Origin of the sequence: Sphingomonas sp. SAFR-052 (assembly GCF_051965015.1) — a bacterium.
Taxonomy (GTDB): domain Bacteria; phylum Pseudomonadota; class Alphaproteobacteria; order Sphingomonadales; family Sphingomonadaceae; genus Sphingomonas.
In genome coordinates this window covers 332,482-560,010 of the sequence record NZ_JBQCMO010000002.1, presented here as the reverse complement: position 1 = coordinate 560,010, position 227,529 = coordinate 332,482, and the positions used below count along the sequence as shown (strand labels likewise).

Genomic DNA, 227,529 nt, shown 5'->3' with positions numbered 1-227,529 from the left:
GGCTAGGTGACCTTCTGCGAGACGTTCGGCCGATAGCGGTCAGGGTTACCTGCACTGATATCTTCGCGCCAAGTTCGGTGGCGGTCCATGTCGGGCTGATAGTGAATGAGTTGGTGACGAACAGCTTGAAATACGCTTACCCGACAGAGCGCGGGGGAGTTATCAAGGTCGATATCACAACCAACGGCACGAACATGATCGTAACCGTCATAGATGACGGAGTTGGCTGTTCGCCCGAAACCGTGCCGGGGCTTGGCTCAAAATTGGTCCGTTTGCTCGCTAAACAGCTCGGTGGCACCGTTGAGCGCGAAGATGCCAACCCAGGATGCTGTGTTCGGGTGACGTTGGACGAACGTATCCTGCTTTTGCCGTGAGGCGGCACGTCAATCTACATTAAACTATTGCCCGTATTTGGACTTAAATACCTATCAGGCACACTACTCAACGAGTCATAGAGAGCTCGACTACGATGTAACATACAGCGCGAAAACTTCGCTTACGTATGTAAAGGAGGAATAGAAAACAGCATTCCGCATACCCCTTCGATAAGTCGAGGGCCGACAAGCTTTTAAATTTAGGTTAGTGCGAATTGTCTTTGAATGAGATTGTATCCGATTTGCGTGGTAGAAACTTGTCGAAAAGTAGTGTGTTCTAGTATCATGAATACGTCCACTGTACCGTACGCGCTCGTCGTTGATGACGACCCGATAATTTTAATGGATACTACGGCTATCCTCGAAGACGCTGGTTTCCGCGTCCACGAAGCCATGAATGGTGATGAAGCCAAATCTGTATTAGAAAAGCATGGACCAAATATCGTTTTGCTGTTCTCAGATGTCGATATGCCCGGGTCCACTAACGGCTTCGACCTAGCGCGTCATGCTGACGGAAATTGGCCCCATATCGAGATTGTCATCGCCTCGGGTCACGTACTCCCTAAGAAGGGCGATATGCCGGAGAGGGCAACTTTCGTTTCAAAGCCGTTCAGTAAGCACGCCGTGCATCAACACTTGGCTAAGATACTGCCCGATGACAAGAAGCCAGAACCACTCGCAAAATCGGTTTAGGCCCAGCGACTACACTAGTGCGGCAGTACTGCCTGCATTCCGGGGGCGCAAATCGTTCAACGAGCCGTCAGCTACGACAAGCGTCGCTATCGTCGCCGCAGCCACAGCCACAGCCGCATAGAGATTATGTTCGGCCGCCTCAAAGACCGGCAGCGCATCGCGAACCGCTACAATCGCTGTCCGAGACTCAATCGGCAATGGTTGTCGGTGCGATCGGCTCAGTCGCCACCGCCACCGTCGCAACCGCCGCCATCGCTGCCGCAGTGACTCGACGTATGGCCGCCGTCGAACCAGCCAAAGCCGGTGTCGCCGCTATCGGCGTGGCGGGATTTGCGGGGGTTCGATGCGATCGCGACGGCGACGATCAGCACGAAAGCGATGGCCAGAACGACCAGCAGGATCGGATCCATATGCCGATCCTGCCGCAATCCCTATCGATCCGCAAGGGATTAGACGAAGACGCCGAAATCCTTGCCCGCCGCCGCATCGAGCATCCGTCGCTCGAGGGATTTCAGCCGCAACTGTCCGGTGATGCGGTCGCCGGTCAGGTCGGTAACATAGAAGGTATCGACCGCCCGCTCACCATAGGTGGCGACATGCGCCGAATGCAGCGTCACCTTCGACTGGAACAGCGCCTGTGCCAAATGATGCAGTAGCGCCGGCCGGTCGCGGGCGTTGACCTCGATCACGGTGAAGCGGTTCGACGCGGCATTGTCGATCAGCACATTGGGCTCGATCGGAAAGGCTTCGGCGCGAACCCGCGACAGCGGCTTGGCGGCCAGCCGGTCGTTCAGCTTCATGCGGTTGGCGAGCGCGTCGGCGATCGCGGTCTTCAGCCGCTGCAACTGCCCGGCTTCGTCGAACGGACCGCCCAGCGGGTTCTGCACGAGGAAATTGTCTAGCGCCATGCCGGTGCGCGTCGTGTGGATGCGCGCGTCGATGATGTTGCCGCCTGCCGCATGGATCGCGCCGGCGATGCGATAGAACAGCCCAGGATGGTCGGCGGCATGCACCGTCACCAGCGTCGCGCCGCGATCCTCGTCGACGCTGGTCTCGATCGTCAGCCGCGCATCACCCGACTGGTCGACCATCCGCGCATTGGCGGCGATGACGTCATCCGGCTCGGCGATCCAGTAAGCGGGCGGCAGGTGCCGGACATAGGCGGCCAGCGTATCCTTGTCCCAGCCCAGCGTCTGCCGCAGCCGTTCCTGCTTCTCGGCGATGCGTTCGTCGCGACCGCGCTGTTTGTGACCGAGGCGCAGCACTTCCTCGGCGGTTTCGAAGAGCGTGGTCAGCAACTGCCGCTTCCACCCGTTCCACGTGCCGGGACCGACCGCGCGGATATCGACGACGGTCAGCACCAGCAGCATGCGCAGCCGCTGCGGCGATTGCACGATGCTGGTGAAGTCGAGGATCGTCTTGAAGTCGCTGAGGTCCCGCTTGAATGCCGTTGCCGACATCAGCAGGTGATAGCGGACCAGCCAGGCCACCGTCTCGGTCTCGGCCGGGGTCAGGCCGAGGCGGGGGCAGAGGCGTTCGGCGACTTCGGCACCCAGGATCGAATGGTCGCCGCCGCGCCCCTTGGCAATATCGTGGCACAGCACCGCGACATAGAGCGCGCGACGCTGGACGATGCCGCCGAACAGCGCGGTGGCGAGTGGATGTTCCTCGCGACAAATGCCGCGCTCGACCTGCGAGAGCAGCCCGATCATGCGGATCGTGTGTTCGTCGACCGTGTAATGGTGATACATGTCGAACTGCATCTGCGCGACGATGCGGCCGAAATCGGGAATGAAGCGGCCGAACACGCCGCATTCGTTCATCCAGCGCAGCACCAGCTCGGGATCGCGCGGAGAGGTCAATACGTCGAGGAACAGCTGGTTGGCGCGCGGGTGCGATCGGACATGCGCCGCCAGCCGCGCGTCGCGCGACGCGGCGCGCATCGCCAATGGGTGGATTTCCAGCCCGTGCAGGTCGGCGAGCGCGAAGATCTCGATCAGCCGTACCGGGTCCTGGGCGAAAAAATCGTCCTTCGGCAGCGCCAGCCGTCCGCGATCGAGCACGAATCCGTTCAAGCGCCCCGGCCGCCGCCGCAACCGCGGAAAGCCGAAGCGGCTACCACGCGCGGCATAGGTTTCGTCGAGATGGCTGAGGAACATGCCGGTCAGGTCGCCGACCCGCTTCGCCTGCAGGAAATAATATTGCATGAAGCGTTCGACGCGCGACTTGCCGACCCGGTCGCTATAGCGCATCCGCGTTGCGATCTCGGTCTGCACGTCAAAGGTCAGCCGCTCCTCGGCCCGGCCGGTAATGAGGTGGAGGTGACAGCGCACCGCCCACAGGAAATCCTCGGCGCGGTTGAACTTGCGCAATTCAGGCGCGCTGAGCAGCCCGACCCGGACCAGATCGGCGGCACGGCGGACATTATAGGCGTATTTGCCGATCCAGAAGAGGGCGTGCAGGTCGCGCAGGCCCCCCTTCCCTTCCTTCACATTCGGCTCGACGACATAGCGGGTGTCGCCGAGCTTCTTGTGCCGCGCGTCGCGTTCGGCGAGCTTTTCGGCGATGAAGGTGCGCGCGGTCCCTTCCTGCACCTCCTGTTTGAAGCGCTGCGCCGCCTCGCCATAGAGCGCGGTGTCGCCCCAGACATAGCGCGCCTCGACCAGCGCGGTGCGGATGGTGACGTCGCCCTTGGCCTGCCGGACCATTTCATCGAGCGAGCGCGACGAATGGCCGACCTTCAGCCCCAGGTCCCACAGCGCATAGAGGATCGATTCGATGACCTGTTCGGACCAGGCAGTCTGCTTCCACGGGGTCAGCACGCCGATATCGACGTCCGAATGCGGTGCCATCTCGCCCCGACCATAGCCGCCGACCGCGATCAGCGTCATCCGCTCGGCAGCGGTCGGATTAGGGTTCGGATGGACGTAGCGGACGATGAAGCCCGCCAGCGCGACAAGGATCGCATCGGTCAGATAGGCATAGGCCGCCGCCGTCTCCAACCCATGGCTGGGACGGGCGCGCAGCCGCTGTTCGATCTCCGACCGGCCACGCGCCATCGCATCGCGCAGCACCGCGGTCGCCGCGCGACGCAGCGCCGTGCCGTCCTGATCGCCGGTGGTAAGTGCCGCGAGCGAAGCCGCCAACGCCGCCGGTTCGACGATCGCCTCCGGGTGGACGATCCGTTCGAACCGGGGCGGGGTGGCTAGGTCGGGCCGAACCGTCTCGTTCAGGCGACGCCCTCCGGCGCCTTGGCCACGCCGACCAGCGCCGGACGCAGCAGCCGGTCGCGAATCATGTAGCCGGTCTGGATTTCCTGCACGACGGTGCCGGGCGCCGCGTCGTTCGACGGCACTTCGAACATCGCCTGATGCTTGTTCGGGTCGAGCGTTTCGCCGACCGACACCATCTTGGTGATGCCATGGCGGCCGAACACGCTCTCCAACTCGCGCCCGGTCGCTTCGAGGCCGGTGATCAGACCCTTCAGCCGGTCGTCGCCGCGCAGATCCTCGGGAATCGCCGACAGCGCGCGCGACAGATTGTCGGCCACCGACAGGATGTCGCGCGAAAACGCGGTCGCGGCATAGGCGCGGGCGTCGGCCACCTCCTTTTCGGCGCGGCGGCGCACATTCTGAAGGTCGGCGCGGGCGTACAGGGTCTCGGCCTGCGAATCGGCCAGCTTGGCTTCGAGGTCGGCGAGGCGATCCGCTTCGGCGACTTCGGGTGCGGCCTCGGCGGTGGCTTCGCGCAGGTCGTTCGTATCGTCGTTGGCGGGAGTGTCGTTCATTCCGGTCTCTTCTTGTCCTGTCAGCCGAGCAGCCGCGTCAGCGTCGCGGCAGTGAAATCCACCATGGGCACGACGCGCGCATAGTTCAACCGGACAGGCCCGATCACGCCGACCACGCCGACGACGCGCCCGTCCAGCGCGCGGACCGGCTTGGCGATGACCGACGATCCGGTCAATGCGAACAATTTGTTTTCCGACCCGATAAAGATGCGCGAGGCGTCACCATCCTGCGTCGATGCGAGCAGCCGGGCGATCTCCTCCTTTCCCTCCAGTTCGTCGAGCAATTGCCGCACGCGGTCGAGATCGTGGGCGGCGGCGGGGTCGATCAGCCGCGCCTGTCCGCGCACGATCAGCACCGGCCGCTGCCCGCCATCCTCGCTCCACATCGCCAGCCCCGCCTCGACCAGCGCGCGGGCGGTCGCGTCCAGTTCGGCGCGTTCCTGCCCGATTTCGCGCAGGATCCGAGCGCGGGCTTCGGACAGGGTCAGGCCGGACAGTCGCGCGGTCAGGTAATTGCCGGCCTCGACCAATGCCGCGGGACTGGCGCCGGGTGTCTCCAACACGCGGTTCTCGACCGATCCGTCGGTCCCGACCAGCACCGCCAGCGCGCGCGTGCCCGACAGCGGCACGAACGACACCTGCCGCAGCACCGGCTCGCGCTTGGGCACCAGTACCACGCCGGCACTGGCCGACAGGCCCGACAGTGCGGCGGCGGTCCCGGCCAGCGCTTCCTCGACCGGGCCGGCGGTGTCCGCCTGCGCCTCGATCGTCGCGCGCTCCTGCGCCGACGGCTCCATCGCGTGCATCATGCCGTCGACGAACAGCCTGAGGCCGGTCTCGGTCGGCATCCGCCCGGCGCTGACATGCGGCGCGGCGAGCAGCCCGGCCTCCTCCAGATCCTGCATCACGCCGCGGATCGAGGCGGGCGACAGGTTCAGCCCCGACAGCTGCGCGATGGTCCGCGAGCCGACCGGGGCGCCGGTGGCGAGATAGCTGTCCACCACGATCCGAAACACGTCGCGGGCGCGGTCGGTCAGTTCGTGGATCGGCGGTGTCATGAGGCGGAATGTAGGGCGGCGGATCGGTTTGCGGAACCCAAATCCTCCCCGCCCGCGGGGAGGGGGACCGCCGCGAAGCGGTGGTGGGGGGGGGGGTTCGCCACGCAACGCAACCGTTCCGTACGCAGAAGCCCCCCTCCACCATGCTGCGCATGGTCCCCCTCCCCGTGCCGGGGAGGATTTAAGGCGTCTCGATGAACTGGCGGATCGGCAGTTCGTTCGGGGCCGAGCGCAGCGCCTCGTTCATCCGCTGATCGCGCATCCGGCAACCGTAATAGAAAGACAGATGCTGCGACGCGCCCGACAATTCGTTCCAGCGTACATCCACCGACGGCATATCGGTCGGCGCATTGTCGCATCCCGGCTGGCCCGGCTGCACCAGCCGCTCGCCCTGCTGCGGGCGGTAAGGCTGAAGCTTGGCGGCAAAGGCGCGATACTGCCCCGGCGTCGCCTTGAAGTCGCGTGTGCCGACGACCTTGGTGAAGCGCCGCCCCTCGAACACGCCGGTCCCGTCGGGCTGGATCGTCACCCGGTACACCGGGCAGGTGCCGAAACACGGCGAGGTTTCGTAACTTATCGTCTCGCGCTCGATCGCGACCGGCGCGGTTTCGGTGGTCGTGTTGCCGACCGCCATCACGCAACCGCCCAGCATCGGCAGCAGGCCCAAGGCAATGATCTTCATGACGTCGCTCCCTGTTGCGGGTCCGTCGTTTCGGACCCGTCACCACGGGCGTACCGCGCGGCGACTGGCGCGGCGATGAACGGACGGCTAGGACTTCGCCAACTTTCAGGAGATTCCCATGCGCCCATCCGGCCGCACCCCCGACGAAATGCGCCCGATCACGATCGAGACCAACTTCACCCGCCATGCCGAGGGATCGTGCCTGATCGGCTTCGGCGATACGAAAGTGTTGGTGACCGCCTCTCTCGAGGAGCGCCTGCCGCCCTGGCTGCGCGGCAAGGGTGAGGGTTGGGTCACCGCCGAGTACGGCATGCTGCCCCGCGCCACCCATACCCGCGGCAGCCGGGAAGCGGCGAAGGGCAAGCAGTCGGGCCGGACCCAGGAAATCCAGCGGCTGATCGGGCGTTCGCTGCGCGCCGTGGTCGACCTGAAGGCGCTGGGCGAGCGGCAGATCACGCTCGATTGCGATGTGATCCAGGCCGATGGCGGCACCCGCACCGCGTCGATTTCGGGCGCGTGGGTGGCGCTGCGCCTAGCGGTCGACGGGCTGATGCGTGAGGGCAAGCTGGAGGTCGATCCGATCAGCCGACAGGTCGCGGCGGTCAGCTGCGGCATTCACAACGGCACGCCGGTGCTCGACCTCGACTATATCGAGGATTCGGCGGCCGATGCCGACGCCAATTTCGTGCTGACCAGCGACAACAATATCGCCGAGGTGCAGGCGACCGCCGAGGGTGCCTGTTATGACGAAGAGGCGCTGCTGCGCCTGCTGCGCCTCGCCCGCATCGGTTGCGGTCGCATCTTCGCCGAACAGCTTCGGGCGACCGGGCGATGAGCGGCGAGGGACAAGACCGCCAAGCGATCCGCAAGCTCACGCCCGGCAAGCTGGTCATCGCCAGCCACAATCCCGGGAAGATCCGCGAGATCGCGGCGCTGCTCGGGCCGTACGGCGTCACCCCGATCTCGGCAGGCGAACTCGACCTGCCCGAGCCGGAGGAGACCGGCACGACCTTCGTCGCCAATGCCGAACTGAAGGCGTTGCAGGCCGCCGACCTGTCGGGGCTGCCGGCGCTGGCCGATGACAGCGGGCTGTGCGTCGAGGCGCTGAACGGTGATCCGGGCATCTTCTCGGCGCGCTGGGCGGGGCCGTCCAAGGATTTCGACGCGGCGATGCGGCTGGTCGAGGAACGGATGCAGGCGACCGGCCCCGACCATAGCCGCGCGGCGCATTTCGTGTGCGCGCTGGCGCTGGCATGGCCCGACGGGCATGTCGAATGGTTCGAGGGGCGCGTCGACGGGCAACTGGTATGGCCGCCGCGTGGGGAGCATGGCTTCGGCTATGACCCGATGTTCGTCCAGGACGGCATGGACCAGAGCTATGGCGAGATCGATCCCGACCACAAGCACGCGATCAGCCACCGCGCCGATGCGTTCGCGCAACTGGTGAAGGCGGTGTTCTGAACCGGTAACGCCAGCCGGACCGTACCCCCGCAGGCGGGGGTCCAGGGTAACAGAGGATGGCCTCCGTGGCTCTGGCCCCCCCGCCTGCGCGGGGGTACGAACAGCTTTGACTACCGCGAGGCCGGAACGCCCGCCCAACCCCGCGCATTGGACGCCCCGAAAGGAATTCCTATGCCCGACGCGATCACCGAAACCCGCCACCGCGAGATCGCGGTCGAGCATCTCCTGTTCTGGACGATGCGCTATGTCGAGGAACAGCATCCGGGGCTGCTCGACTCGCTGGAAGCCAGCCTCGACAAGCTGGGTGACCCGAGCCAGGGCGGCGAGAAGGACGATAATGCCGTCCGCCATATCGCCGCCAAGATGATCGCCGGCGCGCGGGGGTAGGGTCGCTATCGACCCGACGCGATCCCCCTCACCCTTCGGCGTCTTCGGCGCCTTTCCCTCTCGCTGAGAGGAAGGAGCTCTCAGGCGCGGAATGGTGAGGCGATCAACACTGGTCGAATCCGGCTCCAAGCCCGCGTCCACCGAAGCCGTACCCCCGCGCAAGCGGGGGTCCAGGGCCAAGTAAGCAGAGGCTTGCGGGTGTGCCCTGGATCCCCGCCTTCGCGGGGATACGGTAAAGCGAACTCCCGCCGAGGTCGCGCAGGGGTCTGCTGCGTAGGTTCAGGCGCAGCGCGACTTTGCCGGCCCCGTTATCGGCCGCTCCGACCCAAGCGTCAAAACGCCTGCTGCCCGGCGACATTCCCCGCCGGGACATAGCGACAGACCACGAAATCGTCGCGAGCGTTGCTCGCCTCGGCACAGCCGAAGCGTTGCGTCGTGCGCCACATGATCTGGGTATAATGGGCGACGTCGCCGAACTTGCCGGTCCGCGACACCGCAGGCAGCACGCCTGGGACATAGTCGCGCTTCTCCGCGACCCAGTGGCCGACCATCTCGTCATAGCGATAGGCGCCACGCGTGCCGGTCCACAGATTCTCGCCCTGTTCGGGCACGCCGCGCGGTTGCGCCGAATGTTCGAACCGGCCGGTAGTCGCCAGCGTATCGGCGTAGACCTCGGCATCGCGTGCCAGTGCCGGGTCCCAGGCGAGCGGCGGCAATCCCGCCCCGCCCCGTGCCGCGCGGTGGCCGGCCTCCATCGCCTGCCGCAGCAACGCCACCCCGCGCGGCGCCGGCCCTTCGAACGTGCGCGGTTCGACGATGCGTTCGGGACCGGCCTCGACGCCGGGCGAACAGGCGGTCAGCAGCAAAAGCGGCGCCAATATTTGTATCGATCGCATCGCGCCCATATGGGGCGGCGATGGTGCCCGACCAACCTCCCCCCCTCGCGCTGTACGTCCACTGGCCGTTCTGCGTATCGAAATGCCCCTATTGCGACTTTAACAGTCATGTCCGCGACGCGGTCGATCAGGCGGCGTGGTTGCAGGCGCTGCTCGCCGATCTGGCGCATGAGGTGGCGGTGCTGCCGGGACGGCGGCTGGCGTCGATCTTCTTCGGCGGCGGTACCCCGTCGCTGATGCCGCCCGCGACCGTCGCCGCGATCATCGACGCCGCCTGCCGCGCATGGCCGCCGACCGACGATATCGAGATCACGCTGGAGGCGAACCCGTCCTCGGTCGAGGCGGCACGCTTCGCCAACATCGCCGCCGCCGGAGTCAACCGCGTCTCGCTGGGCGTACAGGCGTTGCATGACGACGCCCTCGCCTTCCTCGAACGCGCGCATGGCGTGGAGGAGGCACTGGCCGCGCTCGGCGTGGCGCAGCGGCATTTCGCGCGGGTCAGCTTCGACCTGATCTATGCCCGGCCCGCCCAGTCGCTCGCCGCATGGGAAGCCGAACTCGCCCGCGCGCTGTCGTTCGGAACCGAGCATCTCTCGCTCTATCAGCTGACCATCGAACCCGGCACCCGCTTCGCGACGCTAGCGGCGAGGGGTGCGCTGACCCTGCCCGATCCCGACCTCGCCGCCGACCTGTTCGAAACGACACAGGCGATGACGTCCGCCGCCGGCCTGCCGCTGTACGAGGTATCGAACCACGCCCGGCCGGGGGCGGAGAGCCGCCACAACCTGACCTATTGGCGCTATCGTGACTATGCCGGCATCGGTCCGGGTGCGCATGGCCGACGTCAGGGGCTGGCGACGGTGCGCCGTAAAAAGCCCGAAAACTGGATCGCGGCGGTGGAGCGCAACGGTCATGGCATCGAACGTGAGGACGCCCTTACCCCTGACGAGCGGGTGACCGAGGCATTGGTGATGGGCCTGCGGATGCGCGAAGGCATCGGCCTCGCCCGCGTCGCCGCGCTCGGCGAACGCCCGATCGAGGCGGTGGTGCACACCGATGCGGTAGCGCTGCTCGCGCGGCAGGGGCTCCTCGCGCGCGACGGCGACCGGCTGGCGCTGACCCCGGCCGGCTTTCCGGTGCTCGACGCCGTACTGCGCGAGATCGCGCTATAGGCTTGCTCCGCCCCCGGCGACTACGCACAACCGCGCATCACCAGTCAAACGGGGTATCCATGCCGACCATTACCCGCCGCACCGCTCTTGCCGGCCTTGCCGCCGCTGCCGGATCGGCCACCCTGCCTGCCCAGCCGCGCGCGGCCGGGACGTTGCGCGTCGCCTCGACCTGGGACTTCGGTGCCGCCGCCAACGACGCCGCCGTCGCCCGGTTCAAACGCGGTGGCAGCCTGATCGACGCGCTGGAGGCGGGGGCGATGGTGCCCGAGGCCGATCTGACCAACCATTCGGTCGGCAAGGGCGGCTATCCCGATCGCGACGGGCGGGTGACGCTCGACGCGGTCATCATGGACGACAAGGGGCATGTCGGCGCGGTCGCGGCGATGGAGGATATCGCCCACCCGATCTCGGTCGCGCGCGCGGTGATGGAGCGCACCCCGCACACCTTCCTCGTCGGCGACGGCGCGCGGCAGTTCGCGCTGGCCAATGGCTTCACTGCCGAGAAGCTGCTGACGCCGGAAGCCGAGGCCGAATGGCGCAAATGGCTGAAGACGTCGAAATATCAGCCGGTCGCCAACAGCGAAAATGCGCGCGCGCCGCTTGGCGGGCCGCTCGACCACGATACGATCGGCATGATCGCCCGTGCACCGGACGGGGCATTGGCGGGTGCGTGCACGACGTCGGGCATGGCGTTCAAGCTGCACGGCCGGGTCGGCGATTCGCCACAGGTCGGCAGCGGCCTGTTCGTCGAGGCGGGCGTCGGCGCCGCCACCGCCACCGGCCTTGGCGAGGAAGTAACCCGCATCGCCGGCACCGCCCGCGTCGTATCGTCGCTACGCGCCGGCCTGTCGCCGATGGCTGCCTGTCGCGAGGCGGTCGAGCATATCGCGAAGCTGCGCGGCGCGGCGCTCGACGGGGTACAGGTCGGCTTCCTCGCGATGGATGCCCGCGGGGAGGTCGGTGCCTTCGCGATCCTGCCGGGCTTTACCTATGCCGTGACCAGCGACAACGGGCGCAGCACGGTGCTGAAATCGGCGAGTTTGCGCGCCGCCTGAACCGGAAAGGCCCCGTCACCACGACGGCGACGGGGCCTTCTGGCCTGCGATCAGAAGCGGACGGTCGCGCCGGCCACGATCTGACGACCGAGCAGGTCGTACCGGAACACCGTGTTGTTGCGCAGCAGCCCCAGTTCCGAACGCGAGTTCGGGATCAGCGGCGGATCGCGGTCGAACAGGTTGTTCACGGCCAGACGCAGCGTGAAGCGCTTCGCCACGTTGAACGTCGTCGCCAGATCGAAATAGTCATAGGCTTCGATGCCGTTATAGGTCGAACGACGGTTGGTCGGCCCGTACGGAATGCCGGTATCCGCCGCCGCATTGAACGTGATCGTCATCGCCCCCTGATGCCGCCAGTTCAGCGACACGTTCACCACATTGTCCTGTGTCGACCACGTCGTCCGCAGGGTATGCACCCATTTCGGGAAGCCTTCGCCGCAGAAGGGACCATAATAGCCGACGCACTGGCGCGGATCGACGGTCGGCGATTCCTGCCCGCCGACCGAGGTCATCAGCGTCCCGTTGAAGCTGAGGTCAAGCCGCCCGGCGGTGTTCAGGCCCAACGCATACTGGCCCTGGAAATCCCAGCCATGCGAATCGCTCTTATACCCGTTGCTGGTACCCTGGATGATGAAGCCGGTCGCCGGGTTGCTCGCGGCCGGGCTGAACAGTGTGAAGCTGCCCGGGTTCCGCACGATGCCGCGACAGAAATAGGGGTTCTGCGTCTGGACGCAGCCGTTCACGAAATCGCCCGCGCTGAAATAGCTGATCGAATCGTCCAGATCGATCAGGAAACGATCGATCGAAACGGTCAGCCCCGGCAGGAACCGCGGCCGCAGCACCACGCCGAACGTCTTGGTATAGGCGGTTTCCGGCGTCAGTTCGAACCCGCCATTGCGGATCGTGCACAGCGCGTCCGGGCAGTTCAGCGTCTGGCTGCCGTACAGATTGTCGGGCAGGCCGGTCGCGCGGCACGCCTCGATGCTGGCAGTGGGAGCAAGGAAGCGGCCCGGATTCTGCGGATCGGGCGCGGTGGCGCAGGGATCGTTGCGCGAGCCGACCGTCACGAAGTTGATGTTGCTCGCCTGTACCGCCTGGATCAGCGACGGGGCGGCCTGTGCCTTGTTGATCGATCCGCGGAAGGTGACGTCGTCGATCGGCGCCCACATCCCCTCGACCTTCCACGTGTCGAACGCACCGTCGAGCCGGTTGTACTTCGACCGGCGATAACCGAGGTTCAGTTGCAGCAGCTGGGTCCAGCTTTGGTCCTCGACGATCGGCAATTGCGCTTCGACGTTACCTTCCCAGACATTCTGGGTGAAGCGCGCGTCGGTACCGCCATTGGTCTGGCGGAACAGCGCGTCGGCGGTCGAGATGAAGCGTTCGGCACGGAATTCGACGCCGGCGGCGATCGCGATGCCTTGATCGGCGAGCGGCGACCTGATGCCATATTCGCCGAGGTCGCCCGAGACCGTGCCGAGCACCTGCCACATGCTGGGCTTGGTGATCTCCGACCCGTCGACATTCTGGTACACGTAATCGGCGAACGCCGCGTTGTTGTTGTACGGCTGGAACGGATTGAACGGCACGCAGGTCGAACCGCCGGTACGGCAGGTCGGCGAGCCGCCCACATTGTCGACGATCAGCGACTGACGCAGACGCGTCTCATCGGGGAAGGCCGGATAGGTCAGCGACCCACGGTTCGCCGAATAGACGCCGGCAATGTCGTAATTCCACGCCTTCAGCACCTTGCCGCGAATGCCGCCGGTAACGCGGTAGCCTAGGTTTTCGAACCGGTTATAGGCCGGCGGTAGCCCGTCGAAGCGATAGAGCAGGTTGAACGGCACCAGCGTGTTGGTACCGGCCGCGCTACCGCACAGCGTCTGCCCCTGCGACGCCGACAGATACGGGTTGTTGCAATTCACCTGATAGGGCGTCGCGCCATAGATGCCCGAGGGATAGATGCGCAGCGGTATCGGGTTCTGCGACCGGTCGCGATAGGCGAGGAAGGTCGAATAGATCTCGGCCGCTTCGGACAGATCGATGTTCAGGAAGCCGCCCGCGTTGATGCGGTTGAATTCGCGCTGTGCCGCGAATTCATCGAACGGGTTGGCAGCGGCCCCGGCGACCGATCCCCATGGAATCAAGTTGCCCGAGCCGTTAGGATTGTTGACCAGCACCCGCCCGGCATTGGCGCCACTGCCCGGAATGATCGTGCCGACCTGCGTATACTGGCTGCGCGTGCAGGTCAGTGCCGCGTCCTTGGTCGGCTGGGTCACTTCGCACGCCGACCACGACCGTGCGCCCTGCGGCAACAGGTCGGACTGGCGATAGCTGAAGAAGCCGGTCAGGTTGACCCGCCCGTCGAGCATCGTCTTGCCCGCGCTAAGCGTCACGTCCATGCGCGCGCCGTCGTTGGTCAGCCCGGTCGGCGTCTGGAAGAACGACCGCCGCGCCGCTTCGGTAACCGCGTTTTCGCGGTTCTGGTGGTTGTAGAAGCTATAATTGCCATTCAACTCCACGCCGTCGAAATTCTTCTTCAGGATGAAGTTGACGACGCCGGACACCGCGTCCGAACCGTAGACCGACGAGGCACCGCCGCTCAGCACGTCGATCCGCTCAACCAGCGTCGCAGGGATAATGCCGACGTCGAGGCCGTTCTGGATGCCAAGGCGCAGGCCGTCGACCAGGGTCAGCGTACGTTCGAAGCCGAGGCTGCGCAGCTTGATCCGCTGGCGACCGCTCGATTCGGCATAATTCTGCTCGGCGTTCGGCGCGACCTGCGGCAGGCGATTCAGCACCTCCTCGATCGTCGTCGCACCCTGCGCCTGGATTTCGGCAGAGGTGACGGTGGCGATCGGCGCGGCCGACTTGTTGTTCGGGCGGACGATACGCGTGCCGGTGACGACGATCGCATCATCTTCCCGGTCGGTCGCTTCGGTGTTGGTATCGGGCAGTGCCTCGACCGGCACGACCTGCGCGTGGGCGGCGCCCGCGATAAGCGTTCCCAAACACGTTGTCGCCAGCAGCTTCGTGATCGATTGCATGAATCCCCCTGTCCGGTGCGTGCCGATCCGGCCTTGTTTCACCTATGCGACAGTTTTCCGCCTGCGAGCGGACGGGGTCAATCTCAGAAGATACTATCGTCCTTATACCGTACCGATTATCCAGCGGTGTGCTGATTAAGCAACACACCGTCAACGCTGTCAGACAGCGCGTGGTTCACACGAGCAGATGGATGACTGTCGGGGTGACCTGTGCGGCGGCGCGGATCCCAGGCAAGGCTGTGGAATCGATCGACGTCGCCTCGCGCAGCTCGACACGTACCCGCCCGGCGAGCGGTTCGGCGCGCAGGATGGCCCCGGCCCCACCAAGCGCTTCGATCAGGGCGGGCGAGAGCGCGGCCGGTGCAGCGGCGGTCGCCTCCTGCGCAGCAGGCGCAACGGTTGCGATCGGGCCGCCAATGCCGGCCTCGCGGATCTCTTCTGCGACTTGGTCGGCGATCGGGCCGACCACGACCTGTACCGCGCGGGCCGAAGGACGCAGTACGCCCATCGCGCCCAACGCCTTCAGCGCCGCTTCGTCGACTAGTGCCTGATCAACGACGACCAGCCGCAGCCGGGTGGTGCACGCGCCGATGCTGGCCAGGTTGCCGCTGCCGCCGAGCGCCGCGAGGAAGGCGCGCCCGCGATCCCCCCCGCCGCCGGCCGGCGCACCGGTCAGCGACGGTGCGCTGGCGTCGCGGCCCGGCGTCTTGAGGTCGAAGCGCAGGATGAAGAAGCGGAACACGCCGTAATAGAGCGCGAAATAGAGAGCGCCGACCGGGAGCAGCAGCAGCGGCTTCGTCGCCTTCCCATAGTTCAGCACATAGTCGAACAGCCCCGCCGAAAAACCGAAGCCGAGCTTCACCCCCAGCCAGTCCATCAGCGCCATCGACAGCCCGGTCAGCACCGCATGGATCGCGTAGAGAACCGGTGCCAGGAACATGAACGAGAATTCGATCGGCTCGGTCACACCAGTCAGGAAACTTGTGAGCGCCAGGCTGAGCAACATGCCGCCCACCGCCTTGCGCCGTTCCGGCAGCGCCGAATGGTACATGGCGAGGCAGGCGGCGGGCAGGCCGAACATCATCACCGGGAAATAGCCAGCCATGAACGCCCCCGCGGTCGGATCGCCGGCGAAGAAGCGGCGCAGGTCGCCGGTCGTACCCCCGAAATCGCCGAGCACGAACCAGGCGACGTTGTTGAGGATATGGTGCAGCCCGGTCACCAGCAGCAGCCGGTTGAGCAGGCCGAAGCCGAACAGGCCGAAGCTGCCCGACGCCACGAGGCCGCGGCTGAGCAGGTCGAGCGCGGTGGTGATGCCGCCGAAGCTGAGGCCAACCACGACCGCGATGGCGATGCCGGCCACGCCGCTGACGATCGGCACGAACCGCCGCCCGCCGAAGAAGGCGAGATATTCCGGCACCTTGATCGTCGCATAGCGATTATAGGCATGACCGCCGATCAGCCCGGCGACGATGCCGATCGGTACGTCGAGCTTGGCGAACGCCTTCGCCTTCCACGCCGCCGACAGGGTTGCCGCCACGTCCGGCGCGAAGCCCTGCGTCACTTCGGGCGGGACGGTGAGGAACACCGGCCCGCCATTCTTGACGACCAAATAACAGACGACGCCTGCCAGACACGCCGCGCCATTGCCGTCGCGGGCGATGCCGCAGGCGACGCCAATCGCGAACAACAGCCCGAGATTGTTGAACAACGCATCGCCCGCCGCCGCAAGCAGGCCGATATCGAGCAGGTCGGGCTGGCCCAGCCGCAGCAACAGCCCCGCCACCGGCAGGACCGCGATCGGCAGCATGAGCGCGCGGCCGATCGGCTGCAGCGTTTCGACGATCGACTTCATGCACCCTGCTCCTGAAGAAAGTCGCGCACCATCGTTCGCACCTCGGCCGGCGATGCCGCCGCCAGCGCGCGTTCCGCCAGCAGGCGGCAGCGATGGGTATCGAGCCGCCGGACCAGTGCCTTCAATTCGGGCACGAAGCGTGGCGACGCCGACAATTCAGTGATGCCCAGCCCAACCAGCAGCGGGATCGCCAGCCGGTCCGACGCAAGGCCGCCGCACACGCCGACCCAGCGGCGATGTCGCGCCGCCCCCTCGGTCGTGTGCGCGATCAGTTGCAGCACGGCCGGGTGGAGGCCGTCGATGCCGGGGGCGACCGCCGGGTTGCCGCGATCCATCGCCAGCGCATATTGGGTCAGGTCGTTGGTGCCGATCGACAGGAAATCGGCATGCGCCGCCAGCGTCGCGGCGGTGACCGCGGCGGCGGGGGTTTCGACCATGATGCCGATCTCGACGCGTTCGGTAATGCCGAGGTCGGCACGCAACCGGTCGACGACCGCGCGGACGGCGGCGATCTCGGCGACGCTTGCGACCATCGGGATCATGATCCGGCATTGCCCGACCGGCCGTACCGACAGGATGCCCCGCAGCTGGGTTTCGAGAATGTCGGGCATGGCCAGCGCGACGCGGATACCGCGCAGGCCCAGTGCCGGATTCTCCTCCGGCGCGATCGGCAGATAGGGGGCGGGCTTGTCGCCGCCGATATCGAGCAGCCGCACGATCAAGGGCCGCCCGTCGAGTTCGGCAGCGATCGCGCCATAGAGAGCAGCCTGTTCGGCGGCGTCGGGTGCATTGTCGCGGTCGAGGAACAGGAACTCCGTGCGCAGCAGCCCCGACCCCTCGGCGCCATTGGCCATCGCCGCCTTCGCATCCTCGATCGAGCCGAGATTGGCGAACGCCTCGATCCGCACGCCGTCGAGCGTCACGCAGGCCTCGCCGGCACGGGCAAGCGCGGCATCGCGGTCGGCGATGCGGCGATCGGCATGGGCGCGGGCCTCGGCAAGCGTCGCCGCATCGGGATCGACGTGCAGCACTCCACTATCGGCGTCGAGGATCAGCGTCGCGCCATCCGTCACGTCGTTCAGCGGCGCGCCGATCGCGACCAGTGCCGGCAAGCCCATCGTCGCCGCAAGGATCGCGACGTGCGAGGTCGGCCCGCCACGCTCGACCGCGAGACCGATGACACTGGCCGGATCGATCGCCATCACCTGCGACGGCAGCAGATCGTCGGCGAGCAGGATGGTCCCGGCAGGGAAGGTCATCGCCTCCGCGACCGTGCCGGTCAGTTCGCCCAGCACCTGCCGTTCGAGGTCGAGCAGATCGTCGGCGCGCTCGGCCAGCCGCGCGTCGCCAAGGCCCCGCAGCGTCGCCGCCTGCGTCCGGGTCGCCGCGCGCCATGCATGGCCGGCATCGCGGCCATCGGCGATGGCGACATTCGCGGCGTCGCGCAGATCGGGGTCGTCGAGGAACGCAATATGCGCGGCGCGGATCGCCGCCCCTTCGCCGGTCGTCGCCGCCAGCTTCTCACGCACCGCCGACAGTGCCGAATCGAGCCGGGCGGTCTCGATCGCGGCGCCCTGCCCGTCGACCGGCACCTCGATCTCGGCAACCCGCAGCCAGCGGGCGGTGCCGATCGTATAGCCCGGCGCCGCTAGCGTGCCCGCCAATTGTCCCTCGGGCAGCGCGACGGCGGGCGGCGGCGGCGGCGCGACCACCGGTTCGGCCGCCGCCCGTTCGGCACGCTCGCCCATCCCGCCCTCGATCAGCGTCGCCAGCGCGACGACCGCTTCGGCGGCGTCGGGGCCGCTGGCGATCACGTCGACCGTGTCACCGAACCGCACGCCCAGCCCGAGCAGACCGACCGCCCCGGTGGCACGCGCCTCGCTGCCGTCCTTGGCCAGCCAGCTCGTTGCGAGAAAGCCGCGCGCAACCTCGCCGATCTTCGCCGCCGGGCGTGCGTGCAGCCCATGCGCCATCGGCACCCGCACCTGCCGCACGATGCGCTCGCCCTCTTCCGTCGTCGTGGCCGGCGTGTTTGCGGCGACCGGCTCGACCGTCAGCAGCAGTTGTCCGATACCGACCACCCGGTCGGTCTCGCGCCGGACGATGCGGTACGCATCGGCATTGGTGACGATCAGCGGCGTCATCAGCGACGGCGCGCCCCGCACCAGAGCATCGAGGTCGAAATCGATCAGCGGCTGGCCGCGCTCGACCCGGTCGCCGACGGCAACGCGCGCGGAAAAATCCTTGCCGCCCAGTTGCACCGTGTCGATGCCGATATGCATCAACAGCTCGACTCCGCCCTCGCCGCGCAGGGTGATGGCATGGCCGCCCGCGTGCAGCGTCAGCACCTCGCCGTCACAGGGGGCGTGCAGCGTACCGCCGGTCGGGTCGATCGCGACACCGTCCCCCAGCATCCGCCCGGCGAACACCGCGTCGGGCACGTCGTCGAGCGCGCTTGCCCAGCCTTGCAACGGTGCGGTGAGCAGGATGGCGGTCATGGTCGGCCCCTTCGTGGCGCGGGTCCGCCCCCCGGCGACCCGCGCGGATGTTATTCGTCCCGGCGCACCGGGGTCAGACGACGCGGTTGCCCGCGATCCACGTGCCGCGCACCGTCAGGTCGCGGTCGAGCCACACGAAATCGGCGCTGTGCCCGACATCGATGCTGCCGATCCGGTGCGACAAGCGCAGGAACGCGGCCGGATTGGCCGATGCCATCGCCACCGCATCCTCGAACGCGACCCCCAGTTCGTGGGTGTTCGCCACCGCCGTCGCCATGTCGAGATCGCAACCGGCGAGCGTGCCGTGCGCGTCGACGCACACGCCGTTCTCGACATGGATCGGTTGCCCATTCAGCACGAACTCCTTCGATTCCGCGCCTACCGTCGGCATCGCGTCGGTCACCAGCATGAACCGGTCGATCGGGCGCGCCGCCAGCGCCACGCGGATCGCGGCGGGGTGCAGATGCGCGCCGTCGACGATCAGCCCGGCATAGACCGACTTGTCCTCCAGCACCGCGCCGACCACGCCCGGATCGCGGTGCTTGAGTGGCGACATGGCGTTGTACAGGTGCGTCACGCCGCGCGCGCCGGCATCGATCGCCGCACGCGCCTGTTCATAGGTCGCGTCGCTATGGCCGATGCTGACGATCACGCCCGCAGCCACCAGCCGTTCGATCGCGGCGGTATCGTTGCGCTCAGGCGCCAGCGTCACCATCACCACGCCCCTGCGCGGGGCGGTGAGCAGGTCGATCGCGGCATCGTCCAGCGCGCGGAAATGGTTCGCGTCGTGAATGCCCTTGCGCGCCGGGTTCAGGAACGGCCCCTCGACATGGATGCCGACCACGCCCGGCACGCCCGCTTCGATTGCGGTGTCGACCGCGTCGAGCCCGGCGGCGACCACGTCCAGCCGGTCGCTGATGAGCGTCGGCAGGAAGGCGGTGGTGCCATAGGTCGCGTGCGCCGCACCGATCGCGCGGATGCCCTCGACGGTCGGATGGTCGTTGAACAACACTCCGCCGCCGCCATTGACCTGCGTATCGACGAAGCCGGGGACCAGCCAGCCGCCGCCCAGGTCGATCGTCTCGGCATCGCCCTCGGCATGGAAACCGGCGATGACGCCGTCGACGACATGAAAGGCGCAGCTGTCCTGCTGGCACTGATCGGCGAGCACGCGCCCGCCGCGGAAGACGAAGCTGCTCATCGCGTTTCGGTGACCTTGCGCAGATGCGGCGGCTGGTCGGGGTTCAGCCCCCGGCGCAGCGACACCGTGTTGACCATGCGGTAGAAGCTCTGGATCATCAGGATCGGTTCGATCGCCGCATGGCTGCGGATCGTCGGCGGGTGGCTGTCGTCGTCGGACGCGTCGGCGAGGTGCACCGCCGCGCCGCGCGACGCGAACTCGGCCGCCGCCGCGCGGACGTCGTCGCCGGCATCGTCCGACGTCGCGAAGCCCAGTAGCGGGAAGCCGTCATTGATGATCGCCATCGGCCCGTGGCGGACTTCCGCGCTGCTGAACGCCTCGGCATGCAGTGCCGAGGTTTCCTTCATCTTGAGCGCCGCTTCCTGCGCGACGCCGAAGCTATAGCCGCGCCCGATCACGAACAGGTTGCGCGCCTGTACCAGCGTGTCGGCGACCGCGGTCCAGTCGAGATCGAACGCCTGCTCCAGCTGCGCGGGCAGATCGTCGAGCGCCGCCAGCAGCGCCGCATCCTCGCTCCAATGGGCGGCGATCGCGGCAAGGCCGGTCAACGAGGCGATGAACGACTTGGTCGCCGCGACCGAGGTTTCCGGACCGGCCGACAACGGCAGCACGGTGTCGGCCAGACCCGCGAGCGGCGAATCCTCGACATTGACCAGCGCGACGACGCGCGCGCCCGCCGCCTTGTAGCTCTCCACGGTGCGCAGCAGATCGGGACTGCGGCCCGACTGTGACACCGCGATCACCAACGCGTTCATCCGCTCCATCCGCGTCGCATAGACCGAGGCGACCGACGGCGCGGCGCTGGCGACGGGCACCCCGCACAGCGTCTCGACCAGATATTTGCCATAGGTCGCGGCATGGTCCGACGACCCGCGCGCGCAGGTGACGACCAGCGCCGGCGGATCGGCGCGCAGCGATGCGCCCAACTCGGCGAGCGCAACGGCATTGCGCGACAGGAACCGGGCGACCGACGCCCCGCCCTCCCCCGCTTCGCGGTGCATCGCGGTCTGCTCGGCAACGACCGGCTTCGGCCCGGCTTCGACGGTGGACGTCATGAACCCCCTCTTGGTGCCGGCCTGTGCCGGATCAGCTTGCGTTCAGTTCGGCGACGACGTCGTACGCGTCGCCACGATAATAGGACTGGGTGAATTCGACGGTGTCGCCATCGGCCAGGAAGCCGCGCCGTTCAATGAACAGCCCGGCATGGCCGGTCTCGACCCCCAGCCGCTTCGCCTGTTCGGCGGGAAACGCCATCGCGCGCAGCCGTTGCAACGCGCGCACCGGCCGCGATCCCGCCGCCTCCAGCGCGGCATAGAGCGAGTCGCCGACGGCATCGACGCCGGGCAGGCAATTGCCGGCGATGGTCGCATATTCGACCGCCATCGGCACGTCGTCGGCATAGCGCATCCGCTGGAACCGATAGACCGGTGCGCCCGGCGACAGCCCCAGCGACATCGATTCCTCCGGCGTCACCAGCCCGGCCGATTTCGACACCCACGCGCTGCTCGGCACCCGGCCGCGCGCGACCATGTCTTCGGAAAAGGACGACAGCTTCGAAAAACTCTTGTCGACCCGCGCCGCGACGAAGGTGCCCGCGCCCCGGCGGCGAACGACCAGCCCTTCCTTGGCCAGCCCCTCGATCGCCTTGCGCACGGTGATGCGCGACACGTCATATTCGACCGCCAGTTCACGTTCGGGCGGGATCGCATCGTCCTGTTGCAGCACCTTCCGCTCGATCGCGGTACGCACCAGCTGCTGCAACTGGACATAGAGCGGAGCATGCGCGTCGCCGCGCAACCGGCCCACCCGATCGGAAAAACCCATGACCACGCCCTTCGAACCTGTCGATTGCGCAACGTAGAGGGCGGTGGGAGCGATCACAATCGCGGTGATAGGTATGTTTTTGGTACTACGCAAGCGGCTTTGCATAGTCGAAAACGGGCGGTGCGATCGGTTGAAATTCCTTATCGCGACGGCATTGGCATTATTGCACACCCGGTCAGCGGAAGGATTACCAACCGATCGTCGTTAACCATCACCCCAGCTTTTTTATAATCATATTATACCAAACAGCGCTAAACCATCGGTTTCTGGCGCACGATCGATGTGAAACGTCATATTTTCTCACCTGTGCACTCCTTTTTCATTTTTATGTAGATTTTATGATGGGAATTGGTCACATTGCTCCCGACCAAAACGAGCTTGCATGGTGCCAATATAGTACCAACGCATGACGCACGTCGTCTTTGCCCGTCGCGGCCATTCGGGGAGGGTGCATTTCGCGCCCGGATAGAAGGGGTAGGGGACCATGGCTTTTTCGCGTTTCGCATATCTAGCCTCCACCGCGCTGGTCGCGCTGGCGACACCGGCGCTGGCACAGGACGCGCCCGCACCGGCCGGCACGACGGCTGAAGACGACACCATCACCGTCACCGGCATCCGCCGCTCGATCGCCGATGCGATCCAGACCAAGCGGAACGCGGACTCGATCGTCGACGTCATTTCGGCGGAAGACGTCGGCAAGCTGCCCGATAGCAACATCGCCGATTCGCTCGCCCGCCTGCCCGGCGTCACCGTCGACCGCCAGTTCGGCGAGGGCGAACAGCTCTCCATCGCCGGCACCGAGCCTGCGCTGAACCGCGTCACGATCGACGGCCATTCGGTTGCATCGGCCGACTGGGGCGGCAACCCGTCCGACCGTTCGAGCCGTTCGTTCAACTATTCGCTGCTGTCGCCGACGATCATCAGCCAGGCCGTGCTGTACAAGACGCCGGAAGCGCGCCTGCAGGAAGGCGCGATCGGCGGTACCGTCGACATCGTCACCCGCAAGCCGCTCGACCTGAAGTCGGGCACGATCGCCGCGACCGCCGGCGGCGAATATAACGACCGGGCAAAGCGCGGCAGCTTCCGCGGTTCGGCGCTGTACAGCTGGAAGAACGACGACGAGACGATCGGCTTCCTCGGTTCGGTCAGCTACGACAAGGAACAGCTGAGCCGCGCCGGCGTCGCCAGCTACTGGTACCGCACCGGTGCCGCGCTGCTCGAAAGCTTCAGCACCGTAAATGCCGACGGCACGCGCAATCCGATCCAATATGGTGCCGACGGCCGCGCGGTCATGGGTGCCACGATCAACGGTTCGCGTCCGACCGCCGCGACCATCGCCGCGTTCAGCGCGTCGCGCTACGCCTCGTTCCTCGCTCGCGAATTCTTCAAGCAGGAGCGTGAGCGGATCAGCTTCAGCGGCGCGGTATCGGCCAAGCCGACCGACAACATGACCGTGACCGGCACCGCGCTCATCATCCGCGGCAATTACGACAACGTGTCGAACTCCGAATATACCTATGGCTTCGAAGGATCGCGGATGACCGCCGCGACCTATATCCCGGGCCAGAACGGACAGCCCGGCATCGTCGATTCGGCGACCTTCAGCGGCATCCCGGCCGGCCAGACCGGTTCGACGGGTCAGCTCGACACCTATTACCGCCGCACCCGGCTGAAGAACGACTCGGTCTCGCTGCTGCTCGACTGGACGCCCGGCGAATGGACCGTCACCGGCAACCTCGGCGCCACCCGCGCGACCGGCGGCAAGGATCCTGAATATCTGCTCGACTTCCGGACGCAGCAGGGCTTCACCGCCGGTGCGAACGGCCGCAACACGCTGGTCAACTGGAACTCGCCGGCGAGCGATGCGACCAAGTGGCTGAGCAACTTCACCGCCAATGGCGGCGAGAACATTCGCGCGACCGATGGCCGCACCTTCTTCGGTCGTCAGATCGGCGGCATCCCGCTGCAGTCGGGCTTCACCACCGACAGCGAAGTGTTCGGCGAACTGAATGTGAAGCGCGACGTCGAATTCGGTCCGATCAAGACGATCCTGTTCGGCGGTCGCTATGCTTCGCACCTGAACGGCAACACGTCGTACAGCAATGCCGTCTTCACCAACCAGAACTACACGCTGGCCGATCTCGATTTCTACGTGCAGGACAGCAACCTGTACAACGGCCTCGGCACGTCGGGGAATGGCACGCCCTATGCCACGCTCGACAAGGACGGCATTCTCGCCGCGCTGACCAAGTACGGCAACTTCACCGACGATCGCGGTCTGTCGCGTGGCGATTACTGGCGCGTGCGCGAAAAGATCGCGGCGGGCTATATCCAGGCCAATTTCGAGCTGGGTAAGTTCCGCGGTAACGTCGGCGGTCGTGTCGTCAACACGTCGGACGCATCGACCTTCTATGTCCAGAGCAGCAACCAGTTCGCGCTGACCAAGGTCGATAGCGACGAGACGCGCTTCCTTCCCGCCGCCAACGTTATCTTCCAGGCGGGCGAGGACGTGGTACTGCGCGCCTCTGCGGCGAAGGTGATCGCGCGTCCGCGCTACGGCGACCTGGCCGGTTCGCTGTCGCTCGACGACACCACCCGCTCGGGCAGCGGCGGCAATCCGGACCTGAGGCCCTATGCCGCGACCAACTACGGGCTGTCGGCTGAATGGTATTTCGCACCGGCCAGCTTCCTGGCAGGCGAATTCTTCTATCGCGATATTTCGAACTATGTCGGCAATCAGGTGGAGGACGGGGTTGAGTTCACCAACAGCGTCACCGGCCGGACGCTGACCTACTCGATCTCGCGTCCGATCAACGGCGGCAAGGCATCGGTTACGGGCTTCTCGCTGTCGGGCAACACCAACCTGATCTGGGGCTTCGGTGTGCAGGGCAGCTACACCTTTGCCGATGCGGAAACGCCGTTCGCCAACGGCTTGCCGTTCCTGTCGCGTCACACTTTCACGGTCGTTCCCTATTACGAGAACGGTCCGTTCCAGGCGCGCGTCAGCTACAACCGCCGCTCGAAGTATTTCTATCGCTTCGGTCGTCAGGCGAGCTCGGACTATACCGATGCCTACCGCCAGCTCGACGCGCAGATCAGCTATGCCATCTCGGACGGCATCGGCATCACGGCGGCGGCCTCGAACCTGCTCGACGAAACCTATTACCAGTACAGCAGCACGCCGGACGCGCCGACCTCGATCTACAAGAACGGTCGCGTCTTCTCGCTCAGCGCCACCTTCCGCATGTAAGGGGGCCGGCGATATGGGGGGTGCGGCCCGTGCCCCCCGCTTCGTTCGAGGCCCCGGCTTTGCCGGGGCCTTTTTTCGTTCGGGCCGCTAGAGTTTCGGGCGGGCACGAATCGGCCTGCCACCCAAGGGGAGTATCCGCGTGAAGCATCTGATCCGGGCGGCACTGGCCGCGACCACGGCGACCATCGCGCCGGTCCATGCACAGACCGCACCGCTCCTTCCCCTGCCCGCACAGATGCGACCGGCTTCAGGTACGATTACCATCGCGAACGGTGCGGGCATCGTCGCGCCCGCCGGCGATACCGGTGCCGCCACCGCCGCGCGGCTGCTGACCGACCGGGTGAAGGTCGATCGCGGCCTGACCCTCTCCACCGCCGCGCAGGGGCCGATCCGCTTCGTCCGCGACGCCGCGATCGCCGGCGACGAAGCCTATCGCCTGACCGTCGCGCCGCGCGCGATCACCATCGCCGCCAGCGGCGACCGGGGCATGATCTGGGGCGCGATGACGCTCGCGCAATTGCTCAGCCCCGACACTGCCTTCGGCCGTCCGGTCCGCGTCGCCGCGACCACCATCGACGATAGCCCACGCTTCCGCTGGCGCGGGCTGATGGTCGACGTCACCCGCTCGTTCCAGCCGATCGAGACGCTCTACCCGATCGTCGACACGATGGCCGCGCAGAAGCTGAACACCTTGCACATGCATCTGTCGGACGATCAGGGATGGCGCGTCGAGATCAAGCGCTACCCGAAGCTGACCGAGATCGGTGCTTTCCGCGATCCGCCCGTCGCCGGTGGCCAGCCGGGACCGAAGGTCGGCGGCTTCTATACGCAGGACGAACTGCGCAAGCTGGTCGCTTATGCCGCCGAACGGGGCATCACCATCGTCCCCGAAATCGACATGCCCGGCCATGCGCAGGCGGCGGTCGCGGCCTATCCGGAGGAGGTCGGCGTGCTCGGCGACCGGCCGCCGGTCGGCCATGACTGGGGGGTCAATCCGTGGCTCTTCTCCCCCTCCCCGCGCAGCATGACCTTCATCAAGAACGTGCTCGACGAGCTGATTGACATCTTTCCCGGCCAGTTCATCCATGTCGGCGGCGACGAGGCGGTGAAGGACCAGTGGCAGCGCTCGCCGGAGGTACAGGCGCAGATGAAGGCGCTGGGCCTCAAGACTGAGAACCAGATGCAGGGCTGGATGATTTCCGAGCTCGGCAAATATCTGGCGTCGAAGAACCGCCGCCTGATCGGCTGGGACGAAATCCTCGAAGGCGACGTGCCGACCAGCGCGACCGTCATGTCGTGGCGCGGCGAGGCAGGCGCAGTCGAGGCGGCGAACAAGGGGCATGACGTGGTCATGTCGCCCGCCCCCAACCTCTATCTCGACAATATCCAGTCGACCGCGGGCGACGAACCGCCCGGCCGCATCGGGCTGCAAACGCTGGAGATGGTCTATGGCTATGAACCCGTCCGCCCCGGCGTGACGGCGGAGGCCGCCGCGCATGTGCTCGGCGCGCAGGGCAATGCGTGGTCCGAATATCTGGCGACGGCCAAGCAGAAGGAACACGCCACCTTCCCGCGCCTGTCCGCCATCGCCGAGTTCACGTGGAGCCCGCGCGACAAGCGCGACTGGAAAGGGTTCGTCGAACGCCTCCAGCCGCAGATGCTGCGATACGAGCGGCAGGGCATCGCCGCCGCCGATGCCGCCTTTGCGGTCGGCTATACGCTCGATGGCGCCAAGGGCGACGTACTGCGGCAGAAGCTTCCCAAGCTTACGATGGCCACCCAGACCGGTGCCGGCACGATCCGCTACACGACCGACGGCAGTCAGCCGACCGCCCGCTCGCGCTCCTACGCAGCGCCGATTGCGCTCAAGCCCGGACAGGTCGTCACCGCCACCGCCTTCGCGAAGGACGGCCACGCCCTTGCCGAACCGCGCCGCTTCGACGCGACCCGCCCCGCCTTGCTCCGCGCGACCGGCAACAGCGACATGGTCGCCTGTCCCAAGGGCGCGCTCGGCCTGCGCGTGCCGCTGGTATCGGGGCAGAGCGGCGACGCGCCCGCCTACAACGTCAACATCTTCGACACCTGTACCCAGGCGCCCAAGATGCCGCTCGACGTGGCGCAGGCGTTCAAGGTCACCGTTGCCCGCCTGCCGCGCAACTATGGCCTCGCGCATGACGAGGGCAAGCTGCGCCTCCACTATGCGGTCACCCGATATGGCGAGTTGGTGATGCGCGTCGGCGGGTGCGACGGCATCGTCGCCGCGACCTTCCCGTTGCCGAACCCCGACATCGCGCCCAACCGGTTCGAATTCACCGGCAGCTTCCCGAAACAGCCGGGCGATGCGGATATCTGCCTGCAATTCACCTCGCCGCTATCCGACCCCTTCTACACCGTCGACACGCTGCAACTGGAAGAGTCGAAGTGAAGCCTGCCCTGTTCCTGCTGCTTGCCGTCGCCCCCGCCGCCCTGTGGGCGGCGCCGCGCGAAACGGTGACGCTCGACAAGGGCTGGGAAGTCCGCCTCGCGCCGCGCGATCCGGCGGCGAAGGACCATCCCAGAGCCGCACGGTGGGTGCCGGCCAAAGTGCCGGGCTATGTCCAGACCGACCTGATCGCGGCGAAGATCACCCCCGATCCGTTCGTCCGGCTGAACGAAGCGACGATCCAATGGGTCGGACGCAGCGACTGGGACTATCGCGGGCGGCTGAACGCCACGCCCGCCCTGTTGGCGCGCGACCATGTCGACCTCGTATTCGACGGGCTCGACACCTTTGCCGAGGTGTTCGTGAACGGCACCAAGCTGCTCGCCGCCGACAATGCGCATCGCCGCTGGCGCGCCGACGCCAAACCGCTGTTGAAAGCGGGTGCGAACGAGATCCGCATCGCGTTCAAATCGCCGCTGGGCGTGCTGAAGCCGATGGTCGCGAAGATCGACAACCCCCTTCCCGGCGAATATGATTCGACCGCGGGCGACGAGCCGGAAGCGCGGCAGACCTCGCCCTATATCCGCAAGCCCAAATATCATTATGGCTGGGACTGGGGTCCTCGCATCCTGAATATCGGCCCCAATGGCGCGGTGAAGGTCGATGCGTGGGACGATGTCCGCATCGACACCCTGCGGGTGCAGCAGGAGGCGATAACCCCGGCCGAGGCGCGCCTGTCCGCCGACGTCACGCTGATCGCCGATCGCGATGCGACCGTGCAGGTCGACGCAATCGTCACCGCCCCCGATGGCACCACGGTCCGCGCGACTCGCACCGTCGCGGTGACGGCGGGCGAGAACCGGGTGAGCGTGCCGATCGCCATCGCCAATCCCAAACTCTGGTATCCCGCCGGCTATGGCGCGCAGCCGCTCTACACCGTCGCCACCGAAACCCGGCTCGACGGCGAACTGGTTGACAACCAGCAACGCTCGACCGGCATCCGCACCGTCGAACTGGTCCGCGAGAAAGACGCGATCGGCCGCGGCTTCCTGTTCAAGATCAACGGTATTCCGGTGTTCGCCAAGGGCGCGAACCTGATCCCGTTCGACAGCTTCGGCCCGCGCGTCACCGACGCCTATATGGGCAAAATCATGCGCGACGCGAAGGCGGCGAACATGAACATGCTGCGCATCTGGGGCGGTGGCATGTACCTGCCCGACAGTTTCTTCGACACCGCCGACCGGCTGGGGCTGATGATCTGGTCCGATTTCATGTTCGGCGGCGCGATCACGCCCTATGACCCCGACTATCGGGAATCGGTCAAGATCGAGGCCGAGGAACAGGTCGACCGGGTGCAGGCGCATCCCTCGATCGTGCTGTGGTCGGGCAATAACGAAGTGCTGTCGGGCTGGGAGGGCTGGAGCGACCGCACCGCCTTCAAGAAGCGCGTCGGTGCCGACGAACAGGAACGCGTCGGCGTCGGCATGGCGATCCTGTTCGACCGCGTGCTGCGCGACGCCGCCGAACGGCGCGATGCCGACGTCCCCTATTGGCCCGGAAGCCCCAGCGCCAATTACGAGGGCAAGCCCGATCAGGACGGCAATGGCGACCGCCATTATTGGGACGTATGGGGCGGCAAGAAACCTGCCACTGCGTACCTCGACAGCTGCCCGCGCTTCATGTCCGAGTATGGGCTGCAGGCGATGCCCGACATGGCGACCATCGCCAAGTTCGCGAAACCCGCCGATTACGCGATCGACTCGCCCGTCATGACCGCGCACCAGAAGTTCCTGAAGGGCGCCGGGCAGCAGCGGCTGCTCGACTATATCCGGATGCGCTACCGCGAGCCGCGCGACTTCGCCGACTTCGTCTATCTCAGCCAGGTCATGCAGGCCGACGGCATCCAGCTGGGCGCGCTGCACCACCGCGCATGCCGCCCGGTGACCAGCGGCTCGCTCTACTGGCAGCTGAACGACGTGTGGCCCGGCGCATCATGGTCGAGCATCGACTATTATGGCCGGTGGAAGGCGCTGCACTTCGCCGCCCGCCGCTTCTACGCCCCGCTCGCCATCTCGGCGGCGCGCAAGGCGGAGGGACCGACCGAGGTCGCGCTGATCTCCGACGCGACCCAGCCGGTCACCGCGCGGTGGCGGGTGCGGACGATCGACGTCGCGGGCAAGGTCGCGAACCAGTTCGAACGCGCGGTGCAACTGCCCGCCTTGTCGTCGACAAAGATCGCGACGCTGACCGATGCCGACCTGTTCAAGGGTGCCGACCCGAAACGCAGCTTCGCGGTGTTCGAACTGCTGGTCGACGGCAAGCTCGCGTCGCGCGCGCTGGTCGCGGCGCTTCCGGAAAAGGCGATGGCCTTGCCAGATCCGGGCTTCGTCACCCTCTGGTCGACGATCGACGGCAAGCCCGCGCTGACCGTCACCGCCACCCGTCTCGCCCGCGCACTGTGGATCGGTTTCGGGACGCTCGACGTGCAGGCGTCGGACAATTTCCTCGACCTGCTCCCGGGCGAAAGCGTGACGGTGACGATTGAGGGCAAGGCATCGACCGGGGCGCTTAAAAAGGCATTGCGCCTGCAAACGCTGGGAGCCGCCAAGTGAGCATCCTCCTCGCCCTGCTGGCCGGTGCCGCAGAACCCGATCCGCAGATCGCCGCGACCATCGCGGCGATGACCCCGGCGGAAAAGGCGGCGCAATTGCAAAGCACCGCCCCCGCGCAGGGCGATGTCCTGCCCGCATACGACTATTGGAACGAGGCGCTGCACGGCCTCGCCCGCAATGGCGTCGCCACCGTGTTCCCGCAGGCGATCGGCTTGGCCGCGACCTGGGACGCGCCGCTGATGGAGCGGATCGGCACCGTCGTGTCGACCGAGGCGCGCGCCAAATACAATGCGCTGCCGGGCAAGAACCGGCGGCGCTACGAGGGGCTGACCATCTGGTCGCCCAATATCAACATCTTCCGCGATCCACGCTGGGGCCGCGGCATGGAAACCTATGGCGAGGACCCGGTACTGACCGGCGCGCTGGCGGTCGGCTATGTGCGCGGGCTGCAAGGGCCGGACCCGCTGCAACCCCGCGTCATCGCCACGCCGAAACATCTGGTCGCGCATAGCGGGCCGGAGGCGGGCCGCGACGCGTTCAGTGTGCAGACCGCGCCCTATGACATGGAGGCGACCTACCTCCCCGCCTTCCGCCGCGCGCTGACCGAGGGGAAGGCGCAATCGGTGATGTGCGCCTATAACGGCGTCCATGGGGTGCCGGTGTGCGCCGCCGACTGGCTGCTCAACGATCGCATCCGCCGCGACTGGGGCTGGAACGGGCTGGTCGTCTCCGACTGCGACGCGATCGGCAATATCGCCCATTATCAGCGCTATGCCCTCGACAACGCCGCCGGCTCCGCCGCCGCGATCAATGCCGGCATGGACCTAAATTGCGGCTCGGCCTATGCCGCGTTGCCCAAAGCGCTCGAACGCGGCCTGACGACGCAAGGCACGATCGACCGCGCGCTGGAACGGACGTTCGAGGCCCGCAAGCGCCTCGGCGACGCGTTCGGCACCAAGAGCCGCTGGGACGCGATCCCCACCAGTGCGCTCCACACCCCCGTCAACCGCGCCCTCGCGCTGGAGGCGGCGCGCAAGTCGCTGGTCCTGCTCCAGAACAACGGCGTCCTGCCCCTGAAGCGTGGCGCGAAGATCGCGGTCGTCGGCCCCAATGCCGACAGCCTCGACGTGCTGGAGGCCAATTACAACGGCACCTCCGCCGATCCCGTCACGCCGCTGCACGGGCTAACCGACCGCTTCGCCGTCACCTATGCACAGGGGTCGACACTGGCCGAGGGCGTGCCGCTGCCCGTACCGCAGACCGCGTTCGGCGCGGGGCTGAAGGCCGAATTCTTCGCCGACCCGGCGATGACCGGCACCCCGGTCCTGACCCGCACCGACCGGACGATCGATTTCAACTGGGCGCGCACCAGCCCCGCCGCGAACCTGCCGGTGAACCGTTACGGTGTGCGCTGGACCGGCACGCTCACCCCGCCGGGGCCGGGCCGCTACACGCTGCGCATCGACATCAACCGCTGCTGGGACAAATGTTCGGGCCGCGACGCGGTCAAGCTGTGGGTCGATGGCAAGGACGTGCTGAGCGCCACCGGCACCGCCGCAGCGATCGAAGGTGCGGCGAACGACAGCAAGTCCGAACGGATGGAGGCGGTGCTGGACTTCGCCGACACGGCGGCGAAGCCCTTCCGCCTCGACCTCACCCATGCCAGCACCGACGACAGCATCCGCCTGACTTGGATCGCCCCTGCCGATCCGCAGCGCGCACAAGCCGTCGCCGCCGCGCAGAATGTCGATGCGGTCGTCGCCTTCGTCGGCCTGTCCCCCGCGGTCGAGGGTGAGGCGCTCCGCCTCGAAGTCGCCGGTTTCTCGGGCGGCGACCGCACCGACATCGCGCTCCCGCAAGCGCAGCAGCAACTGCTCGAGGCGGTGAAGGTATCGGGCAAGCCGCTGATCGTCGTCCTCCTGTCGGGCAGCGCCGTCGCGATGGAATGGGCGAAACAGAACGCCGATGCAATCGTCGCCGGCTGGTATCCGGGCGAGGTCGGCGGCACCGCCATCGCCGACCTGCTCGACGGCACGACCAACCCGTCGGGCCGCCTGCCGGTCACCTTCTACGCCCGGACCAGCGACCTGCCCGCCTTCGTCGATTACAATATGAAGGGCCGGACCTATCGCTATTTCGACGGCCAGCCACTCTGGGGGTTCGGCCATGGGCTGAGCTACACCAGCTACGCCTATGCCGATGCGAAGGCGCCCGCGACGCTGACCGCCGGCCAGCCGCTGACCGTCACCGCCCGCGTCACCAACACCGGCAAACGCGCCGGCGAGGAAGTCGCGCAGGCCTATCTGATCGCCCCGGCAGCGCTCAACAGGATCGGCGCATGGAACGATCCGGTCCTGCGCCACAGCCTGGTCGGTTTCCAGCGCATCGCGCTGAAACCCGGACAGGCGAAGACGGTGACCTTCAGCCTCGACCCGCGCCTGCTCAGCACCGTCTCGCTCGACGGCACGCGGGCGGTGCGACCGGGCAGCTACCGCCTGTTCGTCGGCGGCGGCCAGCCGGGGACAACGCCCGGACAAGAGATCGCCTTCACCATCACGGGCACGCAGGAGTTGCCGAAATGATCCGCCTTTCGCGCCGCACCCTGCTGGCCGGCACTGCTGCGCTGGCGGTGGTCGATGCGCTCCCAGTCGGAGCGGCCGGCACCGCCCCCGCCAAGCCCGACCTGTTCATCGGCACCGGCGGCGACGGCCATACCTTTCCCGGCGCGACGATGCCGTTCGGGATGGTGCAGCTGTCGCCCGACACCGACACCGCGCGCTGGGCGACCTGTTCGGGCTATCACAAGGGCGACGGCTCGATCCTTGGCTTCAGCCACACGCATTTGTCGGGCACCGGCATCGGCGACATGCTCGACGTGCTGGTCGTGCCGACGCGCGGCCCGGTCTTGCTCGACGGCGGCCCGCTCGACGATCCCGACAAGGGCTATCGCCAGCGCTATAAGGACGAAGTCGCCGAACCCGGCTATTACGCCGTCACCCTCGAAAGCGGGGTGCGCGCCGAACTGACCGTCACCGACCGCACCGGCGTCCAGCGCCATCGTTTCCCCGCCGGTCCCGGCCATATCCTGATCGACCTGTCGCATCTGGTGATGGAGGGGCCGAACCAGTCGCCCTATATCGACGAAGCCGCGCTCACCCTCGAAGCCGATGGCAGCATCACCGGCACCCGCCGCGTGTTCCGCTGGGCCAAGGGGCGCCGCATCTTCTTCGCGATGCAGCTGTCACGCAAACCCGACCGCATCGAATTCTTCGGCGATAACGACACCCCTGCCGGGAACACAGGTGTGAAGGGCAAACGCCTCAAGGCCGTGCTCCACTATGACGACGCCGGTGCCGCGCCGATCGTCATCCGCACCGGCATCTCGGCAGTCGATCTGAACGGCGCAAAGGCCAATCTCACCGCCGAGGCGAAGCACTGGGACTTCGACCGCTACGCCCGCGCCGCCCGCGCCGCATGGGCGAGCGAACTCGACCTGATCCGCTTCGAAGGCGGCACCCCGCAGCAACGCACCGTCGCCGCATCGGCGCTCTATCACGCCTCGATCGGCCCGACGCTCTTCTCCGACGTCGACGGCCGTTACATCGGTCTCGACCGCCAGACGCACACCGTGCCGAAGGGCGAGGCGGCCTACAGCGCCTATTCGCTGTGGGACACCTACCGCGCCTTCCACCCCTTGCAGACGCTGATCCGTCCGAAGCTGACCCAGGCCTTCACCCGCGACCTTATCCGCCAGACGCAGCAAAGCCCGTTCGGCCCGCCGGTCTGGCCATTGCAGGGGGTCGAGACCGGCACGATGATCGGCTGGCACGCGGTCCCGGTCCTCGCCGAAGCGCGTGCCAAGGGCGTCGCCGCCGACTATGCCGCCGCATGGGGTGGGGTGAAGAAGCGTTCGTTCGACTGGTCGACGCCCAATCTCGACAACAGCATCGGCGTGCGCGCCTATGACGAACTCGGCTATGCCCCCGCCGACCGCATCTTCGAAAGCGTATCGAAGACGCTGGAGTTTTCCTACGACGATTATGCCGGCGCATTCATCGCCGATGCGGCGGGCGACGCCGCCGGCGCGGCGCGGCTTCGCAAGCGGTCGGGCAATTGGCGCAACGTGTTCGACGCGAAGATCGGCTTCGCCCGCGGTCGGATGGCCGATGGCAGCTGGGCCGAACCCTATGCCCCCAATGCGCTCGGCCATTCGAAGAAATGGCGCGATTTCACCGAAAGCAATGGCTGGCAGGCGACGTTCCTGAACCAGCACGACATTCCCGGCCTGATCGCGGCGATGGGCGGCGATGCCGCGTTCGAGGCGAAGCTCGACGGACTGTTCACCGCCTCGTCCGAACTGCCTGCCGATGCCCCGCCCGACATTTCCGGGCTGGTCGGCCAGTACGCCCACGGCAACGAACCCAGCCACCATGTCGCGTATATGTATGCGTGGTGCGGCGCGCCGTACAAGACGCAGGCGATGGTCCGCCGCCTGCTGACCGACATGTATCACGACCGCCCCGACGGCATCATCGGCAACGACGATTGCGGTCAGATGAGCGCATGGTACCTGCTCTCGGCGCTCGGCTTCTATCCCGTAGATCCGGTCAGCGCGACCTATGTGCTGGGCAGCCCCCTGTTCGACCGCGCCATGGTGCAGGTCGGTAGCGGCAAGCGGCTGATCGTCGAGGCACGCGGCAACGCCCCCGACCGCCCCTATGTCCGCAGCGTCACGTGGAACGGGCGGCCATGGACCAAAAGCTGGATCGCGCATGCCGATCTGGTCAAGGGCGGGCGGCTGGTGTTCGACATGGCGGCCGAGCCGAACAAAGCGTTCGGCCGCGCACCGCAGGACCGCCCGGGCGCCAAGTGATCCTCGCCACGCTCCTCGCCACTGCCGCGCCGCTGACAGTACCGCTCGACGCCGCCTGCGTCGTCGGCACCGATCCGGCGGCGCAAGTGTTGCGCGAACGGCTCGCGGAGCGGGGAGCGGTGTGTCCTCGCCCGTCGCCAAAACCCCAGCCGCACCCCCGCGCAGGCGGGGGTCCAGAGCCAGGCAAGCCGAACGGTTGCGACCTTGACCCTGGATCCCCGCCTGCGCGGGGATACAACTGTGCGGGGCAGCCCGTGGCGATCAGATTCGTATCGGCAAGGCTCGCGCCCGAATCCTTCGCCATCACCACCAGCCGCCACACCATCACCATCCGCGCCGCGACCACCCGCGCCCGCCTGTTCGCCGCCGGCTGGCTGCTGCGCCATCTCGACCATCTCACCCTGACCGCCCCGCGCCACGTCGCCGAAGCCCCGGCGATGGCGGTCCGCGGCACCCAGATCGGCTACCGTGCAAAGAACAACAGCTATGATGCATGGTCCGTGCCCATGCTCACCCGCCGGATCGAGGATTTCGCGCTGCTCGGCGGCAACCGCATCCAGTTCGTCGCGCCGGTTTCCGACGATGCCGCCACCTCGCCGCTGTCGGCGCTGCCCGCCACCGAAACGCTGATCGCGGTCGCGGCGGCCACCCATCGGCTCGGCCTCGACGTCGCGCTCTTCTACCCGCTGCTGCGCGATTACGACAAAGCCGGAGCCACACAGGCCGAAGTCGCCGACTTCGTCACCCTGTCCGCCAAACTCCCCGCACTCGATGCGCTCTACATCCCCGGCGGCGATCCCGGCCATACCGCCCCCGACCGGCTGTTCCCCGTCGCGCAGCGCATCGCCACCGCGCTTCGCCAGCGCTTCGCCAACGCCAAAGTCCTGCTGTCCACGCAGGGCTTCGACGCCGCCGGCCTCGACGCCTTCCACGCACAACTCGCCAAACGCCCGCGCTGGCTGAGCGCGATCTTCGTCGGCCCGCAGACCCGCGACAGCATCGCCGAGCATCGCCGCCGCATCGCCGGCCGCTTCCCCATCGAAACCTACCCCGACACCGCGCATACCATGCACGCGCAATTCCCGATCCCCGACTGGCACCCCGCCTTCGCGCTGACCGAGGGTCGCGAACCGGTCAACCCACGCCCCGCCGCGACGACGCGCATCTTCGCCTATCTCGCACCAAAGACGCGCGGCTTCGTCACCTATAGCGAAGGCGTCAACGACGACTGGAACGTGACCCAGTGGTTCCGCCTTGGCTGGAACCCAACGACGCCCGCCACCGACGTCGCCGCCGACTATGCCCGGATGTTCGTCGGCGACATGACCTTCGCCGCCATACCGCACGCGTTGGAAACGAACTGGAACGGCGACCCGTCGGCCAATGCCGGCATCGACGCCACCGCCCGGCTGGTCGCCGACCTCCGCCCCGCCCCCTGGGCCGACTGGCGCGTCGACCTCTATCGCTACCGCGCCACCTATGACGCGCTGGTCCGCCACCGGCTGATCGCTGCCAAGGCCAATGAGGGCGAAGCCCGCTGGACGCTGCGACAGGCTCCGGCGATCGGCGCACAGGCCGCCGTCGCCGCCGCGCGCTTCGCCTATGCCCGCCCCGAACCGGCGATCGTCGCGCCGCTGCGCGCCGAGCTGACCGCCATCGCCGACCGGCTGTGGACAAGCGCCCGGATGCAGTTGTCGGTGCTGCGCCATGGTGCGTCGAACTGGGAACGCGGCGCCAATCTCGACCGCGCCGATATCCAGTTGAACGACCGCACCGTGGTCGAGGCGGAGATGGCCGAAGCGCTGACCCATCCCGACGCCGCCACCCGGCTCTATGCGATCGGTGATCCGTGGCGCACCCGCGACATGGCGCTCTATGACGATCTCGGCGATCCGACCGCCGAGCCGCATCTGGTACGCGGTCCCGGCTTCGACGCCGATCCGCAATCGATGATAAGCGCGATCGACGGCGTCGCCGACCACATTCCCGATCAGGGCTGGCGCATGGCCGATCTGAGCTATGCCGAGGGGCTGTACGAAACGCCCGTCCGCCTGTCCTATACCGGGCTGGAGCGGGGTCGCCGCTACCGCCTGATCGCGCGCTGGGCGGGCGAAGGCTATGCCCTGCCGATGCGCCTGACCGGCGACGGCGTCGAACTGCACGGTTTCCGCCCGCGCGACGGCGAGCGCGAAACCGTCGAAACCGCCATCCCGCAAACCCTGACTGCCGACGGCGCGCTGACCGTCGAATGGCACCGCCCGCCGGGGGTCGGCGGCGGTGGGCGCGGACATCAGATCGCGCAGGCGTGGCTGATCCCCGAACCCCTTTCCCCCGAACCCAAAGCACCCGGAGCAGAGCAATGACCATTTCCCGCCGCAGCCTGATCGGCAGCAGCCTGATCGCCGGTGCCGCCGCCTGCACCCCGCGCGGGGCGCCGGTCGCGAGCGTTGCGGCCGGGGGCGGCGGCAACCGCGTCCTGCCGCCGGCCTGGGGCGCGACGCCGTCGCTGCGCCAGCTCAAATGGCATGACCGCCGCCAGTACGGCTTCATCCATTTCTCGATCAACACCTTCACCGACAAGGAATGGGGCTATGGCGACGAGGACCCCAAGCTGTTCAACCCGACCGATTTCGACCCCGATCAGATCGTGGCGGCGGCAAAGGCGGGCGAACTCACCGGGCTGATCCTGACCGCCAAGCATCATGACGGCTTCTGCCTGTGGCCGACGATGCTGACCGAACATTGCATCCGCAATTCGCCCTATAAGCAGGGGAAAGGCGACATTGTCGGCGAACTGGCGGCGGCATGCCGGCGCGGCGGGATCAACTTCGGCGTGTACCTGTCGCCATGGGACCGCAACCGCGCCGATTACGGCACGCCCAGCTACATCACCTACTATCGCGCGCAGCTGACCGAATTGTGCACCCGCTATGGCGAGCTGTTCGAGGTGTGGTTCGACGGCGCGAACGGCGGCGACGGCTATTATGGCGGCGCGCGCGAGACGCGGAAGATCGACGCCCCGGCCTATTATAACTGGCCCTCGATCGTGAAGCTGGTCCACGAGCTACAACCCGATGCCTGCACCTTCGATCCGCTGGGTTCCGACATCCGCTGGGTCGGCAACGAGGACGGCCATGCCGGCGACCCGTGCTGGCCGACCATGCCCAACGAACCCTATGACCAGGCGAAGGGCAATACCGGCGTGCGCGGCGCCGAACTCTGGTGGCCGGCGGAAACCAACGTCTCGATCCGGCCGGGCTGGTTCTACCATGCCGATGAGGACGCGCAGGTGAAATCGCCGAAGAAGATCATGGAGATGTACGACGATTCGATCGGTCACGGCACGACCTTCCACCTGAACCTGCCGCCCGATCGCCGCGGCCGCATCCACGACCGCGACGTCGCCAGCCTGACCGCGTTCGGCGATGCGCTCCGTGCGACCTTTGCCAACGATCTCGCCGCCGGGGCGGTCGCGACCGCCAGCGCCGACCTGGAGGGGGCATCGGCCAAGTTCGTCAATGACGGCCGCCTCGACACCTTCTGGCTCGCACCCCCGGAGGCGAAGGACGCGACGATCACCCTCGACCTGCCGCCCGGCCGTAGCTTCGACACGGTGCGGCTGCAGGAATGGCTGCCGCTGGGCCTGCGCGTCACCCGCTTCGCCATCGACGTCTCGGACGGCGGCGACCGGTGGACGACGGTTGCGGAAAAGGACATGGTCGGGCCACAGCGCCTCGTCCGGCTGCCCGCCCCGATCAGCCCGCGCCGCGTCCGCTTCCGCACCGTGGCCGCCGAAGCCGGCCCGGCGATCCGTGAATTCGCGCTGTTCCGCTCGGTAGCACCCGTCGACCTGCCGCCGCTCAAGGTCTCCGACGCCAGCATCGTCGATCGCACCGGGTGGAAGGTCACCGCCGCCAGCGCGCCCGGCGGCGAAGCGATCCTGGACGCCAGCCCGCGCACGGCCTGGGTAAGCCCCGCCCCCGCATCGCTGACCATCGACATGGGCCGCAGCGAGATGCTGGCCGGCTTCACCCTGACGCCCACCCGCCATGTCGATCCGCAGGCCGCCCCGCCGATGAAGTACCGCGTCGAAACCAGCGTCGATGGCAGGACGTGGACGTCGGGCGGCGAGGGCGAGTTCCAGAACATCAACTACGCCCGCGCGACGCAGCGCCTGCCCTTCCCGAAGGCACGGCCGGCCCGCTATCTCCGCTTCGCCTTCCCGCAACCGGCGGTCCCGGCGCCGGCGATCGCGGTCGCGGAGATCGGCGCGTTCCGGTGAGGTAGCGCCCGTCCCCTGCTTCTAACCGCACATAGCCGTTCGGTTCGAGCAGCTTCGAGCTTGTCGAGAAGCGTCAGTCGAGAACACCCCGTTTGGGGCACCCCCTTCTCGACTTCGGTTCTCGGCAGGCTCGAACCTTCGCTCGAAGCGAACGGAGGAGGGGCAAGGGCGGCCGCCGCTACCCCTTCGGCGCGACCCGCACGGTGCCGTTCAACCCCGACCGCGTATTGGGCTGTGCCTCGACGATCACCGCGATGGCCTTCGCCCCCGGCGGGATCGGTGCAACCAGCGGCGCGGCGGCGAAGTCGGTCTTGGTCGCGACCTCCCGCCCATCGACAAAGACGCGCGCCCGCCCGTCGATCCGGGCGAAGGTCACGTCGCCGCCCTCCGCCATCACCCGCCGCCGCACCGGCAGCGCGGCGCGATACAGGCGGAACGACGCGCCTGCCTCCGGTCCCGTGGTGTTGCCGCTGCGGGTAAAGTCCCAGCTGTTATTGTCGTTGGTCGGCGGCATCAGCGCCGGATCGGGCGCGGTCGCGAACGATGGCGACCGCCGCCAGTTCAGGATGAACGCGCCCGGCGGCGTCACCGCCACCTGCGCGCGCGGGGTCGCCGCGACCCGGTCGATCACCAGCTGCGCCGGCCGCAGCCCTTCGGCACTGGCGGCGATCGCCACCTTGCCCCGCCCTTCGCCTGCCTGGACCAGCATCTGCGCCAGACCGTTGAACAGCGACCGCTGCGGCGCCTTCTCGCTCTCATGGCTGTTGGGATCGCCATTGCCGACGCCGATCAGCGTTGCGCCATCGACGGTGAAGCGCGTCATCCGGTTCTCGGTGGGCACATGCCGGCCTTTGGCATCGACCGCATCGATCGTGACCGGCACGACGTCCTCGCCATCGCCCAGCATCTGCCGCCGCGCCGGGGTCAGCCGCAGCGCGACCGCGGGTCCCGCGGTCTCGTGCACGGCGCGTGCGACCTCGCGTCCGTCACGCAGCGCGATCGCCTCCAGCTTGCCCGGAGCATAGGGCACGGTGAAGCTGTTGCCCATGATCCGGTCGACCGCCTGTTCGCCGATCATCCGCCCGTTCAGCACGACGCGCACCCGGTCGGCATTGCTGGTGACCAGCAGCGCGATCGGCTGGCCTTCCTTGCCCGGCCATGTCCAGTGCGGCGCGACGCCGACCACCGCCCGATCGTCGATCCAGTGCGCGCGGTGGATGTCGTAGGCGGTCTTGGGGAACCCGCACAGGTCGAGAATGCCGAAGAAGCTGGCGATGGTCGGCCAGGTGAACGGCGTCGGCTCGCCATGATAATCGAACCCGGTCCATACGAACCCGCCGGCGATGAAGCGGCGTTTGGCGATCTCCGCCCATGCCTTGCGATGCGTCGCCCCCCATGGCGCCGCTTCGTCGTCCATCGACGACATGACGTGCGCGGCCTTGTCGGTGGTATAGGCACCGCGCGTCATGAACGCGCTGGTATCTTCCGACGATGTGCTGGGCTTGGCCGGGTTCAGCGCATGGAACTTGTCGTAATCGCCCTGATAGTAATTGAACCCCATCACATCGACGACGCTCGACACGTTCTTGGGGTCGTAGAACGATCCGTTCATCGCCGCGGTCACCGGACGGCTGTCGTCCAGCGCGTGGACATGGGCGGCCATCCGCCGCACCATTTCGACGCCCGCTTCGGTGCCCTGCATCGGTTCTTCGTTGAAAACCGACCACAGGATGATGCTGGGATGGTTGCGATGCGCCCGCACAAGCCATTCCAGCTGCGCCATATTCTCCGGTGCGGGGTTAAAGATGCGATTTTCGTCCATCAGGACAAATCCCATCCGGTCACACAACTGATAGAATTCGGGTGCCTGCGCATTGTGCGAACAGCGGATGGCGTTGACGCCGGTGTCCTTCATCCGCTGCAATCGCCATTCTAGCAGCGCATCGGGCACCGCCACGCCGACCCCGGCATGGTCCTGATGCAGGCACACGCCCTTCAGCTTCACCGCCTGGTCGTTCAAGAAAAATCCCTGCTCGGCATCGAAGCGAATCGTGCGGAAGCCGATCGGGATGCGGCGTTCGTCACCGCCCCCCGGCGCATCGGTGGTGACGCGCACGGTGTAGAGCGTCGGCGTCTCAATCGACCAGCGCTGCGGGTTTTCGACCGGCAGCGACAACGCAACCACCGCCTCGCCCAGCGACTGCACCTGCGCCTGTCCGCGCGCGCTGGCCACGACCTTGCCCGAAGGGTCGAGCAGGTCGACCAGCACGTTCGCCGCAGCAACCTCGCGCGCAATGCTTTCGAGCGTGACGGTGACGGGCACGCTCCAGCGGCCGTCGGCGACAACGCGCGGATCGCAATGCACACCATAGGTGGCGATCGATACCGGCGACCGCTTCGACAGCCAGACATGGCGGTAGATGCCGGCGCCCTCATACCACCAGCCCTCCATGGCATTGGCGTCGACCCGGATTGCGATCACGTTCAGTTCGTCGCCGAAGCGCGCGAACGGCGTCAGGTCGATATCGATCGCGTTATAGCCCGAGAAGTTGCGCGCAACGATGCTGCCGTTGATCCAGATCGTTGCCGCGGTCGCGATCGCGCCGAAATGCAGTTCCAGTCGCTTGCCGCGGTCGGCTGGGTCGAGCCGCAGCGTCCGACGATACCAGCCGATCCCGCGCGGACGATAGCCCTGCGCGACGTTCGCCGTCTCGACAAACCCCTGCGCCGAGGCCCAGTCGTGCGGCAGCGTCACCTGCGTCCAGTCGCTGTCGTCATAGTCCATCGCCGCCGCGCCGCGCGCATTGCCGGCCTTGGCATTGCTATACGTATCGTCATGGGTGACCGGTACCGGCGGCGTGATGTCGCCTTCATGAAACAGCCAGCCGCGCGCCAGCAGCGTACGCGACGGATCCTCGGCGGGTAGACGCTCGAACAGGCCGTCGCGCGGGGCAAGACCGTGGAGCAACCCGCTCGGCGCGTCCGCACGCGGCGCCGCCAGCGCCCGAGCAGGTAGGGTCGCGGCGGCCAGCGACCCGGCGGTTCCGGTCAGCAAGGCGCGACGGCCCAACGGCATGAAGTTCATCCGATTTCTCCCCCCTTATGCGTCGATCGCGGCGCGCAGCGCGCGCACGACCATCGTATCCGTCCGCGCCAGTCCCGGCCCGGCAAAGCCAAGCGCCTGCACCAGCGCATCGTCCTGCGGCACGGCGACCCCTGCCGATGCATGGACCTCCGCCGCACCGGTCGTCGCCAGCAGGGCCGCGACATTGTCCGGCCGCACGCCCGATCCGGGCATCACCACGATCCGCCCCGCCGCCGCGCGCGTCATCGCCGCGATCACGCCGCCTCCATCGACCGCACGCACGGCACCACCCGAGGTCAGGATGCGGGCAAAGCCGTGCTCGACCGCCGGTTCGATCGCTGCGACCGGATCAGGCAGCAGGTCGACGGCACGGTGCAGCGTCAGGTCGATGTCGCCGCGCACCGCACGCACCGCCGCGACCCATTCCCGGGTGACCGCTTCGTCGATCGCACCGCCGCGCACCGCACCGAACACCAACCCGTCGACACCGGCGGCGACCAGCGCCAGCGCATCGGCGACAGCCGTCACGACCTCGCCGGGCGAATAGCTGAAGTCGCCCGCACGCGGCCGGACCATCGCATGAACCCGGACGCCGGCCGCCCGTGCCCGCGCGACGACGAGCGCGGTCAAGCCCGGCGACGGCGTCAGCCCGCCCACCGACAGCGCGCCGCACAGTTCGATCCGGTCCGCCCCCCCGGCAACGGCGGCATCGAACCCCGCCACATTGTCGATACAGATTTCCAGCGTCGTACGCGCCATGCGACCCCCGTCGGTTTGTAAGACCAATGAACCGTCGCCGGCGAAGGTCAAGCGGCTTCCCATGCTTGACTCGCGCGTGCGTCCGTCATAAGCGCGCCGCCAAGCGTCGTGGCCGGATTCGTCCTGTCCGACGTCCGTCCGAGACAGCAGGTGCGGGTTCCCCGCTTAATGTCCTGCCGAGGCGGGGAATGTGTTCTATCGCCAGGCGCAGCTTTCGCGACGCCGGGCCAGCCATGGGAATTCCGCGCGTCTGCCCGGTCCCTTCGCATGGCGACCATGCCCCTTCACGGACTGTCGCCCCGTTCGTCGCAACCGCGGCGGGCGGATTGTACGCGGGCGTTTTCCGGCATCGGAAACTCGCCCCAGTTAAGGAGAACGGCATGGATCGCACTCAGAAGAGTGAAGCCGTCGCCGAGCTGAACCGCACCTTCAACGAGGTCGGCGTGGTGGTCGTCACCCGCAACCTCGGCATGACCGTCGCGCAATCGACGGGCCTGCGCAACAAGATGCGTGACGCCGGCGCGAGCTACAAGGTCTCGAAGAACCGTCTTGCCCGGATCGCAGCCGAAGGCACACCGTATGCGGTGATCGCCGACCTGCTGACCGGCCCGACGGCGCTGGCGACGTCGACCGATCCCGTTGCCGCGGCACGGGTCATCAACGACTTCGCCAAGACGAACGACAAGATCGAGATCGTCGGTGGCGCGATGGGCGGTCAGCTCCTCGATGCGGAAGGTATCAAGGCGCTCGCCTCGCTGCCGTCGCTCGACGAACTGCGCGCCAAGATCGTCGGCCTCATCGTTGCTCCGGCAACGAAGCTGGCGACCATCACCCAGGCTCCCGCGGCACAGATCGCCCGGGTCCTGTCGGCATATGCGGAGAAGGACGCGGCCTGATCGGCGGCTTCCGAACACTATACCCCTATCTGATTTACGGAGAATATCATGGCTGACCTGAACGCGCTCGTCGACCAGCTGAGCGAACTGACCGTCCTCGAAGCGGCTGAACTGTCGAAGCTGCTCGAAGAGAAGTGGGGCGTTTCGGCCGCTGCTGCCGTTGCTGCCGCTCCGGCCGCTGGCGGTGGCGCCGCTGCCCCGGCTGCTGAAGAGCAGACCGAATTCGACGTCATCCTGACCGGCGACGGCGGCAAGAAGATCAACGTCATCAAGGAAGTCCGCGCCATCACCGGTCTCGGCCTGACCGAAGCCAAGGCGCTGGTCGAAGGCGCTCCGAAGGCCGTCAAGGAAGGCGTGTCGAAGGACGACGCCGCCAAGATCAAGGCGCAGCTCGAAGGCGCCGGCGCAACCGTCGAAGTCAAGTAAGCCGCAGGCGGGGATCGACAGGCTGCGCCTGTCGCCCTCCGCCAAGGCCGGCCGGCGGGCCGAACGGTCCGACCGACGGGATGGAATTCACTTCCATCCCGGCTTGCACGGTAAGAGAAAGGGGCGGCCCCGAACGGGGACCGCCCCTTTTTCACATCACCAAACCCAATCGCGACCGTGACTTGCGCGCGTCATGAAACCGCGACACCATCGCCGCATGACCGCGCTCGCCCTGCTGCTCGCCACCGTCGCCACCCCGCTCGCGCCGGTCGTCCCCAACCCACAGCAGCAACAACAGCTGCTGCGGTGGCAGGTAGCGAGCGTGCGATGCGGCGACCGCGCCGTCACGCCCATCGCCGCCCCGCGTCCGCTGTCGGGCCTCGCCTGGGGCACGATCGATCCGACGCCGGTCACTTTCCGCTTCCGCATCGACGCCACCGGCCGCGCGCTGTCGATCGCCCAGGCGCCGACCCGCTACGTCCCGGCTGGCGACGACCTCGCCCCCGCGCTCGCTGCCGCCCGCTTCGCGCCGGGCGAGGCGCTCGGCGACTGCACCATCGCCTTCCGTGCCGAGGCGGTAGCGTTCGCCGAGGCCGATCCGGTCGAGCTGATGGCCTATACGCTCGACCCGATCAGCGGCCGCCTGCCGCGCCCCGGCTGGGACCGGATCATGCCGGCGGGCAGCAACTGCCTGCGCCCGCCCTATCCCAAGCCGCTGCTGCGCGCCTATCCCGATTTTGACAGGATCGCCGGCGTGCCGGGGGAGCGTAGCTGGTCCATGACCGGCTATGATGTGAACGCGAAGGGCCGGCCGGTGGGCGTCCGGACGGTGGCCGGCACCGGCAATGCGCCGCTCGACGCCGCCGCTCGCAAGGCGATTGCCGCCTCGCGCTTCACCGCCGGCGCGCGGACCGGCTGCCTGATGCCCGAATCGCGCGCCGCCGCCCCGCTTGCCGCACCGGTCGCGCCTGAGGAAGCGAGCTTCGGTGCCAAGCCCAATTGTCCGGCCGCGCCATGGGTCCAGCCGCCCAGCCTGACCTACCCCCGCCCGTGGAACCGCCGCTCGATCGAGGGGTGGGCGATCGTCACCTACGACGTCGCGCCATGGGGCGATGTCGGCAATGTCCGCGTCCTCGCCAGCGAACCCGCCGTCGCCTTCGGCGAACAGGCGATGCAGGTCGTCCGCTCCGCCCGGCGTGGTCCCTCGCCGACCGGGGCGAGCGGCTGCATCGACCGGGTGGTGTTCAAGATCCGCCCGGACGACGCCCCGCCCGAAGCCGAGCCGACGGCGCTCGACTGAACCATGGCCGGCCGGCCCCGTACCGGGCCGGCCGGACCGGAGGGTCAGGGCACCGTCACCGTCTGCACTGGCACACCCTTCAGCTCGGGCAGCGCTTCGAGTTGCGGCTTCACCTTCGCCAGATCGCCGACCACGACCAGCGTGAACTTGTCAAGCGGCAGGCTGTCCTTGATCGTGCTGCTGAACTGCGCGTCGCTGACCGCCATGGTCGCCGGTACATAGCGGTCGAGCCAGTCGACCGGCAGGCCGAGCGCGTCGCGCGTCGCCAGCTGCCCGATCAGCGAAGCGCTGTCCGAGCTGCGCAGCACGAACAGCCCGGCATTGTAGCTGCGCATGCCCGCCGCCTCGTCGGCCGCCGGCGGGGTCGATTGCAGCGTGCGGATTTCGTGGAACACTTCCTTCAGCGACGCGCCGGTCACCGCGGTGGTCACGTCTGCGTCGAACGTCCAGGCGGCGATCCCGGGACGCTGGTCGATGCCGGAGCCCGGCGAATATGTATAGCCCTTGTCCTCGCGGATGTTGCGGGTGATCCGCGACGAGAAACTGCCGCCGAGCAGCGCGTTGGCGACGCGCATCGGGATGTCGCCGTCACTGCCGGCCAGCGGTGCGGGCCAGGCGAGGCGGATCGTCGATTGCGGCGCACCCGGCCGATCGACCAGCAGCACCCGCGGCCCCGGCGCGGCGGTCGGCACCAGCGACAGGCGCGGTGGCCCCTTCTGCCAGTCGCCGAACGCCTGCTCGACCGCGGCCTTGACCGCCGCCGGATCGAACCGGCCCGCGACGTACAGCCGCGCACGCTGCGCCCCGAAATTGCCGGCGTAGAAGCGCTTCACCTGATCGAGGGTATAGCCGTCGAGCTGCGCCGGGCGAGGCACCGTCCGGCCATAGGGATGATCGCCATAGGTGGCGCGGGCCAGCGCATAGTCGGCAAGCGTGCCCGGCTGCGCCAGCGCCTGCGCCAGCGACCGCGCGCTGTTGGCCTTCACCCGCGCGAACTCGCTTGCCGGGAAGGTCGGCCGGCGCGCGACGTCGCCGACCAGCGCGACCGCCTGCGGTGCGAATTCGCTCAGACCGCTCATGTTGATCGACGTGCCGGTATAGCTGGTGCGGACCGACAGGTTGCCGCCCATGGCTGCCGCGGCGGTGGCGAGTGCAGTCGAATCACGAGCCCCCGCCCCTTCCTTCAGCATGTCGCCGGTCAGGTCGGACAGCCACGTATCGCGCCCCTCATCCAGATTGCCGGCATAGACACGCAGCATGATCGTGACCTTGGGCGCATTGCCATAGGGGATCAGCGTCACGCCCATGCCGTTGGGCAAGGTATAGGTTTCCGACGCGGGCACGGTGAACGGCTTGGGCGCGCCGATCTCGGGCGCGGGCAGGGCCGGCGGCTGGGTCTGGGCGGCAAGCGGCGCGGCGATCAGCGCGAGGCCGGCGAGCAGGATCGAACGGCGCATCTCACTTGGCTCCCTGGGCTGCGGCAGTGCCGGGCACGATGGTATAGATCGAGCGGTTGGTCGGGCGGAGATATTCCTGCGCGGTCTTCTGGATCAGCGCGGGCGTCACCTTGGCGAAACCGGCCTCGATCCGGTTCACCGCCTGCGGATCATTGTCGAACAGCGCATAGACGGCGAGCAGGTCGATGAGCCCGATCCGCATCCCGCCATCGACCGACGAATACAGGTCGGAGCGCAGCTTCGTCCGCGCCCGGTCGAGCTCGGCCACGGTCACCGGCGTCGTACGGAGCTGTTCGACGACCCCGTCGACCGCCTGCCGGATCTGCGCGTCGGTGAATTTGGGGTCGTGGGTGAAGTTGAACGCCCACAGCATCGGGCCGTTGTAATTGTACATGTTGCCGAGATAGGCGTTAATCCCGCCCGACAGGTCGCCGGTAATGCCGGTTTCCGCCTCCAGCTTGCGCGACAGGCGGCTGTCGTCGCCCTGCACCAGCATCTGGTCGATCAGCCCCATCGCATACCATTCGGGCGTGCCCCGGGGCGGCATGTGATAGCCGGCCGCCCAGCCGGGCTTGGGGGCCAGCGCATCGACGCGGCTGCGCGTCTTTTCCGCCGTCTGGCGCGGTTCGGCTAGATCGGGCAGCACGACCGGCGGCCCCTTTTGCAGCGGGCCGAAATATTTGCGGACCATCGCCTCGGCCCCGGCATAGTCGATGTCGCCTGCGACCACGAGCACCGCGTTGTTCGGTCGGTAGAATTCCGACTGGAACTGCGTCGCATCGGCGACGGTCGCCGCCTCGATCTCCTTCAGGTCGCCGTAGAAATTGTGGCTGTTATACCAGTTGGTATTGGCCAGCATCGGCAGGTCGATCCACGGCCAGGTGCCATAGGGCTGGTTGAGGACGTTGACCTTCACCTCGTTGCCGACGACGCCCTGCTGGTTCTTGAGCACCGTGTCGTTGATGACCGGGCGCGCCATTCGATCGGCCTCCAGCCACAGGATGCGCTCCAGCGCGTTCGACGGCACGATCTCGAAATAATTGGTGAAATCGAACCGGGTGGACCCGTTCAGCACGCCGCCGGCGTTGCTGATCGTGTTGATGAATACGCCCTTGGCTGCGTTCTGCGATCCCTGGAACATCAGATGTTCGAACAGATGGGCGAAGCCAGTGCGCTCCCGCGGTTCGACCCGGAAACCGATGCCGTAATAGACGCCGACGGTGACGGTCGGGGCCAGCGTATCGCGCGACAGTACGACCTTCAGCCCGTTGGGCAGCGTGAAATAACGCATGTCGATGGCGAGCTTCGCCGGTGCGGCGGCCGGGCGCGGTTGCGCCGCCACATTGGTCGCCATCGCCGGCAGCACGGCCAGTGCCGCCCCCAGCAACAGCCGTTTCATGATAGGCATCATCGGTCCCCCCTTTGCTAATCAGTCGTCGGTTTCCCCTGCCGTATCGGCATGGACCAGAATGTCGCCGGGCTGGCATTCGAGCACGCGGCAGATCGCATCGAGCGTGGTGAAACGGATCGCCCGCGCCTTGCCCGTCTTCAGGATGGACAGGTTGGCGAGGGTGATGTCGACCGCCTGCGCGAGTTCGGTCAGCGTCATCCGCCGCGCGAGCAACACTTCGTCGAGGCGGACCAGCACCGCCATCAGACCGTCCCCTCCAGATCCTCACGCAACGCAGCGCCCTCGGCGAACACCCGCGCCAGCACGAACGCGACCAGCACCGACAGCCATCCGCCGATCGAAAAGGACGAACCGTCCAGCCCGACACCGGTGCCGGCGAAGCGCGGCAGGATCAGGAACAGCGGAATGTCGAGCAGCTGGATGGCGAGCAGCGCCCAGCCGATCGCCCGCACCCGCCGCGCATTGGGCGACGCGAAGGTCTCCCCCGCCAGCACGGTGCGGATGATCGCGGTCAGGCGCGAGAAAATCACGTGCGCCGGCACCGACGCCGCGACACCCAGCAGCAGCAGCGCGCGGACGCCGCCTATCATGCGTTCGACGTCGATCCCCGGATATTTGGACGCGATGCGCGCGGCGAGCATGTCGTGCAGCGGCAGGCTGGCGAGCGCCGCCAGCAGGAAGGCGACCGCAAACAGGATGTTGAGCGCGAGCAGCAGCCGCAGCACGCCAAGCGTCAATCGCAATATCCGGTCCCGCCGCCCCATGCCGCCCCCATTCGATCCGGTGCGGACGCTAATGACTATATCGATTATCGCCAAGTGGAATGGCGCGGCGCGTTACGTTCGTTGCACCTCGCCATAGAGCCGGACTTCCAGTCGGTCGGTCATGCGGTCGCCGCGATCGGTGAAGATCGGGGCGAGCTTGCCCTGCGGCGCGGTCGGGCCGACCATGAAGGCGGCGGTGGTGCGCGACTCCCGGCCGTCCTCCCAGCGATAGCGCGCGTCGATCGCGATCATCGGCACGAAGAACGGGCGATCGCGGGCGGTGACGATCTTCACCGCGACGCGCGGCAGGGTCATCGTCGCCTCGAGATGCCGGCGCTCGCCCGCCCCCAGCGCGAACGGGTCGAGCCCGCGCTTGGCATCGTTGGCGAAGAAGGTCGCCAGCGCCTCGTCCTGTTCGGCATGGGCGGTCAGCAGCATCGTCGCGATGCGGACCTCGGCGACCGGCATCGCCGCGGGATTGCCGACGGTCAGGTCGAAATCGAGCAGGACGCGGTCGCCCTCCGTGCCGACGCGCAGCGGGGCGAGCTGGAATTCGAGGAACGGGCCGGGGGTCGGTGCGACCGGAGCGGGCGGCGGGGTGACGGGGCGCGGCGGCGGCGGGGTGACCGGTTCGGGGGGCAGGACCGGGACCGGGGCGACCGGGGCGATATCCTCGACCACCCCGGCCTGTCCGCGGCGGAGGCGGGTGAAGAGCAGCGCGACACCGGTGGCGACGACGATCCCGCCGAGGAACCAGAGCCACCATGGCAGCGCGTCGCCGGTCTGGGCCGGGGCGGCTTCTGGGGTCGGTGCGGGCGCGACGGCGGGTTCGGAGGTCGCGGTCGGTTCGGGGGTCGGCAGGACCTGCGGGCCGACATAGGTCGCCGCAGGAGCCGGGGCCGAAGCCGGAGTCGGGCGGACGACGGGCGCGGGCGAAGGCGTGGAAGTTGGCGAAGGTGTCACGCGCGGACGTGGTGCGGGCGGGGTCGGGGTGGCCGTGGGGCGTGGCGCCGGCGTGGCGCGCGGGGTTGGCGTCGGTGTGGGCGTTGCGGTCGGCGTCGAAGTTGGCGTCGGGGTCGGCGCGACCTGCGGCGTGATGTCGTAGATCGGGATCGATCCGCCGGGATTGGCCTGCTGCGCGGCGACGGGCATGGCGAGACTCGCGACGACGGCCGCGCACGAAAGCTGGAACTGCATGCCCGCCCTCAACCGGGCTTTGCCCGCACCTGTCAGCCCGCCGAACCCGCCATTGCGACGAAGCGAGTTGGTTCCACGCCCAGTCGAAACAATCTTTGGCCCGCGTTGACACACTCCGCCACCGCTTCTATATGGCTGGCTTGCTTCAGGACCGGGAAAGAATGCGTCGTCGCGCAACGCATTGCATGTATAGGCCTGTCGCCATTCCAGGACGCTCGATCAGCTGCGGCCCATATTGGGTGACGCGGCTTTCGTCGTCCCGATCGCACGCCAGCCCGGTGGCAACCGGGCACGAGATTTGACTGCAAGCGAGGCCCACGACCCCATGGCGACCAAGGCAACCGCAACCGGCACGCACAAGCGCCGCATCCGCAAGGTGTTCGGCGACATCCACGAAGTGGTGCAGATGCCGAACCTGATCGAGGTCCAGCGCGAGAGCTATGAACAGTTCCTGCGCAGCGACCCGTCGATCGGCTATGTCTCCGGCCTCGAAAAGACGCTGCGTTCGGTATTCCCGATCCGCGACTTCGCCGGCACCGCCGAGCTCGACTTCGTCACCTACGAACTGGAAGACCCCAAGTTCGACGTGGAAGAATGCCGTCAGCGCGGCATCACCTATGCGGCGCCGATGCGCGTCACCCTGCGCCTGATCGTGTTCGAGGTCGACGCCGATACCGAGGCCCGCTCGGTCCTCGATATCAAGGAGCAGGACGTGTACATGGGCGACATGCCGCTCATGACCGAGAATGGCACCTTCTTCATCAACGGCACCGAGCGCGTGATCGTGTCGCAGATGCACCGGTCGCCGGGCGTGCTGTTCGACCATGACCGTGGCAAGACCCATGCCAGCGGCAAGTATCTCTTCGCCGCCCGCGTCATCCCGTATCGCGGGTCGTGGCTCGATTTCGAATTCGACGCCAAGGACATCGTCAACGTCCGCATCGACCGCAAGCGCAAGCTGCCCGTCACGTCGCTGCTCTATGCGCTGGGCATGACCGGCGAGGACATCCTCAACCACTTCTACAACCGCGTGACCTTCGTCCGTGGCGAAGGCGGCTGGCGCATTCCCTATGCGCCGGAAAACTGGCGCGGCCAGAAGCCGTCGTTCGACATCGTCGATGCGAACACCGGCGAAGTCGTGTTCCCGGCCGGCACCAAGATTTCCCCGCGCCTCGCCAACAAGGCGGGCAAGGACGGCCTGACCGACCTGCTGATCCCTACGGAAGAAATCTTCGGCCGCTACAGCGCCTATGACCTGATCAACGAGACGACCGGCCAGATCTATATCGAAGCCGGCGACGAGGTCTCGCCCGAGAATCTCGAACTGCTCGACCAGGCAGGGATCGAGCGGATCGAACTGCTCGACATCGATCACGTGTCGACCGGTCCGTGGATCCGCAACACGCTGAACGTCGACAAGGCCGAGGAGCGCGAACAGGCGCTGTCGGACATCTATCGCGTGATGCGCCCCGGCGAACCGCCGACGCTGGAAACCGCCGAGGCGCTGTTCGCCGGGCTGTTCTTCGATCCCGAGCGCTACGACCTGTCGGCCGTCGGCCGCGTGAAGCTCAACATGCGTCTCGACCTCGACACGCCGGACACGGTGACCACGCTGCGCAGCGAGGACATTCTGGCGGTCGTCAAGACGCTGGTCGATCTGAAGGACGGCAAGGGCGAAGTCGACGATATCGACAATCTCGGCAACCGTCGTGTCCGTTCGGTCGGTGAGCTGCTGGAGAACCAGTATCGCGTCGGGCTGCTGCGCATGGAGCGTGCGGTCAAGGAGCGCATGTCGTCGGTCGACGTATCGACGGTCATGCCGAACGACCTGATCAACGCGAAGCCGGCGGTTGCCGCGGTGCGCGAGTTCTTCGGTTCGTCGCAGCTGTCGCAGTTCATGGACCAGACCAACCCGCTGTCGGAAGTGACGCACAAGCGTCGCGTCTCGGCGCTTGGGCCGGGCGGTCTGACGCGTGAGCGCGCCGGCTTCGAAGTCCGCGACGTCCACCCGACGCATTATGGCCGTATCTGCCCGATCGAAACGCCGGAAGGCCCGAACATCGGTCTGATCAACTCGCTGGCCACCTTCAGCCGCGTCAACAAGTACGGCTTCATCGAGACCCCGTACCGTCGCATCATCGACGGCAAGGTGTCGGACGAGGTCGTGTACCTGTCGGCGATGGAAGAGCAGAAGCACACCGTCGCGCAGGCGTCGGCCGCGCTGAACGAGGACGGCAGCTTCGCCGAGGAACTGGTGTCGGCGCGTCAGGCCGGCGAATTCCTGATGGCGCTGCCCGAAAACGTCACGCTGATGGACGTTTCCCCGAAGCAGCTGGTGTCGGTCGCCGCGTCGCTCATTCCGTTCCTGGAAAACGACGACGCCAACCGCGCGCTGATGGGTTCGAACATGCAGCGCCAGGCGGTGCCGCTGGTGAAGGCGGAAGCGCCGTTCGTCGGCACCGGCATGGAAGAGACCGTGGCGCGCGATTCGGGCGCGGCGATCTCGGCCAAGCGCGCCGGCGTGGTCGATCAGGTCGACGCGGCGCGTATCGTGATCCGCGCGACCGGCGAGGTCGATGCGACCGAGAGCGGCGTCGACATCTACACGCTGATGAAGTTCCAGCGCTCGAACCAGTCGACCTGCATCAACCAGCGTCCGCTGGTGAAGGTGGGTGACGTGGTGAAGGCCGGCGAGGTCATCGCCGATGGCCCGTCGACCGAGTTCGGCGAGTTGGCGCTGGGCCGCAACGCGCTGGTCGCGTTCATGCCGTGGAATGGCTACAACTATGAGGACTCGATCCTCATCAGCGAGCGGATCGTGAAGGACGACGTGTTCACGTCGATCCATATCGACGAGTTCGAGGTGATGGCCCGCGACACCAAGCTCGGGCCGGAAGACATCACCCGCGACATTCCGAACGTGGGTGAAGAGGCGCTGCGCAACCTCGACGAGGCGGGCATCGTCTATATCGGTGCCGAGGTCGAACCGGGCGACATCCTCGCCGGCAAGATCACGCCCAAGGGCGAATCGCCGATGACGCCGGAGGAAAAGCTCCTGCGCGCGATCTTCGGTGAAAAGGCCAGCGACGTGCGCGACACCTCGCTCCGCCTGCCGCCGGGCGTGTCGGGTACGGTCGTCGACGTCCGCGTCTTCAACCGCCACGGCATCGACAAGGACGAGCGCGCGATGGCGATCGAGCGCGAGGAGATCGAGCGCCTGAAGAAGGACTCGGACGACGAGCGCGGCATCCTCAACCGTGCGACCTGGTCGCGCCTGCGCGAAATGCTCGAAGGGCAGACCGCGACGGCCGCGCCCAAGGGCGTGAAGAAGGGCGTGGTCATCGACCGCGACCTGCTCGACAGCGTGGAAAAGCATGAGTGGTGGCGCTTCGCCGTCGCCGACGACACGGCGCAGTCGAACCTCGAAGCGATCAAGGCGCAGTATGACGAGGCGGTGAAGCGTATCACCGACAAGTTCCACGACCGCCGCGAGAAGCTGGAGCGTGGCGACGAGCTGCCGCCGGGCGTGCTCAAGATGGTCAAGGTCTTCGTCGCGGTGAAGCGCAAGCTGCAGCCGGGCGACAAGATGGCCGGCCGTCACGGCAACAAGGGCGTCATCTCGCGCATCCTGCCGCAGGAAGACATGCCGTTCCTCGAAGACGGGACGCCGGTCGACCTGGTGCTCAACCCGCTGGGCGTGCCGTCGCGCATGAACGTCGGGCAGATCTTCGAAACGCACCTTGGCTGGGCGGCGCGCAACCTGGGCATGCAGGTCGCACGGTCGCTGCGCGATTGGCGCGAGGCGAACCCGGATGCGGTCGGCGGCGAGATGCCGGCGGCGGTCAAGGATCGGCTGAAGGAGATCTACGGCGATCACTATGCCGAGGATATCGACAGCCGTTCGAACGAGCAGCTGGCCGAACTGGTCCAGAACATCAGCACGGGCGTGCCGATGGGCACCCCGGTGTTCGACGGTGCGCGTGAAAGCGACGTGTCGGACATGCTGCAACTGGCCGGGCTGCACAGCTCGGGTCAGTCGGTGCTGTTCGACGGGCGGACCGGCGATCAGTTCGACCGGATGGTCACCGTCGGCATCATCTACATGCTGAAGCTGCACCACCTGGTCGACGACAAGATCCACGCGCGTTCGATCGGACCGTACTCGCTCGTCACCCAGCAGCCGCTGGGCGGCAAAGCGCAGTTCGGTGGCCAGCGCTTCGGGGAAATGGAAGTGTGGGCGCTCCAGGCCTATGGCGCCGCCTATACGCTCCAGGAAATGCTGACGGTGAAGTCCGACGACGTGGTCGGCCGCACCAAGGTCTATGAAGCGATCGTCAAGGGCGACGACACCTTCGAGGCCGGCATCCCCGAAAGCTTCAACGTGCTGGTCAAGGAAATGCGCTCGCTGGGCCTCAACATCGAGTTGAGCAGCCTGGAGGAGAATGACGGACTGGCCGAGGCGGCGGAGTAAGCGAACTTCTCCCTCTCCCCACATGGGGTTCCCATCAAAGTAGTACTTTGATGGGGTCCCTAGTGGGGAGAGGGTCGGGGAGAGGGGCAGTCCAGCCCACTACCCTCTCCGCACTTCCCCTCTCCCAACCCTCTCCCCTGAAGGGGCGAGGGCTATGAGGTAAGATCATGAACGAACTGACCAATTTCGCGAACCCGGTGGCCAAGCCGGAGACTTTCGACCAGATCCAGATCGGCATCGCCTCGCCGGAGCGCATCCGCTCATGGTCGTTTGGCGAGATCAAGAAGCCCGAGACGATCAACTATCGCACGTTCAAGCCGGAACGTGACGGCCTGTTCTGCGCGCGCATCTTCGGTCCGATCAAGGATTACGAATGCCTGTGCGGCAAGTACAAGCGCATGAAGTACAAGGGCATCGTCTGCGAAAAATGCGGTGTCGAAGTCACGGTGTCGAAGGTCCGCCGTGAGCGGATGGGCCATATCGAACTGGCCGCCCCGGTCGCGCACATCTGGTTCCTGAAGTCGCTGCCGTCGCGCATCGGCCTGCTGCTCGACATGCAGCTCAAGCAGCTCGAGCGCGTGCTGTACTTCGAGAGCTACATCGTCATCGAGCCGGGCCTGACCGCGCTCGAAAAATATCAGCTCCTCACCGAGGACGAACTGCTCGACGCGCAGGACCAGTATGGCGAGGACGCGTTCTCGGCCGGGATCGGCGCCGAAGCGGTCAAGCAGATGCTGATCGACCTCGACCTCGAGGGCGAGAAGCGCGACCTCTTGGAAGAGCTGGCGGTCACCAAGTCGGAACTGAAGCCCAAGAAGATCATCAAGCGGCTGAAGGTCGTCGAGAGCTTTCTCGAATCGGGCAATCGTCCCGAATGGATGATCCTCGACGTCGTGCCGGTCATTCCGCCCGAACTGCGTCCGCTTGTTCCCCTGGACGGCGGTCGTTTCGCGACGTCGGATCTGAACGACCTGTACCGCCGCGTCATCAACCGCAACAACCGCCTGAAGCGGCTGATGGAACTGCGCGCGCCGGACATCATCGTCCGCAACGAAAAGCGCATGTTGCAGGAAGCGGTCGACGCGCTGTTCGATAACGGCCGTCGCGGCCGTACGATCACCGGTGCCAACAAGCGTCCGCTCAAGTCGCTGTCCGACATGCTCAAGGGCAAGCAGGGCCGCTTCCGCCAGAACCTGCTCGGCAAGCGCGTCGACTATTCGGGTCGTTCGGTCATCGTGACCGGGCCGGAGCTGAAGCTGCACCAGTGCGGCCTGCCGAAGAAGATGGCGCTCGAGCTGTTCAAGCCGTTCATCTATGCACGCCTCGACGCCAAGGGTCTGAGCATGACGCTCAAGCAGGCGAAGAAGTGGGTCGAGAAGGAACGCAAGGAAGTCTGGGACATCCTCGACGAAGTCATTCGCGAGCACCCGGTCATGCTGAACCGCGCGCCGACGCTCCACCGTCTGGGCATCCAGGCGTTCGAGCCGGTGCTGATCGAGGGCAAGGCGATCCAGCTGCACCCGCTGGTCTGCTCCGCGTTCAACGCCGACTTCGACGGCGACCAGATGGCCGTGCACGTTCCGCTGTCGCTCGAAGCGCAGCTGGAAGCGCGCGTGCTGATGATGTCGACCAACAACATCCTGTCGCCCGCCAACGGCAAGCCGATCATCGTGCCGTCGCAGGACATGGTGCTGGGTCTCTATTATCTGTCGATGGAAAAGACCGGCGAGCCGGGCGAAGGCATGCTGCTGGGCGACATGGCGGAGGTGCATCAGGCACTGCACGCCGGGGCCGTTACGCTGCACACCAAGATCGTCAGCCGCGTTCCGCAGACCGACGAGGACGGCAAGCAGTATCTCAAGCGCTATGAGACCACCCCGGGTCGCATGCTGCTGGGCGAGACGCTGCCCAAGAGCCACAAGGTGCCGTTCGAAACGGTCAACCGCCTGCTGACCAAGAAGGACGTCGGCGACGTCATCGACGAGGTGTATCGCCACACCGGTCAGAAGGAGACGGTGCTGTTCGCCGACGCGATCATGGCGCTGGGCTTCCGCCACGCGTTCCGTGCCGGTATCTCGTTCGGCAAGGACGACATGCTGATCGCGCCGGACAAGGACAAGCTGGTCGACGAGACCCGCGATCAGGTGAAGGACTTCGAGCAGCAATATCAGGACGGCCTGATCACGCAGCAGGAGAAGTACAACAAGGTGATCGACGCCTGGAGCCGTTGCGGCGACCAGGTCGCGACCAGCATGATGGACGAGATCAAGGCGGTCCGCCGCTACGAGGAAGGTCCGATGCAGGGCCGCGAGAAGCCGATCAACTCGATCTACATGATGGCTCATTCGGGTGCCCGCGGTTCGCAGGCGCAGATCAAGCAGCTGGCCGGCATGCGCGGGCTGATGGCCAAGCCGTCGGGCGAGATCATCGAAACGCCGATCATCTCGAACTTCAAGGAAGGTCTGACCGTCCTTGAGTACTTCAACTCTACCCACGGCGCCCGCAAGGGTCTGGCCGACACCGCGCTCAAGACGGCGAACTCGGGTTACCTGACCCGCCGTCTGGTCGACGTCAGCCAAGACTGCGTCATCATCGAAGACGATTGCGGCACCCAGCGCGCGCTGGAAATGCGGTCGATCATCGAAGGTGGTGCGACGATCGCGTCGCTCGGCGAGCGCATCCTCGGCCGCACCACGGCGGAGGACGTGACCGATCCGAAGACCGGCGAAGTCGTGTTCCCGGTCGGCACGCTGCTCGACGAAGCCATGGTCGCGCGGATCGAGAAGCTGGGCCTGCAGGCGATGAAGATCCGCAGCCCGCTGGTCTGCGAAGCCAAGATCGGCGTCTGCGGCAAATGCTATGGCCGTGACCTCGCCCGCGGCACGCCGGTGAATATCGGCGAAGCGGTCGGCGTCATCGCGGCACAGTCGATCGGGGAGCCGGGTACGCAGCTGACCATGCGTACCTTCCACATCGGCGGCGCGGCGCAGCTGAACGAACAGTCGAACCTCGAAGCGCCGGTCGACGGCACGGTCGAATTCCGCGACCTGCGCCTGATCGAGGATCAGCGTGGCCGGCGCGTGGTGCTCAGCCGTTCGGGCGAGATCGCGATCGTCGACATGGACGGCCGCGACCTGTCGGTGCATCGCATCCCGTACGGTGCGTATGTCCTGTTCGACGATGGCCACATCGTTTCGCAGGGCGACCGCATGGCGGAGTGGGACCCGTTCACCGCGCCGGTCATCACCGAAACCGCCGGTACCGTGAAGTTCATCGACCTGATCGAGAACAAGACGGTCACCGAGCGCGTCGACGAAGCGACCGGCATCGCGCAGCGCGAGATCATCGAATATCGCGCGACGTCGAAGTCGAAGGAGGATCTGCGTCCGCGCATGACCCTGCTCGACGCGAATTCGGGCGAGGCCGCACGCTACATGCTGGCACCGGGCGCGGTGCTGTCGGTCGAGGATGGTGCACAGGTACAGGCGGGTGACGTGCTCGCCCGTGTCGCCCGTGAATCGGCCAAGACCCGCGACATCACCGGCGGTCTGCCGCGCGTCGCCGAGCTGTTCGAGGCGCGCATCCCGAAGGAGGCGGCGATCATCGCCAAGGTCTCGGGCCGCGTCGTGTTCGGCAAGGATTACAAGGCGAAGCGCAAGATCGGCATCCAGCCCGAGGATGGCGGCGAGGTCGTCGAGTATCTGATCCCGAAGTCGAAGGTGATCGACGTTCAGGAAGGCGACTATGTCAAGCGCGGCGACAACCTGATCGGTGGTTCGCCTAACCCGCACGACATTCTGGAAACGCTCGGCATCGAGCCGCTGGCCGAATATCTGGTCAGCGAAATCCAGGGCGTCTATCGACTGCAGGGCGTTAAGATCAACGACAAGCACATCGAGACGATCGTTCGTCAGATGCTGCAAAAGGTCGAGATCACCGACGGTGGCGACACCACCCTGCTGGCCGGCGAACAGCTCGACCGTGACGAGATGGACGAAGCCAATGCGAAGCTCGCGCCGGGTCTGGCCCCGGCACAGGGCAAGCCGGTGCTGCTCGGCATCACCAAGGCGTCGCTGCAGACGCGGTCGTTCATCTCGGCCGCATCGTTCCAGGAAACGACCCGCGTCCTCACCGAAGCATCGGTGCAGGGCAAGATCGACAGCCTGAACGGTCTGAAGGAAAACGTCATCGTCGGCCGCCTGATCCCGGCGGGCACCGGGGCAGGCATGAACCGCCTGCGCGTGGCGGCATCGTCGCGCGATGCGGCGCTGCGGGCTCAGCAAAAGGCGCTGGCCGGCTTCGTCGCGCCGAACTCGGCCGAGGAAGAACATGCCGCCGAACTGGCCCGCAGCCCGCGGGACGGCCAGGGCGTCAGCGATCCGCTGGCCGATGTCGTGCCCTCGGGCACCGGCACCGACGCCGATGCGGGCGAGTATCTGAACGACTGATCATTCGGGTCTTCGTGAGAGCAACGAGCCGCCGTCCAGGCAACCGGGCGGCGGTTTCGTTTTGGGGGCACTCCTGCCCTCTCCCCGGACCGGGGAGAAGGATAGCGGAGCTTGCCAGCCTGCTGGCTAGCGCAGCTTGGGAGAGGGGCGAAGCGAGCCACCGGCTCGCGCGCGCTCCGCGCGCTCCCCTCTCCCAGCTTCGACTAGGCCTTTGCTTGCGCAAAGACCAAGTCTGCGCATCCCTCTCCCCTAGCGGGGCGAGGGAAGGCGGCCACATCAAGCTACTTCCCTTCTTCGCCTGCCGCCCTAGGTTGCCGCGCAAAGGGGGAAGTTCATGAAACATATTCTGTCGTCCTTGCTGCTGCTCGCGGCACCGGCCACCGCGCAAAACTACCAGCCGGACTTCGATCCGGCCGCGCACAAGGGTCCGCGCTCCGGGCCTATCAACGAGGTCGCGGTGCTGGGGTCGGCGCATTTGTCGCAACTGCCCGACCGGTTCCGGCCCGAAGCGCTGGCGCCGCTGCTCGACCGGCTGGCGGCGTGGAAGCCGCAGGCGATCGCGATCGAGGCGCTGTCGGGCGCGCAATGCGACCAGATGCGCCGCTATCCCTATCGCTATGCCGATACCGTGCCCGATTATTGCTGGGATCCGGCACCCGCCAAGGCCGCGACCGGACTCGACGTGCCGGCCGCCACCGCCGCCTATGAAGCGATGCTGCTGGCGATGCCCGCCAAGCCGACCGCGGCCCAAAGGCGCAAGCTGGCCGCGCTGTTCCTTGCCGGGGGCGAGCAGGCATCGGCACTGGTCCAGTGGCTGCGGCTGCCGGCGGCCGAGCGCAAGGCCGGCGACGGGCTGGACGACACGCTGGCCGCGCGGCTGACCAAACTGGAGACGCGGCGCGACGAAAGCCTGATGATCGCGGCACGCCTTGCCGCCCGATTGGGCCTGCAGCGCGTCTATGCGATGGACGATCACACCGCCGACCGATCGGTGCCGAAAGCCGACGAGGCCGCCTATGGCAAGACGATGCAGGCGGTCTGGGACAGTCCGGCGATGAAGCGGCGCATGGCGGCGATCGATGCGTCGCAGGTCGATCTGGCGACCGGCGCGGGCGTGCTGACAATGTACCGCGGCTATAACGCACCCAGTCAGGGGAAGGTCGTGTTCGATACCGACTTCGGCGCGGCGCTCGAAGAGCCGTCGCCGCAGCGGTTCGGGCGGCAATATGTCGCCTATTGGGAGGTACGCAACCTGCGCATGGCGGCGAACATCCGCGACATGCTGGCCGAGGCGCCGGGGCCGGGCATGCGCGCGCTGGTCGTGGTCGGCGCGTCGCACAAGCCGTATCTGGAGGCGTATCTGAACCAGATGCACGACGTCCGCATCGTCGACATCCGCCCGATGCTGCGCTGACGGAGCCGCGCGCGGTTCCGGTCGTTTCGTTCCTGCACCATCCGGAAGGGAACGCCATGGCCAAGGACGACGCGACCGCCGACACTCTGGCCGACAACGTCGACGACGCGATGCTGGCCAAGACGCGCCCGCCGATCGGCGCGATGGTCCTGCTCGGCATCGCCGCGGGCGCGCAGATCGGCTTCGGCGCGATCGGCTATCTGGTGGCGCAGGCCGGCGCGGAACCGGGGGGCGCGACGCAGCTGATGTCGGGCCTCGCCTTCTCGGTCGGGCTGATGCTGGTGATGGTGACCGGCACGCAATTGTTCACCGGCAACACGATGCTGGTCCTGCCCGCCGCGCAGGACCGGTTGCGCGTGGGCGAGACGCTGCGCGACTGGAGCGTGGTGTGGGCCGCGAACCTGATCGGCAGCGTCGCCATCGCCGCGCTGTTCGTCGCATCGGGCGCGACGGGGGCGATCGACGGTGCGGTCGGGCAGGCGGCGCTCAAGACCGCCGACAGCAAGCTCGCCAAGGACTGGGTCGAGCTGCTCGCCTCGGGCGTGCTCGCCAACATGCTGGTCTGTCTGGCGGTATGGATGGCGACGGGCGCGCAGTCGGTGGCGGGCAAGATCGTCGGCGTCATCGGGCCGGTGACGCTGTTCGTCGCGGCGGGGTTCGAACATTCGGTCGCGAACATGACGCTGCTGCCGATCGCATGGGGGATCGATCCGGCGGCGGTACCGATCAGCGCGCTGCTCGGCAATCTGCTGCTAGCGACGGCGGGCAATATCGTCGGCGGGTCGCTGGTGGCGATCGTGTTGGCCGCCGGGCATCGCACGTTGAAAAGCGGATAGCGCGGATATGAAAGAGGCCGCCGGGGTCTCTCGACGCCCGGCGACCTCAAGCATGGTCAGCGGCCGGAAGCTCCAGCCCGGGAGACCATGCGAGCCGCATGAAGGATGCCACGGCGTTGACTGGGGGAGGATACCCCCCGCACGCGGCGCCCCGGATTAGCGGCGCGTCTCCCGAACGAACTGAACCGACCCCATTGCTGAACCATGAGACATCGGATCACCTCCTTTCGCTAGTTAAAGCCGTTACGCACCGATTGATACGCATCCCGAATCTGGGGCATCGTGCGACCGCGTACAAGACTTGTATTGCACAATGTTTCCGCCATACTTCGCAGCCCTCGCCCCGAGTCAGCGAAGGCCCGGCCGGCATCCCCGCACCACCGTTCCGATCGCCTTGTCACCGGGCAGCCGCGCGACCGCGCCGTCGTCGATGGCGAGGCCGATCGTGTCGGCACGGGCCAGCGCGTCGAGGAAGGTCTGGCCGGTCGTGACCGCCGCTTCGGCCGCGCCGTCGACGGTCTGCGTCGGGAAGGTCGCGGCGGCGTCGGCGACATAGAGGCGGATGCTGCGCCCCCGCCCCGGATGGGCGAAGACGATGCGCCGGGCCTGCGGATCGCAGCGGATGGTGAAGACCCCCGCGCCGTTCGCTTCGTAGCGCGCGGCGCTGCCGCTTGCCGATGCTTGGTAGCGCCAGCTGCCGGCGAGCGGCGTCGCGCCGTCGAGTTCGGGAGTCGGCAGTTCGCCGGGCTTGAGCGCGGGCGGCGGTTCGCTCGAACAGGCGGCGAGCGCCAACGCCGCGAACGCCGCCGCCCGCCTCACGCGCGGCAATCCTCGGTCACGCGCAGGATTTCGGCCCAGCTCGGTAGGACCAGCCGGCCGACCGCGGCACCTTCCACGACGAAGCGGCCGCGGCTGAACCCGATCGCGTCGAGCAGCTTGTCGCTGGCGGGCAGCGACGCGCCGACCCCGCCGGCCATCGGTTGGACGGTCAGGCTGCGCTGGGTGCTGGTGGTGCGGATCGTCACCGTGCCGGCGGCGGGGCGCACCGTGGCGAAGACCATCGTCACCTGGCGGGCCGCGCGGTTGCAGGTAAGTGTCGCGACGGGTGCTGCCCCGCGCACGCCATAGCTCGCCGCCGATCCGGTGCCGAGACCGCGATATTGCCAGTCGCCGGGGCTGCGCGGCAGATCACGCCAGTCGCCGACCGGCGTCGGGGGGGCGACCGGCGCAGGTCGGGGCGTCGGCGTCGGCACGCTCTGGGGTGCGGGCGGCGCGCCGGGCGGCACGCACCCGGCGAGCAGCAGAGCGGGGGCTAGGAACTTGATACGCATCGCCACCTTATGGGCGATGCGGCCGGCAGCCTCAACCGGGGATGGACAGCGCCGCTACCGCCGCCGTCCCCCGCCCCCGGCCATGCGCATCGCCTTCTGCTTGCCATAGCGGGTCTTGCGCGTGCCGGGCTTGCCTTCGTTCGATCGGCCCATGATCGGCGCCTTGTGCTCGCTCGCGGGCAGGCCGAGTTCCTCGTTCTCGAGGCTGCGGATCTCGTCGCGCAACCGGCCGGCGGTCTCGAATTCGAGGTTCGCCGCCGCCTCGCGCATCTGCTTTTCGAGCGATTCGATGTACGACCGCAGATTATGGCCGACCATGTGCGGCCGGTCCTCGTCGATCTCCACCGTCACCTGATCGCGCGAGGCGACGTCGGCGATGATGTCGCCGATCTGGCGCTTGATCGTGGTCGGCGTGATGCCGTGTTCCTCGTTATACGCCCGCTGTTTTTCGCGGCGGCGGTCGGTTTCGGCGATGGCGCGCTCCATGCTGCCGGTGATGCGGTCGGCATAGAGGATCACCCGCCCCTCGACGTTGCGCGCGGCGCGGCCGATCGTCTGGATCAGCGAGGTTTCGGAGCGCAGGAACCCTTCCTTGTCGGCATCAAGGATCGCGACCAGCCCGCATTCGGGAATGTCCAGCCCCTCGCGCAGCAGGTTGATGCCGACCAGCACGTCGTAGACGCCCATGCGCAGGTCGCGGATCAGCTCGATACGCTCGAGCGTCTCGACGTCCGAGTGCATGTAGCGGACCTTCAGCCCCGCCTCGTGCATGAACTCGGTCAGATCCTCGGCCATGCGCTTGGTCAGGGTCGTGACGAGCGTGCGATAGCCGAGCTTGGCGGTCTCCTTCGCCTCATGGATCAGGTCGTCGACCTGTTCCTCGACGGGGCGGATGGTGATCGGCGGATCGATCAGCCCGGTCGGGCGGATGACCTGTTCGCTGAACACGCCGCCGGTTTGCTCCATCTCCCAATCACCCGGCGTCGCCGAGACGCAAACGGTCTGCGGACGCATGGCGTCCCATTCGTTGAAACGGAGCGGCCGGTTGTCGATCGCCGAGGGCAGGCGGAAGCCGTACTCGGCCAGCGTGATCTTGCGGCGATGGTCGCCGCGCGACATGCCGTTGATCTGGCCGATCGTCTGATGGCTTTCGTCGACGAACAGCAAAGCGTTTTCAGGCAGATATTCGAACAGCGTGGGCGGCGGTTCGCCGGGCAGGCGCCCGGTCAGGAAGCGGCTGTAATTCTCGATCCCCGCGCAGCTGCCGGTGGCGGCGATCATCTCGAGGTCAAAATTGGTGCGCTGTTCCAGCCGCTGCGCCTCCAGCAGCTTGCCCTCCATCACCAGTTCCTTCAGCCGCTCGGCCAGCTCATGCTTGATCGCCTCCGCCGCCTGTTTCAGCGTCGGGCCGGGCGTCACATAGTGCGAATTGGCATAGACGCGGATCGAGTTGAGATTGGCGATCTTCTTGCCGGTCAGCGGGTCGAATTCGGTGATCTCCTCGATATCGTCGCCGAAGAAGGTGATCCGCCACGCGCTGTCCTCATAGTGCGACGGAAAGAGTTCGAGGCTGTCGCCGCGCACGCGGAAATTGCCGCGCTGGAACGCCGCATCGTTGCGCTTGTATTGCAGCGCGACCAGCTTGCGCACGATCTCGCGTTGGTCGACGACGTCGCCCTTTTTCAGGTCGAAGATCATCGCCGAATAGGTTTCGACCGACCCGATACCATAAAGGCACGACACCGATGCGACGATGATGACGTCATCGCGCTCGAGCAGCGAACGGGTCGCCGAGTGCCGCATCCGGTCGATCGCCTCGTTGGTCGAGCTTTCCTTTTCGATATAGGTGTCCGAGCGGGGGACGTACGCTTCGGGCTGGTAATAGTCGTAATAGCTGACGAAATATTCGACGGCATTGTCGGGGAAGAACGACTTCATCTCGCCGTACAGCTGCGCCGCGAGGATCTTGTTGGGCGCGAGGATCAGCGCCGGGCGCTGCAATTCCTCGATGGTCTTCGCCATGGTGAAGGTCTTGCCGGAACCCGTGACGCCCAAAAGCACCTGATCCTTTTCGCCAGCCTTCGCCGCCGCGACCAGTTCGGCAATCGCGGTCGGCTGGTCGCCGGCGGGCTGGTAATCGGACTTGATGACGAAACGTTTGCCCGCATCCACCTTGTCCGGGCGGGCCGGGCGGTGGGGGATGAAGGTCTGTCCGGTTTCCGGCTCGGACAGGTCGGTGCGGATCATGATCGCCATGCGCCGGAATATGGGTTGCGTGGAACGGGACGGCAACATTCGGGGCGGGCGGTTTTGCGATTCACGCGAAGGGCGCGAAGCAGAAGGAATTGGTTCGCGCAGAGACGTGGAGGAGATTTGGTGACCGGTCAGCGATCGTCCCGCCCCGCACGTCACCCCAGCGCAGGCTGGGGTCTGCCGGTTGTAAAGCGCGCGCCTCACCGCGAGAGATGCCAGCCTTCGCTGGCATGACGAGTTCCGGCGTTCGTCCGGCAGCTAATTCCCTCCGCGCCTTCGCGCCTTCGCGTGAACCAAATCCCCCTCGACACCCGCTCCGAACCCGATAGCTTGGCGCACAAAGGGGAACCCAAATGCGCCAACTGATCGCCACCGCCGCCTGCCTGTTCGCCGCGACGCCGGCCATGGCCGAACCCGACTGGGCGCCCGCCGTGCGCGCTGATTACAAGGCGTCGCTGGGCCAAATGTGGGACTGGTTCCACCGCAACCCCGAATTGTCGTTCAAGGAGGTGAAGACCGCCGAGCGCATGGCGACCGAACTGCGCGCCGTGCCCGGCATGCAGGTCACCACCGGCGTCGGCGGCACCGGCGTCGTCGGGATGCTCAGGAACGGTGCCGGACCGACCGTGCTGGTCCGCGCCGACATGGACGGGCTGCCGGTCGAGGAGAAATCGGGCCTGCCCAATGCCAGCAAGGCGCGCCAGGTCGGCGTCGACGGGGTCGAGGCGCCGGTGATGCACGCCTGCGGCCACGACACCCACATCACCGCGATGGTCGGTACCGCCCGCCGGCTGGCGGCGCTGAAGGATCGGTGGAAGGGCACGATCGTCTTCATCGTCCAACCCGCCGAGGAACGCGTCGGCGGGGCGAAGGCGATGCTGGCCGATGGTCTGTACAGCCGCTTCCCCAAGCCCGATTACGCGCTCGCCTTCCACGTCGCCGCCGGGCTGCCCGCCGGCATGGTATCGGCGTCGGAGGGCATTCAATATTCGTCGTCGGACTCGGTCGATATCGACGTGCCCGGCATCGGCGCGCACGGCGCCAGCCCGCATGCCGGCAAGGACCCGGTCTATATGGCGTCGCAGCTGGTGATCGCGCTTCAAGGCCTTATCAGCCGCGAACGCCAGCCGCTCGATCCCGGCGTCATCACCGTCGGGTCGTTCCATGCCGGCCTCAAGCACAATATCATCAGCGACATGGCCAAGCTGCAGGTGACGGTGCGCGCCAATGACGAGAGTACGCGCAAGCAGCTGCTCGACGGTATCCAGCGCGTGACCACCGGCATCGGTACGCTGAACGGTATGCCTGCCGATAAAATGCCGACCGCAAAGGTGATCGAGGGGACGCCGACCACGATCAACGACGCCCCCCTCGCCCGCCGCCTGAACGCAGTGATGGCGACGACACTGGGCGCGAAGAATGTCGTGCCGTTCGAACAGACCGGCATGGGCGCAGAGGATTTCGCCTATCTGGTCCAGCCGGATTCGAAGGTGAAGGGCTATTATTTCGCGGTCGGCGGGACGCCGATGGCGGACATCACCGCGGCAAAGAATGGCGGGCCGCCGGTGCCGTCGCACCACTCCCCGCTGTTCAAGGTCGCGCCGGAGCCGTCGATCGTGACCGGCACGATCGCGATGACCGCGGCGGTGCTGGATCTGCTGGGGCCGCAGTCGGGGAACTGACCTACCCACCCCGTTCGGTTCGAGCAGCTTCGAGCCTGTCGAGAAGCGTCCGTCGAGAACGCCCTGCTTGGGGCAACCCCTTCTCGACTTCGGTTCTCGACAGGCTCGAACCTCCGCTCGAAGCAAACGGGTGGGGTGGATAAGGCGGCAAGCCCCCCCCTACCCGAACACCGACCAGTCCGCCTTGTCCGCCAGCAACTCCAGCGCGCGGACCCCCAGGATCGAATTGCCCTGCCGGTCGAGATTGTTCGACCATACCGCGATCGACGCGACCTGCGGCACGATGGCGAGGATACCGCCCCCTACCCCGCTCTTGGCCGGCAGTCCGACGCGATAGGCGAAGTCGCCCGATCCGTCATACTGCCCGCTGGTCGTCATCAACGACAGCAACCGCCGCGTCCGCTTGGCGCGCTTGTCGCCTTCGGCATCGCCGGTCCGCGCGGTGCGGGTCAGGAACAGCCCGGCCTTGGCCAGCGACTTCGCATCAATCTCGATCGCGCATTGGTGGACATAGGCCTCCATCACGTCGTCGATTTCGCAATGCAGATTGCCGTGATGCTTGGCGAAACTCATCATCGCGCGGTTGAGGTCGCCGCCGGTACGGCCGGTTTCCAGCACGTCCTGGTTCAGGATCACCTCGGCCAGCCCCGCCTCACGGCCCACGAAGTCGACCACGGCGCGGGCGCAATCGTCGCCCTTGTGCTCGACCAAGATGTCGCACACCACCAGCGCCCCGGCGTTGATGAACGGGTTGCGCGGCACGCCCTTGTTGCGTTCGAGGTCGACGATCGAGTTGAACGGATCGCCGGACGGTTCGCGTCCGACGCGCTTAAACAGCTGGTCGCCGCATGCCTCCAGCGCCAGTTCGAGCGCGAAGACCTTGGCGATGCTTTGGAGCGGAAAGCGGATATGCGAATAGCCGCCATGGTACAGCGCGCCATCGGGCGTCGCCACCGCCATGCCGAACCAGTCGGGCGGATAGTCGTGGCCCGCTTCGGCGGCCGCCTCGATCTCGGCGGCGTTAGCGGTGATCTCCTCCGTCACCTCGGCGACGATGCGGGCGAGGTCGGTCATGGCAATTCCTTGTCTAGCAAAGCGTCGCCCCAGCGTAGGCTGGGGCATCCCTCCGCATGAGCGCGCGCTCCCGTGGAAGGATATCCCAGCCTGCGCTGGGATGACGTTCCCCTACAACCCTATATCTGCACCAGATTGTTCAGGTTGATGATCGGCAGCAGGATCGCCAGCACCATCATCAGCACCAGCCCGCCCATCAGCAGCAGCACCATCGGTTCGACAAGCGCGACCAGCGTCGCGACCAGCGCGTCGAGTTCACGCTCCAGTTCGCCCGACGCGCGGTCGAGCGCGGGCGCGAGCCGCCCCGACGTCTCGCCCGAGGCGACGATCGCGACCAGCATCGACGGAAAGATTTCCGCCTCCGCCATCGCCGCGCGCAGCGACAGCCCTTCACGCACGCGGGCGGCGACGGTCAGCGCTTTGTCGCGGACGAAGCGGTTGGGGGTGACGGCGGCAGCGGCGTGGAGCGCCTCGACCAGAGGCACCGCGCTGCCGACCAATGTCGCGAGGCTGCCGGCGAAGCGTGCGGCATTGTGCTGCCGACTAAAGCGGCGGAACGGCGCGCGCGTCGCCAGCCGCTTGTCCACGGTCAGCCGGTTGCGCGGTACCCGCAACCACCGCGCGCCGACGAGGAACAGCACCAGCCCCGCCACCGCGACATATAGCCCGTAATTCTGGATGAAGGCCGACAGGGCGATCAGCGCGCGGGTCAGGAACGGCAACTCCGCCCCGCGCGACACGAACACGCGGACGATATCGGGCACGACATAGACCATCAGCAGCACCATCATGCCGAAGCTGACCGTCGCCAGCAGCGCCGGATAGAGCAGCGCCAGCTGCATCTTCTGGCCATTGGCCTGCCGTGTCTCGACGAAATTGGCGAGGTGGTTGAGCACGTCGGGCAGCCGCCCCGACTGTTCGCCCGCCGCAACCGAGGCGCGGTAGAATTCTGGGAATGCCTTTGGGTGCCGCCCTAGCCCCTGCGCGAAGCTGCGCCCGTCGAGGATCGCGGCGCGCACGTCGAGCAGCAGCGCGTTGACCGCCGCATTGTCGGCCTGTCCCGCGACGATGCGCAGCGATTCCTCGATCGAGATGTCGGAGCCGACCAGCGTCGCAATCTGTCGGGTGAGCGTCGCCAGCGCCTTGGCCGACACGCCGCGCCGGAACAGACGGGGCAGCTGGATGCTGCCGAGCTTGGGCCCGCGTTCGGCGGCTTCCTCGACCGACAGCGGTAGTTCGCCGCGCTCGCGCAGCAACGCGCGGGCGGCGGCGGGGCTGGAGGCTTCGATCACGCCCTTGATGGTCGCGCCGCTGCGCGATGCCGCACGGTAGGTGTAGGCGGTCATTCTCTACTGCCCACCATCAACGAACCCGTTCGGTTCGAGTAGCGATCGAGCTTGTCGAGAGCGCGTATCGAGAACGGGGTTCCGCTGGGCGAGAGTTCTCGACAGACGCTTCTTGACAAGCTCGAAGCTGCTCGAACCGAACGGAGTAATTCAGGAATGGGGTTGCTCACCCCTCCTCCCGCACGACCCGCGCGACCTCCTCGACCGTCGTAACCCCGACCTTCACCTTCGCGACACCATCATCCAGGAGTGCCGGATTATCGACCCGCGCCGCGCGTTCCAGCTCCGCCTCCGCCACCCCGTTGTGGATCATCGCCTGCAACCGGTCGTCAACCGCGACGACCTCGTACAGCCCGGCGCGCCCGCGATAGCCCTCGTGGTGGCACGCCTCGCACCCACCCTTGCGCCAAACTTTCTTGCCCGGTTTGATCGCCCCACCCAGCAGCGCGCTGTCGGCGTCGGTGGCGCGGTCCTGCCAGCGGCAATGGATACACAACCGCCGCACCAGCCGCTGCGCGACCAGCCCGACCAGCATCGGCGCCAGCAGATACCGCTCGACCCCCATGTCGATCAGCCGCGTGACCGATCCGATCGCGGTGTTGGTGTGCAGCGTCGACAGGACGAAATGCCCGGTCATCGACGATCGTACCGCGGTCTGCGCCGTTTCCTGATCGCGGATTTCGCCGACCATGATGACGTCGGGATCCTGCCGCAGGATCGCGCGCAGTCCCCGCGCGAAGGTCATGTCGGTGCGCGGATTGACCTGCGTCTGCGCGATGCCGGCCAGTTCATACTCGATCGGGTCTTCGACCGTCATCACGTTGCGGCGGCGATCGTTCAGCCGGGTCAGCGCGGTATAGAGCGTCGTCGTCTTGCCCGATCCGGTAGGCCCGGTGACCAGCAACAACCCGTGCGGCCGCTCCAGCAGCCGCGCGAACACCGCCTCGTCGCGCTCAGACATGCCCAGGCCCGCCAGGTCGAGCATCATGCCGCCGCGCTCGAGCAGGCGCAGCACCACCCGCTCGCCATGCTGGGTCGGCATCGTCGATACACGCGCATCGACGTCATGCCCGCCGATGCGCAACGTCACGCGACCGTCCTGCGGCGTACGGCGCTCGGCGATGTCGAGCTTCGCCATGACCTTGATCCGGCTGACGAGCAACGGAGCGAGCGCGCGCGGCGGCTCGACGATGTCGCGCAGCACGCCATCGATGCGGAAGCGGACGACGAGGCGCTTTTCCTGCGTCTCGACATGGACGTCGGACGCGCCTTCCTTGATCGCTTCCAGCAACAGCGCGTTGATGAGGCGGATGACCGGCGAATCGTCGCGCGCGTCGAGCAGGTCGTCGACCGCCGCCGCGCTGTCGGCCAGCGCCGCCAGATCGGTCTCGGCCAGTTCGATATCGGCCGCGGTCGAGGCGCTGCCGCCATAGCTTGCCTGCAACGCCGCATCGAACGCGGCGTCGTCCAGCGCGACGAAGGGAATGCCGGGCGCGACCCGCTGTACCTCGAGCATCGCATCCAGCGTCGCATCGCCGCGATGGACGCATTCCATGCCGCTCGCGCCCAGCCGGATCAGCACGCCGCCCTTGCGCGCATAGCCATAGGGCAGGCGGACCGGTTCGGCATGGAGCAGCGTGTCGGTCATGGCTGGAACTCCACGGTCGCGTTGACCCGGCCCGACGTCGACCCGCGCTGCATCGTCACCCGCCGCACGTTGATCGTGCTGGTCGATGCGACCGAACTGAGCCACGTCACCACCGCCGGATAGGGCGCGTCGGTCAGCGTCGCGGTGACGCCGCCATTCGTGTCCGCCAGCACCGGCTGCAACCCGGCGGTCGTCGCGGCCGACGCGATGACCGTTTGCGGCGGTCCGGCCGCGGCCGTGGGGGCTACGCTCTCCAGCCGCCCGGCGGCGCGGACGCGCGCCATCAGCGTCTCGGCCTGACGGATATCAGCACGCGCCTGCGCCCGTGCCGCCTGTACCGGCTTGACCACGCCATAGACCAGCACGACCCCAGCGAGCAGCACCGTCAGCGTTCCGACCAGCACCCGCTCGCGCGTGGTCAGCCCCTGCCACCAGCCATCGAACCGGGCCAGTGCCGCTTCGATGCGGGCGCTCCTGCGTACGACGATCATGCCCCGCGCGCCACGATGCGCAGTGCCCCGCCCGGCTGGGCGCTCACCTGTGCCGCGATTCCCGCTGCCGACAATGCAGCGCGCAGCCGGTCGGCCATGCCGGTTTCGGGCGACTGGCAATCGAGGGTCAGTGCGTTTCCTTCGAAATCCATGCGGTTGACCACCAATGCCGGTCCGATCGGCGACAGCGCCCCGGCAACGCGCGACAGCAGCGGCACGAACCGGTTGCTGCCGGTCGGGCGCGGCAGCAGGTCGGCGACGCGGACCATGAAATCATCGCCGCCGGTCGGCACCGACGGCGCGGTCGTCGCGACCAGCTGTTGCAACGCCGCCTGCCGCCGCGCAGCGATCCGTTCGAGCATCAGCGTGTCGGCGATGGCGATCACGCCATGCGCCAGCGCCGCCGCGCCGAGAATCATCGCCACCTTGCGCGTCGTGCTCGGCCACGCCGTCCGACGGCGGGCATAGGCGCCCTGTCGCAGATCGATCGGCGCCGCGGCGATGCGTTCGGCAAGCGGCGCGGGCGGGAAAGCGGCGCCATCGCCCGCCATCGCCTCCGGCAGCGGCTCGCCGAGCGCCTGCACCACCGGTCGCCCTGCCGCCTCCCATGCCGCGGCCAGCATCGGCAGCGGAATGGCGAAACCGGTGGCGTCGGCGGCACGGACCAGCGCCCGCCCGCCGGTCACTTCGACGCTCCACCCCTCGACCGGTGCCGGCAGCGTCAACGCATCTGGCACGAACGCCGCGGCCTCGATCCCGACGGCTTCGGCGATGGCCACCCATTCGGCCATGACGCTGTGCCGCACCACTGCGGCCAGATAGCGCCGCTCGCCGATCGCATCGCCCAACGCCAGATGGACCGCGTCGATCGGATCGGCGATCCGGTCTTCGACCGCGAAGGGCAATGCCGCCAGCCGCTTGGCCCGGTTGGGCAGCGGCAGGTCGACGGCGAGCAGAAGGACCGATTCGGACGGCACGAGCAAGGTTGTTGCGGGGACCGTGCCATCGACTAAGATGGCGGCGCCGCCCGCGACAGCCCACACGCCGGCGGCCGGACCGGCGGGGGCGGGTTCGATTGTCACAATGGCTTCATCGTGTGGACGCATTGGGGCGTGGATGCGCATCTTATTCCGAAAGTTTCGTGACACCTTGGCCGCGAACCCCGCCGCCCGCAAGGCTTCTGTCCCCGACCGCGAGGCCGGGCTGACGCTGGTCGAAATGATCGTCGTGCTGGCGATCATCGCGCTGGTCGCGGCGCTGATCGTGCCGAACGTCATCAACCGCCCCGATCAGGCGCGGGTGACGACCGCCGGCACCGACATCAAGTCGATCTCCGCCGCGCTCAAAATGTACCGGCTGGACAATGGCGACTACCCGACGACGACGCAGGGGTTGCAGGCGCTGGTCGAGAAACCGACCCAGCCGCCGGTGCCCGGCGCCTATCCGCCCGACGGCTATCTGTCGCAGATGCCGCAGGACCCGTGGGGCAATCCGTACGTGTACGAATCGACCGGCGGTCGCTTCACGATTCGGTCGCTCGGGAAGGACGGCAAGCCCGGTGGCGAGGGGCTCGACGCCGATATCGACGGGACGGCGCGCTGACCCTGCCCCGCCGCCCGGTTCGCGATGCCGAACGGGGCATGACCCTGATCGAGATGCTGATCGTCCTCGCCATCATCGGCGTGGCGGCAGGGGCGGTCAGCCTAGGCATCGGTGCCGCGACCCGCGCGCCCAATGTCGAAGCAGAGGCGCGGCGCTTCGCCGTGCGGCTGCAGGCGGCGGCGGACGACGCGATGCTCGGCGACCAGCTGATCGCACTGACCACCGAAACGCACGGCTATGGCTTTGCGCGGGTAAGTGCGAAGGGACTGGTCCCGCAGACCGAGGGGCCGCTGGCATTCCACACCTTGCCCGGCGGGATGGTGATGACGCTCGACACCGCACCGCCGGTGATCCTCGGCGTCGACGGCACCGGACAAGCGCTGGGCGCGACGATCAGCGGCGGGGATCAGACGTGGCGGGTGCGCTATGACGGCATCACCGCCCGCGCCACGAAGGTGACGCAGTGATCCTCCTCATTACATGGGGAGGGGGACCAGCCATAGGCTGGTGGAGGGGCGTCGCCGCAAGCGCTGCCGTTGCATTGCGCCGCTCCCCCCCTCCACCATCCGCTACGCGGACGGTCCCCCTCCCCGCAGGCGGGGAGGATTTGGGACAAGCCGGCTTTTCTTTGATCGAGGCGATGGTGGCGCTGGCGGTATTGGCGATCGCCACGGTAGGGCTGATCGGCGCGGTCGAGCAGCATGTCGATTCGACCCGCGGCGTCGAACGCCGTGCGATCGCGATGTGGGTGGCCGAAAACCGGCTCGCCGATTTGGAAGTGGGGACGCCGGAGGCGAATGCGGAGTCGGTCGACATGCTGGGACGGCAATGGAGCGTGGCGGTGAGCCGGACCGCGACCAGCGATCCCGCGCTCGACCGGGTGACGATCAGCGTCGCCCCGGCGGGGGAGGCCGCGCCCATGGCCCGGCTCGACGGCTTTCTGCGCAAGGACGCGGCATGATCGTCGTCGAACGGCTCCGCTGGCGCGAACGCTGGGTCGACTGGCTCGCCGCCGCCGCGATCGTCTCGGTCGCCTTCGCGCTTGCCGGCCTCGTCTGGCGGATCGCCGGCCATGCCGGCACCGGCGCGATCACCGTGCCGAGCGAGGCGCGCACCCGCGCGGTCACCATCGACACCGGGCCGGCGGTTGCGTGGCAAGCCTTTGGCAGCCCGACCGCCGCCGATGCGACCAACCCGACTGGCATACAGGCGGTATTGAAGGGCGTAGTCTTTGCCCGGCCCGCCGAACTGTCGGTCGCGTTCGTGTCGGTCGGCAACGAACCGGCCAAGCCGGTCAAGCCGGGCGATGCGCTGGCCGGCGCACAGGTGACCGAGATCCGCCGCGACCGCATCATCCTGAACAATGGCGGCCGGCTCGAATATCTTGCCTTCCCCGATCCGTTCGGACAGGCGACACCGACCCCCGGTCAGTCTGCCCCCGCGCCCGTCATCGGCCAGACCGCGCCTGCCCCCGCCGCCCCCAGCGTCGCTCCCCCGCCCAGCGCGCAGGCGGTGCTGTCCCGCCTGAACGCCACGCCGGTCGCGGGCGGCTATGCGATCGGGGCCAACCCGCCGCCCGGCATGCGTGCGGGCGACGTCGTCCAGTCGGTCAACGGTGCCGCCATGACCGACCAGTCGGCGGTCAACGCCGCCATCGCCGGTGCCGCCGCATCGGGACAGGCACAGGTCACCATCCTTCGCGACGGCAAGCCGATCACCGTCTCCATTCCCATCCGTTAGGGTTTCCTCCCGTGCGCCACCCCTTCGTTTCCGCGTTCCTGTCCCTTACGCTCGCCGCGACCAGCCTGTCGCCGGTCGCCGCGCAGACGCAGCCGGCCGACATCGTCGTCAACATGCGCGGCGTCGAGATCGCCGATGTCGCCGATCAGATCAGCCGCATCACCGGCCGCACGCTGATCCTCGACCCGACGGTCAAGGGGCAGGTGACCGTCACCTCCGCCGAACCGCTGTCGCCGGCGGGGGTGTGGGAACTGTTCCAGTCTGTGCTGCGTGCCAACGGCTTCGCCGCGGTCCGTTCCGGATCGGCATGGCGGATCATTCCGCAGGCCAATGCGGTGCGCGACGGCGGGGTGCGCGGGCGCGGCGTCGGCGGGCAGGAACTGACCACGCGGATGGTGCGGCTGTCGAACGTGCCCTCCGCCGATGCCGCGCGGATCGTCCGGCCGCTGGTTGCCAGTTTCGGCAGTGTCGAACCGCTGACGCAGCCCAATGCGATCGTCGTCACTGACTATGCCGACAATGTTCGCCGGATCGAGGCGCTGGCCCGCTCCCTGGACGGCGGCGGCGGGTCGACCTTTGCCACGATCACGCTCCAGAACGGCAACGCCGCCGATATCGCGACGGCGATGCAGGCGGTGCTCGGCGAAGGCGGCGCGCGGGTTGCGGGCGATCCGCGCAGCAATACCATCCTCGTGCGCGGCACGCCGGCGGGCGTCGCCGAGGCGCGGCGCATCGCCCAGTCGCTCGACGCGCGCGGCAGCGGCGCAGCACCCTCGACCCGCGTATTCCGCCTGAACTATGCCGATGCCGAAAGCGTGACCGAGGTCCTGCGCGGCATTCTCGGCCAGCAGCGATCGGCGTCGAACCCGGTCGCGCGCAGCCTCTCGACCACCAGCCAGCGCAACAATGCCGGTGCGGCGCTGTCGGGCCTGATTGCCAATGGCGGGGCGAGCGCGGCGGGGATCGCCGCGGCCAGCGGCATCGGCGCGAACGCCGGCGGCAGCATCAGCACCGTCGGCCAGAACCAGCCGACGACTCCGGCACAGGGCTTCACCACCCCCGACATCACCGTCCAGCCCGCCCCCGACATCAACGCCGTCGTCGTGCGCGGCACCCCCACTGCGATCGCGCAGATCGAACGGCTGATCCCCGACCTCGACGTCCGCCGTCCGCAGGTGCTGATCGAGGCGGCGATCGCGGAGATCACCGGTCAGGACGCCGAACAGCTGGCCGTACAGATCGGCACGTCGGGTGCGGCGCTGACCCGGGTCGAAGGGGTCGCGACGTCGTTCGACAATGGTGGCGCGTCGCTCGGCGGAATCCTGCGCGCGCTGGGCGTGCCGGCGGGCAATCTGCTCGGCAGCGGCATCACCGGCAATATTGGCATCGGCAACGATTTCTCGATCCTCGTGCAGGCACTCAGCCAGTCGACCAAGGCCAACCTGCTTTCGACGCCGCAGATCACGGTGCTCGACAACAAGCTCGGCGAGTTCGTCGTGGCGCAGGAGGTTCCGTTCGTCACCGGATCGATCCTGACCGGCAACGGCACCGCCAACCCCTATACCACCATCGAACGCAAGGATGTCGGCATTACCTTGCGCGTCCTGCCGCGAATCAATGCCGGCGACACGATCCGGCTGGAGGTCAGCCAAGAAGCGTCATCGATCGCCCCGACGCAGGTCAGCGGCGCGGCGGACATTATCACCAACAAGCGCTCGGCCAACACCACGGTCCTCGCCGACAATGGGCAGACGATCGTGCTCGGCGGCCTGACCAGCGACGACTATCAGCGCGTCCGCAGTCAGGTGCCGATCCTCGGCGACATTCCGATCGTCGGCGAATTGTTCAAGGGCCGCAACGAAAGCCGTCAGAAGCGCACGCTGTTCGTGTTCCTGAAACCCACGATCCTGCGCGACGGTGCCGACGCGGCGGCAGCGGCAAAGAACCGTTACGACCGCTTGCGGCAGGAAGAGGTACTGCAGGGCGAGAAGCGCAGCCTGTTGCTCAATCCCCCCGCCCCGCGCCTGACGATGGAAATCGACGGGATCTATTGAGCGGCATCGCCCGGCTGGCGGCCGCCGCCGGGCAATCGATACGGAAACGGGCGGCGGCCTTTCGACCACCGCCCGTCCGTCTGCGCCGAACGATCGCTTACAGCGCGACCACGCCGCCATCGTCCTTGGTGATGACGACCGTCGCCGACCGCGGGCGGACGCCCTTGGTCACTGCGCCGTTCGCCGGAGTAGTGCCGGCCGCGACCGGCGGCCAGTTGCTGGTCGGCGCGTCGAAGCGGCCGCCTTCGCCCGGATGCTGGATGTTCACGAACAGCGAGCGGCCGTCCGGGGTCGATTCGATGCCAGTGATCTCGCAATCGACCGGCCCGACCAGGAAACGGCGCATGGTCGTGCCCGGTGCCTTGCCGATGCGGGTCGTCGCGGTGCTGGTCGCCGACACGCCGGTATTTGTGATGGTGCGCGTGCCGCCGTCACCGACCGTCCCCGGCATCGCCGCCAGCATCATGCAGTTGGTGACGTCGGTATAGGCGCCGTCGTCGGTCTGGATCCACAGCACCGGGGTGACCTGACCCGCCGCATTGGTCGGCGCGCTGAACCACAGGCCGTCCGGGCTGGAAAAGTCGTTGGTCGCATCCAGTCCCGACAGGTTGATGTTGGTGGGATCGAGATCGGCCCCCGATCCGAACGCATAGACGTCCCAGGTGAAGCGCGTCGCCTCGGTCGTGTCGCCGGCTTCGCGCAGCCGGACGATATGGCCGTTGGCATTGCCGGTCGAGCGGAAGCCGTTGGTCTGCGGATCGATGTACGACCGCGGGTTGGCGGCATCGACATTGGCCGGAGTGCGCGACGAATTGTTGGTCAGCGTGCAATACATCTCGCCGGTCGCCGGATTGACCGCGGTCCATTCGGGACGGTCCATCCGCGTCGCACCCACCGCATCGCCCGCCAGACGGCAATGGGTCAGCACATCGGCCTGATCGGCAAACGAATAGAGCGTGTTGGCCGGCGTCAGGCCGTTCTGCCCGAACACCAGCGCAATCCATTCGCCCGACCCGTCGGCGTTGAACTTGGCGACGTACAGCGTACCGTTGTCGAGATACTTGTCGCCGATCGCCAGCCGGTTCGACTGGGTCGCATCCGCCGCAGCCCATGCGGTGTTCGACACGAATTTGAAGATATATTCGTTCTGCGCGTCGTCGCCCATGTAGAAGGCAGGCTTCACGCCGGCGATGACGCGGCCGGGGCAGCAGCCTTCATGGTTCATCCGGCCCAGCGCGGTGCGCTTGCGCGGGGTCGAGGTCGGATCATAGGGATCGATCTCGACGCACCAGCCATATTGATTGGGTTCGTTGCGGAAATCGCCGGTGCCGTTCGCCGTCTGGGTCGGATCGACCGTCGCGTTGAACTTGCGAATCAGCGTCTGGCCAGCGGTGACTTCGGCCGCGGTCGTCCAGCTATGGTTGCCGGCGCGCAGCGTGTCGCCGCTCGACGTGTTCAGACCATAGCGGGCGAACGCCTGCACCGACTTCGCGCCCAGCGCCGCGCTGCGCCGCGCATTGTCACCGGCATCGCGCCGGTAATAACCCGCCCAATTCTCTTCGCAGGTCATATAGGTGCCCCACGGCATATGGCCGTTGGCGCAGTTGTTGATCGTGCCGCGCCCGCTGGTCCCATCGGGCGAATAGGCGGTGAACAGTAGCGCGTTACCGCGCACCGGACCGCTGATCGTGGTCGGGGTTAACGGGGTGATGCGCCGGTTCAGTGCCGACGACTGGACATAGCTCCACCCGCCGGTCGATGCGCGGGTCACCTCGACCACCGACACGCCGTGGCACTCGATCTCCTTCACGACTTCGGCGGTCGGGCGGACGCCGTTGACCGTGGTCGGGCCGTTCGGGTGCAGATAGGTGCGGGTGATGTTCTCGTGGTTCATCACCAGCAAACCGCGCGTCGAATTGTTCGCGTCGCGGGTATTGCCGCTGGCGGCGAGGCCAAAATAGCTCATGCCGTCATGATGGTCGCCGGCCCGGTTCGAATAGCCGGTGTCGGTGCCGTCGTTGGCAAAGGCCGGGGTCGCCGCGGTCAGCGGATCGCCAAGCTTGTAGATGACGCTGGCGGTATAGCCGGTCGGCACGACGACGGTGTCGGCGAGGCTGCGGCCGACTGCCGTAAAGCCCAGCGTCGGCGGCGCGACGGCGACGGTGATGTCGGTGGTGCTGGTCGCGCCCTTCACATCGGTCGCAGCATAGCGGAAGACGAGGTTGGTGCTGGTGCTGACGGCGGGTGCGATGAAGGTCGCGGTGCCGGTATTGGCGTTCGACAGCGCGACGGCCGGCCCCGACACCTGCGTGAACGCCTGGGTGACGATCGCATTGTCGTCGGTCGCGGTGCCGGTCAGCGTGACGACGCGGCCACCCGTGGTCGCGCCGCTCGACGTGCCGCCGACGACCGGCGGGGTGTTGTCGATGCCCTGCACCTTGTCGTCGCAGGCGGCGAGCAGCGAGCCGCCGAACACGGCGACCGCCGCGGTCGACGCACCGCCGCTCAGCGCCTGCCGCCGCGAATAACGCTGGTCGACCAGATCGTGGAGGCTCGGGCCCGTGCTCGGGTTCGTTTCGATATCGCCGTCGTCGTAATCGATGATGAGGTCGTTGTTCGCCATGAAATCCCCGCAAAATTCCGGAAGCCGGCCCGGCCGGCGTCCCTCCCCGACCCGCGTTGGCGCAAAGCTGCGACACGGCGATTGCGGATCGAAGACGATCGCGTGGCGGATTGAAGACGGTTCGATGACGAACGGACCGAACCCCGATGCCGCTTGTGCCGTCCCCGCTGCCGGGCGTAGGGAACGGGGCATGGCCGACCCCCGTCCCGCCAATGACAGCGCGCCCGTCCGGCCGAGCCTGTTCGACCGTGCACTGGGGGCGGCACGGCCGGCACCGCGCACGACGGATCCGGCCCCCACGCCGGTCGCGCGGCCGCGTCCCGACCGGGCGGCGATCCTGCTTGCGGTCGCGATCCTCGCCACACCGCTGCTGACGCTGGCTGGTGCGACACTGACGACCGCGCAGGTTCGTCGCGAGACGCAGGCGCTGACCGATCGTGCCGCCCCGGCCGTCGCCGCGCGCGCGACACGCGACCGTGCCCGCGCCGTGCTGGCCGGCGCGTGGAACGGCCCGACGCTCGGCGCGACGCTGGAGGCGATCGCCCGCGCCCTGCCCGACGACGCCGCGCTGCTCCGCGTCGAGCGGGACACCGGTCCGTTGAACATCGACATCCTCGCCCCCGATCCCGATCGCACCCTCTCTGCGCTGCGCCGCGATCCGGCGCTCGGCGGGTTGCGCGCCGTCGCACAGAGCCGCGCGGACGGCGACGGGCGGATGCGGATTACGCTGGAACAGCCGCGATGAGGGCGCACTTCCCGTTGATCGCGCTGGGGATCGCCGCGTTGCTCGCCGTGCCGACCGCCAATGCGCTCGCCGATCTGGCCACCGCCCGCGCCGATCGCGCCGCCGCCCGCGCCGAGGCTACCGCGCCCCCCGCGCCGGTCACCGTCATCGCCGCGACCTCTCCCGCCGACGATGCCGAGGATGCCGCACGCCGGCTTGCCACGCGCATCCGCGCTGATGCCGCGCGCGGCGGGGTGCTGATCGAAAGCCTTGCCGCCGATCCCGCCGCGCCTGTCCCGCTCGCCATCCTGACGCTGCGCGCGTCGGGCAGCGAGAAGGCGGTGGTAGCGTTCGCCGACAACCTAGAGCGCGACGGGCCGCCGGTGCGGATGGCGGCATGGCGGCTGACTGCGGCACCCGGCGGCGTGCGGCTCGATGCGCGGCTGGTGGCGCCATGGCGGGGCTGAGCCTGCGCGAGCACGGCCTGATCGCCGCGGCGGTGCTGGTGGTGCTTACGCTGCCGCCGTGGCTGCTGCGCGACACCGATACTGGCGGGGCATCGCCACCGAACGTGGCTCCACTCGCTGCGCCTGCCACCCCGCCCCCCTTACGCGCAGCCTTTGCCCGGACGCTGTTCGCGCCGCCCGCCGCCGATGCGCTGCCCGACGACGCGCCGGTCCTGCTGGGCGTGGTCGGCCGGCTCGACCGCGATGCCGTCGCGCTGGTGCGCGGCGCGGAGGGCACGCGTAGCCTGTCGCCGGGCGACAGCATCGACGGCTGGCAGCTGCGCAGCCTCGCGATCGACGCCGCCTATTTCACCCGCGGCGGACAGACGACGCGCGTGCCGATGCCGGGCAACGACGATCAGCGATAGGCCAGCCGCACCCGCGCTTCGTTGGTCAGCGTGCGGTCGGACAAAGGCGCTTCGTACGATGTCAGCTTCGCCGACAGTCGCAATGCCCGCGTAACACCCGAACCCGACGCCGTCGCGCTGGCCAGCGGATGTTCGACCATGTGATAGAAGCCGAACCGTTTGCTGGCACATCCGCCGATCGCGTCGAACATCCCGATCAACGGCATCGCCAGCAACGACGCATCCGCCCTGGCCATCGACACCATGACTCGGCATTGCGCGCGCAGATCGCCCAGCCGCCGGTCCTCGATGCTGGTACCGATCGACAGGATGATCGGGCGCAAGCGCATGCCCTGCGACTGGGCCGGCGCGGTCAAGAACCAGCGTCCGGCGGGCAAGGTTGCAAACGCCACCCGGCCATCGTCGTCGATCGTCACCGGCAACTGCCGCCCCGCTCCGTCGGTCAGTGCCAATCCGACGCTGGTCGCCGATACCCGGTTGGGGCCGCGCCACAACTCGAACCGCAGCGTCCCCTGCGGCGCATAGCTCGCGCGATCCTCGGCAAAGCGCCGCTGGGCCGCGCGCAGCAGTTTCGCGTCGACGCGCAGCGGCTTACCGGCGACGACGACGATATCCGGGCCATCGGGTTCGCTGTCCTGCGCCATGGCCGGTGCCGCCATAGCCATCGCCGACACTACAGTAACCAACCGCATGTCCGAACTCCCGATCGTTTCGGACGCGACATCACCTGCCAATTACGGCAGTATGATGGTCACATCGCGACGATACGCGTCGCCAGCCGCTCCGCCTCCGCCGCGTCATGCGTCACGTACAGGATCGGCAGCCGCAACGTGTCGCGCAGCCGCTCGATCGCGGTCATCACCTCCTCGCGCCGGGCACGGTCGAGCGAGGCGAGCGGTTCGTCCATCAACAGGAACCGCGCGCCCGACAGCAGCGCCCGCCCGATCGCGACCCGCTTCGCCTCGCCGCCCGACAGCGTCGCCGGCCAGCGGTCGAGCAGATGTTCCAGCCCCAGCAGCGCGATCATGTCGTCATAGCCGATCGGCGGCGTGCCGCGCCGCATGCCATAGCGCAGATTGGCCGCGACCCGACGATGCGGGAACAGCCGCGGCTCCTGAAACACATAGCCGCAGCAGCGATCCTTCACCGCGATATCGATCCCGGCGGTACTGTCGAACAGCGTCGCACCCCCGACCCGGACATGTCCCGCGGCGGGGCGCAACAGCCCGGCGACCATGTTGAGCACGCTCGATTTGCCGACGCCCGACGGGCCGAACAGCACGGTCAGCCCGCTGTCCCGCCCGTCATCGGGCACCACCGCACCGACCACCGCCTCGCCCAGCCGCACGGTCACGTCGATGTTAAAGGACATGGCCACCCCGACCATTGCGCCGCGCCAGCCATTCGGACAGGACCAGCGCGATCAGCGACAGCGCCACCGACATGCCGGCAAGCCGGACCACGCCGGACTCGCCGCCCGGCACCTGCAGCGCGCTATAGATCGCGATCGGCAGCGTCGCGGTCTCGCCCGGCACATTCGATACGAAGGTGATCGTCGCCCCGAACTCGCCCAGTGCCCGCGCGAAGCCCAGCACCATGCCGGCCAGCACGCCCGGCAGGCTAAGCGGCGCGGTCACCGTCCAGAATACCCGCGCACGCCCGGCACCCAGCGTCCGCGCGACGCTTTCCAGCCGCCGGTCGACGCCCTCGATCGACAGCCGGATCGCACGCACCATCAGCGGCAACGCCATCACCGCCGCCGCGATCGCCGCGCCGGTCCAGCGGAACAACACGCTGACCCCGAACCACGCCTCCAGCCATGCCCCGATCGGTCCGGCTGGCGCGAAAGCCAGGAGCAACAGCCATCCGGTCACCACCGGCGGCAATACGAGCGGCAAATGGATAACCCCGTCGAGCAGCACCTTGCCCGAAAACCGCCCCCGCGCCAGCACCCATGCCAGCGCATAGGCGACCGGCAGTGCCGCCAGCATCGCCACGCCGCCGATCTTCAGCGACAGCAGGACGATCGCCCATTCGCTGGTTTCGAACGTCAACGCGTCGAGAAACCGTAGCGCACGAAGATCGCCTTGCCTACCGGGCTGACGAGGAAGCGGCGGAACCGCTCGCCCTCGACATTTTGCGACGCCTTCAGCCGTGCGATCGGATAGACGATCGGCGGGTGGCTCGCCGCCGGAAACACGCCGACGACCCGAACCTTGGCCGATGCCTTGGCATCGGTGGCATAAACGATACCGAGCGGCGCCGCGCCGCGTTCGACCAGCGCCAGCGCGGCGCGGACATTCTCGGCGCGCACCACCGACGGCGCGACGCGGTCCCACGCGCCCAGCCGGGTCAGCGCCGCCTTGCCATAGCGCCCGGCCGGCACCGCATCGGGATCGGCCATCGCCAGCCGCCCGCCGTTCAGCGCACGCGTCAAATCGACGCCCGGCCGCAACGCGACGCGGACCTTGCTCCCGGTCGGTGCCACCAGCACCAGCCGGTTGCCGAGCAGGTTCGCCCGGCTGTTCGGCGCGAGCAGTCCGCGCCGGTCGAGATCGTCCATCCACTCGACGTCGGCGGAAACGAACAGGTCGGCAGGCGCACCCGCTGCCGCCTGTCGTGCCAGCGCCGAGCTCGCGGCGAACGACAGGGTCGGGCGGACATGGCCGCGCTTGGCCCAAGCATCCGCCGCGGCGTTCATCGATTCCTGCAGGCTGGCCGCGGCCAGCACCACCGGCGGCTTCGATTGGGCATTTGCGGTTCCCGCCAGCGTCAGCACGGCGAACAGCCACAGGAACCAGTTCTTCATCCTACCCCCAATGCACGACCCATTCGTCGCAGCATCGACCGCGACCAACGATCCGGCATAGCGCGATCAGTTGCGCCCGGTCATCTGTCCCAGGGCGTTGCGACCGAACTGGGCGATCATTTCACCGACCTCGCGTGCCTGCGACATCGATCGCGATCCCTGTTCGCGCATATAGTCCGACTGGATTTTCATGACTTCGTTCAGGTCGCGGGCCTGGGCGGCGGCGCGCATCGCCTTGAACGCTTCCTGCGTGTTGGATTCGGCCTGCGACAGGATGGTCAGGCCGAGTTGCGATCCCTGTTCGGTCATCTGCGTGCCGGCCGCCTGCATCCGTTCGCCCGCAGCCTTCATCTGGTCGGTCGCCTGCTTCGCCGCATCGAACGAACGGTCGCTATCGGTCATCTACACTCTCCCTGTCGTGCCGAAACCGGCGTTCCGCCGACGTTCGAATCGAGGAAAGGTTCCACAGCAAAATGCGATCCGAATCACCGGGTACGGGTCGGACGCGAAACGTTTGCAGCCTTCAAGCCTGCTAATTTCCCTGCGGCAAACAGCATTGAAAAAAAATTTTCCGGCTGCCGCACTGCCGGAAGGCCATATCGCAGCTGCGAAATGCCGCTCAAAAAGTCGTTCCATTTTGGCACGTGCGGATGAAACCATGTTTTTGCGGCGCGGAAATTTCATTGTGCGCTGCAAGAAAAGCTCGGTTGGATCGGTAGTTTAGCGCGTTTGGTACGGTCGAGAAATTTGCAATCGTCCCGGTTTTGGAACAACCTGTCCCAGACAAGAACAAGGAGGGCGAGGATGCACACCAAATATTCCGGGCGGGCCACCATCGCCACGATGGTCGGGATGGCAGCGATCGGCTGGGCCGGGGTCGCACTGACCGTTCAGATGGTTCTGCGCGTTCTGGCATAAGCCGCCGGACGACCAACGAAAAGCGGCCGGTGCCTTTGAGGCGCCGGCCGCTTTCGTTTGTGCGCTATGGGCCTGATCCGGCGAAACCGGATCAAGCTCCAACGATCAGTTTTCGTCGCCCATGCGCAGCGCGGCGATGAACGCTTCCTGCGGGATGCTGACCGAGCCGTATTCGCGCATCTTCGCCTTGCCCTTCTTCTGCTTGTCGAGCAGCTTGCGCTTGCGGCTGGCGTCGCCGCCATAGCATTTGGCGGTCACGTCCTTGCGCATCGCGCTGATCGTCTCGCGCGCGATCACCTTGCCACCGATCGCCGCCTGGATCGGAATTTTGAACAGGTGGCGCGGGATCAGTTCCTTCAGCCGCTCGACCATGCCGCGCCCGCGGACCTCGGCGGTGCCGCGATGGACGATCATGGAGAGCGCATCGACCGGCTCCTCGTTGACGAGGATGCTCATCTTGACCAGATCGCCCTCGCGATAGCCGATCTGTTCGTAATCGAAGCTGGCATAGCCCTTCGACAGCGACTTCAACCGATCATAGAAATCGAACACAACCTCGTTGAGCGGCAGTTCGTACGTCGCCTGCGCCCGCCCGCTGACATAGGTCAGGTTCAGCTGGATGCCGCGCCGGTCCTGACACAGCTTCAGGATGCCGCCCAGATATTCGTCGGGGACATAGATCGTCGCCTTGATCCACGGCTCGCTGATCGTCTTGATCTTGTTGACGTCGGGCATGTCGGCCGGGTTGTGCAGGTCGATCTGCGTGATGCCGGCCGGATCGGGATGGGTCAGTTCGATCTGATACACCACCGATGGCGCGGTGGTGATGAGGTCGAGATCATATTCGCGCGTCAGCCGCTCCTGGATGATCTCCAGATGTAGCAGCCCCAGGAACCCGCAGCGGAAGCCGAAGCCCAGCGCCGCCGACGTCTCCATCTCGAAGGTGAAGCTCGCATCGTTCAGCCGCAGCTTGCTGATCGATTCGCGCAGCTTCTCGAAATCGGCGGCATCGACCGGGAACAGGCCGCAGAACACCACCGACTGCACTTCCTTGAACCCGGGCAGTGCTTCGGCGGTCGGGCGCTTGGCATCGGTGATCGTGTCGCCGACCATCGTCTGCGCCACTTCCTTGATCTGCGCGGTGATGAAGCCGATCTCGCCCGGACCAAGGTCGGGCAGCGACTCAATTTTGGGCCGGAATGCGCCGACCCGGTCGACCAGATGGGTCGTGTCCGCGTTCATGAACTTGATCTGCTGACCCTTGCGGATCGTGCCGTCGATCACCCGGATCAGGATGACGACGCCCAGATACGGGTCGTACCAGCTGTCGACCAGCATCGCTTTGAGCGGCGCATTCGCATCCCCCTTGGGCGCCGGGATCTGCGCGACGATCGCGTCGAGGATGTCGTCGATGCCGATCCCCGCCTTAGCCGATGCGAGGACCGCCCGCGACGTGTCCAGCCCGATCAGGTCCTCGATCTCGGCCTTCACCTTTTCCGGTTCGGCGGCGGGCAGGTCGATCTTGTTGATGACCGGAATGATCTCGTGATCATGCTCGATCGACTGATAGACGTTGGCTAGCGTCTGCGCCTCGACGCCCTGCGCCGCATCGACCACCAACAACGCGCCCTCGCATGCCGCCAGCGACCGCGACACTTCGTACGCGAAGTCGACATGGCCCGGCGTGTCCATCAGGTTCAGGACATGGCCTTTCCACTCCAGGCGCACCGTCTGCGCCTTGATGGTGATGCCGCGTTCCTTCTCGATCTCCATATTGTCGAGCACCTGCGCCGACATCTCGCGCTCGGCGAGGCCGCCGGTCCGCTGGATCAGCCGGTCGGCGAGCGTCGACTTGCCATGGTCGATATGGGCGATGATCGAGAAATTGCGTAAGTTTTCGAGCGGAGTGGCCACGGTCGCACAATCGATAGAGAGTAGGATGACTGCGCCCCTAGCAGTTTCCCGCCCAAAGCCAAACAGCGGCCATGCGAATCTCGCTTGCAGACCCCGATACCGCCCGCTATAGGCGCGCCTCCAAGCAACGGCAGGCGCGCTTTCGACGCCCCGCCGATACTCCGTCGGGGAGTAGCTCAGCCTGGTAGAGCACTGCCTTCGGGAGGCAGGGGCCGGAGGTTCGAATCCTCTCTCCCCGACCATTGGACAACTTCGGTATCATCCATCGGCCCTTGGGGTGATGGCACCCGGCAGTAGCAGAGGCCCTGGCCCGCACTGGCGCGACGTTCCGCAGTACCTGCCGTCGCGCAGCAACCGTGCGACGGGCAGCGCCGCCGGCACGGTTGCCGCGATCGGGCGATCATGCCTCAGACCCGGATCGTGTCGAGCGGCACCTTCAGCAGCTGCGGGCGGGTGGCGGCGATGTGCAGGATCAGTTCGCCGAACAGCCCGTTGGCCCAGGCGAACCAGTCGCGGCTGAACTTGGCGGCATCGTCCTTCTCGAACGCCTCGTGCATGAAGCCGGTGCCGGCATGGGTCCGCTTGAGCGTGGCGAGGCACCGAAGGATCGTCGCATCGTCGGTCGCGCTGAGCGCGCGGACGATCAGCGACATCGGCCAGATATAGTTCATGCCCTGATGCGGCCCGCCAATCCCTTCGCCGGCCGTGCCCTTGAAGAACCACGGATTGGCCTCACTCCACGCCGCCTTCGCGGTGCGCTGCCACCGGGCGTCGCCGGCCGGAACGCAGCCGAGCCACGCGAGGCTCGACAGCGAGGGCACATTGGCGTCGTCCATGAAGATCGCATTGCCATAGCCATCGACCTCATAGGCCCACACATCGCTGCCATCGGGCAGCCGCATCGTGCCGTGCTGCGCGACCGCCGCCGCGACCTCGTCGGCGAGCGCGGTCGCGTCCCGCGCCAGCGCATGGTCGTTGCGAGCTTCGCTGGCGACTTGCGCCATTTCGCGCAGCGTCGTCACCGCAAACAGGTTGGCGGGCACGAACAGCAGATACTGGCAGGCATCGTCGGACGGGCGGAAGCCCGAATGGATCATGCCGTTCTTGCGCGTCGGCGCGCCATAGCCGGCGAGCATCGTCTCGGTCGGCTGGCGGCTGGCGCGCTGGAACTTGTAAGGCCCCGGCCCGTCCTTGCGCTGCTGTTCGCGGAAGGTGCGCACGATCGCGCGCATCGCATCGGCCCACTTAGCGTCGAACGGCGTCGTATCGCGGGTCTGGGTCCAGTAGCCGTGCGACAGCCGCATCGAATAGCACAGCGAATCGATCTCCCATTTGCGCTCGGCGACGCCCGGCTTCATCTCGGTCTCGTCGGCCTTCGCCCATGCAAGCGACGTCGTGGCGGTCGGGTCCTCCATGAAGGCGTTGGCGTACGGATCGATCAGCACGCTGCGCGCGTGGCGGGCGATCAGCCCGCGGAACAACTCGCGCAGCTTTGCATCCCGCCCGGCCAGATGCAGATAGGATTTCACCTGCGCCGCCGAATCGCGCAGCCACAGGCAGGGGATGTCGCCGGTGATGACAAAACTGTCGGGCTTGCCGTCGACGACGCCCATCCGCACCGTCGTGTCGAGCGTGTTGGGATAGCAGTTGGCGAACAGCCACGCGACCTCCGGATCGGCGATCATCCGACTGACACGGGCAATCTCCTGCTCGACCGCCTTGCTGACGAAGCGGCGGTCGGCGGGGGCGGGACGCTTGCTGACATAGCCGCCCTTCGCCCCGGTCTGCGCGGCGGCGATCGGGGCGAGCGTGCCCGAGGCCAGCCCGGCTCCCAGCAGAGCGCCCTGCGTCATCAACGTGCGGCGGTCGGTAAGCATCGGACAGTCTCCGTAATCCAGAAGGTCGGCGGGTCGGGCGACCGCTGCCTGGCAATGACGGTCGATCCAGTGCCGATCCATCGGCGTCGTTGCAACCACGCTCGCGCTTCCGCGTCCTGTTCCCGCTGCGAAGGATCACTGTGCGTGGGCCTGCACCTTCGGCTCGACCTTTTCGCCTTGGGATACGGTCCGCGCCGAACAACCGCTGCTGACGCTGGTCCAGCCGCCGTCTACCACCGACGAGACGATCCGCTCGCTGATCGCCAGCGCGCGCGCCCTGCGGGCGATCGGCCAGTCGTCATAAGCGTGTCAGACGGACTTTGACGCGGCTTCTGGTTCGACGCCGATCGGCGCATAGCGGCGCCGGATATAGGTGCCGAGGCCGCCATAAGGGGGCATTGGCGGCGCTGGCCACCATCGCCGCGGGCGCTGCGTCGGCGTCGTAGCCGCGAATACCTTTTAGATCGGCATCGGTGATGACCATCGTCGCGGTGCTCGACCGGGGGCATCGCTATATCAGGCGGGTGACGCTGAACGGCATACCCGTTTCCTACTATGCCCTGACGAGATAGATGGCCTATGGCGAACTGCGCTTCATCATGCAGCCGACCCCGAACCGCAACCGGGCGGCCGCCCGGCCGATCGCCCCTATTCAAGCAGCCAGCAGCACTAACGAAGCGCGTCGGCAAACCTCTTCTGATCGGTCCGACACCGTCCCTTGCCGCTTTGCCATTGTGCATTGCAGCATGAAGGCCATATCCTGTGCGGGCGGCCAGCGGGGTGCCGCGACGGCAAGGCTTTCGACCATGGTTTCGCTCTCCAACACCATCGCCCGTCTGTCGCGGATGCAACAGGCCGGTGCACGGCCGGGCGTACCCGACCGGCTGCACGACCTCGACTTCGCGCCCGATCCCGGCAATCTTCGCGCGCGGATGTACGTGCCCGCCGACCTGAAACCCGGCGCGGCGCTGGTCGTGGCACTGCATGGCTGTACGCAGGACGCAGCGGTCTATGACCACGGCACCGGCTGGTCGACGCTCGCCGACGCGCAGGGATTCGCCGTGCTGTTCCCCGAACAGCGCCGCGCCAACAACGCCAATATGTGCTTCAACTGGTTCGAGGCCGCCGACATCGCCCGCATCGGCGGCGAGGCCGAATCGATCGCCGCCATGATCGACGCGGCGGTCGCGGCACACGGCGTCGATCCGGCGCGGATATTCATAACCGGACTGTCGGCGGGCGGGGCGATGACGGCGGTAATGCTGGCGACCTGGCCCGAACGCTTCGCGGCCGGCGCGATCATCGGCGGCCTGCCCTATGGCACCGCGATCGGCGTCCGCGCTGCGCTGGAGCGGATGCGTGGACAGGGCCTGCCGAGCGCCAACGGCGCCGCCGCGACCGTGCGCGCGGTGGCAGGGCCGGCGCGGATGCCGCGCGTCGCCATCTGGCACGGCACCGCCGACACGACGGTCGTCGTCGCCAACATGGATGCGCTGCTCGACCAGTGGCGCGGCGTCCACGGCCTGTCCGCCGCTACGCCGCGCCAGACCGTCCGGCCCGGCTGGCAGCACCGCGTGTGGAGCGATCCGGCCGGTACCCCGCTGGTCGAGGAATGGCGCGTGCTCGCGATGGGGCATGGCGTGCCGATCGACGGCGCCAGCAGCATCGGCGCCGCCGGCCCGTTCATGCTCGATGTCGGCCTGTCGAGCACGATTGAGATCGCGCGGAGCTGGGGCCTGGCCGATGCCGTCGAACAGCTTGCCCCCGCCGAATCCGCCACTACGCCCGCACCGCGCGGCGCGAAGCTCGAACGCCTCACGCCCGAACCCGGCGCTACCGACCAGGCCGCCGGTACGGTGCAGGCGACGATCGAAAAGGCATTGCGCGCCGCCGGCCTGATGCGCTGACTTGCCGCGCCGGGTCGGTCGCGGCACAACTGGCCACGTGCTCGCCCGCCCGCCCCGCCCCCGTTCGCGCGCCTCGCGCGTCGCCGCCGACGATGCCGGACGGCGCGGCGAGCGCATCGCCGGCTGGTGGCTGCGCCTGAAGGGCTGGCGCATCCTCGCCCGCCGCGTCCGGACCAGGGTGGGCGAAGTCGACCTGATCGCCCGACGCGGATCGATCGTCGCCTTCGTCGAGGTCAAGACGCGCGCGACGACCGCCGATCTCGACCACGCCATCGACGAACGCCGCCTCGCGCGGGTGGCGGCGGCGGCGGAGCTACTGGCACCGAGCTATGCCGAGGGCTGCGACATCCGCATCGACGTCATCCTCCTCGCCCCCCGCACGGCCCCGCGCCATATCGAGAATGCATGGATCGGGTATTGAGTGATGTTGCGGCGGCTATCGCCTAATAACAGAAGTCAGCCTAACTCTTTTCTGAAATGGCTCCACGATATCGGCAAGGCAGTCGGAAACCGGTTCGCCATCTTCGGGAACCGGCTCGACGGTGAAGAAATTTGAACCAGCGATCTGCTCAACGCAGACGAGTTGGATTCCGCTAGCAGACCGTACCGTTCCGAGGGCCAGAGCACGGCGGTGTTCTCCAGCGGACGCTTCACTGTATCGGGTAGTAACTTCGATTGCATTTATCCAAGGAGCGAACTCACGTACGCCGTCAAGCAAGCGGAAATTCGGCTGCCGCATGATTGTCCGCAACTCAGACGGTATGGCGGCAGAAGAACATTCGCGGCGATAGGCCAAACCGGCCATAATCGTGGCTGGCATACTGGGGCTGAAGTCAACAGTGGGCAAACCAGACGTGCAGCCACGAAAGGCCGCTGCCATCCCTGCACGCTCCTTTGCAGTAGGCGATATCATGGTGATGGTCAGCATCGTTGACCCCCGTCCTTTACAGGCTACCACGGCTTGCATTGCACTTAATTGATCTCGTTTCTTCAGACTCCAGTCAGTTGCCGGCGACACGCTGCAATCAGCGGGAAGCGGAATGGAACCGACATAGGCCGGACTGTTGCACCCGATCAGCGGAATGCAGAAAGCTAAGGCTGGCAAGAGACGAGCGACAGCTATCAATGATCGGATCTCCCAGTTCAGGACTGAACGGTGCCTGACACAAATCTACTATTCAATGTCCGCTACCAGTGGATCCAGATCACTCCCACTTTCCTACAGCCGCCAACCCTGCGACCATCATCGCGGGCCGCCATCCGCGCTCGCTCTTTGACACCGCCATATCGCCCAACGCCAATCGCGCGCAAAAACTGTGGCAAGTGTGAACTTTGTGAACTTTGGCCGATTTACCCGCCAAATTCAGGCACTTCGGGCGGAATGGCCGCGTTGCGCCAGCGCTCCACCGGCACTGTGATCGACACCGATTGCGCACCTTCCTGCCGCTTGATCCGCTGAATCAGGGTCGCGCCCTGCTGCACCGTCTCGCCGATCGTCGCGCGGGTGCGGACCCAATAATGGTCGGACTGAAAGCGGGTACCGCCCGGCGCCGTCACGTCCTCGCGCGCCAGATCGTCCTTCGACAGATAACCCTGCCGGTTGCGTAAGCCGACCAGCCGCTGCGCCTTGGCCGGCTCGAACAGCACCGCCATCAATTCGGGCGTCGCCGCATTCAGGTTGATCGCGGTATCGCCGGGCAGCGCGGTTACCATCCGCGCCAGCAGTTGCGCCTGTTCGGGCGGCAGGAACACAGAGAGCGGCCGCAGGTCCTGCACCGGCCCTTTCTCACGGATCAGCGCGATGGCCGCGACCGCCTTCTCCTCCTCGATCCCCGCCGCCTTGGCGATGCGCAGGAACAGCAGCTGCGGGATCGGGTCCAGTTCGCGCCGTACCGAATTGACGTTGAAGCGCCCCTCGGCGTCGGCGATCGCAAGGTCGAAGCGCCCCCCCTCGATCGCGATGCCGTTCTCGCTGATCGCGCCCCAGGGTTCGCCCGGATAGTCCGCCTCGGGCGCGACCCGTGCGTCGCGTTGCAGCGCTGACAGCGCCGACAGCTCGCCGCCGCGCACCACTGCCAGCGCCCGCGCCGCCTCGCGTGAGCGGATCGATCGGTCGAGCGCCACTTCCTCGCGGTTGATCATCAGCAGGACGAGGCCGCTGGCAATCGCCACGAACATCAGCACGTTGACGAGGATCATGCCCGCCTCGCGCTCGGGCACCGGGCGGGTCATGCGGTCTTGGCCGGGATCGGCAGCGTCACGATCCGCCGCAAATTGCCGCCGCCGGGGCCGCCCACCTGCAGCTCGACCACCACCGCCCGCGGCCAGTCGAGCGAGCGGTCGGGGGCGGGCGGCCAGCGGTCCAGCCAGCCGCCGTCGAAATAGCGCCAGCGTGCCGCCGTCACCTGATCGAGCACCAGTTGCGCCCGGCCATCGACCACCCGCAGCAACTGCCCATCGGCGACGCGATAGCCGACCCCGATCGGCGGCCCGCCCAGCCCCGGCGCGCTCCGCCGGAACCGCAGCCCCGCCGCATCGCCGCCCAGCGGCCCCGGCGCGATCTGGTCGAGGTCGCTCGAGATCACCACCATCGCGCGCTGCAGATCGGCGACCCGGTCGAGCCGCGCCTCGGTCCGCCCGTCGACGCCGATTACGCTGTCGACCAGCGCGAGGCCGGCAACCGCGATCAGCGCGAACAGCCCCAGCGAGATCATCAGTTCGAGCAGGGTGAAGCCTGCCTCCCCCGACCGGCGAGGGGTCATGCGCCGCGGCTCTCCGCCACCTTCTGATACACGCCGTTGGTGGGGACGAGGATCGCGAAGTCGCGCGCACAGCTGCCGTCCGAGCGGAAGCGGACCCGCCCGGTCACGCCGTCGAACCCGGCGTCGCGCAGCACGCCTTCGCGGGTCATCGCATCGGCCTCGCGCAAAGTCCTGGCGATCATCGCCGCATCGTTGCCCAGCGCGGCGATCGCGCCAGGCCGCCCGCCGTTGCGCGCGGCATATGCGGTGGCAAAGGTCGCGAAGCGCTCGGGATCGGGGCTGGCGATCCACGCCCCCTCCAGCGCACCCGCCGCATCGGGCCGGTAATCGAGCCCCTGCATCGTCGCCAGCAACTGCATCCCCCGCGCCTTCAACGCCGGGGCCAGCGTCACCGCTGCGCCGGGTACGAACGCGGCATCGGCCTCCAGCCCCGCCGGTAAGGCATCGGCGACCGGCTGCACGACGGTGATGCTCAGCCCCAGATCGACCTCCGCCGCCTTGGCCGCCGCCACTGATGCCCGCGCCCATGGTGTCCCGTCATCGACCGCCAGCACCCGGCCCACGCCCCGCGACCTGGCATAGCCGAGGATCGCCGACGCCGCCTGTGCGGGCGTGATGCCGAACACGAACGCCCCGCCGCCGCGCGCCGCCGCGTCGTTGGTCAGCGCCACGACCGGCACCGATACCGCCGCCGCCACCGCCCGCGTCTCCCCGGCGCTTAGCGGCCCCAGCAGCATCGTCGCCCCGCCCTTCACCGCCGCCCGCGCCGCGCGCACCGCACCCGCCGCGCTACCGCCGGTATCGACCACCGACAGCGCGGTCGCATCGGTTTCGGCGAGCCTCGCCGCATTGGCTATGCTAAGCCCCAGGCCGCTTCGGTCTCCGGTCAGCGGAACCAGCAACGCGGCGGAGCGCTTGGCCCGGCGCGCAGCCAATAGGGGGGAGGCGGCCCATGCCGCAGACGACAGCAGCACCGCATCCCGGAACAGCCGTAGCGTCGAGCGTCGCGATCGCATCACCGAGTCTTTCGAGGTTGCAGGCACGCAGGCATAGTATCCGCTTCGCCGCGCTCGGCATAGCCTCGTTCGTGGTCGCGATCGTCGCGACACTGCCCGCGAGCCTGATGATCGGCAACAACGACTGGCGCAGCGGCGTCGGCGGCACCGTGTGGAACGGCGAAGTCGGCATCGCCGGGGGCAGTCGCCTCGCATGGCATTTCGCTCCGCTGCGCAGCCTGACCAGCCTCGGCTTCGCGGTCGACTGGACCGCGACCGGCCCTGATACCGATCTGGGCGGGCAGGCGCTGCTCCGCCCGGGCGGGGTACGGCTCGACCGGGTGGCGGGGTCGGCTGACGCTTCGCTGCTGGCCGCACTCCAGCCCAATCTGCCCTTCGCCTGCGACATGCCGTGGCAGGTCGATTTGCCCGTGGTGTCGACGATCGCCGGCTCGGCGATGGCCGAAGGGCGGGTCGCGATCGATCCGGGCAGTTGCGTGACGCGGCCGGGCAATGTCGCCACGCCGACCCCCGCGATGCTGCTGACCGCCGAGCATATCGGCCAGCAATCGCGCATCCGCCTCGTCCCCGACGGTCAGCGCCGCCGCACGCTGATGGACGCGACGATCAACGAGGACGGAACGCTCGCCTTCGCGATGACCGGCGACGGTGCGGCGATGCTGCCCTTCACCGGCCTGCCCGCGGGCGCCAGCGTGCAGGGCAGCTTCTGACCGGTCAGCGCGGCGGCAGCGCGAAGGGGTCGTCGCCGCGTTCCTTCGACTCGGTCAGCAATTCATCGCTGCGCGACGGGCGTTGCTGCGTCGTCGGGGTCAGCAGATCGGCCGAGCTCGGCGTCGCGGTCGCGCCGTACGGGGCGGGCGGCAGCGACGCATTTTCGCGCGGGCGCAGGTCGCGCCGCTGCCCGCACCCGGCGAGCACCAACGCCAGTCCAAGTACCGCGATCGCGCGCATCATTGCCCTCGCGCGGCGGCGATGGCTTCGCGGACCCGTTCGGGTGCGGTGCCGCCGAAGCTCTTGCGACTCGTGACCGAGGCATCGACGCTTAGCACGTCGAAGATGCCGGCATGGATGCGCGTGTCGATGCCGGTCAGGTCGTCGATGGTCAGGCCGTCGAGGCGACAACCCTTCTCCTCGGCGAGCTTGACCGCGCGGCCGGTGATGTGATGCGCCTCGCGGAACGGCACGCCGGCTTCGCGGACCAGCCAGTCGGCAAGGTCGGTCGCGGTCGAGAAGCCGGTTTCGGCGGCCGCGCGCATCCGGTCGGGGCGGAAGGTCGCGCTTTCGACCATGCCGGTCATCGCCGCGATCGACAGCGCGAGCAGGTCGGTCGCTTCGAACACCGGCGGCTTGTCGTCCTGCATGTCCTTCGAATAGGCGAGCGGCAGGCCCTTCATCGTGACCATCAGCGACGTCATGCAGCCCATGATCCGCCCGCTATGCCCGCGCACCAGTTCGGCGGCGTCGGGATTGCGCTTTTGCGGCATGATCGAGCTGCCGGTCGACCATTGGTCGGAGAGCGACACGAAGCCGAACATCTGCGACGCCCAGATCACGAACTCTTCCGCCAGGCGCGACAGGTGCAGCGAGCATTGCACCGCGGCGGTCAGATATTCGATCGCGAAGTCGCGGTCGCTGACCGAATCGAGCGAATTGACCGTCGGCCCGGCAAAGCCCAGCGCCTGCGCCGTCGCATGGCGATCGAGGGGAAAGCCGGTCCCGGCCAGCGCCGCCGACCCCAGCGGGTTGTAGTTCAATCGCGCCCGCGCATCGGCGAAGCGCCCGCGATCGCGCGCGATCATGCTGTGATACGCCATCAGGTGATGGCCAAGCGTCACCGGCTGCGCCACCTGAAGATGGGTGAAGCCCGGCATCACCGTCGCGGCATGTTCCTCCGCCCGGTCGAGCAGCGCCGCCTGCAACTGCCCCAGCGCCGCGTCGACCGCATCGATCGCGTCGCGGGTCCACAGTCGGAAATCGGTCGCGACCTGGTCGTTGCGCGAGCGCGCGGTATGCAGCCGCCCGGCGACCGGCCCGATCTTCTCGGCCAACCGCGCCTCGGTCAGCATGTGGATGTCTTCCAGCGTCAGGTCGTCTGGCACGCCGTGTTCGGCATAGTCGGCCGCCACGGCTTCCAGCCCTTCGAGGATCTTGGCGACGTCCGCCGCATCGACGATCCCCTGCGCGCCCAACATCGTTGCGTGCGCCTTGGACCCGGCGATATCCTGTCGCCACATCCGCTTGTCGAAGGGGATCGAGGCGTTTATCTCACGCATCACCGCCGACGGGCCTTCGGCGAAGCGCCCGCCCCACATGCTGTTGGAGCCTTCCATGCGCCCGGTAATCGCGCTTCTCCTTGGACTGAGCCTGTTCGTCGGCGCTTGCGATAAGCGAGCCGCCGCGCCGGAGCAAGCGGCTGCGGAAGGCGACGGCACCGTGCCCGACGTCACCGCGCCTGCCAACAACGCCGCCCCCGAAGCCGCTGCAAAGGTCGATCGCAGCCACAAGGGCGAAGCGATGCCGACCTACCAGTTCCAGGATGGTGCTGGGAAGACAGTGACGCTCGCCGATTTCCGCGGCAAGCCGGTGCTGGTCAATCTGTGGGCGACTTGGTGCGCGCCGTGCGTGCGCGAGATGCCGACGCTGGACACGCTGGCCGCGCGCGACAAGGCGTCGCTCCACGTCCTGACCGTGTCGCAAGACATGGAACCGGCCAAGGTCCAGCCGTTCCTGACCGAACGCAAGCTCGCCAATCTCGTCGCCTATCGCGACGCGGACCTGAAATTCTCGACCGGCATGAACGCCAGCCTGCCGACGACGATCCTGTACGATGCGTCGGGCAAGGAACTATGGCGGGTGACCGGCGGCATGGACTGGGCCGGTGCCGAGGCGGCGAAGCTGATCGGCGAGGCGAAGGGGTAACGCGCCTGCGCTGGGGTGACGTGCGGGGCTTACCGATCCGGCGCGCGTTCCGCGGGCGGCACCCCCGCCCCCTCACCCGGCGCATCGTCGTCGAAATTCTCGCCCTGCGCACCGCCACCGGCATTGGCGCCGCTGCCATGGACCTCGCCATCGGCGGCGACGAAGGCGCGGCGGCCCGCTTCGGGCGGAATCTCGCGGCCATCGTCGGACGGCGTCGGGCTGGCCGGCCGTGCCCCGGCAGCGGCCTGTTCCGCCTGCCGCTCGCGATCATATTCCTGCCCCGAATAGCCGCTTGGCCGGTCAAAGGCGTTCATCGGTTCGGTGCGATCCGGATCGACCTTGGGATGGGCGGGGGTGTCGGCCATGGCAATTCTCCTTGCCCGACATAACCGCTTGCGATCAGGCGACGTTCCCTGATGCCGGCGGTTTGGCGCGTGGTTCGAACCGGTCGCGCAGGCGCAGGCCGATGAACAGCATCGTCGGCCAGAACATCGTGTTGAGGATGTCGAGCGACGTATCCTCCCACCGCCACGATCCCCAATAGATGCGGTCGAGCACCTCATTGGCCAGTTCGGCCAGCGCCACCACGGCGAGCGGCACCGGCGTCGACAGGCGATAGCCGGTGACGATGCGGGTGATCAGCAGCACCGCCATGCCGGCATGCACATGGAGCAGGCTGTCGGCCATGCCGGTACCGTCGCCGATCGCCTGTATTAGTCGGGCGTAGAGTGCGGGTATATCCATGCGCGCCCGATGGACCGCACGGCCGCGAGTCACAAGCGGTTTGCGCTAATCCCGGTTAAGTCGAGCGGTGACCTGTGGGTCGAGGACCGACATGATGAAATAAGCCCCGGCCTGCTTTACGCGCGCCCACCAGCCCGATCGTTCGCGGTGCAGTTCGCGGGTGATCCGCTGCGAATGGGCGACTTCGCCGTCCATATAAGCGCGCAGATGCGCGGTGAACGCCTCGTCCTCGACCCGCAGCATCAGCTCCATGTTCAGGAACATCGATCGCACGTCGAAATTGGCCGACCCGATATGCACCGCATCGTCCGCGACGAAGAGTTTGGTGTGCAGCTTGGTCGGCTGATATTCGTATAGTTCGATCCGGTGGCGCAGCAGGTTGCGATAGGTGAAGCGCGCCGCGAGAAGGGCGATGGCGTGGTCGGTCTTCGCCGGCACGATGATCCGCAGACGGGTCCGCTTCGCCGCCTTGTCCAGCCGGCGCATCATCAGCGGCCCCGGCGCGAAATAGGCGGCGATCATGTCGATGCGCTCGCTGGTGCGGATCTCGTGCTTCACCGTTCTGGCCCAGGGCGAAAGCCGCCGCGACGGACCGCCCAGCAGCCAGCGGATCGGGCCGCTTTCCTCACTCCATTGCCGCAACATGCGCGACAATTTCCGCAAGGGCGCGCCGGGCAGCGCGGTCCACGCCTTCAGCGCATCGAAATAGCCCGCCAGCCGCCCCGCCGCCGGCCCGTCGACCAGCAGCCCCAGATCGCGCCACGCCTGCTGCTCGACGGTGCCGAAATAGGCGTCCTCGATGTTGAAGCCGCCGACGATCACCCGCGCATCGTCGGCCAGCGCCAGTTTCTGGTGATTGCGCAGCAGATAGCGCCGCCCGATGCGCGGCACGAACACGCAGACATCGCCGCCCGCCTCGCGCAGCGGTCCGAAAAAGCCGCGACTGGCCGCCGCCTCCGCGCCCAGCCCGTCGACGATCAGCGCGACGCGCACCCCACGCCGAGCCGCGTCGACCAGTGCATCGCGGACGCGCGTGCCGACCGCATCCTCTTCCCAGATATAGAACAGGATGCGCAGCGACCGGCGCGCACCGGCGATCAGCGCCAGCAGCGCGTCGAGCCGTGCCCGTCCCTCGGTCAGCAGCGTCAGGCGGTTGCCGGCCACGGTGAAAGTCGGTTCGCCCGCGCCGCCCATGCTCTCTCCGATCCGTTGTCATGGCGTAACGGCCAGCGCGCGGGCGAGTTTCATTGACTTTGTACGGGCCGACGGTTACACAGCCTGCTTTCCGATACCCTCCGTTCTTTGCAAGGAAGGCGTTTCATGGCGCGCGTCACCGTCGAGGATTGCGTCGACAAGATCCCCAACCGTTTCGACCTGGTGTTGATGGCTGCCCAGCGCGCCCGCCAGATTTCGGGCGGTGCCGAACTGACCCTCGATCGCGACCGCGACAAGAACCCGGTCGTGGCGCTGCGCGAGATCGCCGAGGAAAATATCACCCCGGACCATCTGCGTGAATCGGTCATCACCTCGATGCAGAAGGTGCAGATCGACGACGAAGAGGCACCGGACGAACTGGGTTCGCTGGCCGCGTCGGCAGAGGCGCTGCGCCTCACCGCCGCCGCGCCGCCGCGCAACCAGAATGTCGGCGGCGATTACGACGGCTGAGGCCGACGGATCGACGAGACACAAGAGGGCGGTCCTGCGGGGCCGCCCTTTTTGTTTTGGCTCCGTTCCGGGGAATAACCGTTCGTACTGAGTAGGGGCTGAGCGACGTCGAGGAGGATCAGGTGAACCATGCCCCGCATGGTTCAGGATCGTCCGGGGGACGATCCGACCTGATCCTTATCGAAGCACCCGCGACCAACGGTCCTTCGATACGCCATTTCGACTTTGCTCAATGGCTACTCAGGACGAACGGACCGAGCGGGATCGAAGCCTTATTCCCGCCGCGCGCCCGCGCGGCTGCCCAGTGCGTCGAGCGCATCGGCATTGCGCCGCCCCCAATCGTAGAGCAGCGTCACCGGCTCGACGAAGCGTCGGCCCAGCACCGTCAGCCGATATTCGACAGCGGGCGGCATCACCGCTTGTACCTCGCGCTCGATCAGGCCGATCGCCTCCATCTCGCGCAGCGTCTGCGTCAGCATCTTCTTGGAGATGCCAGGCAGGCTCCGCAGCAACACGCCGGTCCGCGCGGCGCCGCCGTGCCGGGCATGCAGCGTGTGCAGTACCATGCTGGTCCATTTGGTCGCGAACAGCGACAGGACGCGGCGCGGGGCGCAATCCTCTCGCCATTCGGTTTCGTCCAATCCTGGCTGCATGACTGGGTACCTTCTGGTGCCTGGGGGCGGAGCCGGTGCCGTCTTCAACCCCGGTGCGACCGTGCCTAGCTGGCTGACTTCGTTCGACAAGGGAAGTTTGAATATGACGAAGACGGCTTTGGTGGTGGGCGCAAGCGGCATCGTCGGCAGCGCGACCGCGACGCTGCTGAACGCGCAGGGGTGGACGGTGCATGGTCTCGCCCGCCGCCCGGTCGCGCAGGACGGCGTGCAGCCGGTCGTCGCCGACCTGTCCGATGCGGAAGGAACGCGCACGGCACTCGCCGACCTGCGTCCCGACGCGGTGTTCGTCACCACCTGGGCGCGGCAGGACAGCGAGGCGGAGAATATCCGCGTCAACGGCGCGATGGTCCGCAACCTGCTCGACGCCCTGCCCGCACCCGATCGTCCGCGTCATGTCGCGCTGGTTACCGGCCTCAAACATTATCTCGGGCCGTTCGAAGCCTATGGAAAGGGCACGCTGCCGCAGACGCCGTTCCGGGAGAATCAGCCACGGCTGGACATCGCCAATTTCTATTATGCGCAGGAGGACGAATTGTTCGCCGCCGCCCAGCGCGATGGTTTTACGTGGAGCGTCCATCGCCCGCATACCGTGATCGGCAAGGCAGTCGGCAATGCGATGAACATGGGCACCACGCTGGCGGTCTATGCGACGCTGTGCCGCGACGCGGGCCGGGCGTTCGTCTTCCCCGGATCGGCGGCGCAGTGGCAGGGGCTGACCGACATGACCGATGCCGGGCTGCTCGCCGAACATCTGCTATGGACTGCGCAGACCGATGCCGCGCACGATCAGGCGTTCAACGTCGTCAATGGCGACGTCTTCCGCTGGCAATGGATGTGGGAACGCCTCGCCGACTGGTTCGGCGTCGAGGCAGCACCGTTCGACGGCACGGTCCGTCCGCTGGAAGAGCAGATGGCCGGCGACGCACGACGCTGGGCAGCGATCGCCGAACGCCATGGTCTGGCCGAAGCCGATCTGAGCCGCCTCGCTTCGCCATGGCATACCGACGCCGACCTCGGCCGCCCGATCGAGGTCGTCGCCGACATGTCGAAAAGCCGGCGGCTGGGCTTCACCGGCTATCGTGCGACCGACGACGCGTTCTTCGCCTTGTTCGAACGGCTGCGCGCCGACCGGATCATTCCGTGAGCGTATCCGGGGACGGTTCGTCCGTCCCCGCTCCGGTCCCGGCGTCGCGCCGGCCCTTGAAGTTCGTCGCGATGACATACCATTCGGACGAATCCTTGCGGCTCGCTGGCGGCTTGGCGTGCTTCACCGCCTGGAAATTGCGCTTCAGTTCGGCGACCAGAGCGTTGTCGGCCCCGCCCGCCAGCACCTTGGCGACGAAATCGCCGCCGGGGCGCAGCACTTCGCAGGCGAACATCACCGCCGCCTCGACCAGCGCCATGGTGCGCAGGTGATCGGTCTGCGGATGGCCGACGGTGTTCGCCGCCATGTCGGACAGGACGAGGTCGGCCTCCCCGCCCAGTTCCTCGCGCAGCCGGTCGGGGGCGTGATCGGCGAGAAAGTCCATCTGCAGGATCGTCACGCCGTCGATCGGGTCGACCGGCAACAGGTCGATGCCGACCACGGTGCATTCCGGCCGAACCTTGCGCACGACCTGCGTCCAGCCGCCCGGCGCAATGCCGAGATCGACGACGCGCTTCACCCCGCGCAACAGCTTGAAGCGTTCGTCCAGCTCGATCAGCTTGTACGCGGCGCGGCTGCGATAGCCCTCCGCCCGCGCCTTCTTCACATAGGGGTCGTTCAACTGGCGTTCGAGCCAGCGTGTCGACTGGGCCGAGCGCGAGCGTGCGGTGCGCACGCGCTGCCGGCCGGGGGGGCTTCCGCGGGTCATCGGGTTCCTGCCATTAAACGGCGCAGGATTCCTTCGCGAATCCCACGGTCGGCGATCCCTAGCCGCTCGGCGGGCCAGAGCGCCAGAATCGATTCGAGGATCGCACAGCCCGCGACCACTAGATCGGCGCGCTCGCTGCCGATGCACGGCACCGTGCCGCGCTGCGCCAAGTCCATGCCCGCCAGCCGCTGGCTGACCGCCAGCATCGCATCGGCCGGCACGATCAGCCCGTCGATCTGCGATCGGTCATAGGCGGGCAGGCCGAGATGGACGCTGGCGAGCGTCGTCACCGTGCCGCTGGTGCCGAGCAGGCGGCGCGGCTGATCGGTCACCGGCAGCCGCCTGGCGAAAGGCGCAAAACTCTCCTCGACGCACGCCCGCATCCGCGCATAGGCCCCCGACGCCATCGGCGCGGCACGCCCGCCGCCCAGGCTTTCGGTCAGCGACACCACCCCCCAAGGCGCCGAATGCCAGTCGAGCACGCGCGGCACCGGCCCCGCAGCGTCGAGCAGCACCAGTTCGGTCGATCCGCCGCCGATGTCGAACACCAGTGCCGGGCCGGTGCCGGGTTCGAGCAGGGCATGGCAGCCGAGAACCGCCAGCCGCGCCTCCTCCTCGGCAGTGATGATGTCGAGATGGATGCCGGTCTCGGCGAGCACCCGCTCGACGAACGCCGGGCCGTTGCTGGCACGGCGGCACGCCTCGGTCGCGACCGATCGGGCCAGCGTCACGTCGCGGCGCTTCAGCTTTTCGGCGCAGATCTTCAGCGCGGCGACGGTGCGGTCCATCGCCAGGTCGGACAGGCGACCGGTCGCCGCCAGCCCCTCGCCCAGTCGCACGATCCGCGAGAACGCGTCGACGACGGCAAAGCCGTCCCCCTGCGGCCGGGCGATCAGCAGCCGGCAGTTATTGGTGCCAAGGTCGAGCGCGGCATAATGACGCGCGCCCGGCCAGCGCGGGCGCGCTGGCGTATGGGATGCCGGGCGGGAAGCGCTGCGCGCCCCCCGGTGCGGCAACCGGGCGGACATATCCCCCATGCCGTCACTCGCTTATATTCTATCCGTCACGGCCGAACGCCGCTCGGTGTCTGGCGATCAACCTAGCGAAGCCGGTCGCGATCGACAAGGCGTTGCGACGAATCGCATGATTCGGCGTTGACACGCTTGCCGGTCCAGCCTATCGGACCGCCCTCGCTGCGACGCTGCCCTGTCGTCTAAAGGTAAGACCACGGACTCTGACTCCGTTAATTGAGGTTCGAATCCTCACGGGGCATCCAGCGGCTTCTCGAACATCGATAGCGATCCCGCCGGTTTCCCGGACGCGGCAACGCCACCCCGGAACGGGTCCGGAGTGGCGCAAGGCGTCCGTTCCTTCGGCGTCAGCGCAGCTTCAGCGCCCTGCGCACCGCATCCCACGCGACGAATTTGAAATTCTGCGTCTCGGGCGCATTGTCGCCGTCCTGTGCGACGAACAGGCCGTGACGCAGACCCGGTCCGAAATCTCCGAGCATCAGGTCGACGCCGTCGGTCTCGCTGGTCCCGTCGATCATGCCGCCGCCGATGCGGAAGCGGCCGGCATAGGTCACGCCCGGCAGGCGGTAGAGGGTATAGGCATTGTCGCCCTGGCTGCTGACCACCAGATAGCCGCCGGAGCGCCCGCTAGGGGCCAATGCCAGCCCTTCGGCATCGGCAACCAGCGTCGTGCCGTCGACCCGCGCGATCGCGGTGCCGGTGACGGGCGCGGCGGGATCGGCGGCGAAGCGCCACAGGCCGACATCCTCCTCCGCGACGTAGAGCGTGCCGGTCCGGTCGTCGACGACGCAGCCCTCGGCCTGGGTCCCGACCTTCATCGAACGGACGGTGCGGACCGTCGGCGTCGCCCCACGCGTGTCGATCGCCACCTGATCGATGCGCCCGTCCTTCATCACGACGAAGCCGAACAGTGCCTTGTCGCGGGCGCGGGTCCACAGGCACATGCCGTATGCTTCGCCCGGACCTACGGGAAAGCGCCCCATCGGCACCAGCTTCTTCGCCACCGTGTCGAGGGTGAACAGCGCGACATGCGCCTGAGCTTCGTCGGCACGGTCGCTGGCGGCGGCGATCACCCGGCCGCCGATCTCGCGCAGGTCGACATTATTGAGCCGCGCGGCCGGCGTAAAGCTCAGCCGCTTGCCCGACAGCGCATAGACATGGATGCCGGCCTGCTTGTCGGTGCCGATCACTAGACTGTCGGCCGGATTGCGCCGGTTGCGCCAGATGGCGGGATCGTCGGCGGCGTCGGCGGCGGTGTCGACCGGGTCGGTCTCCGCCACCGCCGCCACCATCGGCACCGCGCCCGGTGTCGCCGCCGGCGGGGGCGTCACCGCACACCCGCCGAGCAGCAGCGCCGCGATCGCCGCCCGCCGCATCAGAAGTTCACCCGCACGCCGGCCTGATAGCGGCGACCGAAGGTCTCCCGCTCGATCGTGTACTGGCTCTGGCGGACGTAACGGCGGCCGGGTCCGTCCAGCAGGTTGCTGAAATTGCCGAAGAACTCGACGTTCGAATTGATCGCATAGCGCAGCGACGCGTCGAGCTCGTTATCCTTCCCCCAATAGAAGTCGCCGCCATCGGCGACGCTGCCGATATCGTCGAGCCAGGGCGAGCGGTTCTGATACTGGACGCGCGCCGAGAAGCCGTATTTCTCGTAATAGACGCCGACATTGTAGACCGCATCCGACGCACCGGGCAGCTGCACCCGCCGGCCATCGGGGGTCTCGGCGCGGCTGCGGTTGAGGGTCGCGTTCAGCTGCACCCCGAAGCCGCCGACCCATTCGGGCAGGCCGAGATCGGCGACGAACGGGTCGAGCTGCTGCTGGATCGCGCCTTCGACGCCGATGATCGAACCGGTCCCGCCATTGTCGATCGTCGAATAGAGATATTGCGACCGGTCGACCCCGCCGAGGTTCAGGATGTCGCTGTTGAAGGTGCGCGTCGTCCCGAACAGCACGTCGCGCAGCCGCTTGTAATAGGCACCGAACGACAGGAAGCCGCCGGTCGACCCGTAATATTCGACATAGGCATCGACGCCCATCGCCTTTTCGGGCTTCGCATCGGGGTTGCCGCCCGAAATGGTCAGGTTGGCGTCGTTGAAGGTCAGGTTCGGGCGCAGATCGTCATAATCGGGCCGGGCCGCGCCGGTGCTGAACGACAGCCGCGCCTTCATCTGATCGGTCACGTCATAATTCACGTGCAGGCTGGGATAGACCAACGTCAGGTCGCTCTCGGCGGTCAGCGGGGTGAAGGTCGTGCCGTTCGGGGTCGCGAAGGCCGACGCGGTATTGCGGATATGCTCGATCCGCGCGCCGCCGACGACATTGCCCCAATCGGTGACGACCGTCGCCATCGCATAGGCCGAATAGATGCGCTCGGTCACGTCGTACAGGTTGGCGGTCTGGTCGACATAGCGGCCGACCGTCTTCGCCCGGTCGACCAGGTCGAGGATCTGGTCCTTGCCGAAATACTGAAAGGTGTAGCCGAGCGGGATTTCGCCCTGGAACCCGCCGGGGATCGCGATCTGGCCATAGCCGGTCGGGATGTTGGCGGCGGTGAACTGTGCCGCGCTGTTCAGCTCTAGCAGGCGTTCGTCGACCGACTTGGTGCGGTCGTCGAAGCGCAGCCCGACCGCGAAGGTCGTCTTTTCGCCCAGCAGCTCGAACACGTCATGCTGCAGGTCGACCCGCGCGGTGTACGCCTCGGTCGTGTCGGCGGCGAGCAGCGAGCGCAGGCGGCTGAGCGAGCGCGGGAAATCCTCGATCGCGGTCACCCGGTCACCGCGGGCGAAGGTGCCGTTGGCGTTGCGGATGGTGCGGAACAACTCGACCCGCGCCAGCTGCGGATCGGTCAGGTCATAGCCGACCGTCAGGCGGTTGGCGGCATTCGCGCCGTTGGTGCCGAAGGACGGGCTGTCATAGTTCAGCTGCGCCGGCTGGGTCCGGTCGTCGATCGACCGGGTATAGTTGGCGCGCCACGACACCCGCCACGTGTCGAGATCGTGGTCGCCACCCAGCGTGTTGGTGAACACCGACTGCTTGTAGGCGCGCACCGTGAAGTTCGAATTCAGGTCGATGCCATAGACGGTGCCGCGCAGCGGGGTGTTGCCGGTGCAGACATCGGCATAGCCGGTCGTGCCGGCGGCCGGGGTCGCGTTGACCGCACAGGCGGCGGTGGCGTTCGACAGGCGCGACTGCTGATCGTCGAGATCGAAGATATAGTTGTTGCGCTGTTCGTCGTCCTGGAACGCCGAATAGATGGTTTCGGCGAAGATGCGGTGGTCGCTCGACGGCTTCCAGTCGATGCGGGTCGACAGCGCGTAATTCTTGCGGACCAGGCGGTAGAGCTTGTTCTCGGTCTCGCGTGCCCAGATGCGGTCGGCGAAGCCGGGGCGGCGGTCCTGATCGACGGTTTCCCAATCGGTTTCGAAATTGTCGGTCACCATGCCGCGGCGATACAGGCTGGCCGACGACGCGACGGCGAATTCGCCGATGCCGGTGTCGAACCGGTCGGAGACGACCAGCGATCCTTCGAATTCGCGGCGGTCGCCCAGTTCGACGATGCCGTATCCGGCCTTGCCCGCGACATGGAAACCGCTCTGGTCGAAACCCGACCGGGTGATGATGTCGACGTTACCCGAAATCGTCTCGCCGACCATGTCGGGCGTCACCGCCTTGCGCACGATGATCTGCTTGGCGATCGCCGAGGGGATCGAATCGAAGCGCGCGGCGCGGCCTTCGGGGCTGACGACGTTCACGCCGTCGAACGACAACGTGGCCCAGCGCTTGGGCGCGCCGCGCAGGTTGACGTAGCGGGCCTGGCCCTGGTCGCGCTCGACACCGACGCCGGGCAGGCGGCTGATCGCCTGGGCGATGTTCTGGTCGGGCAGGCGGCCGACCGCGTCCGAGGCGATAACCGAGACGAGCGCGGTGCTGTTGCGCTGGATTTCGAGCGCCGCGGCTTCGGATTCGGCGATCGGGCGGCTGCCACGGACCACGATTTCCTGCTCGCCATCCTCGGGCGCGGCGGGATCGCCGACGACCGGCGCGTCCTCGACCGGATCGGCCAGCGCGGCGACGGGCAGGAATGCCGCGCCCGTCAGCAGCGCACGCACGACGACGGCCCGCGAGGACCGGGCGAAGATACCAACCATGTGAGAAAGCCCCTTGTTAGGGGAGCGTTAACCGCTCCCGCCTTGGGGCTGCCCCTGACCACGGGGCATGAAACGACGATTACGGGGACGTGACGTAATCATTACACGCCCAGCTGTTGCCGATCGGCAACAGCTGGCGCGGTGGCCTATCCCTCAACCTGATCGAGATAGGCGCCATAACCCTCCGCTTCCATCGCTTCGCGCGGCACGAAGCGCAAAGCGGCGGAATTGATGCAGTAGCGCAGGCCGCCGCGGTCGCGCGGCCCGTCGGGAAAGACATGCCCGAGATGGCTGTCGCCACCCGTCGACCGGACCTCGGTGCGGACCATGCCGTGCGTCGTGTCGCGCAGTTCGGCAACGTTGGCGGGTTCGATCGGCTTGGTGAAGCTCGGCCAGCCGCAATGCGAATCGAACTTGTCGGCCGATGCGAACAGCGGCTCGCCCGACACGATGTCGACATAGATGCCGGCGCGCTTCTCGTGAAGATATTCGCCGGTGCCGGGGCGTTCGGTGCCGCTCTGCTGCGTCACATAATATTGTTCGGGGGTGAGGCGGGCGATCGCCTCCTCGGTCTTGCGATAGTCGGTCATCACGGGTTCCTTGGTTACCGTCTAGATGGGGCGATCGCGCGTCCGCGCAACCGGATCAGAACAGCTCGCCGAGGAACGCGACGACCGACGCCCAGGACCGGCGATCGGCATCGGCGTCATAGGCCATGCCCTTGTCCGGCGCGGCGGCATGGGGGTTGGTGAAGGCGTGCATCGCCCGGCCATGCGCATGGAGCTGCCAGTCGGCACCGCGCCCGCCCATTTCCTCGGCAAAGGCCAGCACCTTGTCCGGCGCGGCCAGCGGGTCCAGCCAGCCATGTTCGACCAGAACCTTCGCCGCGATCGGGCCGTCGGTCGACAGGTCGTTGCCGTCGAGCATCCCGTGCAGGCTGACCACGCCCACCACGCCATCCGCCCCGCCGCGCGCGAGGTCGAGGACGCACAGCCCGCCGAAGCAATAGCCGATCGCCGCGATCTTCGATGCCTCAACCCGGTCGAGCGATGCCGCGAACGCGACGGCTGCGCGCATCCGCTGGAGCAATTTGGCGCGGTCGGACAGGAACGGGCCGATCAGATGGCTGTTGTCGCCCGACGGATCGCCCTTCACGTCCTTGCCGAACATGTCGATGGCGATGCCGACATAGCCGAGCTCGGCCAAGCGTTCGGCAGTCTTGTGCTCGCCCTCGCCGCGCCCGGCCCATTGGTGCGCGATCAGCACCGCCGGGGCCGGGCCATCACCCGCCGGAAAGACCACGCCCGCCTGCAACACCGTGTCGCCATCGCGATAGTCGAACTGCTCAACCGTCATTCGCCAGATTCCCTTGCAAGATCGCCGCCTGAACGGTCGACAGCCTCGGGGGGTTGCGCGCGCCCTGGTCCTGTTCGTACGGTGGCGGTGAAGCACCGAATTACGGGTGCGATCACAGGAGTTTGCGCAATGCGGATGATGTTGGCGACCTTGCTGGCGGGTATCGCCACCACCGCTATGGCACAGAATACGCCGACGCTGGGCGCCAGCAACCATGCGGTCGACGTCGCGCTTGCCCCGCCCGCGGCCAAGCCGACCTTTGCCGACGAATTTTCGGGCAGGACGATCGACCCGAAGCATTGGCGCTTCGACACCAGCCGCAATCGCGACGGCTGGTACAATAACGAACGGCAATATTATGCACCGGCCGGCACCCCCGCCAATGCCCGGATCGCCGATGGCGCGCTGGTGATCGAGGCGCGGCGCGAAAAGCCCAAGGGCAGCGATTCCGGTGGACAGGACTATACCTCCGCCCGGATCGTTTCCACGAAGCCGATGGGCTATGGCTTCTACGACATCCGCGCGAAGCTGCCGTGCGGGCGCGGCATCTGGCCGGCGCTGTGGATGCTGCCGCCCGACGGCAAATGGCCCGACGAGGGCGAGATCGATATCCTCGAACTGGTCGGCTACGAACCCGATCTGGTCCATGCGACGCTGCACACGGCGGCGTTCAACCATGCCAAGGGTACGCAGCGCGGGGGTTCGCGGCGCATGACCGACGTCTGCGGCCAATGGCACAATTACCAGCTCGACTGGACGCCACAGGCGATCACCATCGGCATCGACGGGCGCGGCTATATGCGCGTCGCCAACGACCAGCCGGGCGGGCGCGCGGCTTGGCCGTTCGACCGGCCGTTCAACCTGATCCTGAACGTCGCGGTCGGCGGCGACTGGGGCGGCAAGATGGGCATCGACGACAGCAAGTTCCCGCAATCGATGCAGGTCGATTACGTCCGCTACTGGCAACGCTGAAGCGCGACCAGCTCGCCACAGGCGGGGATAAAGTCGACCGCGCGCGTCACGGGCTGCCCGGCCAGCAGCGCGCGCAGCGTCGCGATCGGCCCGCCATGCGCGACGACCAGCACGCAGGGACGCTCGGACAGGGCATGCCATGCCGCCAGCACCCGGTCGGCGATGTCGTTTGCGCTCTCCCCGCCGCCGGGGCGATAGTCCGGCTCGGTCATCATCCGGTCCATCTCCGCGCCCGTCTCGCGCCAGATCGCGTTCCACGACCGGCCCTCCCACGCGCCGAAATCGCGTTCGAGCCAGCGGGGATCGTTGGCGACCGGCACGTCCCGTCCGCGCGCGATCCGCTGCGCCAGCCGCCGGGTCCGGAGCGCACCCGAATGGACGATGGCGGCGATCGGCGTGGCGGCGAGGTCGGCGGCGATCCGGTCCGCCAGCGCCTGCCCCTCCCGGCTCAACCCCATGTCGGACCGGCCATAGCAGCGCCCCTTCCACGCCGTCGCGACCGGCGGATGGCGCAGCAGCAGCAGCTTCACCGCGCGGCGACCGCCAGCAACAGCGCCAGCTGCCCCATCGCCGCCGCGAAGCCGAGGCAGTCGCCGGTACTCCCGCCGATCCGCGCGAGCAGGAACCGCCGCAACCAGAGCAGCAACAGGAGCATCGCGGCAATCGCCGCACCGGTCGCGCCGGGTTGCAGCCACAGGATCGGCGCGAGGCCCGGCAGCGCCAGCACCCCCGCCAGCGCCAGCCGCCCCGGCGGCATCCGTCCGGCGCGCACCGCCATCCCCGCCCCGCTCCCCACCGGCGCGACGATCGCCGCCAGCGTCACCGCGCACAGTCGCCCCGCCGTCGCCGCACCGACGATCGCCGCCACCGCGACCGGCGCGGTCAGTGCGACGATCGCGGCGATGCGCAGCACGACGCTCAGCCCCAGCCCCAACGCGCCATAGCTGCCGATCCGACTGTCCTTCATGATCGTCAGCGCGCGTTCGCCGCTGGCCGTGCCACCGAACGCGTCGCAGAAATCGGCGACCGCATCCTCGTGAAACGCGCCGGTCAGCACCGCCTCGACGATCAGCGCCAGAATCGCGGCGACCAGCGGCGGCCAGAACCAGCCGGCGACGACGAACACGCCCGCCGTCACCGCGCCGATCAATGTGCCGACCGGTGGCAGCCACGCCATCGCCCGGGCCAGCCCCGCCGCCGCCTGTTCGGACGTCAGCCGGTTCAGGATCGGCACCGGCAGGCGTGTCAGGAACTGGACCGCCAGCAACGGCGCGGCCCAGCGCGGCACCTCAATCGGCACGATCCGCCCCGATCTGGTCGAGCCGCACCACGTCGTTGAGCAACGCCGCCGCCGCATCGAGCAACGGCAGCGCGGTCAGCGCGCCGCTGCCCTCGCCCAACCGCATCTCCCATTCCAGCACCGGCGCCAGCCCGAGCGCGGCGAGCGCCGCACCATGCCCCGGTTCGGCCGAACGATGCCCGGCGATCATCGCCCGTACGCTGCCGGGAGCAAGCCGTTCGGCGATCAGCGCGGCGGCGGTGCTGACATAGCCGTCGAGCAGCAACGTCACCCCCCGCGCCGCGCCGGTCGCATAGAAGCCGGCCATCGCTGCAATCTCATAGCCGGCGACCGACGCGATCGCTTCGCGCGGATCGGCCCGGTCCCGCGCACGCGCGGTGGCAGTAGCGACGACGCGCCGTTTGGCGGCAAGCACCGCATCGTCCGCCCCCGCCCCTCGCCCGACCGCTGCTTGCGGGTCGATTTCGGTGAGCAGCGCGGTCAGGCAGGCCGCCGGGGTAGTGTTGCCGATCCCCATTTCACCCGCGATCAGCAGTACCGCGCCCGCATCGACTGCACGCGCGGCCTCTTCGGCGCCGACCGTCCATGCCGCATCGAACTGCGCGACGCTCATCGCCGACCCCGCCCCCAGCGGTTCGGTGCCGTCGGCCACCCGCGCGTCACGGAAAAAGCCCGGTTCCGCGACCCGTGCGCCGACCATGCCGACATCGACCAGCCGCAGCGGACAATTGGCGGCATGGGCAAGCGCGTTGCTGGTCGCTTTGCCACTCAGAATCGTCGCGACCATCATCGCCGTCACCGCCGACGGCCATGCCGACACGCCTTCCGCAACACAGCCATGATCCCCGGCGAACAGGACCGCCTGTCGCGGCGTGGTCCGCGCATCGATCCGGCCCTGCGTCAGCGCCAGCTCGGTCGCCAGCGCCTCCAGCCGCCCCATCGCCCCGCGCGGCTTGGCCAGCGCATCCAGATGGGCGCGAATCTCGTCGATCATGGTGCCTCCCCGGCAATGTCCAGCAATGCGTCGATATCGAGCGCCGCTTCCAGCGCAGCCGCCACGCCGTCAAGTGCGGCATCGATCGCCTCACGCCGGTCGAGCGGATCGCCCGCCGCGCCGATCCGCGCCAGCAGGCTTGCGCGTGCCGTGGCTGCGTCGAACAGTCCATGGACGTAGCAGCCGGCAACCTGCCCGTCGCGCGCGACCGCCCCGTCGGGCGAGCCATCGGCGAAGTGCAGAAAGGGCGGCGTACCCGGCGCGACGGTCGTGACGCCGGCATGGATCTCATAGCCCGCGAACGCCGCCCCGTCGGCCAGTGTGCCGGTCGCCGGGCGCGTCGTCTTGACCCCGGCAATCACCGTCTCGACCGGCAGGAACCCGAGGCCGGCGACCTGCCCCGCCACTCCCTCGATCCCGTCCGGGTCAGCGATGCCGGTCCCGAGCATCTGATAGCCGCCGCAAATGCCGATCACCTGTCCCCCGCGCCGGACATGCGCGGCAAGGTCGATATCCCAACCCTGTTCGCGCAGGAAAGCGAGGTCGGCGATCGTCGCCTTGGTGCCCGGCAGGATCACCAGCGCGGCATCGCCCGGCAGCGGCTCACCCGGCGGGATCATTCGCAGCCGCACCGCGGGATCGTGCGCCAGCGCGTCGAAATCGTCGAAATTGGCGATACGCGACAGCATCGGCACCGCGATCAGCGGCCCCTCGCCGCGCTCGCCGCCCCGCCCCAGCGCCACCGCATCCTCGGCGGGCAGGCGCGCGGCGTTGGGCAGCCACGGCACCAGCCCGATATCGCGCCAGCCGGTCCGCGCGACGATCTCGGCGCGACCGTCGTCGAACAGCGCCGGGTCGCCCCGGAATTTGTTGACCAGAAAGCCGCGAATCATCGCCGCATCGGCCGGGTCGATCACCACCTGCGTGCCGACCAGCGCCGCGATCACCCCGCCGCGATCGATATCGCCGGCCAGCACCACCGGCACGCCTGCCGCCCGCGCAAATCCCATATTGGCGATGTCGCCCGCGCGCAGGTTGATTTCGGCGGGCGATCCCGCGCCCTCGACCACGACGATATCGGCCTCCGCCGACAACCGGCGATAGGCGGCGACGACTTGGCCGAGCAATTCCTCGCGCCGCCGCCGATAATCGCCTGCCGCCATCGTGCCCGCCACCCGTCCGGCGACGACCAATTGGGACGTGCGGTCGCTCTGCGGTTTCAGCAGCACCGGGTTCATGGTCGTGGTCGGCGGCACGCGACACGCCATCGCCTGCAGCGCCTGCGCCCGGCCGATCTCACCGCCATCGGCACAGACGGCGGCATTGTTCGACATATTCTGCGCCTTGAACGGACGCACGCGCAGGCCCCGATTGGTCAGCAGGCGGCACAGCCCGGCGACCAGCACCGACTTGCCGACGTCCGATCCGGTGCCCTGAATCATCACCCCAGCCATGGGACGATCCCGACCAGCATCCATAGCAACAGGCAGGCCGTCCGGTAGATGCGAAGCGCGCGCAGCAGATCGCCGGCATCGGGCAGCGGCCCGTCGCCGAGGACCGCGCGGTGCGCCGGCTCGCCATCATAGCTCACCGCGCCGCCCAGCCGCCGCTCCAGCGCCCCCGCCATCGCCGCCTCCGGCCAGCCGCCATTGGGCGAGGCATGGGCGGGCGCATCGCGACGCATCGTTTGCCAGCCGCCCTGTCCGGCCAGTGCGATCAGCGTACCCGCGATCCGCGCCGGTACGAAATTGACGAGGTCATCGGCCCGCGCCGCCGCCCAGCCGAACGCCGACAGGTCCGGCGTACGATGCCCGACCATCGAGTCCGCAGTGTTGATGGCCTTCACCGCGAACAGCCCCGGCAGCCCGAACAGCAGCAGCCCCAGCGCGGGCGCGACCACCCCGTCGCAGAAACTCTCCGCCAGACTCTCGATCGCCGCCGTCGCCACGCCCGCTTCGTCGAGCGCCTCGGTATCGCGCCCGACGATCATCGCCACCGCGCTGCGTGCCGCGTCCAGATCGCCCGCCGCCAACGGCCGTGCGACCGCCGCGACATGGTCGTGCAAGCTGCGTTGCGCGAGGCCCGTCGTCGCGACTGCCACGGTGACGATCGTCCCCAGCCGCTCGATCGCCAGCCCCAACACGACCGACAGGCCGGTCAGTAGCACGACCAGCGCCACCCCCTCCAGCCGACGCCGCCGGTTCCAGCGTCGCTCTACTGCATCGATCAGCGCGCCGACACCCATCACCGGATGCCACCAGCGGCGAGGGTAACCGACCGCCGCCTCGACGATCAGCGCGGCGAGTGCGATCACCGCGCGACCGGCAGGATATAGCGATGGCCCTGCGGCGTCCGGCCGATCTCGACCTCGATGCCATAGGCCTCGGCGATGGCCGGCGCGGTCAGTACCGCATCCGCCTCGCCGCTCGCCACGATCCGCCCGTCCTTCAGCAGCACCGCATCGTCCGCCACCCGCGCCGCCAGATGCAGGTCGTGCAGCACCAGCACCACGCCCCGCCCTCCGCTCGCGACGCCACGCAACCGCGCCAGCACGTCAAGCTGATGCGCCGGGTCGAGACTGGCGAGCGGTTCGTCGGCCAGCAGCCAGTCCGGCTCGCCGGCCAGCACCCGCGCCAGCAGCGCCCGGCCCCGCTCACCCCCCGACAGCCGCTCGACGCCCCGGTCGGCCAGCGCGGTCATGTCGGTCGCGGCCAGCGCCGCCTTGACCGCCGCGCGATCGGCCGCCGTCTCGCCCCACCGCCCCCGATGCGCGAACCGGCCGAGACCCACTAGCGTCGCGACATCGATGTCCCAGTGCACATCAGCCGATTGGGGCAGCAGCCCGATCGCGCGTGCGCGTGCGCGTCGGTCGATCGCCTGCACATCCTCGCCGCCCAGTCGCGCCGCGCCGCTATCGGGTCGGCGCAATGCGGCGAGGCAGGCGAGCAGGCTCGACTTCCCCGCACCATTCGCCCCCAACAGCGCGGTCACCCGCCCCCGCCGGAACGCGAACGACACGTCGTCGAGCACGCGCCGCCCGCATAGCGTCAGCGCGATCGCATCGGCCACTAGATCGGTCATGCCAGCCTCCGCCGCATCGCGATCAGCAGATAGAGGAAGAACGGTCCGCCCAGCATCGACATGGCGATGCCCAGCCGCAATTCGCTGACGGTCGGGGCGAGGCGCACGAGGCTGTCGGCAAGGGTCAGCAGCACCGCGCCGGCCAGCGCCGAGGGCAGCAGGATCGCCGAGGGCCGGTTGCCGGCAAAGGGCCGGACCATGTGCGGCACGATCAGCCCGACGAACCCGATCATCCCCGCCGACGCCACCGACGCCCCGACCGTCAGCGCGATGCCGGCGATGACCAGGCGCTGCAGCCGCGCCGGATCGACCCCCATCGACCGCGCCGCCGCCTCACCCAGCGTCAGCGCGTCGAGCGATCGCGCGGTCATCGCCAGCACGCCCATACCGGCGACGATCAGCGGTGCGGCGACCGTCACATCGTCCCAGCTGCGATCGGTCAGCGCACCCATCAGCCACGTCACGATCTGCGACGACACGAACGGCGTCGGGGCAAGGCTGATGGCGAGCGCGGTCAGCGATCCGGTGATGCTGGTCAGGATCATGCCGGCAAGCGTGAACAGGATCAGGCTGCCTGAACGCCCGGCGATCAGCGCCAGCAACGCCATCGTCACCCCCGCCCCGACCAATGCGAAGCCCGGCAGCAGCCACATCTGCGCGGCATAGCCAAAATACAGTGCCACGACCGCACCGAACGCCGCGCCCGACGACACGCCGAACAGCCCCGGATCGGCCAGCGGATTGCGCAGATAGCCTTGCATCACCGCCCCCGACAGGCCGAGCGCGGCGCCCACGAGCAGCGCCAGTACGGTGCGCGGCAGCCGCAGTTCGATGAGGATGATCGATCGCGGATCGTCGGCGGTCCATGCGTCGAGCGGCACCCACACCTTGCCCGCCGCGACCGACAGCGCGGCGGCGATCAGCAGCAGGACGATCAGGCCGATGGTCAACCGCTTCATGACGCCACCTGCGCGCGCACCTGCCGCAAGCGGGCCATCGCCGCGATGATCGTCGGCCCGCCGCAATTCATCAACCGCGTCGGATAAGGGGCGACAGTGATATGCTTCGCCAGCCGCCGCACCGCCGGATGCCCGGTCATGCGGTCGTCCTGCACCCCCTCCGGCGCGGTCGACAACAGCACGCGCGGCGGATCGGCGACCAGATATTCGAGCGGCAGGACGTCCCATTGCTTGAGGCCATATGTCGCGCTCATGTTACGAAAACCCGCGCGCTTGAGCAGGTCGTCGGTCAGCGTACCCGATCCCGGCACCAGCCCGCCCCCCTGCCACACCAGCGCCCCGACCGGCGCCACCCGCGCCGGGGTCGCCGCCGCCGCGATCCGTGCCGCCAGCGCTTCGCCCCGTGCGGCATGGCCGGTCGCAGTGGCGATCGCGCGGACCTGATCGATGCTTTCGGGCACCGATTCCGCCACCGGATACTGCACCAGCGCGATCTTCAGCCGCTTCAGCGCGGCGATCGTCGCCGGTTCGACATGAGGCCCGGCCAGCACGATATCGGGGCGCAGCGCCACTACCTCCTCGGCGGTGCCCGAGGTCGCCTTGAACCGGTTCGACCAACTCAGCGGCACCGACGTCGCGCGGATGTCCTGCGAATAATGGCTGATGCCGACGATCTGCGCCGGATCGGCGACGCGGGCCAGCACCGCATCGACGCATGGGTTGATCGATACCACCCGTGGCAGCCGCGGCGCGGCCGACACCAACGCCGGCGCGGCCAGCAACAGACTGAGGGGACGGATCAATATTCGACGCCCTTCTGCGCCTTGAACCCGGCATGATAGGGGTGTTTCACCTCGCCGAATTCGGTGACCAGATCGGCCAGCATCAACAGTTCTTCCTTCGCGTTGCGCCCGGTGATGCAGATATGCTTGGTCAGCGGCCTGCCTTTAAGGAAATCGACGATCTCGGCGATGGGGAGGGTGTCGTTGCGGAGGACGATATTCAATTCGTCGAGGATCACGAAGTCGATCGCGGGGTCGAGGATCATCTCCTTCGATCGTTCCCATGCGGCGCGGGCGGCGGCGATGTCCTTCGCCCGGTCCTGCGTGTCCCAGGTGAAGCCTTCGCCCATCACCTCGAAGCTGGCGAGGTCGGGATGCGCGTCGAAGAAGTTGCGTTCGCCCGTCTCCCACTTGCCCTTCACATATTGCAGAATCGCAACCTTCATCCCCCAGCCGATGCTGCGGATCGCCATGCCGAACGCGCTCGACGACTTGCCCTTGCCATTGCCGGTATGGACGATCAGCAGCCCGCGTTCGAGCGTGCGGCGCGCCTGCATCTTTTCGCGCGCCACCGCCATGCGCTGCATCCGCGCATTGTGCTTGGCATAATCGTCGGGCGTCTCGGTCATCGATGATACTCCGCAAGGGCGGTGGTCAGGCGGGACAGCGCGGTCCCGTCGAGGGGCAAGCCGATCCGCAACCGTTCGCGCCGGTCCGCGAACGGCCGGGTCAGGATGGCATGGCGGCACAGATGACGGAACAGCGCATGCGCGTCACCGGCCTCGATCAGCCGGAACAGCGGGGCATGACCGATCATCTGCCACCCCGCCAGCGCGCGGTCGAGCAGCGCTCCGATCGTGTCGATCCGCCCCGCCTGGTCCGCAGCGAAGGCGCGATCGGCATAGGCCGCCGCCCCGATCCGTATCGCAGCACTCGACACCGGCCAGTCGCCGAGCAACTGGCGCAGCGCCGCCGTCACCCCGCCGCCCGCGATCACGAAACCCAGCCGCAATCCGGGCAGGCCATGGAATTTCCCGAAGGACCGGAGCACGATCAGCCGGTCCGACGCCCGAGCGCACAGCCCGGGTGCGGGGTCGGCATAGGCTTCGTCGACCACCACCGTCCGGTGTTGCGTCAGCGCGATCAGCCGTTCGCTCGGCGTGACGACGCCGTCGGGATTGGCGGGACTGGACAGCACCAGCAGATCGGCATCGCCCGGATCGGCGAGCGCCGCGACGGCGCGTGCCTCGGGCCATGCCGCGACGTGGCCGGTATAGCCCGGCCACACCACCGCCGGCCGTTCGGCGTTCAGGATTACCGCCAGCAACCGCAGCGCCAGGTCGGTGCCCGGCACCGCGATCACCCGCGCCGGATCGGCGACGCCGAACGCTCGCGCCGCCGCCGCTTCCAGCGCGGCCAGCTCGCCCGGTTCGGGCAGACGGTCATAACCGGGATCGATCGCGCCATGCGGATAGGGCCATGGCGCGATGCCGGTCGACAGGTCGATCCAGTCGTCCCCGCCGAACGCACGCGCCGCGGCAGCCACCCGGCCGCCATGCGCATAGAATTCGGCGAGATCGAGCATCAGTAGCTGAGCCGTACGCCGCCATAGGCAGCGCGCCCCGGCGTCCCGTACTGGAAGATCGTCTGATAGCGTTCGTCGAACAGATTCTCGACGCGGCCATAGACTTCGACCCGCTCGGTAACCGGGAACGACGCGCGCAGATCGGTCAGGACATAGCCGTCCAGCCGCCGCGTATTCGACGCATTGTCGAAACTGTCGCCGATCATGGTGACCGTCGCGCCGACGCCAAGACCGAAGGCCCAGCGATAGTCGGCATTGACCGTCAGGCTGTCGGCCGGCCGCCGCGCCAGCTTGCGGCCAAAATTGGCGGTGCCTGCCGACCGGTTCTCGGCATCCAGCCACGTATAGGCGGCAGCGACAGTGAACGCCTCCACCGGACGCAGCTTCAGCGCGAATTCCAGCCCCTTCGCCTCGGCACGGGCGATATTGTCATAGGTGCCGTTCGGCTTGCCGACACAGACGCCGGTGGTCACGCCGAAGCACGACACGAACGCGATCAGGTCCTTCGACGTACGATCGAACCACGTCGCGCTCGCCTCGACCGCGCCGTTCAGCCCGCGCTGGGTGATGCCCGCGTCCCAGCCCTGCGAACGTTCGGGGGTCAGCAGCGCATTCCCATATTCGCTCTGCAACTGGTACAGGGTCGGTGCCTTGAACCCTTCCGAATAGCTGGCGCGCAGCAGCGTGTTGCCGCGGTTCGGCGACCACACGCCGCTGCCGGCAAACACCGTCGCCCCGCCGAACACATTATGGTCGTCGTGACGCACGCCGCCGGTCAGCGTCAGATTCTCGATCGGCGTCACCGCCAGCTGGCCATAGACGCCGAACAGGCGGGCGCGACCGGTGGTCGGCGCACCGCCATAGCTGGAGGTGGTGAAGCGCGACACTTCCCGCTCGACGCCGAACGTCGCGAACACCGCGTCGGTCACGTCGAACGATCCCTGATAGTCGAACCGGTCGTTGCGCCCTTTGCCGCGGAAGGTCTCGGTCGGAATGCTATCGGGATCGGTGTTGGTGCGGTTGCTCGACGTATGGGCATAGCCGATGCGGTTGCGGAACCGCCCGTCGAACAGCGCGGCGTTCAGCCCGGTATAGCCGGTCCATTGCTCGGCATCGCCATATTCCCGGGTATCGCCGAAGCTGAAGGTCGGGGCGGGAAAGCCGTCGATCTCGGTCCGCCCGTTCGAATAGAAACCGCGCACATCGACCGACACGCCGTCTGCCAACGCCACCGACACGCTGCCGTTCGCGCCATAGTTGCGATAGCCATCGGCCTCACGCCCCGGCGCATAAGCCGAAATGCCGTCGGTGGTCAGGAACCCGCCGCCGATGCTGGCCGATACCGGCCCGGCCTTGCCCGAGATGTTGGCGAACCCCTGTCCGGTGCCGAACGAACCGCCTTCGCCGCGCACATTGATCGACAGGTCGTCGGTCGGCTGGCGGGTGATGAGGTTGACGACGCCGCCGATCGCCTGGCTGCCCCACAGCACCGACTGTGCGCCACGCAGCACTTCGATGCGGGCGATGTTGCCGACCAGCAGATTGCCGAAATTGAACCCGCCGCCCGGCGACGACGGATCGTTCAGCTTGACGCCGTCGATCAGCGCCACGGTCTGGTCGCTGTCGGCGCCGCGGATGTTGACGCTGGTTGACGTGCCGATGCCGCCGTTGCGGGTGACGGTGACGCCCGGCGTCTGGCGCAGCAGGTCGGACACGACCACCGCCTGCCGCTGTTCGATGGTGGCGAGGTCGATGACGGTCACCGCCTGCCCGACGGTATCGACCGGCCGTGCCTCGCGATTCGCGGTGACGACGATCTCGTCGTCACCCTGCACCACGGCTTCGAGTCCGGCGGACGACTGCGCGCTCTGCGCAAAGCTTGGGGTTGCCGCCAACAGGCAGGGCAGCAACAGGAAACGGGTCTTCATTCGGGTAATCCCCCTTGGCATCAAACAAGGGGACGCGCGGCGCGGGCGCCGGAACAGGCTGTTCCCTGCACGCGCACGACCCCCAAACGACGTCGTCACGCGAGGAAACCCTCGATCACCCGGCACACCCCGTCCGCGCGAAGGACAACCGCGACGGGCAGGTCTCCTGGCTCCCGGGTCGTCGCCTTGCCCGGCCTTCCCGGACGGATGTCCAGTGGCGCGCGGGGGAGCAAGGCTCGCCGGTCACAGTTGCGGGGGCAGCCCCGGATGACGCGTTCACGACGCGCTTCCGGGTTCCCTTTTCATCCCATTTCTGGGAACCTGTCGCATCCGCGCCCTTAGAGCGCATCGGGGCACAGGACAAGATGGCGACGACAACCCTGTTCGTGGGCGGGGCACGCTCGGGCAAGAGCCGGCTGGCGCAGCAGGCGTGCGAGGCGCTGGCCGGACCCTGGACCTATCTCGCGACGGCGGAAGCGTGGGACACGGAGATGACCGACCGCATCGCCCGCCACCGCGCCGATCGCGGACCCGGCTGGCACACGGTCGAATGTCCGGTCGATCTGGCGGCGGCGATCGGCGCCGCGACGGGACCGATGCTGGTCGATTGCCTGACGCTGTGGCTGTCGAACCTGATGCTAGGCGACCATGACATCGACCGCCACACCGCCGACCTGCTCGCCGTGATCGGCGGGGCGCGACATCCGGTGCTGCTGGTTAGCAACGAGGTCGGCATGGGCATCGTCCCCGACCACCCGCTCGGCCGCCGGTTTCGCGACGCGGCGGGTCGGCTCAATCAGGCGGTGGCGGCGCGGGTCGATCGCTGCTGGTTCGTGGTGGCGGGCATGGTGCTGCCACTCGAGCGGTTCGAGCCAGTTCCACCGCTCCAACCGTTCGTGCTGAGTAGAGACTGAGCTTGTCGAAGGCTCGTATCGAAGCACTTGGCGCGGTCCTTCGACACGCTGTTTGGACAGGCTCAACAGCTACTCAGGACGAACGGCATCCTTCGTAGAACCCGCCGCCACCACCTCGCGCAACGGGGTCCAGTCCACGCCATACCGCGCGTTATCCACCGGTGCACTCGGCGCGCGACCATCGAACATGTTGTGCAGATACTGCATGCCCTGCCACGCCGGAAACACCTGATCCCGCGCGGGGAACAGCCGGCGCGTGACCCCGATCATCCGCGCCAGCGACCCCTGCGACCCGGCGCGCAGCAGGCCGTAGGGCTTGCCGGTCACCTCCCCCATCAACGCCGCCAGATCGCGCGCGCTAACCTGTGCCCCCGCGATATGCAGGTCGCGCGGCGCGGCGGGATCGAGCGCGGCGGCGGCGGTATAGGCGGCGACATCGTCCTTGGTCGTCAGCGCGAACGTCACGTCCGCATCACCCCAATAGAGCACGCGCCGCACCCGCCGCTGGATCAGCGGCATCTGTCCGTTCAGCATGTCGGCAAAGGCGCCGTTGAAGATCGAGGTCGCCATGATCGGCGCGGTGTCGATCCGGGTGCGGAACGCGCGGCGCAGGTCGAAATTGCGGTTGGTGCCGGTCGGCAGCGCGCGATAGTCGATCGAGAAATCCGACGGAATGAACCGCGCCGCCCCGCCGCCCAGCGCCGCGTCGAGCAGCCGCGTCTGCGCGTCGAGGATCGTATCGCCCAGCCCGTTGAGCGCCGATACCACGCACCCCACCCCGCGACAGGCATGGGCCAGCGCCTGTGCATCACCGAAATCGACCGGATGCGGATCGGCCCCGATCATCTCCAGCGCCGCGATCCGATCGGGCGCGGTGCCCGGCCGGACCAGCGCCCGCACCTTCGCCCCGCGCGCCACCGCCGCCTTCGCGATCCGGCCGCCCAGATCGCCGGTCGCCCCTGCGACGATGATCGTCTCGTTGGTCGTTTCCCGCATCAATCCTCCGAACCGTCGGGGGTGTCGTGCGTTCCCCGTCGCGGCAACGCAAGGGGGGGCAGGATGAAACAGGGACCACGCTGTCCGATCTGCGGCAACGCCAATTGGCACGACCGCGCGTTGCCCGAATGCACCCATTGCGGGCTGGCGGTCGTCGATCTCGCCTTCGACCCCGATCGGCTGCGCGCCGCGATCGGCGATCATTTGCAGGGACGGTCGCCCGAACGCGGCTTCGCGCTCGCCCCTCATGCCCGGCGCAACGCGGCATGGGCGCTGGGGCTGGTCGACGGCGAGCCCGCTAGGCCCCGCCCGCACGGCGTCACCCTCGGCATGATCGCCCGCGCCAGCGAGGCCGACTCGATCGCAGCGATGCTCACCGACCTGCGTCCCGCCTTCCCCCACGCCATCATCCTGCTCGACGGGACGCCCGCCGAAGCTGCGGCACTGGCCGATCGCACGTCATGGGCGCAGATCGTCGCCCATCCGCTGAACGGCGACTTCGCCGCGCAGCGCAACCGGGTGCAGGCGCTGGCGAACGGCTGGGTGCTGCAACTCGACACCGACGAGACGCCCGATGCCGCACTGCTCGGCGCGCTCGGCTGGCTGACGCACGCGGCGGATGACGAGGAACTGCGATCGCTGGGGCTACCGCGTCGCAACTGGGTCGATGGCGTGCAGTCGGCGCTCTGGCCCGATATCCAGTATCGGCTGAACCATGCCGAAGTCCGCTTCGCCGGCACCGTGCACGAGCGGCCGGTCGTGCCGTTCGAGCGCACCTCGCTGGCGCTCGCCGGCGCGATCGACCATCATCTTAGCCGGTCGCGCGTCGTCGAACGCTCGGTCGTCTACGAAGCCATGTCGACCGGCGCCGGCCGCCCCAGCGACGAAGCCGCGCTGCTCCGCCCCTTCGCCGCCGCGACATAGGCCGCCGCCGTCTCCGCCGCGAGTCCCGCGCGGGTGAAGCGCCCTGCCGCGACCCGCGCCGCCGCCGACAGCGCCTGCCGCAACTCGCCATCGCGCAGCATCCGCCGCAATATCGCGCCCAGCGCCGCCGCCGTGCAGTCGTCCGCCAACAACCCCGCCCCGCTGCCACTGACGAACAGTTGCGCGCTCGGATCCTCGCCGCACGCCGCGATCGGCCGGCCGAACGTCATCGCCTCCTGATAGACCAACCCGAAACTTTCATAGCGCGACGGCGCGACGACGATATCCGCCGCCGCCAGCGCGGCATGCAGCATATCGTCATCGACCCGGTGATAGCTGTCGATCCGCTTGAGCGCGGCGGGCGGCAACCGGTCGAGTTCGCTCCGATGCAGCCCGATCATGGTCAGCCGGAAATCGGGCAGCGTGCCGGCATCGGCCTCCGCTGCCATCGCCGGCAGCGCGCCGATCAGCGCGTCGGTCCCCTTGCGTGGTTCGTTCCGCCCGACGAACAGCATCCGCAGCACGTCGTTGCCCGGCGGATAGGGTGCCGCGCGTCCCGCATCGACGATCGCGGGGGGTAGGCTGAGGCCGATCACCGCATGGCCCGGCCCCGGCGGCTGCGTGCCGTAGAGCGCCGCGACCTTCGCGCCATGCGCCTCGGTATTCGAAATCAGCCCGGCAGACTTCCGCGCCGACAATGCCTCCAGCGACACCGCCGCCCAGCGATCGATCCTGTCGCGCAAGGACCGTGGCTTGGCCGCGCTGGTCGCGACCGGCGTCGAATTGCGCGTGACGAGCGGCACCGGCCCGGTCAGCGCGACCCACAGCCCCGGCGCATACCAGTTGGTCGCCTCGACCACGTCGAACGGCCGTTCGGCATGCAGCCGCCGCACGACCCGCGCGACCATCGCCGGACCGCACAGATGCCCGATCGCCGGCCAGCGGCGCAGCCGCGCCAGCCAGCCGCCCGCCTGTGCCCCGACAACCTCGACCGCGCCGTCCATGCTGCGATCCGCGCGGTCCATCGTCACGACGCGAACGTCATGCCCCGCCTCGGCCAGCGCCTGCGCGATCTCGCGCGCCGCACGCGACAGCCCGCTCTTTTCGGGCGGATAGGCCCAGGTGATGATCCCCACTCTCATGCCACCGCCCCTTGCGCCAGCGCGATCCGTTCGCGGTACAGCGTCACATATTCCTCCGCCATGCGCGTCGCCGTGAAGCGCGCTTCGAACCGTTCGCGCACCTTCGCCCGGTCGAGCGTGTCGATCCGCGCCAGCGCCTCGACCGCCTCCTCCTCGTTCTTCACCACGAAGCCGGTGACGCCGTTGTCGACCACCTCGCGCACGCTGCCGCGATCCCATGCGATCACCGGCGTGCCGCACGCCATCGCCTCGATCATCACCAGGCCAAAGGGTTCGGGCCAGTCGATCGGGAACAGCAACGCCGCAGCCTCGCTCAGCAGCGCCTGTTTGCCGCGATCGTCGACTTCGCCGATATGCTTCGCATCCGCGCCCAGCAGGGGGGCGACCCGTTCGTCGAAATAGCGCGGATTGCCGACATCGATGCCCCCGGCCAGCCGGATCGGCCGCCCCGCCGCCCGCGCGACGCGGATCGCGACGTCGGGCCGCTTCTGGTCGGTCATCCGCCCGATAAAGGCCACCGCTTCGCCGCCCGGCCCCGGCGAAAACCGGTCGGCCGGAATGCCGTGATGCACCACCCCCGCGCGGTTGGCGCGCGGCAGGTCGCGCGCCTGCGCCGCCGAGATCGCCGCGACCGGCAGTTCGGGAAAGCTGTGGAAGAACAGCTTGCGGTCGAGCTCGTCCAATCGCCAGTGCACCGTCGTCACGCTCTGTCCGATCCGATCGCCCAGCACGGCGGCATGGGCGAATTCGCCATGGCAATGGACGATGTCGAATTCGTGCAGATGCTTCGCCAGCAGTCCCAGTTGCGCCGCCTCCAGCGCGGCGGGCACGCCGGGCGCGACCGGCCCGTGATAGGCCTGCAGCGCGCGCAGGCTCGGATGCGCCGACAAATGGCGCGCGGTGGTCACGCTGTCGCTCGGTGCGATCAGCGTCACGTCATGCCCCATCGCCATCAGTGCCTCGGTCAGGTCGGAAACCACCCGCTCGGTCCCGCCGGTCTTGCCGGGGGGCGTGGGGTAGATGACGGGGGCGATCTGCGCGATTCGGAGCGGGGATACCATCGCCGACCGGAACCAAGCGGGAGCCGAACGGTTCCTGTCAGGGCGGGGATAACTCCGCTATTTCGAACGGGAAAGTTCCGTAATGTTCATATTGCACCTCGCGCTACAGGGCTGTCTTCGTGCGCGCGAGGTCGAATATGGCGTTACCGCAGATACCGGCGGCCACATCCGCTATCTCCTTGATCTGGTGGCCGCTTCCGGCCGGCATCCGGCGGTCGAACGCACCGATATCGTCACCCGCGCCTTTCGCGGCGGCCCCTTGGGCGAAGGGTATTGGCGCGAGGTCGAGACGATCGACGACACCACCCGCATCGTCCGCCTCTACTCGGCGAGCGATGCCTATCTGCCCAAGGAAGCGCTGTGGCAGGAGCATGACAGCCTGATCGACGCGCTGGTCGCGCATATCGAGGGGCTCGACCGCCGCCCCGACCTGATCCACGCCCATTATGCCGATGCCGGTGCCGTCGCGGCGGCGGTCAAGGCGCGGCTCGGCATCCCCTATCTCTTCACCGCCCATTCGCTGGGCCTGGTCAAGCGCGTCGCCTTCGGCACCGACTGCGCCGAAACGCAGGGGCTGGAACGCCGCATCGCCATCGAGGATCGCGCCATCGCCGATGCCGATGCGATCATCGCCTCGTCGCGCGACGAGGCGGAGGTGCAATATGCCGGCTATCCCAGCTACGATCCCGGCCGCATCCGGATCATCCCGCCGGGCAGCGATCTCGGGATGTTCGCCGGCACCTGTACCGATGCGATGGTCGATGCGCGGATCGACCGGTTCCTGGCCGATCCATCGAAGCCGGTGATCCTCGCCCTCGCCCGGCCGGTCAGCAAGAAGAACCTTGCGGCATTGGTCCATGCCTATGGCCGCTGCCCCGTGCTCCAGACCGCCGCTAATCTGGTCATCGTCGCTGGCACCCGCGACGATCCGCGCAGCCTCGAACCCGAACTTGCCGGCAACATGGCCGAACTGTTCGCGCTGATCGACCGCTACGACCTCTATGGTTCGGTCGCGATCCCCAAGACCCACGCGCCGCACGAAGTCCCCGCGCTGTACGCGCATGCACGGGCGCGGCGCGGCATCTTCGTCAATCCCGCGCTCAACGAACCCTTCGGCCTGACCCTGCTCGAGGCGGCGGCATCGGGCCTGCCGCTGGTCGCGACCGACAGCGGCGGGCCGAACGACATTATCGAGGGCTGCGGCAACGGCATCCTCGTCGATCCGCGCGATCCGCAGGCGATCGGTCGGGCAATGCTGACCATCCTGTCCGACGACGCGCTGTGGGACCGCTATTCGCAGGCCGGCGCGACCGCCGCCGACCTCTATGACTGGGACGGGCATGTCGCGCGCTATGCCGAACTGGCGCAGGCGGTGATTGCCCCACCGGCCCCGGCGGCCGAGGCACCGCGCCTTCTGTTGATTTCCGACATCGACAACACGCTGCTGGGGGAAAGCGAAGCCGCGCAGGCGTTCAACCTGTGGCACGGCGACCAGCACGACATGATGTTCGGCATCGCCACCGGGCGGAGCCTGCATAGCGCGCTGGCGATCCTTACCCAGAACCAAGTCGCGCCGCCCGCGGTAATGATTACCTCGGTGGGCTCCGAAATCTATCACCGCGTCCATGGGGGGGTATATGTTCGCGACGACGCCTGGACCGCGACGATCAATGCCGGCTGGGACCGCGAGGCGATCGCCGCGCTGCTCGCGACGCAGAGCGACCTGCGCCCGCAAAGCCCGCTCGAACAGCGCAGCCACAAATTGAGCTACTTTACCGCCGGCGAGACCGATATCGCCGAACGCATCCGCGACCTGCTGGCCGATGCCGGCTTCGCGGCGTCGGTGATCCACAGTCACGGTCGCTATCTCGACATCCTGCCGCTCGCCGCCTCGAAGGGGACGGCGGTCGATTACGTCCGCCGCCGCGTAGGCATGCGCCGCGATCAGGTGATCGTCGCCGGCGACAGCGGCAACGATGTCGAAATGCTGCGCGCCTGCGCCCATGCGATCATCGTTGGTAACTATTCGGACGGTCTGGCGCAGCGCCCCGACCTCGCCCACAGCTATGTCGCGCGGCGCGGGTTCGCGTTCGGCATCATGGAGGGGGTCGCGCATTTCCGGGCGCAGCCGCAGCCGGTGCAGCAGCGCCTGTCGGCGTGATCTCGGTCTGCACGCTGGTGCGCGGACGGACCGCGCACCTCGCCAATTTGTTGTCGGGGCTGGCGGGACAGACGCGCGCGCCCGACGAACTGGTCATCGCCTATATGCAGGACGCCGCCCCCGCCGGCCTGCCCGATCCCGGGGTGCCGGTGCGCGAGGTGTTCGTGCCCGGCGACCCGATGCCGCTGGCGCGGGCGCGCAACGAAGCGGCGGCGGCGGCACGGGGCGACCGGCTGATCTTCCTCGACGTCGACTGCATCCCTTCGCCTACGCTGGTCGCACGCTATGCCGCGGTGCTCGACGAACGCCCCGCCTGCTATCTGGGCGAGGTCCGTTATCTGCCGCCCGGTCCGGTCGATCTGGCCAGGGCTGTCCGCCACCCCGCCAAACCCGCGCTGACCGACGACGAAGTCCGCCCGGTGCCGAGCCATGGCGAGTTGTGGGGCCTGTCCTTTGCGCTCCCGCACAGCGCATGGGATGCGGCTGGCGGCATGGACACCGGCTATGTCGGCTATGGCGGCGAGGAGACCGACTTCGCCTGGGCGTTGGCGGCGGCTGGCGTGCCGATGGCGTGGGTCGGCGGTGCGGTCGCGTGGCATCAGCATCACGCCGTCCACGTCCCGCCGCTGCACCAGTTCGACGCGATCCTGCGCAACGCCACCCGCTTTCGCGCGCGCTGGGGGCGGTGGTGCATGGACTATTGGCTCGGGCAATTCGCCGACATGGGACTGATAGGCTGGTCGCCTGATGCCGATGCGATCACGCTGCTGCGCCATCCGACCCCCGCCGAAGTTGCCACCAGCCACCGTGCCGACGCGCTGTTCAGCTAGGCCTAAGCTTTCCTACAACGAACCGTTCTGGTTACGTTCCGCCTCCAACAGGAGGGCAAGATGGACGCAACCAACCTGATCGACGACGTCATCGACCGCGAGGGCGGCTATGTCGACCACCCAGCCGATCGTGGCGGTCCGACCCGCTTCGGCATTACCCAGGCCGTCGCCCGCGCCGAGGGGTATGACGGCCCGATCCGCGAACTGCCGCGCAGCTTCGCCGCGACCCTCTACCGCCGCCGCTACTGGCTGGCGCCGGCCTTCGACCGCGTCGCGCTGCGTGCACCCGCGCTTGCCGCCGAACTGTTCGATACCGGCGTCAACATGGGGCCGGCGGTCGCCATAACCTTCGTCCAACGCGTGCTCAACGCCCTTAACCGCGAGCAACGCGACTGGGCCGATATCCTGGTCGATGGCAATATCGGCGCAAAGACGTTGCACGCGCTCGCCACGCGCGGCCCGACGGCGGAGACGGTTTTGATCCGCGCGATCAATGCCTTGCAAGGCGAACGCTATCTCCGCCTCGCCGAGTTGCGCCCCGCCAGCGAAGCCTTTCTCTACGGCTGGCTGGCCCACCGCGCAGGCTGATCCGTGTAACCTTTGGCAACTTCCGACGACAGGAAACTCAATGCTCAACACCCTGATCGCGCCGATCGCGGCGCTGCTCGACAAGCTGATCCCCGACCCCAAGGCGCGCGATGCCGCCAAGCTGGAACTACTCAAACTTGAATCGACCGCCGATCTCGATCGGGTCAGGGCGCAACTCTCGGCGATCGTGGCGGAGGCGCAGTCGACCGACCCCTGGACCTCGCGCGCACGGCCGGGTTTCCTCTACGTGATGTATGCGCTGCTGCTGTGGGCGATCCCGATGGGGCTGATCTCGGCGGTCCAGCCCGACATGGCCGCCGGCATCGCCCGTGGCATGACCGCCTATCTGCGCGGCATCCCCGAGGAACTCTACGCGCTTTTCGGCACCGGCTATCTCGGCTACACGGCCGCCCGGGCATGGGGGAAGGTGAAAGGCGTAGAAAAGTAATTCCTCCCCGCTCCGCGGGGAGGGGGACCATGCGAAGCATGGTGGAGGGGGCGGGCCGCGCAACGCAACGGTTTCGTATGTGGACACCCCCCTCCACCAGCTTCGCTGGTCCCCCTCCCCGTACCGGGGAGGAACTTGCGTCCGCTCCCAGCTTCCCCATATCCGCGCCCATGAGCAAAGAGACGGTGTGGCACGGCACCACGATTGTATCCGTGCGTCGCGGCGGTCGCGTGGTGATCGCGGGGGATGGGCAGGTTTCGGCCGGACAGACGGTGATGAAACCCAATGCGCGCAAGGTCCGCCCGCTGGGCGATGGCAAGGTGATTGCGGGCTTCGCCGGCGCCACCGCCGACGCCTTCACCCTGTTCGAACGGCTTGAAGCCAAGCTGGAGCGCCATCAGGGTCAATTGCTGCGCGCCGCGGTCGAACTGGCCAAGGACTGGCGCACCGACAAATTCCTCCGCAATCTTGAGGCGATGCTAATCGTCGCCGACAAGGACGTGACGTTGGTCGTCACCGGCAATGGCGACGTGCTCGAACCCGAGGCCGGCATCGCCGCGATCGGATCGGGCGGCAATTTCGCCCTCGCCGCCGCCCGCGCGCTGTCCGATTACGAAGGCGATGCGGAGAAGGTCGCGCGCAAGGCATTGGCCATCGCCGCCGAACTGTGCGTCTACACCAACGATCGCGTCACCCTCGAAGCGCTCGACAGCGCGAACTGACGGACATTCCATGCAAGACAATCTGACTCCCAAGGCGATCGTCGCCGCCCTCGACGCGCACATCATCGGCCAGCAGGACGCGAAGCGCGCCGTCGCGGTCGCCTTGCGCAACCGCTGGCGCCGGCAGCAGCTCTCGCCCGACCTGCGCGATGAGGTGAGCCCGAAGAACATCCTCATGATCGGGCCGACCGGTTGCGGCAAGACCGAGATCAGCCGCCGCCTCGCCAAGCTCGCCGACGCGCCGTTCGTGAAGGTCGAGGCGACCAAGTTCACCGAGGTCGGCTATGTCGGCCGCGACGTCGAACAGATCGCCCGCGACCTGGTCGAGGAAGCGATCCGGCTCGAACGCGAACGCCGCCGGGTGGCGGTCAAGGACAAGGCGGAGGAGGCGGCGATGGCGCGCCTGCTCGACGCGCTGACCGGCAAGGGCGCCAGCGAAGCAACCCGCGAGGCGTTCCGCCAGCGCTTCCACGACGGCCATCTCGACGAAAAGGAGGTCGAGATCGAACTCGACGCCGCGCCGCAGATGCCGTTCGAAATCCCCGGCGCCGCGCCGCAGATGATCAACCTGTCCGAGATGATGGGCAAGGCGTTCGGCGGCGGCCAGCAGAAGCGCCGCAAGCTGACCGTGCGCGCCGCATGGGACAAGCTGGTCGAGGAAGAGGCCGACAAGCGCCTCGACCAGGACGAGGTCAGCCGTGCCGCGCTGGCCGACGCCGAGGCGAACGGCATCGTCTTCCTCGACGAGATCGACAAGATCGCGGTCAGCGACGTGCGTGGTGGCTCGGTCAGCCGCGAAGGCGTACAGCGCGACCTCCTGCCGCTGATCGAGGGCACGACCGTCGCCACCAAATACGGGCCGATGAAGACGGACCATGTCCTGTTCATCGCATCGGGCGCGTTCCACGTCGCCAAGCCCAGCGACCTGCTGCCCGAACTACAGGGCCGCCTGCCGATCCGGGTCGAGTTAAAGGGGCTGACCGAAGCCGATTTCATCGCGATCCTGTCGGATACCAAGGCGTCGCTCCCCGCCCAGTATCGCGCGCTGCTCGGCACCGAATCGGTAGAGGTGACCTTCACCGACGAGGGGCTGGCCGCCATCGCCCGCATCGCGGCGGAGGTGAATGCGGAGGTCGAGAATATCGGCGCCCGCCGCCTGCAGACGGTCATGGAAAAGCTGCTCGAAGAGGTCAGCTTCGATGCCGAGGACCGCGCGGGACAGGCGGTGACGATCGATGCCGCCTATGTCGACAAGCAGTTGGCGAGCATCGCGCGGAACACGGACCTGAGCCGTTACGTGCTGTAAGAGGTTCTCGACAAGCTCGAACTGAACGGGGGTGGTTTGGGTACCCCTAGACTCCCCGTTCGGTTCGAGCAGCTTCGAGCGAAGTCGAGAAGCGTCCGTCGAGAACCGGTTCGCTTGGGCCACCCAGGTTCTCGACAAGCTCGAACCAAACGGAATGGACTGGTCTCATCCAACCTTGTCATACGGCACGAAGTCCCCGAACGTGCAGTCACCCGAGGCGATCGGCACGCCGCGGTCGACCAGCCGGAAGCGATCGTTGCGGCAGACATTCGTCCCGTACAGGATCGACACCACGATCTGGTCGTCGCGCAGGAACGGGCAGCGATCGCGCACCTGCGTCCGCCACAGTCGCTTGCCGCTCTGGCGATAGATCAGCGAATCGCCGACGATCTGCGGCCCGTCGATGAACCCGGTCGGCAGGCAGTTTTCGGGCTTGCCCGCGACCCGCCCTTCCAGCGTTTTGGCAAGCAACTGATCTCGCTTCGCCTGCGTCTCCGCCTGTTGCTGCGGCGTTGCGCACGCGCCCAGCAACAGCGCCGCCGTCCATGCCCATCGTTTCATGCCGACTCTCCTCTACCGATCAGAACGCATCCTTCGCCGCGCGGTGCCGTGCCAGTTCCTCAGCCGAAGCGCTGCGCAGAAACGGATTGGTCGCCAGTTCGGCACCGACCGTCGTGGGCACCGTCGCATCGCCCTTCGCGCGCATCGCCTCGACCGCCGCCATCCGCTCGACGATCGCCGCATTGTCCGGCTCGGCGACCAGCGCATAGCGCCCGTTCGACAGCGTATATTCGTGGCCGCAATAGACCCGCGTATCGGCCGGCAGCGTCGCATAGCGCCGCATATTCGCGAACATCTGTTCCGCCGTCCCTTCGAACAGCCGCCCACAGCCCATCGCGAACAGCGTGTCGCCGGTGAACAGCAGCGCATCGTCGGCAAAGTGGAACGCGATATGCCCAGCGGTATGGCCGGGCACCGACCACACGGTCGCGTGGTGCTCACCGATCGACAGCATCGCGCCTTCGCCGACGCCGCGGTCGAGATCGGCGATCTTTGCCCGCTCCGCCTCCGGCCCGGTCACCTCGGCACCGGTCGCCGCCTTGATCTCCGCATTGCCGCCGACATGGTCGGGGTGCCAGTGCGTGTTCCAGATCGCCGTGATCGTCCAGCCCCGTTCCGCCGCCGCGTCGAGCAACGGCTGCCCCTCGCCCGGATCGATTGCCACCGTCTCCCCGCTTGGCTTATCGTGCAGCAGCCACGCATAATTGTCGGAAAGGACGGGGACGCGGACGACCTCCATCACCACGTCCCCACATTGGGCATCGATGCCCAGGGTTCGGCGGCGGGTAGCGATCCGTCCTGCAACAGCTCGATCGAGATGCCGTCAGGCGTCTTTACGAACGCCATGTGCCCGTCGCGCGGTGGACGGTTGATCGTCACCCCGGCATCCATCAGCCGCCGGCACGTCGCATAGATATCGTCGACCCGGAACGCCAGATGCCCGAAATTGCGCCCGCCGCTATAGGCTTCGGGGTCCCAATTATGGGTCAGCTCGACCTCGGCCACGCCCTCCTGCCCCGGCGCGGCGAGGAAGATCAGCGTGAAGCGGCCCCGGTCATTGTCCATGCGCCGGACCTCGGTCAGGCCCAGCATCTTGAAAAAGGCGATGGTGGCGTCCGGGTCGCTTACCCGGATCATGGTGTGGAGATAGCGGGTCATCGGCGGCTCCGTTGGGGTAGGCCCCGGCATATCGGATCGCCACCGCACCACCGCAACCGCGCTCAGGCCGGCGGCAGCGTGTCGAGCGCGGCGGACGCCGCCTTCGCCTGCGGACTGTCGGGGGCCAGCCGCTGCACCGCCTCGAACGCCGCGCGTGCCGCCTTGGCATTGCCCGACAGCCCGGCGATATTGCCCGCCTCCAGCTGTACCGACGGATCATCGGCCGACCGCCGCACCGCCTCGGCAATATCGGTCCGGGCGCGGGGCAGGTCATCGGTCCGGCGCGCGAGCGTCGCCGAGAGCAGCCACGCCAGCGGATCGGCCGGCGCGTCCTTCAGCGCGCGATCGATGTCGCCGCGCGCCCCTGCCATGTCTCCCGCCGCGACGCGCACCCGCGCCCGGTCGAGCTGCGCCTCGCCGCGCGCTAGCCCGGTCAGCGTTCCGCTGGCCAGCGCCGCATCCAGCGCGGTCCCCGCCGCGGCGGTATCGCCATCGGCCAGTCGCGCATTGCCCGCTTGCGCCCAGTAATTGGCGGCGCGGGCGTCCTTCGCCACTTCCGCCTCGCGTGCCGCCTGTTCGAACGCCTCTGCCGCCGCGCCCCATTTCTGCCGCGTCGCATAGCTCATGCCAAGGCATTGACGGGCAAGGAACCCGCCCCCCGCCAGCCGCCACTGCCCCGCGATCCGTTCGGCCACATCGGGCGTCGTCGTCGCCGCATCGACGCACTGGTCGTAGCGCGCCTCGGGCGTGGCACCAGCGGGAAGCTGCGGCCCGGCGGCGGCCTGAAGGGCAAGGAACAGCAACGGCGACAACATCAGGGCAACACATCCTCGACCGCACGCAGGATCAGCGCGATATCGCCGTCGCGCGACAGGCGATGATCGCCATCCTTAACCAGGATCGTCTGCACATTGGCTGAACGAAGCCGCGCCGCGAGATGGACCGTTCGCTCCCACGGCACATCGGCATCGCGCTGTCCCTGCACCAGTTGCACCGGCACGTCGATCGGCACCTCGCCGTGCATCAGCCGGTTCGCCTCGCCCGATGCCCAGAAGGCGCGGGTGAACACGGTCGGCGTATCGGCATAGGGCGACGGCCGCTGGATCCGCCCTTGCGTTAGCATCGCCATCTTCTCCGCTTGCGAAAAGCCCCAGTCGGTGAAGTCAGGCGCGGGGGCGATGCCGACCAGCCCGACGATCCGGTCGGGTCGCGCGCGGGCGGCGAGCAGCGCGATCCAGCCGCCCATCGACGATCCGACCAGCACCACCGGCCCTTCGATCGCCTGGTCGATCATCGCCAGCGCGTCGTCGACCCATCCGGCCAGCGTCTGTTCCTCGAACACGCCGGGGCTCTCACCGCACCCGGCATAGTCGAACCGCAGGAACGCCTGGCCCCGTGCCTTCGCCCAGGCTTCGATCGCCAGCGCCTTGGTCCCGGTCATGTCGGACGCATAGCCGGGCAGGAACAGGATCGTCGGGCCGGACCCAGGTGCGTGACGATAGGCGAGCGGACGGGGATCGGTCATGCCCGCGTCCATGCCATGCGCAGGCGCGCGACGAAAGCCGCGCTCAGCGCAGCCCGCGCAGATGCCCCCGCACCAGCCGCCCCGATTGGGTCAGGTCGCGCTCCTGCCAGCCGGCTAGCGCCACAGTCGCCGGCTTCAGGATCGCCGACGCCTCGTCCTTGTTGGCGACCGACCAGTTGAGATAGCTGACCCCGTTCCTCGCGCACCAATCCCACCAGGTCCGCGTCTCGGCGGCGTCGATCGGCGCATCGCCATTGGCGGCGGTGGTCCCATATTCGGTGACGAACAGCGCGATACCCCGCCGCATCGCTAGATCGGCCTTGGCGCGCAGTTCCGCCTTATGCGTCGCGGCGTAGAAATGCAGCGTATAGGCGACATTGGCGAAGGGCAGCGGATCGGCCGCGGCTTCGTCGACGTCCTGCGACCAGCTGCGCGTGCCGGCGACGACGAACGCGTCCGGATCGATCGCCCGGATCGCCCCGATCACGCGGGTGTGATAGGGTTTGAGCACCGCGGCCCAGCCATGTTCGGGCAGCGGCTCGTTATAGGTCTCGTAGATCAGGTTCGGCACGCCGCGATATCTGCGCGCGATATGGCTGAAGAAACGGACCGCATCGTCAGCGCGCGGCTGATGCGCATGCCAGTCGACCACGACATAGATGCCGCGCGCGATCGCCGCATCGATCACCGTCTCGGCGCGCTTCGTTTCTTCGGCAGGCTGCGCATCATATCCGCCCGACTGCGCGCCGATCGCCGCACGCACCACGCTCACGCGCCAGTCGCGCACCAGCCAGTCGATCGTCGCCGGGTCGTAATAGCGCGGCTGCCATTGGCTCCAGAACAGCGACATGCCGTGCACTGCGTAAGGCCTGCCCTGCGCATCGACGACGCGGTTGCCCTTTACCGCCAGCCGGCCGTGCGACGCGACCGGCGACCCGTTCGGCGCGGCGGGCGCCGCCCATGCCGCCTGCCCGATCAGCAACGCGACCAGCAACAACCACCAGCGACGCATGACACCTCTCCCTGTTCGTTGCCGGCAGGGTGGCGATCCGTGTCAACGCTGTCAACGCGCCAACCTGTAGCGACCTATTGCTCCGGCGGAGTGTCCGGTTCGGCCTGCGGCACCGAATCAGCGATCTCGCGCGCCTGCCCTTTCCGCCGTCGGAGATTCTGTCGAAGCGCCTGTGCCAGCCGCGCCTTGCGTTCGTCGTCGTTCATTCGCGCTTTCTATGCTTTTCTTCGCTAATCCGACAACCGTCGCTTGACTTCCCGACCAATGCCTGCACATAGGCCCCTCCCGCCGCCGGGGGTTCCCCTCGGCTCGGAGTGCTGCCGTAGCTCAGTGGTAGAGCGCATCCTTGGTAAGGCTGAGGTCGTGAGTTCAATCCTCACCGGCAGCACCATTTTCTTTGACATTGACCCTTAAGACGTTCGCTTTTTTCACTTAAGCGAACATCGCAGGACGACGTCGGCCCCTGCGAGAGCGCGATCGATCAATGTGGAAGCGGCGTTCACCGGATCGTCAGAGGTAGGCGAGCCAACCCGCGACATCGTCCCTGAGCCAACCGATCGCATCCTACCGAGGGCAGCCCTGCTTATCCAACATGTGCTCCAAACGTGCCGGGTGAATAGCAGTTCGGGCAGACAATTCGGCGAGCGTCACCCTCGTGCGGGCGAGCGTCAGCACGTAGTCGATAGGACGCCGAAGCGACTGACCGGCTTTTGGAGAGCTGACAAGCAGGTTGGCGTGCTTGAGCGGTAGGTTCAGGATTTCGATGGCGTCTCGCTGGGAGACCTGCCGAATGGGCACGTCGTCCTCGGCCTCGGTCTCGAAGGTTCTGATCCTCGCGGCATCCGATCCGGACAGGAAGATGCCCTCGATTGAAACCTTCTTCATCACGAAGGGGATTCGACCCGTGATCAGCTCCCTGAAGATGGCTCCCCACGGCTTGACGCCTCCTCCGATCGCGCGGGCGGCCACCCGTAGTGAAACCGGGTCACGCAGATCGGACGATGGGGCGCGCCTACGAAGGACGTCCGCGAAGCGGACGAACTCGGCCTCGTCGATCTCAAACGGTCCGTAGTGATGAGCGATGTACGGGTTATCTGAGAGGCGTATCAGGCCCTCCCGAGCCAGCAGTGGAATGGCGTATTGGGGCAGGCGCAGTCGGTGGGAAGCCGCCTCGGGACCGACGCGGGAGGAGAGGAAGGCGTCGAGCGTCTCGATTTCCCCAAGATCGAGGGTGGGCAGGAGCCGGTTGGCCCGCAGGCATACCCTCGTCTCGAGCAGCCCGGCCCGTCGCGCCGCGAGCGTCCTCTCCTCCTGCCCGGTGAGCAAAGCCGCTCCTGATTGTCAGCGACAATGGCACCGAGCTCACCTCGGTCGCCATCCTGCGTTGGTCGCAGGAACGGCAGGTCCAGTGACATTACGCACCCGGCAAGCCAACCCAGAACGCCTTCTTGGAGAGCTTTAACGGTCGCCTGCGCGACGAGTGCCTCAACGAGACACTGTTCACCTCGCTGGCCCACGCCAGAGCGGTGTTGGCAGCCTGGCGCCTCGACTACAACACCGTCAGGCCCCACTCCCAGCTCGGCGGGCGCGCCCCCGCCCAGATAGCCGGCCAACATGGTCCGGGGCATGCCCCGGACCATGTTGGCATCCCCTCAACCCTTAAGCATGAACCCCAAGGATTCTACGTTTGAGTGGTAACAAGACGGGGAGCACGTCAAACGGCACGTTATTATCGCTCGAAAAGACATTCATCCTCGCATTGATGGCATCGGCATGCAGCCCGATCATGCGACCGTCGGTGCCGTATACCGCGAACGGGTTGGTCGGATTAGACTGCGTCTGCATTTAGCGCAGCCAGATCATGCCGCACGCAAGATGAACGAAGCCCATGAAGGCGGTAATGGTTTTCTCGCAGCGCAGGACGATGCGCCGGAAGCGCTTACGCTTGTTGAAGAAGCATGCGACTTGATGGCGTTCCTTGTAGAGGCGCCAATCAATGGGAGGTTTGGCGGTTCGGCTTGGATTAGCCTTGACTTGTAGAGGCGCCAATCAATGGGAGGTTTGGCGGTTCGGCTTGGATTAGCCTTGATCTGCGCGGTGGCGCCAAGGTCGTCGGCGATGAAGGTGCGCAGGAGATCGGCGTCATAAGCGGGATCGGGGATGACGTGGCCGACGCCCTTCAAGCCATTCAGCAGCGTCTCGGCCTAGGGGCGATCGCCCCGCTGGCCGGGCGTCGCATGGATACGGATCGGCAGCTCGAAGGCATCGACGGCTGCATGCAGTTTGGTCGTTAGGCCACCCCGAGATCGCCCAATCGCGGCAGCTTCAGCCCTCCTTTTGCGCCTGCCGCATCGGCATGGATTTTCGAGATGGTGCTGTCGATCAGGACGTACTCGCAGTCCGGCGTATCGGCCAGGCTATGGAAAAGTCGTTCCCATACACCGGCATGCGACCAGCGTCGGAACCGGGCATGCACCCCTGTCCAATTGCCGAATACCTCTGGCAGGTCGCGCCAGCGCGTCGCATTGCCAGCCATCCACAGGATCAAGTCCACGAACAGCCGGTTGTCCACGCCGCTGCGACCGCGTGTCCCCTCCCGGCTAGGAAGATATCCAGCGATCCGCTCCCATCGCTTATCCGTCAGCGTGCGTCTGCTCTAGGCTCGGCTCCTTCGCCAGCCTTGAATCAGAACTCACCGCAAATGCGAATCCTTCAAATGCAGACGCCGCCTAGCGGACCTGCCGGTTGCTGATCACGTCGTCGCCCCAGCAACCGCTACGCCCTCACCTTCCAGCATGAGACGCCGCTAGCGATACGGCAGGTTCGGCGCCATGCCGTTGCGGCGCGCCACCGTCGATACGCTCTCACGACCATCAAGCATTCCCCGCGGCGTTTTCTCTGCCGTAATCTTCTGGCTGTGATCGGCAAGTCCTGACCATAAGCATTTCGCGGTAACCGAGTATGAAATGCTACATTGCTATAATGTTCACCTTGAGATGCCTTCGTGTCGTTTTTCGCAAAGATGGAATTACCCTATTGCCTGAGCGATCGATTGAATGATTGTTGGTATCGCATCGAATCGGCAAAACCTGCTGGTCAAATTACCGGGAGGGCATAGACTTCGCAGCATCGGGAAACATAGACGAAATGTGCGTGCGACCCGACAAGATGCGCGCTACAGGCACTCAGCCAGCGTCGATATCGCGGTCGGGGTCGTCGTGGTGACGTTAAACCGCATAAAGGAGCTATCCAGTTTCGGTGCGGAGAAATGGGACCCTGGTGCCGTGAGAAATCCGTGCCGCAACATGTGCCGCGCTATCCCCATCGCCGATCTCGCGGCGCCAAGGTCGGCCCACAGGAACATGCCTCCCACTACCGGTGCGATGGCGGCGGGTATGGACGATGCCAAAGCGTGCCGGACGATGGTGGCGCGCTGGGCCAGGTAGGCGCGGATACGCTCGCATCGCCGACGATAGGAACCGTCGCTCAGTACGCGGTACAGGACGCGTTCCTGAAGCAGCATGTTGCCCAGCCCCTGCACCGGACGAAAGAGCCGCAACAGCGCCATGCGGTGTTCGTTCGCAACGACATAGCCGGTGCCGACATCAGGTGTTAGGATATGCGACGATCCGCCGACGTGAATGACCTGTTCCAACTGGTCGAGGACGATCAGTGGAACGGCCGCCGACCCACCGGACAGAGGTGCCAGATCGGCATAGCTCGCATCGTCGACCAGCAGCATGTCGAATTCGGCTGCGATTTCGATCAGCTTGCGGGCCTTGTGCAGTGAAATCGAACTGCCGGTCGGATTCTGCAACACCGACGTCATCAGGAACATGGCCGGTCGGTATCGTTCGCATAGCAGCCGCAGCACGTCGATATCGGGGCCATCCGCCTCACGCGGCACGCGCATGATCTCCGCGCCCTGCGCCAGCAGGACGGATGTGTGGATGAACGAGGAAGGCTCTTCGATCAGCACCAGGGAACGGTGGCGGATGAAGGTGCGGACGACCAGGCTCAATCCCGCCACGCAGCCCGGAACGGTCATGATCGACGACAATGGTACGTCCACCCCGTCGATGCGCAGCTTGTTCTGCAATTCCTGTCGCAGCGGCAGATACCCCGCGGGGCTCCCATATTCGCCCCGCCGCAGGCTGCTGGCAGCCACGCCGCGCACCACCCGATGCAGCTCGTCGATCGACCCGTCGTCGTGCAGCAGCACGCCGCTGCCGGGGCAGCGTTCGGGCGGCAGGCTCGAATGGATCAGCTGGAACGGCTCGAGGTCTACCGCAGGGCGCGGCATCGTTTCCCGGGGGCGGGCGACCGCCGGTGCCGCGACATAGAATCCTGCACCGCGACGGGCGTACAGATGTCCGCCGGCAACCAGCTTGTCATAACCGCGCTGTACCGTGTCGCGACTGACGCCCTCCTGCGCGGCCATCGCCCGGATCGACGGGAGCCGTTGATCGGGGATCAACCGGCCTTCGCCGATACTTCGGGCGATGGTGCGGACAATGCGCTCGACCTGACTGGTATCGGCCGTTGCCCCACCGGACTGCGGGTCGGAATTGTCCTTGTCGTTGGGATAGGACAGGCTGGTCATCTTTTGTGAGATTGGCCTGAAGCCAAGCCGGCTGCAATTGGTAATGTCGAGGGATGGGTACATCCTTTCCGATTGTTGCGCTGATTGCCGCCGTTGCGAACGGCACTTCCGCGTTGCCTCCGACAGCGCGGGGTCCATCGTCGAAACCGCCGGTCAAGGCAGCGGCAACCCTGCGCGCGGCGATCACCGACCCGGTCACGCGGTTCACGCTGGCGAACGGTCTGAAGGTGGTGGTGCAGACCAACCGGCGCGTTCCGCTCGTCACTGCGACGCTGGTCTACAATGTCGGATCAAAGGACGAGAAGCCAGGGCAGCATGGCTATGCCCATCTGTTCGAGCATCTGATGCTCGACGGCAGCGAACACTGGAACCAGCATTCGTTCAATTCGCTGCGCGACCTGGGGGCGACGGACTTCAACGCCGCCACGAACCAGGACACGACCCGCTTCTACGAAACCTTCCCCAGGGCGGCGCTGGAGCGCGTATTGTTCCTCGAAGCCGACCGGATGGGGTATGTCGGCCCAGCGCTGACGGCCGATCGGATCAAGCGCGAGGTCGGCGTCGTGCTGAACGAAAAGCGCCAGCGCGCCGCGCAGAGCGACGGCACGACCGACGCGATCACCTATGCCGACCTGTATCCCGCCGACCACCCGTATCACCACAGCACGATCGGCGAGGAAGCCGATCTGAACGCCGTGACCGTCGATGGGGCACGGCAATGGTTCGACACCTATTACGGCCCGTCGAACGTGACGCTGATCCTGGCCGGTGACGTGACCGGCGAAGACGCGCGGCGGCTGGTCGAGAAATATTTCGGCGGCCTTTCCCCCCGCCTCCCGCTCGACCGGTTGCTGACGCGCAGCACGCCCCTGATGGGCCCGGTCCGGCGCGAAGTATATCGCGCGGTGCCTAAGGGGCGTATCTACGCGACCTGGATCGCCCCGCCCCAGGGGTCGCCGGACATCGCGTCGTTCGACATCACCGCGCAGATCATGGCGGCGGGCACGCGGTCGCGGCTGAACAGGCGGCTGGTCGAGGAGATGGGAATCGCCACCGCTGCCTTCGTGACGTTCGACGAAGGGCGGCTGTCGAGCCGCATGGGCTTCGTCGTCGACGGCATTCCGGGCGACCAGATGGCCCGTGCCGAAGCGGAAGTCGATGCCGTCATCTCGAACTATGTCGCCACCGGGCCGACGCCCGACGAACTGGAAGCCGCGCGGGCCGCGCGCATCCAGTATCTTGTCGGGTTGCAGGGCAGCACGTCGAGCAAGGCGTTCCTACTGGCGCGCGCCGCGGGGCAGACGACCGACCCGGAATATGCCGAAACCTATCTGCGCGAACTGCGCAACGCGACGCCGGACAGCGTACGCACGACGATCGCTCCTGTCTATGGCAGTCCCGGCTATCGCCTTATCGCGCGACCGATGCCGCAACTTCAGCCGACCCCTGGCGGCTACGACCTGACGCAGGGACCGCCACCGATAGGAACGATTGCGCCGATCGTCTTCCCGAAAGTGCAGCAGGCGCAACTGTCGAACGGGCTGAAGGTCGTGCTGGTCCCGCGGCCCGGTTCCACGACCGATGTCGTGCGCCTGCGCTTTGACAATGCGGGTTTCGCGGGCACGTCGCGACAAATGGCGACGTTCGTCTTCGATCTCCTTGCCGGGGGGAAGGTGACCCCCGAGCAACGTGCCCGTGCCGAGCGAGTGGAGCGACTGAAGGGCTGGGCCGGCAACATGGTCGATGCCGACAGCGCCGACGTGGTAATGGGTTGGGGCGCGGGCGAACGCGGCGATGGCCTGGCGTTCCTCGGTGATGCATTGACAAAGCTCGACGTGTCGCCGGTGGCGCTCGCTGCGCAGAAGAAGGCGCGGATCGACATGCTGACCGCTGCCCAGGCGAACGGCAATGCCGTCGCCGAACGCGCCCTGTACGCCGCGCTGTACGGCGACAGCCATCCTTATGGGCGCCCACTGAAGCCGACCGCCGAGGTTCCGACGGTAGCGGCGATCGACCCGGCGACCGTGAAAGAATGGGTCCGGGGGCATGTGCGTCCCGACCGTGCGACGCTTTATATGGCGGCCGACGCCGATATGGCGACGTTGAAGCCGATGCTGGAGAAGGCGCTGGCCGGCTGGACCGCAACCGGGCTCGCCGCGCCGGTACCGGCGATTCCCCCGGCACATGGTACCGCCACGCCTTCGCTCACCGTCATCGATCGGCCGGGGGCGACGCAGACCTTCATCATGGCTGGTCGGATCCTCCGCGCCGCACCCGGCGCCGACAGCGTCGATGCGACGGCGGCCTGGGCAGCGAACGAGGTGTATGGCGGCAATTCCACCGCCCGGATCGGCAGCAACCTCCGGGTCGACAAGGGCTGGACCTATGGCATCGGGTCCGGGCTGTACGACACCCGCGGGGAACGCCGCTGGATTCTGGCCGGCAGAGTAGAGCGCGACCACAGCGGGGAATCGGTCGCCGAACTCATCAAGGAAATGCGCGGACTGACGACCGACCGCCTGCCGCAACAGGCGGAACTGGACCGGATCGCTTCCGCCGCGGCGAACCAGAATGCCGCGAAGCTGGAGGGAGATGCCGATATTCTTCAGGCAATGGCCGAGGCGCAATCGGACGGGTTGCCGTACGATGATGTCGTGCGCCGGCCGGACCGACTGCGCGCGCTGACGCTGGAGCAGTTGCGCAGCGCCGCGGGGCTGCTGGCCGATCCAAACAACGTGCACTGGGTACTGGTCGGCGACTGGCAGGCCATCCGCGATCAGTTTGCGAATCTGAAGCTTGGGACACCGGTGGTGATCCAGCCGGATCGTTGAATTCGGTCCGTGCCGGTACGTCAACAAGGCGGCCGGGCAGGGCACGGACCTCAAAAAAGGGCAAGGGAAAACATGCGTTCACGTCACGTCGTCGCTGCCAGCCTACTGGCGCTTGCCGCCTGTGTACCGGGGGTGGCACAGGCGAAGACCCATTCGCAGCCCGCGCTGCCGCTCAGCGAAGCGTTGCAGCGGATTGCGGCGGAGTGGGACACGCCGCTGAACATCGATCCGGACGCAGTGCGGGGCATCACGTCGCGCCCGGTCGATGATGCGAAGTCGCCGCGCGACGCGGTGGCGCAGGCGACGCGCGGGCTGCCGGTCGCCGTGGACGTGAACGACGCCGGTGTCATCACGATCGTGAACGACATCCTCGTCGTCGCCCGCCCAGACGAGGCGGAAATGAACGTCCTGGTTCGTGGCGCGACTAGTTCCTCGCGCCTTGGCCAGTCGCTGCGCGACCAGGCCCGCAATACCCAGGTCATCTCTGCCAAGCTGCTGCAACAGCAACAGGCGCAGACCATGGCCGAGGCGCTGGCCAACGCCGGTGGCGTGGTGGTCAACACCGCGACCGTGCAGGGCGGCGTCGGCTATTCGGTGCGCGGGTTTGCGGCGCAGGGCGCCGTTAACGGACTGCCGTCGGCTTCCAACTCGAATTTCGCGGCAGGCACCACTCAGTCGCTCGCCAACATCGAACGGATCGAGGTGCTGAAAGGCCCCGACGCGATCCTGTTGGGCGGTGAGAATCTGGGCGGCACGATCAACATCGTTACGAAGAAGCCGAACGCCGAGGAGCGGCTCTATGTGTCGGCCGACACCGGCTCGTTCGGGTTGATCCGCGGTACGCTCGACGCCAATCGCGCGATTTCGAACGACAATCGGCTCAGCGCCCGCATCATCGCGACGGTGGCGGATGCCGACCGCAATTTCGGCGGCTATCGCGGCGACGAGGATTATCTGTTCGCGCCGTCGATCCGCTACAAGAATGCCGTGACCGATGTCATCGTCTCGGCGTCGCTTAGCAACCAGCTGTTCGGCATGGTGCCCTACACGCTGCTGAACACCACGACCGGCAAACCGTTCGACCTGCCCGGCGGACGCCGGCTGGTGGGTGGCCCGGACCAGGGCGTACAGATCGGCACCACCCAGTTCAACGGCGAGATTACGCAGAAGGTGGCCGACTGGCTGACCGTCGTCGCACGCCTGCAGCATCAGGACGTCAGTTTCGCGCTGAGCCAATATTCGCCGTTCGCGGTACTCAACAACAACGGCTTGTTGCTGCTGTCGCGCAGCGGCACGCGCCAGACGTCGAAAAGCGATGCGATCGACAGCTTTGCCCGCATCGCGTTCGACACCGGCAGCGTCACCCACAAGCTGGTCGCCGGCTTCACGCGAACCGATACCGACGTCAAGGCGATCTATGCCGATGACGGCGGCATGTTTCCGTACAACTTCCTGACCACGCCCCCGCCCGCGCTGCCGCCGCTCGCGGTCCGGTTCGGCAACGAAACGGGCACGATCGGCACGTTGCAGACGGGCTATTACGGGCAGTATCTCGTCGGTCTGGGTCCTATCCATCTCTCGGCCGGCCTGCGCCGCAACGAGATCCAGACGAGCAGCATCATCACCGGCCGCCGGCCCAGCTCGTCCTCTTCCGACCTTGCGGCAACGACGCCCAATTACGGTGCGGTCGTCGATATCAGCGAGAACTTATCGGTCTTCGGCACCCTGGCTTACGGGTATCGACCAACGTTCGTGTTCGATCGGCTTGGCAATCGCCTGCCCGATATCGAAAGCCGCAATAGCGAAACCGGCGTGAAATGGGATCTGTTCAACAAACGGGTGCTCCTCAACGCGTCCTGGTTCAGCATCCGCCAGAACATCGCGTTCGAACGCGACCCCCTGGCCCCGGCGTTCTCGCGCGTGGTGCCTGGCACACGGGGACGCGGCATCGATCTGAACGTCAGCGGCGAGCCGCTACGCGGCCTGACGGTGACGGGTGCGTTCACCCGTACCGACTATCGCCTGCTCCAGCCGTCGGCGAGCGTCGGCTTCGTGGTCGCCGGGGAGCCGCGCGACGTCTACAATCTCTATGGATCGTACCTGCACCGGTTCGGTGAAACGACCAGGGCGGGACTTGGCGCCGGCCTTACCGGACGGTCCAGTTCGTTCATCGACACGCGGGGGCTTTATACCATCCCGGCCGCGCTGTTCACGAACCTGAACGGGTTCCTGTCGATCGGGCGGCTGGACATCAATGTCGGCGTCCGCAACCTCTTCGACCGCGAAAACTACAACCCGACCCGCTCCACCAGCTATGTTCCGCTTGGCGAACCGCGGACCTGGCGGCTTACGGTCGGCTATCGTTTCTTCTGACACGGGACTGACCGCCGATGATGCCGCAACCCAGCCAGAGCGGGGAGGTCCGTCGTGAGACGGGCCTCGCCTCACCCCAGGCCGCGACCGCCCGTTGGCGCGATGCGTGGCGGCTGGTCCGCGGCTATTGGCGGTCGCCGGATTGGAAGTTCGCTTGGTTCGCGCTGATCACCCTGCTGTGCTTCCAGTTCGGCACTGCCTTCATCCTGCTGCGCACCAACCAGTGGCAGCGGCAGTTCTTCGATGCGATCGAGCAGCGCGAACAGGCGCAGCTTGTGCCGCTGATGCTCGTCTTCCTCGGGATCATGGGGTTGCAGGTCGCGATGATCCTCGCCGAAAACCTGATCGACGGCTTGCTGTCGATCCGGTGGCGGACGTTCCTGACGCGCGACTATCTCGACCGCTGGATGCGCCGCAATCGCTATGCGGAGATCGAGCGGCTGCGCATCATCGACAACCCCGACCAGCGTATCGCCGAAGACCTGAACAATATCACCGCCGCCGTCGGCATGTCGATCGGCGTACTGCACATCGCGCTGCGTCTGATCGGATCGATCGTCTCGGGTGTCACCTTCGCGATGATCCTGCTCGAAACGGCACCGCCGATCCGCTTCTCGCTCGGCGGCACGGCGTTCTCTATCCCCGGAAGCACCGTCTGGTACGCGGTCGGCTATGCGCTGATCGGTTCGTATCTGACCGCGAAGATCGGCCAACCCTTCGTCCGGGCAATGATGCGCCAGCAGCACCGCGAGGCCGATTTCCGCGCGGCTCTGATCCACGTCCGCCGCAACGCGCCGCAGATCGGCCTCGCCGGTGCCGTCGCGACCGAGCGGCAGGCGCTGGCACAATCGTTCGACGCGGTCCGCCTGAACTTTCGCTCGGTGATCTACAGCTCGCTCGGGCTTACGGCGGCAGGCAGCGTCTATGACCGGCTGGGCACGGTCGTACCGCTTTTCATCATGGTGCCGACCTATTTCGCGGGTGGCATGTCGTTCGGGCAGCTGATGGCCGGGCAGCAGGCCTTCGCCCAATTGGGGATGCAGCTCGGTTATTTCGTCAAAAGCTATCAGCTGATCGGTCAGCAGGTCAGCTACTTCAACCGTATCAAGGGGCTGGACGATGCGCTCGACGACGTTCGGCCTGCCGGCATCACCGTCAGGGCGGGAACGGCACCGGGGATCGCGCTGGCAACCGAAAATCTGGCGCTCCACCGTCCGCATGGCGAAGTGCTGATCCATGTCGGCGACTGGATGGTCCGCGACGGTGAACGCTGGGCGCTGCGCGGTGCATCCGGCACCGGCAAGTCGACGTTGGTCCGCGCGCTCGCCGGGCTGTGGCCCGACGGCCATGGTGGCGTCGTTCTGGCGGAGGAAAGCCGTGCGATGTTCGTGCCGCAACGGCTCTACCTGCCGCTAGGCACGCTGAAAGCCGCAGTCTGCTTTCCCGACCGGCCCGAGCAGCACGACGATGGGGTGATCCAGGGACTGCTGCGGCGGGTGCGGCTTGGCAACCTTGCCGACGACATTCACGGCCTGCGCCTGTGGCAGGATGAACTGTCGCCTGGCGAGCAACAGCGTATCGCGCTTGCGCGTATCCTGCTTCATCGCCCGGACGTGCTCGTCCTCGACGAAGCGACCAGTGCGCTCGACGCGGACAATGCCCGGCATTTCTACGAATGTGTCGGCGAAGCGTTGCCGGACGCGACGATCGTCAGCGTCATCCACGACGAGACGCTGCTGGCGCATCATACGCACACCCTGACCTCCGCCGATGGACAGGCACAGGCGGCCGTCATCCAGCAACCCACCGGGCGGGTCTGACACCGCCGCCACCGGCACCGACGCGTGCCGCAAAGGAACACGACAGCAATGGCCCGCACGATTACCGACGTTACCGGCATGGACTTTGCGGAAGTCACCGCCGGGCAGGAGATGACCCTCTTCGATCTGTGGTCGCCCGGCTGCGCGCCCTGTACCGCGCTTGCCCCGATCCTCGACGATCTCGCCAATGATTTCGCGGGCGAGGTGCGCATCTGCAAGGCGGATGTGGCAGCCGACGCGAGGCTCGGCGATCGGTTCGCGGTCCGGTCGGTACCGACGCTGGCGCTGTACCGCGACGGTGCCGAGATCGACCGGATCGTCGGGTTCCGTTCGCGGGCACAGCTCACCGCGTGGATCGAGGGATATCTGTGACCGGCGCGTTCGCAGGCGATCCGGCGATCAAGGCGGCGCTATGCGCCCGGCTGGAATCGCATGCAGCGAATGGTACGTTGCGCTTCGGTCCGACCGCGTGGGACGGATCGGGCGGCACGCCGCTGGGCGTCTCGACGCGGGGGGGTGACAGTGCCGATTATGCCGTAAGCTATGGCTATCCGCTGGCGTTGGCGGGCCTGCTGGATCCGATGACGGCGCATGCCGCCCCCGATCGTGCGGTCGATGCGGCTCTGACCTGGGTCGCCTGCATAGACGCCGGTGCCGACTTGTCGGAAGTGCCGCAGCGGATCGTCGACCATCTGCTGGCTGCCATGCACGCCGACCGGCTGGCTGCCCCCTACCGCGAAGAGCTACGCCGGCTGCACCTGCACGAGCGGGCCGGCAAACGACCGACACGCAGCGACTGGGCGGGCCTGCGCAGCCGGATCGAACGGGCGCTGGAGGCGGAGCCGCCGTCGAGCGACGGCCGGACCGCGCTGATGGCGTGCGCGACTGCGTGCTGGCCGCTCACGACCAGCAGTTCGGTGCTGCCGACGTTGATCTCTGTCTGGTTGAATGACGTCAATCGAGACCCTGAACCGCAATTCGGCGAGGTGTTGCGCCAACAGGCGCACGCCACGCTGGACGAAATCTACCGCGAAACGCAGCCACAACGCGATGCCGGCGCGCATCCCGATATTCCTGCGCTGTTCCGTGCCCGTGCGCCGGTACTCGCCGCGGCATTCGAAGCGCAGCTAGCCCGCAACAATGCCCGTTACCTGGAGCGCGCGCGCTCAGTGCCCGACATGGTGCTGACCCACCTCACCGCCGCCCGCCGCTGAATTCACGAAACTTCTACAGGATCTGTCCATGAGCCACGCCCTTGCGGATGCGACCACGCTGCCGCCCTTCGCCGCGATCACGCCCGATGCGATCGGCGCAGCGGTGGCAACCGTCATCGCCGACCGCGATGCGACCGTCGACACGCTCATCCGCACGGCACCCTCGCATTTTACCGAGGCGTGGTTGCCACTGGAGCGCAGCGACACAGCGATCGATGCCCTGTGGTCTGCCGTGTCGCACCTTCAGGCCGTGGCGGACACGCCCGCCCTGCGCGCGGCCCATGCCGATGGGCAGGCGCAGTTGGTACAGGCCAATATGCGCATCCAACAGAACCGCGACCTGCATGATCTGTACGTGAAACTCGCCGCCACCCCGGCATTCGCTACTTTGCCACAGGCGGATCGGGTGGCGGTGGAACAGGCGATCCGCAACGCGACGCTTGCCGGGGTGGCGCTGGCACCCGAGGCCCGGGCACGCTTCGCCGACATCGCCGTCGAACTGGCGTCGCTGTCCAATGGCTTTGCGAGTGCGGTACTCGACGCGACGGCGGCGTGGCACGAGCAGGTAACCGATGAGACGATGCTGGCGGGCCTGTCGGATGCAGACAAGGCGATGTTCGCCGCGGCGGCGCGTGCCCGAGGGCTCGATGGCTGGCTGGTCACGCTTCAGATGCCGAGCGTTGCGGCGGTCCTGACCTTTGCAGAAAATCGTGGGCTGCGCGAGCGGGTCTATGCCGCCTTCGGCACCCGCGCATCCGATCAGGGACCGCATGCCGGCCAGTTCGACAATGGCGAGCGGATCGCGCGCATCGTCGCGTTGCGGCGGGAAGGAGCCAAGCTGCTGGGTTTCACCGATCCGGTCGAATGGTCGCTCGCGACCAAGATGGCGCCCAATGCCGGGGAAGTGCTGGCGTTTCTGCGCGCGCTTGCCGCCCGTGCACGGCCGTTCGCCGAAACCGAGATGGCGACGCTGCGCGCGTTCGCCGCGAAGGAACTCGGGCTGGACGATCTGCAAGCCTGGGACGTCGGCTTCGCGTCCGACCGGTTACGCACCCGCCGCCATGCCATCGACGAGGCGGAGGTGCGCGGCTATTTCCCGGTAAGCCGCGTTCTTGCCGGCTGGCACGATTTGGTCGAGCGGCTTTACGGCATTCGGTTCGCAGCCCGCGACGACGTTGAACTTCCGCATCCCGACGGCAGCTATTTCGACGTCCTCGACAACGATGGCGGGGTATTTGCCGGTCTCTACCTCGACCTGCATGCGCGACCCGGCAAGCGCGGCGGCGCATGGATGGCGGGTGCGCGGTCACGGCTGAACGACGGTAATGTCCGCCAGGTCCCCGTCGCCTATCTGACTTGCAATTTTTCGCCGAACGGCGCCGATATGCCTGCGCTACTGTCACACCGCGAGGTCGTGACGCTGCTGCACGAAACCGGCCATTGCCTGCACCATCTGTTCACTGAAGTCGACCGACCGGGGATCGCCGGCACTTCGGGCGTGGAATGGGACGCGATCGAACTGCCAAGCCAGTTGATGGAGGATTTCGCCTGGGATCGCGACGTGTTGACCGGCATGTCGGGGCACTATGTTACCGGCGCGCCCCTACCCGCCGCTCTGTTCGACCGGATGGTCGCTGCACGCCATTTCCAGGCGGGAATGGCGCTGGTCCGCCAGATCGAGTTCGCGCTGTTCGACCTGTTGCTTCATCTCGGCACGCTGGGCGACGATTCGATGGCAGTGATCGAGGCGGTGCGGGAGGAGGTCGCGGTCGTTCGTCCGCCCGCGTGGCACCGTTTCCCCCATGCGTTTCTGCATATCTTTGCAATGAACTATGCGTCGGGCTATTATAGTTATCTATGGGCGGAAGTGCTGGCCGCCGATGGTTTTGCGAAGTTCGCGGAAGCGGGTGTCGTCGATCGTGCGACCGGGGACGCGTTTCGCGCCGAGGTGCTGGCGCGCGGCGCGACCCGCCCGGCGGCGGAAAGCTTTCGCGCCTTTCGCGGTCGCGACGCCGATCTGGCGCTGCTGCTGGCGCAGCACGGACTGGTCTGATGGAGGACGTCCGGACGTGGCGCGCGGAGGCGGTGCGCCTGATCGAGGCGGACTACAACCACTCAGCCGATACGCACCTCGTGCCCATCGCGTTGCCACGCCACGCCGGCATTACGCTGTATCTCAAGAACGAGAGCAGTCACCCGACCGGCAGTCTCAAGCACCGACTTGCCCGGTCGCTGTTTCTCTATGCACTGTGCAACGGCTGGATCGGTCCCAATACCTGCGTCATCGAGGCGTCATCCGGCTCGACCGCGGTCAGCGAAGCGTATTTCGCGCGGATGCTGGGCTTACGGTTCATCGCGGTCGTACCGGCAACGACTGCCGCCCCTAAGATCGATGCCATCCGCTTTCATGGCGGCGAGATACACGCGGTCGACGATCCGCGCACGGTATATGCCGTCGCCCAGCGGCTGGCGGCTGAAACCGGCGGACATTATCTCGACCAGTTCACCCATGCGGAGCGGGCGACCGATTGGCGCGGCAACAACAATATCGCCGAATCCATCTTCGCCCAGATGACGCGGGAGGAACATCCGATCCCTACCTGGGTCGTATGTGGTGCAGGGACCGGCGGGACCTCGGCGACGATCGGTCGTTATCTGCGCTATCAGCGGCATGCGACCCAGTTATGTGTCGCTGATCCCCTCCATTCTGTTTTCCACCGGCACTATGCCGATCCTGCTATCACGACCCTGCCCGAGAAGTGCGCGAGCTGTATCGAAGGCATTGGCCGTCCGCGGGTCGAACCAAGCTTCGTACCAACCGTCATCGACCGCATGATCGCGGTCGAAGATGCGGTATCGATCGGGGCAATGCGCGCATTGTCGCAGCGACTGGGTCGGCGGGTCGGGGGGTCGACCGGCACCAACCTCGTTGCCTGCCTCATGCTGGCCGACGAGATGGTTTCAGCGGGTGAGGCGGGCAGCATCGTCACGCTGTTGTGCGACGGGGGCAAACGGTACGACTGCACCTATTACGACGACGAATGGCTGGCGCGGCGCGCAATCGAATGGCGCGGGGCCATGGACGATTGCAGGGCGATGCTGTGACCCTCCCCGATCAGGGTAGGCCATAGCCGCCCCCGCCCGGGGTCTCGATCACGAACCGGTCGCCGGAAGCGAGTTCGACCTGATCGACCCCGGCTAGTTGCTGGATGGTGCCGTCGTGCCGGTCCACCCGCTGCATGCCGACAGCGCCGTCGCCGCCGCCCGCCAGACCGAAGGGTGCGACCGTGCGGCGGGAGGCGACGATGGTCGCGGTCATCGGCTCCAGCGCGGTGATCGAACGGATCACGCCGTTGCCGCCCGAACGCGCACCGACCCCGCCGGACCCACGACGGATCGCAAACTGGTCGAGCCGTACGGGATAGCGATGTTCAAGTATTTCGGGATCGGTAATGCGGGTATTGGTCATATGGCTGTGCACGGCGGACGTGCCGGCAAAGTCGGGACCGGCCCCGGTGCCACCGCAGATCGTCTCGTAATATTGATAGCGGTCGTTGCCGAACAGGAAGTTGTTCATCGTCCCCTGTGCTGCCGCCGATGCCCCCAACGCCCCCAGCAGCGCGTTGCACACCGCCTGGCTCACCTCGGTATTGCCTGCCACCACCGCGCTGCCGGGCGGGGGCGACAGGAAGCAACCGTCCTCGATCACGATGCTCAGGGGCGTGAGGCAGCCTTCGTTGAGCGGCAGATCCTCACCGACCAAGCAGCGAAAGGCATAGAGGACGACCGCGCGGGTGACCGCCGGCGGTGCGTTGAAGTTGCCGCTGCTCGCCCGCCCGGTGCCGGTAAAGTCGATCGTCGCCGCGCGCGCCGCGCGGTCGATGGTCACACGGACCCGAAGCGGCGTGCCGTCGTCCATCGCATAATCGAACGCGCCGTCCGACAATCGGGTCAGCACGCGGCGAACGCTTTCTTCCGCATGGGTCATGACGTGACCCATATAGGCGCGCACAACCGCCCATCCGCTGGTCGCGACCAACGCGGTGAGTTCGGCGATGCCGGTCGAGTTGGCGGCGAGCTGCGCCTTGATGTCGGCAACGTTGGTATCGGGGCTGCGCGCGGGATAACGGGCCTGCGACAACAAGGCGCGAAATGCGGCTTCCTGGAAGTCACCACCGTCGACGAGCAGGAAGTCGTCGATCACCACCCCTTCCTCGTCGAGCGTTCGCGAATTCGGCGGAGTCGATCCGGGGGTCAACCCGCCGATATCGGCATGATGGCCTCGATTGGCGACGAAGAAGCGGATTTCGCCGCCATCGTCGAACACCGGCGCGATCACCGTCACATCGGGGAGATGCGTACCGCCGTTGAACGGGTCGTTCAGCGCGACGACGTCGCCGGGTTTCAGCGTCGCACCCCGGCTGGCGATGATCGTACGCACGCTCTCGCCCATCGCCCCCAGATGGACCGGCACGTGCGGTGCGTTGGCGATCAACCGCCCCTGCGCGTCGAACAACGCGCAGGAAAAGTCGAGCCGTTCCTTCATGTTCACGCTGGTCGCGGTATTGCGCAGTACGACGCCCATCCGCTCGGCGATGCCCATGAAGCGGGTGTTGAACAGCTCCAGCCGTACCGGATCGACAATCGTCGGGTCCGGTGCCGCTTGCGTGGCGGCCCCGCCGTGGCGCAGGACGAGATCGCCGCCGTCGCCGACCGTCACTGCCCAGCCCGGCTCGACCATCGTCGTCGCGATTGCTTCGCGGATCAGGGCCGGGCCGGTGATCCGGTGGCCGGGACGCAGAGCGGCACGGTCGTGGACCGGGGTGTGATGCTCGGTCCCGCCGGTCCAGACGGTGACATAGGCGATCGGCGCAGACGGGCCGTCGGCACGCAGGAACGTCGGACGGCTCGCGACCGGTTCACCGGCTACGATCGCCTCCACCACCACGCTTTCGATGACGATCGCACGCTCCGGACTGACGAAGCCGAAGCGGGCACGGTGCGCCGCCTCGAACGCTATCCGCATCGTGTCGACATCCGCGCGATCGACGGGGAGCGCGGTGTCGGTTCCCGCATAGCGCAGATATACGGTCGCGACCCGCCGGGCATCCGCGTCGACCTCTTGGGCCGCTTCTTCGGCCAAGGCGTCGACGAGATCGTCCAGCGCCTCGCCCAGCGGCCGCTCGACCGAGCGCTGGCGGATCGCCACCCTGTCGGCCAGACCCATGCCATAGGCCGACAGCACCCCGGCAAAGGGATGGATCAGGACGGTGCGCATCCCGAGCACCTCGGCCACGCGACAGGCGTGTTGCCCGCCCGCCCCACCGAAACATTGCAATGCGAAGGTCGTGACATCCTCGCCGCGTTCCAGTGCGACGCGTTTGATCGCGGCGGCCATCTGCGCGACCGCGATCTCCAAAAAACCCTCGGCGACCCGGCGCGGATCGTCCATGCCGATCGCGGTGGCCAGGTCGCTGAAGCCGCGCCGTGTGGCCGCGACGTCGAGCGGTTCATCACCGTTCGGCCCGAACACGGCGGGGAACATGCCAGGCTGCACCTTGCCGACCAGCACATTGGCGTCGGTCACGGTCAGCGGCCCGCCCCGCCGGTAGCAGGCAGGACCGGGTACGGCACCCGCACTGTCGGGGCCGACGCGGAACCGCGATCCGTCATAGTGCAGGATCGACCCGCCGCCTGCCGCGATCGTCTCGATCGCCATCATCGGCACGCGCATCTCGACGCCAGCCACCTCGGCGTCCAGGACCCGTTCGAACCGCCCGGCATAGAGCATCACGTCGGTCGAGGTGCCGCCCATGTCGAACCCGATCACCCGATCGAACCCCGCCGCTTGCGCCGTGCGCGCCGCCGCGACGACGCCGCCCGCCGGACCGGACAGGATTGCGTCCTTACCTTGAAATGCCCGCGCCTCGGCAAGGCCGCCGTTCGACTGCATGAAGTGCAGCGGGACCGGGCCGAGCGCACCCGCGACCCCATCGACATAGCGGCGCAGCACCGGCGACAGATAGGCATCGACTACCGTCGTCTGCCCGCGCGCGACCAAGCCGATCAGCGGGCTGACCGCATGGCTCGCCGATACCTGCGCAAAGCCCGCGCGGCGGGCGAGGTCGGTGACCAGCGCCTCGGTCGCGCCATGCGCCCAGCTGTGGGCGAGCGCGATTGCCACCGCGTCGAATCCTTCGGCATGCTTGGCGGCAAGCAGCGCGAGCGTCGCGGCCTCGTCGAGCGGTGTAACCTGCCCGCCGTCGCGATCGATCCGGCCGCCAATCTCGATGACGTCGTCGTACAGCGGATCAGGCCGGCGAACGGCGAGATCGAATAGTCGTGGCCTGGTCTGGTCGCCGATGGCCAGCAGGTCGGCGAAGCCATAGTCGACCACCAGCAGCGTGCGCGCGCCCTTGCGCTCGAGCAGGGCGTTGGTGGCGACCGTCGTCCCCATCTTGACCGCCGCGATGCGGTCCACCGGCAAGGCTTCGTTTTCGCTGAGCTCCAGGATTTCCTGGATGCCGGCGATCGCCGCATCGGCATAACGTTCGGGGTTCTCGCTCAGCATCTTGGCGGTGTGCAACGATCCATCGGGCGCGCGCGCGACGACATCGGTGAAGGTGCCGCCCCGATCGATCCAGAAAGACCAGCCTGCCATATCCACCCCTCTTACCGTCGAATCGTCGATAAATCGTCGACGAATGCTTGGCGAGGATTGACAGATCAGCGGCCTGGCGCAACCCTTCGTATTCGAAAGGGGACATGGCCTATGGCACAGGAGAAGCGCGCCATCGTATCGTCGGCGCATCTCGCCGATGGCGCGGCCCCGGCCCTGTCCGAACTGGAGTTCAGCCTGACGCTGGCAGCGTCGGCGTATCAGCGGTGGATCGCGCGCTGCGCGGCCGCGGCGGGTGTCGCGCTGTCCCCCCTGGAAGTGCTGATCCTACACACCGTCCGTCACCGCGATCGCGCGAAGCGGATCGCCGACATCACCCTCGTCCTCGATATCGAGGATACGCACCTCGTCACCTATGCCGTCCGCAAGCTGGCGCGCGCCGCGCTGGTCACCACCCATCGCGCGGGCAAGGAGACGCTCGTGGCGGCGACGGACGCCGGGCGCGACTTCTGCGCTCGGTATCGCGACATCCGCGAACGCGTGTTGGCCGGTGCCGTCGTCGCCGATGGGCCGGACAGCGCGCATTTGTCGGAAGCGGCAGACCTGCTGCGCCGCCTGTCTGGCCAGTACACCCAGGCGGCCCGTGCCGCCGCGACCTTGTAAGGAAGGTACGCCATGCTGGTCCTGTCGGGGATCGCGATCATCGTCATCGGCTTCGCGCTGGGTGTGAACCCGCTGCTCGTCGTCACCGTCGCGGCGCTGGCGAGCGCCGCAGCGGCGGGCCATGGGCCGGTCGAAGTGGTAGCGATGATCGGCAAGGCGTTCGTCGATGCACGCTTCCTCGCGATTCCGTTCCTCGCGCTACCGACGATCGGCTTGTTGGAGCGCGCGGGCCTGAAGTTCCGGGCGCGGATGATCGTTCAGGGGTTGCGCCGGGCGACGACCGGGCGGGTATTGATCGGATATCTTGCGCTACGCCAGATCACTGCCGCGCTGGGCCTAATCTCGCTGGGAGGCCATGTCCAAATGGTGCGCCCGATCGTTGCGCCGATGGCCGAAGGGGCGGAGGAGCGCGACGAGCATCGTCCGCTTGACGCGGGCACGCGCGACCATATTCGCGCGCACGCCGCTGCCGTCGACAATATCGGCGTCTTCTTCGGCGAGGACGTGTTCATCGCCATCGGATCGATCCTGCTGATCCGCGCGATCCTCGAACAGGATGGCGTGACCGTCGCGCCGATCGACGTGGCGGTATGGGCGATCCCGACCGCGATCGCCGCGTTCCTTGTCCATGGCGTGCGACTGCTGCTGCTCGACCGCCGCCTGAAGCGTCGGGCATGATCGGGCTGGACGCGCTCGGCATCGCGGCGGCGACGCTGCCGGCGGCGGTCGCCGTACACCATGCCTGCGACCGGACCGAGCCGACCCGGTGGCGCAACACCGGTTTCTGGGGGATATTCGCGGTCTTGCTTGGGGTCGGGCCATGGTTGCCCGACCTTGGAAACGGGTGCCTCGTCCTCATCATGGTCGGCCTTGCGACCCGGGGTTTACGGCCGTCGCCGCTGGCCGCCAACGAACCTCAGGCGCAGGCAAGCCGGGCATCTCGCCTCGGCAACCGGCTGTTCGTGCCGGCGCTGGCGATCCCGGCGGTCACGCTCACAGGGACGCTGCTGGTCGACGACGGCCGCATCGCCGGGTTCGCGGCGATCGACCCGAAACAGGTGACGCTGGTCGCGCTGACCCTCGGCGCGGGGGTCGCGCTGCTACTCGCGATGCGGCTCACCCGCCCGCCGCGATCCGCCCCGGTGGCAGAGGCACGGCGGCTCGTCGATGCGATCGGCTGGGCAATGGTCCTGCCGCAGATGCTGGCGGCGCTGGGCGGCGTTTTCGCATTGGCCGGGGTGGGCAAGGTGGTAGCGGACGGCGTGGTGAGCGTCGTCGCGCTCGACACACCGCTGGTCGCGACCATCGCCTATTGTATCGGCATGGCCTTGTTCACCATGGTGATGGGCAATGCCTTTGCCGCCTTCCCGATCATGACCGCCGGGATCGGGTTGCCGATCGTCATTCGCCAGTTCGGCGGCGATCCGGCGATCGTCGCCGCGCTCGGCATGTTGTCGGGGTTCTGCGGCACGCTGATGACCCCGATGGCGGCGAACTTCAACATGGTGCCCGCCGCCGTCCTCGAGCTGCGCGACCGGTTCGGCGTCATCCGCGTCCAATGGCCGACCGCGATCGTCCTGCTGGCATTCAACATCGCGGTGCTGACGCTCTGCGCCTTTCCCGGAGGACCGATCCGATGACTTTCGCCCAAGCCTCCGCTCTCGCCCGCATCGCGCTTGGCCATGTGACCCGCGAATATCCGCACAAGGCGGATCATGTGATGACCGGTGAGGCCGACGCCTATCTGCCGCGCCGGATGCATCCGATCTTCTTCGGGAGCTTCGACTGGCACAGCTGCGTCCATGGCTATTGGTTGCTCGCCCGGCTTCGGCGGCTGTTCCCCGATCTTGCCGAAGGTACAGCCATCGACGCACTGTTCGCCGATGCCTTCATCCCGGACAAGGTAGAGGCGGAACGCGCCTATCTCGACCAGCCGATGTCGCGCGGGTTCGAGCGGCCCTATGGCTGGGCATGGCTGTTGATGCTGCACAGCGAGCTGGTTGTCGCGGGCGGTCCCCATGCTGCGACGCTGCGTCCGCTGGCCGATGCCTTTGCGGACCGATGGCGGTCGCATCTGCCGCTGATGACCTATCCGGTGCGGGTCGGCACCCATGCCAATACCGCCTTCGCGCTAGTGCTGGCCGACCGCTATGCGCGGGTCGTGGGCGATGCGGACCTGCGGGCACTGATGGCGCGGCGCGCGGGCCAGTGGTTCGGTGGCGACCGGGCGGCTCAGGCGTGGGAGCCGAGCGGCGAGGATTTCCTGTCCCCGGTGCTGATGGAGGCGATGGCGATGCAGCGTTTGCTGCCCGCCAATGCCTTTGCCGCGTGGTTCGCGGACTTCCTGCCCCGGCTGGCTGAGGGGGAGCCTGCATCGCTCCTCGCCCCCGCGCAGGTCAGCGACCGCAGCGACGGGCGGATCGCGCATCTTGACGGGCTGAACCTCAGTCGTGCCTGGGCGATGCGCGCCATCGCCCAGGTCATTGACGGGGCGGCTGGGCGAGTGCTCGCGACCGCCGCCGCCGATCATCTGGCGGTCGCCATCGATCAGGTCGCGGGTGATTATATGGGCGAACACTGGCTTGCCAGCTTCGCCCTGCTGGCGGTCACCGGCGTCGATTGACCAGAGGCAATACTGATCTAGGCCCTTCGGATTGGTCCATTCTTTTTGAAAAGTTCCTGGTTGGGTTTGGCAGGTGTCGAACGAAGTAATTCGCTGGAAAATGAAGTCTATTTCTAGCAAGCAGCAGATTTTTTCATTCTTATGCATCCGTCTACTTCAGCACGAAGGCGATCTGCGGCTCGAAAACTTCGATCTGTTCCTAGGGTCAGGACTCGTTGATTACAGGCAGAAGATGATGGTGGCAGCGAGGGCGATGGCGGGGAAGAAGGCGGTGGGGCAGCGGTCGTAGCGGGTTGCGACGCGGCGCCAGTCCTTGAGGCGGCCAGACATCATCTCAATGCGGCTGCGTCGTCGGTATCGGCGCTTATCGTATCGGACCGGCTCGTTGCGGGATTTGCGACCCGGTATGCAGGGCTGAATGCCCTTGGCCTGGAGAGCGTCGCGGAACCAGTCGGCGTCGTAGCCGCGATCGCCGAGCAGCCACTGTGCCGCAGGCATGTCATCGAGCAGCGCGGCCGCCCCGGTGTAGTCGCTAACCTGGCCCGCGGTCATGAAGAAGCTCAAGGGCCCCCGTTCGCGTCGGCGATGGCATGGAGCTTTGTGTTCATGCCGCCTTTGGTGCGGCCGATAAGGCGGCCGAGATCCCCTTTTTAACCCGCAGGCTTGATGCCGTGCGGTGCGCCTTCAGGTAGGTCGCGTCGATCATCACGGTCTTGGGCTCCGCATCGACCGCCGCCAGCCCCTCCATCATGCGCGTGAATACGCCTCGCTCGCCCTAGCGCTTCCACCGGTTATACAGCGTCTTGTGAGGACCATACGCGCTTGGCGCGTCTCGCCAGCGCAGCCCGTTGCGGTTGACGAAGACGATGCCGCTGAGCACCCGCCGGTCATCGACACGCGGCTTGCCGTGGCTCTTGGGGAAGAACGGCCGCAGCCGCTCGATCTGCTCGTCCGTCAGCCAAAAAAGGTCGCTCATTCGGGTCTCCTCGCAGAGCCTGAATCAGATCGCGATCCTCATATCAATGGGTCCTGACCCTGGCGAACGCAATATGTTGGATAGCTTGTAGGTCATACCACCGACCAGCAACATTTGCTAGCCACTACAACTGCTTAGCAGCACCCATGGCGGAGACGGAGGGATTCGAACCCTCGGTAGGAGTAATCCCCCTACGGCGGTTTAGCAAACCGCTGGTTTCAGCCACTCACCCACGTCTCCCAAGCGCGTCGCGCCTTGGAGTGCGGGCCTATAGCGGGGGTTGTCGCGGCGATCAACTCCCTACGTTGAACGTAATTGCCGGCCGATCGGGCGCGCGTTCATTGCAGGGACAGGCGCTTGGCCGCTATCGTGCGCGCTCGGGTAGGAACGCGGGGAGTATCGAATGAAACGGTTGATCGGGTGGATGGCACCGCTGTTGTTGCTGGCGGTCCCTGCCCAGGCGCAGGTGCGCACCGTCGACCCCAATGATGCGATCGACGGCGATCTGGCGCCTGCCCCGGCACCACAGCCGACCCAGCGCAGCGACGTGCCGCCCGCCTATCAGGAACCGGTCCAGCCCGCCCAGACCCAGCCGCCGGTCGATCAGGCCCCGCCCAGCAGCACCGCGACCACCACCGCCAACGACACGTTCGAACGCGACGACCTGATCGGCGCGGCCGAGGGCGTGTTCGGCCGCGGCGCCGAGGGGCTCGCCGGGATCATCGAGAATATCCTGAAGGATCAGGGGAAGCCCAACGCCTATATCGCCGGGCGCGAGGCGGCGGGCGCGTTCGTCGTCGGCCTGCGCTATGGCTCGGGCATCCTGAACCACCGGGTCGAGGGGCAGCGTCCGGTCTATTGGACCGGTCCGTCGGTCGGCTTCGACGTCGGCGGCGATGCGACCAAGGTGTTCGTCCTGGTCTACAACCTCTACGATTCGCAGGAGCTCTACAAACGCTTCCCGGCGGCCGAGGGGCGCGCCTATTTCGTCGGTGGCTTCTCGGCCAGCTATCTGCGGCGCGGCGACGTGGTGCTCATCCCGGTGCGTCTGGGCGTCGGCTGGCGGCTGGGCGCCAATGTCGGCTATATGCGCTTCAGCGAAAAGCAGAAATGGCTGCCGTTCTAAGGCGCGGGGCGGCCCGCAACTGCGGGACTCGCCCCAGCCCGACCGGCGGCTGAAGGCCGACCGACGACGCGGGCTTTGCCCGCGTCGCCGCCGACCTCACCGCCGAAACGCGGTAGACTCGAACCGAACCGGCGCCCCCTGCGCCCCGCCGACCAGTTCCGCCTCCCACATCGCCGTCCGCCCGCGCACGATCGTCCCGACCGGCCGCCCGGTCAGCGCATCGCCGGTGAAGGGCGACCAGCCGGCGCGCGACGCCAGCCAGCTTTCCTCGACGGTCCAGCGCCGCTTCAGGTCGACCACCGTGAAATCGGCGTCATAGCCGAACGCGATCCGCCCCTTGCCCGCCAGCCCGAAGATGCGCTGCGCCCCGGCACTGGTCAGGTCGATCAGCCGCTGCAAGGTCAGCCGCCCCTCCGCGACATGGTTGAGCAGCAGCGGCAGCAGCGTCTGCACCCCCGGCATGCCGCTCGGCGTCGCCGGATAGCGCTTCGCCTTCTCCTCGATCGTGTGCGGCGCATGGTCCGATCCGATGACGTCGGGCACCCCCTGGTTCAGCCAATACCACAGCCCGTCGCGATGCGCGCCCGACCGGATCGGCGGGTTCATCTGCGCATAGGTGCCAAGCCGCGGATACGCCTCTTCGCCTGCAAGCGTCAGATGTTGCGGCGTCACCTCGCACGACGCGATATCCTTGTTCGCGCCCAGCAATTCCAGTTCGGCCGGCGTCGTCACGTGCAGCACATGCACCCGCCGTCCGGCCGCGCGTGCCAGCCGCAGGATGCGCGTCGTCGCGATCAGCGCGCTTTCATCGTCACGCCACACCGGATGCGAGGCGGGGTCGCCGCTCACCCGCTCGCCCTCGCGTGCGATCATCCGGGTCTCGTCCTCGGCATGGATCGCCACGCGCCGCTGGCCCGAGCGCAGCACACGCAGCAGGTCGTCATCCTCCGACACCAGCAGGTCGCCGGTCGACGATCCCATGAAGATCTTGACGCCCGCCGTCCCCGGCAGGCGCTCGAGTTCGTCGAGATGGTTGGCGTTGCGCGCCGTCGCGCCGACATAGAAGGCGTGGTCGCAGTACATCCGCCCCTTCGCACGGGCGAGCTTGTCGGCGATCGCTTCCTCGGTATCGGTCGCGGGCTTGGTGTTCGGCATCTCGAACACCGCGGTCACCCCGCCCATCACCGCCGCAATCGATCCGCTGGCCAGGTCTTCCTTGTGCTCCAGCCCGGGCTCGCGGAAATGGACCTGCGTGTCGATGACGCCCGGCAGGATGTCGAGGCCCGTGCAATCGATCGTCTCGCCCGCGTCGCCGGCCACGCCGATGCCGGCGATGCGGCCGTCGGTGATGCCGATATCGACCCGCGCCGGGCCGCCGGGAAGGTGGACGGTGCCACCGGTAAGCTTGGTATCGAAGGTCGCCATTGCCGCCTCTTGTAGCCAGGGGGTGGGCCGTCCTACCTGTTGACCATGACCGTTACCACCCCCGGAACCTGGCTTGCCGACCGTGCCGTCTTGCGCATCGGCGGCGACGAAGCGCGCCCCTTTCTGCAGGGGCTGGTGACACAGGACATGGGCGCTGTCACCCCCCACACCCCGCAATGGGCGGCACTGCTCAGTGCGCAGGGCAAGGCGCTGTTCGACTTTTTCCTGTGGGCGGACGGCGACGCGATCCTGATCGATTGCGAAGCCGATGCCGTCGACGCGCTCGCCAAACGGCTGACCCTCTACCGGTTGCGCCGCGCGGTGACCATCGAGCGCAGCGAACTCGGCGTCCACTGGTCCCCGACCGGCGATCGGGGCGTTTCCGATCCCCGACTGGCCGCACTCGGCCGCCGCTGGCTGGCCCAAGCCGGAGACCCCGCCTCGGGCTGGACCGAACACCGGTTGCGCCATGGCGTGACCGAAGGCCGCACCGAATTGGGCGACGGCCAGACGCTCTGGCTCGAATGCAATGCCCGCGAACTGAACGGGGTCAGCTTCACCAAGGGCTGCTATGTCGGGCAGGAGAATACCGCACGGATGAACTATCGTTCGACCGTCAACCGCCGGCTGGTCGTCGTCCCGACCAACACCCCCGGCCCGCGTACCCGGTTGATTTACGAGGCGTTCGGCCTCGCCGTCGAACATCGCAAGGTCGACGATCTCGGCGAAGCGCTCCGCCCCGACTGGCTGAACGCCGCCATTACCGCGTCCGCGTCAGAATAACTCGTCGAGCAACAGGTGGAAGTCGATCTTCCGCTGGTCCGGTTGCCTGATACCATAGCGCCCGAACATCCGCTCGGTCAGCCCATCGCCGAATTCGTCCAGGCAATGGCCGAGGATCGCCAGATCCTGATAGCGGTCCGCAACCCCGACACGGCCAAGATCGATGCAGCCGACCACCCGGCCGTTCTCGATCAGCAGATTGTCGAGCGAAAAGTCGCCATGCGTCACGACCGGATCGGGCGTCAGGGGCAGGAGGCGCTGTATCGCGTCCCAAACCTGCTCCGCACGCCAGCCCTGCCGCGCGTCATCGAAATCGTCCTCATCGACCAGACCGGCGTCGATCCGCGCGCGCGCGGCGCGAAGCCGAACGGCATGTCCGCTGTCGAACGGACAGTCGTCGACCGGAACGGCATGTAGCGCGCGCAGAAAATCGGCCAGCGCATCGACCGTCTCGCCCGCCCGCTCCGGCTCCGCGTCCAGAATCTGCCACGCCGTCCGCCCCGGCAGCGCGGTCGTCAGCAGCCATGCCGCATCCACGGTCGCTTCGAAACGTACCAGTTCCGGCACGGCCACCCGTCCTGTCAGCCAGCGCAGCCGCACCATCTTGGCAATCACATCGTCGGCCACCGCCGCTTCGCCCTGCTTCAGAAACAGGTCGGGCGCCCCCGCCTTGCCGTACAGGCGATGGATCGACCCGCCGGATTCGCCGACCATGTCGCGTGCCCAGCGATAGCCGGCGACGTCCGCTGCGAATCCCGATGGCACCGCCGCCGGAGCGCAGGCCGTTTCGCGCTCGTCCATATCCTGTCCCGCCAATTCCACCGACCGAACCGATCGTGACGACCCGGCCAAACGAAAAGGGAGGCCGGTTGCCCGACCTCCCTTCCGAGAATTCCGCTTCGAAAAGAAGCTGAATTACATGCCCGAACCCGGACCGTAGGTGATTTCCACGCGACGGTTCTGCAGCTCGCGGACGCCATCGGCGGTTTCGACGCGCGGACGGGCTTCACCGAACGCTTCGGTCGAGATCACGCCACCCGAGATGCCACGGCCTTCCATATAGGCACGGACGGCATCGGCGCGACGCTGCGACAGGCCGACGTTGTACTGCGCCGAACCCGAACGGTCGGTGAAGCCTGCCAGCATGACCTGGGCGTTGCCGCACGACTGGTAGTTCGAGATGGCGTTGTCGAGGATGCCAGCCGCTTCCGGCGTGACGTCCGACTTATCCCATTCGAAGAACACGATGTACGGTCCCGGGGTGCAGGTGACGACCGGTGCCGGCGGCGTTTCAACCGGAGCCGGCGGCGGCGGCGGCGTTTCGACCGGAGCCGGCGGCGGCGGCGGCGGCGGGGTCGGCGCACCGAAGTTGAAGGTCAGACCGCCGAGCAGGCTGTGCGACCGGAAACGACCGTCATAGCCGACGCCACGCACGTTCACGAGGCGAACGTCGTCGGCGTTGAAGAAGCGATACTTCAGCGACACGTCGACATTTTCGCTCAGCGGCGCGCGGATACCCGCCAGAGCCTGCCATGCGAACACAGTGTCCGAATCGTCGAGCGCCGCAAAGTTGTTGTTCACGCGATAGTCGTGCGCCTTGACGCGCGCGACACCGGCACCGCCGCCGACGAAGCCGCTGATGGCATCGTCATCGCCGAAGTCGAGCAGGGCGTTCGCCATGAACGACAGCGCCGAGGTACGGCCACCGCCGCTATAGGTGCCTGCGCCGACCGAAGTGGTCGCGCCGGTTGCGATCGAACCGGTGGTGCGCAGTTCGTCGACGGTCGCGCTCTTGTACGCGACTTCGGTTTCGATGCGCAGCGCACCGAAATCGTAACCGACGGTGCCACCGACGTCATAGCCATAGTTGCTGTCGACGGTGGTGACGCCACCGGCCGGCGTGGTCAGATCATAGTCGATGTCTTCGACGATCATCGCGCCGCCTTCCACACCCACATACCACGCGTTGTCGCGGGCGAGGGCGGGAGTTGCGAGCGCAGTGGTCGCGAGCGCCAAAGTGACGGCAAGCTTCCGCATTCTAGTCCCCTTTCACAGTTGTCCTACGGACAGCGCAAACCAAGTATCGAAGGGATAGTTTCCGCGCAAGCGCACAAAAATCGTGGTGTTGCACGATTGCCACGGAATCACGTGGTGATCAGCCCATGTCCGCGCAGTGCCGCCAGCACCGCCGACAGCGTCTTTCGCGCCTCTTCGTCGCGTACCGAACCCCCGTCGGGCGCAGCGATTGCAGCACGTTGCGCGCCGACCACCGCCACCCCGTCGATCGTCAGCCGGCTGCCCCGCAACTCGCCGACCCGCCACGCACCCCCGCGGAACTCCACGGTCGTTTCGCTGCCGGACCACCACAATCGCATGCCTTCGCGCGGCGGTGCGAATCGCCATCCGCCTGGCGTCATGCCGGCAACCTGCCGCGCCTTGCCCGCCCAGGCGCCGGTCGGTGCCGGCCCGACGATCCAGCACGAACCGACCGCCGGGCTCGTCGGCGGCACGTCCTCGGCCACGCCGGCGACGCATCCGTGCAACAGCAGATCGATCAGCGTCAGCGCCTCGTTGTGCGTCATTTCCTTTTGCGCCTGCGAGGCGTGCAGCAGCGGCAGCGCCAGGCGGCTGGTCTGTTCGGTCATCACTTCGTCTCCGGTCGATAGGTCGTGGTCACGGCATCCGATGCGCCGTTGGTGCCGATCTGGCGGACCGCGATGGTCAGCGGCTGGGCCGGCAGCGCGACGCGCAGCAGCGGTTCGGTCACCTCAATCGTGCGACCGTCGCTCACCGTCACGCGATACGCCTCGCGCTCCTCGCCGATCGGCACCTCCGCCCCGTCGCGCCACGCCACCACGCCGCGCGCACAGCGTATCCAGCGCAGCTCCAGCATCCCGGCCCGCATCTCGGCGGTCAGGTGCACCGGGGCCGGCGGCACCAGCCCGTGCTCGGTAGGCACGATCGTCGCGGTCGCGACATCGTCGGCGGCGATCCCCACCGCCATCGCCTTCACCATCCGCCCGGTCACCGGCACCGGCTCCTCGATCCGCCGCAGCGTGGCGGGGTCGAGCAGGACGAACGCCTCGCCAGCCTGGTGCCCCGCCATCGCCGCCCCCGTCCCTCGCCGCCCGCGCCACAGCCCCGACAGCCGCCAGCGCGCCGGGCCGATCCGCTCGGCCCGCGCGAACTGCACGATCTCGTCGCCGACCAGCGCCGCATTGCCGCCGCGATCCAGCGCCTGGGCGTCGATCCCGGTCAGTGACATCGCATCGTGCAGCAGCGTCACCTCGATGCTGTTGCTGCGATCCTCGATCAGCGCGCTCGCCGGCCTGGGCGGCAGCGTCACCGTGCCGATCACCCCCGGTGCCGCACTGTCGCCGATCTCGGTCCAGCCGCCGGCATCGTCGCCGGTCAGCAGCATCGCCCGCCGCCAACCCTCACGCGTGCCCGCCGCCACCGCCGCGACCACCGGTGCGCTTTCGCCCGCCTCTGCGGGCAGTTCGATCAGCAGCAGCCGCGTCGTCCCCGCCACCACATCCTCGGCCAGCCGCGGCTGACCGACCGCTGCCGGCGCGGGCAGCGTCGCCGCCGCGATCCGTACCAGCTCGATGGTGATCCGCATCGCTTCGATCCGGGTTCGTCGCACCCGCCACAGTCCGGCCTCGCCCGCGATCGTCACGCGGTCGCCGGCGGTGATATCGATCGATCGCCAGTCGAGCACGACGGTGCGCACCTCGCCCGCCAGCACCGCCCGTGCCGCCAGGTCGCCGGCGATCGCCGCCGCTCCCGCTGCATCCAGCACCGCCGGCAACTCGACGCGCAGCATCCGCCGCGCCCCACCCGGCCGCAGCAGCTGCTGCACCCCCGCCTGATAATCGCGCGCGATGTCGTGATAGGCGATGGCGACGTCGCTCGGCACCATCGGCGCCCGCCGCCATTCGGGTGCCTCGCCCGCCGGCCCGTCGTCCGCGATGGTCCGCGCCGCCCCGTTCCCGATCCGCAGCAGCGTCCCCTCGCCATCGGGCGCATACCAGCCGCCCAGCGGATCGACCAACGCCGCCACCGCATCGCGCACCCGCGTGCCGCTCGCCGCATAGCCGATCAGCGCTGGCCCCGCCGCCTCCGCCCGGATCGCCCCCTCGCCCAGCACTTCCGCAATCCGCCCGACCGGCACCGGCGCTTCGTCGGCGATCACCTCGAAGGTCAGCGACGGAATGCGGTTCCCGAAATCGGCCAGCGCCAGATCCTCGAACACCGCATAGGCAATGCCGCGATGCGCCGGCGCCCGACCGATGCCGACGATACTCTCGATCAGCGGATCGGGCGCCTGCGCCTCGTCGCCCGGATACCAGCGAAACCCGGTCCGCGTCTTCCAGTCGGCGGCAGCCCCGCGCAGCAGCTTCCCCTCGGCCCAGATCCGCCCGATCCCCCGGATCGGCCGCGCCGACAGCGCCACTGCGAACGATGCCGAATAGCTGTACTGCCGCACCCGCGACGATCCCTTGCCGCTGCTCGTCGCCGCCTCGCGCAGGTCGGTCGCCCAGATTACCGTCCCCGCCACCCGCATCGTCCCGAACAGCTTCGGGATCGCCGCGCCATAGCTGGACAGCTGCACCTGCAACTCCCGCAGCCGCGGCCCCTCGCGCGGCGGACCGGCAAAGAGCTGATCGTCGATCGCCCGCCCGGCCATCGCTCCCACCGCCGCCCCGATCGGCCCGGCGATCGCGCCCCCCACCACGGTCAGCACCACCGTCGCCATGCCAGCCTCCTATTTCCGATAGATACCGATCACCGGCCACGGCACGTCGCGCCGCTCGACCACCGCCCGCGCCACCGCATCGGCATGGATGATCCCGCCCCCGGTCGACAGCGCCAGATGCAGCTGCCCCGGCCCGCTCATCATCAGCAGCACATCGCCCGCCGCCGCCCGCTCGACCCGTCGAAAACCCGAAGCCGCCAGCACTGCCGCCACCCGCCCAACATCGCCGCATCGCCCCGGATAGTCCGCCGGCACGTCGGCCTGATGCGCCCAGCCGACCAACCCGACACAATCGAACCCGTCGCTCCCACGCCCCTGCCGCCGGAACCGCGTGCCGACGACGCTCCGCGCCCGCTCGAGCGCGCTCATGCCCCCGGATAGCGCGTCAGCAGGTCGATCCCCGGCAGATACGGCTCGCCCCGGAAATTCGCGACATTGCCGAACCGGTCGCGACAGGTCCCCAGCGTCCCGTCGCACCCCTCGCTCAACTCGACCAACGCTCCCGCGCCATCGAAGCGCGGCGGCAGTTCCAGCGTCACGCCATCGGCATCGGCGGCCAGGATCATCGCCGACAGCCCGCTATTCGCTCCACCGAACCACCGCAGCCGCCCCCGCGCAAACTGCCCGCCCGCCGCCAGCGTCAGCCGCGCGTCGTCCTGCGCCACGACCCGCACGATCCGCCGCCGTGGCGCCATCGCCACCCGGCACCGTTTGTCGCCCAGCGTCGCGCGGCAGCCCGGCGAGGTCGCCTCGACCACCGGCGCGTCCAGCCGCACCTCGCCCCCCAGCAACTCTGCCGAAAAGCTGCCCCGCCGCGTCTCGACCCCGCCGATCCGCCCGGTCGCGACCGGCACCGGCGCCCCCGGCTTGTCCCAGTCGACCGCGAACACCGCCACCCGCGCCCCGTCATAGCGCCCCGCCAGCAAGTCCCCCGCCCCGATCGCACCGTGCGACAACGCCCCCTCAACCGCCATCACCGCCGCATCGAGCGTATCGTCACGCACGATCGCCGAGGGCACCATTCCCGGCGCCGCGCGATAGGTGAGGCCATCGACCTCCAGGTCGCGGTCATGCGCGGTCAGCCCGATCGTCACCCCGTCGCGCCGGTCGATGCGCCAGCACCAGGTCAGCGTCGTCAGCCCGCTCATGCCTCACGCACCTCGATCAGCGGCACGCTGGCCGCACTGCCTGCACCATGGGTCGCGCGCGCCACCTGCAACCGGTCCTCGGCAAAGCGGACCGGCACATCGAAGCCGAACCCTGCCGTCACCACCACGCCCTTGGCCGGCGCGACGTCGAGCTGCACCCAGCCCCCGGCGACCACCGCAAAGCCCTGCGTCTCGGCACCTCCGACACCGACGCGCACGCTGCCTGCCACCGGCCGCGTGATCCGCCGCACCATCGCACCGTACCGCTTCATCAAAGCGAAGCGCGTCGTCACCCCGTCACCGGTCCCGATCGCCACGTCGCCGAACGCCGGCGGCGTGCCCGTCGCGTGGTCGAACGGATCCTGCAACCGGAACGCCCGCGCCGGTCCCAGCCGTGCCCGGAAAAAATCGAGCAGCACCGCCACGTCGCGCTCGGACCGCACCCCCAGCCCGACATCATAACGCGTGCGCGGTTCGGCCCAGTCGACATTGCGCGCCTCGGCACCCCCCGCGCCTACCGCGATCGCGGTCGACGTCTCCGGCATCACCTCCGCCTGCGCGCCCAGCGCCAGCGGAAAGCGCACGTCATCATACGCCTCCATATCCCCCTCCTCGTCGAACCAGATGAACCCATCGCGCAACACCTGCGGCAGCGCCCACACGAACGTCTCCGCCACGCCCCGGCCCCGCGCGACCTCCGCCGCCGCGGCGATCGGCCGCCACTGGGCGCGATCCTCCGGCCGCAGCACGAAGCCGGAAAAATAATGCTGCTCGTGCGTCGGATAGCCGAGCCGCACCCCCGCCGCGGTCACCCCGCGCGCGGTCGCGCCGACATTGCCGGTCGCCGCCCAGTCATAATCCTCCAATTGCAGCACATCGAAGGCCGGCTTCGCCCAGCCGACCGGCAGGTTCGCGCGCTTCACCTGCGGACTGGCCGCATCGAGGATCGTCGGCAGATAGGCGAGTAGCAGCGCTTCCTGCGCGCCCGCCCCCCGCGCCGCCGCGACCAGCGCCGCGGTCGATGCGGCCAGCAGCTGCCCCGCCCGGTCGAGCAGCGCCCGCTTGGCCGCGGTCAGGTCGCCGCGCACATCGTCGATCGCCACCGGATTGCCGCCCAGCGCCACCTTCGCCGCTGAATCATACAGGCAGATGCGATGGTCGGGCGTCACCCACCACCATGGCTCGCCGACCTGGAACCGTGCCTTGCCGCCCGCCGCGCGCGCGATCCCGACGAACGCCCGCGCCACCGCCTGCAAATACGCCATCGCTCCCGAATGCGCCGGCGACAGCAGCGTCGATGGCGGCACCCATCCGGTCAGCGCCGGCGACCCGTCGCTCGCCCGCTGTTTCCAGTCGCCCCAGCAATGCGCATCGAACAATTCGTAGCTGAGCGACCAGATCACATCATAGCCGAGCGTCCCGGCCCGCACCGCAAAGTCGCGATGCCACGCCGCGCACGGCCCGTTCAGCACCCCCCCGGCCAGCGACACGAACAGCCCGTCGCCCGACCGTTCGAGCCGGAAATAATGGCTCATCCCGACATAATGGACGAGGGCGCCGCGATACCCCAGCCGCAACGCATTGTGCAGCAACCGTGCGGGCGTCAGGTGATAGCTGTCGTCATAGCCGCTCGCGATGCGCAGCCCGTGTTCGGGCACGATCACGTCGCCGACCGTCAGCACCGATCCCGGCCCGTCGCACCGGATCGCCGACACTTCGACCCAGCCCTCCGCCGGACCGTTCAGAAACCCGGCACTGCCATCATAGTCGGGCGGCACCAGCGACACGAACATCCGGTCGACATCCCCCGCCCAGACCGGCACCGCATCGTCGGGCAGCCGGTAGCCTCCGACCACCGTCGCGAAATCGATCGCGATCTCCGCGTCGTCCGGCGTGCCGGCCGCATAGTTCCAAAGCCGCACATACCACGCGCGCGAGAAGCCCTCTGCATCGCGCCCCTCGATCGTCAGCACCGGACCATGCGTCGCATCCAGCGCCCGCACGCCGCCCGATCGCCAGCGACACCGCAACGAACAGTCGCGATAGTCGCGCGACGTTTCATAGCGCAGCAACGCATGATCGTGCCGGTCCTCCGATGCCCAGATCAGCCCCGCCAGATCGTCGCGCCGGTAAAACACGCAGTCGACCCGCAGCGCATCCGGCCCGGTCGTCACCACCGACGCCATCATCGGCCTTGGAAAATCGACGGTCCAGTAAACGGGATCGAACCGGGTCAGCACGCCTGCTTCCTGCACCGTCCGTTGCTCGGCCAGCCAATGCCCCATCTCACGCCTCCATCAGCGCGGCGCGCACCGCGCGCGCGACCTGCCGGCTCGATTGTTGCAGCGCGCGCGGCGCATCCTGGCCGGCTGCGTTGACCGTGATCGCCACGCGCACCTCGCGCGGCTGTCCGCCCTGCATCGGCACGACGTGCCCGCTGCTGGTTGGCACGAACCATTCCGGCCCACACTCGCCGACGACATAGGGTCGCGCCGGGCTGACCGGTCCGCCGGTCGCCCGTCCCGGCGCACCGCCGACCAGCGCGCCCAGCACGCTCGCAATCCCGCCCGCCGCGCCGCCAGCGCCGGTCTTGCCCAACACCGCCGCCGCCGCGATCTCCGCCAATATCTTCAGCGCCGCGTGGCGCAGGCCGTCCAGATCGATCTTGCCGGTCCGGATCGCCCGGCCCAGCGCGGTCTCGATCGCCCGCCCCGCCCGCTCGACCCCGCCCTTGAACGGCCCGTCCAGACTGGCCTGCATCGCCGCCACGTCGCTCGCAAATCCGGCGGTATCGGCGCGCACGCGCACGATCAGCCGTTCGATTTCCTCATCCATCGGGAAAACGCTCCTTCAGCCTATCGATCGTCGCGCGGTCGCAGGGGGCCGGCGCATCGCCCCGCACCGCCTGCACCAGCGCGCCCAGTTCGGCGGGGGTCGCCGCCCAGAAGGCGGTCGGGCTCCATCCGAACGCCACCCCCGCCAGCCCGGCCGCCCGCGCCGCACTCTCGGCGAACGTCACCGCCCGCCCAATATCTGCGCGATCAGCATCTTCAGCGCAGGCGTCGCCGCCGCGATCCCGCCCGCCGTCACGCTTTCCGCAAATTCCTCGCGCGACATCGGTGCCGGATCGCGCAGGCAATGCCACAGCAACGCGACCAGCTCGGCCAAGGTCAGCCGCCCCGCCGCTGCCCGCTCCACCAGCGCGAACAGCGACCCGACCTCCCGCTCCGCCGCGACCAGCGCCGCGAAGCTCGGCCGCAGCACCAGCGTCTCGCCGCGCACCCGCAGGCTCGCCTCGCCGCGCGCCGCATTCGCCGCGCCGCTCATGCCGACACCACCGGGCCCGAGGATTCGAGCGCCAGTGTGTAATTGCGCTCGCCATTATAATCGCCGGCATAGTCGAGCCGCGTGACCAGGAACCGCCCGGTCATCGTCTCGCCCCCTTCGAACGTCAGCCGATAGTCGTCGATCGTCCCCGCCAGCGCATTACCGCGCAGCCGCACCTCCGCCGCCGACCCGGTGAACACCCCCGCCCCCGACACGCTGACCGACCGCACCCCCGCGCCCGACAGCAATTCGCGCCACCCGCCCGAATCCTTGCTGGTGATCGCCACCGCCTCACCATTGACGCTCAGCTGCGTCGTCCTGAGGCCCGCGACCGTCGCATAGGCCACGGGCACCGCCCCGTTCCCGATCTTCAACAGAAACGCGCTACCCTTCTCCGCCGCCATATTTTTCTCCTGATTGTAATTCTCGTCCCTCTCCCGGCGGGAGAGGGAGGGAGCGGCGCAGCCGCGGAAGGGTGAGGGTGAACCCCCTTCACCCCGCCAGCATCCGCACCCGAAACTCGACCGACCCGACCCAGCCCTTGCCGTCGCGCACCACCCGGCTGCGCACGAACACCAGACTGACGATCCGCCATCCCGTCAGCACGACCGGCGCCGACAGCACCGCCGCTTCGGCCACCGCCGCCAGCGTCCGCAGCCGTTCCGGCACCTCGCCATCGTCGAACAGCTGCACCACGACCCGCCCCTCGCGCCCGGCGGCATCCTTGGTCCCCCAGTCCGACAGCACCGGCGTGTCGACCACGACGAACGGCCGCGCGGCACGCACCGGCGACGCCTCGAACACGCCCGCCCCGGTCAGCGCACCCCGCAGCCGCGCAACCACCATCGCCTGCAACAGCGTACCCGCGATCATCGCCCCCACCCCGCGATATCCTGCAGCCGCGGATCGACGATCGTCCGCCGCGTCAGGCTCCTGCCCGACAGCACGACCGTGTCGCCCTCGACCGCGACCGCCACCCCCGGTACGTCCTCCGCCACCGCCACGACCCGCGCCCGCACCACCGCCGCCCGCCGCTCGGCCACGGCTTGGCCGCGCACCAGCGCCGCCCTCATCGCCGCGCTCCCGTCAGCCGCATTCGTCGCCACGACCGCCACAGCGCGCCCACCGCCGCCGGCGGCGCGGCACTCGCCGTCCGCTGGTCGAACAGATGCGCGACCAGCAGTACCACCCCTTGCGCCACCGCCGCCGGCACCGCCTCCCATGTCGCGGCGATGCCGGCGGTGAAGTGCACCGGACTGGCCGCCGCCATCCGCACCCATCCGGTCCCATCGCCATCGATATCGATCGCCGTGACCGGCGCGACCGCGACGATCGCGCGGACCGGCCCCACCGGCAGCGCCCGCCACTCCCCGCCCGCCGCCATCATCGCCTCGTGGCTCCGCTCGATGATCGCCGTCCCGGTATAGGCCTCGGCCAGCGCCAGCGCGCTCGCCGCCAGCCGATCGATCACCGCATCCTCGGCATTCCCGCTGATCCGCAGATACGCGCGCGCCGCATCGCGCACGCCTGCGATCGCCGCCGCCGGAAAAGGCGCTGCGCTCATACATGTCTCCCAATTCGAGGAAGACGGGGCGGAGCCTCCCTCCGCCCCGCCCGATCACGCCACTGCGATCTTCAGCAGCTTGATCGCCTCCGAATTGACCACCGCCCCGCCGACGCGCTTGGTCGCGTAGAAATGCACGAACGGCTTGTTCGAATAGGGATCGCGCAGGATCTGCGTCTCCGCGCGTTCGGTGATCAGATAGCCCGCCTTGAAATTGCCGAACGCGATCGGGAAACTGCCCGCGGTGATATCCGGCATGTCCTCCGCCTCGACCACGGGATAACCCAGCAGCGTATCGGGCTGCCCCGCCGCCAGCCCCGGCATCCACAGGAACGCGCCCTCGGCACTCTTGAACTTGCGGATGCGCGCCGCCGTCTGCGCGTTCATCACGAACGTCGCCCCCTGCCGGTACGCCCCGCGCAGCGCCTGCACCAAGTCGATCAGCCGGTTCTCCGGTTCGGCGCCGAAGTCCGCCGCCGCCCCGCTCGCCAGATACTGCATCGTCCCGAACGGCCGCGTCGCATCCCCCGTCACGGCGGTCGGCCCGGTCAGGAACCCGCGCGGCCGCCCCACGCCATTGCCGCTGACGAACGCCTGCCCCTCCGCCCGGGCGAACTCGCTCGCAATCTCGCCGGCCAGCCATTGCTCGACATCGAACGCGGCATCATCGAGCATCGCCTGGCTCGCCGCCGGATTGGCATAGAGCTCGCCCATCGGCGGCGCGATCTCGTTGAAGGTCGGCGTTGCCGTCTCCGGCCGCGCCCCGCCCTCGCTCGCCCAGCCCGACGGCGTACCGCCACTGGTCACCAGCTTGCGATAGCCCGCCGTGCCGACGCTCACCACCTGCGCGATGCGACGGATCGGGCTGGCCGATTTCAGCGTGGAGCCGATCATCGCATCGATCTCGCGCGGCACCGCCACGCCGCCCGCCGCATCGCTGGTCCCCGCCACCGCCTTGGTCTCGACCTCGGATCCGCTGCGCACGAACGCACCGAAGCCACCCCCCGGCGCCGCCCCGCTCAGCATCGGCCGGCTACCCCCGACACCCGTCCCCGAAAAGCTGCCCACCAGCGTCTCGATCGTCATACCCGTCTTCCCCATAGAAAAAGGGGCGCCGCGACTTGGCGACACCCCTTCGGTTAAAAAATGAATACAGAACCGCAGGATCACCCGTCCTCGACGGCATGAATCCGCGCCAGCGGCTGCATCGGCTGCGCGACGATACTGACCTCGACCAGCTCGGCGGCGGCGATCGTCCGCCACGCCCCCTGCCGCACCTGCGTCGCGCGGTATCCGAACGACAGCCCCGTCACCGCCCCGCACGCCACCAGCCGCGCCGCCTCCCCGCCGTCGATCCGCCCGACGACCCGCAAGCCCCGCGCATCTTCGCCCAGCAACTCGACCGTCCCAATCGGCTCGCCCCGATGCTGCCACAACAGCGGCACCCGCCCCGCCGCCTTCAGCGCGCCGGGCAGCACCACATCGCCGCCCCGGTCCGCCCGCCCGAAGATCGCGGCGTACCCGGCGAACCTCACCGCGCCCATTCGGGCCACCCGCTCTTCACCGCGATCCCGACCAGCAGCAGCGCGAACACCATCCGCATCACCCAGGCGAGCGCCGCCCGCACCGCCGACCGCTTGGCATCGCGCCACGCCTTCAACAGTTCGCGCAGCTCCTGCACATCCCCCGCCGCCGCCGCATCCGACAGCCCGATCCGCGCCATCGCCCGGCTCGCGCCCAGCTCGCCCGCCTCCTCCGCAATCGCGCGCAGCGTCTGCAGGTCGGCGCCATCCTCCGCCGCCTGTCCCATCAACTGCGCCAGCAGCACCCCGTCGCCCATCGCCTGTCTCCTGCCTGTGTGCTAGGCGGCGACCCGTGAGACCCCGCCTGCGCATCATCCTCGCCGCCTTCGGCGCGGCCCTCCTCGCCTTCACCTTCGCGCTGCCGGTCCTGAAGGGGAAACGCTGCGCCCAGGCCGGCGGCAGCTTCGACCGCCTGTCGATGACGTGCAGCGTCCACTACTGACCCGCTCCATGAAGAAGCCGTACCCCCGCGCAGGCGGGGGTCCAGAGCCCAGCAAAACAGCGGCCTGCGCCTCGATCCCTGGACCCCCGCCTGCGCGGGGGTACGGCGTGGAAAATCACATCCCCACCAACGCCCGCTTCTCCTCGGCGCTCAGGAAGTCTGCCGCCCCGACCCGCGCCCACAACTGATCGCGCTCGTCACTGAGCGCCACCACCCGGTCGAGATCGACCGACAGCGCCCCGCTCCCCAGCCACCCGTCGATTGCCTGCCCCAAGGCACCCAACACCCGCTCGCCCAGCGGCACGATCGTCTGCCGCCACAGCGCCCGGTTCGCCTCGCGATAATTGGCATAGGTGTTGTCGCCCGGCAGCCCGAGCAGCATCGGCGGCACCCCGAAGGCCAGCGCGATCTCGCGCGCCGCCTGCGCCTTCAGCCCGACGAAATCCATGTCGGCCGGGGTCAGGCTCATCGCCTGCCATTTCAGGCCCCCATCCAACAGCATCGGCCGCCCGGCATTGGCCGCGCCGGCAAAGGCATCGTCCATCTGCGCGCGCAGCCGGTCGAACTGTTCGCCCGACAGCACGCCGCCATCGCCCGGATCATGGACCAGCGCCCCGGAAGGCCGCGCCGCATTGTCGAGCAGCGCCTTGTTCCACCGCGCCGCTTCGTTGTGGATCGCCACCGCCCCCGCCGCCGCGCCCAGGCACCCCAGCCCATAATGATCGTCGAGCGGGTGGAAGCCGCGGATATGCACCACCGCCGGCCGCCCCGCGCCATCCTCGGCCGCAATCCGCGTCACCCGCTCGCCCACCCGGTATCGATAGGCGACCGGCCACCCCGCCGCATCCGCCTCCACCGTCACCCGTTCGGGGCGCAGCGCATAGAGTTCGCCGATCCCGCCCGCGCCGTCCTCGATCAACTGGATATAGGCGTTGCCGTGCAGCAGCAGTTGCGCGGCCACGCTCTCCAGCAATTCCTGCCCCGCCGATCGCGCCGCGACCAGCGCCACCGCCCGCGTGTCGCCGGTGACCGGCATCGAAGCGACCCCTTCGGCGACCAGCCGCACCGCGCGCTGCGCCACCGGATTGCCCAGATAGGCGGCGCGCACCTGCGCCTCATAGCCCTGCGCCCAGCCGCCCGCCGCCGGCCCGCTCCCCTCACGCCACAGCACCGCACCGGTGCCCCCACGCGCCAACACCGGACGCGACCCATCGCGCCCGGACCTGCGTCCGAACCATTTCATGCCAATTCTCCTGAAACTGATGGCTCCCTCGCCCCTGCCAAGGGGAGAGGGATGCGCAGACTTGGTCTTTGCACGGCAAAGGCCTAGTCGAAGCTGGGAGAGGGGTAGGCGCGCAGCGCGCGAGCCAAAGGCTCGCTCGATCCGATCACCAACCCGTATCGATCCGTTCCCTCACAACACCCGCACCGCCGCCTGGCCCCGCCGCCCCAGCATCAACTCCTGCATCGCCCATACCAGCGCGTCGGCGCGATCCGGCGACCGCCCCGGCCCTTGATACCCGCCCCCGGCGACGATCCCGCACAATTCGTCCTCCAGCGCCGGGAACGCCCCGACATGGAACGCCTTGCCCTTCTCATACAGCGCGACGATCGGCTCGGCGCGCGCCGCCTTGCCCCGCGATGCGTGGACCAGCGTCACCGGCAGCCCGGCATCCGCCGCGCGCAGTACGCTTTCGACCATCGCCCCGCCCTGGTTCGATTCCGCCACCACCCGGTCGGCGCCATGCCGCGCCGCGCACGAGGCGACCGCCCCCGCCCAGCCCTCGGGCGACAGGCCGGCGACGCTCGCATCGGCCAGTACATAGCCATGGCCATCCTCGCCGAGACCCACCGCGACGATCCCGCACGCATCGCCGTCGATCCCGGCCGGCGGATCGACCCCGACCACCACCCGCACCAATGTCGGTACCGTGTCGACCCGCCGCTGCTCGATCATCGCGCGCGACCACAACGCCCCTGCGACATCCTCGATCAGCTCACCGTCCAGCTCCTGCCGCCCCAGCCGGGTGCCGGCATAACTTCCTCTACCTGCGCGACATAGCTTTGGGGCAGGTGCCTATTGTCATAGGTCCGCCCACCGGTGATCCGCACGCCGTCCATCGCCCGGATGCGCCGCAGCAGCGGCACCACCCGCGGCGTAGTCGTCACCAGCGTCTGCGGCCGCTCGCCCAGCCGCATCCCCATCATCAGATTGTCCCACGTCGCATCGGCATTGCGCCATTTGGCCAGCTCGTCGCACCACGCGATATGATGTTCGGGCCCGCGCAGGCTTTCCGCGCTCTCGGCGGCATAGATATAGGCACGCGCCCCCGATCCGAACTCCACCACGCCGCGCGAGGGACGGTAGGTGACCGGCCCGAAATGCCGGCCGATCGCCAGCACCCCCGCCGGTCCCCTTATCATCACCTGCTCGACGTCGCGCCGGGTCGCGCCGACCAGCGCGATGCGAAGGTCGCGTTGGTCGGCGGTCTGTCCGCAGACCCATTCGGCCCCGGCATGGGTCTTGCCGAACCCCCGCCCTGCCTGGATCAGCCATACCGTCCAGTCATTGTCGGCGATCGTTTGGCCATCATGCGCCCACAGCTTCCACCGCGTCGCCAATTCGCGGCGGCGATGCGGGGTCAGCCGTGCCAGCGTCCGTTCGAGTTGCACATCGTCCATCTCGGCCAATGCCCGGACCAGCGGGTCCATCCCGCTCATGTCCGACGCTCCAGCTTGCCACGCATCGCCTTGATCCGCTTGATGAGCATCGCATCCGTCTCGGCCTGCGTCGCCCGCAACTGCGCCTCGCGCCGCCCGGTGCCCTCCTTGACCAGCGCCCGATGCCGATCGAGCAGCCGGATCGCCTGTTCGACGCTGATCGGACCGGTGACGACCTTGTCGGGATCGCCGACCGGGACATCCTCCAATGCGGCAATCGCTTTCGATACCAGCATCTCCTCCAGCCGGTCATACCCGGCCAGCAACGCCATGCGCCACTGTTCGGCAAAGGCGGCATCGCGTCGGCGCAACGCATAGACGCTGGCCTGCGTCAGCCCGACCGCTTCGGTCGCCGCCCTGACGTTACAGGTCGCCGCCACATGATCCAGAAACTGTGCACGGCGCGACGGCGTCCATCCGCCGGCGATCCGCTGCTGCTGCACCGGTCGCCTGCCCCCGCTGGTCAGCACTTCCTCCCGCTCCATCGTCTTCCCCCCGATCGAGTGTCCCGGACGCGAAACGGGGCCGAAGGCGTCGCCGCCCGGCCCCGATCCGCAATTCCTCACTGTTCCTGTTTTGTTCCATATCAGCGTGACGATGTCAAGCGCATTGTTCCCATTTGGTTCGTTTTACCACAGCCATAGCGCGGGCCGGGCATCGTCCCCATATCCCGGTCATCGTTGGCAGATGGTCCGTAGGCGCCAGCGACCGGGAGACGCACGTGCTTCCGCTTACGCTGTTGGGAGCGTCATCCATGGACCTCAACGATTTGCTGCACCGCCATCAGGTCGCGCTGATGCGCGCCGCCACCGCCACCACGTCGCAGGCGCGCCAGTCGCACGACGGCACCGCGCGCTGCTACGAAACCAAGATCGAAACGCTGCGCACCATGCTCGGCGCGTCGGGCCGGATGGTGGCGGCATGACCGCCCCCGTCGACACGCTGGCCGATGCTCCGGCCGAAACCCCGCGCAAGCCCGGCGCGATGCGGTTCCAGCGCAAATACACGACCGTCCGCCTGACCCCCGATCAGGCCACCCGCCAGGGTCAGGTCGCGACCAGCGCCTTCCGCCGCTTTGGCGAACGCGACAAGGCGATGGCCTTCCTCAACGGCCATGACGAAGCCCTGGGCGGGAGGCCGCTAGACTTGGCCATCGCCAGCGCCGAAGGGCTGGAGAGCGTCGAGGCGGCAATGCTGGCACGGACGGCGTAACTCGCCCAAGCTGATCTACCCCCACCGTTCGTGCTGAGTAGGGGCTGAACGCAGTCGAAGACCCGTATCGAAGCACGGGTAGCTCGGTCCCCAACCCCCGCCCCCAACCCGTTCGGTTCGAGCAGCTTCGAGCGAAGTCGAGAAGCGTCCGTCGAGAACGCGGTCGTTTGGGGCAACCCCTTCTCGACTACGGTTCTCGACAGGCTCGAACCTGCGCTCGAAGCGAACGGGATGGCTATAGTGGAACAGGGGCAAACCAACTCACAACCCCGCCAACATCCCCTCCCAGGCTGCAACCTCCTCCTCGCGCCGCGCCAAAATCCGCACCGGCCCGACCGCCCCCGTCGCCGGATCGACGTCGACCTCCCCGTCCCACGTGAACGTCGCGTTGCCCGCGATCGTCACCACGTCGCCGACCGCAGCCGTCGCGCGCACCATGCCGCCGCGATTGAAGACCCGCGTCTCCACCCCCCAGCCGATCCGTCCCGTCCGCGCCGCCGCCAGCGTCGATGCCGCCATCGCGCTGCCGCAGCTGTTGGTCAGCCCGACGCCGCGCTCATAGGTCCGCACGAACAGCGCCGGGGCATGGCCCTTCTCGCGCAACTCGACGAAGCTGACATTGGCCCGCGCCGGGATCAGCGCCGGCCCCGCCTCGCACCAGTCGCCCAGCGCCACCAGCTCGCCATCGTCGACCGCATCGACGAACGCCACCAGATGCGGATTGGGCATCGCCACCGCGGTGAACGTGCGCTCGCTCGGCAACCCCGGAATGATCGCCTCGACGAACGGCGCATCGCCGGCGCTCAACCCGACTTCCTTGGGGCTAAGCGACACCGGCCCCACCTTCGTCTCAATCGTGGTCACGCCGTCCGCGATCGGCGCCACCCGCCGCGCCTCGGCGTCGCTCACCTTCAACCGCACCCGCCCGGCCGCGGTGCCCGTGACCTCGAACCCCAGCCGCGCGGTACAGCGCAGCCCATTCAGGCACGTCTCCGCCTCCGACCCATCGGGATTGAACATCCGCATCCCGAAAATATGCGACCCATCCCCGCCAGTTAGCAACAGCAACCCGTCGCCGCCGACGTCGCCCGACCGATCCGCCAGCGCCCGCGCCACCCGTGCCCATTCCTGATCGGACAGGGCGATCCCCCGCGCGTCGATCAACGGAAAGTCGTTGCCAGACCCATGGCAGTGAACGAACCGAAACCTCACGCCACCTTACTCCGCACCTTGGCCAGAAATCCGCGCTCCGCCTCCAGCCGCCGGGCAAAGGCCGGCCGCGCCAGCATCGCGTCCAGATAACGCGCCAGTTCGGGATGGCTCGCGGCATCGACCGGCGCGGTCGCGTGCAGCGAACTCGCCAGCGCGCTGGTCACCGCGATATCGGCCAGCGTCAGGCCGTCCCCGACCAGAAAATCGCGCCCCGTCGCCGCCTGTTCCAGATAGGCGAGGATCGGCGGCCATTGCTCGCGCTCGGCCTTGTCCGCCGCCGCCGCATCGCCCGGCACCCCGCGCAACAACGGCCCGACCACCCGGTTGAACAGCATCGTGCGGCCCGTGGCGAAGATCACCGTATCCGCCAGCTCGTCGAACCAGATCGTGCGCCCCCGCGCCTGAGCGTCGGCGGGGATCAGCACCGGATCGGGATGTTTCGCCTCGAGATAGGCGATGATCGCGCTCGAATCGGCTAGCGTGAAATCGTCGTCGACCATCGCCGGGATCTGCCCGAACGGGCTGATCGCGCGAAACGCGGGCGTGGTATCGCCCGGTGCGGTCGGGACCAGCTCGACCGACAGCCCCTTTTCCTCGGCAAAGACCACTACCTTGCGCACGAAGGGGGAGATGGTCGAACCGTATATCTTCATGGGTGCGTCTCCATTGGCCCGTCAGGGGGGCGACACCGACGCCCGCGCTGTGCCACAATCGGTGGTGGTGACGATAGTCCTCCTCCTCACGGTGATCGCGCTGACGGTCGCGCTGGCCCGGATGCACCGGCGCGTCACGGCGCTGGAGGCGCGGCTGCCCGATCCGGTCGCGATCGTCGAACCCGCCCGACCGATCGCCCCGCCCCCGACAACGCCAGCGCCACGCCGTCGTGCCCTGCCCCGCCCCGCCCTCCCCAGCATCGATTTCGAAACGCTGGTCGGCAGCCGCCTGCCGGTGTGGATCGGCGGGCTGGCGCTGGTCGTCGGCGGCATCTTCCTTGTCCGCCTGTCGATCGAGGCGGGATGGCTGACCCCGGCGATCCGCACCGCGCTCGCCGCGCTGTTCGCACTCGCCCTGCTGATCGGCAGCGAGGCCGCCCGCCGCGTGCCCGCAACCCGCGAAGACCCGCGCATCGCGCAGGTGCTGGCCGGTGCCGGCATCGCCTCGGCCTATGCGACGCTCTATCTCGCCGCCGCGCTCTACCATCTGATCGCCCCGCTTGGCGGGTTCGCGATCATGCTGGCGATCACCGCGCTCGGCCTGTTCCTCGCGCTGCGCCACGGACCACCGACCGCGATCATGGCGCTGATCGGCGGGTTCGCGGCACCGCTCGTCGCCGGCTATGACGCCGCGGGCATCGGCGCGCTGCTCGCCTATCTCGGCCTGTTCGTCGCCGCCTTGCTCGCCCTCGCGATCGTGCGCGGCTGGGCATGGCTGGCGGTCAGCACGCTCGTCGCCGCCTTCGGCTGGGCGGCGCTGCTGATCGCGCTGGTCCCGCCCGACCGGCTGGCCGGGATCGGCGCGTTCCTCGTGGCCCTCGCCATCGCCGGCAGCCTCGCCGCCCCGCGCGCCGCGATCGAGCGGCGTTGGCTGCGCGCCGCGCCCCTTCTCGCCGCGCTGGTGCAGATGCTGGCGATCGCACCGATGCTCGACTTCTCGCCGCTCGCCTGGGGCTTCTACCTGACGCTGTCGGCGGCGGCGCTGTTCCTCGCATGGCGCGACGCGACCCTGCTCCCCGCCGCGCTCGCCGCCGCGATCCTCGTCACGCTGCTGACCGCGGCCGGCATGGTGCAGGACGACGGCAACGCTACCGAAGCGATGGTGCCGCTCGCCCTGCTGCTCTTCGCCGCAGCCGGTGCCGCCCTCTCCCGGCGCAGTCCCGGCTGGGCATGGGTCGCACTCACCGGCACCATCGGCCCGCTGCTCGCCCTGCAGCTGTGCACGCCATGGATCGCCCGCCCCGCCTTATGGCTACTGCTTGCGCTCGCGGGAGCGGCACTGACATGGCGTCACCGCGACCGGATCGCGCAGCGTGATGCGGGGCTGGTCGGCGGCGTCGCCACCGTCGCGCTGGCGGCCAGCATCCTCCTCGCCATGCTGCTGCCCGCACCATGGCTGGCGCTCGCACCCCTCGCCGCCGGCGGCGTCCTGCTCGCAGCACTCCGCCTCGACGCGCCGGTGATCGGGCGGCTGGCCGCGCTGCCCTGGCTGCTCCTCATCCTCGCCGCCGCCGAACCGATCGCCCAGATCGGGGTCGCGCTCAGCAAGTCGCTGGGCTTCGACGTCTTCCCCTATGCCTATCTGCCGCCTGCCAGCGATGCCGCGACGCTCCTCCTGCTCCCCGGCATCGCGGTGCTGGTCGCGGCATGGCGGGCGCCCGCCCTGTTCGGATCGAACCGCCGCCTCATCCTGCCGGTGCAGATCGCGCTGACCTTGCTCGGTGGCTATGTCCTGCTCAAACAGCCCTTCGCCATCGCCACCCTGCCCCGTTTTCAGGCGAACGGCTTCATCGAACGCGCGCTGCTTACCGATCTCGCACTGCTGACCGGTGCGCTGCTGTGGCACCGCCAGTGCCGCCTCGCGACCGCCTTCCTCCTCCTCGGCCTGGCGCGGATCGTCTGGTACGACCTGCTCGGCCTCAACCCGGTCTGGATCGCACAAGCGGTCGGCCCGCTCCCCCTTCTCAACGCCGCCACGCTCCATTTCAGCTTCGCCGCCGCCCTCGTCTGGCGGCTGCGCGACGTCCCCCGCCGCAGCTTGATCGCGGCGCTGCTGACCCTCGCCGCCACCCTCGCCACCATCCGCCAGCTGGCCCATGGCACGTTCCTCACCGGCCCGGTCTCGACGCCCGAAAACTGGGGCTATTCGGCGGCGATGCTCGGCCTCGCCATCGTCTGGCTGTGGCGCGGCCTGTCGGTCGGCAGCGCCGATCTGCGCCGCTTCGGTCTCGCGCTGCTGACCCTCACCACCCTCAAAGTCTTCCTGATCGATGCCGCCGCGTTAGAAGGCGTGCTGCGCATCCTCTCCTTCATGGGGCTCGGCGCAGCGCTGATCGCCATCGGCTGGGCGTATCGGAAATTCACCCCAACCGATAATGCGCCGCCAGCCGATCGAGCGCCAGCGTAAGCACCAGCCGCCCGGCCCGCGCCGGCCAGCCCAGCGACTTCTCCGCCGCCGGCAGCCCCTCGTTCGCGCACACCGTCCGCCAGAGAATATCCGACAGCCCCGGCCCGACCGCCGCGATCGCCGCATCGAACCGTGCCTTGGCCGCGATCTGCCCGCCCGACGGGTCGACCGGTGCCCCCTTGGCGCCCCGTGGCGCGCAGTCCCAACGCATCGTCACCTGCGGCCCCAGCGCCGCGCGCTCATAATCGCCGCGCAACCGCTCGCCCGCATCATATTGCCGCGCGTCGACCATCGCCCGCGACCGCAACCAGTCGAGCGGCGATTCGCGCAGATTTACCGTCACCCGCCGCCCGCCCGGCGCATCCTCGATCCGCCCCGCCGCCAGCCGCCGTCCCACCAGTTCACGCATCCTGCATCTCCCGTTCGCCTCGACGGGCTTGTCACAGCTCCACGCTTGTAGGAAAGCGTTTGAACCAGATGGGTTTGCGAAAGGGCCATGCATGATTACCGCCATCCGCGAGGTGCGCCGCGCGCGCGGACTGACGCTGGAGGAGGTCGCGATCCGCTGCGTGCCGCCGACCACCGCGCAGACCATCGGCCGGCTCGAAACCGGCACCCGCACCGTCTCGGTCGGCTGGCTGAACCGCATTGCGCAGGCGCTGGCGGTCGATGCCGCCGATCTCGTCCGCCTGCCCGAACGCCCTGACCTGCCCGTGGCGGCGCTGCTCGACGCCACCGGTGCCGCCGCTCCCCGTCGGGCGATGAGCGTCACGCCGCCGCGCGCCGAACCCGATCTGGTCGCGGTGATCGTGCAGAGCGCGACCGGCGATTACCGTGCGGGCGACATGGTCTGGTGCCGCCGCCTCGCGCCTGCCGACTATCTGGCGGCCCTCCACCGCGACGTCCTCGCCCCCGGCCCCGCCGGCCGCTTCCTGTTCGGGCGGCTGCTAGCGTTCGACGGCGACGCGGTGTCGCTGCTCCCGACCCGGCTCGGCGCCAGCCCGGTCGCGCTGGTCGCACCATGGATCGCGGTCGCCGAACGGCTGGTGCGCAATTTGTAACCGCCAACATCGGCTACGAACAAGCCGTCGTCCCCGCGAAGGCGGGGACCCATAGACGCAACGGCGGCGCTTCCTGCCCGAACGTCAGCGTTTATGGATTCCCGCCTTCGCGGGAATGACGAACCCATGGGCACACCTGAATCCCCCACCCCCGACCTAAAGCGTCGTGACGCCCCCTCCTTCCCGTGTTAGCCCTTCTCCCCATGCCCTCGGCCTCCGCTTCCGCCCGCGAAATCCTGACGAACCTTCACGACGTGATGGCGTCGCGAAGTCCGGCGCAGGCGAAGCTCAACTCGGTCGTCCGCATCATCGCCGAGGCGCTGGATAGCGAGGTCTGCTCGATCTATCTGCTGCGCGAAGGGCTGCTCGAACTCTTCGCCACCGTGGGGCTGGCGCAGGAGGCGGTGCACGTCACCAAATTGGCCCCGGGCGAGGGGCTGGTCGGCACCATCGTCGCCAATGTCGAAACCTTGAACCTCGCCGAGGCCGCGACCCATCCCGACTTCGCCTATCGCCCCGAAACGGGCGAGGAAATCTATCACAGCTTTGCCGGCGTGCCGATCATCCGCCGCGAACGCGCGGTCGGCGTGCTGGCGGTGCAGCATGCCGATCCGCGCCGCTATGCCGATGTCGAGATCGAAGCGTTGCAGACCGTCGCGATGGTGCTGTCCGAACTCATCGCCAATGCCGACCTGATCGACGCGACCGGCGCCACCTCCACCCGGCCGCAGGCGACCGGCGCGGTACGCGTGCCGGGCTTCAAGCTGGTCGAGGGCATGGCGGCGGGCGTCGCCGTCTTTCACCAGCCGCGCATCGTCATCGAACATACCGTGGCCGAGGATGTCGAGGCGGAGCGCCACCGCGTCTATGCCGCGTTCGACAAGATGCGCGACCAGATCGAACGCATGTCGAACCAGGCCGAATTCGGCGTCGGCGGCGAACATGACGAGGTGCTCGCGACCTACAAGATGTTCGCCTATGACGAGGGCTGGGCGCGGCGCATCAACGAGGCGATCGACAGCGGCCTGACCGCCGAAGCCGCGATCGAGCGTGTGCAGCAACGCACCCGGATGCGGATGCGCGAGATCAAGGATCCGCTGCTCGCCGACCGGATGCACGATCTGGAGGACCTCTCCAACCGCCTGCTGCGCATCGTGTCGGGACAGCTCGGCACCGCCGCGCAAATGGGCTTGCGGCAGGACACGATCCTGATCGCCCGCAACCTGGGTCCTGCCGAACTGCTCGAATATGACCGCCGCCGGCTGAAAGGGGTGGTGCTTGAGGAAGGGTCGCTGACCGCGCACGTCGTCATCGTCGCGCGCGCGATGGGGGTGCCGGTGCTCGGCCGCGTCCGCGACGTCCGCCGCCTGATCGCGGAAGGGGATCGCCTGCTGCTCAATTCGGTCGAGGACCTGCTGGTCATCCGCCCGACCTCGGCGATGGAGGAGGCGTTCGAGGCCAAGCTGGCGCTGACGCAAAAGCGCCGCGCCGCCTTCGCCGCGATGAAGGGCGAGCCGCCGGTCACGAAGGACGGCCACCGCGTCACGATGATGGTCAATGCGGGCTTGCGCGACGACGTCGCCGCGCTCGACCTGACCGGTGCCGACGGCATCGGCCTGTTCCGCACCGAATTCCAGTTCCTCGTGTCGGCCACCCTGCCGCAGCGCGAGCGCCAGCAGCGCCTCTATCGCGACGTGCTCGACGTCGCCGGCGACCGCCCGGTCGTGTTCCGCACCGTCGATATCGGCGGCGACAAGGCGTTGCCCTATCTCGACCATGCCGAGGGGCATGACGAGGAGAACCCGGCCATGGGCTGGCGCGCGCTGCGCCTCGCGCTCGGCCGCGAAGGGCTGATGAAGGCCCAGGCCCGCGCCCTGATCGAGGCCGCCTCGGGCCGCACCTTGAACGTCATGTTCCCGATGGTCAGCGAACCCTGGGAATTCGACGAAGCGCGCGGCATTTTCGAGGCGCAGCGCGAATGGCTGCGCGGTCGCGGCAAATCGCTCCCCAACGACATCCGCTACGGCGCGATGCTGGAGGTGCCGGCGCTCGCCGACGTCCTCGATTTCCTGTGGCCCAGCCTCGACTTCCTGTCGATCGGCACCAATGACCTGACACAATTCCTGTTCGCCGCCGACCGCGCCGACCCGCGCCTCGCCATGCGCTACGACTGGCTCAGCCCCGCCATCCTCCGCTTCCTGCGCCGCGTCACCCGCGCCGCGCACGAAGCAGGCAAGCCCGTCGCCGTCTGCGGCGAAATGGGCGGGCGGCCGTTGGAAGCGATGGCGCTGATCGCACTCGGCATCGACCGCTTGTCGATCACCCCGGCCGCGGTCGGCCCGGTGAAAGCGATGATCCGCTCGCTCGACCGCCAGGCGGCAATGACCGAAATCGACCGCCTGCTCGCCACCCCGGCCAGAACCCTCCGCCCCGCGCTCGAAGAATGGGCCAAAACCAACGGCGTAGAGGTCACCTAAACTCCTCCCCGCCGGCGGGGAGGGGGACCATGCGCAGCATGGTGGAGGGGGATCGCCCCGCAACGCAACCGCACCGCATGCCGCCACCCACTCCCCCAGCTGCGCTGGCCCCCCTCCCCGCAGGCGGGGGAGGATCGGCAAGTCCCACCCCAAAACCCCGCCACCTCCCCGCTCCGGCGTTGACAGGCGCAGCCCGCTGGCCGAAACCCTCCCGCGACCGGGGGCGGGAAGCAAGCGGGTAAGAAGGACAGTGATGATGGACGGCGACGGCACCACGGGCACGCCACGGACGGCGGGCATGATGCTGCGCTCCGCACGCGAGGCGCAGGGCCTGACCCTGTCCGACATCGCGCAGCGCACCCGCATCCCGCTCCGCCACCTCGAAGCGGTCGAGGACAGCAAGTTCCAGGCGCTACCCTCGACCACCTATGCGATGGGCTTCGGCCGCGCCTATGCCCGCGCGGTCGGCGTCGACGAGACCGAGGTCGCCCGCGCGCTCCGCGCCGAACTCGCCGCCAACTACCAGCGCCCCGAACCGCTGCAGGACCTCGAGCCGATCGACGCGCGCCGCGGTCCCTCGGGCGGGCTGGTCGCCGCCGCCGCCGCGATCGCGATCGTCGTGCTGCTGGTGGTCGGCGTGTTCTTCGGCACCTCGTTGTTCCGCCAGGACGAACCGGCCGCCCCGGCCGCGACCGTCGCCGGCGATCTCGGCATGCTGCCCGCCCCCACTCCGACCGCGGCACCCGGCGGCGCCAGCGTGCCGGTCGCGGCACCGGCCAGCGGCGGACAGGTGACGCTCACCGCCACCGGCCCGGTCTGGGTCCGGATCTTCGACGATACCGGCACGCTGGTGAACAAGGAGATGGCGGCGAACGAGCGCTACGACGTGCCCGAAACCGCAAAGAACCCGCAGATCCGCACCGGCCGCCCCGACCTGTTGACCGTCACGCTCAACGGGTCGAACGTGCCGCCGCTCGGCACCGCCGAACGCGCGATCACCGCCGGGATCAGTGCCGACGCGCTGCGCGCCCGCGCCACGCCCACCCCGACCCCCAGCCCGGCGGGTTAAGCGTGGCGACAGGCCCGATGCGCCACAGTCCAATTTTGTCCGCCTCGAAGGGCCTTTCCATGCGACCTCTCCTCGGCCTGCCGCTCGCCGCGCTCGGCCTGCTCCTCGCCCTGCCCGCCGCCGCCCAGGATCAGGGCGCGCTCGACGGCCGCGTCAACAAGCTGGAGCGCGAGATGCGCGCCGTGCAGCGCAAGGTCTTTCCCGGCGGCGCCCCCAATCAGGTCGAACCGCAGATCACCGCGCCCACCCAGCCGACCGAAATCCCCGGCACCCCGTCGAGCGGCCCGCTCGCCACGCTGACTGCGCGCGTCGATGCGCTCGAATCGCAGCAGCAGTCGCTGACCGGCCAGCTCGAACAGGTCCAGTACAAGCAGCGCCAGCTCGAAGAGGCGTTCGCCGCCTATCGGACCGCCACCGACGCGCGCCTGAAGACGGTCGAGGCCGGCGCGCTGCCCCCCGCCACCCCCGGCGCGGTCGCGGCAGCGGGCGACACCAGCACCGATACGCCGGCCCCTGCCCCTGCGACGCGCGGTCCCGGCAATGGCGGCGGCACGCTCGGCGCCCCCGCCGCGACGCCCGTCGCCGACCCGGCCCGCGCCGCGCGCGTCAACGCGATCGAAAAGCCGTCGACCGGCGACGTGGCCGAGGACGGCTATACCTATGGCTATCGGCTGTGGAACGCGAAGCTCTACCCCGAAGCGATCGCCGCGCTCCGCCCGGTCGTGCAGCAATATCCCAAGCACCGCCGCGCCAGCTTCGCGCAGAACCTGATCGGCCGCTCCTATCTCGACGACGGCAAACCCAGCCTCGCCAGCCGAGAATTTTACGACAATTACAAAAACTTACCGGACGGAGAGCGTGCGCCGGACAGCCTGTTCTACCTCGCCGACGCGCTGACCCGTCTGAAGAAGACCAAGGAAGCCTGCGACGTCTATGGCGAACTGACCGACGTCTATGGCGACAAGATCTCGGCGACGATGAAGGCCGATATCGCCAAGGGGCGGATCGCGAACAAGTGCGCGTGAGGCCGGGGCGGCGCGAGACCACGCCTCCCCAACCGTTCGTGCTGAGTAGGGACTGAGCTTGTCGAAGGCCCGTATCGAAGCACCGGCGGCGGTCCTTCGATACGCCGTTTCGACAGGCTCGACCGCTTCGCAGGACGAACGGCGTACGTTTGCGCGCAGGGGATGCGACCAGATTAGGCGCCTCGTTGTTGCCGCGATGACCTCCCCCCACACCCACCGTTCGGTTCGAGCAGCTTCGAGCGAAGTCGAGAAGCGTCCGTCGAGAACCCGGTTGCTGGCGGCACCCCCTTCTCGACTACGGTTCTCGACAAGCTCGAACCTGCGCTCGAAGCGAACGGGGAGCGGCCGTAAAACGGATCGGAAGCACGGCGCGATTGCGTCCAACCAGACGCCCCCACGCCCCCAATGACCCTACCCCCCGAAACCGTCACCCGCTTCACCGCCGACCTCCACGCGCTCGCCGCCACACCGACCCCCGCCACCCCGCTCGCGCTCGCCGTCTCCGGCGGCCCGGACTCGATGGCAATGCTCGCCCTCGCCGCCAGCGCCTTCCCGGCCGCGATCCTTGCCGCCACCGTCGACCACCGTCTGCGCGCCGCCTCGGCTGACGAAGCCGCCATGGTCGCCGGCTGGTGCCACGCCAACCGCATCCCCCACACCGTCCTGTCGCCCGATAAACCACCCGCCGGCGCCAGCATCCAGGCACAGGCCCGCCACCTCCGCTACACGCTCCTCGCCGACTGGGCGCTCGCCGCGAACGCCGTCGCCCTCGCCACCGCGCACCATACCGACGACCAGGCCGAAACCTTCCTGATGCGCGCCGCTCGCGGCTCCGGCCCCGCCGGTCTCGCCGGCATCCGCCCGCGCTGGCTGTTCGACCCCGCCCGGTGGCACACCACGCCACCGCCAACGTCACCCCAGCGCAGGCTGGGGTCTCTGGCGGCCGACCACCACGCCATTCCCGCGGAAGACCCCAGCCCGCGCCGGGGTGACGCAATCAACGAAGCAGACAAACCGTACCCCCGCGCAGGCGGGGGTCCAGAGCGGCAGGACGCAACGGTCGAGACAGGCGCCCCTGGGTCCCCGCCTCCGCGGGGACACTCGGATGGCACGGTGCGACGCCTCCCCATCATCCGCCCGCTCCTGAACTGGCGCCGCGCCGAACTGCGCACCCTCGCCGCCGACCTGCCCTTCGTCGACGACCCGTCGAACGCCGACCCACGCCACGACCGCACCCATGCCCGCGCCCTGCTCGCCACCGGCCGGCTCGACCCGCTCGCGCTCGCCGCCGCCGCCGCCCATTGCCGCGAAGTCGACGCCGCGCTGACCGAAACCGTCGATTGGCTCTGGCGCACCCGCCACACATCGAACGGTCCCGAAATCCGCATCGACGTCACCGACCTGCCCCGAGAATTGCGCCGCCGCCTCGCCCGCCGTGCGATCGCCGAGACCCGTGCGACTCACCGCCTCACCGAAGGCCGCTGGTCCGACGCCGCCAACATCGAATCGCTGCTCGACGCGCTCGACTCCGGAAAATCGGCAACCCAGGCCGGGGTCCTGGTAATGCCGAAAGGCGAAATCTGGCGGTTTTCGCCCGCTCCGCCGCGTCGATCACCCTGATCGACGTTGTTCCATTGTCATTAACCTTCACTAGCCTATCTTGTGGTTACTGAGAGGTAGCACGTCCGCATGAACGACAACGACAAGCAGAACGGCCCCGACAACAACGGCGGCAGCAATCCGTGGATGAAGAGCCTGTTGATCTGGGTCGGCATCCTCGTATCGCTGGCGATCTTCGTCCAGCTGTTCAACGGCCCGTCGACGCAGAACCAGGGTCAGGTGATCCCCTATTCGACCTTCCTGAACAAGGTCGACGAAGGGTCGGTCCGCGACGTCAACATCGCGACCAACACCATCACCGGCACCTATACCAATGACGACAAGTTCCGCACCAATGCGCTGAACGATCCGAACCTGATCGAACGGCTGCGCGCGAAGAACGTCGTCATGAACGCGCGTCCCGACGAAGGGCCGAACATCTGGCTGGTCATGCTGTACCAGTCGCTGCCCTTCCTGCTGTTCCTCGGCATCGCCTTCTTCGTCCTGCGCCAGATGCAGAAGGGCGGCGGCGGCGGCGGCGCGATGGGCTTCGGCAAGTCGCGCGCGCGGATGCTGACGCAGAAGGAAGGCAAGGTCACCTTCGACGATGTCGCCGGCATCGACGAGGCACGCGCCGAGCTGACCGAGATCGTCGACTTCCTCAAGGATCCGACCAAGTTCGCCCGCCTCGGCGGCAAGATTCCGAAGGGCGCGCTGCTAGTCGGTTCACCCGGTACCGGCAAGACGCTGCTCGCCCGCGCGATCGCGGGTGAGGCGGGCGTGCCCTTCTTCACCATTTCGGGTTCGGACTTCGTCGAAATGTTCGTCGGCGTCGGCGCCAGCCGCGTCCGCGACATGTTCGAACAGGCGAAGAAGTCGGCGCCGTGCATCGTCTTCATCGACGAAATCGACGCGGTCGGTCGTCATCGTGGTGCTGGTCTCGGCAACGGCAATGACGAGCGCGAGCAAACGCTGAACCAGCTGCTGGTCGAAATGGACGGGTTCGAGGCGAACGAAGGCATCATCATCGTCGCGGCGACCAACCGTCCCGACGTGCTCGACCCTGCGCTGCTGCGTCCGGGCCGCTTCGATCGCCAGGTCGTGGTCCCGCGCCCCGATATCGAGGGCCGGATCAAGATCCTGCAGGTCCATATGAAGAAGGTGCCGCTGGCCCCCGACGTCGATCCGCGCGTCATCGCCCGTGGTACGCCCGGCTTCTCGGGTGCCGATCTCGCCAACCTCGTCAACGAAGCGGCGCTGATGGCGGCGCGCAAGGGCAAGCGACTGGTCGCCAACTCGGAATTCGAGGAAGCGAAGGACAAGGTCATGATGGGTGCCGAACGGCGCTCGATGGTCATGACCGACGATGAAAAGCGCATGACCGCCTATCACGAGGCCGGCCACGCCATCGTCTCGCTCCACGAACCGGCATCGGACCCGATCCACAAGGCGACGATCATCCCGCGCGGCCGTGCGCTGGGCATGGTCATGCGTTTGCCCGAACGCGACTCGTACAGCTATCACCGCGACAAGATGTACGCGAACCTGTCGGTCGCCATGGGCGGTCGCATCGCCGAGGAAATCATCTTCGGCTATGACAAGGTGTCGTCGGGTGCCTCGGGCGACATTCAGCAGGCGACCAGTCTCGCCCGCGACATGGTCACCCGCTGGGGCATGTCCGACGCGGTTGGCCCGGTCGAATATGCCGAACCGCAGGGCGAAAGCTTCCTCGGCTACTCGTCCTCGGCGCCCGCGCGGATGTCCAACAAGACTGCCGAACTGATCGACAGCGAGATCAAGCGCATCGTCGAAGGTGGTCTGGACCGCGCCCGCAAGCTGCTGACCGATCATGTCGATCAGCTCCACCTGCTGGCAGGGGCCTTGCTCGAATACGAAACCCTGTCGGGCGACGAGATCAAGCGCCTGATCGCGGGCGAGGATATCGGCCGCGACGAAGGAACGCCCACCGCCCCGCTGGCGGCCGGCGGCACCTCGATCCCCAAGACCCGCCGCCCCCGCGGCCCCTTCGGATCGCCGACCCCGCAGGGCGCCTGAACCCTTCGAGTGTCAACTTATGCCGCGGCGTCGCCCTGTAACAGGGTCGGCGCCGCTGCTGTTTGATGCTGACTGCGTGGCAACTTCATAACCTTCGAAACAGTCCGTATTGACTTCATGCTCGCACCGCCGGACGATGAAACATCATCTCCCGGAGCCCGTATCGATGCGTTTCCGCCCGCTGCTTCTCGCCTGCACCCTCGCGCTCGGCGCCACCTCGCTCGCCGCGCAGACCGCCGCTCCCGGCCCCGATATCTGGCCGCCCAAGGGCGACATTCCCGCCAAGTTCGTGCCGCCGACCGACAAATACGACTATGTGAAGCGCGAAGTGATGATCCCGATGCGCGACGGGGTGAAGCTGCACACGGTGATCATGATCCCCAAAGGCGCGGTCAACGCCCCGATCCTGCTGACCCGCACCCCCTACAACGCCTCCGGCCGTGTCGCGCGTGCCGACAGCACCAGCTATGTCGCAACCCTGCCGCAGGGCGACGAGGTCTTCACCCGCGCCGGCTATATCCGGGTATTCCAGGACATTCGCGGCAAATACGGGTCGGAGGGGGAGTATGTCGTCACCCGCCCGGTGCGCGGCCCCCTGAACCCGACCAATGTCGACCATGTCACCGACGCGTATGACACGATCGACTGGCTGGTGAACAAGGCGAACCTGCCCGAAAGCAACGGCCGCGTAGGGATGTTGGGATCGTCATACGAGGGCTTCACCGTCGTCATGGCGCTGCTCAACCCGCATCCCGCGCTCAAGGTCGCCGCACCGGAAAGCCCGATGATCGACGGCTGGATGGGCGACGACTGGTTCCATTACGGCGCGTTCCGCCTCGCCAATATCGGCTGGATCGGCAGCCAGACTGGCTATAAGGGCGCCGGTGCCGCGCCGCCGTCCACCACCTACGACGATTACGACCAGTTCCGGAACGTCGGTTCGGCCAATGCCTGGGCGAAGGCGTCGGGCTACGACCAGCTGCCCTTCTGGCAACGCTTCGTCGCGCACCCTGCCTATGACGCCTATTGGCAGGGACAGGCGCTCGACAAGCTGCTGGCCGCCAACCCCTCCAACGTCCCCACCATGTGGGAACAGGGCCTGTGGGATCAGGAGGACATGTACGGTGCGATCACCGCGTGGGAGGCGCTGAAGGCGAAGGGCAAGGGCGGCAACAATTTCCTCGTAATGGGCCCCTGGCGGCACAGCGGCGCGAACTATGACGGCTCGACGCTCGGCGACCTGAAGTTCAACGGCGATACCGCGCTGCAATGGCGCGAGAATTACCTGTTCCCGTTCTTCGACCAGTATCTGCGCGATGGCCGCCCCGCCTTCACCCCGCCCCAGGCGCTGATCTACAATACCGGCGAAAACCACTGGGACGAACTGCCGAACTGGCCGCTCGCATGCGAGAAGGGCTGCGCTGCGCCGCTCAAACCCATCTATCTCGGCGCCGACGGCGATCTCGGCTTCACCGCTGCCAAGGCCGGTGGCGACTCCTACGTTTCCGACCCCGCCAAGCCGGTCCCGCACCTCTCGCGCCCGGTCAATTTCGACGACGGCCGGTGGAAGGCGTGGCTGGTCAGCGACCAGCGCCATGCCGACGGCCGCTCCGACGTCATGACCTACCAGACCCCGGTGCTGACGCAGCCAATCAAGGTGGCCGGCGCGCCGATCGCCGACATCTTTGCGAAGACGACCGGCACCGACGGCGATTTCGTGGTGAAGGTCATCGACGTCTATCCCGACGTCGTGCCCGGTCAGCCTTCGATGGGCGGCTATCAGTTGCCCATCAGCCTCGACATCTTCCGCGGCCGCTATCGGGGCGACTTCGCCAAGCCCTCGGCCATTCCGGCGAACAAGACGCAGCGCTACCGTTTCCGCCTGCCGACCGTGAACCATGTGTTCCAGCCGGGCCACCGGATCATGGTGCAGGTCCAGTCGTCGCTGTTCCCGCTTTACGACCGCAACCCGCAAACCTATGTCCCGAACATCTTCACCGCGCCCACGGATGCCTACAAGAAGGCGACGGTGACGATCGAACGCGGTGGTGCCAACCCGAGCGCGGTGTGGCTGCCGGTGGTCGAGGCAAAGTAGCACCAGCCAAAAGCGTCACCCCAGCGCAGGCTGGGGTCTTCCCGTGATGAAGCGACCCGCCAACCAACCGGGAAACCCCAGCCTTCGCTGGGGTGACGTTCGTGGGAGGGGGGAAGGTAAGGAAACTTACCCGTGGTTCCGCCCGAAATCCTCGCGGGCATCGTCCTGCCCCTGCTCGACGATCGACCGCCGGATCGCGCGCGTGCGGGTAAACAGGTCGAACAATTCGTCGCCATCGCCCCAGCGGATCGCGCGTTGCAGCGCGAACAGGTCCTCGGAAAATCGCTGCAACATCGACAGCACCGCGTCCTTGTTGGCCAGGAACACGTCACGCCACATCGTCGGGTCCGACGCGGCGATGCGGGTGAAGTCGCGAAACCCGCCGGCCGAATATTTGATGACCTCGCTCTGCGTCACCGCCTCGAGGTCGGATGCGGTCCCGACGATGGTATAGGCAATCAGGTGCGGCAAATGGCTGGTCACCGCCAGCACCAAGTCGTGATGCTGCGCGTCCATCGTGTCGATATCGGCGCCCAGCCGGCGCCAGAACTCGGCGACCCGCTCGACCGCGGTCGGATCGGCATCGGCCGCCGGCGTCAGGATGCACCACCGCCCCTTGAACAGCGTCGCAAAGCCCGCCTCGGGTCCACTGCGCTCGGTCCCCGCGACCGGATGCGCCGGCACGACCGTCACCCCCGGCAACGCTTCGGCCAGCGCCGCGGCGATCCCCGCCTTGCTCGACCCGACATCGCTGACGATCACGCCGGCCGGCAGATCGTCGGCGATCTCGGCCGCGACCGCGCCGATCGCCCCCACCGGCACGCACAGGATGACCAGATCGGCATCGATCACCGCCGCCCCAGCATGGTCGGTACAATCGTCGACCAGCCCCAGCGCCCGCACCTGTTCGCGCGCCTCCGCCGAGGCATCATGCCCGGTCAGCCGCACCGTCGGCATTTCGGCACGCACCGCGCGCGCGATCGACGATCCGATCAGCCCCAGCCCGATGATGGCGACGCGGGAAAAGGGCAGCATCAGCCGCCCACGATCTCGCGCAGCGCGGCGGCGATACCACGCACCTCCGCCTCGGTCCCGATCGAGATGCGCAGGCCGTTGGCCAGCCCCTGCCCGGGCAGCCAGCGCACGATATAGCCCTTGTCCATCAACGCCTGATACGCGTCACCCGCGCTGACCGGCCCTTCGAACAGCACCAGCACGAAATTGGCCTTGGACGGTACGGCGCGTAAGCCCGCATTGCCCATCGCCGCGATCTCGCCCTCGAACCAGGTCCGCCACTGGCGGTTATGTTCGCGGCTCGCCTCGACGAAGCCCTTGTCGCGGATCGCAGCGATCGCCGCCTGCTGTCCGGCGGTGGTGACGTTGAACGGCGCGCGGATGCGGTGCATCGCGTCGATCGCTTCCGCCGATCCATAGCCCCAGCCGATCCGTTCGGCGGCAAGCCCGTGGATCTTCGAAAAGGTCCGCGTGACCAGCACGTTGGGTTGAGTCTTGGCGAGTTCAAGACCGTGATCGTCCTCGGCCGGATCGAGATATTCGGCATAGGCCTGATCGAGCACCAGCAGCACATGCGACGGAAGCCCGGCATGCAGCCGCGCGATTTCGACACGCGGCGCATAGGTGCCGGTCGGGTTGTTGGGATTGGCGACGAACACCACCCGCGTCCGATCGGTTACGCAGCCGAGGATCGCGTCGACATCGGTCGCATGGTCCTTGTCCGGCGCGACGACCGGCGTCGCCCCGACCCGCCGCGCCGCGATCTCATAGACCGCAAAGCCGTAGCGGACGAAGATCACCTCATCGCCCTGTCCCGCATAGGCTCCGGCGGCCAGATGCAGCACCTCGTCCGACCCGGTGCCATAGATGATCCGCGCCGGGTCCAGCCCATGCGCCTGCCCGATCGCCGCGCGCAGATCGGCAGCCCCGGCATCGGGATAGCGTTCGAGACTACGGTCCGCCGTCGCGAAGGCGGCGCGGGCATGCGGCGAGGTGCCGAGCGGATTCTCGTTCGACGACAGCTTCGCCACCTGTCGCCCGTCATCGGTCTTCGACCGGCCGGGGACATAGGGGGCGATATCGAGGATCCAGGGCTTGGGAGCGGGCGCGTTCATGGGTCCGCGCAGTGGCAAATGCCGCCGCCGAACGCAAGGCGTAGCCCCGTGATCAGCGGTCGTTGCGACACTTACAGCCCCGATGCGAAACTCAGTTCGAGTTCCTTGGCATTGGCCGGCACGTCGAGCGCGGCGCTGTTGAAGCTCAGCGCGCCGCTCGGCCCGATCACCCGCGTCTGCGGCTTGATCGTCCAGCTATAGACGCTGCGGTCCTGATCGTCCTTCAGCACCGCGCGAATGTCGGGGATGCGCTGGCGGCTGCCGGTCTCGTTGATGATCTTGCCCGAAACCGCGAACAATTCGTTGCCGCTCGACAACAGCCGCCGTTCGGGGGTGTTGATCGCGAATTTCAGCGCATTGTCGGCATTCGACGCGATCGGCAGGCCGAGCTGTTCGGCGATGCCCGGCGTGCCGGTATAGAGGATCGCGCCGGTCGCGGCGAGCATCGCGACGCCGGCGGCGACCGCCATCGCCGTGCGCCGGCGCGCGGGGTTGCGCCGCGGGACGAAGGGCGGCTGATGGGCAAAGGCGCTGACCGTCTCGCCCCGTTCGGCGCGTTCGGCATCGGGATCGACATAGCGGCGCGACGGCTCGGCGGTACGCGCGCGCAGCGGACGCGGCACGTCGGCGGCATAGGCCGATTCGGCAAAGGCCGGGGCGACGGCGGGCGCATAGTCGCCGACCGGCGCGGCGCGGGCCATGTCGGGCGCGGCATCGGGGACCACCGGCTGCGGCACGCGCACCGGTTCGGCGGGCGGCGGCGTCTCGCGCGTGCCATGCCCCAGATCGACCATCGCCGGCGGCTGGAACCAGCTATGCCGGCATCCCGCGCAACGGACGGTGCGCCCCGCCGGTCCGATCGCCGAATCGGCGACCAGATAGCGCATATGGCATTGCGTACATTCGAGGATCATCGCGTCCCCAGCCCCCTGCATGGGCCGCGCCGCGCCACCACTGATGCGGGGCGAACCGGGCGCGACTTGAAATCGAACCCTGAATCTACGGTGCAGACGCCATCCGGGCAAGGCGCGATGTTGCCCGGCTTGAGACAAACGCCCCCATGTGCGATTGGCAGGGCCGACCGGCGGAATCCAAGGGCGCACGTGGCCAGTATCGTTCAGTTCGAGAATGTCGGCCTTCGCTATGGTCACGGGCCGGAAACGCTGAGCGACCTCAGCTTCACGCTCAGCGAAGGAACCTTCCATTTCCTGCTCGGCGCCTCGGGCGCGGGCAAGACCTCGCTGCTGCGCCTGCTCTATCTGGCCCAGCGGCCCAGCCGGGGCGTGATCCGCCTGTTCGGGGAGGATATGGTGTTGTCGCCGCGCGAACGCCTGCCCGGGTTCCGGCGGCGGATCGGGGTGGTGTTTCAGGACTTCCGGTTGGTCCCGCATCTGTCCGCGCGGGACAATATCGCGTTGCCGCTGCGCGTCGCCGGTATGCCCGAGGACGAACTGGCCGGGCCGGTCGCGGAGATGCTGGCATGGGTCGGGCTGACCGACCGCGCCGATGCCCGCCCACCGACGCTGTCGGGCGGCGAGCAGCAGCGCGTTGCCATCGCCCGCGCGGTCATCACCCGTCCCGAAATCCTCGTCGCGGACGAACCGACCGGCAACGTCGACCCGATCATGGCCGAACGGCTGCTCAAACTCTTCGCCTCGCTCAACCGGCTCGGCACCACCGTCGTCATGGCGACCCACGACCATCACCTGCTCCACCGCGTGCCCGATGCGCTGGTGATGGAGCTGGAGGGTGGCCGGCTCGCCCCCATGGGGGCGGCATGATCGGGCGCGCGGCGGTGCAGCCGCTGCTCGACGATCGGCAGGGGCGGCGGGCGATGGTATGGATCATGGCGATCATGATCTTCCTGACGACCCTGAGCGCCGCGCTCGGCCTGTCGACCCAGGGCGCAGGGCGCGCGCTCGACCGGCAGTTGGCGGCGCGGCTGACGGTACAGGTGATCGAGGGCGACGCCACCCGCCGCGACGTGGTGACTGCCGCACTGCTCGGTCGGCTGCGCGCCTCCGCCGACGTCGCCCGCGCGAACGAGGTCGACCGTGCCCGCCTTGCCGAACTGCTCGAACCATGGCTTGGCGAGGCCGGGCTCGACGCCGACCTGCCGATGCCGGCGATGGTCGATATCGACCTGCGCAGCGGCGACGACGCGACGGTCGCCCGGGTCGAGGCGCTGGCGAAAGCCGCCGGCAACGGCATTCGCGTCGATCGCCATGCGACGTGGCTCGCCCCGGTCCGAGCTTTCGTCGCCGCGCTCGGCTGGACCGCGCTTGGGCTGGTGCTGGTGATGGCCAGCGCCACGGCGGCGGTCGTGCTGCTGGTGGCGCGCGCGGGGCTTGATACGCACCGCGGAACCATCGACATCCTGCACATGCTGGGTTCGACCGATCTTCAGATCGCCCGCCTGTTCCAGCGGCGCATCGGGCAGGACACGCTGACCGGCGGGCTGATCGGCGCGCTGGCCGGCGGCCTGCTGGTGGTGCTGCTCGGACAGCGGATGGCGACGCTCGATTCGCAGCTGGTCGACGGCGTCGCGCTGCGACCGCTCGACTGGCTGGCGATCGCACTGCTCCCGGTCGCCTTCACCCTCCTCGCGATGTTCGCGGCGCGGATCGCGGTGCTGCGGCGGCTGGCGCGGGTGTTGTGATGGGGCGCATCCTTTCAGTCCTGTTGCTGCTCTACGCGCTCGGCTTCGCATTGTTCGCCGTTACCCTGCCGCAGCCGACCGACCAGCTACCGCGCACCGACGGCGTCGTCGTGCCGACCGGGGGCCCGGGCCGGATCGATCGCGGGCTCGCAGTGCTGGCGGCGGGACAGGCGCGGCGCATGCTCATCACCGGGGTCGATCCCGATGTCCGCCCGCGCGAGCTGGCCGCCGCGATCGGAGCGCCGCGCGCGCTGTTCCGCTGCTGCGTCGATCTCGGCAAGGAGGCGGTCGACACCCGCTCCAACGCCGACGAGACCGCCGAATGGGTCCGGCGCAACCGCTATCGCTCGATCCGGCTGGTGACCTCGAACTGGCATATGGCGCGGGCGACCATGGAGCTGCGCCATGCGCTGGGCAATTCGGTCGAGATCGTGCGCGATCCGGTGACCGGCCATCCGGGCTTCGCGCTGCTGTTCGGCGAATACAATAAATATGTGGTGCGGGGCATCGTGATGCGGCTGGGGATCGACCTGTGATCGCATGGGCCCGCACCCTCCTGTTCCGCATCCTGTTCTATGGCGCGTCGGTGCCCATCGTGCTGAGCGCGCCGATCTCCGCCGCGGTCAGCCGCGATGCGATGCACGCCCATGCCCATGTCTGGATCCGCGTCCACCGCTTCCTCGCCCGCTGGATTTTAGGTGTGCGCGTGCGGGTGGAGGGAGTGCGCCCGCCCGGCACCTATCTGTTCGCGGTCAAGCACCAGGCGATGTTCGAGACGCTCGAAATGGCCGAACTGATCGATGGCCCGCTGATCGTCATGAAGCGCGAGCTGATCGACATGCCCTTCTGGGGCCGCACCGCCCGTGCCTATGGCGCGATCGGCGTCGACCGCGATGCCTCGTCCAAGGCACTGCGCCAGATGCTGAAGGAGGCCGCCGTCGCGCGGAAGGAAAACCGCTCGGTCCTGATCTTTCCCGAAGGTACGCGCGTCCCCGTCGGCGAAACTCCCCCGCTGCGTTCAGGCTTTGCCGGACTGTACAAGGCGCTGAACCTGCCCGTAATCCCGGTCGCGCTAGACAGCGGCCACTGCATGCCGCGCAAGGGGCCGAGCCGGCCGGGGGTCATCACGATCCGCCTGCTCGACCCGATCCCGCCCGGCCTGCCGCGCGAGGAGATCGAGGCGCGGGTCCATGCCGCGATCAATGCGCTGGAACCGGCGGCGGGGGCGATTGGAAGCAGATCAAACTAAGCTATGCATCTATCCACCAGGTCGATACGACGTTGATTGTACCGGTTTCCTGCAAGCCGCATGCGGTGAGTTCCTTGAACGAAGTAAAGCCTTTAGATCAATTCGCTTTATTTGAACGGGCACGGTCTTTCTGGCCTGCGCGTATCGAGCTCGACGACCCTAGCGCCCTCTATGTACTGTATGAGCGGAATGAGAAAGCCGCCGAAGGAGACGGCGAGCTGCTGCAATTGGCAATGTGGGCATTCCACCAGGCATTACATCGGTATGCCGAAAACGTCCGCCGCCAAGGATGTCTGACAATTTCGCCCGAGCGCGTTACCTTCGACGAGTTCGATCGGTCGATGCGCCTCAATCTGGCAGACGGAAGCTGGTCAGCTGAGCGCGTACAATGGGAGCAGAGCACCATCCGTCGCGAGCGATAATGTTATCCCCGCGCCTTCGCCACCTTCCGATACGCATGCAACAACGGCTCGGTATACCCGTTGGGCTGCTCCAATCCCTCGAACACCAGCGCCCGTGCCGCCGCCAGCGCCACACCGCCCACCAGCGGCCGGTACGCCGGATCGTCGGCATTCTGCGTACCGACCTTCACCGCCATCCGATCGAACGCCGCATCGACGTCCGCTGCCGTGCAAACCCCATGCAGCAGCCAGTTGGCGATATGCTGCGACGAGATGCGCAGCGTCGCGCGGTCCTCCATCAACCCGACGTCATGGATATCGGGCACCTTCGAACAACCGATCCCCTGATCGATCCAGCGCACAACATAGCCGAGGATGCCTTGCGCATTATTGTCGAGTTCGCGCGCGACCTCGTCCGCGTCCCAATTGCGTCCCGTCGCCAGCGGCAGGGTCAGCAACTGCGTCAGCGGCGCGACCGGTTCGCTCGCCCGGACCGCCTGTCGCTGCGCAACATCGACTGCATGATAATGCAGCGCGTGCAGCGTGGCGGCGGTCGGCGACGGCACCCATGCGGTGCTCGCTCCGCTCATCGGATGCGCGACCTTCTGTGCCACCATGTCCGCCATCCGGTCGGGCGCGGCCCACATGCCCTTGCCGATCTGCGCCCGTCCGCCCAAGCCGCAGGCAAGACCGATCTGGACGTTGCGATCCTCATAGGCGGCGATCCACGCCGCTCCCTTCATCTCGCCCTTCGGGATCATCGGCCCGGCATGCATCGCGCTGTGCAGTTCGTCGCCGGTGCGGTCGAGGAACCCGGTATTGATGAACACGATCCGGTGGCGGACGGCATGGATGCATGCGGCCAGGTTGGCGGAGGTGCGCCGTTCCTCGTCCATCACCCCGACCTTGATCGTATGGCGCGGCAGGGCGAGCAGGTCCTCGACCGCGTCGAACAGCCGGTCGGTAAAGGCGACCTCGTCCGGCCCATGCTGCTTGGGCTTGACGATATAGATCGACCCCGCCCTGCTGTTAGCGCGTGGACCGTTCAGGTCGTGGAGCGCGATCAAGCTGGTGATGATCGCATCGATGATGCCCTCGGGTGCCTCGCCGCCATCGGCCAGCAGCAGCGCGGGCGTCGTCATCAGATGCCCGACATTGCGCACGAACAACAGCGATCGCCCCGGCAGCACCAGTTCCCCGCCATCGACCGCGGTATAGCGGCGATCGGGGGCGAGGGTACGGGTGACCGTCCGTCCACCCTTCGCAAAGCTGGCCGACAGATCGCCCTGCATCAGCCCCAGCCAATTGGCATAGGCGGCGACCTTGTCCTCGGCATCGACCGCCGCGACCGAATCTTCGAGGTCGCAGATCGTGGTCAGCGCCGATTCGATCAGGATATCGGCCAACCCCGCCGGGTCGGTGCGCCCGATCGGATGGTCGCGATCGATAACCAGTTCGATATGCAGTCCGTGGTGGCGCAGCAGCAGATGGTCGCCCGCTCGCCCGACCAGTTGGTCCGGATCGGCCAGTTGCGGCGTCTCCCCGGTCCACTCGCGCCAGCTGCCGTCGGCCAGCGGCACCGCGTCGTCGAGGAACGCCTTCGCCCGCTCGATCACCGCCCTGCCACGCGTCGCATCATAGCCGCCGGATGCCGGCGTGCCGGGGATCGCATCGGTCCCGTACAGCGCATCGTACAGGCTGCCCCAGCGCGCATTGGCGGCGTTGAGCAGGAACCGCGCATTCAGGATCGGCACGACCAGTTGCGGCCCGGCCAGCGTCGCGATCTCCGGATCGACGCCGGTCGGATCGACGGTGAACGGCGCGGGTTCGTCGACCAGATAGCCGATCGATCGCAGGAATGCTGCCTGTTCGGCCGGGTCGATCGCCTGGCCCGCGCGCTCGACGAACCATGCATCGAGCTGCGCCTGCAACGCATCGCGCCGCTCGAGCAGCGCTCGGTTCTCTGGCGCGAAACGGGCAAGGATCGCGGCGGTCCCTTCCCAGAAGGAATCGGCCGGAATGCCGGTGCCGGGCAGCGCCCGCTCCTCGACGAACGCGGCCAGTTCGGCGGCGACCGACAATCCGGCGCGATCGACATAGGCTTGCGGCATCACGGCATCCTTCCTCGTTTCCCGCCCCTGATTACCACCTCGCCTTTCGCATCGGTAGCGATCATAATCGCAGCATAGTCATTCGCTGGAGGAACGAATGTCGTTCGATCCCGACCATGCGCTGTTTGTCGCGATCCTCGAGCGCGGCAGCATCGCCGCGACCGCGCGGACGCACGGCCTGTCGCCGGCGATGGTGTCGAAACGGCTGGCGCGGCTGGAGGCACGGCTCGGCGTGCGGCTGATCGAGCGGACCACGCGGCGGCTGCACCCGACGCTGGTCGGCGCGCAACTCCATGCCGAACTGACGCAGATCCTCGGCGCGCTGACGGCAGCGGAGGCGCGCGTCACCGGCGCCGCCGCGACCCCCGCCGGACCGTTGCGCATTGCCGCCCCGACCTCGTTCGCGCGGCTGCATATCGCGCCGCATCTCGGCGACTTCCTGCGTGCCTATCCGGCGATCGCGCTCGAACTTACGCTGTCAGACTCCTATGTCGACTTGGCCGCGCAGCGGATCGATTGCGCGATCCGCATCACCGCCGATCCCCCCGCCGGCTATGTCGCGCGGCGGCTGGCCGGTAACCGGCGCATCGTCTGCGCCAGCCCCGCCTATCTCGCGGAACACGGCATACCGGCCAGCCCCGCGACACTCGCCGACCACCGGCTGCTCGCCGCCGACGGGCAATTGCCATGGACGCTGCTGCGCCCCGGCAAGCGCGCGCTGGTCGAGGGCAGCTCGCACGTCCGCACCGATTCGAGCGAGATCGTCCGCGAACTGGCGCTGGCCGGGGTCGGCATCGCGCTGCGCTCGCTCTGGGATGTCGGCACGGCGCTGGCCGATGGCCGGCTGGTCCGCGTCCTGCCCGGCTGGGAGGGTGCCCGCGACCTCGCCATTCATGCGCTGCACGGCGCCCAGCCGCGCCCGGCGGTCACCGCCTTCGTCGACTTTCTCGCCGCCCGGCTGTCGCCGCCGCCATGGGAGACGCTTGACACGTCCAACGGTTCGGATCAGGTTCGTATCAATTGATACGAATTAGGAGGATGCCCCCATGGAGCACATGGACGTCAACCCGATGGGTCTCGACGGATTCGAATTCTGCGAATTCACAGCCCCCGATCTCGACCGCATGGCCGCGCAGCTCGAACAATTCGGCTTCGTCGCCGCCTCGAAGCATCGCAGCCGCGACGTCGTGCGCTACAAGCAGGGGCGCATCAACCTGTTGCTGAACCGCATTCCCGATGGCCATGCTGCGGACTTTGCTGCGCAGCACGGACCGTCCGCTTCGGGCATGGCGTTCCGCGTCGCCGATGCAAAGGCGGCGTTCGAAGCGGCGGTCACCCGTGGTGCGAAGCCCGCCGACCCGTCGCGCGGGGTGCTGGGCGAAGGCTATGCGTTGGAGGGGATCGGCGGATCGATGCTGTATCTGGTCGACCGCCACGGCGCGGCCGGATCGCTCTACGACGATTGGGACGCCATACCCGGTGCCGCCGAAGCCGAAGCTGAGAACAATGTCGGCCTCGACCTGCTCGACCACCTGACCCACAATGTGAAGCGCGGGCAGATGCGGACCTGGTCGACCTTCTACAACCAGATCTTCGGCTTCGAAGAGCAGAAATATTTCGATATCAAGGGCAAAGCTACCGGCCTGTTCAGCCAGGCGATGATCGCCCCGGACAAGGCGATCCGCATCCCGCTGAACGAAAGCCAGGACGATAAGAGCCAGATCGAGGAATTCATCCGCGACTATAACGGCGAAGGCATCCAGCACCTCGCCTTCACCACCGAAGATATCTTCGAAACTGTCGAGAAACTGCGCGCGCGTGGCGTGAAGCTGCAGGACACGATCGAGACCTATTACGAACTGGTCGACAAGCGCGTGCCCGGCCATGGCGAGGACCTCGAACGCCTCAAGCGCAACCGCATCCTGATCGACGGCAATGTCGGCGAGGAGGGACTGTTGCTGCAAATCTTCACCGAACCGATGTTCGGGCCGATCTTCTTCGAAATCATCCAGCGCAAGGGCAATGAAGGCTTCGGCAACGGCAATTTCCAGGCGCTGTACGAAAGCATCGAGCTGGATCAGATCCGGCGGGGCGTCATCACGGTCGATGCCTGAGGCATCGACCGGATGCGGGTGCGAAGGCACCCGGCCCCGCCCGGCCAGCGCGACGGAGCCGTGGCACAAGGCGCGGCTTCGCCGCGACTGACGGCCCGGCGGGCGGCCAACGCTGCAAATCCTCCCCGCCCGCGGGAAGGAAGGATAAGGTGACCATGACCTACCACTCCGGTTTCGCCAACCACATCGCCACCGAAGCCGTCGCCGGCGCCCTGCCGATCGGCCGCAACAGCCCGCAGCACGTGCCCTTCGGCCTCTATGCCGAACAACTCTCCGGCACCGCCTTCACCGCGCCGCGCGCCGAGAACCGCCGCTCGTGGCTCTATCGCCTGCGCCCCACCGCCAACCACGGGGCATTCATCCCCTATGCCGGCGCGAAGACCCTCGAAACCGCACCCCTAGCCGGCCCGCCGCCCAGCCCCAACCGCCTGCGCTGGGACCCGTTGCCGCTCCCCACCGAACCAACCGACTGGGTAGACGGCCTCGTCACCTATGGCGCGACCGGCGACGTCGCTGCGCAGAGCGGCGTCGGCATCCACCTCTATGCGGCGACCAAGGACATGGAGCGCGCCTTCTTCTCGGCGGATGGCGAATTGCTGATCGTGCCGCAGCAGGGCCGCCTCGCGATTGACACCGAACTCGGCCGCATCGACCTCGCCCCGCTCCAGATCGCGCTGATCCCGCGCGGCGTCCGCTTCCGCGTAAAACTGCCCGACGGAGCGGCGCGCGGCTATGTCTGCGAGAATTACGGCAGCCTGTTCCGCCTACCCGATCTCGGCCCGATCGGCGCCAACGGCCTCGCCAATCCCCGCGATTTCGAGACACCATGCGCCTGGTTCGAGGACAGCGATGCCCCTTGCGAAGTCATCCAGAAATTCCAGGGCGGCTTGTGGACCACCACGCTCGACCACAGCCCGTTCGACGTGGTCGCATGGCACGGCAATCTCGCGCCCTGCCGCTACGACCTGACCCGCTTCAACGCGATCAACACCGTCAGCTTCGACCATCCCGATCCGTCGATCTTCACCGTGCTGACCAGCCCCAGCGACACGCCCGGCACCGCCAATTGCGACTTCGTGATCTTCCCGCCGCGCTGGATGGTCGCCGAGGACACGTTCCGCCCGCCCTGGTTCCACCGCAACGTCATGAGCGAGTTCATGGGCCTCATCACCGGCGCCTATGATGCGAAGGAGGGCGGCTTCGCCCCCGGCGGCGCATCGCTGCACAACCAGATGAACGGCCACGGCCCCGACCAGGCAAGCTATGACAAGGCCGTCGCCGCCGACCTGAAACCGCACAGGATCGCCGATACCATGGCGTTCATGTTCGAAACCCGCCACGTCGTGAAACCGAGCGCCTGGGCGATGGGCTCACCGACGATGCAGCTCGATTACGACGCGGTCTGGACCGGCTTTGCCAAGGCACGCCTGCCCGGATGAGCGATACCCGCGTCTTCGCGACCCCGGCGGGAGTCACCCTCGGCCCGCTGACCGACATCGCCGACGGCACCGCGCGCAACTATGTCCTGCAACTGCGCGCCGGGCGGTTCCACGGCTTCGTCGTGCGGCGCGGCGATACGGTGGTCGGCTATGTCGATCGCTGTCCGCATATGGGCCTGCCGCTCGCCCAGACGCTCGACGCCTATCTGACCCCCAATGGCAGCGCGATCACCTGCAGCTGGCACGCCGCGCTGTTCGCGATCGACGATGGCCGCTGCCTTGGCGGCCCCTGTCCCGGCCAGTCGCTCACCCCCTGGCCGGTGACGATCGACAACGGCGCGATCGTCACCGCCTGATTACGCCGCTACTGCTTCGGGCAATTCGGTCAGCGTCGATCCCTGCCCCAGCCGCGCACCATGTTCGGCCAACCAAGCATCGGCCGTCGCCCGTCCCAGTTCGCGCAACTGCTCCAGCTGCGACCGGCGCGTGTCGCTCTTGCCGGTCGGGCCGCGCTCGGACAGCGTCGGCGCCGCCTCCATCAGGTGCAGGTTGGTCTGCGCCAGAGCGGTGAACTTGTCGTCGATCGGCGGCGCGCGCCGGGCGATCGCCTGCACCTCGGTCAGTGCCTTCAGGTCACGGAGCAGGCAGGCATTGAACCCGATATCGCTCATCCGCGCCATCACCTCGACCAGCGTGTCGGGCGTATCGGCGGTCGCGAACGGCGTGATCTGCACGATCAGCATGTCGGTCTGGCCATGCCCGCCGAAGATCAGCGGTTCGAGCGCCGGATTGGCCGAAAATCCGCCATCCCAATGGGGTTCGCCATCGATCATGACCGGCCCGAACAGTTCGGGCAGGCACGCCGACGCCATCAGCGCATCGAGCGTGATCTCGTCATTGTCGAACAGCCGCGCCGCACCGGTCGCGACCCGGGTCGCCGCGATCGACAGCGGAATGGCATGACGTGCGGTCAGCGCGGTGAGGTCGAGGCTCTCGCTCACCACCCTTCGGAGTGCCCGCATGTCGCGAAGGCCCGGCGACAGCGGCGCGATATAGCGGCTGATAAGCTTGCCGAATTCCAGCGATCGACGCAGCAGCGGCTCGAACCCCGGCATCATCCACAATTCGGTATCGAACGCCTGCAACGGTGAGTTGCGCGACACGCATTCCCATAGCCGCGCCAGCGCGTCCTTGGCCCCCTGCCGCCCGTCGATCGCCATGCCGCTGACCAGCGCCGCGCCGTTCAGCGCCCCAGCCGACGCGCCGCTGACCGCGACGATCGCCAGATCCTCCTCGAGCAGCCGGTCGAGCACCCCCCAGCCATAGGCGCCATGCGCGCCACCGCCTTGCAGCGCCAGCGCGAGACGGGGTCGGTCGGTTGCGGTCATGACGGTCTCCGGTTCAGTCCGTATGTTGCAACGCAGCAAGCACGGATCGTATCCGGTCGACGGGCGGGCCGCGCTGCGATCGTCCCGTCCTGCCATGCAATGATACGCGCCGAAGGACCCCAATGGCGGTTTCGCCGGTTATCGGGCGGTATACCGCGACGAAAGGACTATCATGCTCGAACATGTTCCGGGATGGCTCGGCGCCCTGCTGCACAATGTCCGGGCGGGCGCATCGAAGCTGACGATCGTCGATCCGGCGCTGGGCAGCTTCGCCAGCCTCGACCTCGCCAGCCTCGCCTTTGCCGACGGACAGCGCCTGCCCGAACGCTTCACCGCCGATGGCGAAGGGGTCTCGCCCCCGCTCCACTGGCGCGGCGTGCCCGCAGAGGCGACCTCGCTGGCGCTGATCGTCGAGGACCCCGATGCGCCCTCGACCCAGCCCCTGGTCCATGCGATCCTATGGGATATCGCACCGGGCGACGGACAGGTTGCCGAAGGCGCGATCCGCCCCGATGGTGACGGCGATGCCGTCCATGGCGATGTCGGCCGCAACAGCTATCTGCGCGAAGGCTGGCTGCCGCCCGATCCTCCCACCGGGCATGGCGAGCACCGCTACGCCTTCCAGCTCTTCGCGCTGAAGGACGCCCCGCATCTCGATCCCAATCCCGGCCGCGGCGCGGTGGTCGACGCCATGGCCGGCCGCGTTCTGGCGGCAGGCCTGCTCACCGGCGTCTATTCGCGCGGCGAACCGGCGGGTATCGGGCCGGTGGGGGAAGCGGCGCCGGTCTGAAATCCTCCCCGCTCCGCGGGGAGGGGGACCGCCGCGAAGCGGTGGTGGAGGGGGGGCCTCCACAAACGGCCCGCAAGCGGCCACCCCCCTCCACCAGCCTGCGGCTGGTCCCCCTCCCCGTGCCGGGGAGGAATTACATCAGACCGAAAACCGCTCGCGCAATGCCAGCATCGCCAGCGCCGCCTTGGCCGCCTCGCCGCCCTTGTCCTTCTCGTCCTTCTTCGCCCGGGTCAGCGCCTGGGCTTCGTTCTCGACGGTCAGAATGCCGTTGCCGACCGGCACCCCCTCCAGCGACAGGTTCATGATCCCGCGTGCGCTCTCGTTCGACACGACCTCGAAATGATAGGTCTCGCCGCGGATGATGACGCCCAGCGCGACGAATGCATCATAGGTTTCGGCGGCATCGGCGATCGCGATCGCCCCCGGCACCTCCAGCGCGCCGGGGACGGTCACCGTCTCATGGTCATGCCCCGCCGCCTCGATCGCCGCCCGTGCGCCTTCGAGCAGCAGGTCGTTCAGATGATCGTAAAACCGCGCCTCGACGATCAGCACCTTCGCCATATCAATTCTCCGTGATCGGCCGTTCGCCGACGATCTTCAGCCCATATCCGTCGAGGCCGACCAGCGTGTGATGGGTGTTGGTCAACAGCACCATGTCCTCGACGCCTAGTTCGTTCAGGATCATCGCGCCGACGCCATAGTCGCGCAGTTCCTCCATGTCGGGCATCGGCGCCCCGCTGCGCGCATGGATCGCCAGCGTCAGTCCATCGGGACGCGGCCGATTGATGACCACGACGACGCCCGCCCCTTCCTCGCCGATGATCCGCATCGACTTGCGCAGCAATCCGCCACGCTCGCCACCCTCACCGAACAGGTCGGCAAAGGGCGACAGCGCGTGCATCCGTACCAGCGTCGGCTTGCCCGGATCAATCAGCCCCTTGACCAGCGCGACCTGCTCGCTGCCCGTCGCCTTGTTCCAAAAGGTCATGGCGCGCCATTCGCCGCCCCATTCGCTCTCGAACACGGTTTCGGCGCGCTTGGTGACCAGATGGTCGTGGCGGCGGCGATAGGCGATCAGGTCGCGGATCGTGCCGATCTTCAGGCCATGCAGCTGCGAAAAGCCGACCAGGTCGTCCATCCGCGCCATGGTGCCGTCCTCGTTCATGATCTCGCAGATCACGCCCGAGGGATTGAGCCCGGCAAGCCGCGATACGTCGACCGCCGCCTCGGTATGGCCCGCGCGCACCAGCACCCCGCCTTCACGGGCGACCAGCGGGAAGACATGCCCCGGCGTCACGATCTCCGACGCTTCCTTGCTGGCGTCGATCGCCACCGCGATCGTCCGCGCGCGGTCGGCGGCGGAGATGCCGGTCGTCACCCCCTCGCGCGCCTCGATCGAGACGGTAAAGGCGGTTTCGTGCCGGGTACCGTTGTTGCGCGCCATCAGGTCGAGGCCGAGTTGCTCGACCCGCGATTTGGTCATGGCGAGGCAGATCAGGCCGCGCCCGTGCCGCGCCATGAAATTGACCGCATCGGGGGTTGCCATCTGCGCCGGGATGACCAGGTCGCCCTCATTCTCGCGATCCTCGTCATCGACCAGGATGAACATCCGCCCGTTACGGGCCTCGTCGATGATCTCTTCGGGGGACGACAGGAAAGCGTGGCGGAGCTCCGCCAGTTCAGCGTTGGCCACGGACTTGTTCCATTCGCATCAGATAACGGGCGAGCACATCGATCTCGATATTGACCGACTGCCCTTGCGTGAGCGTCCCCAGCGTCGTGACCGCCTGGGTATGCGGGATCAGGTTGACGGTGAAGCGGGTGCCGGTCGCGTCGTCGGCGACGTCGTTGACGGTCAGCGACACGCCGTCGATCGTCACCGACCCCTTGGTCGCGACGAACGGGCTGAGTGCGCGATCGATCGCGAAGGTCACGCGGGTCGAATCCCGGTCGCTCTCGGTCGCCGCGACCGTGCCGACGCCATCGACATGGCCGGTGACGATATGCCCACCCAGTTCGTCGCCCAGCTTCAATGCGCGTTCGAGGTTCAGCGGACGGCCCGCAACCCATTGATCGGCGGTGCGCGACACCGTCTCACCCGACACGTCGACCGCGAACCAGCCCGGACCCTTGTCGACCACGGTCAGGCACACGCCCGAACAGGCGATCGACGCACCCATGTCGATGGTGGCGGTGTCATAGCCGCACCCGATCCGCACGCGCAGGTCGCCCGGCCCGTCGATCGATTCGATGCGCCCCACGTCGCTGACTATTCCGGTAAACACGCTTCGCTCCTCATCGTGGATCGTTCGGCAGCCACCCCGCCATTTCCACAGGCGGGATGCACCGGCCGGTCTATCGCGCGATCCTGACGCGCTCGTAGACCTCCAGCCGGTCGCTGCCAAGCATCCGGGCATCGTGCAGCCGCCACCGCCCATGCGCCGCGGCCAGATCGGTCAGGCCGATATCGGGCAGCGTCCGGCCATGGCCGATCAGGATCGGCGCGCGGTACAGCAGCAACCGGTCGACCGCATCGGCGCGCAGGAACGCCGCCGCCGTCGCCGCGCCGCCCTCGACCAGCACATGGTCGCCGGGCAGGTCGCCCAGCGCTTCGACACCCGGCAGCATCGTGAACCCGTCCATCGCTTCGCAATCGGCCGACAGCACCACCCGCTGCGGACTGCGCCCGGCAAGCCCGGCCAGCCGCACGTCCAGCTTCGGCCGGTCGATCTCCGCCGTGCCCCGCCCGACCAGGATCGCTTCGTGGCGGCTGCGCTCCAGATGGCCGTGCGCCCGTGCCTGCGGCCCGGTGATCCACTGGCTCTGTCCATCGGCACGCGACACCGCCCCGTCGAGCGACATGGCCAGCTTCAGCGTCACGAACGGCCGCCCCAGCGCGCGCCGGGTCAGAAACCCCGCCATCGCCCGCGCCGCATCGTCGGCCCGGATGCCGCTGACGACCTCGATTCCCGCCGCCTGCAACCGGGCAATGCCCCGCCCGTTGGTGCGCGGATCGGGATCGGTCAGCGCGATCATCACCCGCGCCACGCCACTCTCTACGAGCAACTCCGAACAGGCCGGCCCACGCGCCGACACGTGCGCGCACGGCTCCAGCGTGACATAGGCGGTCGCGCCCCGCGCCCGATCGCCGGCCTGCGCCAATGCGACGGCCTCTGCATGCGGCCGCCCGCCTGCCCGCGTCCAGCCGCGCCCGACGACCCGGCCCTCCGCCACGATCACGCATCCGACATTGGGATTGGGCGCGGTGCCCCCACGCGTCCGCGCCGACAGCGTCAGCGCCGCGCCCATCCAGCGCCAATCCTCTTCAGGCCGGCTCAGATGCCCCAGCTTTTCAGCTTGTCGTCGATCTTCTTCCACTCGGCCTGCCGCTTGGCGCGTTCGCGTTCGAACTCGGCCTGCTCGGCCTCCTGCTTGGCCTGGTCGATCTTCTGCTGAGCGATGATCTCGGCATCGGTGCGGTTCGCGGGCCAGCTTTCGACATAGATGATGTTCGGCTTGTACGCCCGTTCGAAATAGGAATCGTGGACGAACGCCCAGCCGATCACCAGCACGACGCAGATCGACGCCAGCAGGAACCACCATTCATGCTTTTCCCGCGCACGCGCAAAATTCGCGAAGTCACGAATGGCATGAACCGGTGAGAATAAATGGCGAATCTTCACAGGCCCAAGATAGGCGTCGGGGCCGACAACCGCCAGCCCCTCGCGCCGTGTCAGAAGAAGGATGACTCAGCTGTCCTGCATCGTGAAGCGCACCGTCATCTCGCGCCAGCTTTCGACCGCCACCCCGTCGCGCGTCGCCGGGCGGAAGCGCCATTTCGACAGCGCGCGCTTCTTCGTCGCCTCAAAGAAGGCGTCGCTGGTCGACCGGACCGGTTCGATCGCGCTGACCCGCCCGTTGCTGTCGACCAGCACCCGGACGACGACCACCCCGTCACGGCCGATATTGCGTTCGAACGCGGGATAGTCGGGCTGGAAATCGCCGCGATAGCGCGGATCGACGCTGGCGGCGACCAGCACCGGCAGCGGCGTCGCGACCGTTACCGGCGTACCCGACCCGACCCCGCTCGGCGTCGTCGGCAGCGGTACCGGCGGCGGGGGAGCAGGCGGGATGACGTCGGTGCTCTCGATCGCCGGCCCCGGCACCGGATAGGGCGCGGGCGGCACGACCGGCAGCGGCGCGGGTGCAGGATCGGTGACGACCCGCTCGACCGGCTTCACCTCGTCGATCGGGGGCGGCGGCGGATCGATCGGGATGGCTTCGGTCTCGAGCGGCTTGTCGACCGGCCCGCGCATGACGGTCGTTGCCGTCATCATCGCCAGCGCCAGCAGGCCGCCATTGATTGCAATCGCAATCCCCAAGCCCACCGGGCTCAGGCCACGTTGTCCCTGATATGCCATGCCACCGTCCCTTCGATTCGTATCTCCTGCCGTCCAGTCGGCTCGTGCGATGAGATACCCTATCGAAGGGCCTGTAAAGCTGACGTGCGCGTCAGGGCCTGACCAACTTGCGTGGAAGCGGCACCGGCCCACGCCCCCACCCGACCACCCAATCAGGATACGCTATGGGTGGTCGGGTGGGGGCGTGGGCCGGTGCCGCCCTGATCCGGCTTCGCCGGATCAGCGTCTAACGTCTCAACCGCTCCACCGCCCGCTCGCGTCCGATCAACGGCAGCAGCGCCGCCATGTCCGGCCCATGGTCCATGCCGGTCAGCGCGCGGCGCAGCGGCAGGAACAGCGCCTTGCCCTTGCGCCCGGTCTCGGCCTTCAGCGCAACCGTCAGCTGCCCCCACGGATCGGCCCAGTCCAGCCCCGCCGCGACCTCCGCCGCCCGCGTCAGGAACGCACGATCCTCCTCCGCCACCGGCAGCGCCGCGACCGGCCCGGTCACCACCCGCCACCAGTCGGCGGCATCCGCCACCCGCTCCAGATTGCCGCGCACCGCTTCCCATGCCGCCGCATCCATCCCCGCGGGCAACGCCTCCGCGACCCGTTCGAACGGCAGCTGGTGGACGATCCGCGCATTCACCTGCGCCAGTTCGCCCTCGTCGAACCGCGCCGGCGCCCGCCCGAACCGGGCGAAATCGAACGCGTCGATCAGCGGTGCCGGATCGACCACCGCCTCGACCGGATCGCTGGTCCCCAGCCGCGCCAGCAGCGCGACGACCGCCTCCGGCTCGATCCCCGCGTCGCGGAAATGCTCGACGCCCAGCGACCCCAGCCGCTTCGACAGCTTGCCCTCGTTCCCGACCAACAGCGCTTCGTGCGCAAAGGCCGGCGGCACCGCCCCCATGGCGGCAAACATCTGCATCTGCGTTGCGGTATTCGACACATGATCTTCACCGCGCACGACATGGGTCACCCCCATATCGGCATCGTCGATGACCGAGGGCAGCAGATACAGCCACGACCCGTCGGCGCGCCGCACCACCGGATCGGACAGCAGCGCTCCGTCGAACCGCTGCGCCCCCCGCACCATATCGTCCCACTCGATCGGTTCGGCCTCCAGCCGGAACCGCCAATGCGGCCGCCGCCCCTCTGCCTCGAACCGAGCCCGATCGGCATCGCTCAGCTTCAGCGCCGCGCGATCATAGACCGGCGGCAATCCCCGCCCGGCCAGGATTTTGCGCCGCAAATCCAGCTCCTCGGGCGTCTCATACGCCGGATAGATGCGCCCGCTCGACACCATCGCGGCGAACACCGCCTCGTACCGATCGAACCGCGCCGACTGGCGTTCCTCGCCATCGGGCACCAGCCCCAGCCACGCCAGATCGCGCCGGATCGCATCGACGAACCGCTCTTCGCTGCGCTGCGCGTCCGTATCGTCGATCCGGAGCAGGAACCTGCCCCCCGCCTTCTTCGCGAACATCCAGTTGTGGAGCGCGGTGCGCAGATTGCCGATGTGCAGAAAGCCGGTCGGGCTGGGAGCGAAGCGGGTGACGGTCATGGCGGAGCCCTCTCGCCCATTTGTCGCATCGGCGCAAACGCGGGCGTCACATGGGTTTCACAATTCGTCCGCGCACTCTATGGCGCACCCATTCTTTCCATCATGGATACGGGCGCACCCATGAAGCTGCTGGCGGGCAATTCCAACCTTCCCCTGTCGACCGCGATCGCGGACTATCTGGAAATCCCGCTGACCAAGGCCAGCGTCCGCCGCTTCGCCGACGAGGAAATCTTCGTCGAGGTGCTGGAGAATGTCCGTGGCGAGGACGTGTTCGTCGTCCAGTCGACCAGCTATCCGGTCAACGACAACCTCATGGAGATGCTCATCATGATCGACGCGCTGAAGCGCGCGTCGGCGCGGCGCATCACCGCCGTCATCCCCTATTTCGGCTATGCGCGCCAGGACCGCAAACCCGGCCCCCGCACGCCGATCTCGGCCAAGCTGGTCGCAAACATCGTGACCGAGGCCGGCGCCGACCGCGTGCTGTCCGTCGATCTCCATGCCGGGCAGATCCAGGGCTTCTTCGATATCCCGACCGACAATCTCTATGCCGCGCCGGTGATGTCGGAGGATATCAAGACCCGGTTTGGCGAACACAATCTGATGGTCGTGTCGCCCGACGTCGGCGGCGTGGTCCGCGCGCGTAGCCTCGCCAAGCGCCTGCACAACGCGCCCCTCGCCATCGTCGACAAGCGGCGCGAGCGCGCCGGCGAATCGGAAGTCATGAACATCATCGGCGATGTCGAGGGTCGCTTCTGCGTCCTGATCGACGATATCGTCGATTCGGCCGGCACGCTGTGCAACGCCGCCGCTGCCTTGAAACAGGCGGGCGCGGTCGGCGTCGTCGCCTATTGCACCCACGGCGTCCTGTCGGGCGGCGCGGTCGCCCGGGTCGAGGCATCGGCGCTGGAAGAACTGGTCATCACCGATTCGATCGGCAACCACGACGTGATCGCGCAGGGGAAGAAGATCCGCCACCTGACCATCGCGCCGCTGCTCGCCGAAGCGATCCGCCGCATCGCCGACGAATCGTCGGTGTCGAGCCTGTTCGACTGAGCCGAGCGGGGCACCTCCCCGTTCCCGTCAGTGCGTGCGGAGGGCACCCTCCATCGCCCGCCGCACCGGTTGCCGCAGCCCGAGCAGGAACGCCGCTTCGGCGACGACGAACAGCGGCCCGACGAACAGACTCGACAGGTCGTCGACGAAGGCTGGTTTGCGGCCTTCGAAATAATGGCCGACGAACTGCAGCGTCCATCCGAGCACGAAGCTGCCCAGCCCGACCGCGAGCCATGCACCGGTCGACCAGGTCGCGATCGCGCTTCCCGCCCACGCGATCAGCGCCAGAAAAATCGCCAGCACCGCGCCGAACATCAGGTCCAGCCGCAGATAACCGACCGCCGCCACCGCCGCGACGATCATCATCGGCGTGACCGCCAACCCCGCGCCCAGCGACATCGCCGGTCGCGACAGCAGCACGGCAATCGCGAACAGGATCAACGGAATGCCGACCATATGCGTCGCGACATTATGTCCGTTGCGATGATATTCGGCATAGGCCGACAACTGCCCGACCAGACGCGACATAGGCTCTCTCCCATCGTCCGCTGCCGCCGGGCGAGTCGTCCGCCCGTACGACAGCGTCGCCGCCGATCCTGTCACGTCCGACCGCCCCCGTCACCTGGCGCAGCAAGCAAAGCGATCCCCAAAATCCTCCCCGTTCACAGGGAGGGGGACCGTCCGCAGGACGGTGGAGGGGGCGTGCCCCAAACGCAACGCCCGCCCTATTTCGCCGCGTCCGCCGCGACCCTCGGCACATCCATCACCTTCAACTGATATCGCCCCGGCGGCAGCAACAGCGCGACATCCTCCCCCGGCCGGATCGCCACCCGGTCCATCGGCACCGAAGCCTGGCTCTCCCCGACCGGCCGCGCCTCGACGATCCGCCAGCCTTTGCTTGGACGCAACGCCCTGGGGATCGACACCACTCGGTCGCCGGCCGCGACCCGCCACGCGGGACGCTCGCGCACGAACTTCACCGTCGGATGATCGACGACCAGATCGAACGTGCCCGCCGGCTGATCCGCCGGCAATTGCGCTAACCGATCCTTCGTACCGCCGCCCCGGCACGTCGTCTGTGACACGGTCAGCGGATCGATCCCGGTCAACGCCTTCAGCCGCGTCGCCATCCATTTCTGACCATCGGGGCGTGGTACTTCGGTCGCGTGCGAATAACCGACATAGACCAACAGCTTCGCTCCCGGATGCGCCGCGCTATAGTCGGCAAGCTGCCTCGCCTGCGCCGTCTCGCGCCGAGTGATGCTCTCGTCCTGCGACAGCTTCGGCGTCGCAGGATCGAATTGCTCCTCATACGCAAGGAGCCGATAGCCGAGCGCCTTCGCCTCCCGACCCAGTCGCCCGAACCCAGCTTCCGACAGATAATAACCGTCCTGATCCTCAAAGAACGGCTGATCCGGACGCTGCAGATAGGGCGGCAGGAACTTGTCGGGCGTTCCGAGTGCTGGGTTCGACAGCGTCTCCATAGCCAAAACGTCATAGCCCAGCGGACGCAACGCGCGGGCGACCTGCGCCGCAAATCCACGATGTTCGGAACGCACATGGCTCTCGTTCACGATCACCACCGACGTCTGGCGAGCGCGCTGCACGATCGTTGCGATCGGATCGCTCGCGCCGGCGATCGGCGGGCACGCCATCGGCTTGTACTCGCTGCTGGTCGCGGCGATCAGGTCCTCGCGCCCGAACAGGCTAAGCGTCTGGCTAGCAAAGTCGTTGGCTAGGGGACGCGCTGGATCGATCTCAGCCAGCGACCGCACCTTGTAATCGTCTTTCGGTATCGGCGTGGCGGCGATCGTGGCCGGCGGAACCAGCGTCACCCGCCCGGCACATCCGGCCGCCAGCAGACAGACGATCAGGGCGAGCGAGCGATGACGGGCAGAGACCATGGCGCAGGCTAGATCGGCCTGCCGTCGTATACCACAGCCATCTGGAACCACGCCGGACCGAACCGGATCAGGCCACCCCGTCCCAAACCAGCTTCACCCCTACCACCACCATCAGCACATAGATCGCTCGATAGAATCGCCGTGCCGGCACCCGTCGCACCAGCCACACCCCGGCAACGGTCGCCACGATCGCCACCGGCAACAGCACCGTCGACGTCGCCAGATTGGCGGGCGTGAACTGCCCGAGCGCCAGATAAGCCGGCACCTTCAGCCAGTTGACCGCCGCAAAGAACAGCGCAGTCGTCCCCACCAGCACATCGCGCGGAAGTTGACGCGGCAGCACCCATAGCTGGAACGGCGGCTGTCCGGCATGGGCGATCTGGCTGGTAAAGCCCGACGCCACGCCGAACAGCGTGCCGACCCAACCGGGCGAGGACCGTGCGATCGGCATCCCACGCCGTTCGGTCCATAGCCGCCACAGCCCGAACGCGATCGAAATCCCCCCGACCAGCGCCAAGACCGCCGAAGGTTGCACGCTGCTGGCAAAGCGATAGCCGAGCACGATGCCGATCCCTGCGCCGGGCAGCATCCACGCGATCACCCGCCAGTCGATCGTCCGCCGGAACGCCCATACGCCGACCACGTCCTGCACGATCAGGATCGGCAACAGGATCGCCGCCGCGCGCACCGGATCGACGGCCAGCGCCAGCATCGGCAGCGACAGCGCGCCCATCCCCGAAAAGCCGCCCTTGGCGAGGCCCAGCATCACCACCGCCGGCACCGCCAGCGCATAGAAGAACGGATCGTCGATCACGGCTTCAGTCGCGCCGCTCGCCCAGCGCCTGCGCGATGCGGAACAGCGCCAGCACCCCGACCGCCAGCACCGCGACCAGCGCCAGCACGGCATAGGTCAGCACCTCTAGCCAGCGCGATACCGCGCGGGTCGCATCGGCCTGACGCGCCGCGGCGATGCTCTGCGGCGTTTCGACCCGCGGCGCGCCGGTGGTAAACGGCGCGGGCGGGGTCGCCGGCACGGGCTCGCCGGTCCGCGGATCGACCCGCTGCACCTGGCCGGTGTCAACTTCGGTGCCGGGACGCGACGTTCCGCCATCGGTCGACATCGTCGCCACCGCGCCGACCATCGCCAGCGTGGCAAAGATCGCCAGCGCCCAGGACAGCACGCGTGCCTGCCAGCCTTCGGGGGTCATGGCCGCGATTTCCCCAAGACCATGGTCGGGGTGGACAGGAGGTTGGCGTTCGCCCGTTGCATCGGTGTTGTAATAGCGGCTCGACCGCGACAATGCGACGCCCTTGACCAAGGTATCTGGTAAAGCATTTGCGACGCATTTTCATTAAGCCAGTTTTGCACTGGATTCGCTCGCCGGCATGTGCTCTAGGCGTGGCAACTTTGCCAACTTACAGACACCCACCCGAGAGGCGGAAGGCGAATCCATGAACATTCACGAATATCAGGCCAAGGAACTGCTCGCGAAGTTCGGCGTGCCGGTGCCCGCCGGCTTCTCGGCGATGAGCGTCGAGGAAGCGGTCGAGGCATCGTCGAAGCTGCCCGGACCGCTCTATGTCGTGAAGGCGCAGATCCATGCCGGTGGCCGCGGCAAGGGCAAGTTCAAGGAACTGGGCCCCGATGCGAAGGGCGGCGTCCGCCTCGCCAAGACCGCGGAGGAAGTCCGCGCGCACGCCACCGACATGCTCGGCAACACGCTGGTCACCATCCAGACCGGTGACGCGGGCAAGCAGGTCAACCGCCTGTACGTGACCGATGGCGTCGACATCGCGAAGGAATTCTACCTCGCGCTGCTCGTCAACCGCGCGACCGGCCGCGTCTCGATGGTCGCCTCGACCGAAGGCGGCATGGACATCGAAACCGTGGCGCACGACACGCCCGAGAAGATCCACTCGATCGACATCGATACCGCGACCGGCTTCATGCCGCATCACGGCCGCGCCGTCGCCGCCGCGCTCGAACTGACCGGCGACCTCGCCAAGCAGGCCGCCAGCGTCGCGTCGAAGCTGTATGACGCGTTCCTCGGCACCGATGCGGAGCAGATCGAGATCAACCCGCTCGCCGTCACCGAAGACAACAAGCTGGTCGTACTCGACGCCAAGGTCGGCTTCGACGGCAACGCCATGTTCCGTCACAAGGACCTGATGGAACTGCGGGACACCACCGAAGAAGACGCGATGGAGCTGGAGGCGTCGAAGTACGACCTGGCGTACATCAAGCTGGACGGCGATATCGGCTGCATGGTCAACGGCGCCGGCCTCGCCATGGCAACGATGGACATCATCAAGCTGAACGGCATGTTCCCGGCCAACTTCCTCGACGTCGGCGGCGGCGCGAACAAGGAGAAGGTGACCGCGGCGTTCAAGATCATTCTCGCCGATCCGGCGGTGAAGGGCATTCTCGTCAACATCTTCGGCGGGATCATGAAGTGCGACATCATCGCGGAGGGCATCGTCGCCGCCGCGAAGGAAGTGAACCTTTCGGTGCCGCTGGTCGTCCGTCTCGAAGGGACGAACGTGCAGGCCGGCAAGGACATCCTCGCCAATTCGGGCTTGGCGATCGTTCCCGCCAACGACCTGGGCGATGCCGCCAAGAAGATCGTCGCGGAAGTGCAGAAGGCCGCCTGATCCATGGTGGCCCGCCGTCCGCCAAACGCCCGACAGGTGGCATGGGCCGCTCTGAAGGGCCTGTCCCACGGCGCGCTGCTGGCGATGGTCATCGTCCGGTTCTTCTGAGCCGGAAATCGATCGCAAAGGGGTCCGGGCGGAAACGTCCGGGCCCTTTTTCGTTGGGGGGACAGGGCGATTCGCGCTAGGGTCGCCGCCTGCCGCTACGGCGTCCCGGCGTTTCCATACCGGACTTGCGAAACACACGCAGAACCGCCAGAGAAACCCGCGATGCCACCGCGCAAAACGTTTTGAGAGGGAGTGCCCATGAAGGTGCTGGTGCCGGTCAAGCGTGTGCTTGACTACAATGTGAAGCCCCGCGTGAAGGCGGACGGGTCGGGCGTCGACCTCGCCAACGTCAAGATGAGCATGAACCCGTTCGACGAGATCGCGGTCGAGGAAGCGATCCGCCTAAAGGAAAAGGGCGTCGCGACCGAGATCGTCGTCGTGTCGATCGGCGAACAGAAGGCGCAGGACACGCTGCGCACTGCGCTGGCGATGGGTGCCGACCGCGCGATCCTCATCACCAGCGAGACCAAGGTTGAGCCGCTGGGCGTCGCCAAGCTGCTGAAGGCGGTTATCGACGAGGAAGCACCGCAACTGGTGATCCTCGGCAAACAGGCGATCGATGACGACAACAACCAGACCGGCCAGATGCTGGGCGCGCTCACCGGCTATCCGCAGGGCACCTTCGCCAGCAAGGTCGAGGTGTCGGGCGAGACGGTCAACGTCACCCGCGAAGTCGATGGCGGACTCGAGACAGTCGCGCTCAACCTGCCGGCGATCGTCACCACCGACCTGCGCCTTAACGAACCGCGCTACGCGTCGCTGCCCAACATCATGAAGGCCAAGTCGAAGCCGCTGGCGGCCAAGACTGCTGCCGATTACGGCGTCGACGTTACCCCGCGCCTGACGACCGTGAAGGTCGAGGAACCGTCGAAGCGGCAGGCGGGCGTGAAAGTCGCCGATGTCGACGAACTGGTCGGCAAATTGAAGACGCTGGGAGTGGTCGCATGAAGACGCTGGTTTGGGTCGAACATGACGGGCAGTCGGTCAAGGACGCGACCTATGCCGCCGTCACCGCTGCCGGAAAGCTGGGCGAGGTCGAGGCGCTGGTCGCAGGGCAGGGCGTCGATGGCGTCGCACAAGCCGCGGCGCAGATTGCGGGCGTCACCAAGGTGCTGGTCGCCGACGATGCGGCCTATGCCCACAACCTCGCCGAAAACGTCGCGCCGCTGGTCGTCGAGTTGATGGGCAGCCATGACGCCTTCGTCGCGGCGGCGACCACGACCGGCAAGAATATCGCGCCGCGCGTTGCCGCGTTGCTCGACGTGATGCAGATCAGCGAGATCCTGTCGGTCGAGGGGCCGGACAGCTTCACCCGCCCGATCTATGCCGGCAACGCGATCGCGACGGTCAAGACCAGCGATCCCAAGCTGGTGCTGACGGTGCGCGGCACTGCGTTCGACAAGGCCGAAGCGACCGGCGGCTCGGCCGCCGTCGAGGCGGTCGCCTCGACCGGCGACAAGGGCGTGTCGAAGTTCGTCGGTGCCGAAATCGCCGCATCGGAACGTCCCGAGCTGACCAGCGCCAAAATCATCGTCTCGGGCGGTCGCGCACTCGGATCGGAAGAGCAGTTCCATGCGCTGATCGATCCGCTCGCCGACAAGCTGAACGCCGCCGTCGGCGCGTCGCGTGCAGCGGTCGATGCCGGCTATGCCCCCAACGATTACCAGGTCGGCCAGACCGGCAAGATCGTCGCACCCGAAGTCTATATCGCGGTCGGCATCTCGGGCGCGATCCAGCATCTGGCGGGGATGAAGGATTCGAAGGTCATCGTTGCGATCAACAAGGACGAGGACGCGCCGATCTTCCAAGTCGCCGATGTCGGGCTGGTGGGCGATCTGTTCACCGTGGTACCGGAGTTGACCACCAAGCTTTGAGGCGTGCAGCAAGGCTGCACGCCGGTGCGCGCGGGGCAAAGCCCCAAGCGCACAAAGCGACGACCGACGACGCGGGATGTACTCCCGCGTCGGCCTGCCCCGAATACGCTCCATCGATCCGCGCGCGTCCCTTACGGCGTTACCGCCACCGGCAACGGCACCGCCGGATCGAGCGGAATCGCGACCCGCTTGGCGCGGTCCTCCTTTGACGGCTTGCCCTTTGCTCCGCCCACGACATCGCCGAGCAGCTTGAAGAAATTAGTCGCCTCGCGCGGTTCTTCGCAGCAGCTGTTCGGATCGATCAACTTGCCAACCGCACGCACCAGGAACGTGCCCCCACCAAGGATATCGACCCCAGTCGTGCAGCCTTCCGACATCGTTGCGCACGGACTGGACTTCGCAGCCATCGCCCCGCGCCCGTCGGCATAAGGGTTCGATGCCAGCGGCCGGTCGGGCGGGGTGCGCTCCGAGGGTAGCGGGATCCGCGGCGTCCGTGCCGCCTCGCCGCACACCAGAATTTCGTCGTCCTGCGAATTGCCCCGCTGCGACGCGCACGGATCGACGAGGATCGAGATTCGCTCGGGCGGCGACGGGATCGCTCGGGCGGGCGTCGCGGCCTGACCGGCCAGCAGCAGCAACAGGGCAACCATCGGCGCATCTCCCATCTGCCATGCAGCAAGCGCATGGGTGTACCCCGCCGTAGCACTTGTCGGCGTCCGGCGCGACGCGGTAGCGTGTATGCCGATGCTGCTCCCCCTGTTCCTGCTCGCCGCGCAGGCCCCCGCCCCGAGCGCCGCCGATATCGCCCGCGCCGAACGCGTGCTGATGCGCACCCCGATCATCGACGGGCATAACGACCTGCCCTGGGAAATCCGCGACGGCCATCATGCCGCGGTCGAGGCGGTCGACCTGACCGCTGATACCAGCCGGATCGAACCGCCGCTCCAGACCGACCTGCCGCGCATGGCGAAGGGGCATGTCGGCGGGCAGTTCTGGTCGGTATGGATACCGGCGACGACGACGGGTCCGCAGGCGGTAGAGACCACGATCGAACAGATTGATATCGTCCGCCGCATGATCGCCGCCAACCCGACCCGCATGGCGCTGGCGCGCGACGCCGCCGACATGGCGCGCATCACGAAGAGCGGCCGCATCGCCTCGCTGATCGGTGTAGAGGGCGGCCATCAGATCGACGGCCGCCTGTCAGTGCTGCGCCAATATTACAACCTCGGCGTCCGCTACATGACGCTGACCCATGGCAAGAGCGTTGGTTGGGCGGACAGCTCTACCGACGTGCCGCAGGCGAACGGGCTGAGCGATTTCGGGCGCAACGTCCTGGCGGAGATGAACCGGCTGGGCATGCTGGTCGACGTCGCGCACGTGTCCGACGCGACGATGGCGGCAACGCTCGCGGCGACCAAGGCGCCGGTGATCGCGTCGCACTCCAACGCCCGCGCGATCGCCGACCGACCGCGCAACATTCCCAATACCCTGCTGGCGGCGATCGGGCGCAATGGCGGGGTGGTGATGGTCAATGCCTATCCCGCCTTCCTGTCGAGCGCGTGGAACGACTGGGACAACCGGCGCGGCGCCTATGCCAAGGCGCAGGGGCTGCCGAGCAACCGCTATGGCCGCGAGACGCCGCCGGCGCTGCAGGCATGGGAGGCGGCCAACCCGCCCCCTCGCGTCACCGCCGCGACGATGGCCGACCATGTCGAGCATATCGGGAAGGTCGCCGGCCGCGCGCATGTCGGCATCGGCGGCGATTATGACGGCATTTCGGGCACCGGTCCCGAAGGCATGGGCGGCGTCGACGGCTATCCGCTGCTCTTCGCCGAACTGGCGCGGCGTGGCTGGTCCGACAGCGACCTCAGCGCGCTGGCGCAGGGCAATGTCCTGCGCGTGCTGGCACAGGCCGAGGCGGTGGCGAAGTCGCTGGCGAACCAGCCGCCGGTCGACGCCACCGCGCCCTGACCGGCGGGACCCGGCATCAGTCGCGCAGCAGGTCGTTGATGCTGGTCTTGCTGCGCGTCTGGGCATCGACCCGCTTGACGATCACCGCACAGTACAGCGCGGGCTTGCCGTCACCACCGCCGGTCGATCCGGGGACGACCACCGCATACGGCGGTACTTCACCCCGGAAGACTTCGCCGGTTGCGCGGTCGATGATCTTGGTCGAGGCGCCAAGATAAACACCCATCGAGAGCACCGCCCCCTCACCCACGCGCACGCCCTCGGCGACCTCGGCGCGCGCGCCGATGAACGCGCCGTCGCCGATGATGACCGGATCAGCCTGCAGCGGTTCGAGCACGCCGCCGATGCCCGCGCCGCCCGACAGGTGCACATTCCGGCCGATCTGCGCACAGCTGCCCACGGTCGCCCAGGTATCGACCATCGTGCCCTCACCGACATAGGCGCCGATATTGACGAAGCTCGGCATCAGGATCGCGCCCTTGCCGATAAACGCGCCGCGGCGGACGATGCTGCCCGGCACCGCGCGGAATCCCGCCTCGCGGAAGCGATGCTCGCCCCAGCCGGCGAACTTGCTCGGCACCTTGTCGAACCAGTTGGTGCTGCCCGGTCCGTCCATGATAGTGTTGTCGTTCAGGCGGAACGACAGCAGCACCGCCTTTTTCAGCCACTGATTGACCTGCCAGCCGTGGCCGACCGGCTCGGCCACGCGCGCTTCGCCCGCATCGAGCAGCGCCAGCGCGGCGTCGACCGCCTCGCGAACCTCACCCTGGGTGTGGATGGTCAGTTCGGCACGGTTTTCCCAGGCGGCGTCGATCTGGGCGGCAAGGTCGGTCATGATTCCTCCACGAAGCGTAGCCACGCGACGATGTCGTGCGTGATGTAATCGATATGGTCGCGGGCCTCGCCCGGCCCCTGTTCGGACCCGTTGTCGACCCACACGGTGGTCATCCCCGCCGCCTTGGCCGGCACGAGGTTGCGCGCCATGTCCTCGGCGAACAGCGCGGTCGCAGGGTCGATCTCCCACGCCGCGCACAGTCCTTCATAGGCGCTGACATGCGGTTTGGGGCGATAGGCGGTGGCATGGATGTCGTGGATGCCGGCAAAGCTGTCCGACAGGCCGAGCTTGGCCAGCACCCGCCCGGCATAGGTCGCATCGCCATTGGTGAAGACCAGCTTGCGACCCGGCAGCGCAGCGAGCAGGCGCGGCAGGTCGGGATCGGGTACCAGCGGCGACAGGTCGATGTCGTGCACGAAATCGAGGAAATGGTGCGGATCGACCGCCTGTTCGGCCATCAGCCCCGACAGCGACGTGCCGTGATTGTGGAAATGCATTTTCTGCACCCGGTGCGCCTCCGCCGCGTCGCAGCCGAGCAGGTCGCAGATATATTGCCCCATGCGCGCCTCGATCTCGGCGAACAGGTTCGACGACGCCGGATACAGCGTGTTGTCGAGATCGAAGATCCAGTCGCGGACATGGGCGAGCGCAGGTAGCATCGGTCGCGCGCTGTAGGCGGTGCGTGCGATGGCCGCAAGTTCCTCCCCGGTACGGGAAAGGGACGGCCGGCAACCGCGACGGTTGCGTTGCGCGGCCATCCCCCTCCACCACCGCTGCGCGGCGGTCCCCCTCCCCGCGAAGCGGGGAGGATTTAGGCGGCTTCGGTTGCTTCTATCCAGCCGCCGCCAAGCACCCGGTCTCCCGCGTACAACACCGCCGCCTGGCCCGGTGCCACGCCATATTCGGGCGTGTCGAACACCAGCCGGTCGTTCTCCAGCCGCGCCGCGACCGGTTTCGCCATCGAGCGCACCTTGGCGGTCAGCGGTCCGACATGGTCACCGCCGATCCAGTTGATGTCCGACAGCCGCGCCGCGCCGACCGCCAGCGCGCTACGTGGCCCCACGACCAGCCGCTTGGTCTCGGGCTCAAGGCGGACGACATAGAGCGGTTCGGCAAGGCCGCCAATTTCCAGCCCTCGCCGCTGCCCCACAGTATAACCGACCAACCCGCCATGGTGGCCCAACACCTGCCCGCCCAGATCGACGATCTCGCCGCCGTCATTCGCCTCGGGCCGCAGCTTGCGGACCAACCCGGCATAATCGCCGTCGGGGACGAAGCAGATGTCCTGGCTGTCGGGCTTGCCGGCGACGCCGAGACCCAGTTCGGCGGCGATCTCGCGCACCCGCGCCTTCGGCATGCCGCCGAGGGGAAAGCGCAGGAAATCGAGCTGGTTCTGCGTCGTCGCGAACAGGAAATAGCTCTGGTCGCGCGCCGGATCGACCGCGCGGTGCAGCTCGGCACCCCGCGGCCCG

The 227,529-nt window shown here is 67.7% G+C and carries 205 protein-coding genes, 4 tRNA genes, 6 pseudogenes and 1 riboswitch (2 of these 216 cut by a window edge); of the genes and pseudogenes, 90 read left to right on the top strand and 125 right to left on the bottom strand.

Features of this window, described 5'->3' with window-relative positions; genetic code table 11:
* The 3 genes and pseudogenes from ACTHQV_RS05695 to ACTHQV_RS05685 all read left to right on the top strand — a co-directional run.
* A protein-coding gene (locus ACTHQV_RS05695) for a sensor histidine kinase (RefSeq protein WP_440488894.1) crosses the window boundary here: on the top strand, positions 1–374 show its final stretch. Its footprint begins 400 nt before the window's first position; only the last 374 of its 774 coding nucleotides appear in the window; the start codon falls outside the window, past its left edge; the stop codon is at positions 372–374.
* Positions 375–659: 285 nt separating this feature from the next.
* Positions 660–1,067 carry a response regulator gene (locus tag ACTHQV_RS05690; RefSeq protein WP_440488853.1) on the top strand — a complete coding sequence of 136 codons (408 nt, stop codon included), beginning with the start codon at positions 660–662 and terminating at the stop codon, positions 1,065–1,067.
* 21 nt (positions 1,068–1,088) lie between these two features.
* Positions 1,089–1,334 (top strand): annotated as a pseudogene (locus tag ACTHQV_RS05685) (hypothetical protein); the annotation flags it as partial.
* Here the strand turns inward: ACTHQV_RS05685 and ACTHQV_RS05680 are convergent.
* The 5 genes from ACTHQV_RS05680 to ACTHQV_RS05660 form a co-directional block, all read right to left on the bottom strand.
* The gene (locus ACTHQV_RS05680) at positions 1,286–1,477 is read right to left on the bottom strand and encodes a hypothetical protein (RefSeq protein WP_440488851.1); all 192 of its coding nucleotides are present in this window, start codon (positions 1,475–1,477) and stop codon (positions 1,286–1,288) included. The pseudogene ACTHQV_RS05685 and the gene ACTHQV_RS05680 sit on opposite strands and share 49 nt — an antisense overlap.
* A gap of 39 nt (positions 1,478–1,516) precedes the next feature.
* Entirely contained in the window at positions 1,517–4,213 is a 2,697-nt protein-coding gene (locus ACTHQV_RS05675) for a [protein-PII] uridylyltransferase (protein ID WP_440488849.1), read from the bottom strand.
* Positions 4,214–4,296: 83 nt separating this feature from the next.
* On the bottom strand, positions 4,297–4,854 hold the full coding sequence (locus ACTHQV_RS05670) for a nucleotide exchange factor GrpE (RefSeq protein WP_440488847.1): 558 nt from the start codon (positions 4,852–4,854) through the stop codon (positions 4,297–4,299).
* Positions 4,855–4,874: 20 nt separating this feature from the next.
* Positions 4,875–5,912 (bottom strand): heat-inducible transcriptional repressor HrcA, encoded by a 1,038-nt coding sequence (gene hrcA, locus ACTHQV_RS05665; RefSeq protein WP_440488846.1) that lies wholly within the window; start codon positions 5,910–5,912, stop codon positions 4,875–4,877.
* Between the two features lie 181 nt (positions 5,913–6,093).
* Entirely contained in the window at positions 6,094–6,594 is a 501-nt protein-coding gene (locus ACTHQV_RS05660) for a DUF6438 domain-containing protein (protein WP_440488845.1), read from the bottom strand.
* Between the two features lie 118 nt (positions 6,595–6,712).
* Here ACTHQV_RS05660 and rph point away from each other — a divergent pair, with 118 nt between their 5' ends.
* From rph to ACTHQV_RS05645, 3 genes are all read left to right on the top strand, one after another.
* Entirely contained in the window at positions 6,713–7,429 is a 717-nt protein-coding gene (rph, locus tag ACTHQV_RS05655; protein ID WP_055791268.1) for a ribonuclease PH, read from the top strand.
* Complete coding sequence (gene rdgB / locus ACTHQV_RS05650; RefSeq protein ID WP_440488844.1) at positions 7,426–8,055, top strand: RdgB/HAM1 family non-canonical purine NTP pyrophosphatase; 630 nt, start codon at positions 7,426–7,428, stop codon at positions 8,053–8,055. The genes rph and rdgB overlap by 4 nt, the downstream gene beginning before the upstream one ends.
* 171 nt (positions 8,056–8,226) lie before the next feature.
* Positions 8,227–8,442: a hypothetical protein gene (locus ACTHQV_RS05645; protein ID WP_440488843.1), complete on the top strand. Its 216-nt coding sequence runs from the start codon at positions 8,227–8,229 to the stop codon at positions 8,440–8,442.
* Positions 8,443–8,774: 332 nt separating this feature from the next.
* Here ACTHQV_RS05645 and ACTHQV_RS05640 read toward each other — a convergent pair whose 3' ends face one another.
* Positions 8,775–9,320, bottom strand: coding sequence for a CAP domain-containing protein (locus ACTHQV_RS05640; RefSeq protein ID WP_440488841.1), 546 nt, complete (start codon positions 9,318–9,320; stop codon positions 8,775–8,777).
* A 38-nt stretch (positions 9,321–9,358) separates the two neighbouring features.
* Between ACTHQV_RS05640 and hemW the strand changes: the two genes are divergently transcribed.
* On the top strand, positions 9,359–10,510 hold the full coding sequence (hemW, locus tag ACTHQV_RS05635; protein WP_440488839.1) for a radical SAM family heme chaperone HemW: 1,152 nt from the start codon (positions 9,359–9,361) through the stop codon (positions 10,508–10,510).
* Positions 10,511–10,569: 59 nt separating this feature from the next.
* Positions 10,570–11,565, top strand: a complete 996-nt coding sequence (locus tag ACTHQV_RS05630; protein ID WP_440488838.1) for a N(4)-(beta-N-acetylglucosaminyl)-L-asparaginase — start codon at positions 10,570–10,572, stop codon at positions 11,563–11,565.
* Between the two features lie 50 nt (positions 11,566–11,615).
* Here ACTHQV_RS05630 and ACTHQV_RS05625 read toward each other — a convergent pair whose 3' ends face one another.
* From ACTHQV_RS05625 to ACTHQV_RS05600, 6 genes are all read right to left on the bottom strand, one after another.
* Positions 11,616–14,612, bottom strand: coding sequence for a TonB-dependent receptor domain-containing protein (locus ACTHQV_RS05625; RefSeq protein WP_440488836.1), 2,997 nt, complete (start codon positions 14,610–14,612; stop codon positions 11,616–11,618).
* Positions 14,613–14,787: 175 nt separating this feature from the next.
* Entirely contained in the window at positions 14,788–16,467 is a 1,680-nt protein-coding gene (gene nagE, locus ACTHQV_RS05620) for an N-acetylglucosamine-specific PTS transporter subunit IIBC (RefSeq protein WP_440488835.1), read from the bottom strand.
* Positions 16,464–18,965: a phosphoenolpyruvate--protein phosphotransferase gene (gene ptsP / locus ACTHQV_RS05615; RefSeq protein ID WP_440488833.1), complete on the bottom strand. Its 2,502-nt coding sequence runs from the start codon at positions 18,963–18,965 to the stop codon at positions 16,464–16,466. Before ptsP (ACTHQV_RS05615) ends, nagE begins: the two co-directional genes overlap by 4 nt.
* Before the next feature lie 73 nt (positions 18,966–19,038).
* A complete protein-coding gene (nagA, locus tag ACTHQV_RS05610) occupies positions 19,039–20,166 on the bottom strand; it encodes an N-acetylglucosamine-6-phosphate deacetylase (protein WP_440488831.1) in 1,128 nt (375 codons plus the stop codon).
* The gene (locus ACTHQV_RS05605; protein WP_440488829.1) at positions 20,163–21,221 is read right to left on the bottom strand and encodes an SIS domain-containing protein; all 1,059 of its coding nucleotides are present in this window, start codon (positions 21,219–21,221) and stop codon (positions 20,163–20,165) included. Before ACTHQV_RS05605 ends, nagA begins: the two co-directional genes overlap by 4 nt.
* Positions 21,222–21,252: 31 nt before the next feature.
* Positions 21,253–21,990, bottom strand: coding sequence for a GntR family transcriptional regulator (locus tag ACTHQV_RS05600; protein WP_440488893.1), 738 nt, complete (start codon positions 21,988–21,990; stop codon positions 21,253–21,255).
* A gap of 484 nt (positions 21,991–22,474) precedes the next feature.
* Here ACTHQV_RS05600 and ACTHQV_RS05595 point away from each other — a divergent pair, with 484 nt between their 5' ends.
* The 7 genes from ACTHQV_RS05595 (at position 22,475) to ACTHQV_RS05565 (ending at position 39,429) form a co-directional block, all read left to right on the top strand.
* Positions 22,475–25,240 (top strand): TonB-dependent receptor, encoded by a 2,766-nt coding sequence (locus ACTHQV_RS05595; protein WP_440488828.1) that lies wholly within the window; start codon positions 22,475–22,477, stop codon positions 25,238–25,240.
* A 139-nt stretch (positions 25,241–25,379) separates the two neighbouring features.
* Positions 25,380–27,665 (top strand): beta-N-acetylhexosaminidase, encoded by a 2,286-nt coding sequence (locus ACTHQV_RS05590; protein WP_440488826.1) that lies wholly within the window; start codon positions 25,380–25,382, stop codon positions 27,663–27,665.
* Positions 27,662–30,274, top strand: a complete 2,613-nt coding sequence (locus tag ACTHQV_RS05585; protein ID WP_440488824.1) for a beta-mannosidase — start codon at positions 27,662–27,664, stop codon at positions 30,272–30,274. Before ACTHQV_RS05590 ends, ACTHQV_RS05585 begins: the two co-directional genes overlap by 4 nt.
* Positions 30,271–32,856 (top strand): glycoside hydrolase family 3 C-terminal domain-containing protein, encoded by a 2,586-nt coding sequence (locus ACTHQV_RS05580; protein WP_440488823.1) that lies wholly within the window; start codon positions 30,271–30,273, stop codon positions 32,854–32,856. Before ACTHQV_RS05585 ends, ACTHQV_RS05580 begins: the two co-directional genes overlap by 4 nt.
* Complete coding sequence (locus tag ACTHQV_RS05575; RefSeq protein ID WP_440488821.1) at positions 32,853–35,147, top strand: GH92 family glycosyl hydrolase; 2,295 nt, start codon at positions 32,853–32,855, stop codon at positions 35,145–35,147. Before ACTHQV_RS05580 ends, ACTHQV_RS05575 begins: the two co-directional genes overlap by 4 nt.
* A 254-nt stretch (positions 35,148–35,401) precedes the next feature.
* On the top strand, positions 35,402–37,510 hold the full coding sequence (locus tag ACTHQV_RS05570; RefSeq protein ID WP_440488820.1) for a hypothetical protein: 2,109 nt from the start codon (positions 35,402–35,404) through the stop codon (positions 37,508–37,510).
* Positions 37,507–39,429 (top strand): alpha-L-fucosidase, encoded by a 1,923-nt coding sequence (locus tag ACTHQV_RS05565; RefSeq protein WP_440488818.1) that lies wholly within the window; start codon positions 37,507–37,509, stop codon positions 39,427–39,429. Before ACTHQV_RS05570 ends, ACTHQV_RS05565 begins: the two co-directional genes overlap by 4 nt.
* A 178-nt stretch (positions 39,430–39,607) precedes the next feature.
* Here the strand turns inward: ACTHQV_RS05565 and galA are convergent, their stop codons facing one another.
* Both galA and ACTHQV_RS05555 read right to left on the bottom strand, forming a co-directional pair.
* Complete coding sequence (gene galA, locus ACTHQV_RS05560) at positions 39,608–42,505, bottom strand: beta-galactosidase GalA (protein WP_440488891.1); 2,898 nt, start codon at positions 42,503–42,505, stop codon at positions 39,608–39,610.
* Positions 42,506–42,529: 24 nt separating this feature from the next.
* A complete protein-coding gene (locus ACTHQV_RS05555; protein ID WP_440488817.1) occupies positions 42,530–43,273 on the bottom strand; it encodes a copper homeostasis protein CutC in 744 nt (247 codons plus the stop codon).
* Between the two features lie 380 nt (positions 43,274–43,653).
* Between ACTHQV_RS05555 and rplJ the strand changes: the two genes are divergently transcribed.
* The 3 genes from rplJ (at position 43,654) to ACTHQV_RS05540 (ending at position 45,895) form a co-directional block, all read left to right on the top strand.
* A complete protein-coding gene (rplJ, locus tag ACTHQV_RS05550) occupies positions 43,654–44,169 on the top strand; it encodes a 50S ribosomal protein L10 (protein WP_055761025.1) in 516 nt (171 codons plus the stop codon).
* A 48-nt stretch (positions 44,170–44,217) separates the two neighbouring features.
* The gene (gene rplL / locus ACTHQV_RS05545) at positions 44,218–44,595 is read left to right on the top strand and encodes a 50S ribosomal protein L7/L12 (protein ID WP_440488815.1); all 378 of its coding nucleotides are present in this window, start codon (positions 44,218–44,220) and stop codon (positions 44,593–44,595) included.
* Between the two features lie 217 nt (positions 44,596–44,812).
* On the top strand, positions 44,813–45,895 hold the full coding sequence (locus ACTHQV_RS05540; protein WP_440488814.1) for an energy transducer TonB family protein: 1,083 nt from the start codon (positions 44,813–44,815) through the stop codon (positions 45,893–45,895).
* Between the two features lie 44 nt (positions 45,896–45,939).
* Here ACTHQV_RS05540 and ACTHQV_RS05535 read toward each other — a convergent pair whose 3' ends face one another.
* The 5 genes from ACTHQV_RS05535 to ACTHQV_RS05515 form a co-directional block, all read right to left on the bottom strand.
* A complete protein-coding gene (locus ACTHQV_RS05535) occupies positions 45,940–47,352 on the bottom strand; it encodes a M16 family metallopeptidase (protein WP_440488812.1) in 1,413 nt (470 codons plus the stop codon).
* A gap of 1 nt (position 47,353) precedes the next feature.
* Complete coding sequence (locus tag ACTHQV_RS05530; protein ID WP_440488811.1) at positions 47,354–48,763, bottom strand: M16 family metallopeptidase; 1,410 nt, start codon at positions 48,761–48,763, stop codon at positions 47,354–47,356.
* Positions 48,764–48,781: 18 nt separating this feature from the next.
* Entirely contained in the window at positions 48,782–49,006 is a 225-nt protein-coding gene (locus ACTHQV_RS05525; RefSeq protein ID WP_440488809.1) for a helix-turn-helix domain-containing protein, read from the bottom strand.
* Positions 49,006–49,527, bottom strand: a complete 522-nt coding sequence (locus ACTHQV_RS05520) for a DUF2975 domain-containing protein (protein WP_440488807.1) — start codon at positions 49,525–49,527, stop codon at positions 49,006–49,008. The genes ACTHQV_RS05525 and ACTHQV_RS05520 overlap by 1 nt, the downstream gene beginning before the upstream one ends.
* 72 nt (positions 49,528–49,599) lie before the next feature.
* Positions 49,600–50,679: a hypothetical protein gene (locus tag ACTHQV_RS05515; protein ID WP_440488806.1), complete on the bottom strand. Its 1,080-nt coding sequence runs from the start codon at positions 50,677–50,679 to the stop codon at positions 49,600–49,602.
* A gap of 370 nt (positions 50,680–51,049) precedes the next feature.
* On the opposite strand from ACTHQV_RS05515, the gene rpoB reads away from it, so the two are divergent.
* From rpoB to ACTHQV_RS05495, 4 genes are all read left to right on the top strand, one after another.
* A complete protein-coding gene (rpoB, locus tag ACTHQV_RS05510) occupies positions 51,050–55,195 on the top strand; it encodes a DNA-directed RNA polymerase subunit beta (RefSeq protein WP_440488804.1) in 4,146 nt (1,381 codons plus the stop codon).
* A 167-nt stretch (positions 55,196–55,362) separates the two neighbouring features.
* Positions 55,363–59,643, top strand: a complete 4,281-nt coding sequence (rpoC, locus tag ACTHQV_RS05505; RefSeq protein WP_440488803.1) for a DNA-directed RNA polymerase subunit beta' — start codon at positions 55,363–55,365, stop codon at positions 59,641–59,643.
* A 334-nt stretch (positions 59,644–59,977) separates the two neighbouring features.
* Positions 59,978–61,057 carry a DUF5694 domain-containing protein gene (locus ACTHQV_RS05500; RefSeq protein ID WP_440488801.1) on the top strand — a complete coding sequence of 360 codons (1,080 nt, stop codon included), beginning with the start codon at positions 59,978–59,980 and terminating at the stop codon, positions 61,055–61,057.
* A 56-nt stretch (positions 61,058–61,113) separates the two neighbouring features.
* The gene (locus ACTHQV_RS05495; RefSeq protein ID WP_440488800.1) at positions 61,114–61,893 is read left to right on the top strand and encodes a formate/nitrite transporter family protein; all 780 of its coding nucleotides are present in this window, start codon (positions 61,114–61,116) and stop codon (positions 61,891–61,893) included.
* 348 nt (positions 61,894–62,241) lie between these two features.
* On the opposite strand, the gene ACTHQV_RS05490 is transcribed toward ACTHQV_RS05495, so the two are convergent.
* From ACTHQV_RS05490 to uvrB, 3 genes are read right to left on the bottom strand one after another with little or no spacing between them, the layout of a single operon-like run.
* Positions 62,242–62,712 (bottom strand): hypothetical protein, encoded by a 471-nt coding sequence (locus ACTHQV_RS05490; protein WP_440488798.1) that lies wholly within the window; start codon positions 62,710–62,712, stop codon positions 62,242–62,244.
* On the bottom strand, positions 62,709–63,224 hold the full coding sequence (locus ACTHQV_RS05485; RefSeq protein WP_440488796.1) for a hypothetical protein: 516 nt from the start codon (positions 63,222–63,224) through the stop codon (positions 62,709–62,711). Before ACTHQV_RS05485 ends, ACTHQV_RS05490 begins: the two co-directional genes overlap by 4 nt.
* A 54-nt stretch (positions 63,225–63,278) precedes the next feature.
* Positions 63,279–65,480 carry an excinuclease ABC subunit UvrB gene (uvrB, locus tag ACTHQV_RS05480; RefSeq protein ID WP_440488795.1) on the bottom strand — a complete coding sequence of 734 codons (2,202 nt, stop codon included), beginning with the start codon at positions 65,478–65,480 and terminating at the stop codon, positions 63,279–63,281.
* A gap of 350 nt (positions 65,481–65,830) precedes the next feature.
* Here uvrB and ACTHQV_RS05475 point away from each other — a divergent pair, with 350 nt between their 5' ends.
* Complete coding sequence (locus ACTHQV_RS05475) at positions 65,831–67,159, top strand: amidohydrolase (RefSeq protein WP_440488794.1); 1,329 nt, start codon at positions 65,831–65,833, stop codon at positions 67,157–67,159.
* Between the two features lie 159 nt (positions 67,160–67,318).
* Here ACTHQV_RS05475 and glsA read toward each other — a convergent pair whose 3' ends face one another.
* The 5 genes from glsA to gspL form a co-directional block, all read right to left on the bottom strand.
* Positions 67,319–68,233, bottom strand: coding sequence for a glutaminase A (gene glsA / locus ACTHQV_RS05470; protein WP_440488792.1), 915 nt, complete (start codon positions 68,231–68,233; stop codon positions 67,319–67,321).
* 119 nt (positions 68,234–68,352) lie between these two features.
* Complete coding sequence (locus tag ACTHQV_RS05465) at positions 68,353–69,579, bottom strand: type II secretion system F family protein (RefSeq protein ID WP_440488790.1); 1,227 nt, start codon at positions 69,577–69,579, stop codon at positions 68,353–68,355.
* A 166-nt stretch (positions 69,580–69,745) separates the two neighbouring features.
* The gene (locus tag ACTHQV_RS05460) at positions 69,746–71,227 is read right to left on the bottom strand and encodes a GspE/PulE family protein (protein WP_440488789.1); all 1,482 of its coding nucleotides are present in this window, start codon (positions 71,225–71,227) and stop codon (positions 69,746–69,748) included.
* Complete coding sequence (gene gspM / locus ACTHQV_RS05455) at positions 71,224–71,718, bottom strand: type II secretion system protein GspM (RefSeq protein WP_440488787.1); 495 nt, start codon at positions 71,716–71,718, stop codon at positions 71,224–71,226. The genes ACTHQV_RS05460 and gspM overlap by 4 nt, the downstream gene beginning before the upstream one ends.
* Positions 71,715–72,800 (bottom strand): type II secretion system protein GspL, encoded by a 1,086-nt coding sequence (gene gspL / locus ACTHQV_RS05450; RefSeq protein ID WP_440488786.1) that lies wholly within the window; start codon positions 72,798–72,800, stop codon positions 71,715–71,717. Before gspL ends, gspM begins: the two co-directional genes overlap by 4 nt.
* Positions 72,801–72,867: 67 nt before the next feature.
* Between gspL and gspG the strand changes: the two genes are divergently transcribed.
* From gspG to gspD, 5 genes are all read left to right on the top strand, one after another.
* Positions 72,868–73,320: a type II secretion system major pseudopilin GspG gene (gene gspG / locus ACTHQV_RS05445; protein ID WP_440488785.1), complete on the top strand. Its 453-nt coding sequence runs from the start codon at positions 72,868–72,870 to the stop codon at positions 73,318–73,320.
* The gene (locus ACTHQV_RS05440; protein WP_440488889.1) at positions 73,317–73,787 is read left to right on the top strand and encodes a prepilin-type N-terminal cleavage/methylation domain-containing protein; all 471 of its coding nucleotides are present in this window, start codon (positions 73,317–73,319) and stop codon (positions 73,785–73,787) included. Before gspG ends, ACTHQV_RS05440 begins: the two co-directional genes overlap by 4 nt.
* A gap of 74 nt (positions 73,788–73,861) precedes the next feature.
* Entirely contained in the window at positions 73,862–74,281 is a 420-nt protein-coding gene (gspI, locus tag ACTHQV_RS05435) for a type II secretion system minor pseudopilin GspI (RefSeq protein ID WP_440488784.1), read from the top strand.
* Positions 74,278–75,060 (top strand): type II secretion system protein N, encoded by a 783-nt coding sequence (locus ACTHQV_RS05430; protein ID WP_440488782.1) that lies wholly within the window; start codon positions 74,278–74,280, stop codon positions 75,058–75,060. Before gspI ends, ACTHQV_RS05430 begins: the two co-directional genes overlap by 4 nt.
* 11 nt (positions 75,061–75,071) lie before the next feature.
* The gene (gene gspD, locus ACTHQV_RS05425) at positions 75,072–77,114 is read left to right on the top strand and encodes a type II secretion system secretin GspD (protein ID WP_440488781.1); all 2,043 of its coding nucleotides are present in this window, start codon (positions 75,072–75,074) and stop codon (positions 77,112–77,114) included.
* A gap of 97 nt (positions 77,115–77,211) precedes the next feature.
* Here the strand turns inward: gspD and ACTHQV_RS05420 are convergent, their stop codons facing one another.
* Entirely contained in the window at positions 77,212–79,737 is a 2,526-nt protein-coding gene (locus tag ACTHQV_RS05420; RefSeq protein ID WP_440488888.1) for an alkaline phosphatase PhoX, read from the bottom strand.
* A gap of 190 nt (positions 79,738–79,927) precedes the next feature.
* On the opposite strand from ACTHQV_RS05420, the gene ACTHQV_RS05415 reads away from it, so the two are divergent.
* Genes ACTHQV_RS05415 through ACTHQV_RS05405 form a run of 3 tightly spaced genes read left to right on the top strand, consistent with a single transcriptional unit; the run spans position 79,928 to position 81,335 of the window.
* Positions 79,928–80,482 carry a hypothetical protein gene (locus ACTHQV_RS05415; RefSeq protein WP_440488779.1) on the top strand — a complete coding sequence of 185 codons (555 nt, stop codon included), beginning with the start codon at positions 79,928–79,930 and terminating at the stop codon, positions 80,480–80,482.
* Entirely contained in the window at positions 80,479–80,928 is a 450-nt protein-coding gene (locus ACTHQV_RS05410; protein WP_440488778.1) for a hypothetical protein, read from the top strand. Before ACTHQV_RS05415 ends, ACTHQV_RS05410 begins: the two co-directional genes overlap by 4 nt.
* Positions 80,916–81,335 (top strand): hypothetical protein, encoded by a 420-nt coding sequence (locus tag ACTHQV_RS05405; RefSeq protein WP_440488776.1) that lies wholly within the window; start codon positions 80,916–80,918, stop codon positions 81,333–81,335. Before ACTHQV_RS05410 ends, ACTHQV_RS05405 begins: the two co-directional genes overlap by 13 nt.
* Here ACTHQV_RS05405 and ACTHQV_RS05400 read toward each other — a convergent pair.
* The 5 genes from ACTHQV_RS05400 to ACTHQV_RS05380 form a co-directional block, all read right to left on the bottom strand.
* Entirely contained in the window at positions 81,326–82,027 is a 702-nt protein-coding gene (locus ACTHQV_RS05400; RefSeq protein ID WP_440488774.1) for a hypothetical protein, read from the bottom strand. The two genes, ACTHQV_RS05405 and ACTHQV_RS05400, sit on opposite strands and share 10 nt — an antisense overlap.
* A 59-nt stretch (positions 82,028–82,086) precedes the next feature.
* The gene (locus ACTHQV_RS05395; RefSeq protein ID WP_440488772.1) at positions 82,087–82,707 is read right to left on the bottom strand and encodes an ATP-binding cassette domain-containing protein; all 621 of its coding nucleotides are present in this window, start codon (positions 82,705–82,707) and stop codon (positions 82,087–82,089) included.
* Positions 82,697–83,389: a molybdate ABC transporter permease subunit gene (gene modB, locus ACTHQV_RS05390; RefSeq protein WP_440488770.1), complete on the bottom strand. Its 693-nt coding sequence runs from the start codon at positions 83,387–83,389 to the stop codon at positions 82,697–82,699. The genes ACTHQV_RS05395 and modB overlap by 11 nt, the downstream gene beginning before the upstream one ends.
* Positions 83,386–84,144 (bottom strand): molybdate ABC transporter substrate-binding protein, encoded by a 759-nt coding sequence (modA, locus tag ACTHQV_RS05385; protein ID WP_440488769.1) that lies wholly within the window; start codon positions 84,142–84,144, stop codon positions 83,386–83,388. Before modA ends, modB begins: the two co-directional genes overlap by 4 nt.
* A gap of 66 nt (positions 84,145–84,210) precedes the next feature.
* Positions 84,211–84,546 carry a phasin family protein gene (locus tag ACTHQV_RS05380; protein ID WP_440488767.1) on the bottom strand — a complete coding sequence of 112 codons (336 nt, stop codon included), beginning with the start codon at positions 84,544–84,546 and terminating at the stop codon, positions 84,211–84,213.
* A gap of 16 nt (positions 84,547–84,562) precedes the next feature.
* On the opposite strand from ACTHQV_RS05380, the gene ACTHQV_RS05375 reads away from it, so the two are divergent.
* The gene (locus tag ACTHQV_RS05375) at positions 84,563–84,868 is read left to right on the top strand and encodes a hypothetical protein (RefSeq protein ID WP_440488766.1); all 306 of its coding nucleotides are present in this window, start codon (positions 84,563–84,565) and stop codon (positions 84,866–84,868) included.
* A gap of 299 nt (positions 84,869–85,167) precedes the next feature.
* Here ACTHQV_RS05375 and lepA read toward each other — a convergent pair whose 3' ends face one another.
* On the bottom strand, positions 85,168–86,976 hold the full coding sequence (gene lepA, locus ACTHQV_RS05370) for a translation elongation factor 4 (RefSeq protein WP_440488764.1): 1,809 nt from the start codon (positions 86,974–86,976) through the stop codon (positions 85,168–85,170).
* A gap of 165 nt (positions 86,977–87,141) precedes the next feature.
* Between lepA and ACTHQV_RS05365 the strand changes: the two genes are divergently transcribed.
* A tRNA-Pro gene (locus tag ACTHQV_RS05365) sits at positions 87,142–87,218 on the top strand.
* A 165-nt stretch (positions 87,219–87,383) separates the two neighbouring features.
* On the opposite strand, the gene ACTHQV_RS05360 is transcribed toward ACTHQV_RS05365, so the two are convergent.
* Positions 87,384–88,853 (bottom strand): glycoside hydrolase family 125 protein, encoded by a 1,470-nt coding sequence (locus tag ACTHQV_RS05360; protein WP_440488762.1) that lies wholly within the window; start codon positions 88,851–88,853, stop codon positions 87,384–87,386.
* A gap of 806 nt (positions 88,854–89,659) precedes the next feature.
* Between ACTHQV_RS05360 and ACTHQV_RS05355 the strand changes: the two genes are divergently transcribed.
* Together ACTHQV_RS05355 and ACTHQV_RS05350 are read left to right on the top strand one after the other, a co-directional pair.
* Positions 89,660–90,760, top strand: a complete 1,101-nt coding sequence (locus ACTHQV_RS05355) for an extracellular catalytic domain type 1 short-chain-length polyhydroxyalkanoate depolymerase (protein WP_440488760.1) — start codon at positions 89,660–89,662, stop codon at positions 90,758–90,760.
* A gap of 37 nt (positions 90,761–90,797) precedes the next feature.
* On the top strand, positions 90,798–91,181 hold the full coding sequence (locus ACTHQV_RS05350) for a YraN family protein (protein ID WP_440488759.1): 384 nt from the start codon (positions 90,798–90,800) through the stop codon (positions 91,179–91,181).
* Between the two features lie 15 nt (positions 91,182–91,196).
* On the opposite strand, the gene ACTHQV_RS05345 is transcribed toward ACTHQV_RS05350, so the two are convergent.
* The 4 genes from ACTHQV_RS05345 to ACTHQV_RS05330 all read right to left on the bottom strand — a co-directional run bounded on the left by ACTHQV_RS05345 (position 91,197) and on the right by ACTHQV_RS05330 (position 94,538).
* Positions 91,197–91,688: a hypothetical protein gene (locus ACTHQV_RS05345; RefSeq protein ID WP_440488757.1), complete on the bottom strand. Its 492-nt coding sequence runs from the start codon at positions 91,686–91,688 to the stop codon at positions 91,197–91,199.
* Between the two features lie 422 nt (positions 91,689–92,110).
* Entirely contained in the window at positions 92,111–92,992 is an 882-nt protein-coding gene (locus ACTHQV_RS05340) for a general secretion pathway protein GspK (RefSeq protein ID WP_440488756.1), read from the bottom strand.
* Entirely contained in the window at positions 92,989–93,522 is a 534-nt protein-coding gene (locus ACTHQV_RS05335) for a type II secretion system protein GspJ (RefSeq protein WP_440488755.1), read from the bottom strand. Before ACTHQV_RS05335 ends, ACTHQV_RS05340 begins: the two co-directional genes overlap by 4 nt.
* Complete coding sequence (locus tag ACTHQV_RS05330) at positions 93,519–94,538, bottom strand: hypothetical protein (RefSeq protein ID WP_440488753.1); 1,020 nt, start codon at positions 94,536–94,538, stop codon at positions 93,519–93,521. Before ACTHQV_RS05330 ends, ACTHQV_RS05335 begins: the two co-directional genes overlap by 4 nt.
* 71 nt (positions 94,539–94,609) lie before the next feature.
* Here ACTHQV_RS05330 and ACTHQV_RS05325 point away from each other — a divergent pair, with 71 nt between their 5' ends.
* A complete protein-coding gene (locus ACTHQV_RS05325) occupies positions 94,610–95,248 on the top strand; it encodes a hypothetical protein (RefSeq protein ID WP_440488752.1) in 639 nt (212 codons plus the stop codon).
* Between the two features lie 4 nt (positions 95,249–95,252).
* On the opposite strand, the gene ACTHQV_RS05320 is transcribed toward ACTHQV_RS05325, so the two are convergent.
* Positions 95,253–95,492, bottom strand: coding sequence for a hypothetical protein (locus ACTHQV_RS05320; RefSeq protein WP_440488751.1), 240 nt, complete (start codon positions 95,490–95,492; stop codon positions 95,253–95,255).
* Entirely contained in the window at positions 95,489–96,850 is a 1,362-nt protein-coding gene (argH, locus tag ACTHQV_RS05315) for an argininosuccinate lyase (RefSeq protein ID WP_440488886.1), read from the bottom strand. Before argH ends, ACTHQV_RS05320 begins: the two co-directional genes overlap by 4 nt.
* 121 nt (positions 96,851–96,971) lie before the next feature.
* Between argH and ACTHQV_RS05310 the strand changes: the two genes are divergently transcribed.
* Complete coding sequence (locus tag ACTHQV_RS05310) at positions 96,972–97,457, top strand: TlpA family protein disulfide reductase (protein WP_440488749.1); 486 nt, start codon at positions 96,972–96,974, stop codon at positions 97,455–97,457.
* Between the two features lie 29 nt (positions 97,458–97,486).
* Here the strand turns inward: ACTHQV_RS05310 and ACTHQV_RS05305 are convergent, their stop codons facing one another.
* The 3 genes from ACTHQV_RS05305 to ACTHQV_RS05295 are packed head-to-tail and all read right to left on the bottom strand — an operon-like array spanning position 97,487 to position 99,395.
* Positions 97,487–97,822, bottom strand: coding sequence for a hypothetical protein (locus ACTHQV_RS05305; protein ID WP_440488748.1), 336 nt, complete (start codon positions 97,820–97,822; stop codon positions 97,487–97,489).
* A 34-nt stretch (positions 97,823–97,856) separates the two neighbouring features.
* Entirely contained in the window at positions 97,857–98,201 is a 345-nt protein-coding gene (locus tag ACTHQV_RS05300; protein ID WP_440488747.1) for a hypothetical protein, read from the bottom strand.
* A 45-nt stretch (positions 98,202–98,246) separates the two neighbouring features.
* Positions 98,247–99,395 carry a phospholipase D-like domain-containing protein gene (locus ACTHQV_RS05295; protein WP_440488745.1) on the bottom strand — a complete coding sequence of 383 codons (1,149 nt, stop codon included), beginning with the start codon at positions 99,393–99,395 and terminating at the stop codon, positions 98,247–98,249.
* A gap of 126 nt (positions 99,396–99,521) precedes the next feature.
* Between ACTHQV_RS05295 and rpoZ the strand changes: the two genes are divergently transcribed.
* Positions 99,522–99,866 carry a DNA-directed RNA polymerase subunit omega gene (gene rpoZ / locus ACTHQV_RS05290; RefSeq protein WP_055758348.1) on the top strand — a complete coding sequence of 115 codons (345 nt, stop codon included), beginning with the start codon at positions 99,522–99,524 and terminating at the stop codon, positions 99,864–99,866.
* A 272-nt stretch (positions 99,867–100,138) separates the two neighbouring features.
* Here the strand turns inward: rpoZ and ACTHQV_RS05285 are convergent, their stop codons facing one another.
* Entirely contained in the window at positions 100,139–100,519 is a 381-nt protein-coding gene (locus ACTHQV_RS05285; RefSeq protein ID WP_440488744.1) for a winged helix-turn-helix transcriptional regulator, read from the bottom strand.
* A 103-nt stretch (positions 100,520–100,622) separates the two neighbouring features.
* On the opposite strand from ACTHQV_RS05285, the gene ACTHQV_RS05280 reads away from it, so the two are divergent.
* Entirely contained in the window at positions 100,623–101,684 is a 1,062-nt protein-coding gene (locus tag ACTHQV_RS05280) for an SDR family oxidoreductase (protein ID WP_440488743.1), read from the top strand.
* Here the strand turns inward: ACTHQV_RS05280 and ACTHQV_RS05275 are convergent.
* Positions 101,674–102,393, bottom strand: coding sequence for an RlmE family RNA methyltransferase (locus ACTHQV_RS05275; RefSeq protein ID WP_440488742.1), 720 nt, complete (start codon positions 102,391–102,393; stop codon positions 101,674–101,676). The genes ACTHQV_RS05280 and ACTHQV_RS05275 overlap by 11 nt on opposite strands.
* Entirely contained in the window at positions 102,390–103,430 is a 1,041-nt protein-coding gene (locus tag ACTHQV_RS05270; protein WP_440488740.1) for a Ppx/GppA phosphatase family protein, read from the bottom strand. The genes ACTHQV_RS05275 and ACTHQV_RS05270 overlap by 4 nt, the downstream gene beginning before the upstream one ends.
* Before the next feature lie 165 nt (positions 103,431–103,595).
* Between ACTHQV_RS05270 and ACTHQV_RS05265 the strand changes: the two genes are divergently transcribed.
* Positions 103,596–103,669: transfer RNA gene (locus tag ACTHQV_RS05265), tRNA-Gln, on the top strand.
* A 102-nt stretch (positions 103,670–103,771) separates the two neighbouring features.
* Here ACTHQV_RS05265 and ACTHQV_RS05260 read toward each other — a convergent pair.
* The 4 genes from ACTHQV_RS05260 to ACTHQV_RS05245 all read right to left on the bottom strand — a co-directional run bounded on the left by ACTHQV_RS05260 (position 103,772) and on the right by ACTHQV_RS05245 (position 108,933).
* On the bottom strand, positions 103,772–104,800 hold the full coding sequence (locus ACTHQV_RS05260) for a phytase (protein WP_440488739.1): 1,029 nt from the start codon (positions 104,798–104,800) through the stop codon (positions 103,772–103,774).
* On the bottom strand, positions 104,800–107,577 hold the full coding sequence (locus tag ACTHQV_RS05255) for a TonB-dependent receptor (protein WP_440488737.1): 2,778 nt from the start codon (positions 107,575–107,577) through the stop codon (positions 104,800–104,802). The genes ACTHQV_RS05260 and ACTHQV_RS05255 overlap by 1 nt, the downstream gene beginning before the upstream one ends.
* 146 nt (positions 107,578–107,723) lie before the next feature.
* Positions 107,724–108,167 carry a peptide-methionine (R)-S-oxide reductase MsrB gene (gene msrB / locus ACTHQV_RS05250; RefSeq protein ID WP_440488735.1) on the bottom strand — a complete coding sequence of 148 codons (444 nt, stop codon included), beginning with the start codon at positions 108,165–108,167 and terminating at the stop codon, positions 107,724–107,726.
* Positions 108,168–108,222: 55 nt separating this feature from the next.
* Positions 108,223–108,933 carry a dienelactone hydrolase family protein gene (locus tag ACTHQV_RS05245; RefSeq protein WP_440488734.1) on the bottom strand — a complete coding sequence of 237 codons (711 nt, stop codon included), beginning with the start codon at positions 108,931–108,933 and terminating at the stop codon, positions 108,223–108,225.
* Between the two features lie 129 nt (positions 108,934–109,062).
* Here ACTHQV_RS05245 and ACTHQV_RS05240 point away from each other — a divergent pair, with 129 nt between their 5' ends.
* Positions 109,063–109,905: a glycoside hydrolase family 16 protein gene (locus ACTHQV_RS05240; RefSeq protein WP_440488733.1), complete on the top strand. Its 843-nt coding sequence runs from the start codon at positions 109,063–109,065 to the stop codon at positions 109,903–109,905.
* Here ACTHQV_RS05240 and ACTHQV_RS05235 read toward each other — a convergent pair.
* From ACTHQV_RS05235 to ACTHQV_RS05185, 11 genes are read right to left on the bottom strand one after another with little or no spacing between them, the layout of a single operon-like run.
* Positions 109,890–110,435, bottom strand: a complete 546-nt coding sequence (locus tag ACTHQV_RS05235; RefSeq protein WP_440488731.1) for a histidine phosphatase family protein — start codon at positions 110,433–110,435, stop codon at positions 109,890–109,892. The two genes, ACTHQV_RS05240 and ACTHQV_RS05235, sit on opposite strands and share 16 nt — an antisense overlap.
* Entirely contained in the window at positions 110,432–111,205 is a 774-nt protein-coding gene (locus tag ACTHQV_RS05230; RefSeq protein WP_440488729.1) for an adenosylcobinamide-GDP ribazoletransferase, read from the bottom strand. Before ACTHQV_RS05230 ends, ACTHQV_RS05235 begins: the two co-directional genes overlap by 4 nt.
* Positions 111,195–112,199: a nicotinate-nucleotide--dimethylbenzimidazole phosphoribosyltransferase gene (cobT, locus tag ACTHQV_RS05225; protein WP_440488727.1), complete on the bottom strand. Its 1,005-nt coding sequence runs from the start codon at positions 112,197–112,199 to the stop codon at positions 111,195–111,197. The genes ACTHQV_RS05230 and cobT overlap by 11 nt, the downstream gene beginning before the upstream one ends.
* Positions 112,196–113,653, bottom strand: coding sequence for a cobyric acid synthase (locus ACTHQV_RS05220; RefSeq protein WP_440488725.1), 1,458 nt, complete (start codon positions 113,651–113,653; stop codon positions 112,196–112,198). Before ACTHQV_RS05220 ends, cobT begins: the two co-directional genes overlap by 4 nt.
* Positions 113,641–114,510 carry an adenosylcobinamide-phosphate synthase CbiB gene (cbiB, locus tag ACTHQV_RS05215; RefSeq protein WP_440488885.1) on the bottom strand — a complete coding sequence of 290 codons (870 nt, stop codon included), beginning with the start codon at positions 114,508–114,510 and terminating at the stop codon, positions 113,641–113,643. Before cbiB ends, ACTHQV_RS05220 begins: the two co-directional genes overlap by 13 nt.
* Positions 114,510–115,280, bottom strand: a complete 771-nt coding sequence (locus ACTHQV_RS05210; protein ID WP_440488724.1) for an ABC transporter ATP-binding protein — start codon at positions 115,278–115,280, stop codon at positions 114,510–114,512. The genes cbiB and ACTHQV_RS05210 overlap by 1 nt, the downstream gene beginning before the upstream one ends.
* Complete coding sequence (locus tag ACTHQV_RS05205; protein WP_440488723.1) at positions 115,277–116,239, bottom strand: FecCD family ABC transporter permease; 963 nt, start codon at positions 116,237–116,239, stop codon at positions 115,277–115,279. The genes ACTHQV_RS05210 and ACTHQV_RS05205 overlap by 4 nt, the downstream gene beginning before the upstream one ends.
* Positions 116,236–117,042: an ABC transporter substrate-binding protein gene (locus tag ACTHQV_RS05200; RefSeq protein ID WP_440488721.1), complete on the bottom strand. Its 807-nt coding sequence runs from the start codon at positions 117,040–117,042 to the stop codon at positions 116,236–116,238. Before ACTHQV_RS05200 ends, ACTHQV_RS05205 begins: the two co-directional genes overlap by 4 nt.
* Complete coding sequence (cobO, locus tag ACTHQV_RS05195; RefSeq protein WP_440488720.1) at positions 117,039–117,650, bottom strand: cob(I)yrinic acid a,c-diamide adenosyltransferase; 612 nt, start codon at positions 117,648–117,650, stop codon at positions 117,039–117,041. Before cobO ends, ACTHQV_RS05200 begins: the two co-directional genes overlap by 4 nt.
* On the bottom strand, positions 117,647–118,606 hold the full coding sequence (locus tag ACTHQV_RS05190; RefSeq protein WP_440488718.1) for an aminotransferase class I/II-fold pyridoxal phosphate-dependent enzyme: 960 nt from the start codon (positions 118,604–118,606) through the stop codon (positions 117,647–117,649). Before ACTHQV_RS05190 ends, cobO begins: the two co-directional genes overlap by 4 nt.
* A complete protein-coding gene (locus tag ACTHQV_RS05185; protein ID WP_440488716.1) occupies positions 118,606–120,534 on the bottom strand; it encodes a TonB-dependent receptor plug domain-containing protein in 1,929 nt (642 codons plus the stop codon). The genes ACTHQV_RS05190 and ACTHQV_RS05185 overlap by 1 nt, the downstream gene beginning before the upstream one ends.
* A gap of 139 nt (positions 120,535–120,673) precedes the next feature.
* Positions 120,674–120,874, bottom strand: a riboswitch (cobalamin riboswitch).
* Positions 120,875–120,899: 25 nt separating this feature from the next.
* On the opposite strand from ACTHQV_RS05185, the gene cobU reads away from it, so the two are divergent.
* Entirely contained in the window at positions 120,900–121,448 is a 549-nt protein-coding gene (gene cobU / locus ACTHQV_RS05180; protein WP_440488714.1) for a bifunctional adenosylcobinamide kinase/adenosylcobinamide-phosphate guanylyltransferase, read from the top strand.
* Positions 121,449–121,517: 69 nt separating this feature from the next.
* Here cobU and ACTHQV_RS05175 read toward each other — a convergent pair whose 3' ends face one another.
* Complete coding sequence (locus ACTHQV_RS05175; RefSeq protein WP_440488713.1) at positions 121,518–122,444, bottom strand: NmrA family NAD(P)-binding protein; 927 nt, start codon at positions 122,442–122,444, stop codon at positions 121,518–121,520.
* A 63-nt stretch (positions 122,445–122,507) separates the two neighbouring features.
* On the opposite strand from ACTHQV_RS05175, the gene ACTHQV_RS05170 reads away from it, so the two are divergent.
* A complete protein-coding gene (locus tag ACTHQV_RS05170; protein WP_440488711.1) occupies positions 122,508–123,368 on the top strand; it encodes a hypothetical protein in 861 nt (286 codons plus the stop codon).
* Here the strand turns inward: ACTHQV_RS05170 and ACTHQV_RS05165 are convergent.
* Both ACTHQV_RS05165 and ACTHQV_RS05160 read right to left on the bottom strand, forming a co-directional pair.
* Positions 123,290–124,510 (bottom strand): glycosyltransferase family 4 protein, encoded by a 1,221-nt coding sequence (locus ACTHQV_RS05165; protein ID WP_440488709.1) that lies wholly within the window; start codon positions 124,508–124,510, stop codon positions 123,290–123,292. The genes ACTHQV_RS05170 and ACTHQV_RS05165 overlap by 79 nt on opposite strands.
* Positions 124,507–125,571 (bottom strand): glycosyltransferase family 4 protein, encoded by a 1,065-nt coding sequence (locus ACTHQV_RS05160; protein WP_440488708.1) that lies wholly within the window; start codon positions 125,569–125,571, stop codon positions 124,507–124,509. The genes ACTHQV_RS05165 and ACTHQV_RS05160 overlap by 4 nt, the downstream gene beginning before the upstream one ends.
* Positions 125,572–125,653: 82 nt before the next feature.
* On the opposite strand from ACTHQV_RS05160, the gene ACTHQV_RS05155 reads away from it, so the two are divergent.
* The 6 genes from ACTHQV_RS05155 to hslU all read left to right on the top strand — a co-directional run bounded on the left by ACTHQV_RS05155 (position 125,654) and on the right by hslU (position 131,626).
* On the top strand, positions 125,654–127,732 hold the full coding sequence (locus ACTHQV_RS05155) for an HAD-IIB family hydrolase (protein ID WP_440488706.1): 2,079 nt from the start codon (positions 125,654–125,656) through the stop codon (positions 127,730–127,732).
* The gene (locus ACTHQV_RS05150) at positions 127,729–128,562 is read left to right on the top strand and encodes a glycosyltransferase family 2 protein (RefSeq protein WP_440488704.1); all 834 of its coding nucleotides are present in this window, start codon (positions 127,729–127,731) and stop codon (positions 128,560–128,562) included. Before ACTHQV_RS05155 ends, ACTHQV_RS05150 begins: the two co-directional genes overlap by 4 nt.
* 60 nt (positions 128,563–128,622) lie before the next feature.
* Positions 128,623–129,150, top strand: a complete 528-nt coding sequence (locus tag ACTHQV_RS05145; RefSeq protein ID WP_440488702.1) for a glycoside hydrolase family 108 protein — start codon at positions 128,623–128,625, stop codon at positions 129,148–129,150.
* A 40-nt stretch (positions 129,151–129,190) separates the two neighbouring features.
* Positions 129,191–129,598, top strand: a complete 408-nt coding sequence (locus tag ACTHQV_RS05140; RefSeq protein WP_440488700.1) for a holin family protein — start codon at positions 129,191–129,193, stop codon at positions 129,596–129,598.
* Positions 129,599–129,768: 170 nt separating this feature from the next.
* Positions 129,769–130,320 carry an ATP-dependent protease subunit HslV gene (hslV, locus tag ACTHQV_RS05135; RefSeq protein ID WP_055757729.1) on the top strand — a complete coding sequence of 184 codons (552 nt, stop codon included), beginning with the start codon at positions 129,769–129,771 and terminating at the stop codon, positions 130,318–130,320.
* Positions 130,321–130,330: 10 nt separating this feature from the next.
* Positions 130,331–131,626 carry an ATP-dependent protease ATPase subunit HslU gene (hslU, locus tag ACTHQV_RS05130; RefSeq protein WP_440488698.1) on the top strand — a complete coding sequence of 432 codons (1,296 nt, stop codon included), beginning with the start codon at positions 130,331–130,333 and terminating at the stop codon, positions 131,624–131,626.
* Positions 131,627–131,791: 165 nt separating this feature from the next.
* Here the strand turns inward: hslU and ACTHQV_RS05125 are convergent, their stop codons facing one another.
* The 7 genes from ACTHQV_RS05125 to ACTHQV_RS05095 form a co-directional block, all read right to left on the bottom strand.
* On the bottom strand, positions 131,792–132,187 hold the full coding sequence (locus tag ACTHQV_RS05125) for a hypothetical protein (protein WP_440488697.1): 396 nt from the start codon (positions 132,185–132,187) through the stop codon (positions 131,792–131,794).
* 19 nt (positions 132,188–132,206) lie between these two features.
* Positions 132,207–132,929, bottom strand: coding sequence for a hydroxyacylglutathione hydrolase (gloB, locus tag ACTHQV_RS05120; protein WP_440488883.1), 723 nt, complete (start codon positions 132,927–132,929; stop codon positions 132,207–132,209).
* On the bottom strand, positions 132,926–133,345 hold the full coding sequence (locus ACTHQV_RS05115) for a VOC family protein (RefSeq protein WP_440488695.1): 420 nt from the start codon (positions 133,343–133,345) through the stop codon (positions 132,926–132,928). The genes gloB and ACTHQV_RS05115 overlap by 4 nt, the downstream gene beginning before the upstream one ends.
* A gap of 62 nt (positions 133,346–133,407) precedes the next feature.
* Entirely contained in the window at positions 133,408–134,160 is a 753-nt protein-coding gene (locus tag ACTHQV_RS05110; RefSeq protein WP_440488693.1) for a tetratricopeptide repeat protein, read from the bottom strand.
* The gene (locus ACTHQV_RS05105; RefSeq protein ID WP_440488692.1) at positions 134,160–134,870 is read right to left on the bottom strand and encodes an alpha/beta hydrolase; all 711 of its coding nucleotides are present in this window, start codon (positions 134,868–134,870) and stop codon (positions 134,160–134,162) included. The genes ACTHQV_RS05110 and ACTHQV_RS05105 overlap by 1 nt, the downstream gene beginning before the upstream one ends.
* Before the next feature lie 43 nt (positions 134,871–134,913).
* A complete protein-coding gene (locus ACTHQV_RS05100; protein ID WP_440488690.1) occupies positions 134,914–135,882 on the bottom strand; it encodes a glycoside hydrolase family 5 protein in 969 nt (322 codons plus the stop codon).
* Positions 135,883–135,956: 74 nt separating this feature from the next.
* A complete protein-coding gene (locus tag ACTHQV_RS05095; RefSeq protein ID WP_440488688.1) occupies positions 135,957–136,088 on the bottom strand; it encodes a hypothetical protein in 132 nt (43 codons plus the stop codon).
* A 110-nt stretch (positions 136,089–136,198) separates the two neighbouring features.
* On the opposite strand from ACTHQV_RS05095, the gene ACTHQV_RS05090 reads away from it, so the two are divergent.
* Positions 136,199–136,273: transfer RNA gene (locus tag ACTHQV_RS05090), tRNA-Thr, on the top strand.
* A 173-nt stretch (positions 136,274–136,446) separates the two neighbouring features.
* Here ACTHQV_RS05090 and ACTHQV_RS05085 read toward each other — a convergent pair.
* Positions 136,447–137,208: a hypothetical protein gene (locus ACTHQV_RS05085; RefSeq protein WP_440488687.1), complete on the bottom strand. Its 762-nt coding sequence runs from the start codon at positions 137,206–137,208 to the stop codon at positions 136,447–136,449.
* Here ACTHQV_RS05085 and ACTHQV_RS05080 point away from each other — a divergent pair.
* A pseudogene (locus tag ACTHQV_RS05080) lies at positions 137,208–137,573 on the top strand (integrase core domain-containing protein); the annotation flags it as partial. The gene ACTHQV_RS05085 and the pseudogene ACTHQV_RS05080 sit on opposite strands and share 1 nt — an antisense overlap.
* A 154-nt stretch (positions 137,574–137,727) precedes the next feature.
* On the opposite strand, the pseudogene ACTHQV_RS05075 reads toward ACTHQV_RS05080, so the two are convergent.
* From ACTHQV_RS05075 to ACTHQV_RS05065, 3 genes and pseudogenes are all read right to left on the bottom strand, one after another.
* Positions 137,728–138,526: pseudogene (locus ACTHQV_RS05075) on the bottom strand (IS5 family transposase).
* Positions 138,527–138,614: 88 nt separating this feature from the next.
* Positions 138,615–138,760 (bottom strand): annotated as a pseudogene (locus ACTHQV_RS05070) (IS3 family transposase); the annotation flags it as partial.
* Between the two features lie 297 nt (positions 138,761–139,057).
* Complete coding sequence (locus ACTHQV_RS05065; RefSeq protein ID WP_440488686.1) at positions 139,058–140,623, bottom strand: PLP-dependent aminotransferase family protein; 1,566 nt, start codon at positions 140,621–140,623, stop codon at positions 139,058–139,060.
* Between ACTHQV_RS05065 and ACTHQV_RS05060 the strand changes: the two genes are divergently transcribed.
* The 7 genes from ACTHQV_RS05060 (at position 140,599) to ACTHQV_RS05030 (ending at position 151,828) form a co-directional block, all read left to right on the top strand.
* A complete protein-coding gene (locus tag ACTHQV_RS05060) occupies positions 140,599–143,316 on the top strand; it encodes a M16 family metallopeptidase (protein ID WP_440488684.1) in 2,718 nt (905 codons plus the stop codon). The two genes, ACTHQV_RS05065 and ACTHQV_RS05060, sit on opposite strands and share 25 nt — an antisense overlap.
* Positions 143,317–143,388: 72 nt before the next feature.
* Complete coding sequence (locus ACTHQV_RS05055) at positions 143,389–145,689, top strand: TonB-dependent siderophore receptor (RefSeq protein ID WP_440488683.1); 2,301 nt, start codon at positions 143,389–143,391, stop codon at positions 145,687–145,689.
* A gap of 17 nt (positions 145,690–145,706) precedes the next feature.
* A complete protein-coding gene (locus ACTHQV_RS05050) occupies positions 145,707–147,509 on the top strand; it encodes an ABC transporter ATP-binding protein/permease (protein WP_440488682.1) in 1,803 nt (600 codons plus the stop codon).
* Between the two features lie 48 nt (positions 147,510–147,557).
* Entirely contained in the window at positions 147,558–147,881 is a 324-nt protein-coding gene (locus ACTHQV_RS05045; protein ID WP_440488681.1) for a thioredoxin family protein, read from the top strand.
* Positions 147,878–148,723, top strand: a complete 846-nt coding sequence (locus ACTHQV_RS05040; RefSeq protein WP_440488680.1) for a hypothetical protein — start codon at positions 147,878–147,880, stop codon at positions 148,721–148,723. The genes ACTHQV_RS05045 and ACTHQV_RS05040 overlap by 4 nt, the downstream gene beginning before the upstream one ends.
* A 28-nt stretch (positions 148,724–148,751) precedes the next feature.
* Positions 148,752–150,776 carry a M3 family metallopeptidase gene (locus tag ACTHQV_RS05035; RefSeq protein WP_440488678.1) on the top strand — a complete coding sequence of 675 codons (2,025 nt, stop codon included), beginning with the start codon at positions 148,752–148,754 and terminating at the stop codon, positions 150,774–150,776.
* Positions 150,776–151,828 carry a PLP-dependent cysteine synthase family protein gene (locus ACTHQV_RS05030; protein ID WP_440488677.1) on the top strand — a complete coding sequence of 351 codons (1,053 nt, stop codon included), beginning with the start codon at positions 150,776–150,778 and terminating at the stop codon, positions 151,826–151,828. The genes ACTHQV_RS05035 and ACTHQV_RS05030 overlap by 1 nt, the downstream gene beginning before the upstream one ends.
* Before the next feature lie 10 nt (positions 151,829–151,838).
* Here ACTHQV_RS05030 and ACTHQV_RS05025 read toward each other — a convergent pair whose 3' ends face one another.
* Positions 151,839–155,384 carry a hydantoinase B/oxoprolinase family protein gene (locus ACTHQV_RS05025; protein ID WP_440488675.1) on the bottom strand — a complete coding sequence of 1,182 codons (3,546 nt, stop codon included), beginning with the start codon at positions 155,382–155,384 and terminating at the stop codon, positions 151,839–151,841.
* Positions 155,385–155,495: 111 nt separating this feature from the next.
* Between ACTHQV_RS05025 and ACTHQV_RS05020 the strand changes: the two genes are divergently transcribed.
* Genes ACTHQV_RS05020 through ACTHQV_RS05005 form a run of 4 tightly spaced genes read left to right on the top strand, consistent with a single transcriptional unit; the run spans position 155,496 to position 158,628 of the window.
* Positions 155,496–156,005, top strand: coding sequence for a winged helix DNA-binding protein (locus ACTHQV_RS05020; RefSeq protein ID WP_440488673.1), 510 nt, complete (start codon positions 155,496–155,498; stop codon positions 156,003–156,005).
* Positions 156,006–156,017: 12 nt separating this feature from the next.
* Positions 156,018–156,683 (top strand): DUF969 domain-containing protein, encoded by a 666-nt coding sequence (locus ACTHQV_RS05015; protein WP_440488672.1) that lies wholly within the window; start codon positions 156,018–156,020, stop codon positions 156,681–156,683.
* Positions 156,680–157,645 carry a DUF979 domain-containing protein gene (locus ACTHQV_RS05010; protein ID WP_440488670.1) on the top strand — a complete coding sequence of 322 codons (966 nt, stop codon included), beginning with the start codon at positions 156,680–156,682 and terminating at the stop codon, positions 157,643–157,645. The genes ACTHQV_RS05015 and ACTHQV_RS05010 overlap by 4 nt, the downstream gene beginning before the upstream one ends.
* Complete coding sequence (locus ACTHQV_RS05005; protein WP_440488668.1) at positions 157,642–158,628, top strand: DUF2891 domain-containing protein; 987 nt, start codon at positions 157,642–157,644, stop codon at positions 158,626–158,628. Before ACTHQV_RS05010 ends, ACTHQV_RS05005 begins: the two co-directional genes overlap by 4 nt.
* 219 nt (positions 158,629–158,847) lie before the next feature.
* On the opposite strand, the pseudogene ACTHQV_RS05000 reads toward ACTHQV_RS05005, so the two are convergent.
* From ACTHQV_RS05000 to ACTHQV_RS04985, 4 genes and pseudogenes are all read right to left on the bottom strand, one after another.
* A pseudogene (locus ACTHQV_RS05000) lies at positions 158,848–159,231 on the bottom strand (IS5 family transposase); the annotation flags it as partial.
* A gap of 1 nt (position 159,232) precedes the next feature.
* Positions 159,233–159,379 (bottom strand): hypothetical protein, encoded by a 147-nt coding sequence (locus ACTHQV_RS04995; RefSeq protein ID WP_440488666.1) that lies wholly within the window; start codon positions 159,377–159,379, stop codon positions 159,233–159,235.
* A 24-nt stretch (positions 159,380–159,403) separates the two neighbouring features.
* Positions 159,404–159,604, bottom strand: a complete 201-nt coding sequence (locus ACTHQV_RS04990) for a transposase (RefSeq protein ID WP_440488665.1) — start codon at positions 159,602–159,604, stop codon at positions 159,404–159,406.
* A 147-nt stretch (positions 159,605–159,751) separates the two neighbouring features.
* A tRNA-Ser gene (locus ACTHQV_RS04985) sits at positions 159,752–159,844 on the bottom strand.
* 163 nt (positions 159,845–160,007) lie between these two features.
* Between ACTHQV_RS04985 and ACTHQV_RS04980 the strand changes: the two genes are divergently transcribed.
* On the top strand, positions 160,008–160,730 hold the full coding sequence (locus ACTHQV_RS04980; RefSeq protein ID WP_440488664.1) for an EipA family protein: 723 nt from the start codon (positions 160,008–160,010) through the stop codon (positions 160,728–160,730).
* A 96-nt stretch (positions 160,731–160,826) separates the two neighbouring features.
* Here ACTHQV_RS04980 and ACTHQV_RS04975 read toward each other — a convergent pair whose 3' ends face one another.
* Entirely contained in the window at positions 160,827–162,155 is a 1,329-nt protein-coding gene (locus ACTHQV_RS04975) for a dihydroorotase (protein ID WP_440488663.1), read from the bottom strand.
* A gap of 45 nt (positions 162,156–162,200) precedes the next feature.
* Here ACTHQV_RS04975 and ygfZ point away from each other — a divergent pair, with 45 nt between their 5' ends.
* Positions 162,201–162,938, top strand: coding sequence for a CAF17-like 4Fe-4S cluster assembly/insertion protein YgfZ (gene ygfZ, locus ACTHQV_RS04970; protein WP_440488662.1), 738 nt, complete (start codon positions 162,201–162,203; stop codon positions 162,936–162,938).
* Here ygfZ and ACTHQV_RS04965 read toward each other — a convergent pair.
* The 17 genes from ACTHQV_RS04965 to ACTHQV_RS04885 form a co-directional block, all read right to left on the bottom strand.
* Positions 162,930–163,739 (bottom strand): APH(3')-I family aminoglycoside O-phosphotransferase, encoded by an 810-nt coding sequence (locus ACTHQV_RS04965; RefSeq protein WP_440488882.1) that lies wholly within the window; start codon positions 163,737–163,739, stop codon positions 162,930–162,932. The two genes, ygfZ and ACTHQV_RS04965, sit on opposite strands and share 9 nt — an antisense overlap.
* 114 nt (positions 163,740–163,853) lie before the next feature.
* A complete protein-coding gene (locus ACTHQV_RS04960) occupies positions 163,854–164,975 on the bottom strand; it encodes an OmpA family protein (protein ID WP_440488661.1) in 1,122 nt (373 codons plus the stop codon).
* A gap of 107 nt (positions 164,976–165,082) precedes the next feature.
* Positions 165,083–165,583 (bottom strand): DUF2793 domain-containing protein, encoded by a 501-nt coding sequence (locus tag ACTHQV_RS04955; protein ID WP_440488660.1) that lies wholly within the window; start codon positions 165,581–165,583, stop codon positions 165,083–165,085.
* Positions 165,583–167,697, bottom strand: a complete 2,115-nt coding sequence (locus tag ACTHQV_RS04950) for a GTA baseplate fiber-binding domain-containing protein (protein WP_440488659.1) — start codon at positions 167,695–167,697, stop codon at positions 165,583–165,585. Before ACTHQV_RS04950 ends, ACTHQV_RS04955 begins: the two co-directional genes overlap by 1 nt.
* Positions 167,698–167,706: 9 nt before the next feature.
* On the bottom strand, positions 167,707–168,066 hold the full coding sequence (locus ACTHQV_RS04945) for an NlpC/P60 family protein (RefSeq protein ID WP_440488658.1): 360 nt from the start codon (positions 168,064–168,066) through the stop codon (positions 167,707–167,709).
* Complete coding sequence (locus tag ACTHQV_RS04940) at positions 168,063–168,845, bottom strand: DUF2163 domain-containing protein (protein WP_440488657.1); 783 nt, start codon at positions 168,843–168,845, stop codon at positions 168,063–168,065. Before ACTHQV_RS04940 ends, ACTHQV_RS04945 begins: the two co-directional genes overlap by 4 nt.
* Positions 168,842–171,130 (bottom strand): DUF2460 domain-containing protein, encoded by a 2,289-nt coding sequence (locus ACTHQV_RS04935; protein WP_440488656.1) that lies wholly within the window; start codon positions 171,128–171,130, stop codon positions 168,842–168,844. Before ACTHQV_RS04935 ends, ACTHQV_RS04940 begins: the two co-directional genes overlap by 4 nt.
* 1 nt (position 171,131) lies before the next feature.
* Positions 171,132–171,680 carry a tail tape measure protein gene (locus tag ACTHQV_RS04930; RefSeq protein ID WP_440488655.1) on the bottom strand — a complete coding sequence of 183 codons (549 nt, stop codon included), beginning with the start codon at positions 171,678–171,680 and terminating at the stop codon, positions 171,132–171,134.
* The gene (locus tag ACTHQV_RS04925; RefSeq protein WP_440488654.1) at positions 171,673–171,864 is read right to left on the bottom strand and encodes a phage tail assembly chaperone; all 192 of its coding nucleotides are present in this window, start codon (positions 171,862–171,864) and stop codon (positions 171,673–171,675) included. Before ACTHQV_RS04925 ends, ACTHQV_RS04930 begins: the two co-directional genes overlap by 8 nt.
* Positions 171,861–172,172 (bottom strand): gene transfer agent family protein, encoded by a 312-nt coding sequence (locus tag ACTHQV_RS04920; RefSeq protein WP_440488653.1) that lies wholly within the window; start codon positions 172,170–172,172, stop codon positions 171,861–171,863. The genes ACTHQV_RS04925 and ACTHQV_RS04920 overlap by 4 nt, the downstream gene beginning before the upstream one ends.
* Positions 172,169–172,576 carry a phage major tail protein, TP901-1 family gene (locus ACTHQV_RS04915; RefSeq protein WP_440488652.1) on the bottom strand — a complete coding sequence of 136 codons (408 nt, stop codon included), beginning with the start codon at positions 172,574–172,576 and terminating at the stop codon, positions 172,169–172,171. Before ACTHQV_RS04915 ends, ACTHQV_RS04920 begins: the two co-directional genes overlap by 4 nt.
* 88 nt (positions 172,577–172,664) lie before the next feature.
* Entirely contained in the window at positions 172,665–173,045 is a 381-nt protein-coding gene (gp17, locus tag ACTHQV_RS04910; RefSeq protein WP_440488651.1) for a tail completion protein gp17, read from the bottom strand.
* The gene (locus ACTHQV_RS04905; protein ID WP_440488650.1) at positions 173,042–173,245 is read right to left on the bottom strand and encodes a hypothetical protein; all 204 of its coding nucleotides are present in this window, start codon (positions 173,243–173,245) and stop codon (positions 173,042–173,044) included. Before ACTHQV_RS04905 ends, gp17 begins: the two co-directional genes overlap by 4 nt.
* Positions 173,242–173,736, bottom strand: a complete 495-nt coding sequence (locus tag ACTHQV_RS04900; RefSeq protein WP_440488649.1) for a hypothetical protein — start codon at positions 173,734–173,736, stop codon at positions 173,242–173,244. The genes ACTHQV_RS04905 and ACTHQV_RS04900 overlap by 4 nt, the downstream gene beginning before the upstream one ends.
* A gap of 54 nt (positions 173,737–173,790) precedes the next feature.
* A complete protein-coding gene (locus ACTHQV_RS04895) occupies positions 173,791–174,822 on the bottom strand; it encodes a phage major capsid protein (protein WP_440488648.1) in 1,032 nt (343 codons plus the stop codon).
* Between the two features lie 80 nt (positions 174,823–174,902).
* Positions 174,903–175,280, bottom strand: coding sequence for an HK97 family phage prohead protease (locus ACTHQV_RS04890; protein ID WP_440488647.1), 378 nt, complete (start codon positions 175,278–175,280; stop codon positions 174,903–174,905).
* Entirely contained in the window at positions 175,268–175,576 is a 309-nt protein-coding gene (locus ACTHQV_RS04885; RefSeq protein ID WP_056458203.1) for a DUF6127 family protein, read from the bottom strand. The genes ACTHQV_RS04890 and ACTHQV_RS04885 overlap by 13 nt, the downstream gene beginning before the upstream one ends.
* A gap of 35 nt (positions 175,577–175,611) precedes the next feature.
* Between ACTHQV_RS04885 and ACTHQV_RS04880 the strand changes: the two genes are divergently transcribed.
* Positions 175,612–175,761, top strand: a complete 150-nt coding sequence (locus ACTHQV_RS04880) for a hypothetical protein (protein WP_440488646.1) — start codon at positions 175,612–175,614, stop codon at positions 175,759–175,761.
* A gap of 115 nt (positions 175,762–175,876) precedes the next feature.
* On the opposite strand, the gene ACTHQV_RS04875 is transcribed toward ACTHQV_RS04880, so the two are convergent.
* The 3 genes and pseudogenes from ACTHQV_RS04875 to ACTHQV_RS04865 all read right to left on the bottom strand — a co-directional run bounded on the left by ACTHQV_RS04875 (position 175,877) and on the right by ACTHQV_RS04865 (position 178,967).
* Positions 175,877–177,004: a phage portal protein gene (locus ACTHQV_RS04875; RefSeq protein ID WP_440488645.1), complete on the bottom strand. Its 1,128-nt coding sequence runs from the start codon at positions 177,002–177,004 to the stop codon at positions 175,877–175,879.
* 171 nt (positions 177,005–177,175) lie between these two features.
* Positions 177,176–178,473 (bottom strand): annotated as a pseudogene (locus tag ACTHQV_RS04870) (DNA-packaging protein).
* A 5-nt stretch (positions 178,474–178,478) separates the two neighbouring features.
* The gene (locus tag ACTHQV_RS04865) at positions 178,479–178,967 is read right to left on the bottom strand and encodes a hypothetical protein (RefSeq protein ID WP_440488644.1); all 489 of its coding nucleotides are present in this window, start codon (positions 178,965–178,967) and stop codon (positions 178,479–178,481) included.
* A 269-nt stretch (positions 178,968–179,236) separates the two neighbouring features.
* Here ACTHQV_RS04865 and ACTHQV_RS04860 point away from each other — a divergent pair, with 269 nt between their 5' ends.
* Positions 179,237–179,407 (top strand): hypothetical protein, encoded by a 171-nt coding sequence (locus ACTHQV_RS04860; RefSeq protein ID WP_440488643.1) that lies wholly within the window; start codon positions 179,237–179,239, stop codon positions 179,405–179,407.
* The gene (locus tag ACTHQV_RS04855) at positions 179,404–179,694 is read left to right on the top strand and encodes a hypothetical protein (protein WP_440488642.1); all 291 of its coding nucleotides are present in this window, start codon (positions 179,404–179,406) and stop codon (positions 179,692–179,694) included. The genes ACTHQV_RS04860 and ACTHQV_RS04855 overlap by 4 nt, the downstream gene beginning before the upstream one ends.
* A gap of 261 nt (positions 179,695–179,955) precedes the next feature.
* Here ACTHQV_RS04855 and dapF read toward each other — a convergent pair whose 3' ends face one another.
* On the bottom strand, positions 179,956–180,906 hold the full coding sequence (gene dapF / locus ACTHQV_RS04850; protein ID WP_440488641.1) for a diaminopimelate epimerase: 951 nt from the start codon (positions 180,904–180,906) through the stop codon (positions 179,956–179,958).
* Positions 180,903–181,559 carry a glutathione S-transferase family protein gene (locus tag ACTHQV_RS04845; protein ID WP_440488640.1) on the bottom strand — a complete coding sequence of 219 codons (657 nt, stop codon included), beginning with the start codon at positions 181,557–181,559 and terminating at the stop codon, positions 180,903–180,905. Before ACTHQV_RS04845 ends, dapF begins: the two co-directional genes overlap by 4 nt.
* Positions 181,560–181,626: 67 nt before the next feature.
* On the opposite strand from ACTHQV_RS04845, the gene ACTHQV_RS04840 reads away from it, so the two are divergent.
* Positions 181,627–184,026: a DUF2339 domain-containing protein gene (locus ACTHQV_RS04840; protein WP_440488639.1), complete on the top strand. Its 2,400-nt coding sequence runs from the start codon at positions 181,627–181,629 to the stop codon at positions 184,024–184,026.
* Here ACTHQV_RS04840 and ACTHQV_RS04835 read toward each other — a convergent pair.
* The gene (locus ACTHQV_RS04835; protein WP_440488638.1) at positions 183,980–184,435 is read right to left on the bottom strand and encodes a DUF6456 domain-containing protein; all 456 of its coding nucleotides are present in this window, start codon (positions 184,433–184,435) and stop codon (positions 183,980–183,982) included. The genes ACTHQV_RS04840 and ACTHQV_RS04835 overlap by 47 nt on opposite strands.
* A gap of 91 nt (positions 184,436–184,526) precedes the next feature.
* On the opposite strand from ACTHQV_RS04835, the gene ACTHQV_RS04830 reads away from it, so the two are divergent.
* The 7 genes from ACTHQV_RS04830 to ACTHQV_RS04800 all read left to right on the top strand — a co-directional run bounded on the left by ACTHQV_RS04830 (position 184,527) and on the right by ACTHQV_RS04800 (position 195,407).
* Positions 184,527–185,087 (top strand): helix-turn-helix domain-containing protein, encoded by a 561-nt coding sequence (locus tag ACTHQV_RS04830; RefSeq protein ID WP_440488637.1) that lies wholly within the window; start codon positions 184,527–184,529, stop codon positions 185,085–185,087.
* Positions 185,088–185,290: 203 nt separating this feature from the next.
* A complete protein-coding gene (ptsP, locus tag ACTHQV_RS04825; RefSeq protein ID WP_440488636.1) occupies positions 185,291–187,564 on the top strand; it encodes a phosphoenolpyruvate--protein phosphotransferase in 2,274 nt (757 codons plus the stop codon).
* Positions 187,565–187,817: 253 nt separating this feature from the next.
* Positions 187,818–188,633: a helix-turn-helix domain-containing protein gene (locus tag ACTHQV_RS04820; protein ID WP_440488635.1), complete on the top strand. Its 816-nt coding sequence runs from the start codon at positions 187,818–187,820 to the stop codon at positions 188,631–188,633.
* Between the two features lie 59 nt (positions 188,634–188,692).
* Complete coding sequence (locus ACTHQV_RS04815; protein ID WP_440488634.1) at positions 188,693–189,658, top strand: hypothetical protein; 966 nt, start codon at positions 188,693–188,695, stop codon at positions 189,656–189,658.
* 405 nt (positions 189,659–190,063) lie between these two features.
* Positions 190,064–191,278: a tRNA lysidine(34) synthetase TilS gene (gene tilS / locus ACTHQV_RS04810; protein WP_440488633.1), complete on the top strand. Its 1,215-nt coding sequence runs from the start codon at positions 190,064–190,066 to the stop codon at positions 191,276–191,278.
* A gap of 69 nt (positions 191,279–191,347) precedes the next feature.
* Complete coding sequence (gene ftsH / locus ACTHQV_RS04805) at positions 191,348–193,312, top strand: ATP-dependent zinc metalloprotease FtsH (RefSeq protein WP_440488632.1); 1,965 nt, start codon at positions 191,348–191,350, stop codon at positions 193,310–193,312.
* 166 nt (positions 193,313–193,478) lie between these two features.
* The gene (locus ACTHQV_RS04800) at positions 193,479–195,407 is read left to right on the top strand and encodes a CocE/NonD family hydrolase (protein WP_440488631.1); all 1,929 of its coding nucleotides are present in this window, start codon (positions 193,479–193,481) and stop codon (positions 195,405–195,407) included.
* A 126-nt stretch (positions 195,408–195,533) separates the two neighbouring features.
* On the opposite strand, the gene ACTHQV_RS04795 is transcribed toward ACTHQV_RS04800, so the two are convergent.
* From ACTHQV_RS04795 to ACTHQV_RS04785, 3 genes are all read right to left on the bottom strand, one after another.
* Positions 195,534–196,442 carry a prephenate/arogenate dehydrogenase family protein gene (locus ACTHQV_RS04795; protein WP_440488630.1) on the bottom strand — a complete coding sequence of 303 codons (909 nt, stop codon included), beginning with the start codon at positions 196,440–196,442 and terminating at the stop codon, positions 195,534–195,536.
* Positions 196,442–197,536 (bottom strand): histidinol-phosphate transaminase, encoded by a 1,095-nt coding sequence (hisC, locus tag ACTHQV_RS04790; RefSeq protein ID WP_440488629.1) that lies wholly within the window; start codon positions 197,534–197,536, stop codon positions 196,442–196,444. Before hisC ends, ACTHQV_RS04795 begins: the two co-directional genes overlap by 1 nt.
* A 71-nt stretch (positions 197,537–197,607) precedes the next feature.
* Entirely contained in the window at positions 197,608–198,450 is an 843-nt protein-coding gene (locus ACTHQV_RS04785; protein ID WP_440488628.1) for a zinc-ribbon domain-containing protein, read from the bottom strand.
* A 189-nt stretch (positions 198,451–198,639) separates the two neighbouring features.
* On the opposite strand from ACTHQV_RS04785, the gene ftsE reads away from it, so the two are divergent.
* The 5 genes from ftsE to ACTHQV_RS04760 all read left to right on the top strand — a co-directional run bounded on the left by ftsE (position 198,640) and on the right by ACTHQV_RS04760 (position 201,866).
* The gene (gene ftsE / locus ACTHQV_RS04780; protein WP_440488627.1) at positions 198,640–199,317 is read left to right on the top strand and encodes a cell division ATP-binding protein FtsE; all 678 of its coding nucleotides are present in this window, start codon (positions 198,640–198,642) and stop codon (positions 199,315–199,317) included.
* Positions 199,314–200,195, top strand: coding sequence for a cell division protein FtsX (locus ACTHQV_RS04775; RefSeq protein ID WP_440488626.1), 882 nt, complete (start codon positions 199,314–199,316; stop codon positions 200,193–200,195). The genes ftsE and ACTHQV_RS04775 overlap by 4 nt, the downstream gene beginning before the upstream one ends.
* On the top strand, positions 200,192–200,731 hold the full coding sequence (locus tag ACTHQV_RS04770; protein WP_440488625.1) for a YdcF family protein: 540 nt from the start codon (positions 200,192–200,194) through the stop codon (positions 200,729–200,731). The genes ACTHQV_RS04775 and ACTHQV_RS04770 overlap by 4 nt, the downstream gene beginning before the upstream one ends.
* Positions 200,728–201,444, top strand: a complete 717-nt coding sequence (locus ACTHQV_RS04765) for a lysophospholipid acyltransferase family protein (RefSeq protein ID WP_440488624.1) — start codon at positions 200,728–200,730, stop codon at positions 201,442–201,444. Before ACTHQV_RS04770 ends, ACTHQV_RS04765 begins: the two co-directional genes overlap by 4 nt.
* A gap of 74 nt (positions 201,445–201,518) precedes the next feature.
* A complete protein-coding gene (locus ACTHQV_RS04760; RefSeq protein ID WP_440488623.1) occupies positions 201,519–201,866 on the top strand; it encodes a hypothetical protein in 348 nt (115 codons plus the stop codon).
* A gap of 2 nt (positions 201,867–201,868) precedes the next feature.
* Here the strand turns inward: ACTHQV_RS04760 and ACTHQV_RS04755 are convergent, their stop codons facing one another.
* Positions 201,869–203,956 carry a malate synthase G gene (locus ACTHQV_RS04755; RefSeq protein ID WP_440488622.1) on the bottom strand — a complete coding sequence of 696 codons (2,088 nt, stop codon included), beginning with the start codon at positions 203,954–203,956 and terminating at the stop codon, positions 201,869–201,871.
* A gap of 97 nt (positions 203,957–204,053) precedes the next feature.
* Between ACTHQV_RS04755 and ACTHQV_RS04750 the strand changes: the two genes are divergently transcribed.
* The 4 genes from ACTHQV_RS04750 (at position 204,054) to ACTHQV_RS04735 (ending at position 207,865) form a co-directional block, all read left to right on the top strand.
* On the top strand, positions 204,054–204,980 hold the full coding sequence (locus ACTHQV_RS04750) for a LysR family transcriptional regulator (RefSeq protein ID WP_440488621.1): 927 nt from the start codon (positions 204,054–204,056) through the stop codon (positions 204,978–204,980).
* A 22-nt stretch (positions 204,981–205,002) separates the two neighbouring features.
* Complete coding sequence (gene hppD / locus ACTHQV_RS04745; protein ID WP_440488620.1) at positions 205,003–206,070, top strand: 4-hydroxyphenylpyruvate dioxygenase; 1,068 nt, start codon at positions 205,003–205,005, stop codon at positions 206,068–206,070.
* 155 nt (positions 206,071–206,225) lie between these two features.
* Positions 206,226–207,509, top strand: coding sequence for a homogentisate 1,2-dioxygenase (gene hmgA, locus ACTHQV_RS04740; RefSeq protein WP_440488619.1), 1,284 nt, complete (start codon positions 206,226–206,228; stop codon positions 207,507–207,509).
* Complete coding sequence (locus tag ACTHQV_RS04735) at positions 207,506–207,865, top strand: Rieske (2Fe-2S) protein (protein WP_440488618.1); 360 nt, start codon at positions 207,506–207,508, stop codon at positions 207,863–207,865. Before hmgA ends, ACTHQV_RS04735 begins: the two co-directional genes overlap by 4 nt.
* Here ACTHQV_RS04735 and ACTHQV_RS04730 read toward each other — a convergent pair whose 3' ends face one another.
* Positions 207,866–208,897, bottom strand: coding sequence for a patatin-like phospholipase family protein (locus ACTHQV_RS04730; RefSeq protein WP_440488617.1), 1,032 nt, complete (start codon positions 208,895–208,897; stop codon positions 207,866–207,868).
* A gap of 172 nt (positions 208,898–209,069) precedes the next feature.
* Between ACTHQV_RS04730 and ACTHQV_RS04725 the strand changes: the two genes are divergently transcribed.
* Positions 209,070–209,687 (top strand): YbhB/YbcL family Raf kinase inhibitor-like protein, encoded by a 618-nt coding sequence (locus ACTHQV_RS04725; protein WP_440488616.1) that lies wholly within the window; start codon positions 209,070–209,072, stop codon positions 209,685–209,687.
* A 138-nt stretch (positions 209,688–209,825) separates the two neighbouring features.
* On the opposite strand, the gene ribH is transcribed toward ACTHQV_RS04725, so the two are convergent.
* The 7 genes from ribH to gltX form a co-directional block, all read right to left on the bottom strand.
* A complete protein-coding gene (ribH, locus tag ACTHQV_RS04720) occupies positions 209,826–210,248 on the bottom strand; it encodes a 6,7-dimethyl-8-ribityllumazine synthase (RefSeq protein WP_440488615.1) in 423 nt (140 codons plus the stop codon).
* A 1-nt stretch (position 210,249) separates the two neighbouring features.
* Entirely contained in the window at positions 210,250–211,380 is a 1,131-nt protein-coding gene (gene ribB, locus ACTHQV_RS04715) for a 3,4-dihydroxy-2-butanone-4-phosphate synthase (protein WP_440488614.1), read from the bottom strand.
* Complete coding sequence (locus tag ACTHQV_RS04710; RefSeq protein ID WP_440488613.1) at positions 211,367–211,972, bottom strand: riboflavin synthase; 606 nt, start codon at positions 211,970–211,972, stop codon at positions 211,367–211,369. The genes ribB and ACTHQV_RS04710 overlap by 14 nt, the downstream gene beginning before the upstream one ends.
* A gap of 70 nt (positions 211,973–212,042) precedes the next feature.
* Positions 212,043–212,996 carry a bifunctional diaminohydroxyphosphoribosylaminopyrimidine deaminase/5-amino-6-(5-phosphoribosylamino)uracil reductase RibD gene (gene ribD / locus ACTHQV_RS04705; protein WP_440488612.1) on the bottom strand — a complete coding sequence of 318 codons (954 nt, stop codon included), beginning with the start codon at positions 212,994–212,996 and terminating at the stop codon, positions 212,043–212,045.
* 26 nt (positions 212,997–213,022) lie between these two features.
* A complete protein-coding gene (locus ACTHQV_RS04700) occupies positions 213,023–213,370 on the bottom strand; it encodes a hypothetical protein (protein WP_440488611.1) in 348 nt (115 codons plus the stop codon).
* Positions 213,371–213,436: 66 nt separating this feature from the next.
* Positions 213,437–214,108 (bottom strand): TonB family protein, encoded by a 672-nt coding sequence (locus tag ACTHQV_RS04695; RefSeq protein ID WP_440488610.1) that lies wholly within the window; start codon positions 214,106–214,108, stop codon positions 213,437–213,439.
* 226 nt (positions 214,109–214,334) lie between these two features.
* The gene (gene gltX / locus ACTHQV_RS04690; protein WP_440488609.1) at positions 214,335–215,654 is read right to left on the bottom strand and encodes a glutamate--tRNA ligase; all 1,320 of its coding nucleotides are present in this window, start codon (positions 215,652–215,654) and stop codon (positions 214,335–214,337) included.
* A 120-nt stretch (positions 215,655–215,774) separates the two neighbouring features.
* On the opposite strand from gltX, the gene ACTHQV_RS04685 reads away from it, so the two are divergent.
* Complete coding sequence (locus ACTHQV_RS04685) at positions 215,775–216,710, top strand: ribose-phosphate pyrophosphokinase (RefSeq protein ID WP_440488608.1); 936 nt, start codon at positions 215,775–215,777, stop codon at positions 216,708–216,710.
* A gap of 27 nt (positions 216,711–216,737) precedes the next feature.
* Here ACTHQV_RS04685 and ACTHQV_RS04680 read toward each other — a convergent pair whose 3' ends face one another.
* The 4 genes from ACTHQV_RS04680 to ACTHQV_RS04665 all read right to left on the bottom strand — a co-directional run bounded on the left by ACTHQV_RS04680 (position 216,738) and on the right by ACTHQV_RS04665 (position 219,822).
* Positions 216,738–217,238 (bottom strand): Mpo1 family 2-hydroxy fatty acid dioxygenase, encoded by a 501-nt coding sequence (locus ACTHQV_RS04680; protein ID WP_440488607.1) that lies wholly within the window; start codon positions 217,236–217,238, stop codon positions 216,738–216,740.
* Between the two features lie 197 nt (positions 217,239–217,435).
* Positions 217,436–218,614 (bottom strand): hypothetical protein, encoded by a 1,179-nt coding sequence (locus ACTHQV_RS04675; RefSeq protein WP_440488606.1) that lies wholly within the window; start codon positions 218,612–218,614, stop codon positions 217,436–217,438.
* Between the two features lie 67 nt (positions 218,615–218,681).
* Complete coding sequence (locus ACTHQV_RS04670; protein ID WP_440488605.1) at positions 218,682–219,428, bottom strand: sulfite exporter TauE/SafE family protein; 747 nt, start codon at positions 219,426–219,428, stop codon at positions 218,682–218,684.
* A 4-nt stretch (positions 219,429–219,432) separates the two neighbouring features.
* Entirely contained in the window at positions 219,433–219,822 is a 390-nt protein-coding gene (locus tag ACTHQV_RS04665; RefSeq protein ID WP_440488604.1) for a hypothetical protein, read from the bottom strand.
* Between the two features lie 244 nt (positions 219,823–220,066).
* Here ACTHQV_RS04665 and sucC point away from each other — a divergent pair, with 244 nt between their 5' ends.
* The 3 genes from sucC to ACTHQV_RS04650 all read left to right on the top strand — a co-directional run bounded on the left by sucC (position 220,067) and on the right by ACTHQV_RS04650 (position 223,248).
* Complete coding sequence (gene sucC / locus ACTHQV_RS04660; protein ID WP_440488603.1) at positions 220,067–221,266, top strand: ADP-forming succinate--CoA ligase subunit beta; 1,200 nt, start codon at positions 220,067–220,069, stop codon at positions 221,264–221,266.
* A gap of 306 nt (positions 221,267–221,572) precedes the next feature.
* Positions 221,573–222,322, top strand: coding sequence for an electron transfer flavoprotein subunit beta/FixA family protein (locus ACTHQV_RS04655; protein ID WP_440488602.1), 750 nt, complete (start codon positions 221,573–221,575; stop codon positions 222,320–222,322).
* Positions 222,319–223,248: an electron transfer flavoprotein subunit alpha/FixB family protein gene (locus tag ACTHQV_RS04650; protein WP_440488601.1), complete on the top strand. Its 930-nt coding sequence runs from the start codon at positions 222,319–222,321 to the stop codon at positions 223,246–223,248. The genes ACTHQV_RS04655 and ACTHQV_RS04650 overlap by 4 nt, the downstream gene beginning before the upstream one ends.
* A 131-nt stretch (positions 223,249–223,379) precedes the next feature.
* Here the strand turns inward: ACTHQV_RS04650 and ACTHQV_RS04645 are convergent, their stop codons facing one another.
* Complete coding sequence (locus ACTHQV_RS04645; RefSeq protein WP_440488600.1) at positions 223,380–223,898, bottom strand: hypothetical protein; 519 nt, start codon at positions 223,896–223,898, stop codon at positions 223,380–223,382.
* Between the two features lie 94 nt (positions 223,899–223,992).
* Between ACTHQV_RS04645 and ACTHQV_RS04640 the strand changes: the two genes are divergently transcribed.
* A complete protein-coding gene (locus tag ACTHQV_RS04640) occupies positions 223,993–225,222 on the top strand; it encodes a dipeptidase (protein ID WP_440488599.1) in 1,230 nt (409 codons plus the stop codon).
* Positions 225,223–225,238: 16 nt separating this feature from the next.
* On the opposite strand, the gene dapD is transcribed toward ACTHQV_RS04640, so the two are convergent.
* From dapD to mnmA, 3 genes are all read right to left on the bottom strand, one after another.
* A complete protein-coding gene (gene dapD / locus ACTHQV_RS04635) occupies positions 225,239–226,057 on the bottom strand; it encodes a 2,3,4,5-tetrahydropyridine-2,6-dicarboxylate N-succinyltransferase (protein WP_440488598.1) in 819 nt (272 codons plus the stop codon).
* On the bottom strand, positions 226,054–226,716 hold the full coding sequence (locus ACTHQV_RS04630) for a pyrimidine 5'-nucleotidase (protein WP_440488597.1): 663 nt from the start codon (positions 226,714–226,716) through the stop codon (positions 226,054–226,056). The genes dapD and ACTHQV_RS04630 overlap by 4 nt, the downstream gene beginning before the upstream one ends.
* A 152-nt stretch (positions 226,717–226,868) precedes the next feature.
* Positions 226,869–227,529, bottom strand: the 3' portion of a protein-coding gene (mnmA, locus tag ACTHQV_RS04625) for a tRNA 2-thiouridine(34) synthase MnmA (RefSeq protein ID WP_440488596.1). 434 nt of this gene lie beyond the right edge of the window; the window shows 661 of its 1,095 coding nt (coding positions 435–1,095); the start codon falls outside the window, past its right edge; the stop codon is at positions 226,869–226,871.

What these genes read in the sequence shown, in the direction of transcription:
- ACTHQV_RS04945 (WP_440488658.1), bottom strand. Translation starts at nt 168,066, where the DNA reads ATGAGCGCGCTCGAGCGGGCGCGGAGCGTCGTCGGCACGCGGTTCCGG.
- ACTHQV_RS05595 (WP_440488828.1), top strand. Translation starts at nt 22,475, where the DNA reads ATGGCTTTTTCGCGTTTCGCATATCTAGCCTCCACCGCGCTGGTCGCG.
- ygfZ (WP_440488662.1), top strand. Translation starts at nt 162,201, where the DNA reads ATGACCGTTACCACCCCCGGAACCTGGCTTGCCGACCGTGCCGTCTTG.
- ACTHQV_RS04875 (WP_440488645.1), bottom strand. Translation starts at nt 177,004, where the DNA reads ATGAAATGGTTCGGACGCAGGTCCGGGCGCGATGGGTCGCGTCCGGTG.
- ACTHQV_RS05460 (WP_440488789.1), bottom strand. Translation starts at nt 71,227, where the DNA reads ATGACCGACACGCTGCTCCATGCCGAACCGGTCCGCCTGCCCTATGGC.
- ACTHQV_RS05660 (WP_440488845.1), bottom strand. Translation starts at nt 6,594, where the DNA reads ATGAAGATCATTGCCTTGGGCCTGCTGCCGATGCTGGGCGGTTGCGTG.
- ACTHQV_RS04750 (WP_440488621.1), top strand. Translation starts at nt 204,054, where the DNA reads ATGTCGTTCGATCCCGACCATGCGCTGTTTGTCGCGATCCTCGAGCGC.
- ACTHQV_RS05500 (WP_440488801.1), top strand. Translation starts at nt 59,978, where the DNA reads ATGAAACATATTCTGTCGTCCTTGCTGCTGCTCGCGGCACCGGCCACC.
- ACTHQV_RS05340 (WP_440488756.1), bottom strand. Translation starts at nt 92,992, where the DNA reads ATGACCCGCCCGGTGCCCGAGCGCGAGGCGGGCATGATCCTCGTCAAC.
- ACTHQV_RS05035 (WP_440488678.1), top strand. Translation starts at nt 148,752, where the DNA reads ATGAGCCACGCCCTTGCGGATGCGACCACGCTGCCGCCCTTCGCCGCG.
- ACTHQV_RS04785 (WP_440488628.1), bottom strand. Translation starts at nt 198,450, where the DNA reads ATGATCCTCGAATGTACGCAATGCCATATGCGCTATCTGGTCGCCGAT.
- ACTHQV_RS05605 (WP_440488829.1), bottom strand. Translation starts at nt 21,221, where the DNA reads ATGACGTCCACCGTCGAAGCCGGGCCGAAGCCGGTCGTTGCCGAGCAG.
- ACTHQV_RS04735 (WP_440488618.1), top strand. Translation starts at nt 207,506, where the DNA reads ATGAGCGATACCCGCGTCTTCGCGACCCCGGCGGGAGTCACCCTCGGC.
- rplL (WP_440488815.1), top strand. Translation starts at nt 44,218, where the DNA reads ATGGCTGACCTGAACGCGCTCGTCGACCAGCTGAGCGAACTGACCGTC.
- ACTHQV_RS04630 (WP_440488597.1), bottom strand. Translation starts at nt 226,716, where the DNA reads ATGCTACCTGCGCTCGCCCATGTCCGCGACTGGATCTTCGATCTCGAC.
- ACTHQV_RS05670 (WP_440488847.1), bottom strand. Translation starts at nt 4,854, where the DNA reads ATGAACGACACTCCCGCCAACGACGATACGAACGACCTGCGCGAAGCC.
- ACTHQV_RS04940 (WP_440488657.1), bottom strand. Translation starts at nt 168,845, where the DNA reads ATGAGCGGGCTGACGACGCTGACCTGGTGCTGGCGCATCGACCGGCGC.
- ACTHQV_RS05240 (WP_440488733.1), top strand. Translation starts at nt 109,063, where the DNA reads ATGCGGATGATGTTGGCGACCTTGCTGGCGGGTATCGCCACCACCGCT.
- ACTHQV_RS04800 (WP_440488631.1), top strand. Translation starts at nt 193,479, where the DNA reads ATGCGTTTCCGCCCGCTGCTTCTCGCCTGCACCCTCGCGCTCGGCGCC.
- nagE (WP_440488835.1), bottom strand. Translation starts at nt 16,467, where the DNA reads ATGAAGTCGATCGTCGAAACGCTGCAGCCGATCGGCCGCGCGCTCATG.
- ACTHQV_RS05575 (WP_440488821.1), top strand. Translation starts at nt 32,853, where the DNA reads ATGATCCGCCTTTCGCGCCGCACCCTGCTGGCCGGCACTGCTGCGCTG.
- ACTHQV_RS05270 (WP_440488740.1), bottom strand. Translation starts at nt 103,430, where the DNA reads ATGGGGGATATGTCCGCCCGGTTGCCGCACCGGGGGGCGCGCAGCGCT.
- ACTHQV_RS04835 (WP_440488638.1), bottom strand. Translation starts at nt 184,435, where the DNA reads ATGCGTGAACTGGTGGGACGGCGGCTGGCGGCGGGGCGGATCGAGGAT.
- ACTHQV_RS05185 (WP_440488716.1), bottom strand. Translation starts at nt 120,534, where the DNA reads ATGAAGACCCGTTTCCTGTTGCTGCCCTGCCTGTTGGCGGCAACCCCA.
- tilS (WP_440488633.1), top strand. Translation starts at nt 190,064, where the DNA reads ATGACCCTACCCCCCGAAACCGTCACCCGCTTCACCGCCGACCTCCAC.
- ACTHQV_RS04920 (WP_440488653.1), bottom strand. Translation starts at nt 172,172, where the DNA reads ATGAGCGGCGCGGCGAATGCGGCGCGCGGCGAGGCGAGCCTGCGGGTG.
- dapD (WP_440488598.1), bottom strand. Translation starts at nt 226,057, where the DNA reads ATGACCGACCTTGCCGCCCAGATCGACGCCGCCTGGGAAAACCGTGCC.
- ACTHQV_RS05015 (WP_440488672.1), top strand. Translation starts at nt 156,018, where the DNA reads ATGCTGGTCCTGTCGGGGATCGCGATCATCGTCATCGGCTTCGCGCTG.
- ACTHQV_RS04845 (WP_440488640.1), bottom strand. Translation starts at nt 181,559, where the DNA reads ATGAAGATATACGGTTCGACCATCTCCCCCTTCGTGCGCAAGGTAGTG.
- ACTHQV_RS05280 (WP_440488743.1), top strand. Translation starts at nt 100,623, where the DNA reads ATGACGAAGACGGCTTTGGTGGTGGGCGCAAGCGGCATCGTCGGCAGC.
- uvrB (WP_440488795.1), bottom strand. Translation starts at nt 65,480, where the DNA reads ATGGCGATCATGATCCGCACCGACCTGTCCGAGCCGGAAACCGGACAG.
- ACTHQV_RS04730 (WP_440488617.1), bottom strand. Translation starts at nt 208,897, where the DNA reads ATGACCGCAACCGACCGACCCCGTCTCGCGCTGGCGCTGCAAGGCGGT.
- msrB (WP_440488735.1), bottom strand. Translation starts at nt 108,167, where the DNA reads ATGACCGACTATCGCAAGACCGAGGAGGCGATCGCCCGCCTCACCCCC.
- cobU (WP_440488714.1), top strand. Translation starts at nt 120,900, where the DNA reads ATGGCGACGACAACCCTGTTCGTGGGCGGGGCACGCTCGGGCAAGAGC.
- galA (WP_440488891.1), bottom strand. Translation starts at nt 42,505, where the DNA reads ATGCCGTTGGGCCGTCGCGCCTTGCTGACCGGAACCGCCGGGTCGCTG.
- rdgB (WP_440488844.1), top strand. Translation starts at nt 7,426, where the DNA reads ATGAGCGGCGAGGGACAAGACCGCCAAGCGATCCGCAAGCTCACGCCC.
- gspM (WP_440488787.1), bottom strand. Translation starts at nt 71,718, where the DNA reads ATGATCGTCGTACGCAGGAGCGCCCGCATCGAAGCGGCACTGGCCCGG.
- ACTHQV_RS05095 (WP_440488688.1), bottom strand. Translation starts at nt 136,088, where the DNA reads ATGAACGACGACGAACGCAAGGCGCGGCTGGCACAGGCGCTTCGACAG.
- ACTHQV_RS05530 (WP_440488811.1), bottom strand. Translation starts at nt 48,763, where the DNA reads ATGATGCCTATCATGAAACGGCTGTTGCTGGGGGCGGCACTGGCCGTG.
- ACTHQV_RS05005 (WP_440488668.1), top strand. Translation starts at nt 157,642, where the DNA reads ATGACTTTCGCCCAAGCCTCCGCTCTCGCCCGCATCGCGCTTGGCCAT.
- ACTHQV_RS04990 (WP_440488665.1), bottom strand. Translation starts at nt 159,604, where the DNA reads ATGAGCGACCTTTTTTGGCTGACGGACGAGCAGATCGAGCGGCTGCGG.
- ACTHQV_RS05535 (WP_440488812.1), bottom strand. Translation starts at nt 47,352, where the DNA reads ATGCGCCGTTCGATCCTGCTCGCCGGCCTCGCGCTGATCGCCGCGCCG.
- ACTHQV_RS05320 (WP_440488751.1), bottom strand. Translation starts at nt 95,492, where the DNA reads ATGATGCGCGCGATCGCGGTACTTGGACTGGCGTTGGTGCTCGCCGGG.
- ACTHQV_RS05260 (WP_440488739.1), bottom strand. Translation starts at nt 104,800, where the DNA reads ATGCGGCGGGCGGCGATCGCGGCGCTGCTGCTCGGCGGGTGTGCGGTG.
- ACTHQV_RS04975 (WP_440488663.1), bottom strand. Translation starts at nt 162,155, where the DNA reads ATGGCGACCTTCGATACCAAGCTTACCGGTGGCACCGTCCACCTTCCC.
- ACTHQV_RS05105 (WP_440488692.1), bottom strand. Translation starts at nt 134,870, where the DNA reads ATGACCGATCCCCGTCCGCTCGCCTATCGTCACGCACCTGGGTCCGGC.
- ACTHQV_RS05065 (WP_440488686.1), bottom strand. Translation starts at nt 140,623, where the DNA reads ATGGACCCCGCGCTGTCGGAGGCAACGCGGAAGTGCCGTTCGCAACGG.
- ACTHQV_RS05625 (WP_440488836.1), bottom strand. Translation starts at nt 14,612, where the DNA reads ATGCAATCGATCACGAAGCTGCTGGCGACAACGTGTTTGGGAACGCTT.
- ACTHQV_RS05220 (WP_440488725.1), bottom strand. Translation starts at nt 113,653, where the DNA reads ATGGCTGGGGTGATGATTCAGGGCACCGGATCGGACGTCGGCAAGTCG.
- ACTHQV_RS05050 (WP_440488682.1), top strand. Translation starts at nt 145,707, where the DNA reads ATGATGCCGCAACCCAGCCAGAGCGGGGAGGTCCGTCGTGAGACGGGC.
- ACTHQV_RS05300 (WP_440488747.1), bottom strand. Translation starts at nt 98,201, where the DNA reads ATGGATATACCCGCACTCTACGCCCGACTAATACAGGCGATCGGCGAC.
- ACTHQV_RS05495 (WP_440488800.1), top strand. Translation starts at nt 61,114, where the DNA reads ATGGCCAAGGACGACGCGACCGCCGACACTCTGGCCGACAACGTCGAC.
- ACTHQV_RS05110 (WP_440488693.1), bottom strand. Translation starts at nt 134,160, where the DNA reads ATGTTGTCGCCGTTGCTGTTCCTTGCCCTTCAGGCCGCCGCCGGGCCG.
- ACTHQV_RS04995 (WP_440488666.1), bottom strand. Translation starts at nt 159,379, where the DNA reads ATGATGGAGGGGCTGGCGGCGGTCGATGCGGAGCCCAAGACCGTGATG.
- ACTHQV_RS05165 (WP_440488709.1), bottom strand. Translation starts at nt 124,510, where the DNA reads ATGAGAGTGGGGATCATCACCTGGGCCTATCCGCCCGAAAAGAGCGGG.
- rpoC (WP_440488803.1), top strand. Translation starts at nt 55,363, where the DNA reads ATGAACGAACTGACCAATTTCGCGAACCCGGTGGCCAAGCCGGAGACT.
- ACTHQV_RS05010 (WP_440488670.1), top strand. Translation starts at nt 156,680, where the DNA reads ATGATCGGGCTGGACGCGCTCGGCATCGCGGCGGCGACGCTGCCGGCG.
- ACTHQV_RS05395 (WP_440488772.1), bottom strand. Translation starts at nt 82,707, where the DNA reads ATGTCCTTTAACATCGACGTGACCGTGCGGCTGGGCGAGGCGGTGGTC.
- sucC (WP_440488603.1), top strand. Translation starts at nt 220,067, where the DNA reads ATGAACATTCACGAATATCAGGCCAAGGAACTGCTCGCGAAGTTCGGC.
- ACTHQV_RS05275 (WP_440488742.1), bottom strand. Translation starts at nt 102,393, where the DNA reads ATGACCCGCGGAAGCCCCCCCGGCCGGCAGCGCGTGCGCACCGCACGC.
- hslU (WP_440488698.1), top strand. Translation starts at nt 130,331, where the DNA reads ATGCAAGACAATCTGACTCCCAAGGCGATCGTCGCCGCCCTCGACGCG.
- ACTHQV_RS05405 (WP_440488776.1), top strand. Translation starts at nt 80,916, where the DNA reads ATGGCGGGGCTGAGCCTGCGCGAGCACGGCCTGATCGCCGCGGCGGTG.
- ACTHQV_RS05540 (WP_440488814.1), top strand. Translation starts at nt 44,813, where the DNA reads ATGACCGCGCTCGCCCTGCTGCTCGCCACCGTCGCCACCCCGCTCGCG.
- ACTHQV_RS04680 (WP_440488607.1), bottom strand. Translation starts at nt 217,238, where the DNA reads ATGTCGCGTCTGGTCGGGCAGTTGTCGGCCTATGCCGAATATCATCGC.
- ACTHQV_RS04755 (WP_440488622.1), bottom strand. Translation starts at nt 203,956, where the DNA reads ATGCCGCAAGCCTATGTCGATCGCGCCGGATTGTCGGTCGCCGCCGAA.
- ACTHQV_RS04830 (WP_440488637.1), top strand. Translation starts at nt 184,527, where the DNA reads ATGATTACCGCCATCCGCGAGGTGCGCCGCGCGCGCGGACTGACGCTG.
- ACTHQV_RS05100 (WP_440488690.1), bottom strand. Translation starts at nt 135,882, where the DNA reads ATGCGTCGCTGGTGGTTGTTGCTGGTCGCGTTGCTGATCGGGCAGGCG.
- ACTHQV_RS05600 (WP_440488893.1), bottom strand. Translation starts at nt 21,990, where the DNA reads ATGGGTTTTTCCGATCGGGTGGGCCGGTTGCGCGGCGACGCGCATGCT.
- ACTHQV_RS05140 (WP_440488700.1), top strand. Translation starts at nt 129,191, where the DNA reads ATGCTCAACACCCTGATCGCGCCGATCGCGGCGCTGCTCGACAAGCTG.
- ACTHQV_RS04930 (WP_440488655.1), bottom strand. Translation starts at nt 171,680, where the DNA reads ATGGATGAGGAAATCGAACGGCTGATCGTGCGCGTGCGCGCCGATACC.
- ACTHQV_RS04860 (WP_440488643.1), top strand. Translation starts at nt 179,237, where the DNA reads ATGGACCTCAACGATTTGCTGCACCGCCATCAGGTCGCGCTGATGCGC.
- ACTHQV_RS04640 (WP_440488599.1), top strand. Translation starts at nt 223,993, where the DNA reads ATGCTGCTCCCCCTGTTCCTGCTCGCCGCGCAGGCCCCCGCCCCGAGC.
- ACTHQV_RS04675 (WP_440488606.1), bottom strand. Translation starts at nt 218,614, where the DNA reads ATGGTCTCTGCCCGTCATCGCTCGCTCGCCCTGATCGTCTGTCTGCTG.
- ACTHQV_RS05285 (WP_440488744.1), bottom strand. Translation starts at nt 100,519, where the DNA reads ATGCAGCCAGGATTGGACGAAACCGAATGGCGAGAGGATTGCGCCCCG.
- ACTHQV_RS05380 (WP_440488767.1), bottom strand. Translation starts at nt 84,546, where the DNA reads ATGACCGATAGCGACCGTTCGTTCGATGCGGCGAAGCAGGCGACCGAC.
- ACTHQV_RS04645 (WP_440488600.1), bottom strand. Translation starts at nt 223,898, where the DNA reads ATGGTTGCCCTGTTGCTGCTGCTGGCCGGTCAGGCCGCGACGCCCGCC.
- ACTHQV_RS04650 (WP_440488601.1), top strand. Translation starts at nt 222,319, where the DNA reads ATGAAGACGCTGGTTTGGGTCGAACATGACGGGCAGTCGGTCAAGGAC.
- ACTHQV_RS05160 (WP_440488708.1), bottom strand. Translation starts at nt 125,571, where the DNA reads ATGGTATCCCCGCTCCGAATCGCGCAGATCGCCCCCGTCATCTACCCC.
- ACTHQV_RS05055 (WP_440488683.1), top strand. Translation starts at nt 143,389, where the DNA reads ATGCGTTCACGTCACGTCGTCGCTGCCAGCCTACTGGCGCTTGCCGCC.
- ACTHQV_RS05125 (WP_440488697.1), bottom strand. Translation starts at nt 132,187, where the DNA reads ATGAAACGATGGGCATGGACGGCGGCGCTGTTGCTGGGCGCGTGCGCA.
- ACTHQV_RS05420 (WP_440488888.1), bottom strand. Translation starts at nt 79,737, where the DNA reads ATGGCGAACAACGACCTCATCATCGATTACGACGACGGCGATATCGAA.
- ACTHQV_RS05525 (WP_440488809.1), bottom strand. Translation starts at nt 49,006, where the DNA reads ATGGCGGTGCTGGTCCGCCTCGACGAAGTGTTGCTCGCGCGGCGGATG.
- ACTHQV_RS04895 (WP_440488648.1), bottom strand. Translation starts at nt 174,822, where the DNA reads ATGACGATCGAGACGCTGGTGGGCAGCTTTTCGGGGACGGGTGTCGGG.
- ACTHQV_RS04855 (WP_440488642.1), top strand. Translation starts at nt 179,404, where the DNA reads ATGACCGCCCCCGTCGACACGCTGGCCGATGCTCCGGCCGAAACCCCG.
- ptsP (WP_440488833.1), bottom strand. Translation starts at nt 18,965, where the DNA reads ATGACCGCCATCCTGCTCACCGCACCGTTGCAAGGCTGGGCAAGCGCG.
- ACTHQV_RS05020 (WP_440488673.1), top strand. Translation starts at nt 155,496, where the DNA reads ATGGCACAGGAGAAGCGCGCCATCGTATCGTCGGCGCATCTCGCCGAT.
- ACTHQV_RS05515 (WP_440488806.1), bottom strand. Translation starts at nt 50,679, where the DNA reads ATGCCCGTCGCCGCGCAGCAGGCCAATCCCGGCGGATCGATCCCGATC.
- ACTHQV_RS04885 (WP_056458203.1), bottom strand. Translation starts at nt 175,576, where the DNA reads ATGGGCGACGGGGTGCTGCTGGCGCAGTTGATGGGACAGGCGGCGGAG.
- ACTHQV_RS04955 (WP_440488660.1), bottom strand. Translation starts at nt 165,583, where the DNA reads ATGACCGAACAGACCAGCCGCCTGGCGCTGCCGCTGCTGCACGCCTCG.
- ACTHQV_RS05155 (WP_440488706.1), top strand. Translation starts at nt 125,654, where the DNA reads ATGTTCATATTGCACCTCGCGCTACAGGGCTGTCTTCGTGCGCGCGAG.
- ACTHQV_RS04915 (WP_440488652.1), bottom strand. Translation starts at nt 172,576, where the DNA reads ATGGCGGCGGAGAAGGGTAGCGCGTTTCTGTTGAAGATCGGGAACGGG.
- ACTHQV_RS05190 (WP_440488718.1), bottom strand. Translation starts at nt 118,606, where the DNA reads ATGCTCGATCTCGCCGAATTCTATGCGCATGGCGGCCGGGTGGCTGCC.
- ACTHQV_RS04685 (WP_440488608.1), top strand. Translation starts at nt 215,775, where the DNA reads ATGAAGCTGCTGGCGGGCAATTCCAACCTTCCCCTGTCGACCGCGATC.
- ACTHQV_RS05210 (WP_440488724.1), bottom strand. Translation starts at nt 115,280, where the DNA reads ATGACCGATCTAGTGGCCGATGCGATCGCGCTGACGCTATGCGGGCGG.
- modA (WP_440488769.1), bottom strand. Translation starts at nt 84,144, where the DNA reads ATGAAGAACTGGTTCCTGTGGCTGTTCGCCGTGCTGACGCTGGCGGGA.
- ACTHQV_RS05045 (WP_440488681.1), top strand. Translation starts at nt 147,558, where the DNA reads ATGGCCCGCACGATTACCGACGTTACCGGCATGGACTTTGCGGAAGTC.
- ACTHQV_RS05645 (WP_440488843.1), top strand. Translation starts at nt 8,227, where the DNA reads ATGCCCGACGCGATCACCGAAACCCGCCACCGCGAGATCGCGGTCGAG.
- ACTHQV_RS04905 (WP_440488650.1), bottom strand. Translation starts at nt 173,245, where the DNA reads ATGAGGGCGGCGCTGGTGCGCGGCCAAGCCGTGGCCGAGCGGCGGGCG.
- ACTHQV_RS05145 (WP_440488702.1), top strand. Translation starts at nt 128,623, where the DNA reads ATGGACGCAACCAACCTGATCGACGACGTCATCGACCGCGAGGGCGGC.
- ACTHQV_RS05170 (WP_440488711.1), top strand. Translation starts at nt 122,508, where the DNA reads ATGAAACAGGGACCACGCTGTCCGATCTGCGGCAACGCCAATTGGCAC.
- ACTHQV_RS05205 (WP_440488723.1), bottom strand. Translation starts at nt 116,239, where the DNA reads ATGAAGCGGTTGACCATCGGCCTGATCGTCCTGCTGCTGATCGCCGCC.
- ACTHQV_RS04900 (WP_440488649.1), bottom strand. Translation starts at nt 173,736, where the DNA reads ATGAGCGCAGCGCCTTTTCCGGCGGCGGCGATCGCAGGCGTGCGCGAT.
- hmgA (WP_440488619.1), top strand. Translation starts at nt 206,226, where the DNA reads ATGACCTACCACTCCGGTTTCGCCAACCACATCGCCACCGAAGCCGTC.
- ACTHQV_RS05690 (WP_440488853.1), top strand. Translation starts at nt 660, where the DNA reads ATGAATACGTCCACTGTACCGTACGCGCTCGTCGTTGATGACGACCCG.
- ACTHQV_RS04775 (WP_440488626.1), top strand. Translation starts at nt 199,314, where the DNA reads ATGATCGGGCGCGCGGCGGTGCAGCCGCTGCTCGACGATCGGCAGGGG.
- ACTHQV_RS05255 (WP_440488737.1), bottom strand. Translation starts at nt 107,577, where the DNA reads ATGGTTGGTATCTTCGCCCGGTCCTCGCGGGCCGTCGTCGTGCGTGCG.
- ACTHQV_RS05330 (WP_440488753.1), bottom strand. Translation starts at nt 94,538, where the DNA reads ATGCGATCGCGACGCTCGACGCTACGGCTGTTCCGGGATGCGGTGCTG.
- ACTHQV_RS04725 (WP_440488616.1), top strand. Translation starts at nt 209,070, where the DNA reads ATGCTCGAACATGTTCCGGGATGGCTCGGCGCCCTGCTGCACAATGTC.
- cobO (WP_440488720.1), bottom strand. Translation starts at nt 117,650, where the DNA reads ATGACCGAGACGCCCGACGATTATGCCAAGCACAATGCGCGGATGCAG.
- argH (WP_440488886.1), bottom strand. Translation starts at nt 96,850, where the DNA reads ATGTGGGGCGGGCGCTTCGCCGAAGGCCCGTCGGCGGTGATGCGTGAG.
- ACTHQV_RS05175 (WP_440488713.1), bottom strand. Translation starts at nt 122,444, where the DNA reads ATGCGGGAAACGACCAACGAGACGATCATCGTCGCAGGGGCGACCGGC.
- ACTHQV_RS05355 (WP_440488760.1), top strand. Translation starts at nt 89,660, where the DNA reads ATGGTTTCGCTCTCCAACACCATCGCCCGTCTGTCGCGGATGCAACAG.
- ACTHQV_RS05245 (WP_440488734.1), bottom strand. Translation starts at nt 108,933, where the DNA reads ATGACGGTTGAGCAGTTCGACTATCGCGATGGCGACACGGTGTTGCAG.
- ACTHQV_RS05345 (WP_440488757.1), bottom strand. Translation starts at nt 91,688, where the DNA reads ATGCTGACCATCACCATGATATCGCCTACTGCAAAGGAGCGTGCAGGG.
- ACTHQV_RS05520 (WP_440488807.1), bottom strand. Translation starts at nt 49,527, where the DNA reads ATGGGGCGGCGGGACCGGATATTGCGATTGACGCTTGGCGTGCTGCGG.
- hisC (WP_440488629.1), bottom strand. Translation starts at nt 197,536, where the DNA reads ATGAACGCGCCCGCTCCCAAGCCCTGGATCCTCGATATCGCCCCCTAT.
- hppD (WP_440488620.1), top strand. Translation starts at nt 205,003, where the DNA reads ATGGAGCACATGGACGTCAACCCGATGGGTCTCGACGGATTCGAATTC.
- hslV (WP_055757729.1), top strand. Translation starts at nt 129,769, where the DNA reads ATGAGCAAAGAGACGGTGTGGCACGGCACCACGATTGTATCCGTGCGT.
- ACTHQV_RS04665 (WP_440488604.1), bottom strand. Translation starts at nt 219,822, where the DNA reads ATGACCCCCGAAGGCTGGCAGGCACGCGTGCTGTCCTGGGCGCTGGCG.
- ACTHQV_RS04820 (WP_440488635.1), top strand. Translation starts at nt 187,818, where the DNA reads ATGATGGACGGCGACGGCACCACGGGCACGCCACGGACGGCGGGCATG.
- rph (WP_055791268.1), top strand. Translation starts at nt 6,713, where the DNA reads ATGCGCCCATCCGGCCGCACCCCCGACGAAATGCGCCCGATCACGATC.
- rpoB (WP_440488804.1), top strand. Translation starts at nt 51,050, where the DNA reads ATGGCGACCAAGGCAACCGCAACCGGCACGCACAAGCGCCGCATCCGC.
- ACTHQV_RS04960 (WP_440488661.1), bottom strand. Translation starts at nt 164,975, where the DNA reads ATGCGGAAGCTTGCCGTCACTTTGGCGCTCGCGACCACTGCGCTCGCA.
- ACTHQV_RS04950 (WP_440488659.1), bottom strand. Translation starts at nt 167,697, where the DNA reads ATGGCGACGGTGGTGCTGACCGTGGTGGGGGGCGCGATCGCCGGGCCG.
- ACTHQV_RS04935 (WP_440488656.1), bottom strand. Translation starts at nt 171,130, where the DNA reads ATGGGGCATTGGCTGGCCGAGCAACGGACGGTGCAGGAAGCAGGCGTG.
- ACTHQV_RS05415 (WP_440488779.1), top strand. Translation starts at nt 79,928, where the DNA reads ATGGCCGACCCCCGTCCCGCCAATGACAGCGCGCCCGTCCGGCCGAGC.
- ACTHQV_RS05680 (WP_440488851.1), bottom strand. Translation starts at nt 1,477, where the DNA reads ATGGATCCGATCCTGCTGGTCGTTCTGGCCATCGCTTTCGTGCTGATC.
- ACTHQV_RS05630 (WP_440488838.1), top strand. Translation starts at nt 10,570, where the DNA reads ATGCCGACCATTACCCGCCGCACCGCTCTTGCCGGCCTTGCCGCCGCT.
- ftsH (WP_440488632.1), top strand. Translation starts at nt 191,348, where the DNA reads ATGAACGACAACGACAAGCAGAACGGCCCCGACAACAACGGCGGCAGC.
- ACTHQV_RS04865 (WP_440488644.1), bottom strand. Translation starts at nt 178,967, where the DNA reads ATGGAGCGGGAGGAAGTGCTGACCAGCGGGGGCAGGCGACCGGTGCAG.
- ACTHQV_RS05115 (WP_440488695.1), bottom strand. Translation starts at nt 133,345, where the DNA reads ATGACCCGCTATCTCCACACCATGATCCGGGTAAGCGACCCGGACGCC.
- gp17 (WP_440488651.1), bottom strand. Translation starts at nt 173,045, where the DNA reads ATGATCGCGGGTACGCTGTTGCAGGCGATGGTGGTTGCGCGGCTGCGG.
- ACTHQV_RS05400 (WP_440488774.1), bottom strand. Translation starts at nt 82,027, where the DNA reads ATGCGGTTGGTTACTGTAGTGTCGGCGATGGCTATGGCGGCACCGGCC.
- nagA (WP_440488831.1), bottom strand. Translation starts at nt 20,166, where the DNA reads ATGAGCAGCTTCGTCTTCCGCGGCGGGCGCGTGCTCGCCGATCAGTGC.
- ACTHQV_RS04815 (WP_440488634.1), top strand. Translation starts at nt 188,693, where the DNA reads ATGCGACCTCTCCTCGGCCTGCCGCTCGCCGCGCTCGGCCTGCTCCTC.
- ACTHQV_RS05030 (WP_440488677.1), top strand. Translation starts at nt 150,776, where the DNA reads ATGGAGGACGTCCGGACGTGGCGCGCGGAGGCGGTGCGCCTGATCGAG.
- ACTHQV_RS04890 (WP_440488647.1), bottom strand. Translation starts at nt 175,280, where the DNA reads ATGGGCGCGGTGAGGTTCGCCGGGTACGCCGCGATCTTCGGGCGGGCG.
- ribD (WP_440488612.1), bottom strand. Translation starts at nt 212,996, where the DNA reads ATGGGCGCGGCGCTGACGCTGTCGGCGCGGACGCGTGGGGGCACCGCG.
- ACTHQV_RS05360 (WP_440488762.1), bottom strand. Translation starts at nt 88,853, where the DNA reads ATGCTTACCGACCGCCGCACGTTGATGACGCAGGGCGCTCTGCTGGGA.
- ACTHQV_RS05485 (WP_440488796.1), bottom strand. Translation starts at nt 63,224, where the DNA reads ATGCGTATCAAGTTCCTAGCCCCCGCTCTGCTGCTCGCCGGGTGCGTG.
- ACTHQV_RS04980 (WP_440488664.1), top strand. Translation starts at nt 160,008, where the DNA reads ATGAAACGGTTGATCGGGTGGATGGCACCGCTGTTGTTGCTGGCGGTC.
- ACTHQV_RS05465 (WP_440488790.1), bottom strand. Translation starts at nt 69,579, where the DNA reads ATGACCGCCTACACCTACCGTGCGGCATCGCGCAGCGGCGCGACCATC.
- gltX (WP_440488609.1), bottom strand. Translation starts at nt 215,654, where the DNA reads ATGACCGTCACCCGCTTCGCTCCCAGCCCGACCGGCTTTCTGCACATC.
- ACTHQV_RS05555 (WP_440488817.1), bottom strand. Translation starts at nt 43,273, where the DNA reads ATGGCGCGTACGACGCTGGAAATCTGTATCGACAATGTGGCGGGGTTC.
- hrcA (WP_440488846.1), bottom strand. Translation starts at nt 5,912, where the DNA reads ATGACACCGCCGATCCACGAACTGACCGACCGCGCCCGCGACGTGTTT.
- ribH (WP_440488615.1), bottom strand. Translation starts at nt 210,248, where the DNA reads ATGGCGAAGGTGCTGATCGTCGAGGCGCGGTTTTACGATCATCTGAAC.
- ACTHQV_RS04655 (WP_440488602.1), top strand. Translation starts at nt 221,573, where the DNA reads ATGAAGGTGCTGGTGCCGGTCAAGCGTGTGCTTGACTACAATGTGAAG.
- ACTHQV_RS05025 (WP_440488675.1), bottom strand. Translation starts at nt 155,384, where the DNA reads ATGGCAGGCTGGTCTTTCTGGATCGATCGGGGCGGCACCTTCACCGAT.
- glsA (WP_440488792.1), bottom strand. Translation starts at nt 68,233, where the DNA reads ATGACCGACCTCGCCCGCATCGTCGCCGAGGTGACGGAGGAGATCACC.
- hemW (WP_440488839.1), top strand. Translation starts at nt 9,359, where the DNA reads ATGGTGCCCGACCAACCTCCCCCCCTCGCGCTGTACGTCCACTGGCCG.
- cobT (WP_440488727.1), bottom strand. Translation starts at nt 112,199, where the DNA reads ATGATCGACGAGATTCGCGCCCATCTGGATGCGCTGGCCAAGCCGCGC.
- rplJ (WP_055761025.1), top strand. Translation starts at nt 43,654, where the DNA reads ATGGATCGCACTCAGAAGAGTGAAGCCGTCGCCGAGCTGAACCGCACC.
- ptsP (WP_440488636.1), top strand. Translation starts at nt 185,291, where the DNA reads ATGCCCTCGGCCTCCGCTTCCGCCCGCGAAATCCTGACGAACCTTCAC.
- ACTHQV_RS05475 (WP_440488794.1), top strand. Translation starts at nt 65,831, where the DNA reads ATGCGCCAACTGATCGCCACCGCCGCCTGCCTGTTCGCCGCGACGCCG.
- ACTHQV_RS04695 (WP_440488610.1), bottom strand. Translation starts at nt 214,108, where the DNA reads ATGGCATATCAGGGACAACGTGGCCTGAGCCCGGTGGGCTTGGGGATT.
- ACTHQV_RS05335 (WP_440488755.1), bottom strand. Translation starts at nt 93,522, where the DNA reads ATGACCCCTCGCCGGTCGGGGGAGGCAGGCTTCACCCTGCTCGAACTG.
- rpoZ (WP_055758348.1), top strand. Translation starts at nt 99,522, where the DNA reads ATGGCGCGCGTCACCGTCGAGGATTGCGTCGACAAGATCCCCAACCGT.
- ACTHQV_RS05295 (WP_440488745.1), bottom strand. Translation starts at nt 99,395, where the DNA reads ATGGGCGGCGCGGGCGAACCGACTTTCACCGTGGCCGGCAACCGCCTG.
- ACTHQV_RS05305 (WP_440488748.1), bottom strand. Translation starts at nt 97,822, where the DNA reads ATGGCCGACACCCCCGCCCATCCCAAGGTCGATCCGGATCGCACCGAA.
- ACTHQV_RS05430 (WP_440488782.1), top strand. Translation starts at nt 74,278, where the DNA reads ATGATCGTCGTCGAACGGCTCCGCTGGCGCGAACGCTGGGTCGACTGG.
- ACTHQV_RS05410 (WP_440488778.1), top strand. Translation starts at nt 80,479, where the DNA reads ATGAGGGCGCACTTCCCGTTGATCGCGCTGGGGATCGCCGCGTTGCTC.
- ACTHQV_RS04795 (WP_440488630.1), bottom strand. Translation starts at nt 196,442, where the DNA reads ATGCTGCCCTTTTCCCGCGTCGCCATCATCGGGCTGGGGCTGATCGGA.
- ACTHQV_RS05565 (WP_440488818.1), top strand. Translation starts at nt 37,507, where the DNA reads ATGACCATTTCCCGCCGCAGCCTGATCGGCAGCAGCCTGATCGCCGGT.
- ACTHQV_RS04965 (WP_440488882.1), bottom strand. Translation starts at nt 163,739, where the DNA reads ATGGACGAGCGCGAAACGGCCTGCGCTCCGGCGGCGGTGCCATCGGGA.